207 protein-coding genes and 1 tRNA gene (2 of these 208 only partly in view) are annotated in these 225,277 nt (G+C 69.4%); 89 read left to right on the top strand and 119 right to left on the bottom strand.

Going from position 1 to position 225,277, the window contains the following annotated elements:
* The 23 genes from DBV35_RS18950 to DBV35_RS18840 form a co-directional block, all read left to right on the top strand.
* Window positions 1-30 carry the 3' end of an adenylate/guanylate cyclase domain-containing protein gene (locus DBV35_RS18950; protein ID WP_108661847.1) on the top strand. The gene continues 1,296 nt to the left of window position 1, outside the view, so the window shows 30 of its 1,326 coding nt (coding positions 1,297-1,326); its start codon lies beyond the left edge, outside the window; its stop codon occupies window positions 28-30.
* A 156-nt stretch (window positions 31-186) separates the two neighbouring features.
* Entirely contained in the window at window positions 187-1,011 is an 825-nt protein-coding gene (locus DBV35_RS18945) for a helix-turn-helix domain-containing protein (protein WP_170134984.1), read from the top strand.
* 118 nt (window positions 1,012-1,129) lie between these two features.
* Window positions 1,130-2,146, top strand: coding sequence for a branched-chain amino acid ABC transporter permease (locus tag DBV35_RS18940; protein ID WP_108661845.1), 1,017 nt, complete (start codon window positions 1,130-1,132; stop codon window positions 2,144-2,146).
* 1 nt (window position 2,147) lies between these two features.
* Window positions 2,148-3,200, top strand: a complete 1,053-nt coding sequence (locus DBV35_RS18935; RefSeq protein WP_108661844.1) for a branched-chain amino acid ABC transporter permease — start codon at window positions 2,148-2,150, stop codon at window positions 3,198-3,200.
* Window positions 3,193-3,984: an ABC transporter ATP-binding protein gene (locus tag DBV35_RS18930; protein WP_108661843.1), complete on the top strand. Its 792-nt coding sequence runs from the start codon at window positions 3,193-3,195 to the stop codon at window positions 3,982-3,984. The genes DBV35_RS18935 and DBV35_RS18930 overlap by 8 nt, the downstream gene beginning before the upstream one ends.
* Complete coding sequence (locus DBV35_RS18925; RefSeq protein WP_108661842.1) at window positions 3,971-6,139, top strand: ABC transporter permease; 2,169 nt, start codon at window positions 3,971-3,973, stop codon at window positions 6,137-6,139. Before DBV35_RS18930 ends, DBV35_RS18925 begins: the two co-directional genes overlap by 14 nt.
* 4 nt (window positions 6,140-6,143) lie before the next feature.
* Window positions 6,144-6,959, top strand: coding sequence for a phosphoenolpyruvate hydrolase family protein (locus DBV35_RS18920; RefSeq protein WP_108661841.1), 816 nt, complete (start codon window positions 6,144-6,146; stop codon window positions 6,957-6,959).
* Window positions 6,960-7,071: 112 nt separating this feature from the next.
* Window positions 7,072-10,302 carry a flotillin family protein gene (locus tag DBV35_RS18915; protein WP_108661840.1) on the top strand — a complete coding sequence of 1,077 codons (3,231 nt, stop codon included), beginning with the start codon at window positions 7,072-7,074 and terminating at the stop codon, window positions 10,300-10,302.
* Window positions 10,303-10,740 carry an SRPBCC family protein gene (locus tag DBV35_RS18910; protein ID WP_108661839.1) on the top strand — a complete coding sequence of 146 codons (438 nt, stop codon included), beginning with the start codon at window positions 10,303-10,305 and terminating at the stop codon, window positions 10,738-10,740.
* A gap of 2 nt (window positions 10,741-10,742) precedes the next feature.
* Entirely contained in the window at window positions 10,743-11,198 is a 456-nt protein-coding gene (locus tag DBV35_RS18905; protein WP_108661838.1) for an SRPBCC family protein, read from the top strand.
* A 247-nt stretch (window positions 11,199-11,445) separates the two neighbouring features.
* Window positions 11,446-12,240: an FAD binding domain-containing protein gene (locus DBV35_RS18900; RefSeq protein WP_108661837.1), complete on the top strand. Its 795-nt coding sequence runs from the start codon at window positions 11,446-11,448 to the stop codon at window positions 12,238-12,240.
* A complete protein-coding gene (locus DBV35_RS18895) occupies window positions 12,240-12,722 on the top strand; it encodes a (2Fe-2S)-binding protein (RefSeq protein WP_108661836.1) in 483 nt (160 codons plus the stop codon). Before DBV35_RS18900 ends, DBV35_RS18895 begins: the two co-directional genes overlap by 1 nt.
* A gap of 4 nt (window positions 12,723-12,726) precedes the next feature.
* Window positions 12,727-14,454: a xanthine dehydrogenase family protein molybdopterin-binding subunit gene (locus tag DBV35_RS18890; RefSeq protein ID WP_108661835.1), complete on the top strand. Its 1,728-nt coding sequence runs from the start codon at window positions 12,727-12,729 to the stop codon at window positions 14,452-14,454.
* Between the two features lie 93 nt (window positions 14,455-14,547).
* Entirely contained in the window at window positions 14,548-14,925 is a 378-nt protein-coding gene (locus DBV35_RS18885) for a GFA family protein (protein WP_108661834.1), read from the top strand.
* Between the two features lie 263 nt (window positions 14,926-15,188).
* Window positions 15,189-16,136 carry a transposase gene (locus tag DBV35_RS18880; protein WP_108661833.1) on the top strand — a complete coding sequence of 316 codons (948 nt, stop codon included), beginning with the start codon at window positions 15,189-15,191 and terminating at the stop codon, window positions 16,134-16,136.
* 90 nt (window positions 16,137-16,226) lie between these two features.
* Window positions 16,227-17,354 carry a xanthine dehydrogenase family protein molybdopterin-binding subunit gene (locus DBV35_RS18875; RefSeq protein ID WP_342752384.1) on the top strand — a complete coding sequence of 376 codons (1,128 nt, stop codon included), beginning with the start codon at window positions 16,227-16,229 and terminating at the stop codon, window positions 17,352-17,354.
* Window positions 17,354-18,235 (top strand): AAA family ATPase, encoded by an 882-nt coding sequence (locus tag DBV35_RS18870; RefSeq protein WP_108661831.1) that lies wholly within the window; start codon window positions 17,354-17,356, stop codon window positions 18,233-18,235. Before DBV35_RS18875 ends, DBV35_RS18870 begins: the two co-directional genes overlap by 1 nt.
* Window positions 18,232-19,347: a VWA domain-containing protein gene (locus tag DBV35_RS18865; RefSeq protein ID WP_108661830.1), complete on the top strand. Its 1,116-nt coding sequence runs from the start codon at window positions 18,232-18,234 to the stop codon at window positions 19,345-19,347. Before DBV35_RS18870 ends, DBV35_RS18865 begins: the two co-directional genes overlap by 4 nt.
* Complete coding sequence (locus DBV35_RS18860) at window positions 19,344-20,225, top strand: amidohydrolase family protein (RefSeq protein WP_108661829.1); 882 nt, start codon at window positions 19,344-19,346, stop codon at window positions 20,223-20,225. The genes DBV35_RS18865 and DBV35_RS18860 overlap by 4 nt, the downstream gene beginning before the upstream one ends.
* 216 nt (window positions 20,226-20,441) lie before the next feature.
* A complete protein-coding gene (locus tag DBV35_RS18855; protein ID WP_157961850.1) occupies window positions 20,442-20,852 on the top strand; it encodes a hypothetical protein in 411 nt (136 codons plus the stop codon).
* Window positions 20,853-21,055: 203 nt separating this feature from the next.
* Window positions 21,056-21,904, top strand: a complete 849-nt coding sequence (locus DBV35_RS18850; RefSeq protein WP_108661827.1) for an N-acyl homoserine lactonase family protein — start codon at window positions 21,056-21,058, stop codon at window positions 21,902-21,904.
* A gap of 10 nt (window positions 21,905-21,914) precedes the next feature.
* Window positions 21,915-23,525, top strand: coding sequence for an isochorismatase family protein (locus DBV35_RS18845; RefSeq protein WP_108661826.1), 1,611 nt, complete (start codon window positions 21,915-21,917; stop codon window positions 23,523-23,525).
* 230 nt (window positions 23,526-23,755) lie between these two features.
* Window positions 23,756-25,006 carry an ABC transporter substrate-binding protein gene (locus DBV35_RS18840; protein WP_108661825.1) on the top strand — a complete coding sequence of 417 codons (1,251 nt, stop codon included), beginning with the start codon at window positions 23,756-23,758 and terminating at the stop codon, window positions 25,004-25,006.
* Window positions 25,007-25,048: 42 nt separating this feature from the next.
* On the opposite strand, the gene DBV35_RS18835 is transcribed toward DBV35_RS18840, so the two are convergent.
* From DBV35_RS18835 to DBV35_RS18820, 4 genes are read right to left on the bottom strand one after another with little or no spacing between them, the layout of a single operon-like run.
* Window positions 25,049-26,107 carry an NAD/NADP-dependent octopine/nopaline dehydrogenase family protein gene (locus DBV35_RS18835; protein ID WP_108661824.1) on the bottom strand — a complete coding sequence of 353 codons (1,059 nt, stop codon included), beginning with the start codon at window positions 26,105-26,107 and terminating at the stop codon, window positions 25,049-25,051.
* Window positions 26,107-27,405, bottom strand: a complete 1,299-nt coding sequence (locus DBV35_RS18830) for a TRAP transporter large permease (protein WP_205648736.1) — start codon at window positions 27,403-27,405, stop codon at window positions 26,107-26,109. Before DBV35_RS18830 ends, DBV35_RS18835 begins: the two co-directional genes overlap by 1 nt.
* Window positions 27,402-27,911, bottom strand: coding sequence for a TRAP transporter small permease (locus tag DBV35_RS18825; RefSeq protein WP_205648735.1), 510 nt, complete (start codon window positions 27,909-27,911; stop codon window positions 27,402-27,404). The genes DBV35_RS18830 and DBV35_RS18825 overlap by 4 nt, the downstream gene beginning before the upstream one ends.
* A 53-nt stretch (window positions 27,912-27,964) precedes the next feature.
* Window positions 27,965-28,945, bottom strand: a complete 981-nt coding sequence (locus DBV35_RS18820) for a TRAP transporter substrate-binding protein (RefSeq protein ID WP_108661823.1) — start codon at window positions 28,943-28,945, stop codon at window positions 27,965-27,967.
* A 375-nt stretch (window positions 28,946-29,320) separates the two neighbouring features.
* Here DBV35_RS18820 and DBV35_RS18815 point away from each other — a divergent pair, with 375 nt between their 5' ends.
* The gene (locus DBV35_RS18815; protein ID WP_108661822.1) at window positions 29,321-30,133 is read left to right on the top strand and encodes a sulfite exporter TauE/SafE family protein; all 813 of its coding nucleotides are present in this window, start codon (window positions 29,321-29,323) and stop codon (window positions 30,131-30,133) included.
* Window positions 30,134-30,135: 2 nt separating this feature from the next.
* Here the strand turns inward: DBV35_RS18815 and DBV35_RS18810 are convergent, their stop codons facing one another.
* On the bottom strand, window positions 30,136-30,876 hold the full coding sequence (locus tag DBV35_RS18810) for a FadR/GntR family transcriptional regulator (protein WP_170134983.1): 741 nt from the start codon (window positions 30,874-30,876) through the stop codon (window positions 30,136-30,138).
* Window positions 30,877-31,022: 146 nt separating this feature from the next.
* Between DBV35_RS18810 and DBV35_RS18805 the strand changes: the two genes are divergently transcribed.
* From DBV35_RS18805 to DBV35_RS18785, 5 genes are read left to right on the top strand one after another with little or no spacing between them, the layout of a single operon-like run.
* A complete protein-coding gene (locus tag DBV35_RS18805) occupies window positions 31,023-31,949 on the top strand; it encodes an NAD(P)-dependent oxidoreductase (protein WP_170134982.1) in 927 nt (308 codons plus the stop codon).
* Window positions 31,950-31,970: 21 nt separating this feature from the next.
* Window positions 31,971-32,939, top strand: coding sequence for a TRAP transporter substrate-binding protein (locus DBV35_RS18800; RefSeq protein ID WP_108661819.1), 969 nt, complete (start codon window positions 31,971-31,973; stop codon window positions 32,937-32,939).
* Window positions 32,940-32,983: 44 nt separating this feature from the next.
* Complete coding sequence (locus DBV35_RS18795; protein ID WP_108661818.1) at window positions 32,984-34,273, top strand: TRAP transporter large permease; 1,290 nt, start codon at window positions 32,984-32,986, stop codon at window positions 34,271-34,273.
* On the top strand, window positions 34,270-34,764 hold the full coding sequence (locus tag DBV35_RS18790; protein WP_108661817.1) for a TRAP transporter small permease: 495 nt from the start codon (window positions 34,270-34,272) through the stop codon (window positions 34,762-34,764). The genes DBV35_RS18795 and DBV35_RS18790 overlap by 4 nt, the downstream gene beginning before the upstream one ends.
* A 9-nt stretch (window positions 34,765-34,773) precedes the next feature.
* Window positions 34,774-35,100 (top strand): NIPSNAP family protein, encoded by a 327-nt coding sequence (locus tag DBV35_RS18785; protein WP_108661816.1) that lies wholly within the window; start codon window positions 34,774-34,776, stop codon window positions 35,098-35,100.
* A 45-nt stretch (window positions 35,101-35,145) separates the two neighbouring features.
* Here the strand turns inward: DBV35_RS18785 and DBV35_RS18780 are convergent, their stop codons facing one another.
* The 10 genes from DBV35_RS18780 to DBV35_RS18735 all read right to left on the bottom strand — a co-directional run bounded on the left by DBV35_RS18780 (window position 35,146) and on the right by DBV35_RS18735 (window position 44,599).
* Window positions 35,146-36,375 (bottom strand): PQQ-dependent sugar dehydrogenase, encoded by a 1,230-nt coding sequence (locus DBV35_RS18780; protein ID WP_108661815.1) that lies wholly within the window; start codon window positions 36,373-36,375, stop codon window positions 35,146-35,148.
* Window positions 36,376-36,503: 128 nt separating this feature from the next.
* Window positions 36,504-36,989 (bottom strand): hypothetical protein, encoded by a 486-nt coding sequence (locus DBV35_RS30300; RefSeq protein WP_108661814.1) that lies wholly within the window; start codon window positions 36,987-36,989, stop codon window positions 36,504-36,506.
* A complete protein-coding gene (locus tag DBV35_RS18770) occupies window positions 36,986-38,536 on the bottom strand; it encodes a tripartite tricarboxylate transporter permease (RefSeq protein ID WP_108661813.1) in 1,551 nt (516 codons plus the stop codon). Before DBV35_RS18770 ends, DBV35_RS30300 begins: the two co-directional genes overlap by 4 nt.
* Window positions 38,537-38,543: 7 nt before the next feature.
* Complete coding sequence (locus tag DBV35_RS18765) at window positions 38,544-39,341, bottom strand: maleate cis-trans isomerase family protein (protein ID WP_108661812.1); 798 nt, start codon at window positions 39,339-39,341, stop codon at window positions 38,544-38,546.
* Window position 39,342: 1 nt separating this feature from the next.
* Complete coding sequence (locus DBV35_RS18760) at window positions 39,343-40,317, bottom strand: tripartite tricarboxylate transporter substrate binding protein (protein ID WP_157961848.1); 975 nt, start codon at window positions 40,315-40,317, stop codon at window positions 39,343-39,345.
* An 87-nt stretch (window positions 40,318-40,404) separates the two neighbouring features.
* Window positions 40,405-41,124 carry a maleate cis-trans isomerase family protein gene (locus DBV35_RS18755; protein ID WP_108661810.1) on the bottom strand — a complete coding sequence of 240 codons (720 nt, stop codon included), beginning with the start codon at window positions 41,122-41,124 and terminating at the stop codon, window positions 40,405-40,407.
* Complete coding sequence (locus tag DBV35_RS18750) at window positions 41,121-42,614, bottom strand: tripartite tricarboxylate transporter permease (protein WP_108661809.1); 1,494 nt, start codon at window positions 42,612-42,614, stop codon at window positions 41,121-41,123. The genes DBV35_RS18755 and DBV35_RS18750 overlap by 4 nt, the downstream gene beginning before the upstream one ends.
* Window positions 42,615-42,619: 5 nt before the next feature.
* Window positions 42,620-43,141, bottom strand: a complete 522-nt coding sequence (locus DBV35_RS18745; RefSeq protein ID WP_108661808.1) for a tripartite tricarboxylate transporter TctB family protein — start codon at window positions 43,139-43,141, stop codon at window positions 42,620-42,622.
* A gap of 1 nt (window position 43,142) precedes the next feature.
* A complete protein-coding gene (locus DBV35_RS18740) occupies window positions 43,143-44,126 on the bottom strand; it encodes a tripartite tricarboxylate transporter substrate binding protein (protein WP_108661807.1) in 984 nt (327 codons plus the stop codon).
* Window positions 44,127-44,245: 119 nt separating this feature from the next.
* Window positions 44,246-44,599, bottom strand: coding sequence for a cupin domain-containing protein (locus DBV35_RS18735; protein WP_108661806.1), 354 nt, complete (start codon window positions 44,597-44,599; stop codon window positions 44,246-44,248).
* Window positions 44,600-44,808: 209 nt separating this feature from the next.
* On the opposite strand from DBV35_RS18735, the gene DBV35_RS18730 reads away from it, so the two are divergent.
* The 3 genes from DBV35_RS18730 to bfr all read left to right on the top strand — a co-directional run bounded on the left by DBV35_RS18730 (window position 44,809) and on the right by bfr (window position 47,069).
* Window positions 44,809-45,846, top strand: a complete 1,038-nt coding sequence (locus DBV35_RS18730; protein ID WP_170134981.1) for a LysR family transcriptional regulator — start codon at window positions 44,809-44,811, stop codon at window positions 45,844-45,846.
* Window positions 45,847-46,175: 329 nt separating this feature from the next.
* A complete protein-coding gene (locus DBV35_RS18725; RefSeq protein WP_108661804.1) occupies window positions 46,176-46,427 on the top strand; it encodes a (2Fe-2S)-binding protein in 252 nt (83 codons plus the stop codon).
* A gap of 156 nt (window positions 46,428-46,583) precedes the next feature.
* Complete coding sequence (bfr, locus tag DBV35_RS18720) at window positions 46,584-47,069, top strand: bacterioferritin (RefSeq protein WP_108661803.1); 486 nt, start codon at window positions 46,584-46,586, stop codon at window positions 47,067-47,069.
* A gap of 91 nt (window positions 47,070-47,160) precedes the next feature.
* On the opposite strand, the gene DBV35_RS18715 is transcribed toward bfr, so the two are convergent.
* Window positions 47,161-48,189 carry a GlxA family transcriptional regulator gene (locus DBV35_RS18715; protein WP_108661802.1) on the bottom strand — a complete coding sequence of 343 codons (1,029 nt, stop codon included), beginning with the start codon at window positions 48,187-48,189 and terminating at the stop codon, window positions 47,161-47,163.
* A gap of 212 nt (window positions 48,190-48,401) precedes the next feature.
* On the opposite strand from DBV35_RS18715, the gene DBV35_RS18710 reads away from it, so the two are divergent.
* The 6 genes from DBV35_RS18710 (at window position 48,402) to DBV35_RS18685 (ending at window position 54,814) form a co-directional block, all read left to right on the top strand.
* A complete protein-coding gene (locus DBV35_RS18710; protein ID WP_108661801.1) occupies window positions 48,402-49,358 on the top strand; it encodes a dihydrodipicolinate synthase family protein in 957 nt (318 codons plus the stop codon).
* Window positions 49,359-49,451: 93 nt separating this feature from the next.
* On the top strand, window positions 49,452-50,459 hold the full coding sequence (locus tag DBV35_RS18705) for an ABC transporter substrate-binding protein (RefSeq protein WP_108661800.1): 1,008 nt from the start codon (window positions 49,452-49,454) through the stop codon (window positions 50,457-50,459).
* A 23-nt stretch (window positions 50,460-50,482) separates the two neighbouring features.
* Window positions 50,483-51,265, top strand: a complete 783-nt coding sequence (locus DBV35_RS18700) for an ABC transporter ATP-binding protein (RefSeq protein ID WP_205648734.1) — start codon at window positions 50,483-50,485, stop codon at window positions 51,263-51,265.
* Complete coding sequence (locus DBV35_RS18695) at window positions 51,252-52,058, top strand: ABC transporter permease (protein ID WP_205648733.1); 807 nt, start codon at window positions 51,252-51,254, stop codon at window positions 52,056-52,058. The genes DBV35_RS18700 and DBV35_RS18695 overlap by 14 nt, the downstream gene beginning before the upstream one ends.
* Before the next feature lie 28 nt (window positions 52,059-52,086).
* Window positions 52,087-53,586, top strand: a complete 1,500-nt coding sequence (locus DBV35_RS18690; protein WP_108661798.1) for an aldehyde dehydrogenase family protein — start codon at window positions 52,087-52,089, stop codon at window positions 53,584-53,586.
* Between the two features lie 25 nt (window positions 53,587-53,611).
* The gene (locus tag DBV35_RS18685; protein WP_170134980.1) at window positions 53,612-54,814 is read left to right on the top strand and encodes an enolase C-terminal domain-like protein; all 1,203 of its coding nucleotides are present in this window, start codon (window positions 53,612-53,614) and stop codon (window positions 54,812-54,814) included.
* 19 nt (window positions 54,815-54,833) lie between these two features.
* Here the strand turns inward: DBV35_RS18685 and DBV35_RS18680 are convergent, their stop codons facing one another.
* Window positions 54,834-55,532: an alpha/beta fold hydrolase gene (locus tag DBV35_RS18680; protein ID WP_205648732.1), complete on the bottom strand. Its 699-nt coding sequence runs from the start codon at window positions 55,530-55,532 to the stop codon at window positions 54,834-54,836.
* 140 nt (window positions 55,533-55,672) lie between these two features.
* On the opposite strand from DBV35_RS18680, the gene DBV35_RS18675 reads away from it, so the two are divergent.
* Window positions 55,673-56,575 carry a LysR family transcriptional regulator gene (locus DBV35_RS18675; RefSeq protein WP_108662017.1) on the top strand — a complete coding sequence of 301 codons (903 nt, stop codon included), beginning with the start codon at window positions 55,673-55,675 and terminating at the stop codon, window positions 56,573-56,575.
* A 6-nt stretch (window positions 56,576-56,581) separates the two neighbouring features.
* Here the strand turns inward: DBV35_RS18675 and DBV35_RS18670 are convergent, their stop codons facing one another.
* Together DBV35_RS18670 and DBV35_RS18665 are read right to left on the bottom strand one after the other, a co-directional pair.
* A complete protein-coding gene (locus tag DBV35_RS18670; RefSeq protein WP_108661795.1) occupies window positions 56,582-57,511 on the bottom strand; it encodes an AEC family transporter in 930 nt (309 codons plus the stop codon).
* A 149-nt stretch (window positions 57,512-57,660) separates the two neighbouring features.
* On the bottom strand, window positions 57,661-58,572 hold the full coding sequence (locus DBV35_RS18665) for a LysR family transcriptional regulator (protein WP_205648731.1): 912 nt from the start codon (window positions 58,570-58,572) through the stop codon (window positions 57,661-57,663).
* Window positions 58,573-58,683: 111 nt separating this feature from the next.
* Here DBV35_RS18665 and DBV35_RS18660 point away from each other — a divergent pair, with 111 nt between their 5' ends.
* Together DBV35_RS18660 and DBV35_RS18655 are read left to right on the top strand one after the other, a co-directional pair.
* Window positions 58,684-59,034 carry an ArsC family reductase gene (locus DBV35_RS18660; RefSeq protein ID WP_108661794.1) on the top strand — a complete coding sequence of 117 codons (351 nt, stop codon included), beginning with the start codon at window positions 58,684-58,686 and terminating at the stop codon, window positions 59,032-59,034.
* A gap of 119 nt (window positions 59,035-59,153) precedes the next feature.
* A complete protein-coding gene (locus DBV35_RS18655; protein ID WP_108662015.1) occupies window positions 59,154-59,642 on the top strand; it encodes a DUF2938 domain-containing protein in 489 nt (162 codons plus the stop codon).
* A gap of 7 nt (window positions 59,643-59,649) precedes the next feature.
* Here the strand turns inward: DBV35_RS18655 and DBV35_RS18650 are convergent, their stop codons facing one another.
* A complete protein-coding gene (locus DBV35_RS18650) occupies window positions 59,650-60,210 on the bottom strand; it encodes a flavin reductase family protein (protein WP_108661793.1) in 561 nt (186 codons plus the stop codon).
* A gap of 101 nt (window positions 60,211-60,311) precedes the next feature.
* Between DBV35_RS18650 and DBV35_RS18645 the strand changes: the two genes are divergently transcribed.
* Entirely contained in the window at window positions 60,312-60,518 is a 207-nt protein-coding gene (locus DBV35_RS18645) for a DUF1737 domain-containing protein (protein WP_108661792.1), read from the top strand.
* On the opposite strand, the gene DBV35_RS18640 is transcribed toward DBV35_RS18645, so the two are convergent.
* On the bottom strand, window positions 60,519-60,989 hold the full coding sequence (locus DBV35_RS18640; protein ID WP_108661791.1) for an Lrp/AsnC family transcriptional regulator: 471 nt from the start codon (window positions 60,987-60,989) through the stop codon (window positions 60,519-60,521).
* 92 nt (window positions 60,990-61,081) lie between these two features.
* Between DBV35_RS18640 and DBV35_RS18635 the strand changes: the two genes are divergently transcribed.
* Window positions 61,082-61,636, top strand: coding sequence for an RBBP9/YdeN family alpha/beta hydrolase (locus tag DBV35_RS18635; protein WP_108661790.1), 555 nt, complete (start codon window positions 61,082-61,084; stop codon window positions 61,634-61,636).
* A gap of 23 nt (window positions 61,637-61,659) precedes the next feature.
* Here DBV35_RS18635 and DBV35_RS18630 read toward each other — a convergent pair whose 3' ends face one another.
* Window positions 61,660-62,427, bottom strand: a complete 768-nt coding sequence (locus DBV35_RS18630) for a helix-turn-helix transcriptional regulator (RefSeq protein WP_170134979.1) — start codon at window positions 62,425-62,427, stop codon at window positions 61,660-61,662.
* 121 nt (window positions 62,428-62,548) lie between these two features.
* Between DBV35_RS18630 and DBV35_RS18625 the strand changes: the two genes are divergently transcribed.
* Complete coding sequence (locus DBV35_RS18625; RefSeq protein WP_245943980.1) at window positions 62,549-63,331, top strand: sulfite exporter TauE/SafE family protein; 783 nt, start codon at window positions 62,549-62,551, stop codon at window positions 63,329-63,331.
* 8 nt (window positions 63,332-63,339) lie between these two features.
* Here DBV35_RS18625 and DBV35_RS18620 read toward each other — a convergent pair whose 3' ends face one another.
* Window positions 63,340-64,230 carry an aminotransferase class IV gene (locus DBV35_RS18620; RefSeq protein WP_108661788.1) on the bottom strand — a complete coding sequence of 297 codons (891 nt, stop codon included), beginning with the start codon at window positions 64,228-64,230 and terminating at the stop codon, window positions 63,340-63,342.
* Window positions 64,231-64,280: 50 nt separating this feature from the next.
* Between DBV35_RS18620 and DBV35_RS18615 the strand changes: the two genes are divergently transcribed.
* A complete protein-coding gene (locus DBV35_RS18615) occupies window positions 64,281-65,255 on the top strand; it encodes a LysR substrate-binding domain-containing protein (RefSeq protein ID WP_108661787.1) in 975 nt (324 codons plus the stop codon).
* Here DBV35_RS18615 and DBV35_RS18610 read toward each other — a convergent pair.
* On the bottom strand, window positions 65,228-65,734 hold the full coding sequence (locus DBV35_RS18610; RefSeq protein ID WP_108661786.1) for a cupin domain-containing protein: 507 nt from the start codon (window positions 65,732-65,734) through the stop codon (window positions 65,228-65,230). The genes DBV35_RS18615 and DBV35_RS18610 overlap by 28 nt on opposite strands.
* 253 nt (window positions 65,735-65,987) lie before the next feature.
* Here DBV35_RS18610 and DBV35_RS18605 point away from each other — a divergent pair, with 253 nt between their 5' ends.
* Together DBV35_RS18605 and DBV35_RS18600 are read left to right on the top strand one after the other, a co-directional pair.
* Window positions 65,988-66,485 carry a GNAT family N-acetyltransferase gene (locus DBV35_RS18605; RefSeq protein WP_157961846.1) on the top strand — a complete coding sequence of 166 codons (498 nt, stop codon included), beginning with the start codon at window positions 65,988-65,990 and terminating at the stop codon, window positions 66,483-66,485.
* 3 nt (window positions 66,486-66,488) lie between these two features.
* The gene (locus DBV35_RS18600; RefSeq protein ID WP_245943979.1) at window positions 66,489-66,965 is read left to right on the top strand and encodes a PaaI family thioesterase; all 477 of its coding nucleotides are present in this window, start codon (window positions 66,489-66,491) and stop codon (window positions 66,963-66,965) included.
* 7 nt (window positions 66,966-66,972) lie between these two features.
* Here the strand turns inward: DBV35_RS18600 and DBV35_RS18595 are convergent, their stop codons facing one another.
* From DBV35_RS18595 to DBV35_RS18580, 4 genes are all read right to left on the bottom strand, one after another.
* Window positions 66,973-67,764, bottom strand: coding sequence for an amino acid ABC transporter ATP-binding protein (locus tag DBV35_RS18595; RefSeq protein WP_108661784.1), 792 nt, complete (start codon window positions 67,762-67,764; stop codon window positions 66,973-66,975).
* A 5-nt stretch (window positions 67,765-67,769) separates the two neighbouring features.
* Window positions 67,770-68,432 (bottom strand): amino acid ABC transporter permease, encoded by a 663-nt coding sequence (locus tag DBV35_RS18590; protein ID WP_108661783.1) that lies wholly within the window; start codon window positions 68,430-68,432, stop codon window positions 67,770-67,772.
* Window positions 68,429-69,070 (bottom strand): amino acid ABC transporter permease, encoded by a 642-nt coding sequence (locus DBV35_RS18585; RefSeq protein WP_108661782.1) that lies wholly within the window; start codon window positions 69,068-69,070, stop codon window positions 68,429-68,431. The genes DBV35_RS18590 and DBV35_RS18585 overlap by 4 nt, the downstream gene beginning before the upstream one ends.
* A gap of 63 nt (window positions 69,071-69,133) precedes the next feature.
* Entirely contained in the window at window positions 69,134-69,967 is an 834-nt protein-coding gene (locus tag DBV35_RS18580; RefSeq protein ID WP_108661781.1) for a transporter substrate-binding domain-containing protein, read from the bottom strand.
* Window positions 69,968-70,312: 345 nt separating this feature from the next.
* Here DBV35_RS18580 and DBV35_RS18575 point away from each other — a divergent pair, with 345 nt between their 5' ends.
* On the top strand, window positions 70,313-71,359 hold the full coding sequence (locus DBV35_RS18575) for an aromatic ring-hydroxylating dioxygenase subunit alpha (RefSeq protein ID WP_108662012.1): 1,047 nt from the start codon (window positions 70,313-70,315) through the stop codon (window positions 71,357-71,359).
* 6 nt (window positions 71,360-71,365) lie between these two features.
* On the opposite strand, the gene DBV35_RS18570 is transcribed toward DBV35_RS18575, so the two are convergent.
* The gene (locus tag DBV35_RS18570; protein ID WP_205648727.1) at window positions 71,366-72,139 is read right to left on the bottom strand and encodes an SDR family NAD(P)-dependent oxidoreductase; all 774 of its coding nucleotides are present in this window, start codon (window positions 72,137-72,139) and stop codon (window positions 71,366-71,368) included.
* A gap of 152 nt (window positions 72,140-72,291) precedes the next feature.
* On the opposite strand from DBV35_RS18570, the gene DBV35_RS18565 reads away from it, so the two are divergent.
* On the top strand, window positions 72,292-72,993 hold the full coding sequence (locus tag DBV35_RS18565; RefSeq protein WP_108661779.1) for a GntR family transcriptional regulator: 702 nt from the start codon (window positions 72,292-72,294) through the stop codon (window positions 72,991-72,993).
* 88 nt (window positions 72,994-73,081) lie between these two features.
* On the opposite strand, the gene DBV35_RS18560 is transcribed toward DBV35_RS18565, so the two are convergent.
* The 8 genes from DBV35_RS18560 to kce form a co-directional block, all read right to left on the bottom strand.
* Window positions 73,082-73,705: an ATP-binding cassette domain-containing protein gene (locus DBV35_RS18560; RefSeq protein ID WP_108661778.1), complete on the bottom strand. Its 624-nt coding sequence runs from the start codon at window positions 73,703-73,705 to the stop codon at window positions 73,082-73,084.
* Complete coding sequence (locus DBV35_RS18555) at window positions 73,702-74,406, bottom strand: ABC transporter ATP-binding protein (protein ID WP_108661777.1); 705 nt, start codon at window positions 74,404-74,406, stop codon at window positions 73,702-73,704. The genes DBV35_RS18560 and DBV35_RS18555 overlap by 4 nt, the downstream gene beginning before the upstream one ends.
* Complete coding sequence (locus DBV35_RS18550; protein ID WP_108661776.1) at window positions 74,403-75,146, bottom strand: ABC transporter ATP-binding protein; 744 nt, start codon at window positions 75,144-75,146, stop codon at window positions 74,403-74,405. The genes DBV35_RS18555 and DBV35_RS18550 overlap by 4 nt, the downstream gene beginning before the upstream one ends.
* 2 nt (window positions 75,147-75,148) lie before the next feature.
* Window positions 75,149-76,180 carry a branched-chain amino acid ABC transporter permease gene (locus tag DBV35_RS18545; protein ID WP_108661775.1) on the bottom strand — a complete coding sequence of 344 codons (1,032 nt, stop codon included), beginning with the start codon at window positions 76,178-76,180 and terminating at the stop codon, window positions 75,149-75,151.
* Window position 76,181: 1 nt separating this feature from the next.
* A complete protein-coding gene (locus DBV35_RS18540; protein WP_108661774.1) occupies window positions 76,182-77,111 on the bottom strand; it encodes a branched-chain amino acid ABC transporter permease in 930 nt (309 codons plus the stop codon).
* A 72-nt stretch (window positions 77,112-77,183) separates the two neighbouring features.
* Window positions 77,184-78,488 carry an ABC transporter substrate-binding protein gene (locus DBV35_RS18535; RefSeq protein WP_205648726.1) on the bottom strand — a complete coding sequence of 435 codons (1,305 nt, stop codon included), beginning with the start codon at window positions 78,486-78,488 and terminating at the stop codon, window positions 77,184-77,186.
* Between the two features lie 99 nt (window positions 78,489-78,587).
* Window positions 78,588-79,541: a 3-hydroxyacyl-CoA dehydrogenase gene (locus DBV35_RS18530; RefSeq protein ID WP_108661773.1), complete on the bottom strand. Its 954-nt coding sequence runs from the start codon at window positions 79,539-79,541 to the stop codon at window positions 78,588-78,590.
* A gap of 32 nt (window positions 79,542-79,573) precedes the next feature.
* Window positions 79,574-80,506, bottom strand: coding sequence for a 3,5-dioxohexanoate:acetyl-CoA acetone transferase (gene kce, locus DBV35_RS18525; protein WP_108661772.1), 933 nt, complete (start codon window positions 80,504-80,506; stop codon window positions 79,574-79,576).
* A 679-nt stretch (window positions 80,507-81,185) separates the two neighbouring features.
* On the opposite strand from kce, the gene DBV35_RS18520 reads away from it, so the two are divergent.
* The 5 genes from DBV35_RS18520 to DBV35_RS18500 are packed head-to-tail and all read left to right on the top strand — an operon-like array spanning window position 81,186 to window position 86,800.
* Window positions 81,186-82,190 carry an ABC transporter substrate-binding protein gene (locus DBV35_RS18520; RefSeq protein WP_108661771.1) on the top strand — a complete coding sequence of 335 codons (1,005 nt, stop codon included), beginning with the start codon at window positions 81,186-81,188 and terminating at the stop codon, window positions 82,188-82,190.
* 13 nt (window positions 82,191-82,203) lie between these two features.
* The gene (locus DBV35_RS18515) at window positions 82,204-82,983 is read left to right on the top strand and encodes an ABC transporter ATP-binding protein (RefSeq protein WP_108661770.1); all 780 of its coding nucleotides are present in this window, start codon (window positions 82,204-82,206) and stop codon (window positions 82,981-82,983) included.
* Entirely contained in the window at window positions 82,980-83,831 is an 852-nt protein-coding gene (locus DBV35_RS18510) for an ABC transporter permease (RefSeq protein ID WP_205648725.1), read from the top strand. The genes DBV35_RS18515 and DBV35_RS18510 overlap by 4 nt, the downstream gene beginning before the upstream one ends.
* Window positions 83,824-85,497 carry an amidohydrolase gene (locus DBV35_RS18505; RefSeq protein WP_205648724.1) on the top strand — a complete coding sequence of 558 codons (1,674 nt, stop codon included), beginning with the start codon at window positions 83,824-83,826 and terminating at the stop codon, window positions 85,495-85,497. The genes DBV35_RS18510 and DBV35_RS18505 overlap by 8 nt, the downstream gene beginning before the upstream one ends.
* 4 nt (window positions 85,498-85,501) lie before the next feature.
* Window positions 85,502-86,800 carry an FAD/NAD(P)-binding protein gene (locus tag DBV35_RS18500; RefSeq protein WP_108661769.1) on the top strand — a complete coding sequence of 433 codons (1,299 nt, stop codon included), beginning with the start codon at window positions 85,502-85,504 and terminating at the stop codon, window positions 86,798-86,800.
* 15 nt (window positions 86,801-86,815) lie between these two features.
* On the opposite strand, the gene DBV35_RS18495 is transcribed toward DBV35_RS18500, so the two are convergent.
* The 6 genes from DBV35_RS18495 to DBV35_RS18470 form a co-directional block, all read right to left on the bottom strand.
* Window positions 86,816-88,159 (bottom strand): NAD(P)/FAD-dependent oxidoreductase, encoded by a 1,344-nt coding sequence (locus DBV35_RS18495; protein ID WP_108661768.1) that lies wholly within the window; start codon window positions 88,157-88,159, stop codon window positions 86,816-86,818.
* Window positions 88,160-88,184: 25 nt separating this feature from the next.
* Window positions 88,185-88,937, bottom strand: coding sequence for an amino acid ABC transporter ATP-binding protein (locus DBV35_RS18490; RefSeq protein WP_108661767.1), 753 nt, complete (start codon window positions 88,935-88,937; stop codon window positions 88,185-88,187).
* On the bottom strand, window positions 88,934-90,442 hold the full coding sequence (gene argH, locus DBV35_RS18485) for an argininosuccinate lyase (protein ID WP_108661766.1): 1,509 nt from the start codon (window positions 90,440-90,442) through the stop codon (window positions 88,934-88,936). The genes DBV35_RS18490 and argH overlap by 4 nt, the downstream gene beginning before the upstream one ends.
* Window positions 90,439-91,143: an amino acid ABC transporter permease gene (locus DBV35_RS18480; RefSeq protein ID WP_108661765.1), complete on the bottom strand. Its 705-nt coding sequence runs from the start codon at window positions 91,141-91,143 to the stop codon at window positions 90,439-90,441. The genes argH and DBV35_RS18480 overlap by 4 nt, the downstream gene beginning before the upstream one ends.
* Window positions 91,144-91,147: 4 nt before the next feature.
* Window positions 91,148-91,819 carry an amino acid ABC transporter permease gene (locus DBV35_RS18475; RefSeq protein ID WP_205648723.1) on the bottom strand — a complete coding sequence of 224 codons (672 nt, stop codon included), beginning with the start codon at window positions 91,817-91,819 and terminating at the stop codon, window positions 91,148-91,150.
* 310 nt (window positions 91,820-92,129) lie between these two features.
* Window positions 92,130-92,966, bottom strand: a complete 837-nt coding sequence (locus DBV35_RS18470; RefSeq protein WP_108661763.1) for a transporter substrate-binding domain-containing protein — start codon at window positions 92,964-92,966, stop codon at window positions 92,130-92,132.
* Window positions 92,967-93,158: 192 nt separating this feature from the next.
* Between DBV35_RS18470 and DBV35_RS18465 the strand changes: the two genes are divergently transcribed.
* Window positions 93,159-94,142 carry a LysR substrate-binding domain-containing protein gene (locus DBV35_RS18465; protein ID WP_170134978.1) on the top strand — a complete coding sequence of 328 codons (984 nt, stop codon included), beginning with the start codon at window positions 93,159-93,161 and terminating at the stop codon, window positions 94,140-94,142.
* A 51-nt stretch (window positions 94,143-94,193) separates the two neighbouring features.
* Here DBV35_RS18465 and DBV35_RS18460 read toward each other — a convergent pair whose 3' ends face one another.
* The 9 genes from DBV35_RS18460 to DBV35_RS18420 form a co-directional block, all read right to left on the bottom strand.
* On the bottom strand, window positions 94,194-94,541 hold the full coding sequence (locus DBV35_RS18460) for a RidA family protein (protein ID WP_108661761.1): 348 nt from the start codon (window positions 94,539-94,541) through the stop codon (window positions 94,194-94,196).
* An 81-nt stretch (window positions 94,542-94,622) separates the two neighbouring features.
* Window positions 94,623-95,741, bottom strand: a complete 1,119-nt coding sequence (locus DBV35_RS18455) for an NAD(P)/FAD-dependent oxidoreductase (RefSeq protein ID WP_108661760.1) — start codon at window positions 95,739-95,741, stop codon at window positions 94,623-94,625.
* 7 nt (window positions 95,742-95,748) lie between these two features.
* Window positions 95,749-97,128, bottom strand: coding sequence for an FAD/NAD(P)-dependent oxidoreductase (locus tag DBV35_RS31315; protein ID WP_108661759.1), 1,380 nt, complete (start codon window positions 97,126-97,128; stop codon window positions 95,749-95,751).
* Window positions 97,125-97,418, bottom strand: a complete 294-nt coding sequence (locus DBV35_RS18445) for a (2Fe-2S)-binding protein (protein WP_108661758.1) — start codon at window positions 97,416-97,418, stop codon at window positions 97,125-97,127. Before DBV35_RS18445 ends, DBV35_RS31315 begins: the two co-directional genes overlap by 4 nt.
* Window positions 97,402-98,508, bottom strand: coding sequence for an NAD(P)/FAD-dependent oxidoreductase (locus DBV35_RS18440; protein WP_108661757.1), 1,107 nt, complete (start codon window positions 98,506-98,508; stop codon window positions 97,402-97,404). The genes DBV35_RS18445 and DBV35_RS18440 overlap by 17 nt, the downstream gene beginning before the upstream one ends.
* Window positions 98,505-99,302 (bottom strand): ABC transporter permease, encoded by a 798-nt coding sequence (locus tag DBV35_RS18435; RefSeq protein ID WP_108661756.1) that lies wholly within the window; start codon window positions 99,300-99,302, stop codon window positions 98,505-98,507. Before DBV35_RS18435 ends, DBV35_RS18440 begins: the two co-directional genes overlap by 4 nt.
* Window positions 99,299-100,141 carry an ABC transporter permease gene (locus DBV35_RS18430; protein ID WP_108661755.1) on the bottom strand — a complete coding sequence of 281 codons (843 nt, stop codon included), beginning with the start codon at window positions 100,139-100,141 and terminating at the stop codon, window positions 99,299-99,301. Before DBV35_RS18430 ends, DBV35_RS18435 begins: the two co-directional genes overlap by 4 nt.
* On the bottom strand, window positions 100,138-101,187 hold the full coding sequence (locus tag DBV35_RS18425) for an ABC transporter ATP-binding protein (protein ID WP_108661754.1): 1,050 nt from the start codon (window positions 101,185-101,187) through the stop codon (window positions 100,138-100,140). Before DBV35_RS18425 ends, DBV35_RS18430 begins: the two co-directional genes overlap by 4 nt.
* A 99-nt stretch (window positions 101,188-101,286) precedes the next feature.
* Window positions 101,287-102,333, bottom strand: coding sequence for an ABC transporter substrate-binding protein (locus DBV35_RS18420; protein ID WP_108661753.1), 1,047 nt, complete (start codon window positions 102,331-102,333; stop codon window positions 101,287-101,289).
* Between the two features lie 136 nt (window positions 102,334-102,469).
* On the opposite strand from DBV35_RS18420, the gene DBV35_RS18415 reads away from it, so the two are divergent.
* The gene (locus DBV35_RS18415; RefSeq protein WP_170134977.1) at window positions 102,470-103,372 is read left to right on the top strand and encodes a LysR substrate-binding domain-containing protein; all 903 of its coding nucleotides are present in this window, start codon (window positions 102,470-102,472) and stop codon (window positions 103,370-103,372) included.
* Between the two features lie 15 nt (window positions 103,373-103,387).
* On the opposite strand, the gene DBV35_RS18410 is transcribed toward DBV35_RS18415, so the two are convergent.
* Complete coding sequence (locus DBV35_RS18410) at window positions 103,388-104,488, bottom strand: hypothetical protein (protein ID WP_157961845.1); 1,101 nt, start codon at window positions 104,486-104,488, stop codon at window positions 103,388-103,390.
* Window positions 104,489-104,723: 235 nt separating this feature from the next.
* Here DBV35_RS18410 and atzD point away from each other — a divergent pair, with 235 nt between their 5' ends.
* Complete coding sequence (atzD, locus tag DBV35_RS18405) at window positions 104,724-105,830, top strand: cyanuric acid amidohydrolase (protein WP_108661750.1); 1,107 nt, start codon at window positions 104,724-104,726, stop codon at window positions 105,828-105,830.
* Window positions 105,831-105,836: 6 nt separating this feature from the next.
* Here the strand turns inward: atzD and DBV35_RS18400 are convergent, their stop codons facing one another.
* From DBV35_RS18400 to DBV35_RS18370, 7 genes are all read right to left on the bottom strand, one after another.
* On the bottom strand, window positions 105,837-107,162 hold the full coding sequence (locus DBV35_RS18400; protein WP_245943978.1) for a Zn-dependent hydrolase: 1,326 nt from the start codon (window positions 107,160-107,162) through the stop codon (window positions 105,837-105,839).
* A 66-nt stretch (window positions 107,163-107,228) separates the two neighbouring features.
* Window positions 107,229-108,005 carry an IclR family transcriptional regulator gene (locus DBV35_RS18395; RefSeq protein ID WP_170134976.1) on the bottom strand — a complete coding sequence of 259 codons (777 nt, stop codon included), beginning with the start codon at window positions 108,003-108,005 and terminating at the stop codon, window positions 107,229-107,231.
* 63 nt (window positions 108,006-108,068) lie between these two features.
* Complete coding sequence (locus DBV35_RS18390) at window positions 108,069-109,352, bottom strand: TRAP transporter large permease (protein WP_108661748.1); 1,284 nt, start codon at window positions 109,350-109,352, stop codon at window positions 108,069-108,071.
* Window position 109,353: 1 nt separating this feature from the next.
* A complete protein-coding gene (locus DBV35_RS18385; RefSeq protein WP_108662007.1) occupies window positions 109,354-109,878 on the bottom strand; it encodes a TRAP transporter small permease in 525 nt (174 codons plus the stop codon).
* A gap of 65 nt (window positions 109,879-109,943) precedes the next feature.
* Window positions 109,944-110,363, bottom strand: a complete 420-nt coding sequence (locus DBV35_RS18380; RefSeq protein ID WP_108661747.1) for a cupin domain-containing protein — start codon at window positions 110,361-110,363, stop codon at window positions 109,944-109,946.
* Window positions 110,364-110,416: 53 nt separating this feature from the next.
* Entirely contained in the window at window positions 110,417-111,160 is a 744-nt protein-coding gene (locus tag DBV35_RS18375; RefSeq protein ID WP_108661746.1) for an SDR family NAD(P)-dependent oxidoreductase, read from the bottom strand.
* Window positions 111,161-111,286: 126 nt separating this feature from the next.
* On the bottom strand, window positions 111,287-112,306 hold the full coding sequence (locus DBV35_RS18370; protein WP_108661745.1) for a DctP family TRAP transporter solute-binding subunit: 1,020 nt from the start codon (window positions 112,304-112,306) through the stop codon (window positions 111,287-111,289).
* Window positions 112,307-112,672: 366 nt separating this feature from the next.
* On the opposite strand from DBV35_RS18370, the gene DBV35_RS18365 reads away from it, so the two are divergent.
* Window positions 112,673-113,407: an SDR family oxidoreductase gene (locus DBV35_RS18365; protein ID WP_108661744.1), complete on the top strand. Its 735-nt coding sequence runs from the start codon at window positions 112,673-112,675 to the stop codon at window positions 113,405-113,407.
* A gap of 15 nt (window positions 113,408-113,422) precedes the next feature.
* Window positions 113,423-114,205: an SDR family NAD(P)-dependent oxidoreductase gene (locus DBV35_RS18360; protein WP_108661743.1), complete on the top strand. Its 783-nt coding sequence runs from the start codon at window positions 113,423-113,425 to the stop codon at window positions 114,203-114,205.
* A 25-nt stretch (window positions 114,206-114,230) separates the two neighbouring features.
* Here the strand turns inward: DBV35_RS18360 and DBV35_RS30685 are convergent, their stop codons facing one another.
* A complete protein-coding gene (locus DBV35_RS30685; protein WP_205648722.1) occupies window positions 114,231-114,947 on the bottom strand; it encodes a haloacid dehalogenase type II in 717 nt (238 codons plus the stop codon).
* Window positions 114,948-115,121: 174 nt separating this feature from the next.
* Between DBV35_RS30685 and DBV35_RS18350 the strand changes: the two genes are divergently transcribed.
* The gene (locus DBV35_RS18350) at window positions 115,122-116,354 is read left to right on the top strand and encodes a cytochrome P450 (RefSeq protein WP_108661742.1); all 1,233 of its coding nucleotides are present in this window, start codon (window positions 115,122-115,124) and stop codon (window positions 116,352-116,354) included.
* A gap of 193 nt (window positions 116,355-116,547) precedes the next feature.
* Window positions 116,548-117,669 (top strand): serine hydrolase domain-containing protein, encoded by a 1,122-nt coding sequence (locus tag DBV35_RS18345; RefSeq protein WP_157961843.1) that lies wholly within the window; start codon window positions 116,548-116,550, stop codon window positions 117,667-117,669.
* Here DBV35_RS18345 and DBV35_RS18340 read toward each other — a convergent pair.
* The 21 genes from DBV35_RS18340 to DBV35_RS18240 form a co-directional block, all read right to left on the bottom strand.
* The gene (locus DBV35_RS18340; RefSeq protein WP_108661740.1) at window positions 117,587-121,324 is read right to left on the bottom strand and encodes a type I polyketide synthase; all 3,738 of its coding nucleotides are present in this window, start codon (window positions 121,322-121,324) and stop codon (window positions 117,587-117,589) included. The two genes, DBV35_RS18345 and DBV35_RS18340, sit on opposite strands and share 83 nt — an antisense overlap.
* Window positions 121,321-130,968, bottom strand: coding sequence for a non-ribosomal peptide synthetase (locus DBV35_RS18335; protein WP_108661739.1), 9,648 nt, complete (start codon window positions 130,966-130,968; stop codon window positions 121,321-121,323). The genes DBV35_RS18340 and DBV35_RS18335 overlap by 4 nt, the downstream gene beginning before the upstream one ends.
* Window positions 130,965-132,746, bottom strand: a complete 1,782-nt coding sequence (locus tag DBV35_RS18330; protein WP_108661738.1) for a non-ribosomal peptide synthetase — start codon at window positions 132,744-132,746, stop codon at window positions 130,965-130,967. The genes DBV35_RS18335 and DBV35_RS18330 overlap by 4 nt, the downstream gene beginning before the upstream one ends.
* The gene (locus tag DBV35_RS18325; RefSeq protein ID WP_157961842.1) at window positions 132,746-133,642 is read right to left on the bottom strand and encodes a diiron oxygenase; all 897 of its coding nucleotides are present in this window, start codon (window positions 133,640-133,642) and stop codon (window positions 132,746-132,748) included. Before DBV35_RS18325 ends, DBV35_RS18330 begins: the two co-directional genes overlap by 1 nt.
* Before the next feature lie 276 nt (window positions 133,643-133,918).
* Window positions 133,919-136,486, bottom strand: coding sequence for an amino acid adenylation domain-containing protein (locus DBV35_RS18320; RefSeq protein ID WP_108661736.1), 2,568 nt, complete (start codon window positions 136,484-136,486; stop codon window positions 133,919-133,921).
* 57 nt (window positions 136,487-136,543) lie between these two features.
* Window positions 136,544-136,723: a hypothetical protein gene (locus tag DBV35_RS18315; protein WP_108661735.1), complete on the bottom strand. Its 180-nt coding sequence runs from the start codon at window positions 136,721-136,723 to the stop codon at window positions 136,544-136,546.
* A gap of 195 nt (window positions 136,724-136,918) precedes the next feature.
* Window positions 136,919-138,112, bottom strand: a complete 1,194-nt coding sequence (locus DBV35_RS18310) for a prohibitin family protein (protein WP_108661734.1) — start codon at window positions 138,110-138,112, stop codon at window positions 136,919-136,921.
* Entirely contained in the window at window positions 138,109-139,728 is a 1,620-nt protein-coding gene (locus tag DBV35_RS18305) for a cyclic peptide export ABC transporter (RefSeq protein ID WP_108662005.1), read from the bottom strand. Before DBV35_RS18305 ends, DBV35_RS18310 begins: the two co-directional genes overlap by 4 nt.
* 49 nt (window positions 139,729-139,777) lie before the next feature.
* Window positions 139,778-141,367 carry an NAD(P)/FAD-dependent oxidoreductase gene (locus DBV35_RS18300; protein ID WP_170134975.1) on the bottom strand — a complete coding sequence of 530 codons (1,590 nt, stop codon included), beginning with the start codon at window positions 141,365-141,367 and terminating at the stop codon, window positions 139,778-139,780.
* A 161-nt stretch (window positions 141,368-141,528) separates the two neighbouring features.
* Window positions 141,529-142,158 carry a YcjF family protein gene (locus DBV35_RS18295; protein ID WP_108661732.1) on the bottom strand — a complete coding sequence of 210 codons (630 nt, stop codon included), beginning with the start codon at window positions 142,156-142,158 and terminating at the stop codon, window positions 141,529-141,531.
* 450 nt (window positions 142,159-142,608) lie between these two features.
* On the bottom strand, window positions 142,609-143,346 hold the full coding sequence (locus DBV35_RS18290) for a tellurite resistance TerB family protein (RefSeq protein ID WP_108661731.1): 738 nt from the start codon (window positions 143,344-143,346) through the stop codon (window positions 142,609-142,611).
* A 102-nt stretch (window positions 143,347-143,448) separates the two neighbouring features.
* Window positions 143,449-144,081, bottom strand: coding sequence for a maleylacetoacetate isomerase (maiA, locus tag DBV35_RS18285; RefSeq protein WP_108661730.1), 633 nt, complete (start codon window positions 144,079-144,081; stop codon window positions 143,449-143,451).
* Between the two features lie 46 nt (window positions 144,082-144,127).
* Complete coding sequence (fahA, locus tag DBV35_RS18280; RefSeq protein ID WP_108661729.1) at window positions 144,128-145,402, bottom strand: fumarylacetoacetase; 1,275 nt, start codon at window positions 145,400-145,402, stop codon at window positions 144,128-144,130.
* A 29-nt stretch (window positions 145,403-145,431) separates the two neighbouring features.
* Window positions 145,432-146,793 (bottom strand): homogentisate 1,2-dioxygenase, encoded by a 1,362-nt coding sequence (hmgA, locus tag DBV35_RS18275; protein ID WP_108661728.1) that lies wholly within the window; start codon window positions 146,791-146,793, stop codon window positions 145,432-145,434.
* Window positions 146,794-147,132: 339 nt separating this feature from the next.
* Window positions 147,133-147,933: a YoaK family protein gene (locus tag DBV35_RS18270; protein ID WP_108661727.1), complete on the bottom strand. Its 801-nt coding sequence runs from the start codon at window positions 147,931-147,933 to the stop codon at window positions 147,133-147,135.
* Window positions 147,934-148,069: 136 nt separating this feature from the next.
* The gene (locus DBV35_RS18265; protein WP_157961841.1) at window positions 148,070-148,837 is read right to left on the bottom strand and encodes a maleate cis-trans isomerase family protein; all 768 of its coding nucleotides are present in this window, start codon (window positions 148,835-148,837) and stop codon (window positions 148,070-148,072) included.
* Window positions 148,838-148,949: 112 nt separating this feature from the next.
* The gene (locus DBV35_RS18260; RefSeq protein ID WP_117434487.1) at window positions 148,950-149,816 is read right to left on the bottom strand and encodes a substrate-binding periplasmic protein; all 867 of its coding nucleotides are present in this window, start codon (window positions 149,814-149,816) and stop codon (window positions 148,950-148,952) included.
* A 25-nt stretch (window positions 149,817-149,841) separates the two neighbouring features.
* Entirely contained in the window at window positions 149,842-150,495 is a 654-nt protein-coding gene (locus tag DBV35_RS18255; RefSeq protein ID WP_157961840.1) for an amino acid ABC transporter permease, read from the bottom strand.
* A 16-nt stretch (window positions 150,496-150,511) separates the two neighbouring features.
* Window positions 150,512-151,207: an amino acid ABC transporter permease gene (locus tag DBV35_RS18250; RefSeq protein ID WP_108661723.1), complete on the bottom strand. Its 696-nt coding sequence runs from the start codon at window positions 151,205-151,207 to the stop codon at window positions 150,512-150,514.
* Window positions 151,204-152,013, bottom strand: coding sequence for an amino acid ABC transporter ATP-binding protein (locus DBV35_RS18245; protein ID WP_205648721.1), 810 nt, complete (start codon window positions 152,011-152,013; stop codon window positions 151,204-151,206). The genes DBV35_RS18250 and DBV35_RS18245 overlap by 4 nt, the downstream gene beginning before the upstream one ends.
* A gap of 5 nt (window positions 152,014-152,018) precedes the next feature.
* Window positions 152,019-152,765 carry an SDR family oxidoreductase gene (locus DBV35_RS18240; protein WP_108661721.1) on the bottom strand — a complete coding sequence of 249 codons (747 nt, stop codon included), beginning with the start codon at window positions 152,763-152,765 and terminating at the stop codon, window positions 152,019-152,021.
* Between the two features lie 204 nt (window positions 152,766-152,969).
* Here DBV35_RS18240 and DBV35_RS18235 point away from each other — a divergent pair, with 204 nt between their 5' ends.
* The gene (locus DBV35_RS18235; protein WP_108661720.1) at window positions 152,970-153,884 is read left to right on the top strand and encodes a LysR substrate-binding domain-containing protein; all 915 of its coding nucleotides are present in this window, start codon (window positions 152,970-152,972) and stop codon (window positions 153,882-153,884) included.
* A gap of 5 nt (window positions 153,885-153,889) precedes the next feature.
* On the opposite strand, the gene DBV35_RS18230 is transcribed toward DBV35_RS18235, so the two are convergent.
* The 11 genes from DBV35_RS18230 to DBV35_RS30295 form a co-directional block, all read right to left on the bottom strand.
* A complete protein-coding gene (locus DBV35_RS18230) occupies window positions 153,890-154,558 on the bottom strand; it encodes a 4-carboxy-4-hydroxy-2-oxoadipate aldolase/oxaloacetate decarboxylase (protein ID WP_108661719.1) in 669 nt (222 codons plus the stop codon).
* A 10-nt stretch (window positions 154,559-154,568) separates the two neighbouring features.
* Complete coding sequence (locus DBV35_RS18225) at window positions 154,569-155,801, bottom strand: aminotransferase class I/II-fold pyridoxal phosphate-dependent enzyme (protein ID WP_245943977.1); 1,233 nt, start codon at window positions 155,799-155,801, stop codon at window positions 154,569-154,571.
* On the bottom strand, window positions 155,798-156,565 hold the full coding sequence (locus DBV35_RS18220; protein WP_108661717.1) for a LamB/YcsF family protein: 768 nt from the start codon (window positions 156,563-156,565) through the stop codon (window positions 155,798-155,800). Before DBV35_RS18220 ends, DBV35_RS18225 begins: the two co-directional genes overlap by 4 nt.
* Window positions 156,562-156,948 carry a biotin/lipoyl attachment domain-containing protein gene (locus DBV35_RS18215; RefSeq protein ID WP_157961839.1) on the bottom strand — a complete coding sequence of 129 codons (387 nt, stop codon included), beginning with the start codon at window positions 156,946-156,948 and terminating at the stop codon, window positions 156,562-156,564. The genes DBV35_RS18220 and DBV35_RS18215 overlap by 4 nt, the downstream gene beginning before the upstream one ends.
* Window positions 156,936-157,919: a 5-oxoprolinase subunit C family protein gene (locus tag DBV35_RS18210; protein ID WP_108661715.1), complete on the bottom strand. Its 984-nt coding sequence runs from the start codon at window positions 157,917-157,919 to the stop codon at window positions 156,936-156,938. The genes DBV35_RS18215 and DBV35_RS18210 overlap by 13 nt, the downstream gene beginning before the upstream one ends.
* Window positions 157,913-158,623 (bottom strand): 5-oxoprolinase subunit PxpB, encoded by a 711-nt coding sequence (gene pxpB / locus DBV35_RS18205; RefSeq protein WP_108661714.1) that lies wholly within the window; start codon window positions 158,621-158,623, stop codon window positions 157,913-157,915. Before pxpB ends, DBV35_RS18210 begins: the two co-directional genes overlap by 7 nt.
* Window positions 158,620-159,972, bottom strand: coding sequence for an acetyl-CoA carboxylase biotin carboxylase subunit (locus DBV35_RS18200; RefSeq protein WP_108661713.1), 1,353 nt, complete (start codon window positions 159,970-159,972; stop codon window positions 158,620-158,622). The genes pxpB and DBV35_RS18200 overlap by 4 nt, the downstream gene beginning before the upstream one ends.
* A gap of 4 nt (window positions 159,973-159,976) precedes the next feature.
* Entirely contained in the window at window positions 159,977-160,378 is a 402-nt protein-coding gene (locus DBV35_RS18195) for an acetyl-CoA carboxylase biotin carboxyl carrier protein (protein WP_108661712.1), read from the bottom strand.
* 146 nt (window positions 160,379-160,524) lie between these two features.
* The gene (locus DBV35_RS18190) at window positions 160,525-161,025 is read right to left on the bottom strand and encodes a DoxX family protein (protein WP_108661711.1); all 501 of its coding nucleotides are present in this window, start codon (window positions 161,023-161,025) and stop codon (window positions 160,525-160,527) included.
* Between the two features lie 750 nt (window positions 161,026-161,775).
* A complete protein-coding gene (locus DBV35_RS18185) occupies window positions 161,776-162,411 on the bottom strand; it encodes a M20/M25/M40 family metallo-hydrolase (protein ID WP_157961837.1) in 636 nt (211 codons plus the stop codon).
* A complete protein-coding gene (locus DBV35_RS30295; protein ID WP_157961836.1) occupies window positions 162,408-162,617 on the bottom strand; it encodes a hypothetical protein in 210 nt (69 codons plus the stop codon). Before DBV35_RS30295 ends, DBV35_RS18185 begins: the two co-directional genes overlap by 4 nt.
* A gap of 29 nt (window positions 162,618-162,646) precedes the next feature.
* Here DBV35_RS30295 and DBV35_RS18180 point away from each other — a divergent pair, with 29 nt between their 5' ends.
* A complete protein-coding gene (locus tag DBV35_RS18180; RefSeq protein ID WP_205648720.1) occupies window positions 162,647-163,474 on the top strand; it encodes an oxygen-binding di-iron domain-containing protein in 828 nt (275 codons plus the stop codon).
* A gap of 514 nt (window positions 163,475-163,988) precedes the next feature.
* Here the strand turns inward: DBV35_RS18180 and DBV35_RS18175 are convergent.
* The 3 genes from DBV35_RS18175 to mnmA all read right to left on the bottom strand — a co-directional run bounded on the left by DBV35_RS18175 (window position 163,989) and on the right by mnmA (window position 165,961).
* Window positions 163,989-164,065, bottom strand: a tRNA-Met gene (locus DBV35_RS18175).
* A 37-nt stretch (window positions 164,066-164,102) separates the two neighbouring features.
* The gene (locus tag DBV35_RS18170) at window positions 164,103-164,759 is read right to left on the bottom strand and encodes a class I SAM-dependent methyltransferase (RefSeq protein WP_108661710.1); all 657 of its coding nucleotides are present in this window, start codon (window positions 164,757-164,759) and stop codon (window positions 164,103-164,105) included.
* A 20-nt stretch (window positions 164,760-164,779) separates the two neighbouring features.
* A complete protein-coding gene (gene mnmA / locus DBV35_RS18165) occupies window positions 164,780-165,961 on the bottom strand; it encodes a tRNA 2-thiouridine(34) synthase MnmA (protein ID WP_108661709.1) in 1,182 nt (393 codons plus the stop codon).
* Between the two features lie 117 nt (window positions 165,962-166,078).
* On the opposite strand from mnmA, the gene sciP reads away from it, so the two are divergent.
* Window positions 166,079-166,354 (top strand): CtrA inhibitor SciP, encoded by a 276-nt coding sequence (gene sciP / locus DBV35_RS18160; protein ID WP_108661708.1) that lies wholly within the window; start codon window positions 166,079-166,081, stop codon window positions 166,352-166,354.
* A 17-nt stretch (window positions 166,355-166,371) separates the two neighbouring features.
* Here the strand turns inward: sciP and DBV35_RS18155 are convergent, their stop codons facing one another.
* Window positions 166,372-167,262: a metallophosphoesterase family protein gene (locus DBV35_RS18155; protein ID WP_108661707.1), complete on the bottom strand. Its 891-nt coding sequence runs from the start codon at window positions 167,260-167,262 to the stop codon at window positions 166,372-166,374.
* Between the two features lie 98 nt (window positions 167,263-167,360).
* Between DBV35_RS18155 and DBV35_RS18150 the strand changes: the two genes are divergently transcribed.
* Window positions 167,361-167,816 carry an NUDIX domain-containing protein gene (locus DBV35_RS18150; protein WP_108661706.1) on the top strand — a complete coding sequence of 152 codons (456 nt, stop codon included), beginning with the start codon at window positions 167,361-167,363 and terminating at the stop codon, window positions 167,814-167,816.
* 52 nt (window positions 167,817-167,868) lie between these two features.
* Here DBV35_RS18150 and DBV35_RS18145 read toward each other — a convergent pair whose 3' ends face one another.
* The 4 genes from DBV35_RS18145 to DBV35_RS18130 all read right to left on the bottom strand — a co-directional run bounded on the left by DBV35_RS18145 (window position 167,869) and on the right by DBV35_RS18130 (window position 175,656).
* The gene (locus DBV35_RS18145; RefSeq protein WP_108661705.1) at window positions 167,869-170,172 is read right to left on the bottom strand and encodes a methyl-accepting chemotaxis protein; all 2,304 of its coding nucleotides are present in this window, start codon (window positions 170,170-170,172) and stop codon (window positions 167,869-167,871) included.
* 52 nt (window positions 170,173-170,224) lie between these two features.
* Complete coding sequence (locus DBV35_RS18140; RefSeq protein ID WP_108661704.1) at window positions 170,225-171,730, bottom strand: PAS domain-containing methyl-accepting chemotaxis protein; 1,506 nt, start codon at window positions 171,728-171,730, stop codon at window positions 170,225-170,227.
* A 134-nt stretch (window positions 171,731-171,864) separates the two neighbouring features.
* Window positions 171,865-173,169 carry a glycoside hydrolase family 3 N-terminal domain-containing protein gene (locus DBV35_RS18135; protein ID WP_157961835.1) on the bottom strand — a complete coding sequence of 435 codons (1,305 nt, stop codon included), beginning with the start codon at window positions 173,167-173,169 and terminating at the stop codon, window positions 171,865-171,867.
* A gap of 135 nt (window positions 173,170-173,304) precedes the next feature.
* Window positions 173,305-175,656 carry a bifunctional salicylyl-CoA 5-hydroxylase/oxidoreductase gene (locus tag DBV35_RS18130; protein WP_108661702.1) on the bottom strand — a complete coding sequence of 784 codons (2,352 nt, stop codon included), beginning with the start codon at window positions 175,654-175,656 and terminating at the stop codon, window positions 173,305-173,307.
* A gap of 71 nt (window positions 175,657-175,727) precedes the next feature.
* On the opposite strand from DBV35_RS18130, the gene DBV35_RS18125 reads away from it, so the two are divergent.
* From DBV35_RS18125 to DBV35_RS18095, 7 genes are read left to right on the top strand one after another with little or no spacing between them, the layout of a single operon-like run.
* On the top strand, window positions 175,728-176,477 hold the full coding sequence (locus tag DBV35_RS18125) for an SDR family NAD(P)-dependent oxidoreductase (protein ID WP_108661701.1): 750 nt from the start codon (window positions 175,728-175,730) through the stop codon (window positions 176,475-176,477).
* Window positions 176,477-176,956 (top strand): MarR family winged helix-turn-helix transcriptional regulator, encoded by a 480-nt coding sequence (locus DBV35_RS18120; RefSeq protein WP_108661700.1) that lies wholly within the window; start codon window positions 176,477-176,479, stop codon window positions 176,954-176,956. The genes DBV35_RS18125 and DBV35_RS18120 overlap by 1 nt, the downstream gene beginning before the upstream one ends.
* A complete protein-coding gene (locus DBV35_RS18115; protein WP_108661699.1) occupies window positions 176,953-177,786 on the top strand; it encodes an enoyl-CoA hydratase family protein in 834 nt (277 codons plus the stop codon). The genes DBV35_RS18120 and DBV35_RS18115 overlap by 4 nt, the downstream gene beginning before the upstream one ends.
* Before the next feature lies 1 nt (window position 177,787).
* Window positions 177,788-178,978 (top strand): acyl-CoA dehydrogenase family protein, encoded by a 1,191-nt coding sequence (locus DBV35_RS18110; RefSeq protein ID WP_108661698.1) that lies wholly within the window; start codon window positions 177,788-177,790, stop codon window positions 178,976-178,978.
* The gene (locus DBV35_RS18105) at window positions 178,975-180,585 is read left to right on the top strand and encodes an AMP-binding protein (RefSeq protein ID WP_108661697.1); all 1,611 of its coding nucleotides are present in this window, start codon (window positions 178,975-178,977) and stop codon (window positions 180,583-180,585) included. Before DBV35_RS18110 ends, DBV35_RS18105 begins: the two co-directional genes overlap by 4 nt.
* Complete coding sequence (locus DBV35_RS18100) at window positions 180,582-180,992, top strand: RidA family protein (RefSeq protein ID WP_108661696.1); 411 nt, start codon at window positions 180,582-180,584, stop codon at window positions 180,990-180,992. The genes DBV35_RS18105 and DBV35_RS18100 overlap by 4 nt, the downstream gene beginning before the upstream one ends.
* Window positions 180,989-181,681 (top strand): GNAT family N-acetyltransferase, encoded by a 693-nt coding sequence (locus DBV35_RS18095; RefSeq protein WP_108661695.1) that lies wholly within the window; start codon window positions 180,989-180,991, stop codon window positions 181,679-181,681. Before DBV35_RS18100 ends, DBV35_RS18095 begins: the two co-directional genes overlap by 4 nt.
* Before the next feature lie 17 nt (window positions 181,682-181,698).
* Here DBV35_RS18095 and pncB read toward each other — a convergent pair whose 3' ends face one another.
* The 4 genes from pncB to hemA all read right to left on the bottom strand — a co-directional run bounded on the left by pncB (window position 181,699) and on the right by hemA (window position 185,952).
* Window positions 181,699-183,090, bottom strand: coding sequence for a nicotinate phosphoribosyltransferase (gene pncB, locus DBV35_RS18090; RefSeq protein WP_108661694.1), 1,392 nt, complete (start codon window positions 183,088-183,090; stop codon window positions 181,699-181,701).
* A gap of 84 nt (window positions 183,091-183,174) precedes the next feature.
* The gene (locus DBV35_RS18085) at window positions 183,175-183,786 is read right to left on the bottom strand and encodes a glutathione S-transferase family protein (RefSeq protein WP_108661693.1); all 612 of its coding nucleotides are present in this window, start codon (window positions 183,784-183,786) and stop codon (window positions 183,175-183,177) included.
* Window positions 183,787-183,916: 130 nt separating this feature from the next.
* Window positions 183,917-184,306, bottom strand: coding sequence for a septal ring lytic transglycosylase RlpA family protein (locus DBV35_RS18080; protein ID WP_108661692.1), 390 nt, complete (start codon window positions 184,304-184,306; stop codon window positions 183,917-183,919).
* 422 nt (window positions 184,307-184,728) lie between these two features.
* Entirely contained in the window at window positions 184,729-185,952 is a 1,224-nt protein-coding gene (gene hemA / locus DBV35_RS18075; RefSeq protein ID WP_108661691.1) for a 5-aminolevulinate synthase, read from the bottom strand.
* A gap of 372 nt (window positions 185,953-186,324) precedes the next feature.
* Here hemA and DBV35_RS18070 point away from each other — a divergent pair, with 372 nt between their 5' ends.
* Both DBV35_RS18070 and DBV35_RS18065 read left to right on the top strand, forming a co-directional pair.
* Window positions 186,325-187,515, top strand: coding sequence for a pyridoxal phosphate-dependent aminotransferase (locus tag DBV35_RS18070; RefSeq protein WP_108661690.1), 1,191 nt, complete (start codon window positions 186,325-186,327; stop codon window positions 187,513-187,515).
* 82 nt (window positions 187,516-187,597) lie between these two features.
* Entirely contained in the window at window positions 187,598-189,250 is a 1,653-nt protein-coding gene (locus DBV35_RS18065) for a thiamine pyrophosphate-dependent enzyme (RefSeq protein ID WP_245943976.1), read from the top strand.
* A gap of 9 nt (window positions 189,251-189,259) precedes the next feature.
* Here DBV35_RS18065 and hpaR read toward each other — a convergent pair whose 3' ends face one another.
* The 4 genes from hpaR to wrbA all read right to left on the bottom strand — a co-directional run bounded on the left by hpaR (window position 189,260) and on the right by wrbA (window position 194,020).
* Window positions 189,260-189,838, bottom strand: a complete 579-nt coding sequence (gene hpaR / locus DBV35_RS18060) for a homoprotocatechuate degradation operon regulator HpaR (protein WP_205648719.1) — start codon at window positions 189,836-189,838, stop codon at window positions 189,260-189,262.
* 210 nt (window positions 189,839-190,048) lie between these two features.
* Window positions 190,049-191,275 (bottom strand): NAD(P)/FAD-dependent oxidoreductase, encoded by a 1,227-nt coding sequence (locus tag DBV35_RS18055; RefSeq protein WP_108661688.1) that lies wholly within the window; start codon window positions 191,273-191,275, stop codon window positions 190,049-190,051.
* Between the two features lie 75 nt (window positions 191,276-191,350).
* A complete protein-coding gene (locus DBV35_RS18050) occupies window positions 191,351-192,244 on the bottom strand; it encodes a LysR family transcriptional regulator (protein WP_211100011.1) in 894 nt (297 codons plus the stop codon).
* Between the two features lie 1,176 nt (window positions 192,245-193,420).
* Window positions 193,421-194,020: an NAD(P)H:quinone oxidoreductase gene (gene wrbA, locus DBV35_RS18045; RefSeq protein WP_108661686.1), complete on the bottom strand. Its 600-nt coding sequence runs from the start codon at window positions 194,018-194,020 to the stop codon at window positions 193,421-193,423.
* A 365-nt stretch (window positions 194,021-194,385) separates the two neighbouring features.
* Between wrbA and DBV35_RS18040 the strand changes: the two genes are divergently transcribed.
* From DBV35_RS18040 to DBV35_RS18020, 5 genes are all read left to right on the top strand, one after another.
* Window positions 194,386-194,691 (top strand): hypothetical protein, encoded by a 306-nt coding sequence (locus DBV35_RS18040; protein WP_157961834.1) that lies wholly within the window; start codon window positions 194,386-194,388, stop codon window positions 194,689-194,691.
* Between the two features lie 201 nt (window positions 194,692-194,892).
* On the top strand, window positions 194,893-195,582 hold the full coding sequence (locus DBV35_RS18035) for a sugar transferase (protein WP_108661684.1): 690 nt from the start codon (window positions 194,893-194,895) through the stop codon (window positions 195,580-195,582).
* Window positions 195,583-195,655: 73 nt separating this feature from the next.
* Window positions 195,656-197,914, top strand: coding sequence for a polysaccharide biosynthesis tyrosine autokinase (locus DBV35_RS18030; protein ID WP_170134974.1), 2,259 nt, complete (start codon window positions 195,656-195,658; stop codon window positions 197,912-197,914).
* Between the two features lie 243 nt (window positions 197,915-198,157).
* The gene (locus tag DBV35_RS18025; RefSeq protein WP_108661682.1) at window positions 198,158-198,691 is read left to right on the top strand and encodes a barstar family protein; all 534 of its coding nucleotides are present in this window, start codon (window positions 198,158-198,160) and stop codon (window positions 198,689-198,691) included.
* Window positions 198,692-199,701: 1,010 nt separating this feature from the next.
* Window positions 199,702-201,552, top strand: a complete 1,851-nt coding sequence (locus DBV35_RS18020) for a glycoside hydrolase family 15 protein (protein ID WP_108661681.1) — start codon at window positions 199,702-199,704, stop codon at window positions 201,550-201,552.
* A gap of 195 nt (window positions 201,553-201,747) precedes the next feature.
* Here DBV35_RS18020 and DBV35_RS18015 read toward each other — a convergent pair whose 3' ends face one another.
* The gene (locus DBV35_RS18015) at window positions 201,748-202,431 is read right to left on the bottom strand and encodes a D-lyxose/D-mannose family sugar isomerase (protein WP_108661680.1); all 684 of its coding nucleotides are present in this window, start codon (window positions 202,429-202,431) and stop codon (window positions 201,748-201,750) included.
* A 403-nt stretch (window positions 202,432-202,834) separates the two neighbouring features.
* Between DBV35_RS18015 and DBV35_RS18010 the strand changes: the two genes are divergently transcribed.
* The 5 genes from DBV35_RS18010 (at window position 202,835) to DBV35_RS17990 (ending at window position 209,283) form a co-directional block, all read left to right on the top strand.
* Entirely contained in the window at window positions 202,835-204,208 is a 1,374-nt protein-coding gene (locus tag DBV35_RS18010) for an ABC transporter substrate-binding protein (protein ID WP_205648718.1), read from the top strand.
* Window positions 204,209-204,385: 177 nt separating this feature from the next.
* Window positions 204,386-205,681 (top strand): carbohydrate ABC transporter permease, encoded by a 1,296-nt coding sequence (locus tag DBV35_RS18005; RefSeq protein WP_108661679.1) that lies wholly within the window; start codon window positions 204,386-204,388, stop codon window positions 205,679-205,681.
* Window positions 205,678-206,955 (top strand): carbohydrate ABC transporter permease, encoded by a 1,278-nt coding sequence (locus tag DBV35_RS18000; protein ID WP_245943975.1) that lies wholly within the window; start codon window positions 205,678-205,680, stop codon window positions 206,953-206,955. The genes DBV35_RS18005 and DBV35_RS18000 overlap by 4 nt, the downstream gene beginning before the upstream one ends.
* On the top strand, window positions 206,952-208,214 hold the full coding sequence (locus DBV35_RS17995; RefSeq protein ID WP_108661678.1) for an MGH1-like glycoside hydrolase domain-containing protein: 1,263 nt from the start codon (window positions 206,952-206,954) through the stop codon (window positions 208,212-208,214). Before DBV35_RS18000 ends, DBV35_RS17995 begins: the two co-directional genes overlap by 4 nt.
* A 1-nt stretch (window position 208,215) precedes the next feature.
* The gene (locus tag DBV35_RS17990; protein ID WP_108661677.1) at window positions 208,216-209,283 is read left to right on the top strand and encodes an ABC transporter ATP-binding protein; all 1,068 of its coding nucleotides are present in this window, start codon (window positions 208,216-208,218) and stop codon (window positions 209,281-209,283) included.
* A 3-nt stretch (window positions 209,284-209,286) separates the two neighbouring features.
* On the opposite strand, the gene DBV35_RS17985 is transcribed toward DBV35_RS17990, so the two are convergent.
* Window positions 209,287-210,522 carry an MFS transporter gene (locus DBV35_RS17985; protein ID WP_108661676.1) on the bottom strand — a complete coding sequence of 412 codons (1,236 nt, stop codon included), beginning with the start codon at window positions 210,520-210,522 and terminating at the stop codon, window positions 209,287-209,289.
* A gap of 34 nt (window positions 210,523-210,556) precedes the next feature.
* Window positions 210,557-211,009 carry a MaoC family dehydratase gene (locus tag DBV35_RS17980; RefSeq protein ID WP_205648717.1) on the bottom strand — a complete coding sequence of 151 codons (453 nt, stop codon included), beginning with the start codon at window positions 211,007-211,009 and terminating at the stop codon, window positions 210,557-210,559.
* Between the two features lie 248 nt (window positions 211,010-211,257).
* On the opposite strand from DBV35_RS17980, the gene DBV35_RS17970 reads away from it, so the two are divergent.
* Window positions 211,258-216,018, top strand: coding sequence for an alpha/beta fold hydrolase (locus tag DBV35_RS17970; protein ID WP_157961833.1), 4,761 nt, complete (start codon window positions 211,258-211,260; stop codon window positions 216,016-216,018).
* Window positions 216,019-216,030: 12 nt separating this feature from the next.
* Here the strand turns inward: DBV35_RS17970 and DBV35_RS17965 are convergent, their stop codons facing one another.
* Complete coding sequence (locus DBV35_RS17965; RefSeq protein ID WP_157961832.1) at window positions 216,031-216,393, bottom strand: group I truncated hemoglobin; 363 nt, start codon at window positions 216,391-216,393, stop codon at window positions 216,031-216,033.
* 233 nt (window positions 216,394-216,626) lie between these two features.
* Between DBV35_RS17965 and DBV35_RS17960 the strand changes: the two genes are divergently transcribed.
* From DBV35_RS17960 to DBV35_RS17945, 4 genes are all read left to right on the top strand, one after another.
* Window positions 216,627-216,878 (top strand): YjiS-like domain-containing protein, encoded by a 252-nt coding sequence (locus tag DBV35_RS17960; protein ID WP_108661671.1) that lies wholly within the window; start codon window positions 216,627-216,629, stop codon window positions 216,876-216,878.
* A gap of 265 nt (window positions 216,879-217,143) precedes the next feature.
* On the top strand, window positions 217,144-217,755 hold the full coding sequence (locus DBV35_RS17955) for an OsmC family protein (RefSeq protein WP_211099998.1): 612 nt from the start codon (window positions 217,144-217,146) through the stop codon (window positions 217,753-217,755).
* 64 nt (window positions 217,756-217,819) lie between these two features.
* Complete coding sequence (locus tag DBV35_RS17950; RefSeq protein WP_108661670.1) at window positions 217,820-219,061, top strand: NAD(P)-binding domain-containing protein; 1,242 nt, start codon at window positions 217,820-217,822, stop codon at window positions 219,059-219,061.
* An 11-nt stretch (window positions 219,062-219,072) separates the two neighbouring features.
* Window positions 219,073-220,332, top strand: a complete 1,260-nt coding sequence (locus DBV35_RS17945; protein WP_170134973.1) for an NAD(P)/FAD-dependent oxidoreductase — start codon at window positions 219,073-219,075, stop codon at window positions 220,330-220,332.
* A 31-nt stretch (window positions 220,333-220,363) separates the two neighbouring features.
* Here the strand turns inward: DBV35_RS17945 and DBV35_RS17940 are convergent, their stop codons facing one another.
* The 6 genes in view from DBV35_RS17940 to DBV35_RS17915 are tightly spaced (at most 59 nt apart) and all read right to left on the bottom strand, a layout consistent with a single transcriptional unit that may run on beyond the window.
* On the bottom strand, window positions 220,364-221,194 hold the full coding sequence (locus DBV35_RS17940) for a dipeptide ABC transporter ATP-binding protein (RefSeq protein WP_108661668.1): 831 nt from the start codon (window positions 221,192-221,194) through the stop codon (window positions 220,364-220,366).
* Window positions 221,191-222,042, bottom strand: coding sequence for an ABC transporter ATP-binding protein (locus tag DBV35_RS17935; RefSeq protein ID WP_108661667.1), 852 nt, complete (start codon window positions 222,040-222,042; stop codon window positions 221,191-221,193). Before DBV35_RS17935 ends, DBV35_RS17940 begins: the two co-directional genes overlap by 4 nt.
* 2 nt (window positions 222,043-222,044) lie before the next feature.
* The gene (locus DBV35_RS17930; RefSeq protein WP_108661666.1) at window positions 222,045-222,617 is read right to left on the bottom strand and encodes a hypothetical protein; all 573 of its coding nucleotides are present in this window, start codon (window positions 222,615-222,617) and stop codon (window positions 222,045-222,047) included.
* Window positions 222,618-222,619: 2 nt separating this feature from the next.
* Complete coding sequence (locus DBV35_RS17925; protein ID WP_108661665.1) at window positions 222,620-223,543, bottom strand: ABC transporter permease subunit; 924 nt, start codon at window positions 223,541-223,543, stop codon at window positions 222,620-222,622.
* Window positions 223,544-223,571: 28 nt separating this feature from the next.
* Window positions 223,572-224,579 carry an ABC transporter permease subunit gene (locus DBV35_RS17920; protein ID WP_108661664.1) on the bottom strand — a complete coding sequence of 336 codons (1,008 nt, stop codon included), beginning with the start codon at window positions 224,577-224,579 and terminating at the stop codon, window positions 223,572-223,574.
* 59 nt (window positions 224,580-224,638) lie between these two features.
* On the bottom strand, window positions 224,639-225,277 hold the final stretch of the coding sequence (locus tag DBV35_RS17915; RefSeq protein WP_108661663.1) for an ABC transporter substrate-binding protein. The gene runs 957 nt beyond the window's last position; only the last 639 of its 1,596 coding nucleotides appear in the window; its start codon lies beyond the right edge, outside the window; the stop codon is at window positions 224,639-224,641.

The raw sequence follows: 225,277 nt of genomic DNA, 5'->3' as shown, positions 1-225,277 counted from the left end.
GTGCCCGAGGCGCTCACCGAGGCGCGATAGCCAAAGTTGCGGGCGCGCCGTCCGGCGGCCCCGCCTCGCAACGCGTCGTTGAAGTTCGCCACCTTCGTGCGATGTACGTTTTGACACAACCCCGCGGTGATGGCCTTATTCCGGACAAAGAGAGCCAAAGGCTCCAATGCGTTCGGGAGGAAGGGAATGAGCACGGCAGTTGCCGTCTTCCATGGAAGATTCGGCCGCGCGTCGCTCTATCGCCTCAACAGACCGCTTGCGCCGCACGCGCATCGGGAGGGTCATCTGATCTTCCTGATCGACGGCGCGCCGGCTGCTGTGGGTGTGGACGGCAAGGAATACCGGGTCGATCGCCATCACGCGGTGGCGGTGAGCCCGTGGCAACCCCATGATTTCCGGCCGAGCGATTTCGGCCAGGGCGCGGTCTTTCTCACGCTCTACATCGCGCCGCGCTGGTTCATGGAGGCCTCGAGCCAGATCGGCCACGTGATGATGCGCTTCGGCGCGCCGTCGATCGAGATGACGCCGGATCTTGCCGGTCTGCTCTCGCGCGCCGCCGAGGGGCTGTCCGAGGGGGAGGCGACCTCGCGCCTTCTCGGCACCATCCAGGAGCTGACCGAGACGGCGTTCGAGCACACCTGGGCGATCGGCAAGCGCGCGCCGCCGATCTGGCCGCGCATGAGCGATTTTCGGATCCGCAACGCCATCCGCCTCATGAACGAGCGGGTGACGGATGCGTGCGTGCTCGACCGCATCGCGCGCGATTCGGGGCTGTCACGGCCGCATTTCTACAAGCTGTTCCGGCAGAATATCGGCCTCACGCCCAACATGTATCTCAACACGCTGCGGCTCGAGCGCTCGATCGACCGCCTGACGCACAGCGACGATCCGGTGACCGCCATCGGTCTCGATCTCGGCTTCGCGAGCCAGGCGAGCTTCACGCGCTTCTTCTCCAACAATATCGGCATCTCGCCGACGGATTATCGCCGCGTGTCGATGGTCACCGCCTGACCGGAGAGCGGCCGGCAAAAGACGAGACTTTCGGGTACGCCCTTCCACGGGCGGCCCGATATCGTTGCGGGTCTGTCGCGACTTGTTCTCGACGGACGTCGATATCCCAGGGGCCAGGATGGTTCGTTACGCCGAGCGACACCCGTTTTGGGCTGCTGTCATCGTTCTCGCGGTGGCGGTGTTGCTTTGGGCCATCTTCGCGCCATGGCCCGAAGGGCTCGAGGACGTGATCGGGCGCAAGAAGATCTTTCTGAATGCGCTCTTCAACGGCATCACCCTCGGGGCATTATACTTTCTGGTGGCGTCCGGCTTCACGCTCATCTTCGGGTTGATGAAGAACGTCAACCTCGCGCACGGCTCGCTCTACATGCTCGGCGGCTATCTCGGCTACGAGGTGGCGGACGCGACGGGGTGGTGGCTCCTGTCCTTCGTGGTCGCCTTCGTCGTCGTCGGGCTGATCGGGGTCGCGCTGCAGGTCGTCGTCTTCCGCCGGATGGAGGGGCAGGACCTCAAGCAGACGCTGGTGACGATCGGCATCTCCATCGTCATCGCCGACCTGATGCTGTGGATCTGGGGCGGCGACTTCTACCAGATCCTCACGCCCGAATGGCTGACCGGGCCGATCGAACTGCCCCTGATCACCGGCATCTCGCGCCGCTCCAACGAATATATCTACCTCACCTATCCGGTGGTGCGCCTCGTCATCCTCGTCGCCGCGATCGCGATCGGGATCGGCATGTGGCTCGTCCTCAACCGGACACGGATCGGGATGCTGGTGCGCGCCGGGGTGGACGACCGGGACATGCTGTCGGCGACCGGGGTGCGGATCCAGCGCGTCTTCGTCCTCGTCTTCGCCTTCGGGGCGGGGCTCGCGGGCGTCGCCGGGGTCATCGGCGGGACCTTCCAGTCGATGGCGCCGGGGGAGGACATTCGCTTCCTTCTCGCCTCGCTGGTGGTGGTCATCGTCGGCGGCATGGGCTCGATCCCCGGCGCCGCGCTCGGCGCGCTCCTCATCGGCCTTGCCGAGCAGTTCGGCTCCGTCTACGCGCCGACCTACGCCGTCGTCCTCACCTTCCTCATCATGGTGGTCGTCCTCGCCTTCCGCCCGCAGGGCCTCATCGCGGTGAGGCGCTGAGATGGCCGTGCTCGACGAGGCCGCTCCGCGCGAGGTCCGCTGGTGGGACGTCTCGCGCGTCCCGGTGAAATATTATGTCCTCGGCGTGATCCTCCTGATCCTGCCGGTGTTCACCGGGGATTTCGTGCTGCGCCAGATCTTCTCCTGGTCGCTCATCCTCGGGATGATCTCGCTCTCGCTGATGTTCCTCGCCGGCTACGGGAACATGGTGAGCCTCGTGCAGATGACGGTCGCGGGCGTTGCCGCCTACATGGTGGCGATCTTCGGCACCAGCGCGATCGACACGATCAGCCTCGGCTGGCCGTGGTGGGTAGCCGCCCCGATGGCGGTCCTCGTCGCGGTGGTGTTCGGGACGCTCTCGGGCGCGCTCGCGGTGCGGACCGAGGGGATCTACACGATCATGATCACCCTCGCGATCGCGGCGGCGATGTTCTACCTCGTGCGGCAGAACTACACCCTCTTCAACGGCTTCTCCGGCCTCAACCAGGTCACCGCGCCCCAGTTCTGGGGCATCGACTGGCGCCGTCCCGTGCCGTTCTACTACCTCACCCTCTTCTGGGCGGTGATCGCCTATTTCGCCGTCGTCTACGTCTCGCGCGCCCCGTTCGGGCTCGCCCTCCAGGGCGTGCGGGACAATGCGCGGCGCATGGCGGCGCTCGGCTTCAACGTCACCGCACACCGCATCGCCGCCTACGCCTTCGCGAGCCTCATCGCCGGCATCGCCGGGGTGCTCCTCGTCTGGCTGAACGGGCAGGTCTCACCGGGCACCATCGCGGTCGGCCCGGCGATCGACATCCTGATCATCGCGGTCGTCGGCGGGCTCGCCCACCCGATCGGCCCCTTCCTCGGCGCGCTCCTCTACGTGCTCCTGCGCACCTTCGCGCTCGACGTGCTGGTCGCGGTGGGCCTCGCGGGGGAGCGCTTCCAGCTCCTCATCGGGATCGGCTTCCTCGTCGTGGTCTTCTTCTCCTCCGACGGGCTCCTCGGCCTCTGGAAGCGCTATCGCGAGCGCGCGCGCCGCGATCCGGTCACGGGGGAGACGCGCGATGGCTGAGACCGTCGCGAGCCGCCTCTCCGCGACCGGGACGGCGAACGCGCTCGAACTGCGCGGCGTCTCCCGGCTCTTCGGCGCGCTCGCCGCCCTCACGGACGTGTCGATGACCGTGCGCCCCGGCGAGCGGCGCGCCGTGCTCGGCTCAAACGGGGCGGGCAAGACGACGCTCTTCAACTGCATCACGGGCGATTTCGCGCCGACGACGGGCACGATCCGCCTCTTCGGCGAGGACGTGACGGGCTTCCCGCCCTATGAGCGGATCCGGCGTGGCCTCAGGCGCACCTACCAGATCTCGCTCCTCTTCACGCACCTCTCCGTCATCGACAACGTCTATCTCGCCTGCCGGGGCGTCTCGCGCGGGCGCTTCTCCTTCATCCGGCCGCGCCGGGGCGACGCGCTTCTCCAGTCGGCGCATGACCTCGTGGAGGCGGTGCACCTGACGCCGGTGCGCGACACCGAGGTCGCGAACCTCTCCTACGGCCAGCAGCGCCAGCTCGAGATCGCGCTGGCGCTCGCGGGCGCGCCCCGCTTCATCCTGTTCGACGAGCCGGCGGCGGGCCTCTCGCCGACGGAGCGGCGGGAGCTGATCGAGATCCTGACGGGGCTTCCGACCCACATCGGCTACATGATCATCGAGCACGACATGGACGTCGCCCTGCGCGTCGCCGAGCGCGTGACGATGATGCACAACGGCCGCATCTTCAAAGAGGGCGCCCCGCGCGAGATCGAAGAGGACCCGGAGGTCCAGGAGCTCTATCTCGGGGGCGGCCATGGCGGCCACTGATCGCGTCATCGCGCCCCCCATCCTCGATGTGCGGGGCCTCAACGTCTATTACGGCGCCTCGCACGCCCTCCAGGGCGTCGACCTCACGCTCGGCTCCGGCGTCCTCTCCGTCGTCGGCCGCAACGGCATGGGCAAGACGACGCTCTGCAAGGCGATCATGGGGATCGTGCCGTCCTCCGGCTCCATCCGCTTCAACGGCGAGGAGATCCGCGGCAAGTCCTCCACCGAGATCGCGCGCATGGGGGTCGGCTACGTGCCGCAGGGCCGCCGCCTGTGGCGCTCGCTGACGGTCGACGAACACCTGCGCCTCGTCGCCGGGAGCGGTAGCGGCCCCTGGTCCATCGACCGCATCTATTCGACCTTCCCGCGCCTTGCCGAGCGCAAGCAGAATGGCGGCGGCCAGCTCTCGGGCGGCGAGCAGCAGATGCTCGCGATCAGCCGCGCGCTCCTCCTCAACCCGAAGCTCCTGGTGATGGACGAGCCGACCGAGGGCCTCGCCCCCGTCATCGTCGCGCAGGTGGAGGAGATGCTCGTCCGCCTCGGCGAGGAGGGGCAGCACGTCCTCGTCATCGAGCAGAATATCGGCGTCGCGACGGCGGTCGCGCCGAACGTCGCGATCATGGTCAATGGCCGGATCGACCGCATCCTCGACGCGGCGCAGCTTTCCGGCGACCGCGACCTCCAGCAGCGCCTCCTCGGCGTCGGCCGCCACGCCCACGACGACACCCCGGCCCCGGAGGCCGCCGCCGCGGGCGAGGGCGCCGCGCCGCCCGCCCCGACGGGGCCGCAGAAGATCTACATCTCGAACCCCGAGACGCCGACCCGCTGGTCGCGCCCGGTCCCGGTCCGCCTCCTCGAGCAGCAGGCGCGCACCGTATCGCCCGCGCGCGGCGCCTCGGTGGAGACGGCGCTGCGCCCGCTCGCGGGCCCGACCGAGCGCATCGTCATCGTCGCCGGCACCCTCGACACAAAGGGCGCGGAGCTGCGCTATATCCGCGACATCATCCGCAGCCACGGCCTCGCCGTGCGCATCGCGGACCTCTCCACGAGCGGGGCGCATTCGGGCGCGGAGATCCCGGCCCACCAGATCGCCGCCTTCCACCCGCGCGGCGCCTCCGCCGTCTTCACCCGTGACAGGGGCGAGTCGGTCGCCGGGATGACGGTCGCCTTCGAGCGGTGGATCGAGCGCCAGGGCGGGATCGCCGGCATCATCGCGGCCGGCGGCTCGGGCGGGACGGCGATGGTCGCCCCCGCGATGCGGCGCCTCCCGATCGGCATCCCGAAGCTCATCGTCTCGACCGTCGCGTCCGGCAATGTGCGCCAATATGTCGGCGCGTCCGACATCACGATCATGCCCGCGATCGCCGACATCCAGGGCCTCAACACCATCACGCGCAAGGTGCTCGCCAACGCCGCGAACGCGCTCGCCGGGATGGTGGAGGGGTCCGACGCGGTCTCACCCGCGCCACTTCCCGCGATCGGGATCACGATGTTCGGCGTGACGACGCCCTGCGTCCAGCAGGTCAGCGCCGCGCTGAAGGGCGACTATGACTGCCTCGTCTTCCACGCGACCGGCATCGGCGGGCAGGCGATGGAGGCCCTCGTCGACCAGGGCATCATCCGCGGCGTCATCGACGTCACCACCACCGAGGTGTGCGACATGATGATGGGCGGGATCTTCCCCGCGACCGAGGACCGGTTCGGCGCGATCATCCGCACGAAGCTCCCCTATGTGGGCTCCGTCGGCGCGCTCGACATGGTGAATTTCGCCGCGCCCGAGACGGTGCCGGAGCGCTATCGCGGCCGCCGCCTCTACCACCACAACCCGCAGATCACCCTGATGCGCACGACGCCGGAGGAGAACGCGCGGATGGGCGTGTGGATCGGCGAGCGGCTGAACCGGATGGACGGGCCGGTCCGCTTCTTCCTGCCCGAAGGCGGCGTCTCCGCGCTCGACCGGCCGGGCCAGCCCTTCCAAGACCCCGAGGCCGACGCCGCGCTCTTCGACGCGCTCACCCGCACCGTGCGCCAGAGCCAGACGCGCCAGCTCGTCCGCCTGCCGCACAACGTCAACGACCCTGCCTTCGCCGCCGCCCTGGTGGAGGCCTTCCGAACCCTCACCGGCGGGCGACAGGTCCGCCGCAAGGCAGGCTAGAGACATGGACCGCACGAGCCTCATCGCGAAATTCCAGGACATGAAGGCGCGCGGCGAGCCGATCGTCGGCGGCGGCGCGGGCACGGGCCTGTCGGCCAAGTGCGAGGAGGCGGGCGGGATCGATCTCATCGTCATCTACAATTCGGGCCGCTTCCGCATGGCCGGGCGCGGCTCGCTCGCCGGCCTTCTCGCCTATGGCGACGCCAACGCCATCGTCATGGACATGGCGCGCGAGGTGCTCCCGGTCGTCAAGCACACCCCGGTTCTCGCCGGCGTCAACGGCACTGACCCCTTCCGCGACATGAACGTCTTCCTCGACGAGGTGAAACGGACGGGCTTCGCAGGCGTGCAGAATTTCCCGACCGTCGGCCTCATCGACGGCGTCTTCCGCGCGAACCTCGAGGAGACGGGGATGGGGTACGGGCTCGAGGTCGAGATGATCGCGACCGCGCGCGAGAAGGAGCTTCTTACCACCCCTTACGTCTTCTGCGAGGCGGACGCGGAGGCGATGGCGAAGGCGGGGGCCGACATCATCGTCACCCATCTCGGCCTCACCACCGGCGGCTCGATAGGCGCGAAGACGGCGCTGAAGCTCGAGGACTGCCCCGCGATGGTGGATCGCTGGGCGGCCGCCGCCCTCGCGGTCAATCCGGAAATCATCGTCCTCGTCCATGGCGGCCCGGTCTCGATGCCGGACGATGCCGCGATCATCCTGAAGAACACGAAGAACTGCCACGGCTTCTACGGCGCGTCCTCGATGGAGCGGCTCCCGACCGAGCTCGCCCTCACCGAGCAGACCCGCGCCTTCAAGGCGATCTAGACGCGGCGGCGACGCCGCCACGACACCGGACGACCAGAAAAAAGACGGACTGCAATGCGCGGCGACGCGAAATTGGTTCAGGTGCGAAGAATAAAAAGGGGAGTGTGCGCTCATGACTGGTGAACTTATTGGCGGGCTCATCCTTTGGCTGATCCTGGCCGTCATCGTCATCTTCGTCATCTACTGGGTGATGAACTGGCTCTATCGCCGCTCCACGAAGGAGGCGGCGTTCGTGCGAACCGGCTTCCTCGGCGAAAAGGTCGTCATCGACGGCGGCGCCTTCGTCTGGCCGATCATCCACGACATCACGCCGGTCGCGATGCACACCCTCCCGCTGGAGGTCGTGCGCGGGCGCGAGAACGCGATCATCACCAAGGACCGGATGCGGGTCGACGTGGAGGCGGAGTTCTATGTCCGTGTGCGCCCGAGCCGCGACGCCGTCTCCCGCGCCGCTTCCACGCTCGGCCGCCGCACCACGGACCCCGACCGCCTCCAGCCGCTCCTCGCCGGCAAGTTCGAATCGGCGCTGCGCATCGCCGCCGCCGAGATGGGGATGGGCGACATCCACGAGCAGCGCGGCCGCTATGTGGCGCGCGTCAAGGAACTCGCCCAGGAGGCGCTGGAGCAGAACGGCCTCGAGCTCGAGACCGTCGCTATAAAGGACATCGACCAGACCGCGCTCGAATATTTCAACCCCTCCAACCGCTTCGACGCGGAGGGCCTCACCGAGCTGATCCGCGAGATCGAGGCGCGCCGGACGCTGCGCAACGAGATCGAGCAGGATTCGATGATCCGCATCCGCGCCCGCAATCTCGAGGCGGAGAAGGAAGCGCTGAACATCGAGCGCGATTCCGAGCATGCCCGCCTGGAGCAGGAGCGCGAGCTCGAATTCCGCCGCGCCCAGCAGCGCGCCGAGATCGCCCGCGAGCGCGCCGAGCGTGAGACCGAGGCCGAGCGCGCCCAGATCACCGCGCGTGAATCGATCGAGCTCGCCCGCATCGCCAACGAGCAGTCCATCGCCGAGGTCCGCATCCAGTCCGAGCGCGAAGTGCGCCAGCGCGAGATCGACCGCCAGCGCGCGGTGGAATCGGCCGAGATCGCCTCCCGGCGCGACATCGACACCGCCCGCATCGAGCAGGAGCGTGCGGTCGCCGAGGCGCGCATCCAGAACGAGCAGGAGGTCGAGGCGCGCGAGATCGCCCGCCGCCGCCTCATCGAGGAGACCGAAATCGCCGCGCGCGAGGCGACCGACCGGGCGCGCATCGAGCAGGAGCGCGCCGTCGCTGAGACGCGCATCGCCAACGAGGAGCACACCCGCGCCCGCGAGATCGCCCGCCAGCGCACGCTGGAGGCGGCCGAGATCGCCGCCCGCGAGGCGATCGAGAGGGCGCGGATCGACCAGGACCGCGCCGTCAACGAGGCCGAGATCATGGCGCGCGAGGCGATCGAGAAGATGCGCATCGCCGAGGCCGCCGGCACCAGCGAGGAGCGCATCGCCACCGACCGCCGCGTGCGCGAGCTCGAGATCGAGCGCCAGCGCGCGCTGGAGGAGGCTGACATCGCCGCCGCCCAGGCGATCGAGGCGGCCCGCATCGCGCGCGAGAAGGCGGTCGCGGCCGACCGCATCGCCTACGAGCAGGACGTACGCGAGCGCGAGATCGCGAAGGGCCGCGCCGTCGACGAGGCCGACATCCTCGCCCGCGAGACCGTCGAGGCGCGCCGCATCGCGATCGAGCGCAAGCTCGACGAGGAGCGCATCGAGGCGCGCGAGGCGGTGGTCCTCCAGGAGACGCAGTCGGGCGAGCGAACCGAAGTCGCCCGCATCGGCCGCGAGCGCACGGTCGATGCCGAGCGCATCACCGCCGAGGCGGAGACCCGCTCGCGCGAGATCGAGCGCAACGAGGCGATCGCGTCGGCCGAGATCAGCTCGCGCCGCATCGTCGACCAGGTCTCGATCGAGAAGGAGATCGAGACCTCGCGCGACCGCGTCCGGCGCGACGAGACGGTCCGCGCGCTGGAGATCCTGCGCAACCAGATGCTCGACGAGGCGCAGATCAAGGCCGACGAGGCGATCGAGACCGCGCGCATCGCGCAGGACAAGATCCTGCGCGCCGAGCGCATCGCCGCCGAGCAGGATTCGCGCGAGCGGGAGATTTCGCGCGAAGGCGCCGTGGAATCGGCCGACCTCCGGCGGCGCGACGCCACCGAGCGCCAGCGCATCGAATTGGAGCTCGGCCTCGAGATCGAGCGCATCGCCTCCCAGCAGGAGCGCGAGGTCTCCGACATCGACCGCAAGCGCGTCGTCGAGGAGAGCGAGGAGGCGCGCGTCATCGAGCTCGCCGCGAAGAAGGCCGAGCGCGTCGGGGCCGAGGCGAAGGTGCGCCGGGCCGAGATCGAGGCGGGCCGCGACGTCGCGAAGTCGGACGTGGAGCGCGAGCGCGTGCTTGACGCCGCGAAACTCGAACGGCGCCGCGCGACCGAGCAGCTCGAGATCGCGCGGATGCAGGCGCTGCGCGAGGCGGAGATCGCCTCCACCGAGGAGATCGAGCGCGCCCGCATCGCCTCCGAGCGCGGCCTCGACGAGGCGCGCATCGGCCACGAGAGCGAGCGGCGCCGCCGCGAGATCGCGCGCGAGCGCGAGGTGGAGCTCGCCGCGATGGAGAAGGCGATCTCCCTCTACGCGAAATCGCTGGAGGAGACGGCCGCGCGCATCGAGGCCGACACCGCCCGCGCCCGCGCCGCCGAGGCGGAGGAACGCGTCAAGACCGTGCGCGAGACCGAGGAGGCGCAGCGCCGCAAGACGATCGACGTGCTGATGGCCGAGAAGGCGGCCGAGGAGGCGCGCTTCGCCGCCGACGCCGAGAAGGTCCGCAGCGCCGTCGAGGCCGAGGCGCAGAAGCTCATCAACGAGGCCGAGAACGTGCTCAGCGACGGCTCGCGCGCCTCGCTCTTCCGCCGCCGCCTGCTGGAGCGGATCGAGGGCATCGTCGCGGCCTCGGTGAAGCCGATGGAGCGCATCTCCGACATCCGCATCGTCCAGCTCGACGGGGCGAACGGGGGCGGCTACGCGAACGGGGACGGCACACACCGCTCGGCAACCGACGAGGTCATCAACTCGGCGCTGCGCTACCGCGTGCAGGCCCCGCTCATCGACAATCTCCTCGCCGATCTCGGCATCGAGGGCGGCAACCTCTCCAAGATGGGCGGCCTCATCCGCGAGGCGAGCGACATGCAGCGCATCGCCAAGGATGCGCGCGGCTCCGGCGGGGGCGGCGGTGAGGGCGGTGGCGGCAAATCGGGCGGCGATGGCGGCGCGAAGTCCGGCGGCGGGAAGGGCGAATAGATGCCGCGCGTCTACGTCTCGAGCGTCATCAACGCGCCCGCCGCCTCCGTCTGGGAGCGCGTGCGCGACTTCAACGCCCTGCCGCGCTGGCACCCGCGCATCCGCGAGAGCCGGATCGAGAATGCCGAGCCCTCCGACAAGATCGGCGCGGTGCGCGACTTCCGCCTCCAGAATGGCGACCGGATCCGGGAGAAGCTCCTCGGCCTCTCCGACTACGACCTCTTCTGCACCTACGCGATCCTCGAAAGCCCGATGCCGCTCACCGACTATGTGGCGACGCTGCGCCTCACCCCCGTCACCGACGGGGACCGCACCTTCGCCGAGTGGTCGGCCGAGTTCGAGTGCGCGGAGGCGGTCGCCGACGATCTCGTCGCCGGCATCGGCCAGAACGTCTTCCAGGCGGGCTTCGACGCCCTCAAGCGCCACTACGCGCGATAGACATGGTGAAGGTCGTGAAGAGCACCATCATCGACGCCCCGGTCGAGGCGGTCTGGGAGGTCCTCAGGGACTTCAACGGCCACGACCGCTGGCACCCGGCCGTCGCCGACAGCCAGATGGAGCGCGGCGCGCCGACCGACAGGGTGGGGGGCGTGCGCCGCTTCCACCTCGCCGACGGCTCGGAGCTGCGCGAGCAGCTTCTCACCCTCTCGGACCTCGACATGGCCTTCACCTACTGCCTGATCGACACCCCGATCCCGCTCCTCAACTATGTCGCCCATGTCCGCCTCCACCCGGTGACGGACGGCGACATGACCTTCTGGCACTGGGAATCGCGCTTCGACACGCCGCCCGGCCGCGAGCGCGAGCTCCACGACCAGGTCGCCGAGAACATCTACGCCGCCGGCATGGAGGCGATCCGCGCCCACCTCGTCGCGACGGGGGAGGGCCGCGCATGACCCCCCGAGCCCCGGCACACAGCGCTGCCATACCGGCACGGACCCCCACCCATTCCTGTGGAGAGTCGGGCCTTCGTCATTCCTGCGGAGCCGTCATGCGATCGCCATGGCTCGCGAGGGGGGAAGGGGTCACCCGAAGGGCCGGAACGCAGTGGAGGACGGCGCAGCCGTTGACGCCTTCCCCCCTCGCGAGCCACCCTCGCGGCATGGTGGCGGGGGCCCCCGTGCGCCTCGGAGGCACGCCCCGATGCCGGTGAGCGTCCAGTCCCATACTTCGCTCGCCGAGACCGCGCGCGCCTTCGCGATGGGCCGCAACGCGCACATCCTCGGCGGCGGCACGGTCCTGATGCGGGCCGTCAACGAGGCCGACCCGACGGTCGAGACGCTGCTGCGCCCGCTCGATCCGTCGCTGCGCCATATTCGCAGCGAAGGAAGCCAAATCTCCATCGGTGCCGCCGTCACGATGGCCGAGATCGCCCGCCATCGCGACCTTGCCTTCCTCGCCCCCGTCGCCCGCCTCATCGGCGGGCCGCAGGTGCGCACCGTCGCCACCATCGGCGGCAACCTCTTCGCCGCCCCGCCCTACGGCGACATGGCGGGCGCGCTCCTGGCGCTCGGCGCGACGATCCTCACCGGCGAGGGTCGACGCCTCGCGCTCGAGGACCTGTTGCGCCCCAACGCGCCGAAGACCTTCGTCGCCGCGATCCTCGTCACCCCCTCGCGCGACTTCCATTTCGCCAAGGTGAGCCGGGTGAAGCCGAAGGGGGTGTCGGTGATGTCGATCGCGGTCAGCCTGCCGCGCCAGGGCGGCCGGATCCACGATCCGCGCGTCGTCTTCAACGGGATGGGGCCGCGGCCGGTGCGTGCGGGCGCGGCGGAGCGGGCGCTCTCCGGCCAGAGCCTCGACGCGGCGTCGATCGCGCGCGCGGCCGAGGCGTGCGTCGAAGGCCTCCAGCCCGCCGACGACGCGATCGCGAGCGCCTGGTACCGGCGCGAGGTCGCCCCCGTCCATCTCGCCCGCCTTCTGAAGGGGATCGCGTGATGGCGAAGACTCCCGTCACCTTCCGCCACAATGGCGAGGACCGCGCGGTCTTCGTCGACCCCGGCGCGAACCTCCTCGATGTGCTCCGGCGCGGGGTCGGCGACATGACGCCGAAATATGGCTGCGCGCAGGGGACGTGCGGGGCCTGCACGGTGCTCGTCGACGGCGAACCGCAGCTCTCCTGCCTGACCCTCGCCGAGACGGTCGAGGGGCGGCATGTCGAGACCGTCGCGGGCCTTTCCGAGGGCGCGCGCCTCTCCGCCCTCCAGACCGCCTTCATGGACAATTTCGGGGCCCAGTGCGGCTATTGCACGGACGGGATGCTGATGTCGGCGAAGGCGCTGCTCGACCACAATCCGCGCCCGAGCCGGGAGGAGGTGGTCGAGGCGATCTCCGGCAATCTGTGCCGCTGCACCGGCTACGAGGCCATCATCAACGCCATTCTCGCCGCCGCCGCGGGCGGCGCGCGGCGCACGGGATAGCGTCATGCCCATCGAGTTCCGCAAAGAATATTTCGCCGACGAGCGCGACGACGATCTCAACGAGATCGGCAAGCCGACGCAGCGTCAGGACATGGCCGGCCACGTCACCGGCCGCTCCCCCTTCTATGACGACCACCAGTTCGACGGCCTCACCCACATCCGCTGCGTGCGCGCCCCGCACCATCACGCGCGGATCCGGCGCGTCGACACCACGGCGGCCGAGCGGATGCCGGGGGTCAGGCGCGTCATCACCGCCAAGGACGTGCCGCACAACATGAACACGCTCCTGTCGCTGCTCGATTTCGGGCTCGACGACGAGGAGCTGATCGCGAGCCAGCGCGTCGCCTACAAGGGCGCGCCCGTCGCGGCCGTCGTCGCCGACACCGAGCGGCAGGCGCGCGAGGCATGCGCGGCGGTGCGCGTCGACTATGAGGTGCTGCCCCACGTCCTCGACGTGGAGGAGGCGATCAAGCCGGGCGCGCCGTCCGTCAACGACGCCTATCCCGGCAACCTCTTCATCTATCACGGCAAATACGACCACCAGAAGCTGCGCTATGGCGACGTCGACGCGGCGCTGCGCTCGGCCGACCATGTCGTCGAGGGGCGCTACCAGATGTCCCCGATCGAGCAGGCGCCGATCGAGACGTGCGGGGCGATCGCCGCGCCCGAGACCAATGACCGCTTCGTCTGCTACACCTCCACCCAGGCGCTCTTCTTCTCGCTTGGGACGGCGGCGAAGCTCCTCGACGTCTCCTCCGCGCGGCTCCATTTCGTCGGCGGCACGGTGGGGGGCGGGTTCGGCGGCAAGGTCGATTCCCTCCACGAGCCGCTCGCCATCCTCGGCACGATGCTGACCGGGCGGCCGTGCAAATACATGTTCGACCGCGCCGAGGAGATGCAGGTCGGCGCCCCGCGCGGGGCCGAGCGCTGGTATCTCACCGACGGCGTGATGAATGACGGGCGGATCGTGGCGCGCAAGTTCGTCGGCTATTTCGACGCCGGCGCCACGACGCGCCTCTCCTCCTACGCGATCATCAAGGCGGTCGGGCATCTGCCCGGCCCCTACACGATCCCGAACGTCTATGCCGACGTCTATTGCGTCTACACCAACCGCACCCCGGCGACGGCGATGCGCGGCTTCGGGATCACCGGCGTCGACTTCGCCATCGAGTGCCACATGGACGAGGTCGCGGACCGGGTCGGGATGGACCCGATCGAGTTGCGCATCCTCAACGCCTATCGCGACGGCGACATGAAGGCCCACCGGCGGCTTGCCAAGAACACGGCGCTGATCGAGTGCTGCCAGGTGGCCGCCGAAAAGGCCGGATGGGGCCTCTCCGACGCCGCCCGCCGCGCCTCCTCCCTGCGCGATGGCGGCGGCGCGCGGGGCGAGCTCCCGCCCGTGACCGCGCTCGACGAGACCGGCCGCGTCACCGGCTACTCCTCCGGAAGCTACGCGCGAGGGGACCGTCCGGCCGACCCCGCCCCGGCGCCGGGCCCCCGCGTCCAGCGCGCGCCAGAACCCGGGCGCACGCCAGCGCCCCCGCGCGCCGCCCAGCCGTCCACCCAGCCCGAGCGCCGCCCGGCCGCGCCCGAGCCCGTCGCCCACGCCGCCCCCCCGCCGCCGTCATCGTCGCCGTCGCCTTCGCCCGCGCCGGCCCCGGCGGAGAGCGGCCCGCCGCGGCGCGGGCCGACGCGCTTCTCCTCCGTGTCGGGGCTCCGGCGCCGATGATCGGGGGACACCCGCCGCGTGAGGCCGCCCGCCCGTGTCATGGGCGGGACGCGCGGTCTATCATCGCGTCCGGCACGCGCGGGGAGGAACGATATGGTCGAGGCCACTTGTCATTGCGGGGCGGTCCGGATCCGCTTTCCGGTGCTCGACCTTGCGAGCGCGGCGCGGTGCAACTGCTCCATGTGCCGCCGCCGCTCGGCGATCATGGTGACCGTGCCGCACAAGGATCTCGTCGTGGAGGCGGGCGAAACGCTCCGGCGCTACCAGTTCCACAGCCAAACGGCGGAGCACTATTTCTGCGGGACGTGCGGGATCTACACCCATCATCGCCGCCGCTCGAACCCGGACGAATGCGGCGTGAACGTCGCCTGCGTCGACGGGGTGGACATCGAGAATTTGCCTTTCCGCTGGGTCGACGGGCGCAACCACGAGAAGGACAGGGCGGCCGATGCGCCGCCGCAGGGGGGCTGAGACTCGTTGCGACCGCACCCGGCCAGCATCGCGCCGAAGGGCTCGAGCCTCAACCCGCGCTTGTGTTTAAATCGGTGCCGGCCCGATCGTTAGGATGGGGCCGCTGCCGGCAGTCGCCACCACCGGCAGCGGGAGAGGACGGATCGTACCCACGCTGGTCCCTCGAAGGCCGGAGCGCTGTCGGATCACCTCTCTCATCTCCTCGAAACCTGAACGGATACCAGGGCAACACCAGCCCGGACCCACAAGCAGAGGATCGAAGAGTGACCGAGGATAACACCCGTGTCGCCGGCGTCGACATCTCCAAAGCCTTCCTGGACCTCGCCTTCCATCCGTGCGGCGAGGTCGTCCGCGTGACGAACGACGCCGCGGGCCTTCGCGAGCTGTTGTGCAGGGTGCGTAAGGCGAAGGCGACAAAAGTCGTGTTCGAGCCGACGGGACGCTTTCACTTCGCCCTCGAGGCTGCGCTCGACCGGGCCGGCATCCCCGGGGTCAAGGTGAACCCGCGGCGTGCCCGTCAGTTCGCCGAGGCGGCCGGAGGGCTCGCGAAGACCGATCGGGCCGACGCCCGTGCGCTCGCCCGGATGGGCGCGGCGCTCGATCTTGCACCGACCCCGCTCGCCAGTCCGGCGCGGCTGCGATTGCGCGCGCTCCTGGCGGCGCGTTCCGGCCTGATCGCCGACCGCACGGCGACGATCAACCGCCTGGCGGGTGAGGCGGACGGGCTCTGCCGTCGCCTCGCCGGCCAGCGCCTTCTGCTGTTGAAGCGGCAGATCGCGGCGCTCGACCAGGAGGTGGATGCCGTGATCGCCGCCGATCCCGACCTCGCGGACGCTTGCCGGCGCCTCTCTACGATCCCCGGCGTCGGGCCGCAGTGCGCCGCGATGCTGATCGCCGAGATGCCCGAGCTCGGGACCATGGCGGGGCGCCAGGCCGCGAGCCTCGCCGGATTGGCGCCGGTCGCGCGCGATTCCGGCGCGCGGCAAGGGCGACGGATCATCCGCGGAGGGCGCGCTACGCTGCGCCGCACCCTCTACATGCCGGCACTCGTGGCCTCGCGGTGGAACCCGGCGCTGCGGGCCGTCTACGAACGGCTCATCGCGGCGGGCAAACCCGCGAAGGTGGCGCTTACGGCCCTCATGCGAAAGCTCATCATCCTCGCCAACGCCATGCTTCGCGATGGCCGAGATTGGGCCACCGATGCCCCTTGAACCAAGACGGATACTGCGCTCTTCGGGGTTGACCCTCGAGCCCTTCGGCGCGGTTCTGAGGGTGTCGGCTCCGCCGGAACGTCGCAAAGGGTGGTGTCCCACCACCGGAACGGGAGGGAGCGCCGTGCGCGCGCGCATCCGCCCGTCGGCCGCCGCGGCGCGCGCCAGAAGAGGGAACTAGGGATGGCCGTGCACAAGGGACGCGGCTTTGCCGCGATCAACTATCCGATCGGCATGAATCTCGGGGGCGACCCCTCGCAGGCGCTCGTCCACTCCAACCCGGACGGCAAGTTCATGGTCTCGCTGTCCTCCATCGATCTCGGCCAGGGCATGAAGTCGGTGACGCGCCAGATCGCGGCCGAGACGCTCGGCGTGCCGGTCGAGGACGTCTATGTCGACACCGCCGATTCCGATACCGGCCCGCACTGCATGGGCTCCTTCGCCTCGCGCGGGACGCACCGCGTCGGCAACGCGGTGATCCAGGCCGCGCAGGAGGCGCGGGCCGTCATGATGGAGGCGGCGGCCGAGGAGCTCGAGGTGAACGCCGCCGACCTCGTGACCGACGGGCGCGGCAACATCCATGTGCGCGGCGCGCCCTCGCGCGCGATCACCACCGCGGCGGCGAGCGCGGCGGCCCAGTTCAAGCAGGGCCGCACCGTGTCGGGCCGCGGCATCTTCCTGATCCCGCTCTCCGAGGTGAGCCCGGAGACCGGCGAGATGACGCCCGTCTCCTGCTTCGCCCACGCCGCCCTCATCGTCGATCTCGAGGTCGACGACGAGACGGGGGAGGTGAAGGTCCTCGAAATCAACTCGGCCTACGAGGTGGGGCGGGCGCTGAACCCGAAGCTCGTGGAGCAGCAGCTTGTCGGCGGGGCCTGGATGGGCCTCAGCCACGCCCTCTACGAGACGACGGAGCCCTATTATCCGAAGCGCGATCACGGGCCGGTCGACTTCAACAACTACCTGATGCCCGGCCCCGGCGACATCGCCCCGCACAATATCGCCGTCCTGGAGCGGCCCGCGCCGGACGGGCCCTATGGCGGCAAGGGGCCGGGCGAGATGTGCGCGAACCCGGTGCTGCCCGCCGTCGCGAACGCCGTCTTCGACGCGGTCGGCGTCAGGGTGCGCGACCTGCCGATCACGCCGGAGAAGATCCTGCGGGGGCTGCGCGAGAATGGCGGCGCGCGGCCGCGGAGCCGCGCCGCGCGGGCGCGCTGATGGCGGTGCGCGGCACGATCGTCGGGATCGACGGTCCCGACAAGCTCGCCGCGGCGCTGCGGGATGCGCAATATCTCGCCGGCGACGATCTCGCGACGGCGGCCTATCTCGCGCTCGCCCTCGGCAAGCCACTCCTCCTCGAAGGGGCGCCCGGCGTCGGCAAGACGGAGGCGGCGAAGGCGATCGCCTCCGTCCTCGGCCGCCAGCTCCTGCGCCTCCAATGCTATGAGGGGATCGACGCGGCGGGGGCGCTCTATGAGTGGAACTATCCGCGCCAGATGCTCGCCATCCGCCAGGCGGGCGAGGCTTATGTGAACATCTATGCCGACGAGTTCCTGATCGCGCGGCCGATGCTGGAGGCGCTGGAGCACCCGCGCGACACCGTCCTCCTCATCGACGAGATCGACCGGGCCGACCATGAGTTCGAGGCGTTCCTGCTCGAATTCCTGTCCGACTTCACGATCTCGATCCCCGAGCGGGGCACGGTGCGGGCGGCCGAGCCGCCGGTCGTGATCCTCACCTCCAACCGGACGCGCGAGTTGCACGAGGCGCTGCGCCGGCGCTGCGTCTATCATTGGATCGACTATCCGGACGCCGCGCGTGAGGCGGAGATCGTGATGATGCGCGCCTCCACCGTCACGCGCCGCACGGCCGACGCGGTGGTCGCGGCGGTGACGGCGCTGCGCGCCGAGCCGCTCGCGAAGGCGCCGGGGATCGCCGAGACGGTGGAGTGGGCGGAGGCGGCGACGCTCCTTCACGGGCAGGGAAGCCCCTGGCCGACCGCCTTCCGCCGCGCGATCGGCGTCGCCTTGAAGGACCAGGACGATCTCGCCTTCATGGCGGACCGGATCGACGGCCTCCTCGAAGAGGCGGTGCGGTGAGCGCACCCGCGCGCGGCGAGGCCCTGCCGCGCGCGGCGCGCCCGTTTGTGACCTTCGCGACCCTCCTGCGCGCGAACGGCTTCAGCGTCGCGCCGGAGCAGACGGAGACGTTCGTCGCGGCCGTCGGCCTCCTCGGCCCCCGCACGATGGCCGACATCTATGCCGCCGCGCGCGCGACGCTTGGCCCCCCGCCGGAGCGGCGGGAGGATTTCGACGCGCTCTATCGCGCGCACTTTCTCGGCCAGACCCTTTCCGGTTTGATGCCGGGGCCGGAGGAGGACCTCGCCTACGAGCCGGAGGAGGGGGGCGACGCGACCTTCGAGCCGGAGGAGTTGAACGAGGCGGGGGGCGAGGCAACGGCCGCGGAGGCGCTCTCGCTTCGCCGCTTCGCGCCGCTCGGGGAGGGGGAGGCGCTCCGCCGCTTCCGCCGCGCCGCGCCCGACGCGCTGCCGCGCCGCCGCTCGCGCCGCTTCGCCGGCCGCCGCGCCGGGGAGCGGCCCGATATGCGCCGCGCGCTGCGCGAGGCGGTGCGGCGGGACGGGGAGATCCTGCGCCTGCCGCAACTGCGCCGCCGCACGCGCCAGCGCCGCATCCTCCTCCTCATCGACGTGTCGGGCTCGATGAAGGGGCAGACGGAAGCCTCGCTCCGCCTCGCCCACACGCTCGTCCATAGCGCCGAGCGGGCGGAGGTCTTCACCATCGGCACGCGCCTCACGCGGGTGACGCGGGCGCTCCGACACCGCCACGCGTCCGTGGCGCTCGCCGCCGCCGCCGTCGCCGTCGCCGACTGGGACGGGGGCACGCGGCTCGGCGACGCGCTCGCCGCCTTTCTCGCCGTGCCGCGCTATGCGGGCTTCGCGCGCTCGGCCTATGTGGTCGTCCTCTCCGACGGGCTGGAGCGGGGGGACCCGGCGGTGCTGATCGGCGCGGTGGAGCGTCTCGCGCGCCTCGCGTGGGGGATCCTATGGCTGACCCCGCTCGCGAGCGGGGCCGACTTCGCGCCCGAGACGGAGGCGATGCGGGCGATCGCGCCCCATCTCGACCGCATCGGCAGCGCCGCCTCGCCCGCCCGCATCACCCACGAGATCCTGGAGTTCGCGAGGACGCCATGAAGATTGTCGACGCGCATCACCACATCTGGCGACGGGCGGACCTGCCCTGGCTTCTCGGCCCGACCGTGCCGCGCATCTTCGGCGACTACGGCCCGATCAAGCGGGACTATCTCATCGACGAATTCCGCGCGGACGTCGCGGGGAGCGGGGTCGAGAAGTCCGTCTATGTCCAGGCGAACTGGGCGCCGAACTGGTTCGCGGACGAGGTCGCCTGGGTCTCGCGCGTCGCCGAGGCGACGGGGTGGCCGCACGCCATCACCGGCTTTGCCGACATGACCCAGGCCGATGCGCGGCGCGACCTCGACCGCCTCTCGGCCTATCCGCTCCTGCGCGGCATCCGCCACCAGATGCACTGGCACGAGGAGCCGCTCTACCGCTTCGCCGCCGATCCCGAGACGGTCGGGAGCGACCGCGTGATCGCGAATGTCGGCCGGCTCGGCGAATACGGGCTCGTGTTCGAACTGCAGATCTTCGCCGGGCAGGCGCCGGCCGCGCTCCGCCTCGTGGAGGCATGCCCTGACGTCACGTTCGTGCTTCAGCACGCGGGGATGCCCGTGGACCTTACCGAAGAGGGCAAGGCGCGCTGGCGCGAGGCGATGGGGCGGCTCGCGGCGCACCCCAATGTGCGCTGCAAGGTGTCGGGCTTCGGCACGTTCCTGCGCCGCAACGACCCCGCCCATGTCGCCTGGGCGCTGCAGGAGGCGGTGGCGCTCTTCGGGGCCGAGCGATGCCTCTTCGGCTCCAACTTCCCGATCGAGAAGCTCTGGACGGACTATAAGTCCCTCACCAAAGCGTTCTTGTCGGCCGCGAGCGGCCTTACGGAGAAACAGCGGAAGTGCATCTTTCGCACGACGGCGGAAGAAGTGTACCGGATCTGAAGTGTCGCGTGATCAGCGTGAAAGAACGCTCGCGCTTACAGGATGCGACAATTCTTGTGGGAACCAATTGCGCGGAACGATAACGAAAATCGTCCTCGAAAAAGTGGGGAACAGTTCGCTGGAGAGGCACGTTCACTGACCATCTCAAGCCCGGGCCACCCGGCGGCGGGCAGGTCGGAAGCCCCGACCGACACAGATCAGTGAATGGAGTTCGACATGAAGACGACCTTCAAGAAGACGATGATCGCGAGCGCTCTGGCTCTCATCGTGGCTGCGCCCGCTGCTGTTTCGACCGCCGACGCGCAGATCCGCATCATCCCGCAGTCCGAGCAGACCTATCGCGGTCAGGTGCTCGAGGATCGGGCCGAGCGTCAGGGTGAGATCCGCGAGGATCGCGCCGAGCGTCGCGGCGAGATGCGCGCCGAGCGCGCCGAGGATCGTGGCGACTACCGCCAGGCCGCGAAAATCCGCCGCAAGACGGACGAGCGCGTCGACCAGATCCAGCGCCAGACGGACCGTCGCGAGGATCGCGCCGAGTACAACAACCGTCGTGACGGCTATGTCGCGCAGTCCCCGTTCTATCGCACGCAGGACCGCGACGGTAAGATCGTCATCGACATCAACTAAGCGAAGACTTTCGCTTGGACGGAGAGGCCGCCGCAAGGCGGCCTTTTTCGTGCGTGGGGCATCGCCAATCCTTCGCGCGACTTACCTGACCGTCTCATTTTTGCGCGCGCACGGGTGCGTTGCCCGCGCGTGCGCTGATAGCCTCACCCCAAGGTCGCGGCTCTGGGCCGCCCAAAACGAGAAGAAGCGGGTGGGAGGATAGGATGGCGCTTGAGATCAAGCTGCTGGACTATGGCGATATCGAGCTCGAATCGAGCTTCCTGGTGCTGGGGCGCGATTGCGGGCGGACCCGCCGCGTGCCGGTCTACGGCTTCCTGATCCTCGGTGGGCAATATCCGGTCGTCGTCGACACCGGCTATCGCGACAACCAGATCATGGAGACGCTCGGCATGCGCGGCCTCCAGTTCCACGAGAACATGATCGAGAACCAGCTCGCCCGGCACGGCGTGAAGGTCGGCGATGTCCGCTATGTCTGCCACACCCACCTTCACATCGACCATGCGGGCAAGGACGATCACTTCCCCATGAACACGACGGTGGTGCTGAACCGGCGCGAGATGGAGCATTCCGTCTCCGGCCTCATGCACCCGCAATATCCGAAGCCCGACATCCAGCACCTCGTCGAGCGGCTCCACACGCCGGGCGCGCTGCGCTTCGAGGACACGGAGCTGACGGGCGAGGTGGAGCTGATCCCCGGCGTGACGCTCGACTGGGCGGGCGCGCACACCGAGGGGTCGATGAACGTGCATGTCGAGACCGCCGAGGGACGGGCGACGATCTGCGGCGACGTGATCTACGATTTCAACGACCAGATCGTGAAGCCGCTTCACGAGGTGAACGACCACGAGCCGCGCGTGACCGGCAACCATTCGGTCTCAAAGCGCCAGGAGAAGGCGGCGATCAAGAAGCTGCTCAACGGCTCGAAATTCCTGCTGCCGATCCACGACAAGCCGGCGAAGATCGAGGCGGCGACGGTGGTCGGCCGGCTCGACATGGCGGTGCCGGGGCCGGTGACGCAGACCGTGCCGCGGCGCAACTGGTTCCCGGTGTGAGGCGCGCATCATGGCACACACCGCGCACGACCCATCCTTCCGCGCGCTGATCGACGAGCACGCCCCGGTTCGCCAGCTCGGCAGCGGTTTCACCTTCACCGAGGGGCCGATCTGGCACCCCGAGGGCTATCTCCTCTTCTCCGACATGCCCGCAGACGTGCGCCGCCGCTGGGACGGGGCGGGCGTGCGCGAGGTGCTTCACGGCACCAACAAGGGCAACGGCATGACCTACGATGAGAGGCTCAATCTCATCGTGTGCGAGCATGCGACCTCGAGCCTCGTGCGCCTGTCGCCGGACGGTCGCCGCGAGGTGCTCGCCTCGCACTATGAGGGGCGGGAGCTGAACAGCCCCAACGACACGATCGTCGCGCGTGACGGGGCGATCTGGTTCTCCGACCCCTGGTACGGGCGCATGCCCGTCTTCGGGGTGGAGCGGCCGCGCGAGCTCGGCTTCCAGGGCGTCTATCGCGTGGCGCCTGGGGCGAACGGGCCGACCTTGATGGTCGACCGCTATCTCTTCACGATGCCGAACGGGCTCTGCTTCTCGCCCGACGAGACGCTCCTTTATGTGAACGACACCGAGCAGGCGAACATCCGCGTCTTCCAGGTCGGTGCGAACGGGGCGCTCACCAACGGGCGCGTCTTCGCCTCCGGCATCAAGGACACGCTCCAGCCGGGCGTGCCGGACGGGATGAAGTGCGACCAGTACGGCAATGTCTGGGTGACGGCGCCGGGCGGGCTCTGGGTCTATGCGCCGGACGGGCGCCATATCGGCCGCGTCGCGATCCCCGAGCTCGCGGCGAACCTTCATTGGGGCGGCAAGGACTGGCGCACGCTCTTCGTGTGCGCGAGCACCTCGCTCTATGCGGTGGACGTGAAGGTCGGCCCGCGCAACGAGCCGTTCATGCGGGCGGGGGCGGGGGCCGGGTCGCGGACCGCCGCGCCGGCCGGTGAGGCGCCGCGCGCGTCCGCTCCGGCGGCTCCGCCGGCGGCGGCCGCGGAGACGCCAGGCGACGGGCTGCGGCTCGATCCGGCGCGCTGCGCGCTCATCATCCAGGACATGCAGAACGATGTCGTGATGGAGGGCGGGGCGTTCGCCGACTCCGGCTCGCCGGTCCATTGCCGCGAGCAGAACGCGATCCCGAACGCCGCCCGCCTCGCCGAGCGGTGCCGCGCGCTCGGCATTCCGGTGATCCACGTCTGGTTCGTGGTGCCGCCGGGGGCGAAGGGGCTGACCCTCAACGCCCCGCTCTTCGAGGGGGTGGCGGACGGAAACGCCATGGTGCGCGGCACCTGGGGCGTCGCGCCGGTCGCGGGGCTGGAGCCGCACGCGGGCGACCATGTGGTCGAGAAGATGCGCATGAGCGCCTGGGAGGGGACGAGCCTCGAGACGATCCTCAAGGCGGAGGGGCGCGACACGATCATCGAGTGCGGCGCCTGGACCAACATGAGCATCGAGCACACCGCGCGTACGGGCGCGGACAAGGGCTACGTCATGGTGATCCCGGAGGACGCGTGCTCGACGATGAACGCCGACTGGCACAACGCGTCCATCAATTACGCGCTGCAGAATGTTTCTGCCGTGACGACGACGGATGAGGTCCTCGCCGCGTTGCGATGAGGAACGGCGCCGCGTGCGCATTCGGCAAGGTCGCGCCTGTTTTCGGACGGCGGTGCGCGGCCGAACCGGGGTGTGCGACCGGTTCATGATTGCAAATAGAATGGACCGGACCAGGAAAAAATCAGACTGCTGGTAACAGCCGGCGGGCGGAAGACTTTGGGTCTTCCACGCCCGCGCCTGTATCCTGGCATCTGGACTCGACCAAAAGAAGTCCGCAGGGAGGATACACGATGATACGCTCTTTGATGACGACCGTGGCCGCGGCGGCTCTGCTGGCGACGGGCGCTCAAGCGCAGGAAGGGCAGCCGCTCAAGATCGGCTTCATGGCGACGCTCGAGGGCACCTACACCGTGCTCGGCGAAGATGGGCAGCGCGGCTATCAGCTCGCCCTCAAGCAGCACAATGAAGAGGCCGGCGGCCGGCCGATCGAGACGACGGTCGCCTCCACCGACGCGAGCCCGGATTCGGCCGTGCGCGCCGCGCGCAAGCTGATCGAGCAGGATGGAGTGGACTTCATCATCGGCCCGCTGTCGGGTTCGGAAGGCATCGCCATCCGCGACCTCGCGAAGAACTACCCGAACGTGACCTTCATCAACGGGGCCTCGGGCGCGCAGGAGACGACCTACGTCGATCCGGCCGAGAACCTCTTCCGCTTCAACATGGACGGCGCGCAGTGGGGCGTCGGCCTCGGCGACTATGTCGCCAACGAGAAGGGCTGGAAGTACGTCGCCTCGGTCGCCGAGGATTATTCGTTCGCCTACACGAACTTCCTCGGCTTCGCGCACGAGTTCTGCGAGGCGGGCGGCGAGATCGTGGAGCGCTTCTGGGTTCCGCTCGGCACGAAGGACTTCGCCTCGGTGATCGCGGCGCTGCCCGATGATGTCGACGCGATCTATCTCGGCCTCGGCGGCGGCGACGCGGTGAACTTCCTCAACCAGTACCAGCAGGCTGGCGGCGAGGCGAACCTCATCGGCGGCACGATCATGGTCGACGGCACGGTGCTGAACTCCAAGGGCAACGCCAAGCAGGCCCTCATCGGCACCCCGGCGTCCGGCCCGCAGGCCGACACATGGGACGATCCGAAGTGGCAGGAATATGTGAAGGCCTACCAGGACAACTGGCCGGCCGATCAGCGCTTCGCGAGCCCGTCTCTGCTGGGCACCGCCTACTACAACGCGACCAACGCCGCGCTGCAGTGCGTCGACCAGCTGAACGGTGACCTCGGCGAGGGCCAGGGCGCCTTCCGGGAGTGCCTCTCGAACCTCGAGCTCGACGCGCCGAACGGCAAGATCACGCTCGACGAGAACCGCCAGGCGATCGGCTCCAACTTCGTGATCGAGGTGGTGGACACGGGCGACGGCGGCCTCGCGACGAAGCTCGTCAAGAAGGTCGACGGCATCACCCAGACGCTCGGCATGGACAAGGCCGACTTCGACGCCATCGGCCGTCCGGGCCGCGACGTGCCGGAGTGCGCCGGCTGACATCGGTCGAAGCGGCCGGGCCTTCGCGCCCGGCCGCTTCGCTCAGCCCTTGCAGGCCGCGACCAGCGCGTCGGTGTCGGCGAGAAGGTCGGAGATCTCCGGCAGGAGATCATTCTGCGTCGCAAGATCGGTTCCGGTGAACGCGCTCATCAGCGCGAGGCCGCCCTCGTGGAGCGGCACCGGGACGTCCTTCGCCCGCGCGGCGACGATGATCGGCCAGATCCCGAACGGCACATCTTCCGCGATATAGCGCGTGTCGAGCGAGGTCGGCCCGCGCGGCCCCTGCTTCATCCGGTGGACCGTCGCCGCCATCTCGGCGAGCGGGGCGGGGGCGATAGGGAAGGTGTGGTGGTAGTGCTCCTCCACCGTCTTCACCGAGTAGCCGTAGGCCTTCGCGACGGCGAGACGCTCGGCGTCGAGACCGAGGATCAGGCGCGCCACCGCCGGGGTGATCATGTCGTAATTGTCCCACGCCTCGCCGCGCTCGATCCGCGTCAGGTTGCCGAGCGAGTTCGCGAGGTGGATCGGCGGGTTGAGGTTCGAGAGGGAGAGGGCGAGGAGGTCAGCCACCTCGTGGAAGCGGGCGCCGAAGAGGGTGCGCTGCAGGTCCATCAGGCGGCGCGACGGGTCGTTGATGAGGGCGACGTCGATCCGCGTGCGCAGATCGTCCACCTGCACCTTGTCGGCCGCGATCCGCCGCCCGGTCGCGAGCGTCGTCGACCAGGCCGCCACCGGCACGTCCGCCGCGTGCGCGGCGAGGCGGCGCTGGAGGACGAGGGCGGCGAACGAGGCGTGGCTTGAGATGATCGCCGCCTGGCCCGACACGAAGTGCGGGGCCGCCGCCTCGATCATGCGCCGCATCCCATTGGTCGGAAGCGCGAAGACGACGACGTCCGCGCCGGTGACGGCCGTCTTCATGTCGGCGCTGTCCGGATGCCATGCGCCGGCGACCGCGCCGACGGAGACGAGCGGTCGCCCCTCGCGCCGGAAGGCGAGGCTCGCGCCGGAGGGGGAGTGGACGACGACCGAATGGCCGCTCGCCTCCAACACGGCGGCGAGGCCGAGGCCCATTGCCCCGGCGCCGATGATCGCGACGCGCATCAGGACCCCACGAACACGTTCGGCACGAACATGCGTGCCAGGAAGAGATAGGGGCCCGGAACGAAGATCACCGTGAGGATCACGAGGATCGTCAGCGCCACGATCGGCAGGATCGCGAGGAAGGCGCGTGGCATCGACACCTCGCCGATCTGCGCGGCGATGAGGAGGCAGATCCCGTAGGGCGGCGTCACGAGGCCGAGCGCCAGCGACAGGCACACGACAAGCGCCATGTGGATCTGGTTGATGCCGGCCGCGTTGGTGATCTCCTGGATGATCGGCATGAAGATGATGATGGCCGTGATCGGGCTCAGCACCGTGCCGATGACGAGCATGAAGCTCATCATCAGGAGCATGATGACGATGGGTGAATCGGCGAACTCTATGATCCCGCCCGCGACGAGGCGCGCGACGCCGAGATAAGAGATCAGCCAGCCCATGATGCCCGCCGCCGCGACCGCGAAGAGGGGGAGGGAATAGGAGATCACCGTCTCGCGCAGCATCTGCGGATAGGCGCGCAGCGGCACCGTCCGGTAGATCACCGAGGCGAGGATCAGGCCGAGGATGACCGCGATCGCCGCCGCCTCCGTCGCGGTGAAGATGCCGCCGGTGATGCCGCCGAGGATGATGAGGGGGACGAGGAGGGGCGGTGCGGAGGCGACGAAGGCCTGGCGCACCTGCGTGCAGCTCTTGCGCTCCAGATCCTCCACCGAGAAGCGGCGGCTGACGGCGTAGGTGTAGCCCATCTGGATCGCGCCGATGAGGAGGCCGGGCAGGATGCCCGACAGGAAGAGCGCCGCGATCGAGACGTTCCCGAATGCGCCGTAGATCACCATCATGATGCTCGGCGGGATGATGACGCCGAGCGTCGAGGAGGCGGCCGTCAGCGCCACCGAGAAGGGCGCGGGATAGCCCGCCTGCTTCATCGCCGGGATGAGGATGCCGCCGATGCTCGCCGTGTCGGCTGCCGCCGAGCCCGAAAGGCTCGCGAACATCATCGAGACGACGACATTGATGTGGCCGAGCCCGCCCTTCACGTGGCCGACGAGCGCGTCGGCGAGGCCGAGAAGGCGCGTGGTGATGCCGCTGTCGTTCATCAGCCGGCCGAGGAAGAGGAAGAAGGGCACGGCGAGCAGCGCGAACGAATTGATGTTCGACTGCATCTGGTTGACGACCGAGACGAGAGGCAGGCCGAGGAGGAGCACCGTCGCGACCGAGGAGAGTCCGAGCGCGAAAGCGATCGGGATCCGGAGCGAGACGAAGACGAGGAAGGAGACCAGCAGGAAGACAATCGGTGTCACAGGTCGCCCTCGTCATAGTGCGGCACCGGGGCTTCGCCGCGGCGGAAGGATCGAACGTCGTCGAGGAAGACCTCCACGGTGAAGAGGGCCATGGCGATCCCGGCGACGGGGAAGGAGAGGAAGAGGTAGTAGAGCGGCATGCGCAGCGAGATCGAGTAGCGGCGCCACCCCATGTCTGCAAACGTGTAGCCCGGCACGATCATCACGTAGATGAGGACGAGGCAGGCAAGGCCCGCGAAGAGCTGCAGCGCTAGATTGGCGCGCACGAAGCTCGCCGGCAGGATCTCCACCACGTAGTGGAGGCGCTTGCGCACCGCGACCGCGGCGCCGAGGAGCACCGTCCAGACGAAGCAGAGAAGCGCCACCTCGTCCGTCCAGAGGAGGGAGAGATTCAGATAGTTACGCGCCATCACCTGCAGGAAGACGATCGCGATGAAGAGGACGAACAGGATCGCGGCGACGTTCAGTAGGACCGCCTCGACCACATCGTTCACGCGTTTCAGCATCTTTCAGCCTCACCCGGCGGGAGAGGGGCGCCGCGTTGGCGCCCCCGTCCGTCTCAGTTGTAGGAACGCAGGATTTCGAGGAGATCCGTCGCGTCGAGCTCGGCGGCGATCTCGTCATGGAGCGGGATCACGAGCTCCATGAAGGCCTGCTTGTCGACGTCGGTGACTGTCACGTTGTGCTCCTTCTGGAGCGTGTCGAGGAGGGTCGCGTCGTACTCCTCGCCCTTCGCCGTGCCGAGCGCGGCGGCGTTGGCGACGGCCTCCAGGAAGATCGCCTTGTCCGCATCGGACAGGCGGTTGAAGGAGGATTCGGCCATCGAGATGTGGCTCATCATGATCTGGTGCTGGGTCTGCGCGTGGAAGTTCGCGACCTCGTAGAGCTTCGAGCCATAGTAGGCGGCGATGGAGCTCTCGAACGCGTCGACGACGCCGGTCTGCACGCCAGTATAGAGCTCGGTCCAGGGGAGCGAGGTCGTCAGCGCGCCGAAGGTCTGCCACATGCGCGCGTCCATCTGCGAGCCGGGCACGCGCATCTTCATGCCCTTGATGTCGTCCGGCGAATGGATTTCCCGCACATTGTTGGAGAAGTTGCGGATGCCGCCGCCGGTGAGGGCGAGGAGCTTCAGGCCGAGATCGGCCTCGTCATAGACGTTCTGGAAGTAGGCGAGGACTTCGCCGTCGGCCGCGGTCGCGGCGCGGAAGGCGTCCATCCCGCTGAACAGGTAGTTGAGGCTGAAGATCTCGAACTTCTTGTAGAAGGGCGAGGCGTTCTGGGTGCCGCCGATGATGAGGTCGATGGTCCCGAGGCGCATCTCGTCGAGCACGGTCTGGTCGTTGCCGAGCGAGCCGCCGGTGAAGATCTCGATCGTGACGCGGCCGTCGGTCTTCTCCTCCACCTCGGCCTTCAGCGCCGTGGCGGCGTCGATCCAGGGGTGGGGCGGGTTGACCATCGTCGCGAGCTTGAGGTTCTGGGCCGAGGCCACGCCGGTCGTCAGCGTGAGCGCGGCGCCCAGAAGAGCTGCGATAAGCTTCATTGTCGTCCTCCTGAGACGGGGCTGATTTTGCGGGCCTTGTGGAAGAGCCCGGCGAACGGGTGCGGGCCTCCATCGGACGCGGGAGGCAAATCCGCATTTGCACTCGAACTTCCATGACTATGCATGCATGACGCCAAGGCGCGAGACGAAACCGGCCTCGCCCGTCGTTTTTTCAGGACGGCGCGGGAGGCGTCGCGGGTGGCGGCGGCCGCGGGGGAGGGCGAATGGCCGCGCGGCCTCTTGCCAGATGGCGTGTCGGGTGCGATGAGCGGGCAGCCATGCTGCCTTCCCGATGATCATTCTCCGGCACGTTTCAACGACTTCGCCCACTCGTTTTGACGGAGCGCGCCCCGCGCGACCCGCCGCAGCGCGACCATGAGCGAGATCGTCACCCTGGCCCTCGCGCTCGCCGTCGCGGGCGCGTTCACGGGCATCCTCGCCGGCCTCTTCGGGGTCGGCGGTGGCGCGATCATCGTGCCCGTGCTCTACGAGGTATTCCGCTTCAACGAGGTGCCCGAAGAGCTGCGGATGCCGCTCGCGGTCGGCACCTCGCTCGCGATCATCATCCCGACCTCGATCCGCTCCGCTCGCGCGCACGCCAAGAAGGGCGGGGTGGACATGATGGTGCTGCGGACCTGGGCGCTGCCGGTCATGGTCGGCGTCTCGCTCGGCGCGTTCATCGCCCACTATGCGCCGCCCGAGGTCTTCCAGTTCGCCTTCATCATCGTGGCGAGCCTGATGTCGACGAAGCTCCTCTTCGGCCGCCAGAGCTGGCGCCTCGGGGACGATCTTCCCGGCAGGCCCGTGCTCGCGACGGTCGGCGCGGTGATCGGCACGCTCTCCTCGCTGATGGGGATCGGCGGCGGGGCGATTTCGACCGTTTTCCTGACGCTTTATGGCCGCCCGATCCACAACGCGGTCGCGACCTCGGCGGGCGTCGGCGTCCTCATCTCCATTCCGGGGACGATCGGCTACATCCTCGCCGGGTGGGGCAAGGCGGGGTTGCCGCCCGACGCGCTGGGCTTCGTCTCGCTGCTCGGCTTCGCGCTGATCGTGCCGACGACGCTGCTCACCGCGCCGCTCGGCGTGAACCTTGCCCATCGCCTCTCGCGCCGCACGCTGGAGGTGATGTTCGGCTCCTTCCTCGTGATCGTCTGCGTCCGCTTCGTGATCGCGGCGCTCGGCTGAGATCAGACGTCGGCGATGTCGGCGCGGTCGGCGAGGCGCCTGGCGGCGCGCTCGAAATGGAGGCGCGTCGCGGTGCGGGCGCCCTCGGCATCCTGCGCGGCGACGGCCTCATAGACCTGGCGGTGCTCGTCGAGGATGCTGTGGCCCCATTCGGCGGCCATCGCGTTCTTGATCGCGACCGAGCGCAGATTCTCCTGCACCTTCTGCTCGATCATCGCGATGAACTCGACATAGTAGGCGTTGGCCGAGGCCTCGGTGATGGCGCGATAGAAGTCCGCCTCGGCATCGGCGCGCCGCTCGACCGCGCCGGCCCCGTCATTCACGGCCTCGAACATCTCTTCCAGGCACGCCCGGATCCGCGCGAGCTCGATATCGGAGCGCGCTTCGGCGGCAAGGGCTGAGGCGTCCGCCTGGACGCCGGTGCGCAATTCCAGGAGCTGGGTGAGCTGGCGCCGCTTCTCGAAGCAGGCGGGCGAGATGCGGAAGGCGTTGCGCGCGCCGACCTCGGCGACGAACGCGCCGACGCCCTGACGCGCCTGGATCACGCCGTCATATTTGAGGAGCGACACCGCTTCGCGCACCACGGTCCGCGCGACGCCGAACTGGGAGGACAGCGCCTGCTCGGTCGGCAGGCGGTCGCCGGGCTTCAGCTGTCCGGTCTCGATGGCGGTGGTGATGGAGCGGGCGATCTCGTCGGGCAGGCGCCGGGGCCGGTCGATACGCTCGAACATTTCGCCAGCCATGCCATTTCTCCCGTCGCTCGCGGCACACCCGGCGGGGCGCGCCATCGGGAGTGATTTTTAACAGAAGCCTGTTGTCAGACAACCTAATTCATGATGCTCTGCCCGACGAGAGAATGAGAGGGCGGCAGCCCCGCCAGGGAGGAATGATGGCTTCGGCACCCCGCGTCGCGTTCGTGGGGCTCGGCGGCATGGGCCGCGGGCTCGTCAAGAACATGCTGAAAGGCGGCGTCGCCGTCACCGCGTACGACCTCGATCCCGAGCGCGTCGCGCGTGCCGTCGTGCAGGGCGCCACCGCCGGCACCGACCCCGCGACGATGGCCGCCGAGGCCGACATTTTCGGCATCTGCATCACCACCGCCGAAGCCGTGCGCGCGCTTTCGCTGGGCGAGGGCGGCGTGCTCGACCGGATGCGCGAAGGCTCGATCTTCCTCGATCACACGACCGTCTCCCCCTCGCACGTCGACACGATGCGCGAGGCGTGCGCGGCGAAGGGCATCCTCTATGCCGAGGCGCCGATGACGCGCACCCCCGCCCACGCCGACCGGGGCGAGGTCAACGTCCTCTATGGCGGCGACGCGGACCTCCTGGAGCGGCTCCGCCCGATCTTCGAGACCTATGCGGAGAACATCTTCCATGTCGGCCCGGCCGGGCACGCGATCCGGCTGAAGCTCATTCACAACTACATCGCCTTCGCGAACGTCGCCTCCTTCTGCGAGGGGTTCGCCCTCGCGGCCCGCGAGGGGCTCGATATGACGAAAGTGATCGGCATCATCTCGGCCGCCGGCGGCAAGTCGGGGATGATGGACCTCTACGGCAAGCTGACCCTCGAGCGGGACTTCACCCCGCACATGTCGCTCGCGAACGCGCAGAAGGACGTGCGCTACTATGCCGAGTGGCTGACCGAGGCAGGCCTTCCGGGCTTCATGGCCGATGCGGTGCACCAGACCTACGCGCTCGCCTCGATCATGGGCCACTCAGCCGAAGGCTGCACGGCGGTCATCAAGGCCTACGAAGAACTCACCGGGGTGGAGGCGCGCCTGCCGGACGCCCCGGCGAACGATCCGGTCGAATAGAAAACAAAATCGGAGGAAACGATGTTCAAGACACTCATCGCGGGCGCCCTCGTCGCCGGCCTCGCGACACCTGCCTTCGCGGCCGACGTCACGTTGCGCCTCGCGCACTTCGCGGCGGAGACGCACCCCGGCCACGTCGCCGCCCAGCAATTCGCCGAGCGCGTCGCCGAGCGCACCAACGGCGCGATCGAGGTGGAGATCTATCCCGCGAACGAGCTCGGCTCGCCGCCCGAGCAGCTGGAGCAGACCGTCCTCGGCGCGATCGACATGAACCTGCCCACCCAGGGCGGCCTCGACAAGTACGAGAAGGCCTTCGGCACGGTGATGACCCCGTTCGCGTTCCGCGACTACGCCCACGCGCACGAGGTGCTGGACGGGCCGTTCAATGACTGGGTCGCGCCGCTCCTTGAAGAGCAGGGCCTCGTGCTCCTCTCGAACTGGGAATATGGCTTCCGCAACATCACGAACAGCGTGCGCCCGATCAACACGCCGGAAGACGTCGCCGGGCTGAAGCTGCGCACGCCGCCGGAACTCCAGATCGTCGCCGCCGTCGAGGGTCTCGGCGCGTCCGCGACGCAGATCGCCTTCCCGGAGCTGCCGAACGCGCTGAACCAGGGCGTCGTCGACGGCCAGGAGAACCCGATCGGCGTGATCTACCACTTCAAGCTCGACGAATTTCAGGATCACCTCGCGGTGACGCGGCACGTCTACAATTCGATGGTCCACGTCATCAACAAGAACGTCTGGGACGGGCTGACCCCCGAGCAGCAGACGATCATCCGCGAGGAGAGCGTCGCCGCCGGCACGCTGATGCGCGAGATGGTGCAGGCGCAGGAAGAGGACGAGCTCGCCAAGCTCGAGGAGCGCGGGATGCAGATCACGCGGCCCGACCTCGCCCCCTTCGCCGCCAAGGTCGGTCCGGCCCGTGACCGCGTCGCCGAATATACCGGCCGCGAGAACATGGACCGCTTCCTCAGCTTCCTCGACTAAGCCGTCAGGATGAGGGGCGGTGCCTCGGCGCCGCCCCGCCCGCCATGCTCGCTTTCATCATCCTCGGGACGCTCGTCCTCCTGATTGCGATCGGCGTGCCGGTCGCCGTCGCGCTGGGGCTCACGGCGTCGGGCTTCTACATCCTCTCGGGCGACTGGCACCTCCTCGCCATGCTGCCCCAGCGGATGTTCTCGGCGACGACCGCCTTCACGCTCCTCGCGATCCCCTTCTTCATCCTCGCCGGCAACCTCATGAACACCGGCGGCATCACGGAGCGGATCTTCCGCTTCGCCAACGCCTGTGTCGGTCACATTCGCGGCGGCCTCGGCCAGGTGAACGTGATCGCGAGCCTCATCTTCTCCGGGATGTCCGGCGCGGCGGTGGCCGACGCCGCGGGCCTCGGCCAGGTGGAGCTGAAGGCGATGAAGGATCGCGGATATGATCCGGAATTCTCCGCCGCGATCACCGCCGCCTCGTCCACGATCGGGCCGGTCTTCCCGCCCTCGATCCCGTTCGTCCTCTATTCCTCGATCACGGGCGTCTCGGTCGCGAAGCTCTTCCTCGCGGGCGTCGTGCCGGGCCTCCTGATGGCGCTCGCGCTGATGGCGGCGGTCTGGTTCGTCTCCTGGCGCACCGCGATGCCGCGCGAGGAGCGGGCCTCGTTCGGCGAGGTCTTCCGCAGCTTCGCCGATTCCGCGCTCTCCCTCTTCACGCCCGTCATCATCATCGGCGGCATCTTCGGCGGGATCTTCACCCCGACCGAGGCGGGGGTCGCGGCGTGCGCCTACGCGCTCGTCCTGTCGATGTTCGTCTATCGCGAGCTGAAGCCCTCGGACCTGCCACGCATCCTGTGGTTCACGCTCCTTCACACCATCCGCGTGATGTTCGTGATCGCGGCGGCGGGCTTCTTCGGGTGGCTCCTCGTCCACCAGCGGGTGCCGAACGCGCTGATCGAGGGGCTCCTCGGCGTCTCGTCCGACCCGGCGATCATCCTCGGCATCATCGTCGTGATCCTCCTGGTGCTCGGCATGTTCCTGGAGGGGATCGCGGTCATCGTCCTCACGGTGCCGCTCTTCCTGCCGGTGATCACCAAGCTCGGCATCGACCCGGTGCAGTTCGGCGTGATCATGATCATGTGCTCGATGGTCGGGCTGCTGACGCCGCCGGTCGGGATGGTCCTCTTCGCCGTGTCCAGCGTGTCGGGCCTCTCGGTCGCGCGGTTGTCGCGGGCGCTGTGGCCCTATCTCATCGGGCTGATGGTGGTGCTCCTCCTCGTCACCTACTGGCCGCTGGTCTCGATCTGGCTGCCGAACCTCGTGATGGGGCCGTCATGACGGAGACGTTGCGCACCTGCGACCGGGTCCTCGGCTTCGTGCTGCGCGCGGTGCCGGTGCTGTGCCTCTCGGCGCTGTTCGTGATCCTCTTCGCGAACATCATCTCGCGCTACTTCCAGCTCTGGTCGCTCGCCTGGTTCGACGAGATCGTGGAGACGCTCTTTGCCTATCTCGTCTTCATCGGCGCCGCGGCGCTGTGGCGGGAGGGGGAGCATTTCCGCGTCGACTGGGTGGAGAGCGCGCTGCATGGGCGGGCGCGGGCGCTCCTGCGCCTCCTCGTCTCGCTCCTGTCGCTCGCCTTTCTCATCATCATGACGATCAAGGGCTATGATCTCGCGGTGCGCAGCCGCGCGGTGACGCCGATTCTCGGCTATCCGACGGCCTACGTGTACGCCGCGATCCCGATCTCGGGCGCGATCATGCTGATCTACAGCCTCTTCGATGTCGCGCGCGAGGTGCGCGGCGTCCTCCACCCCGCTCCAACATCCTGAAAGTCAGACATGCTGTTCGACCATCGCACCTACACCTGCCGCCCCGGCACCATCAAGAAGCACCTGGCGCTCTACGCCGAGCACGGCTTCGCGGTGCAGACCAAGCATCTCGGCCAGCCGATCCTCTACGCGGCGACCGAGACGGGCGACGTGAACACCTACGTCCACGTCTGGGTCTACGAGAATGCGGGCGACCGCGAGACGAAGCGCGCCGGCCTCCAGGCCGACCCCGCCTGGCAGTCCTATCTCCAGAAGAGCGCGGAGGCGGGCTACCTGATCGGCCAGGTCAACAAGCTGATGGCGCCCGTCCCCTTCGTCACCCACACGAAGCCCTGAGCGCGCGTCCGCCGGCGCGCGCGCCGCGCCGGCGGACGGGTTCATTCACTCGGCGGGCGTCACCCGGATCAGCGCGCCGTTCTCCGCGTCCGTCAGGAGGTGGATCGACCCGTCGCGCGCGACGGCGACATCGCGCACCCGGCCGATCCCGTCGAGATAGCGCGCCTCGCCCGAGACGCGCCCGTCTTCGAGCGTCAGGCGGACGAGGTTGCCGCTGCGCAGCCCGCCGATGAGGATGCTCCCCTCCCACTCGGGGAAGAGGTCGCCCTCGTAAAAGGCCATGCCACTCGGCGCGATCACCGGATCCCAATAGTAGACCGGCTGCTCCATCCCGGCCTTCTCGGTGATGCCTTCGCCGATCGGCCGGCCGCTATAGTCGAGCCCGTAGGTGATGATCGGCCAGCCATAGTTGCGGCCGGCTTCCGGCCGGTTCAGCTCGTCGCCGCCGCGCGGGCCGTGCTCGACGGTCCAGAGCGCGCCGTCCGGGGCGAGCGCGGCCGATTGCAGATTGCGGTGGCCGTAGGACCAGATCTCCGGCCGTCCGCCCTCGATCGCCGGGTTGCCCTCAGCCGCCCCGCCGTCCGGATCGATGCGCACGACCTTGCCGAGATCGGTCGAAACGTCCTGCGCGAGCTGGCGCGGCTCCGGAAGCGAGCGATCGCCGGTGGTGATGAAGAGCGCGCCCTCGTCGTCGAAGACGAGGCGGGAACCGAAATGGGCGGAGGAGCGCCAGGCCGGCTCCTGGCGGAAGACGACGCGCACGTCGGTCATCTGCGTGCCGTCGGGCGACAGGGTGCCGGTCGCGACGGCGGTGGCGTTGGTCCCCGAGCCGCGCGGCTCGGCATAGCTCCACCACACGCGGCGCGTCTCGGCGAAATCATCGTTGACCACGACGTCGAGGAGGCCGCCCTGCCGCTCGGCCATCACCTCCGGGAGGCCCGCGATCGGGTCAGACACGGCGCCTTCGGCGGAGACGAGGCGCATCCGCCCCGGCTTCTCCGTCACGAGCCACGTCCCGTCCGGCAATTCGTCCATCCCCCAGGGGTTCACGAAGCCGTCGGCGAGGGTGGTCGTCTCGAGCGCGATATCGTCCGCGATGATCGGCGCGCGGGTTTGGCCGGGGAAGGCGGGGCGCTGGTCCGGCGCGTTGGGGGGCGCGGCGTTGAAATCCTGCGCGAAGGCGGGCGCGGCGGCGAAAAGCGCTGCGCCCGTGAGGGCCAGGACGGCCGTCCGGCGCTTGGCCGGGGCGGAGGGCGGGAGGAACGCGGGAGCCATGGGTGCCTCTGTCGGTTGGATGCAATGACATCCGATCGGCGGTGCGCCGTTCGGCGGGCCTCGACAGAGAGAGTTAGGGACGCACCCCGGCGAGACACCGAGGCGCGGTGTCTCACCGGGGCGGATGGTCAGAGCGGCGGCGGGATCGAGCCGCCGATGAAGCCCGGCACAACCTCCACCATGGCGCCGCGCCACAAGGTCAGCCCCAGCGTCCAGCCGAAGGCGAACGGCAGGAGCGCGCCGAAGGCAAGCGCGAGGATTGCGGCGCGCCCGGTGCCGAAACCGCAGACGAAGCGCCACGTGGCGAAGAGGAAGAGGGTGAAGCCCGCGACGAAGCCGACCCAGTAGGAGACGAGGACGAGGAGCCCCGCGAAGGCGGCGACCGAGACGACGACCGGACGCGCGGGAGGGTTCTCGCGGCGCAAGGCGGCCACGATGTCGCGCCCGAGCGCGAGCCCCTGGAAGAGGAGCGTCAGCAGCAGGACGACGATGACGAACCAGCCGCCGCGATACTTCCCGCCGAGCGTCGTCGACAGGAAGAGGAGGAGGAGGGCGAGCTGCGCCGCGCCGAAGAGGATCCGGCCGTCGGTGAGGCGGGCGAGGGCCGCGCTCATGCCGCCCCGCCCGCGCGCGCACCGGCGCCGCGCTTCACCATGCGGACCGCGCACCAGACCGTCGCGATCACCGTGCCGACGGCGAGGGCGAGGGAGATCGGTCCCGTCACGAAGATCACCGGGTCGCCGAGGCTGCTCTGGAGCGCGAGGTAGAAGTTGAACTCCATCACCCCGCCGAGGACGAAGCCGATCACGACGCCGATCACCGGATAGCCGAAGAGCTTCTGGAGATAGCCGAGGAGACCGAAGCCGATGACGAGGGCGACGTCCCAGAAATTCTCGCGGATCGCGTAGACCGACACCATCGAGGCGCACAGCACGATCGGCGCGACGAGGAGCGGGTCGACGCGCGGCAGGCGCGAGAGGCCGGGCGCCGCGACGGCGGTGAAGATCGAGTTGAGGATGTTGGAGAAGAGGAGGCCGAAGATGAGCGCCCAGGCGATGGCGCCGTTGGTCTCGAGGAAGCTCGGACCGGGGCGCAGCCCATGGAGCTGCCAGGCGGCGAGGAGGAGCGCCATGTCCGCGCTGCCGGGGATGCCGAAGAGGAGGGTCGGCAGCAGCGCGCCGCCGTCCTTGGCGTTGGTGGCCGCCTCCGTCGCGATCAGCCCCTCGACCGAGCCCTTGCCGAACTCCTCCGGGTTCTTCGAGGAGGCGAGCGCGGCGTTGTAGGACATGAACTGGGCGACCGTGCCGCCGACGCCGGGGATCGCGCCGACGAAGGTGCCGATGGCGGAGGAGCGGATGAACAGCCACGGCCGGCGGAGGGGCTCGACGAGGCCCTCGCGCAGCTGCGTGCGCCGCTCCGCCTTGTCCGGCGCCGGCGGCAGCGGATCGCGTTCGTGCGCGGCTTGCCGCATCCGCACCCCGGCGACCAGCGTGCCGAACGCCTCGCTCACCACGAGGAGGCCGATCACGACCACGACGAGGTTCAGCCCCTCATAGAGGTAGAGGCTGTCGAAGGTGAAGCGCGGCACGGGGAGGCCCGGCCCACCGAGCCCGACGATCGCGAGGATCACGCCGAGGCCGACCGTGACGAGCCCCTTCGCCGGGTCGCCGTTGACGGCGAGGACGAGGGTCACGAGCCCGAAGGTCGCGATCCAGAAGATCTCCGCCGGGCCGAACTTGAGGAGGAGCGGCAGGAAGACCGGGAGCGCGGCGACGAGCGCCACGACGCCGAAGACCGCGCCCGCCCCCGATGCGCTCGCGGAGAGGGCGAGCGCGTAGATCGCGCGGCCTTTCTTGGTGAGCGGGTAGCCCTCCAGCATCGTCGCCGCGTTCTGCGCGGTGCCCGGCATGTTGAGGAGGATCGAGGTGATCGCCCCGCCATTGCCGGCCGAGCCGATCACCCCGGCGAAGAAATACATCGAGAGGATCGGGTCCCAATAATAGGAGACCGGCAGGAAGACCGAGAGCGCCGTGACGGACTGGAGGCCGGGGACGATGCCGAAGCCGAGGCCTACGACGGTCCCGGCGACGATCATGAAGAGGACGTCCGGCCGCACGAGCTGGCTGAGGCCGGCGATCATCGGGTCTGCGAAGAACTCCATCCCGTCCTCAGCCGGCGACGGTCGAGGCGCGGAGCGTGTCGAGGAGGCGGCCGTGCCCCGCCGCGATGTCGGTGATCCCGAGCGCGCGGAAGGCCTGCCAATAGTCGGCCTGGTTCTGCGCGATGACGGGGATCGCGAACTCGGCCTCCAGCGGCAGGACGCAGTCGAAGGCGGGAAGCTGGCCGGAGGGGAGGAAGAGAAGCTCCGTCTGCGGCGCCTCCGCCATCACCTCGCGCGCGGCGGCGATCATCTCCGGCACGCCGACATTCTGGAGATTGTCGAACCGCGTGCGCACGGTACGCAGCGCCGTCACCTCATAGCCCTCGGCCTCCACATAGGTGGTGAGCTGGCCGTTCAGCACCTCGTGGAAGGGGGTGACGAGGCCGATCCGCTTCGCGCCCATCGCAGCGAAGGAATCTAGGGCCGAGCGGATGGTGGTCGTCACCGGGCAGCGGGCGAACGGGCGCATCCGCTCGATGAGGACCCGGTCGAAGCCCGGCCCCTGCGAAACGACGAGCGGGGAAGCGACGTGGATCAGGTAGTCGACCTCGCGCTCGCCGAGATATTGGCAGGCCTTGTCGACCTGGGAGAGGGCGTTCTCGTACTGGTCCGCCGCCCACCCCTCCATGAGGCAGGTGACGCCGCACAGGACGACGCCCGGCGGGGCGAGGCGGTAGAAGTCGTAGGGAAGCACCTCGAGCACGGTCGGGCTGATCATGCCGATCCGTGCGCGATGGCCGAAGGGCAACGCCGTGGAGGCGTTGCCGATCAGCGGCGCCGGCGTGGGCGAGCCGGATTCGGGCATGTCAGTTGAAGGCCTCGTTGATCAATTCGCTCTGCGCCTTCACCGCGCCGAACGCCTTGTTCAGGCCATCGGCATAGGCCTCGCTGAACTCGAAATTGTTGTCCAGATTGCCCTCGCTGATGAAGGCTTTCCAGCGCGGATCCTCCTGCGCCTTCGTGAGCGCGTCGCGCAGGATCTTGGCGCGGTCGGCCGGAAGGCCCGGCGGGGCGAAGACGGCGCGGTAGACGGTGAGGGCGCCGAGCTCGGGGATGCCGATGTCGGTGAGAGAGGGGACGTCCGGCACGCGCTCGTCACGCTCGGCCGCCCAGACAACGATCGGCGTGACCGCACCGCTCGCGATGTGGTCCTGCCACAGGTTCACGCCGACCGAGCCGATATCGATGTCGCCGCGCACGGCCGCGAGCGCCACCTCGGGCGGACCGGCGGTGTTCACGAAGGAGATGTTGAAGCCCTTCTCCGCACCGAGCATCGCGCACTGCACGGCGCCGGCCGAGAGGCCGCCGAAGGTGCCGCAGCGGATCGGCTTGCCGGCGGCGGCGAGGTCCTCGAGGCTCTTCATGCCGGCGGCGGTGGAGGCGACGAGGAGCTGGTTGCCGGAGGCGAACTGGCCGATCCAGGTGAAGTCCGCGACCTCGTAGGGCAGCGGCTGGACGATGCTGATGCCGATCTGGCCGGTCGGGTCGCCGACGCCGATGGTGGTGCCGTCGGGCTTCGCCGAGAAGACCTGGAGCCAGCCGTTGGCGCCGGGGACGTTCTTCACGACGACGGGCACGCCGAGAATGTCCTGCAGCACCGGCGCGACGGCGCGCGAGTAGGTCGACATGTTCGACCCCTGCGAATAGGGGACGACGATCGTGATCGGCTCACTCGGGAAGTCCTGTGCCGTCGCCGGGAGGGTGGCGGCGGCGAGGGCGAAGCCGCCGCCGGCGAGGAGCGCAACGGCCCCGCGTCTCGTGAAGTCGGTCAAGCGTCTCATCTCGATCTCCTGTCCTGCGGTCACATCATGCGGCCCCGCGAGCGGTCCGCGTCGAAGGGCCGGCGGAGGAGGCCGCCGGACCGAATCTCAGGTCCGTGCGAGCCGGCCGAATTTGTCCGGCGGCAGCGCCACGCCGAAATGGCGCGCGAGGGCGCAGATCACGGACTGGTTGGTGGTCACGACCGGCCGCCCCGTCTCGCGCTCGATCGTCTCGACGAGGGGGAGGCAGCGCATGTTGCCGCCCGGCAGCATGATGAGCTCGGCCTCCGGCACCGCCGCGCGGATCGCGAGGTCGACGATCACGTCGTCGGCGAGGGCGGCGATGGAGAAATTGTCGGTCATGCCGAGCGAGGCGACGCCCACGACCTCGATGCCGAAGGTGGCGAGATAGCGCGCCCCGGCGTCCATGACGGCCCCCGCGAAGGGCACGGCGAGCGCGACGCGGGTCGCGCCGAGCCGCTGCACCGCCTCCGCCATCACCGCGCCGGCCGGGAAGCCGGGCGCGCCGGCCGCCGACGCGATGCGCGCGCGCACCGCCTCGTCATAGGCCGAGCCGCCGATGAAGCTCGCCGCGCTCTGGCACAGCACCACCCCGTCCGGGTGCGCGTCCGACAGGAGCCCGCACGCCGCGTCGATCGCCGCGTTCTGGCTCTCGAAGCCCTGCTGCGTCACCTCCGTCATCGGCAGGCGCGCGAAGTGCCAGGTGAAGCCTTCGGGGCCGAAGCGGTAGAACTCGCTCTCGATCGTCGTGTTCGAGGAGGGGATGAGGAGGCCGATGCGCTTCGGCGTGCCGGGATGGTTGGTCATGCTTGGGCCTCACGGCGCAGGAGGCGGCCGGCGAGGAGCGGGAGGACGATCGTCGCGACCGCGAGGGCGAGGAGGGCGAGCGCGATCGGCTTCTGCAGGAAGATCTCCGGCCCGCCGATCATCATGCTGCGGAAGAAGTTCTCCTCCAGCGTGCGCCCGAGGATCAGCGCGAGGAGGAGGGCGACCGGCGAGTAGCCGAGTTTCTTGATGTAGAAGCCGAGCACCCCGAACACCGCCATGACGTGCACGTCGAACAGGAACTGGCGCGAGGTGAAGATGCCGACGATGCACATGAGGAAGATGATCGGCAGGAGCACCTTCAGCGAGACGCTGACGACGCGCGCGATGACCGAGGCGAGCGGCAGGCAGATGAGGAGAAGGAGGAGGACGCAGAAGAGGAGCCCCCAGCCGATCGCCGCCGCCTCCGTGCCGTAATTGGTGTAGAAGCCCGGCCCCGGCCGGATGCCCTGGAGCATCAGCGCCGCGAGCGCGACGACGGCGACGGGGCTCCCCGGAATGCCGAGCGTGAAGGTCGGGAGCAGCGCGCCGGGCACGACCGAGTTGTTCGCGGTGTCCGTCGCGAGGAGGCCCTCGACGCTCCCCTTGCCGAATTGTTCCGGATGGCGGGACCACTGGCGCGCCTGGCCGTAGCTGATGACGCTCGCGGCCGAGCCGCCCGCGCCCGGCACGATGCCGATGAGAAGGCCGATGATCGCCGAGCGCACGATGGTGACGGGATAGGTGAGCGCCATGCGGATGCCGCGCAGTGGGCCGGCGAGGCCCGAAGGTGGATGCGCCGCGATCGTCTTGAGGTGGGCGCGGCTCGCAAGGCTCAGGATCTCAGAGAAGCCGAAGAGGCCGAGGAGGACCGGCAGGAGCGGCAGCGAATCGTAGAGTTCGAGGAGCCCGAAATGGGCGCGCGGGACGCCCTCATAAAGGTCGAGGCCGGTGGTCGCGATGAGGAGGCCGAGGAGCACCGAGGCGACGCCTTTCACGACGTCGCGGCCGGTGAAGGAGGCGACCGCGCTGAGGCCGAAGACGCCGAGCATGAACACCTCGGGCGAGCCGAACTTGTTCGCGAGCCCGCCGATCATGGGGCCGAGGAACATGAAGACGAGCGCGCCGAGGCCGGTGCCGATCGCGGAGGCGGCGACCGAGATGCCGATCGCCTCGCCCGACTGGCCGCGCAGCGCCATCGGGTGGCCCTCGAAGGCCGTCGCCGTGGTGCCGGGGGTGCCCGGCATGTTGAGGAGGATCGCGGGATATGAGCCCGACGCCTCCGAGGCGACATAGCCGCCGGTGATGAAGAAGATCGCCGGCCACACGTCGAGATAGATGGTGAAGGGCAGCACGATCGCGAGGAAGGTGCTCTCGATGAGGCCGGGGATCGCGCCGACGATGATGCCGCTCGTGAAGCCGAGGAGGAGCCAGCCGATATTCTCGGGCCGAAGCGCGAGTTGGAGACTGTCGAGGAGGACGGCTGGATCCATGAGGCTCAGTAACCGAAGGGCAGGGTGAGGAAGGGGAAGCGCGTCAGCGACAGCCCCAGGACGTGGAGGAGAAGCGTCGTCACGGCGAGCGCGGAAAGGGCCGCCGCCGCCGCGCTCTTCACCCAGCCGATCCCCGAGACGAGGCGGATCGCGATCAGCATCGCGAGGAAGAGGGCGGCGAGGAAGCCGAGGCGCGTCGCCGCGAAGGGGAAGCAGAAGGCGGTGATGGCGAGGATCGCCCCGCGCAACCGGATGAGGCGCTCGGCGAAGGTCTGGGGCGCGGGCCGCGCGGTCTTCACCGGTGCCTGGCGCAGCGTGCGCCAGGCGATGAGGGCGAGCATCACGACGAGCGCGGCGACGAGGATCAGCGGATAGCCCGTGCTGTGGAAAGGCAGGTCCGCCACCTGCACCACATAGGCGGCGCAGTAGGCGAGGATGACGCCGACGAAAACGAGTTCCTCGGTGCGCGAAGCCCCGGACGGGGTCGGAGCGGCCTCGGGTGCGGTGTCGCCGGCGTCAGCGCTCATCTCAGATCTCGATCGACTTCAACTGCTCAATGAAGTCGGCCTCGATCGCGCTCAGCTCCTCCGGACTCGTATATTTCAGCGAGGCCGGCTGGAATTGCAGGTCGATCAGCGCCTTCTGCGTCGCCTCGGAGGTGTAGGTCTCGCGGTAGGCGTCGACGAGATATTGGTAGACCTCCGGGTTCTCGTCGCGAACCTTCGCCGACACGCAATAGGCGGTCGGGTGGAGGAGGGTGAGCGCCTGCTCGGGGAACATCTCGTAGACGGTCGGCGCATCGATCACGTCCGGGATCGGGTTCTCCTTGTCGAAGACGCAGAGGCAGCGCAGCCCGTCATAGTTCGCCGAGGCGTCGTAGAGGCCGGTCCAGACGATGTCGGTCTCGCCGCTCATCGCCGCCTGCCGGCTCGGGCCGCCGCCATTGTAGGGCACGAACTGGGTCTCGATGCCCATCCGCTTGTCGAAGATGACGCCGCTGATGTGGTACATCGCGCGCAGCGCCGCGACCGCGGCGGTGATCTTTTGCGTCTTCGCGGCCTCGACCACCTGGGTCATCGATTCCCACTTGGAATCCTTGCCGGTGAAGACGGCGATCGGGCCGTTCCACATCGTGCCGAGATAGGCGAAGGAGCCGAAGCCGAAGCCCTGCGGCTTTCCGAGCGCGATCGACACGTTCATGCTCGACACCGCGATCACGCCGAGCGTGTAGCCGTCGGCCGGCGCGTTCACGATCGTCGTCGCGGAGAGGACGCCGCCGGCGCCCGGCTTGAACTCGGGAATGATCGGCTGCCCGGTGATGCGCGTCCATTCCGGGGTGATCGCGCGGGTGAAGCGGTCATGACCGCCGCCCGGCGCCGCGTCGACGATCGCCGTGAAGGGCTTCGTCGGAAAATCCGCGGCGCGCGCGAACTCGGGCCTCAGCCCCAAAAGCGCCGCCCCACCCAGACCGACGCCACCCGCGACGACCGAACGCCGAGAAAGGTTCGTCATGACACCCTCCGTGATTTGCCGCAGCCAGAGTGGCCTTCACCTGCGACAAGGAGGAATATCCTTCGGGGAATATCTGATATCAGCGTGCGCCGTGCGGGCGCCGGCGGCCTCGTTTGCGCTCAGAGATAATATTGGCTCTCGAAGAAGATGCAGCCGTTGCGGCTGTAGAAGGGGCCGTGGGGCGTGCCGGGCGGGCGGCAGGCATAGGCCGCGCCCTGGAGCGACAGGCCGTCGACCTCGAGGTCGCCTTCGACGAGGTAGAACTCTTCCCAATAGTCGTGGACGAAGGTGTTGTCGTTCAGCGTGCCGGGGCGGAATCGGATGAGGCGCGTGCGTCCGCCGGCCTTTGCGACCTCGTCGAGACTGTTCGTAAGCATCTTCTGCTCGACGCCGTCCGGCGTGCCCGGCACCGGCTCCCACCCGTCGAGAAGGTCGATGGGCTGGCAGGGGACGGCGGGTCTTGCAAGCGACATGTCGGTTCTCCTCACCGCCGCCCGATCAGCCGGGCGCGAAGGACGGACCGCCGCGGACGACGAGCCATGGCGCAAGAATTGCAAGATTCCCGCACGTTCTCGCCGAGGCGCCGCCCAGACTACGTTCGGTCACGAGAATATTCGCGCCCGTGCAACCTGGGATGAGGTCTCTTCGCGATAGCAGGTATGCCACGCCGGGAGTTCGGGCCATGGAATTGAAGCAGCTTGAGTATTTTCGCGCCGTGGCGAATGCGGGCGGCTTCTCGCAGGCCTCGGCCGAATTGATGGTGGTGCAGCCGGCCCTCAGCCGGCAGATCGCCCGGCTGGAGGAGGAGGTCGGCGCCAAGCTCTTCTATCGCAACGGGCGCGGCGTCACGCTGACGGACGCGGGCACGCGCTTCCTCCAGGTGGTGGCGCGCACGCTCGACGATCTCACAACCGTCCGGCGCGAATTGCGCGCCGAGCAGGCCGCCCCGCGCGGGACGGTGCGGCTCGGGATGCCGCCATCGGTCAGCGGGATGATCGGCGCCTCGCTCCTCATGCGGATGCGGCGCGCCTATCCCGAGATCAAGCTCCACATCATGGACGGGCTATCGGGCCACATCTGCGACTGGATGATCGCGGGCAAGATCGATGTCGGCATCATTCACGAGGCGCGCCAGTCGAGCGGGCTCATCATCGAGCATCTCCTGTCGGAATCGCTCTACGTGGTGGGGCGGCCCGCGCCGGAGCTCGGCCTTCCCTCGCCGCAGGGCACGCTCGGCACCATCAGCCTCGCCGACATCGCGCGCCTTCCCCTCGTCCTCCAGGGCCAGACCCACGGGATGCGCCGCCTCATCGACCGTGTCGCGGCGGAGGAGGGGGTCGGCCTCAACATCGACATGGAGATCGACGCGATCGCGACGATCATCCGCCTCGTCCAGTGCGAGCCGCTCTACGGGATCGTGCCGATCGGCTGCGCGCTCGACCAGCTCTATGACGGAAATCTGTGCGCCTGGCGTATCGTCCACCCGACGCTCACCAACGTGATGCTGCTCGCGACCGCGCCCAACACGCCCTTCACCCCGGCGATGCGCGAGGTGCGCAAGGCGATCCAGAGTGAAATCGCGGCGCTGCGCACAAATCGCGCGCTCTCGGCCGAGCCCTATTCGCTGACGGGCCTTGCGGCGGTGTCGCTGATGGAAGCATCGCAAGAGGCTCCGGAGCGTCTTCGGGATGTTGTCGAGGTCAGGGCAAATATTCCTTGACCTGGCCCCTGATCCTCGTCTTATTGGGGCAATCCGGGCGCGCCAGTTTAGTTCGATTCCAAGAAATCCGGCGCTTTTCTGGAATTACTATAAATATATATTCCTAATTGTCACTTGCGCACCGCTCCGTCCCCGGCTACCTACCATGAGCACAGCCGAGGACGAGCCAGTTGAGCCACCCCGAAATGCAGCGTTGGGAACGGAAGGGCGCCCGCCAGACGGGTGGTCTCGCGTCCATCGTGCGCGGCGTTCGGTGTGGGGATGCGGCCCGTTCGGTCCCGCACGCCGGGCCGGCTGTCGCCGTTCGAGTTCGCGCTTAGGCCTCCTTCATGATCGTCTGCCACTGCAACGTCATCAAGCGGAACGAGATCCGGGACTCGGTGCGCCGGATCCTCGCCGAGGACCCGTCCGGCCGGCTCGAACCGCAATACATCTACCGCGAACTCCAGAAGCGCGGCCGCTGCTGCTCCTGCTTCCCGACCGTGAACGCCATCGTCGAGGAACTCTTCGCGGAATCCATGAAGGACATGGACCCCGTGTCCCTCAGCGCCATCGGCGAGCGGATCTCGAAGGACGCCTGAGCCGGCCGTCCGGTCGCTGCGTCATTTTGCGCCGTGCGCGCAAATTTTGCACAGACTGAACGCCGCCGCCGAATTTGAATTCCTCTAAAAAAGCTATTGACGACCCGCCCCACACCGCCCATCACACCTATATAGTTTGCTGGCGAAGAGGCTGTGATGAAGGGAAGTCAACGCGTGATCGAGCGCCTGAACCAGGCGCTCTTTCTGGAGCTCGGCGCGGTCAACCAATATTGGCTCCACTACCGCCTCTGTGAGGATTGGGGTTTCGGCAAGCTTGCCGCAAAGGAGCGGGCCGAATCCATCGAGGAGATGCAACACGCCGACAAGCTGGTGGAAAGGATCATCTTCCTCGAAGGCCATCCGAACCTCCAGACCCTCGCCCCGCTGCGCATCGGCACCAACATCCGCGAAGTGCTCGAGGCGGATCTGGCCGGTGAGTACGAGGCGCAGAAGACCTACACCGAGTCGCGCGAGATCTGCGCGGCCGAGCGGGACTATGTCTCCAAGGAGCTGTTCGACGAGCTTCTGAAGGACGAGGAAGGCCATATCGACTTCCTCGAGACGCAGATCGCGCTCCTCGACAAGATCGGCGAGGAACGCTACGCGCTCCTCAATGCGAAGTCGGCCGACGAGGCCGAGTGAGGCGCCAGCGCCGGCCTCGCGCCGGCGCGACCTCTGCCGCGATCCCCAGAGCCCGCCGCCTCGCGCCGCGGGCTTTTTTCGTGTCCGCCCGTCAGCCGGGGCGCGTCTCGGCGCGGGAGATCAGGCGGTGGATCTCGGGGCGCACGGCGAGGCTCTGCCGCTCGCGCAGCGCGGCGCGGAAGGCGCGCGGGGTCTGCCCGAACTGCGCCTTGAAGACGCGCGAGAAGACGGCCGGGTAGGAGAAGCCGCACGCGGTCGCGACGTCCTTGATGGAGTGCTCCTCGTAGAAGAGGAGGTTGCGGGCGGCCTGGAGGCGGATCTTCAGATAGAGCCGCATCGGCGACTGGCCGAAGGTGCGCCCGCAGATGCGCGTGATCGTGCGGGCCGACACGTCGAGCGCTTCGGCGAGATCGTCGAGGGTGAGGGGGAAGTCGAGATTCTTCTCCATCACCGAGATCATCCGCGCGGAGAGGCGGTTCTCCTCCGTCTCCAGAAAGCCGTCGAGGCGCTGGGCGGTGGTCGCCTCGCGCCGCGTGTGGACGAGCGCGTTCGCGACCTCGTTGGCGAGCGCCTCGCCATCGAACCGGGCGATGAGGTCGAGGATGAGGTCGAGCGTCGCGACGCCGCCCGCGCAGTGCACCGTCTTCGCCTCCACGAGATAGATCCGGTTGCGCGGCACCGCCGTCGGGAAGCGCTCCATGAAGGTCGGCACCGCCTCCCAGTGGAGGACGATGTCCGCCCCCTCGCGCGTGCCGAGGAGGCCGGCCTGGGCGAGCGCGAAGGCGCCGGTGTCGACACCCCCCACGATGGTCCCGAAGCGTGCGGCCGCGCGCAGCGCGCCGAGGAGGCGCTGGGTGTTGCGCTGGGTCGGCAGGTTGCCCTCGAAGACGAGGCAGACGTCCGCCACCGGCATCTCGGCAAGGCTCGTGTCGGCCGCGAACCACATCCCGTTGCTCGCCCGCACCGCGTCCCCCGTCTCCGACACGAAGGACCAGCGGAACACCTCGCGGCCTGAATTCTGGTTCGCGATCCGAAGCGCGTCGCTCGCGAGGATCAGCGCGTTGAGGGGGAATTCGGGCTGCAGGATGAAGTTGAACTGAGGGCAGGCGGTCTCGTACATCGTCGCCTCGGCGTTCGTTTCTGGCCGAAACTGTAAAATCTCTGTCCGAAATGATCAATCAATGCGCCGGATGTGAGGTGACACTTCGGACATCAGGCGGCGCGGCGGTTTCCTCCGGTGCCTGAGTGAACTGCCAAGATACGAATGCGACGACAGCGGCCACGCGACAGCGTGTGGGCGAACGCGGCTCTGTGCGCGGCGAAGGGGGATCTGTGGGCGTCGAGACACTCAAGACAGCGTTGGAAGGATGCTACGTCACGATCCCGACGCCGTTCTCCGACGTCGAGGGTCTGCCAGTCGACGAGGCGGCGCTGCGCACCTACGTGCGCTTCCTGATCGATGCCGGCCTCACCCGCGATTATGCGACCTTCCTCGCCGGCGGCGCGGCGGGGGATTTCTCCACGATGAGCTTCGAGGAGCGCGTCCGCGTCGCCGAGGTGGTCGTCGACGAGGTGGCCGGCCGCGTGCCGATCGCGATGGGCGCGCAGACGACGAGCACGCTGGAGCTCGTCCGCCTCGCCCGCGCTGCCAAGCGCGTCGGCGCGTCCTTCATCCAGGTCTCGTGCCCCTTCTACTTCACCCACACCGAGGATGACTTCGAGGAGTTCGTGCGCACCGCCGCCGAGGCGGAGCCGGACCTTGGGATCATCGTCTACAACACCTTCTGGACGAGCCAGAACCTCTCCTTCCAGATGGTCGAGCGGCTCGCCGAGATCCCGAACATTGTCGGCCTCAAATGGGCGACCCCGCGCACCGACGCGATGGAGTTCGAGGACGTCACCTCCCGCTTCTCGGAGCGCTTCACCATCATCGACAACAACCTCTTCTTCGCCTTCAGCGCGATGCCGGCGCTCGGCGCGCGGGCGTTCGAGGTCCACAATTGCAACTTCTGGCCCGAGTGGGGGATCAAGCTGATCGACGAGGTGCGCGCCGCGAACTACCCCGAGATCGCGCGCATGCTCGTCGACGAGGCGATGCCCTTCTACAAGCTGTGGGTCAGCATCGAGAAGAACTTCACCAGCGGCGACGGCTATCTCGACAAGCTGTGCATGGAATTGATCGGCCTCCCGTCGAGCCGATGCCGGCCGCCCACCCGCGACATTCGCCCGGTCTACCGGGACGAGGCGCGCGCCATGCTGCGAGCGATCGGAGCCCCGCGCGTGACATGAGGTGGCGCGGCGCATCCTGTGCCGCCCATCGCCCCAACCCAACCCGCCAGGGCAGCCCGCTGTCTGCTGGCACAGCCGAGAGGAGATACGACGATGAGTTTCGTGAAATGCGTCCGCATCACAGCCGTGTCGGCGGCTGCCCTTGCTGCCATGGCGACCGCGTCCTTCGCCCAGGATGACGTCAGGCTGCGGCTCAACTGGATGTATTACGGCTCCCACGCCGGCTTCGCGCTCGGCAAGGATAGCGGCTTCTACAAGGATGCCGGCATCAACCTCGACATCCGCTCCGGCAACGGGTCGAGCTCGGCCCACCGCCTCGTCGCCAACGGCGACAGCGACTTCGCCTACGGCTCGTGCGGCGCGCTCGTGACGCTTGCCTCGCAAGGGGCGCCGATCGTCTCGGTCGCGGTGATCGACGCGATGGGCACCGAGGCGATCATCGTGCGGCCCGACGCCGGGGTGAAGGAGATCGCCGACCTCAAGGGCAAGACGATCCTCACCACCGCGAACGCCGGCGTGAACACCTTCTTCCCGATCGTGCTCAAGAATGCCGGGCTGTCGGCGGACGACGTCCACATCGTCAACGTGCCGGACGGCGCGCTCGTCTCCAGCTACCTGCAGGGCGCGGGCGGCGCGGTCGGGATGCTCGGCGGCCTCGACGACAAGCCGGCCGAGATCAAGGCGAACGGCGGCGACACGCCGGTGACCTTCCCCTACTCGGATTTCGGCGTGAACCAGGTCGGCTACTGCATCTCGACCAACACGGCGACGCTTGCCGAGAATCCCGACCTCGTGAAGCGCTTCGTCGAGGCGACGGTGAAGTCCTACAAGGCGGCGGAGGCGGATCCGGACGCGGCGGTCGCGGCGATGGCCGACATTGTCGGCGGCACGATGGCCGAGGAGGAGGGCAAGGCGCAGGCCCGCTCCGTGCTCGATGTCACGCTCGGCGTCCTCTACTCGAACGCCAACAAGGACAAGGTCCTCGGCCTCAACGTGGAGTCGGATTGGAACGACATGGTCGCGCTCATGAAGGAGTATAACGACCTCGATCCGGACGCGGACCCGACGACCTTCTACACCAACGAATTCGTCGCCGACTGAGCGCTTCCATGAACGGAGGTTTCGTGTCCCGTCCTATGTCCCGAAGCCTCATCGATCTCGACGGCGTCGCCAAGACGTTTGGTACCGGTGACGCCGCCGTTCACGCCTTCGGGCCCGTTGATCTCGACATCCGGGAGGGGGAGTTCCTCTCCCTTCTCGGGCCCTCGGGCTGCGGCAAGTCCACGCTCATGCTGATGATCGCGGGCCTTCTCGCGCCGAGCGCCGGGTCGATCACCATCGCCGGCCGCAAGGTCACGGGGCCGCAGACCGATATAGGCATCATGTTCCAGGACAACACCCTGGTGCCCTGGCGCACGGTGCGCGGCAACATCGAGCTGCAGCTCGAGATGCGAGGCATTCCCGTCGCCGAGCGGGCGGGCCGGATCGACGCGCTCCTCGCCTCCGTCCGTCTCGACGGGTTCGCCGACCGCTACCCCTACGAGTTGTCGGGCGGGATGCAGCAGCGCGCGGCCTTCTGCCAGGCGATGGTGCACGACCCGCCGACGATGCTGCTCGACGAGCCGCTCGGCAAGCTCGACGCCATGACGCGCGAGGCGATCCGGCAGGATCTCCAGTCGCTGTGGATCGAGCGGCGGCCGACGGTGATCTTCGTGACCCATTCGATCGAGGAGGCGATCCAGCTCTCGACCCGCGTCGCGGTGGTGACGCCGCGGCCCGGACGCATCGAGGAGTTCATCGACATAGATTTGCCCTTCCCGCGCGATTTCGACGTGAAGGATACGCCGGAGTTCACCCACTATGGTCGACACATCCACAAGATCTTCCGTAGTTATGGCGTCCTTTGACGTGCGGGCGCGCCTTGCCTGGCTCGCCGGTTGGGTCGCGAAGTCCTGGATGTTCCTCGCCTTCTTCGTGGGCTTCTTCCTGTTCTGGGAATACTCGATCGTCTGGTTCAAGATCCCGCTCTACATCCTCCCGCCGCCGAGCCTCATCGTGGAGAAGGGCTGGGCCGACATGCCGCGCCTCCTCGAATACACGCTGGTGACCGGGCGGGAGGTGGTGATCGGCTACGTGGTGGCGGTGATCATCGCCGTCCCGCTCGGCCTCGCGATCGCCTTTTCGGACATCCTGCGCCGCACCTTCTACCCGTTCCTCGTGTGCATCGAGATGGTGCCGAAGATCGCCTTCGCGCCGCTCTTCATCTCCTGGCTCGGGTTCGGCCTCCTGCCGAAGGTGATCATCGTCTTCCTCGTCTGCTTCTTCCCGATCGTCCTCAACGCGATCCTCGCCTTCAACTCTCTGAGCGACGAGCTCTCGCGCTTTGCCCGCTCCACGGGGGCGGGGCCGTTGCGCACCTTCTTCAAGATCCGCCTGCCCGCCGCGCTCCCCCAATGCTTCGTCGGCTTCAAGTACGCCGCCATCAACGCGACGGTGGGCGCGGCGATCGCCGAGTTCATCGGCTCCGACCAGGGGCTCGGCTTCTACATCCAGATCGTGACCGGCAACATGCGCCCCGATCTCGCCTTCGCCGGCATCTTCTTCCTGACGCTCGTCGGTCTCGTCCTCTTCGGGCTCGTGACCCTCGCCGAGCGCCTGCTCATCCCCTGGCACGTCTCCGTCCGCCGCAACAAAGGCTGACCCTCGCACCCCCTGAGGAGAGGACTTGATGACACTGACCCACGCCCAAGCGCGCGAGATCGCGAGCACGCTCACCATCGAGACGCGCGCCTTCATCGACGGCCGCTTCACGAAAGCGGTGGACGGCGGCACCTTCGAGAGCGTGAACCCCGCGACGGGCGAGGTGATCGCCGCCGTCGCCCACTGCAAGGGCGCGGATGTCGACAGGGCGGTCGCGGCCGCGCGGCGCGCCTTCGAGGCGGGGGAGTGGTCCCGCGCGGCGCCCGAGGCGCGCAAGGCGGTGCTCCTGAAGCTCGCCGATCTCGTGCGGGCGAACGCGGAGGAGCTCGCGGTCCTCGAAAGCCTCGACAGCGGCAAGACGGTGCGCGACTGCCTCCACGAGATCGGCAACGAGGTGCCGAACTTCTTCCAGTGGTACGCCGAGCTCGCGGACAAGACCTTCGGCAAGGTCGCGCCGACGGGGGAGTCGGCGCTGGCGCTGATCGTGAAGGAGCCGGCGGGCGTCGTCGGCCTCGTCCTGCCGTGGAACTTTCCGCTTCTGATGGCGGCGTGGAAGCTCGCCCCGGCGCTCGCGGCCGGGTGCTCCACCATCGTGAAGCCGGCCGAGCAGACGCCGCTTTCCGCGCTCCGCCTCGCCGCGCTCGCGGCTGAGGCCGGGGTGCCGGACGGCGTCCTCAACATCGTGCCGGGCTATGGCGAGACGGCGGGCCAGGCGATCGGCCGGCACGAGGATATCGACATCGTCTCCTTCACCGGCTCGACCGAGGTCGGCGGCTATTTCCTGCGCTATGCGGGGGAATCGAACCTCAAAATCGTCGGGCTGGAGATGGGGGGCAAGAGCCCCTTCATCGTCCTCGACGACGCCAGGATCGATGACGACCTCGTCGAGCACGCGGCGATGTCGGCCTTCTGGAATGGCGGGCAGAATTGCTCGGCCAACATGCGCCAGCTCGTCGACCGCTCGCGCGTGGAGGAGTTCGCCGATCGCGTCGCGGCCCGTGCGCGGGCCTTCGCCGTCGGCGATCCGCTCGACCCCGCGACCGATATCGGCGCGATGGTGACCGGCGAGCACCAGGACAAGGTGATGGGCTACATCGCCGCCGGGAAGAATGAAGGCGCGCGGCTCCTTGCCGGGGGCGAGCGGATCGGTGCGCCCGGCACCTTCATCGAGCCCACCGTCTTCACCGACCTCACCGCCGCGATGACGATCGCGAAGGAGGAGATCTTCGGCCCCGTCCTCGGCATCCTGCCGGTCTCTGGCCTCAGCGAGGCGCTCTCGGTCGCGCGCGACACACCCTATGGCCTCCACGCGACCGTATTCACCCAGGACATCGACCGCGCGATCCATCTCGCGCGGCGTCTGCCGTGCGGCACGGTCGCGATCAACGGCTTCACCGAGGGGGACATCAAGACCCCCTTCGGCGGCTACAAGCGCTCCGGCTCGCTCGCCCGTGACAATGGGGCCGAGGCGCTCGACCAGTACGTCCAGACGAAGACCATCTGGTTCAGCCTCAACGCGGCCGAATGAACGGCCCCGCCACCCGAGACCCGACATGATCGCCATCGAACAGATCCGCTGCGTCCTCCTCTCCTCGCCCTACGCGGACGCGGACGATCCCGAGATCAAGGAGTGCTTTCCGAACGGGCCGAAGCGCACGATCGGAATGGTGGAGGTGACGCTGTCGAACGGCGTCACCGGGCTCGGCGAGGGCTATCTCGCCGTCTTCGCCCCGCTCGTTTTCAAGTCGATCGTGGAGCTGTGCACGCCCTATGTCGTCGGCAAGGACGGGCTCGACATCGCCAACCGTGTGCGGGACCTGCGCAGCGTCTGCGATTACTGGTCGCTCCAGGGCGCGGCGCGGCACGTGATCAGCGCCTTCGAGATCGCGCTGCAGGACGCGCGCGCGAAGACGATGGGCGTGCCGGTCTACACCGCGCTCGGCGCGACAGATCCGGCGGACAGCATCGAGATCTATGGCAGCGGCGGGTGCTGCGACGCGAAGGGGCAATTCTTCTCCGAGTTCGACCTTCTCGCCGCGCACGGCATCGGCCTCTACAAGATGCGCTCGGTGAAGCGGGACATCCTGCGCACCGCCTGGGTGCTGGAGGAGGCGGCCGCGCGCGGCATCAAGGTCGGGGTGGACATGTGCCAGAATCTGGCCGACCCGCCGCAGCCCGTCGACGACGTCGTCGACTTCATCGAGGCGGTTCACGCGCTGACCGAGGCGCGGATGATCTTCGTGGAGGAGGCGATCGGGCCGGACGACCCCGCCGGCTTCAAGGCACTGCGCGCGCGCGTCGACGTGCCGGTCTATGGCGGCGAGATCATCACGACGCCGAAGGAGATGATCGACCGGATGCGGGACGGGGTCTACGAGGCGGTCCAGCCGGACGCCTCGGTGATCGGCGGGATCTCGGCGGTGCTCGACATCTTCGCCGCGGGGCGCGAGACCGGCACCAAGGTCGTCGTCCACGCCTGGGGCGGGGCGGCGGCGATCATGGCGAGCTACCATGCCGCCTTCGCGGCCGGCGGGACGCTGGTGGAGTTCCCGATGCTCGCCTTCCCGCTGGGGGCGGAGATGATGGGCGACCAGGGACGCATCGTGGAGGGGCGACTCGTGCGCCCGACCGCGCCCGGCCTCGGCCTCACCCTCACGCCGGAGATGGAGGCGCGCTACCCGTTCGACGAGAGCGCGGTCTACTCCTGCATGCTGCACGATTGGGGGCCGCCGCCCGATTCGTACTGGGCGCGCTGACCCCCCGTATCGACGGAGCCTAGGCGTCGAGCCAGCGGCGCAGGACCTTCGTCGTCTCCTCCGGCTGCTCCAGCGCCGGAAGGTGGCCGCATCCGTGGAAGAGGTGGAATTTCGAGCCATCGACGGCGTGATGGATCTCGAGAGCGTCGTGGACCGGGGTCAGCACGTCCCCGTCGCCGACGCCGATGACGGTCGGGACGTGGATGTCGGCGAGGATCGGCCGCGAGTCCGGGCGCCCGAGGATCGCCTCCTGCTGGCGCAGGAAGGCCGCGCCGCCGACGCGGCCCGCCATTACCTTCAGCGCCTCGCCAACGGGCCCGTCGACATGCTTCGGATGGACGAGGCGGGGGAGGGTGCGTCCGGTGACGCCGGCGAAGCGGCCGACCTTCAGCGATTCGATCCCCGCCCGCCGCTTCGCGACGCGGGCCGCATCGTCGGGCGCGGCGCTCGTGTCGAAGAGGGCGAGACGCGTCACGCGCTCCGGCGCCCGGCGCAGGATCTCGAAGGCGACGTAGCCGCCCATCGACAGCGCCGCGAGGGCGAAGCGGTCCGGCGCACGCTCAAGCGCGCGGTCGGCCATCGCGGCGACGCTGTCATCGGCGGTGAGGTCGATGATGATGGGGTCGGCGACATCGGCGAGCGCGTCGGCCTGGGCCTGCCACAGCGCCGCGTCGCACAGAAGGCCCGGCAGAAAAACGAGCGGCACGCGTTCGGTCACGGCGACCTCCATGTCTAGGCGAAACTGGTTTGGCGCAACTGGCGGGCGAGACGTCCCGCCCTCGAAACGCGATATAGACGGCACCGCGCTATGCGTCCAATATATGGAAGAGGCGATCTTCATATGTTAGAGATATGGCGATGGAGCTTCGCCATATCCGCTACTTCCTCGCCGTCGCGGACGAGGGGAATTTCACCCGCGCCGCCGCGCGCCTCGGCATCGGCCAGCCGCCGCTCAGCCTCCAGATCAAGGATCTCGAGCGCGAGGTCGGCGTGCGCCTCTTCCGCCGCGTGCCGCACGGAGCGGAGCTGACCGAGGCGGGGGCGGCCTTTTATCAGAGCGTGAAGTCGCTGCCGGCGCAGGCGGCGGACGCGATCGGCATCGCGCAGCGCGCCGCGCGCGGCGAGACGGGGGAGCTGCGCGTCGGCTTTCCGGGCACCGCGGCGCTCCATCCGCTCGTCCCGGCCGCGATCCGCGTCTTCCGCCGCACCTATCCCGAGGTCGCGCTCCATCTCGTCGAGGCGAACTCACTCGCCCTCGTCACGAGCCTCGTGGAGGAGCGGCTCGACCTTGCGATCCTGCGCCCCACCGAGTCCGATCCGGAGGATCTCCTCGAGCAACCCCTTCTCGACGAGCCGCTGGTGGTGGCGCTGCCGCAGGCCCACCCCGCCGCCCGCCGCCGCGGTCGGCTCGACCTTGCGAGCCTGCGCGAGGAGCCGCTGATCCTCACCCCCCGCGCGGCCGGCACGAGCCTCCACGACGCGGCGATCGCGGCCTGCCGCGCCGCTGGCTTCGAGCCGGCGATCGGCCAGGAGGCGCCGCAGATCGCCTCGATCCTCTCGCTCGTCTCCGCCGAGCTCGGCATGTCGCTGGTGCCGGCCTCGATGCGGCAGCTTCGGATGAAGGGCGTCGTCTTCCGGGCGCTGCGCGAACCCGCGCCCCGCGTGGGCCTCGCGATCGCGCACCGGCGCGCGAACGTCTCGCCGCTCACGACGAACTTCGCGACACTCGCCCGCACTCTCGCCCGGCGCGACGGGCGCTGAGACGCCTCAGGTGGGGAAGAGCGTCGTCGACAGGAGGAGGACGAAGGGGAGCGTCAGCATCGCCGCCACCGTCTGGAAGGCGACGATCCCGGCCATCAGCGGCGCGTCGCCGCCGAGCTGGCGGGCGAGCACATAGGCCGAGGACGCGGTCGGCAGCCCCTGGAACATGATCGCGATGATGGCCGCACGCCCGTCGAGCCCGAAGGCGAGGCAGGCGATGACCGCCGCGATTGGCATCAGCGCGAACTTCACCGCCGAGGAGGTGAGCGTCGGCCGCAGCGCCTTGCCGATCACGTTCCATTCGAGCGCCGCGCCGACGCACAGAAGTCCCATCGGCAGCGCCGCCTGGCCGAGCGCGCGCACGGCCGAGGTGAGCGGGACGGGGAGGTCGAAGGGGGAGAGGCGGATCGCGATCCCGATCGCGCAGCCGAGCACCAGCGGGTTCTTGGCGATCCCCATCACGACCCCTTTGATGGAGGGCCGCGCCGCCCCGTAGTGCGCGAAGACGAGCACCACGAGCACGTTGACGGTCGGCACGATCGCCGCGTTCGCGACCGCTGCGAGCCCGACCGCCGGCGCGCCGAAGAGGGCGACGGCGGCGGTGACGCCGACATAATTGTTGAACCGCACCCCGCCCTGGAAAACGGAGGTGAAGACCGCGCCCTCGAAGTGGATGACGCGCTGGAGGAGGACGAGGATCAACGCGACGGCGAGCGTCGAGGCGATCAGCGTTCCGGCGAGCTCCAGCACCGGCACCTCGCCGAGATCGGCGGTCGCGAGGCCGTGGATGAAGAGCGAGGGGAGGAGCACGAAATAGCAGAGCCGCTCGGCGGGTCCCCAGAAGGTGTCCGGCACGAAGTGCGTGCGCCGCAGACCGTTCCCGAGCCCGATCAGAAGCGCGACGGGGACGAGCGCGAGGAGCGTCGCGCCGATCATGGCCGCCGCCCCGGCAGGATGCCGGCCTTCTCTATGGAGGGATCGGAACCGGTCGGCACGGGGCGCGCTCCGCTGGTGACGGGCGCACAATAACGAAACCGTGAGTGGAGGAAAAACGCGTAATTCTCGGCTGAATGACGAGGAAAACTTTATGGTTGCGCGTCCGAGAGCGCGGCGTGAAGGGCGAGGATCGCGGCCCCCGCCTGCGCCTCCTCGCGCACCAGCAGGCCGACGCGGCGCGTGAGCTGCGGCTCGCCGAAAGGCAGGCGAGTCAGCGGTGGCAGGCGCTCCACATCGCGGTCCTCCAGCGGCACGATCGCGACGCCGAGCCCGTTCGCCGCCATCCGCGCCAGCGCCTCGCGGCTGTCGAGGTCCATCTCCTCGCGGATCCTGAGGCCCTGGCGACGCAGCTCGTCCTCGATCAGGCGGCCGGCCCAGGCGCGCTTGTCGAAGCGCAGGAAGGGGAGACGCTGGAGGAGGGTCGCAAGGTCCGCCCCCGCGTGCTCGGGCGAGGCGACGGCCCAGAAGCGGTCGGTGTAGACCTCGAGGAAAGCGAGGCCCGGCGGGTAGGGCTTCACCGGCTCGGTCGTGACGGCGACGTCGAGATTGCCGGCCTCCACCTCCACCGCGAGCTCGGCCGACATGCCGGAGCGCACGCGGACCCTGAGGCGCGGGTGCGCCTTCTGGAGGCGCGCGAGCCCCTCCGGCATGATCCCGGCGAGCGCGGTCTGGATCGCTCCGATCCTGAGACGCCCGGCGACGCCCGGCCCGCTGCTGATCTCGTCCGCGATCCCATCATAGAGTTCCAGGATCTGCCGCGCCCGCTCGACCGCGACCTCGCCCGCTTCCGTCAGCATCGGCCGGCGGCGCGAGCGGTCGAAGAGAAGCGCGCCGAACTCGTCCTCCAGCGCCTTGACGTGGAGGCCGACGGCCGAGGGGGTGAGGCCGAGAACGTCCGCCGCGCGCGCGAAGCTGCCGTGCTGGACGATGGCGAGAAGGCTGCGCATGGCACGGATCGTCACGAGGCTCGCCTTCGGCTGGGGGACGGCGAGAGTGCGCACCGCCGCGCCCGCCCGCAAGGGGAAGGAGGCGGGGATATCGACCGACGCCCTTTGAGATCGGGCGCCGCCCCCTCCATGATGGCCCGATCGAGCGGAGGAGGCCCGGCGCGGATGACCGTCACGATCTACGGCATCAAGAATTGCGACACGATGAAGAAGGCCTTCGCCTGGCTCGACGGCCACGGCGTCGACTACACCTTCCACGACTACAAGAAGGCCGGGATTGACGCGGCGACGCTCGCCCGCTGGTGCGATGCGGCCGGTTGGGAGAGCGTCCTCAACAAGGCCGGCATGACCTTCCGCAAGCTCGCCGACGACAAGAAAGAAGGGCTCGACGAGAAGAAGGCGATCGCGCTGATGATCGAGGCGCCTTCGATGATCAAGCGCCCCGTGATCGAGGACGGCAAGACGATTGAGGTCGGCTTCAAGCCCGACCGCTACGCGACACTGTTCGGCGCATAGGCCGAAAGCGACGGAAAGTGTTGCGCGCCGGGGCGGAGCGGGATTGACTGGCCCGCCGCGACCCCCGCGCGGACCTTGGCCTCCGACGGCGAGGCGCACATCAACCGGAATCCAGCATGATCCTCGAGTTCATCGTCAAAAGTGTCCTCATCGGTGCGGGCGCAACGGCTCTCTTCGACCTCTGGGGGAAGTTCCTCTACGTCACCATCGGCATCCCGATGGCGAACTGGGGCATGGTCGGGCGCTGGTTCGCGCACCTGCCGATGGGCAAGATGTGGCACGACAGCATCGCCGCCGCCGACCCCGTCGCGGGCGAGCGCCTCATCGGCTGGGTCGCGCACTATGCGATCGGGATCCTCTATGCCGCCGTGCTGATCCTCATCTGGGGGCTCGACTGGACGCGGTCCCCGACCTTGGTGCCGGCGCTGATCGTCGGCATCGTCACGGTCTCGGCGGGGTGGTTCATCCTCAGCCCCGGCGTCGGCAACGGCATCGCCGGGAGCAAGACGCCGAACCCCACCAAGGTGCGCTGCCTGCAGCTCGCGGCCCACACCGTCTTCGGTCTCGGCCTCTATTTCAGCGCGCTCCTCGTGAACGCGGCGGCCTGAGCCCGCCTCAGAGCATCCACGGCTCGAAGAGCGATTTCCGGCTGATCGTCTTGCCGGAAAGGACGAAGACGCCGTTGCCGGTATAATGCAGCGTCTCCGGATGCGCCGGCACCGGCGCGACGTGCGCCTTCACGATCTCGAAGATGAAGAAATCATACTTGTCGACGAGGGCATCGTCGTGGAGGCGGCACTCGAAGGCCGCGTGGCACTCGGCGATGAGCGGGGCGGAGACCTTTTCGGCCTCCCGCGCCGTGAGGCCGAACTCGGCGAACTTGTCGATCTTCGCCCCGCTGGTGTTGCCGACCCGCACGACCGTGTCGGTGAGGGCGGTGGTCGGCAGGTTGATGACGCATTCGCCGCTGTCGCGGATCATCCGGTGGCTGTGGTTGCCGCGCGAGATCATCAGCCCGACGAGCGAGGGCGAGAATTCCAGGATCGTCTGCCAGCCGAGCGTCATGATGTTGCGCGCGCCCTCGTGCGCGCTCGACACGAGCACGATGGGGCCGGGCTCCAGGTAGCGCCGGGCCTCGCCGACGGGAAAGTCCTGCCATTTGGGATGTTTCGTCATGGGTGCCTCGCAAGGGGCGCGATTGAGATTCGGACGGCGGTCTGCCATCTCGTTGCACAAAGACGGGCGGATCGTGCCGCGCCGCTGCGGGAGCAACCGAGATGAAGGCCTATCGTTTCCTCACAGGCCCGGACGATGCGAGCTTTTGCCACCGCGTGACGGCGGCGCTCAACAAGGGCTGGGCGCTGCACGGAAGCCCGAGCCTCACCTTCGACGAGGTGACGGGCAAGGTGGTCTGCGGCCAGGCCGTCGTGAAGGACGTGCCGGAGAAGGATTATGTGCCGGAGATGAAGCTCGGCGAACTCTGATCAGGCCGCGTCCGCCGCGCCGAGGAGCGCGGCGCCGATCGGCTTCGCGGGCTCCGAGCGCAGCACCAGCGAAGTCGTGACCGCGCCGAACCGGGCGATCGCGTCGACGATCGTCTCGAGTTCGCCGGGGCTCGGCACGATGACCTTCAGCAGGAAGCAGTCCTCGCCGGTCATCCGGTGGACCTCGATCACGTGCGGCATCTCGGCGAAGCGGGCGAGGCACGGCTTGATCCACTCGTGCGTGGTTCGCACGCGGATGATCGCCATCATGCCGAGGCCGAGCGCGGCGGGATCGATGCGCGCGCCATAGCCCGCGATCACGCCCCGCTCCTCGAGCCGCTTGACCCGTTCCGACATCGCCGGCTGCGAGAGGCCGATGCGCCGGCCGAGTTCGGACAGCGGGGTGCGCGCATTCTCCTGCAGCGCCTCCAGGATCGCGATGTCGATCCGGTCGAGTGGTTGTTCGCGCATGCGCCCCGCCAGCCTTGAACTCATCGGCAATCTCGCACTTCGGCCGATGAGTTGCCATTCCGGCAAGGGCCGCGACGCGGTAGATTGCGCCGATGGCAAAAACAGCGGCGATCATCACGCTTCCCGGCATTTCCGGCTCCGGTCCCGACCATTGGCAGAGCCATTGGGAGGCGCGCGAGCCTGCCATCGTGCGCTTCGCCCCGTCCGACTGGGATCGGCCGGATCTCGCCGACTGGTGCCGCGCGCTCGACGCGGCGGTGAGCGCGACCGCGACGCCGCCCGTCCTCGTCGCCCACAGCCTCTCCTGTCTCCTCATGCGCCACGCCGCGCCCGCGCTCGCAGGCCGGATCGCCGGGGCTATGCTGGTCGCGCCACCCGATCCGTCCGGGCCGGACTTCCCGGCCGAGGCCGCCTCGTTTGCCGCGCCGCCGCGCGCGCCCTTTCCGTTCCCGACTCTCGTCGTCGCGAGTGCCAACGACCCCTACGCCGCGACCGAGCATGTGCGCGGGGAGGCCGAGGCATGCGGGGCCGCGTTCGTGGAGGTCGGCGCGCTCGGGCACATCAACGCCACGAGCGGGCTCGGGGCGTGGCCGGAGGGGCGGCGCCTCCTCACCGCCTTCATGGCGGGGCTCGGGCTCCGCGATTGAGCGAGGCGGACGGCGGGGCAGGGTCAGCGGAGCCGATCGGCGAGGCGGCCCGGCGTCACGCCGAAGGTGGCGCGGAAGGCGGCAACAAACGCGCTCGCCGACCGGTAGCCCGCCTCCGCCGCGACATGCTTCACCGGCGCGTCCATCAGGAGCGGGCCGACGGCGGCGGTGAGGCGCGTGCGGCGCTGCCAGTCGCGGTAGGAGAGCCCGGTCTCGCGCGCGATGCGCCGCTGGAGGGTGCGCCGGGTCAGAGCGAGGCGGTCGGCCCAGACATCGATCGGCGTGTCGAGCGCGGCCGGATCGTCGAGCCAGGCTTCGTGGATACGCCGCAGCGCCGGGTCGACGGGGGCCGGGAAGGCGGGGCTTTCGGCCGGGCGAAGGCGATCGAGGAAGACCGCGAGGAGATTGGCGAAGGCCCGGTCGGCGCGATCGGAGGCCGAGGCGGCGGCCATCACCGCGATCAGCTCGCGCTCCAGCGGTGCGACGGCGAGCGCCTTCGCGTCCGGCGCGCGCGGGGCGGATGCGGGATCCAGATAGAGGTTCTGCGCAATGCGCGGCGTGCGGGCCCAGATCCGGTGCGGCAGCGCCGGGGGGAGGAGAATCGCTTCGCCCGGCGTCAGCACATGGTGGCGCCCGCCCGCGAGAACGTTGATGGCGGTGTCCGGCGAATAGGCGATCTGCGCGCGGCGATGGTGGTGGAGCGGCGGCATCTCGGCGACCGCGAACCGCGTCGCGACGCCGATCAATGTGCTCTCGTCGTCGAGAAAGCCCGCCGCCTGGTCGAGGCGCATTCTGTCACCTCCGCGATATGCGTCGTCACCCGTCCGACACACGGGCCCCGCCGCGCCCCCTACGGTGCGCCGATGGAGCCGGCGCCGCCCGCATGTCCGCATCAGACAGAGCGGGGCGGGGATGCGCAAGTCGCGCGTCACCCGGCGGGCGCCGGCGGGGGACGAGGTGGCGATGGAGATCCTGTTGTTGGCCGGCGCTGGAATCGCGGGCGGGATCTGCAACGCGATCGCCGGCGGGGGCACCTTCTTCACGTTTCCGGCGCTGATCGCGGTCGGGATCCCGCCGGTCGTCGCGAACGCCACCAGCGCGCTCTCGATCTGGCCGGGTCATGCGGTGAGCCTTCTCGGGACGCGGAGGGTGCTCGCGGCGAACGCGCGGCGGGTGCGGGAGGGGGGTGCGACCTTCGCGGTGGGCTCGCTCGTCGGTGCGGCGCTCCTCATCGCGTCGGGCGACAGGGTGTTCGGTGCGGCGATCCCGTGGCTGATCCTCTTCGCGACGGCGCTCTTCGCGGGCGGCCCGGCGCTGCGCCGCCATCTCGCCCGGCAGCGGCGCACGCCGCCACCCGCCGCGATCCTCGCGATGGAGTTCGCGGCGGCGGTCTATGGCGGCTATTTCGGGGCGGGGCTCGGGATCATCCTGCTCGCGCTCCTCACCGTCACGGGGATCGAGCCCCCGTCGGTGGCGAATGTCCTCAAGAACGCACTCGCGACGGTCGCGACGAGCGTCGCGATCCTCCTCTTCGCGCTCACCGGCACCATCGACTGGGGCGCGGCGGCGATCGTGTTCGCCGGGGCGGCGGCGGGCGGCGTGATCGGCGGCCGCCTCGCGGCGCGCGTCCCGGCGAATGCCCTGCGCGCCATCGTGGTGGCGGTCGGGCTCGGCCTCGCCTGGCACTATTTCTGACGGCGTCCTCAGGCGGCGGCGTGCGCTTCGGTGGAGGCGTGGAAGAGGGCGATCAGGCGCGCCGTCACCGGACCGAGCGGCCAGGTCGCGATCCAGTCCGGAGTCGCGAGCTCGCGCACCGGGAGGACCTCGACGGAGGTGCCGACCACCATCATCTCGCGCGCGCAGCGCAAGTCCTCCAGCGCGAGCGTGCGCTCCTCCACCGCGAGCCCCATCCCCCGCGCGAGTTCGAAGACGTGGCGCTTGGTGATGCTGTCGAGAAAGGCGGTCGGCGGCGGGGAGACGAGGCGCCCTTCGATGAGGGCGATTATGTTCGTCGCCGTCGTGTCCGCGACGTGCCCGGCATGGTCGAGCATCAGCGCGTCGTCATAAAACTCGGCGAGCGCGGCGTCGCGGGAAAGGGTTCCGATCATGGTGAGGCCGGAGCACTTGGAGGCGGTGGGGGCGGTGTGCGGTGCGGGCCGGCGCCAGGGGGCGAGCGTCAGCCGCACGCCCTCGGCCGCGTTGCCGAGCCGATAAGGCGTCGGCCAGTCCCACGCGCTGATCGCGACGTGGATCGTTGCCTCGCGCGCCGAGACGCCGAGCCTCTCCGCGCCGCGCCAGGCGATCGGGCGGACATAGGCGTCGGCCTCGCCATTGGCGCGCACGACCGTCTCGCTCGCCGCCGCGAGCGTGCGGCTCCCCCAGGGGACCCGATAGCCGACGAGCTTCGCCGACCGCGCGAGGCGCGCGAAATGCGCCTCGGCGAGAAAGAGCCGGCCGCCATAGGCGCGGATCCCCTCGAACACGGCACCGCCATAATGGAGCGCGTGGGTGAGGACGTGGACCTTCGCCCGCGACCATGGAACGAGCGCGCCGTCGACCCAGATGAACCCGTCCCGCTCCGCAAAATTCGTCATGACCCGGTCTCCATGCGATGCGGGCGCGATGACATCCGGGCGGCGGCGCGATGACGAGTGAGGACTCCTCCGTGACGGCTGAATTTCCCTCAACCGCGCGCCCGGACGGGCCGCCCGCCGCGATCCGCCTCCCGGTGCCGCTCAACGCGTTGCGCGCCTTCGAGGCGGCGGCGCGGCATCTGTCGATCAAGGACGCGGCGCTGGAGCTGAACGTGACGCCGTCGGCGGTGAGCCACCAGGTGCGCATCCTGGAGGCGGCGCTCGGCTACGACCTCCTGCGCCGCGTCGGCCAGCGCCTCGAGGTGACGGAGGCGGGCGCCGCGCTCGCGCCGGGGCTGACGGAGGGTTTCGCGCAGATCGCCCGCGCGGTCGGGGCGGTGCGCAACGAGGCGGCCGAGGGCCCGCTGCGCGTCTCGATGCTGCCGACCTTTGCGACGCATTGGCTCTCGCCGCGCCTCTCGAACTATCCGATCGGCCGCGAAGGCTTCGCGCTCGACCTCTCGACCTCGCAGATCGCCGTCGACATCGGCGCGGGCGCGGCCGACGCCGCGATCCGCCACGGCCGGGGCGACTGGCCGGACCTTGATTGCGCGCTTCTCTTCGTGGAGACGGTCGCGCTCCTCGGCCATCCCTCGCTGCTCGCCGACCCGGCGGCGCTGCGCACCCGGATCGCCGCCGCGAACCTCTTCCTCTCCCAGCACCGGCGCGACGATTTCGCGGCGTGGAACGGCTCGCTCCCCGATGGGCCGATCCGGCCAGCGGGGGTGACGATCGTGGATTCGGCGGGGCTTGGCCTCCGCGCCGCGAGCGACGGGGCGGGCATCACGCTCGCGGGGATCGAGATCGCGTCGGCCGACATCGCGGCCGGCCGCCTCGCGATCCTCTTCCCGCACCGGGTGAGAGGGGGCGGCTACTATCTCGTCAGCCGCAAGGGGCTCGCGCGCGACCGGCGGCTGCACCACTTCCGCGCCTGGCTCCTCGCCGAGGCCCGCGCCGATCAGTCGGCGGCCTCGCCGTCCCAATAGTCGACCCCGTCCGCCGCGCGGGCGACGAGGGCGACACGGCGCGACCCTTTCGCGCCGCCGGGGGCCGACCCGGCGAAGGTCGCGATCTTGCCGGAGTCCGGATACTCCATCACGTCGGGCTCGTTCATCGTGCTGATCGCGAGATAGCGCAGCGGCCCGTCCGGCCCGGCGATCAGCTGGTGCGCGGTCTCCGGCCCGCCGGACGGGCAGACGACGACCTCTCCCGCCTTCACCGGGAATTCCTCCCCGCCGAAGCGCAGCGTGCCCGACCCCTCCAGGATCACGAACATCTCGTCGTTGGCGTGGTGGCAGTGATAGGGCCAGGCGCGCTTGCCGGCGGGCACGACGCAGAGGCGGGAGCCGAGCCTGTGCGCACCGGCTGCGGCGGCGACCGGGGCGACCGCGACCTCGAACCGGCTCCCATGGGCCTGGGTGCGCAGCGTGAGATCGGCGAGATTGATGACGGGAGAGTTGGGCATCACGCGCTCCTGACGATGAGGGCGGCACCGCCGGGTGCGCCGCATCTGCGCCCGGCCTACACCATCGGCCGAGGTGGTGCCGCATGAAGAAAGCTCAGCCGCGATGGAGGCAAGCTCAATCGACGGCGGCCCGGCCGCTTGCGAGGATCGGCGCCGCTCCGCGACGGGGCTTGCCTCGCCGCCGCACCTGCGCGATGGGCAACCCCTTCGCCGCGAGGCGGCGGGGCATGAGACGAGGGTTCGGAGACTGCCGGTGGAATTGACGATCGTGAAGGCGCGCCGCGTGGACCGCGAGGCCTGGGAGGCGCTGTTCCTGCAGCACTGCCATCGCTTCGGCGCGCCGGACATGGACCGGGCGACGCTCGATGTCCTGTGGGAGCGGATCCATGATCCGGCCCATCCGATGACGGGATGGGTCGCGCTCGCGGACGGGGCGCGCCTCGTCGGCATCGCCCACACCATCCTACACCCGCACACCTTCTCGCTGCGCAGCGTCTGCTATCTGGAGGATATCTGGGTCGACGAGGACGCGCGCGGCGGCGGGATCGGCAGCGCGATCATCGACCACCTCGTCGCGACGGGCCGCGCCGAGGATTGGGAGCGGATCTACTGGATCACCGGGCGGGACAACGAGGACGCGCACCGCCTCTACGACCGGATTGCCAAGCGCACCGACTACACGCTCTACCATCTCGACCTTGCACCGCAGCCGGCCCTTCACGGCGCGGGCGGCGAACACCGGGGAGACTGATCGATGGCCGACACGATGACGCCCGGCGCGGGAGAGCCGATCGACCCCGCGGTGCGCGAGCGCGTCCTCGCGAGCTTCGCGCGCCAGGGGCTGATGCGGCATCTGGGGGCGAGCGTCGTCGCCGTGGCGCCGGGGATGGTGACGATCCGCATGCCCTTCCGCGAGGAACTGACCCAGCAGCACGGCTACTTCCACGCCGGCGGGACGAGCGCGATCGCCGACTCGGCCGGCGGTTATGCGGGCCTCACCATGTTCCCGGCGGATTCGTCGGTGCTGACGGTGGAGTTCAAGATCAACCTCATCGCGCCCGCCGAGGGCGACCATCTCGAAGCGGTGGGGCGCGTGGTGAAGGCCGGGCGCACGCTGACGATCTGCCAGCTCGAGGTGTTCGGCGTGAAGGGCGAGACGCGCACGCTCGTCGCCGTCGGCCAGCAGACGCTGATCTGCCTCGCCGGCCGCCCCGACCGCAGCGACGGCTGATCCGCGCCTAGAGCAGCGTCGCCGCCCCGCGGTCGAGATAGGTCTCCAGGAACTGGGTGAGGCGGGGGTGGCGGTTCGGGCCGAACACCTCGCCCGGCGGCCCGTTGAGGAGGAGGCGGCCATGGTCGAGGAAGCCGATCTGACGCCCGACCGTCGCCGCGAAGCCGATCTCGTGGGTGACGACCACCATCGTCATCCCCTCCGCGGCGAGGTCGCGCATGACGTTGAGGACCTCGCCCGTCAACTCGGGGTCGAGGGAGGAGGTCGGCTCGTCGAAGAGGAGGATGCTCGGCGCGAGGGCGAGGGCGCGGGCGATCGCGACGCGCTGCTGCTGGCCGCCGGAGAGCTCGGACGGGTAGTGCTTGGCGCGGTTCTCGAGCCCCACATGGCGAAGCTGCTCCATGCCGAGCGCCTCCGCGTCGCGCTTGCCCATCTTCTTCACGCGGATCAGCGCTTCGGTGACGTTGCCGAGCGCGGTCATGTGCGGCCACAGATTGAACTGCTGGAACACCATGCCGATCTGCGAGCGCACCTCGCGGATCGCCTGGTTGGGGAGGCGCGTGCGCTTGCCGTCCGCCCCGACCGTGAAGCCGAGCGGCTTGCCGTTCACGAGGATCTGGCCGCTGGTGGTCTCTTCGAGGAAGGCCATGCAGCGCAGGAGCGTCGACTTGCCCGACCCCGACGGGCCGATCAGGCAGGTCGTCGCCCCCGGCATCACTTCGAGGTTGATGTCCCTCAGGACCTCGGTGTCGCCATAGTGCTTGGTGACGTGCTGGAGTGTGACGGCGGCTGTGGTCATGTCCCTCACGCGAACCTGTACTTGGCGAGCTTCTTCTCCGACCACCGTCCGATGGCGTCGGCGATCTCCACGACGCCCCAATAGAAGAGGGCGAGGAGGAACATCGCCTCGGCGAAGGCGAATTGCTGGGAGCCGATCGCGCCGACGACGAAGGTCAGCTCCGGCACGGTGATGATGGAGAGGACCGCCGTCTCCTTGAGGAGGATGACCGCGAGGTTCACGCACAGCGGCAGGACGAGCATCGTCATCTCGGGGACGAGGATGTGCATCACCGTCTGCGTGCGCGTGAGGCCGACGCACTCGGCCGCCTCGACGTGCCCCTTCGGCACGGCACGGAAGCCGGCGCGGAAGATCTCGCTGAAATAGGCGGCGCCGTAGACGGTCATGCCGAGGAGGCCGGCCGGGACCGGCTCCATCGAGATGCCGACATAGGGGCCGCCGAAATAGAGGAGGAAGAGCTGGATCAGGAAGGGCGTGCCGCGGATCACCTCCACGAGGGCGCGCAGCACCCAGTCGAGCGGGGCGGGCCCGTAGCGGCGCAGCGTCGCGACGATGAAGCCGAAGAAGGCGGCGAGGACGGTGGAGACCATCCAGATCCACATCGTGTTCCCGAAGCCCCTCAGGACCTCCGGCAGCTCGCGCAGAATGAGGGCGATGTCGAAGCTCATGCGCGCGAAGTCCTCAGCATGCGTTCGGCGAGCGACCCGCCGCCCGACACGCCCCAGTTCATGACGAGGTAGATCGCCCCGGCGACGGAATAGAAGAGGATCGGGTCGTAGGTGCTCGCCGCGAGGTTCTGCGCCATGCGGGTCAGCTCGATAACGCCGACGACGGAGATCAGCGAGGAGGCCTTCAGGATCAGGATCGCCTCATTGACGAGGGCGGGCAGCGTGAGGCGCAGCGCGATCGGCGCGCGGATCCGCCAGAGCTGCTGGAAGGGGGAGAGGCCCACCATGTCGGCCGCTTCGAGGAGCCCGCGCGGGACGCTGCGGAAGCCGCCGCGCAGATTCTCCGCCTGGTAGGCGGCGGTGCACAGCGAGAGGCCGATCACGGCGGCGACGACGCTCGGCACCTGGATGCCGATCGCGGGCAGCAGATTGTAGATGAGGAGGAGCTGCACGAGGAGCGGCACGCCGCGGAAGAAGCTCACGAAGATCGTGCCCGGAATGCGCAGCGAGAGGCGCGGGGAGAGCTTCGCGGCGCAGATCACGAGGCCGATCGCGAGGCCGATCAGAATCGAGATCGTGCTGATGAGGAGTGTGCGCCCGGCGGCGAGGAGCATCAGCTCGAGGAGACGCTGCGACATCGTCGGGCCTTCAGCTGCGCAAGAGGCGGGGGGACCGCGCGCGAGGCGCGGTCCCGGTCTCGATCAGAAATTCGGCTCGGGCACTTCGTTCGGCGTGTCGAACGACTGGCCGAACCACTTTTCCTGAAGGCTCGCCATCCGGCCGTCGCCCTTCATCTTGATGAGGGCTTCGTCCACGGCGTCGAGCAGGGCCTGGTCTTCCGGCTTCTTGGTGCCGATGAAGCCGAAATAGCTCTTCTGGCCGAAAGGCGGCAGGACGACCTCGAAGATCGGCTGCTGCTGGGCGACGAAGGCGATGTTCGGCAGCGAGTTGCCGACGGCGACGATGCGGCCCGCCGCGAGGTCCGCATAGGCCTCGTTGAAGGACACGTATTCGCGCGTCTCGATCCCGCCGGGGAGCGTCTCGCCATAGGCCTTCAGCTGGGCGAGCTGGGCGGTCGCCTTGCCGGCGCCGACGAGCTTGCCGGCGATGTCTTCCGGCTTCTGGATGCTGTCGTCACCCGCCTTCTTGAGGAGCGCGACGGTCGCCTCGGCGATCGGGGTGAGGAAGCGGTAGCGCTCAACGCGCGCCTTCGTGATGGTCGCGGGGCCGGCCACCATGTCGAATTGGCCCGCCTCGAGGCCCGGCAGCACGCCGTCCCACGGCAGCTCCACCCACTCGATCTCGACGCCGAGCTCCTTGCCCACCTCGGTGAAGAGGTCGACATTGAGGCCGGTGTGCGTGCCGCTCGTGTCGATGAAGTCGAACGGAGCGAAAGCCGTTTCGGTGCCGACACGGAGCTTGCCGGCAGCCTTCACGCGCTCCAGCGCGTCCTGGGCATGGGCGGTCACCGGGGCGAGAATGCCGATCGCAAGAGCGAGGCTGAGAAGCGTTTTTCCGAGATTGCGTCGGTTCATGGTCCCTCCGTTGGCCGCACACATGGAGTGGCTAGGTTGTTCCGCGGGGTCAGCGACGGATATGTGTGGTTGCGCGTATTTCCGCCGCACTTCGCGTGAATGTCAATCAATGAGCAGGTGACACCAAGCCTGAAATATGAGCAAGCGCAGCGCTGTGGATCCTTCGCGCACGGTAGGGAAATCGGTGGCTTCGGCCGCGGCACCTCTCCCCGCTGGTCTCTGCGGAAGCGGGGGCTGGCGTCAATTGAGGCGGGTGCGGGGAGCCATGCGCCGGGCGCACTTGCTCGAAGATTGGATCCGTTCGAAAGTCGGCCCGAAATGGCGCATTCGGTGTGGGGTGGTGCGATGTTCTTGAAAAACACATGGTACGTCGCGGCGTGGGGACATGAGATCGGCCGGTCGCTGACCCCGGTGACGATTCTGGGCGAAAAGATCGTTCTCTACCGGACCGAGGCCGGCGAGCCTGCGGCGCTGGAGGATGCCTGCCCGCACCGCAAGCTCCCGCTCTCGATGGGGCGCCTCAAGGGCGACGATGTCGAATGCGGCTATCACGGCCTCACCTTCGACTGCACGGGCACCTGCACGCGCGTGCCGGGGGCGGAGCGCGTGCCGCACGTGGCGCGCGTGCGGTCCTATCCGGTCGCCGAGCGCTACGGGCTCCTGTGGATCTGGATGGGGGAGGCGGCGCGCGCCGACACGGACCTCATCTTCCAGGTCGAGCATTGGGACGACCCGAGCTGGGGCACCACGCGCGGCGATTCCATGGATGTCGCCTGCAACTATCTCTACATGACCGACAATCTGCTCGACCCCTCGCACGTCGCCTGGGTCCACCAGACCTCGTTCGCGAGCGCGGCCTGCGAGGAGACGCGCCTTGAGACGACCGTCGCCGATGACGGGGTCACGGTCTGGCGCTGGATGCCGGACCATGAGCCCGCGCCCTTCTACAAGCCCTTCCTCAAATTTTCCGGCAATTGCGATCGCAAGCAGCACTACGAGGTGCGCTATCCGAGCCATGCGATCATCAAGGCGATCATCGTCCCGGCGAACACGGGCGGGGAGGGCAAGCCGCTCCACGAGGATGTCTTCCTCATGGACAGCTACAATTTCATGACCCCGATCGACGAGAAGACGACGCGCTATTTCTGGTTCCAGATGCGCAACTTCGCGCCCGGCGACGAAGCGATCTCGAAGGCCTTCCGTCGCTCCGTGCGCGGCGCCTTCGAGGAGGACAAGGCCGTCCTCGAGGCGGTGCAGATCGGCATGGACAACAAGGTCACCCGCAATCTCGATCTCAAGATCGACAAGGGGCCGATCCGCTTCCGCCAGCGCGTCGCGGCGCTGATCGCGGCCGAGAACGCCGAGGCGCCGACGGCCGTCGCCGCCGAGTGAGCCCGCTCACCCGCCGAGGGTGAGCCCCCCGTCGACCACGATCGTCTGTCCCGTCACCATCGGCGCGCCGAAGCCGAGATAGGCGATCGTCGCGGCGAGGTCCTCCGGCCGGCAGCGCCGCTTCAGGAGCGCCATGTCGATCGAGGCGCGGCGCTGCTCGTCCGTCCAGTCGACCATCCATGTGGAATCGACCGCGCCCGGCGCGATGGCGTTGACCCGCACCTCCGGCGAGAGGGCGCGCGCGAGGTTCTTGGTGAGGCTGATGACGCCTGCCTTCGTCGCGCCATAGGCCATCGAGCTTCCGACCGAATTGAAGCCCGCGATCGAGGCCGTGCTCACCACCGCGCCGCCGGCCGCCTTCAGCGCCTTGGCGGCATGGCGCGTGCATTCGAACACGCTGATGAGGTTGGTGTCGATCAAGGTGCGCCAGAGCGCCTCGGTGATGAGGTCGAGGTCCTTGGGCGCGATGGTTTGCCGGGTGGCGGGCGTCCCCGCATTGTTGACGAGGAGGTCGAGGCGGCCGAGCCCGTCGATCGCGTCCGCGACCATGCGCGCGACGTCGGCCGAGTCCGCGACGTTGCCCGGCGCGGCGATGACCTTGCACCCCTCGCCGGTGAGGCGGGCGACGGCCTCCGCGCCGCGACTATCGTCGGCGAGATGGTTCAACGCGACGGTGGCGCCCGACCGGGCAAGGAGTTCCACGGTCGCAAGGCCGATTCCGGAGGCGCCGCCCGTGACCAAAGCGGTCTTACCCGCAAGGTTATACGTGACGAGTGGCAAGGATGATTTCTCGTCCATTATGCATTCTCTTCGAGCGCTTCAGTTGTTTTTGAATTGTATTCGGTTTTCCCGATGTAGGTAGTTGTTTTATTGTGTCATGTTTCGGCTCTTTTGGCTTGTATCATCTTTCTGTGCTGTGTAGAACGACTTCTATGTCGACGATGAACGTCCTCCGGAAATTGCCGCCGATCGAACGCGATACGCTCGCCGGGCGTGTGCATCGCGATCTGCGCAATCTCATCATGTCCGGCCAGATCGCGCCGGGGGACCGCCTGTCGCTGCGCGCGATGGCCGAGGCGCTGGGCGTCTCCGTCATGCCGGTGCGGGACGCTGTGTCCCGCCTCGTCGCCGAGCATGCGCTCATCGTGAAGCCGAACCGGGCGATCCACGTCCCGGTGATGACGAAGGACGCCTTCCGCGAGCTCGCGACGATCCGGGCCGAGATCGAGGGCTACGCCGCCCAGCGCGCGGCCGAGTGCCGGACCGCGGCCGAGATGCGCGAGATCGCGCGGGCCGAGACCGCCCATCGCGCCGCGTGCCTGCGCGACGGGGAGCCCGACTTCGCCGAGGCGATGCGGCAGAACATGAACCTCCACTTCGCGATCTATCGGGCGGCGAAGCTGCCGCAGCTCGTCGAGATCATCGAGTCGATGTGGCTGCGGGCGGGGCCCGTCATCATCCTGGAGGCGCAGGGCAATCCGGAGTGGCTCGCGACCGGTGGCGCCTGCGACCGGCACCGCCTCGCCGTCGAGGCGATCGAGGCCAAGGACGGCCCGGCGGCCCGCGCCGCCATCGCGCTCGACATCAACACCGCCGCGAAGGTGATCCTGGAGCGCGGCGCGCTCGCTGATTGAGGCCGCGCCGGGAGCCGGGGCCGGGGGCGCGATCGGCAACCGGCGCGTCACCCGGTCGAGCGGATCGCGCGCCGGCCCCATCGCCGGCTCAGTCGAGCATGCCGGACAGATCCCCGAGATAGTCGCGGAAGCGGGGATCCTGGCCGAGCGTCGCAAGCGAATCCGCGTGGCTCAGCGTCCCGTGATGGACGAAGATGAACCGCTCGCAGATGTCCGATAATAGCTCGATATGGTAGGCCTCCGTCGGGTGGAGGCAGATGAAGACGAGCCGGTTCTCCGCACGCAGCTTGCGGAAGAATTTCAGCATGAAGCCGATATAGCCGTCCTGCGTGTTGAATTGCGGCTCGTCGAAGAGGTGGATCAGCGGATAGTCCGACTGCGCCTTGTCCAGCATGAAGTCCGGCCGGGATCGGTCGAAATGGCGGACCTGGTAGGACTGGTGATAGTGGATCGCGAGGCGGTCCCGCTCGCGCGTCTTCACGCGATGGATGTTCTGCCCCGCGCACATCACCCGTCCCGATGTCGGCGCGTTCGAGCCCGTCATCAGCTCGAAGAGGGTGGTCTTGCCCGAGCCGTTCGGCCCCATCACCCCGACGACGGTCGGCTCGTCGATGGTGAAGTCGGCGGTGATGCGGAAGGTCGTCTTCGGCGACAGGAGGCCGATCCGGTATTCCTTGACGAGATCGTCGACGACGAGGAGGGGGGCGCTCATGTGGTGGCCGCCATCGACTTGACGTGGTGCGCCTCGCGGCCGCGATAGCGCTCCGCCGGCCCCTCCTCGACGATGCGGCCGTGGTTCATGACGTAGACGCGGTCCGCCACCGAGAGGGCGACATTCACGTTCTGCTCCACGATGATCATGGACAGTCCTTCAGAGCGCAGCCGCCGGATGACGGCCATCACGTCGTTGACGATCTTCGGCGCGAGGCCCTGGCTCGGCTCGTCGAAGAGGATGAGGCCGGGCGCGCCGACGAGCGCGCGCGAGATCGCCACCATCTGCATCTCGCCGCCCGACAGATTCTCGCACTCGCGCGGCAGGAGATGCTCGAGCGGGGCGAAGATCTTGCAGGCGTCGTCGATGGTCCAGTTGGCGAAGCCCGTGGTCTTGCGCGCGATCTCGAGGTTCCGCCGCACGGTCAGCGTCGGGAAGATGCGCCGGTCGTCGGGCACCCAGCCGATCCCGGCCCGCGCGATGCGGTGGGTCGGGGCGCGGGTGATGTCCTCGCCGTTGAAGCGGATCGCGCCGCGCCGGGCGCGGGTGAGGCCGAGGATCGAGCGCAGCGTCGTCGTCTTGCCCGCCCCGTTCGGGCCGAGGAGGGCGACGACCTCGCCCTTCTTCACCGAGAGGGAGACGCCGAAGAGGACCTGCGTCTCGCCATAGTAGGTGTGGATGTCGTCGACTTCGAGGATCATGCGAGCCCCCCGAGGCTGGAGCGTTTCACCCATTCGTCCTCCTGGAGCGCCTGCGGCGTCCCTTCGGCGATCACCTGGCCCCAGTGGATGACGGTGATCTTGTCGGCGAGGCCGAAGAGAAATTGCATGTCGTGCTCGATGACGACGATGGTGAGGTCGCGGCGGATCTCGGCGATGAGGTCGGCGATCTGGCCGGTCGCCTCGCTGCCGAGCCCGGCCGTCGGCTCGTCGAGGAAGAGGATGCGGGGCGCGGCGGCGAGGGCGACGCCGATCTCGAGCGCGCGCCGCTCGCCATAGGAGAGGTCCTTCGCCTCCACATTCTCCTTCCCGGCAAGGCCGATGCGGGCGAGGATCGCGGCGGCGCGGTCGCCGGTTTCCCCGTCGGTGCGCAGGTCATGCATCATGCTCATTCCCCGCGCGCGCACTTCCGGGAGCGCGAGGGTGATGTTCTCGATCGCCCTATACTGGTCGAAGAGGTTCATGAGCTGGAAGGAGCGCGCGATCCCCTTGCGGGCGATCTTGTGCGGGGGGAGGCCGGCGATGTCCTCCCCGTCGAAGACGATGCGTCCGCGATCGGGCTTGTAGCGGCCCGTCAGCACGTTGAAGCAGGTCGTCTTCCCGGCTCCGTTCGGCCCCATGATGCCGTTGATGCGGTTCTCCTCGAAGGCGAGCGTGATGTTCTCGAGGACGACCTGGTCGCCGAAGCGCTTGTGGACGTGATGGGCTTCCAGAAGGGCCATGATCACTCCGCCGGTGTCTGGTTGGGGACGGCGGCGCGGGCGCCGCGCGCCCCCTGTCGCGGATGGAGGCTGCGCGTGGTGTCCCGCCAGATGCCCGCGAGGCCTTCCGGCTTGAACATCACGAGGAGCATGAACATCAGCCCGAACCACAGGAGCCAGCCCTCGGTGTAGGCGCCGAGAATGTCGCGGGCGATGAAGTAGAGGATCACCCCGAAGACCGGGCCCCAGAAGCTGACGAGGCCGCCGCCGATCAGCGTCATAAGGACGACGGTGCCCGACCATTGCAGGCTCATGATCTGGATGTAGGCGCCTTCCTGGGCCATCGCGAAGAGGCCGCCGGCGAGCCCCGCGACCGCCGCCGACAGGACGAAGGCGATCGCCTTGTAGAGGAACACGTTGTAGCCGAGGAAGCGCACGCGCTCCTCGTTCTGGCGGATCGCGCCGAGAATGCGGCCGAACGGGGAGTGGACGAGGCGCCACAGGAGCACGACCACCACCGCGTAGGCGGCGAAGGCGAGATAGTAGAGCGACGCCGTGTCGTGGATGTCGATCGAGATGAAGCCGAGATCGACCGGCAGGCGCTCGATGTTGAGAAGCCCGTCCTCGCCCCCCGTCACCGACGTCCATTTGGAGGCGATGAAGAAGAAGACCTGGCCGATCGCGATCGTCATCAGCGCGAAATAGATGCCGCGCCGTCGCGACACGAGGAGCGCCGCGACGAGGCCGCAGAGCCCGGTGATGACCACGGCGGCGATGAGGCAGACCCACAGGTTCGCAACGAGGTCGAACTGGGTGACGCCGAACGCGTAGGCGCCGATCCCGATGAAGGCGCCATGCCCGAAGGAGGGCAGGCCCGCATAGCCGAGGAGCAGGTTGTAGCCGAGCGCGAAGATCACCCAGACCATGATCTCGAGGCCCAGATATTGGTAGAGGCCGATCGCCTCCACCCAGTAGGGCAGCGTGCCGAAGACGGCGAAGCTGAGAAGAATGGGAAGGTTGATCCACCGGCCGAGGCGGCGGGGCGCGTCGCTCATGTCAGCGCTCCAGGATGCTGGCGCGGCCGGCAAGGCCACGGGGCCGCACGGTGACGACGGCGAGAAGCAGGAGATACATCGAGATCAGCGACCAGTCGGGCAGGAAGGCCGCCGTCAGCGCGACGGCGAGACCGACGAGGATTCCCGCCGTGACCGCGCCCCAGAAGCTGCCGACGCCGCCGAGCACGATGATGACGAAGGCCGGGATCACCGCGTCGACGCCGACGACCGGCCGCACGCCCCAGATCGGCGCCATGATGATGCCGGAGATCGCCGCCAGCGCGCAGCCGAAGGCGAAGACGAGGAGGCGCAGGCGGCTCAGATTGAAGCCGAGCGCGCGCACCATCTCGTTGTCGTGCGCACCCGCCTTGATGACGGCCCCATAGGGCGTGCGGTTCAGGAAGAACCACAGGAGCGCGATCATCGCGCAGGCGAAGATCGCCGCGTAGATGCGATAGGTGGAATAGATGAGGTCCGCGAAGATGAACCCGCCGGAGATGTCGCGCGGGATCGGCAGATAATATTCGGACGAGCCCCAGACGAGGCGGATCATCTCCTCGATGACCAGCGCGGCGCCGAAGGTCAGGAGGAGCCCGTAGAGCGGGTCCTTGCCGTAGGTCGGGCGCAGGCAGAGCTCCAGGAGCATGCACGCCGCACCGACGAGGATGGGCGAGACCACGAGCGCGATCGCATAGCGCGGCCAGGGCGGCAGCGCGTAATAGGGATCCATGAACGCGAACGGCAGCCCGCCATCGGGCGCCATGATGGCGAGCGCGACATAGGCGCCGAGCGCGAAGATCGAGCCGTGCGCGAGGTTGATCACCTCCATCACGCCGATGATCAGCATGAAGCCGAGCGCGATCAGCGCGAACAGAAGCCCGAGCGCGACACCATTGATGAGGTGCGGCAGAAGCCAGGTGGCGGTGGACATTGGACCTTCATCTTCCCAGAGGGCGGGAGGGGACCGGCCGCACGCGGCGGCCGATCCCCGTCGGACGTAGGCTCAGCCCTGGTCGTAGCTCGGGGTGTCGTCGTAGGATTCGAGCTTGCAGTTGGCTTCCGCTTCGGAGCGGACCTCCTCTGGTTTGGCCTGCGCGAGGATCTTGAAATAGTCGGTCTCGTCGCGCGGTTTGTCGTTGCCGGTGGCGAGGTAGATCGTCTGCTGGACGTGGTGGGAGTCCGCGTCGATCACGGCGTCGAAGTGCTGGAGACGGTCCTCGGCGCTCATCTTGCGCCCTTCGAGCGCCTTGATGATCTTCATGTTGTCCGTGCCGCCGGTCTCCTCGATGACGCGCAGGATCTCGCGGGTCGCCATGTAGCCCTGGTGGAAGACGTTGCCGGGCACCGCGACGCGGGTCTCCGGATAGCGGGCCTTGTACTTCGCCACGAACTCCGGAACGCCCGGCAGGTCGAGATAGTGGTAGAAGGTCGTGCCGAAGACGCCGAAGGCCGCGTCCGTGCCGAGGCCGTAGATGTCCGGCCAGTCCTGCTGGTTGCCGACCCAGGCGATCTGGGTCTCGAGGCCCATGTCGCGCACCTGCTGGCGCAGGACCTTGTAGTCGTCACCGCCGATCGCCGTCGCGACGACGTCGGGCTTCGCCTGCTGGATGCGCAGGAGGAAGCCGGAGAAGTCGCGCGTGCCGACGGGGACGGGCACCTCGTCCATGATCTCGGCGCCATAGCTGGTGGCGACCGACTTCGTCGCCTCCTTGGTGTCCTGGCCCCAGACATAGTCGCTGTAGATGATCAGCCAGCGCTTGCCGAAGGTGTCGATGGCGCTCTTGCTGGTCGCGCGGGTGAAGTTCTCGCCGTTGCCGTCGAAGACGAACTTCACGCGGTGGCAGTTCTCGCCCGCCTCGGTCGGCGAGGAGGAGTTCGTGTTGAGGTAGATGCAGCCATATTTCTGCGCGACCTGCGAGATCGCGTTGGCGACGCCCGACTGCACCGCGCCCACCATGAAGTGGACATTGTCGCGCGTGATCATGCGCTCGGCGACGCGCGTGCCGGTCTGCGGCGTCGTCTCCGTGTCGTACCAGATGTGCTCGATCGGCCGGCCCAGCACGCCGCCCTTGTCGTTGAACTCCTCGATCGCGAGGATCGCGCCGCGCCGCTCGGACTGGCCGCTGTTGGCGTACATGCCGCTGGCGTCCATCGTGAGGCCGACCTTGATCGGCTTCTCGGCGGCCGAAGCATAGATCCGGTTTTGCCGGAACGGGCCGAAGAAGACCGCGCCGGCAGCGCCGCCGGCCGCACCCGCACGCAGCAACGAGCGGCGGGAAATCTGGTTCATCAAGCTGTCTTTTTTCATGTGTGTTTCCTCCAAAGATTTTTTATTTATTGGATGGTCTGTCGCCGCCGCTGATGACGGCCCCGGCCGGCTTGCGCCGACCGGTCGCGCGCCGCCTGTTCAGGCGGGATCTTTCTTGTGCTCCTTCTGCGCCTTCAGCTTGTGCCCGGCGAGGGCCATGAGGCGGCGGTCGCGCCAATCCTGCAGCGCGCCGAGACTGGCCTCGGGCCGGTCGGTGCGGGCCGCCTTCAGGATCGAGGCGAGGAATTCGGGCGACCAGTCACGCACGTCGCTCTGTTCCTCGGCGAGGCGCTGGAAGGGCTTCTTGGCGCGGTCGGTGTAGTCGGCGACGCCGCCCGGCGCGTTGAGGTCGATCGTCTCGAACGGGCCCATGAAGGACCAGCGCAGGCCAAGCCCGTCGCTGACGGTGATGTCGAGCTCGGCGGGGGTGGTGACGCCGTCCTCGACGAGCCGGAAGGCCTCGTTGACGAGCGCGGCCTGGAGGCGGTTGAGGACGAAACCGTAGATCTCCTTGCGGATCACGACGGGCTTCTGCTTCACCCGCGTCATCAGCGCGTGGGTGCGCTCCACCACCACCTCCTCGGTGAAGGGGGCGGGGACGAGCTCCACGACGGGGACGAGGTAGGGCGGGTTCACCGGGTGGGCGACGATGCAGCGCGCGCGCCCCTCAAGCTCGGACGCGAAGGAGGAGACCGGCGCGAACGAGGCCGAGCTCGCGAGGATGGTCTCGGGCGGGGCGAGGGCGTCGAGTTCGGCAAAGACGCTCTTCTTCACGTCGAGCCGTTCGAGCGCGCTCTCCTGCACATAGTCCGCCCCCTCCATCGCCTCGGGGAGGGAGGGGGTGAAGCGCACGCGGGCGGCGACGGTGTCCGGCGCCTCCTCGATGAGCCCGGCGGCGGCGAGGTCGCCGAGATTGCCGAGCATCGTCTTGCGCGAGGGTTCGAGCGCATCGGGGTTGAGGTCGTAGACGGTGACGTCGTGGCCGGCGCGGGCGAACACGATCGCCCAGCTTCTGCCGATGAGGCCTGCCCCGATGACCGCGATCTTATCCATCTTTCCTGTCCTTTGGCGGCGTGCGGCGCGGCTTAGAAGCCGACCGCGCCGGGCCCCTTGAGGCCGAGAATTTGACGCGCCTCATCCGGCGTCGCGATCTCGCGGCCGAGGCTCTCGATGATCTGGCGCACGCGCGTGACGAGGGCGGCGTTGCTCTCGGCGAGCTTGCCGGGACCGTCCCACAGCGAGTCCTCGAGGCCGACGCGCACGTTGCTGCCCATCGCCGCCGACATCGCCGCGATCGGCATCTGGTTGCGCCCGCCACCGAGGACGGACCAGCGATAGTCGTCGCCGAAGAGGCGGTCGGCGGTGCGCTTCATCATCATGACGTCTTCAGGATGCGTGCCGATGCCGCCGAGGATGCCGAAGACCGACTGGACGAAGATCGGCGCCTTGACGATGCCGCGGTCGACGAAGTGGGCGAGATTGTAGAGGTGGCCGATATCGTAGCACTCGAACTCGAACTTGCTGCCGTTGTCGGCGCAGGTCTGCAAGATGTACTCGATGTCGGAGAAGGTGTTCTTGAAGAGGCCGGCGCGGCTCTTCTCCAGATGCTCGCGCTCCCAGCTATATTTGAATTCCTTGAAGCGGTTCAGCATCGGGAAGAGCGCGAAGTTCATCGTGCCCATGTTGAGCGAGGCGAGTTCCGGCTTCAGCGTCGCGGCCGGGCCGACGCGTTCCTCGACCGGCATCCCCGGCCCGCCGCCCGTGGTTATGTTGATCACCGCGTCGCAGGACGACTTGATGCGCGGCAGGAAGCGCATGAACGCCTCGGCCGTCTGCACGGGCGAGCCGTCTTCCGGATTGCGGGCGTGGAGGTGGACGATGGCGGCGCCTGCCTCGGCCGCCCCGATCGCGGACTCGGCGATCTCATCGGGCGTGATGGGGAGGTAGGGGGACATAGAGGGCGTGTGGATCGCCCCGGTAATCGCGCAGCTGATGATGACTTTGTTCGATGACGCCATGTTCTCTTCTTTTTTCTCGACCGCGGCGGAGGGTCATGGGGTCACCGCGCGTGGTGCGGGGCCCGCGATTGCCGGCGTGCTTATGGAGGGGTTGGGGCCGTCGTCTCTCGGCGGCGCTCCCGGCGCACGTGGGCGGCATTCTCCCGTGTTTTCTGTGATCACAGATCACGTCAGCGAGCGCATGCTGCCATGCATTTATATTTGTGTCCAGGCGGTATTTCGGCAGTTTTGCGAAGGTTTTCGGATGCCTGGACAACAATCTAACCAGTTGGAAACATGCGATGTTTCGAGAAGGCCGCGTGTTGGTGCGGGCAGATTGGTCGAATTCTGAGCGCGCCTAAATCTCGCGCTTTGCAGCCGGGCGAACGGCCGGCCTGCGCCGCATGCCAATTCGTCCTCAGCGTGTGTCGTCACGCGAACTCGCGTCCGTGGATAGGCCGCGATCGGGGAGATCATTTGTGTGCATTCGAATCGCCATCGCGGCGACTGGGACGCGCCGGCTGGGGAAAGGCGGTGCCCATTCGATAAGCCCGGTAGCGGCGTGCCCCGTTTCCAGGCAATAACCCGATGACTTAGCGAGGAAATCGGCAACGGTTGGTTGCGCCTTGCTGGCACGGATCTCGCATCCGGTCGAGCCATCGCCGCCCGATGACACAAGCGGCCGAATAGGGGGATATACATGCAACTCACTCGCCGCTCCGCCCTCGCTGCCCTCGGTGGCGCCGCCTTCGGCGCGACGATGCCGCGCCTCGCCTTCGCGCAGGCGATGCCCGCCACGATGGCCTATGGCAGCACCGGCTACACCTGGGCCGGCGCCTTCGTCGCCGAGGGGATCGACGCCTGGGCCAAGAACGGGATCGCCCTCCAGGCGCTCGACTTCCCGACCGGGCGCGAATCGATGCAGGCCCTCCTCGGCGGCTCGGCCGACTTCGCGACCGCGACCGACACACCCGTCACCTTCGCGGGCCTTCGCGGCCTGAAGCCGATGGTGATCGCCGTCTACAGCCGCTATTCGCGCGACATGAAGATCGCCGTGCGCGACGGCGCCGCCACCACCGACGACCCGGCTTCGCTGAAGGGCAAGACCATCGCGACCCGCGTCGGCACCAGCGGCCAGTACATGCTGTCGCGCTATCTCACGATGGCCGGCCTCTCCGACGCCGACGTCACCATCGTCGACCTCAGCCCGAGCGACATGATGGCGGCGACCCTGCGCGGCGACGTCGACGGCTTCTCCTGGACCTCGCAGGCCTCCGCCATGGCGGTCGAGGCGGCGGGCGGCCAGATCGTGGAGATGACGCAGGAGGGGATCGAGGAGTTCTTCGTCAGCCACCAGTGCCTGCTGACGAACGAGGCCGTCCTCGCCGACAAGCCGGAGCTCGCAGAAGGCGCGGTGAAGGCGATCCTCGACGCCGAGGCCTACATCACCGGGAACGACACCTGGCCGGAAGTCATCGCCGACCGCGTGCGCGCCGAGCCCGACTTCATCAAGACGATGACGTCGGTGTTCGAGTTCCGCACGGAGCTGTCGAAGAAGTTCCTCACCGACCTCATCACCCAGGCCGAATGGGCGATCTCGGCCGGCCTCGTCGAGAAGCCGGAGGGCGACGTCGCCGAGATGATGACGAGCCTCATCGCGCCGGGGCCGCTGATGGCGGTGGCGCCGGACCGCGTCACCCTCTGATCCCGGCGGCAACATGGCCCTGATCGACGCCCGCGACGTCTCCCACCTCTATGTCGGCAGCGACGGGCAGCCGACGTGGGCGCTCCAGAATGTCAGCCTCTCCATCGAGGAGGGGCGGTTCACGTGCCTCGTCGGCCCCTCGGGCTGCGGCAAGACCACCTTGCTGCAGCTCATCGCGGGGTTCATGTCGCCGACACGCGGGGCGGTGACGCTCAGCGGCGCGCCGATCAAGCGGCCTGGGCCGGACCGCAGCGTGGTCTTCCAGGAATACGCGCTCTTCGCGTGGTTCACGGTCCGCCAGAATGTCGAGTTCGGCCTCCGCGTCGCGGGGATGAAGGCCTCGGAGCGGCGCGCCCGCTCCGACGAACTCCTCGAGATGGTGGGCATGACGCGCGCGGCCGAGCGCTACCCGCACGAACTCTCGGGCGGGATGCGCCAGCGCGTCGCGGTCGCCCGCGCGCTCGCCACCCATCCGGACGTCGTCCTCATGGACGAGCCCTTCGCGGCGGTCGACGCGCTCACCCGCGTCAACCTCCAGGAAGAGCTGCTGCGCCTTGCCAAGCGGCTCAATCTCAGCATCGTCTTCGTCACGCACAATATCGACGAAGCCGTCTTCCTCGCCGACGAGGTCGTCGTGATGTCGGCCCATCCGGGCAGCGTCAAAACGGTCCTGACCATCGACATGCCGCATCCGCGCGATCGCGGCTCCGGAGCGTTCGCAAATTGGTACACACGGATCAACGGACTGCTGCACGAGGATTCGAGCCTGACCGCGAGCGCGACGACCCCGTGACCGTGCGCCCGCCCTCCCTGACGCCGGCCGAAGCGGACGCGATCGCCGCCGAATTCCTCCTCGCCCACACGCGGGCCGAGCGCCGCCGCCGCCGGATCGGCGTCATGCTCAACATCCTCGGCGTCCTCATCTTCTTCGGCCTGTGGGAGCTGCTGCCGCGGATCGGGACGGTGCTGAACCCCGTCCTCTTCCCACCGCCCTCCAAGGTGCTCGCGACCGCCTTCCCGATGATCCTGTCGGGCGAGATCCCCTACAACATCCTCGTCAGCCTCGGCCGCGCGGGGACGGGCTTCGCGATCGCGGCCTGTCTCGGCGTGATGGTCGGCGTCGCGACGGCGCGCATCGTTGTGGTGCGGGAGCTGATCGAGCCGCTGCTCCATGGCCTGCGCTCACTGCCCGTCATCGCGCTCGTCCCGGTGTCGGTGCTGTGGTTCGGGATCGGCGAGGGGGCGAAGGTCGCCCTCGTCGCGACCGGCGCCTTCTTCCCGATCTGGATCAACACGTTCATCGGCGTGCGCGACGTCCATCAGGTTTATCTGCGCTCGGCGGCCTGCCTCGGCGCGAACCGGCTCCAGACGCTGCGCTTCATCATCCTGCCGGCCTCGCTCCCCTTCATCATCGCGGGGATGCGGCAGGGGATCGCCGTCGCGCTCATCGTCCTCGTCGCGGCCGAGCTCGCCGGGGCGCGCGCGGGCGTCGCCTACATGATGTCGATGGGCCACCAGCTCTTCCGCGTGGATATCATGTTCGCCGGGCTCATCCTTCTCGGCGCGCTCGGCTACACATGCGACCGTCTCTTCGTCGCCCTCTGCCGGCGCATCTTCCCCTGGTACCGCCCCAGTGCCTGACAGCCGCCTCCCGATCGACACCATCCTCGTCACCGGCCGCGTGCGCACGCTCGACGCGGCCGACACCGTCGCCGAGGCGGTGGCCGTCGCGGGCGATCGCGTCCACAGCGTCGGGCGCGCGGCGGACCTCCTCGCCGCCGCGCCGGCCGGGGCGCGGATCATCGAGATGGACGGGGCGACGCTGATCCCCGGCTTCAACGACGCCCACGCCCACATGGAGCGGGAAGGGTTGAAGCGGATCCGGCCCTCGCTCGCCGACTGCCGCTCGATCGCCGACATCGTCGCCCTCATCCGGGGCATCGCGGCGAAGACCCCGCCGGGTGAGTGGATCGTCACGATGCCGCTCGGCGAGCCGCCTTATTTCTTCGACGGCGTCGCCCGGCTGGAGGACAAGCGCCCGCCCGACCGGGCCGACCTCGACGCCGCCACCACCGAGCACCCCGTCTGCATCCCCGGCCTCTTCGGCAACTGGGGGACGCCCCCCGGCACCACCTGCCTCAATTCCCGCGCGCTCACGGCGAACGGGATCACAGGCGACACCCGCCCCCGCGTCGGCGGGATCGAGATCCTCACCGATGCGACCGGCGAGCCGACCGGCATCATCATGGAACACAACCCGCGCCCGATGGTGGAGTTCGACGTGCTCGGCGCCGTCCCCGCCTTCACCCGCGAGGAGCGGATGCGCGGGCTCGTGCGCTCGATGCAGCTTTATAACGGCGTCGGCACCACCAGCGTCTATGAGGGGCACGGCTCGGCCCCCGCGGTCGTCGGCCTCTATCGTGACCTCTGGGAGCGGGGCGAACTGACGGTGCGCGCGGGGCTCGTCCTCAGCCCCGTGTGGGCCGACGTCGCGGAGGCGGCGGCGGCGATGCGCGACTGGCTCGCCTATGCGCGGGGGGCCGGGCTCGGCGACCCGTGGCTGCGCATCAGCGGCATCCACCTCGCCTTCGGCGGCGACCCCTGCATGGCCGCGCTCTCGCGCGACGCGCTTCCCAATTGCGGCTGGTCGGGCTTCGTCGAGCAGGCGAACGATCCGGCGACGTTCGAGGCGATCTGCCATCTGTGCGCCGAGCACGACATCCGCCTCAACACGATCGTCTCCGATCAGCTTCGCGCCGTCGTCGAGATCCTGGAGCGGGTCTCCGCGAAGCGACCGATCGCGGGCAAGCGCTGGGTGATCCAGCACATCGGCCAGACCGACCGGGCGACGCTCGAACGCCTCGCGCGGCTCGACGTGCTGGTGACGACCATCCCCGTCTATTTCGTCTGGAAGGGCGGCCACCGCTACGACCCGGCGCGCGGGGACGGGCTCACCCCGATGAAGACGCTCCTCGATCTCGGCATCGAGGCGGCGAGCGCGACCGACAACATCCCCTACAATCCGGGCTTCACGCTGTGGTCGATGTGCGCGCGCAGCCGCCGCTCGGACGGGGTGGTGCTCGGCCCGTCGGAGCGTCTGACGCGCCACCAGGCGCTGCGCTCGCTGACGGTGGCGGGCGCGCCGCTCACCTTCGAGGAGGCGGTGAAGGGCCCGCTGACGCCCGGCCGCTATGCCGACCTCGCGATCCTCGACATCGATCCGCTGACGGCGGACGACGCGGCGCTGCAATCCCTGTCGAGCCGCCTCACCATGGTCGGCGGGCGCATCGTGCACGAGGCGATCTAGCCCCATGACCGATGGACGGGTGGTGATCGTCGGGGGCGGTGCCGCCGCGGCGTGGCTCGTGATGGCGCTGCTGCGGCGCGGGGTCGAGGGGATCGATGTGGTGGAGCCCGCCGCCGAGATCGGCCGGGGCCTTGCCTACGCGACGTCCTTTCCGATGCACCTCCTCAACGTCCCCGCCGACAAGATGGACATGGAGGTCGAGCCCGGCGATCCGCGCTTCGGCGACTGGCTCGCGCGGGTCGCGCCGCGCTCTGTCCCGCACGGCTACGCCCCGCGCGGCCTCTATGGCGACTTCCTGACCGCCGCCTTCCGCGACGCCATCGCCGGCCGCGACGTGCGCCATCGGCGGACGCGCGTGCGCGCGGTGGAGCCGGGCCTCTCCGTGGTGCTGGAGGAGGGCGAGCCGATCGCCGCCCGTGCCGTGGTGCTCGCGCTCGGCAACCTGCCGCCGCGCCGCCTTGCGCCCGGCATCACCGATCCGCGCATCGTGGAGGATCCATGGGCGGTCCCGCCGGCGGGGCGGACGGGGCAGGACGTGCTCATCGCCGGCACCGGCCTCACAGCCATCGACGCCGTGCTCGCGATCGACGCGGCCGACCCCGCGGCGCGCTTCACCCTCACCGCGGCGCGCGCCTTCCTGCCGCCTGCCGACGCCATCGTCGAGGCCTGGCCGGAGGGCGGCGCGCTCGTCGGCCGCTCGCCCGTGGAGGCGTGGCGCACCGTGAGCCGCGCACTGCGGCGCGAGGCGGACCCCGCCACCGGATGGTACCGGGTGATCGACGGGGCGCGCCCGCATGTGGAGCCGATCTGGCGCGCGTGGACTCCGGCGCAGAAGGCGACCTTCTGGCGGCACGGGGCGCGCCACTGGCTCCACCACCGCCACCGCGCCGCACCCGAATCCATGGCCGCCATCGACGCGCTGATGCGGGCCGGCCGCCTCTCGCTCGCCCGCGGCCGCGTGAGCGACGTGCGGGCGGATGGAGACGCGATCGAGGCGAAGGTCGGCGGCGTCGCGCGCCGGGTCGACCTCCTCGTCAACGCGACGGGGCCAAGCCTCGATCTTGTGAGCCATCCGGTGCTCGCGGGGCTCGCGCATGCGGGTCTCGTCGCGCCCGACCCCAACCGGCTCGGCATCGCGACCAGCGGGGCCTCTGAGGTGCTCGACGGGGCGGGGCGGCCGGTCGCGGGCCTCTATGCGCTCGGCGCGCTCACCCGCGGCAGCTTCTTCGAGATCGTTGCCGTGCCCCATATCCGCCGCAAGGCGGCCCTCGTCGCGGACGCGCTGAAGGTCGCGCTCGGCTGATCGGGGCGACGGATCTCAGCGGCGGGCGACGCCGCTGATCGGGGCGATGGGGCTGCCGTCGGTGAAGCGGCCGATGCGGAATTCGTACGGATTGACGACGGGCTCGGTGCCGGCGACGAGGTCGGCCGCGAGGCGGCCCGCGCCCGGACCGAGGCCGAAGCCGTGGCCGGAGAAGCCCGTTGCGACGAAGAGGCCGGGTATCGAATCGATCGGCGAGATCACCGGGATCGCGTCGGGGGTGATGTCCATCATGCCGGCCCAGACCTGCTCGACCTTCACGCCGCGGAAGACGGGCCAGGCCGCCTCAAGGCTCGCGAGCACCTTGCGGATCGCCTTCTCGTCGGGCGTCGGGTCGAGGATGCGCATGTCCTCGAACGGCGTCCGCTCGTCGCCCGACCAGCGGCGCTTGCGGCGAATCTCGTCGATGAAGTCGCCATTGATGGTGAAGGAGAGCGACCACCATTCGTTGCGGATGGCGGGCATGAAAGCGCGCAGGAGGCGGAAGGAATCCGGCGTGATCGCGTAGCAATTGGTCAGCATGCTCGCGATCGTGTACCCGCCATCGGCGCGCTTGCGCAGCGTGAAGTCGCGATGCTTGAACGTCATCTCCGGCCCGCCTTCGACCGGAGCGGTGCGCAGCACCGTGTTGCGCATCCGAAGCTGCGGCAGCGTCACGCCGAGATTGCCGAGGAAGAGGCGCGACCACGCACCGCCCGCGACGAGGACGGCGCGGCAGTTGATCCGCCCGTGCTCGGTCGCGACCGCCGAGACCGCGCCGCCGGTCCGCTCCACCGTGCGCACCGCGGTGTCGGTCAGGATCTTCGCGCCGAGGCGCTGTGCCGCGCGCGCGATCGCGGGCGCGGCCTTCTGCGGCTCCGCCCGCCCGTCCGCCTCGTTCACGAGCGCGCCGGCGATGTTGACGTTCGCGCCGGGGAAGGGGGCGAGCGCCTCCTCCGCGGACGCCATGCGGGCGGGAAGCTGGTAGTCCTGGAGCCGCTCCAGCCACGGCTCCATCACCTCGATGTCGTCCTGCGAGGCGCAGGAGAAGGTGATGCCGCACTGGCGGTAGCCCGTGTCGTCGCCGATCCGCGCGTTCAGCGACTTCCACAGCCGCACGCTCTCCACCATGAGCGGCATCTCGCGCGGGTCGCGCTGGGTGAGGCGGACCCAGCCCCAGTTCCGGCTCGACTGCTCGGCCCCGATCTTCCCCTTGTCGCACAGCACGACCTTGAGGCCGCGTTCGGCGAGTTCGAGCGCGGCCGAGGCGCCGATGATGCCGCCGCCGATGATGACGACATCCGCGTCGCGGGCCTCTTCGAAGCGGTTCGGTTCGACGGGATCGGGTGTGGGACCGGGCATGGTTCGACTCTTCGGAAAAAGGCGCTCAACCGTCGTGGCGCAGGATGAGATCGAGGAAACGCTGGGTGCGGGGCGATTTGGGTGCGGTGAAGAAGTCTTCCGGCGGCGCGATCTCCACCACCGCGCCGTGCTCCATGAGGACGACGCGGTCGGCGACCTCGCGCGCGAAGCCGGTCTCGTGGGTGACGACGACCATCGTCATCCCGTCCTTGGCGAGGCGGCGCATCGCGGCGAGCACCTCGCCGACCATCTCGGGGTCGAGCGCGGAGGTCGGCTCGTCGAACAGCATCGCCTTCGGCTCCATCGCGATGGCACGCACGATCGCGACGCGCTGCTGCTGGCCGCCGGAGAGCTCCGAAACACGCGAGTGGAGCTTCTCCTCGAGCCCCACCATCGCGAGGAGCTCGCGCGCCCGCGCCTCCGCGTCGCGCTTTTTGACGATGCCGGCGCGGGTCGCGGCGAGGGTGACGTTGGTCTTCACGTCGAGATGGGGGAAGAGCGCGTAATTCTGGAAGACCATGCCGAGCTCACGCCGCACGCCGCGCCAGCTCCGCTCCGAGCCGCCATCGACCCGCTCCCCCTCCACGACGACCGCCCCGGAGGTGATCGTCTCGAGCCCGTTCATGCAGCGGATCAGCGTGGACTTGCCCGAGCCCGAGGGGCCGAGAATGGCGACGACCTCGCCGCGATCGACCGTGAGGTCGACGCCGTTGAGCGCCTTCACCCCGTTGGCGAAGGTCTTGGTGAGGGCGGTGACCTCGATGACCGGCCGCGTCACGGGGCGGCCCCCGCGGCGGTGCCGGCGATGGCGCCCATCGCGGCGTCGAGCTCGCGCGCCGCGTCCTCGCGCATCGCGCGCCACGCGGCGAGGCGCGCCTCGTCGGCGTCGAGCGCGGTCCCGGCGGTGGCGCGGAGCGTCTCGGACTGGGCGCGGCTCGGCCCGGTGCCGGACTGCGCGGTGACGATCGCAGAAGGGTCGAGCGCGTGCGCGATCTCCTCGGGCGCGATCGCGGGGCAGGATTCGCCGACCTCGGAGGCGGCCTGCGCGAGGCGCTCGGCCGGCGAGAGGGGGCTTCCGTCGAGCGACAGGCGCACGAAGCGGCCGACGATGTGGTGGGCGGCACGGAAGGTCATGCCGTGGAAGACGAGGCAGTCGGCGAGCGCGGTGGCCGTCGCGAAGTTCGCCGCCGCGAGCTCGGCCATGCGCTCTGTCTTCGGCTCGGCCGATTCCACGACCACGCGCGCGACGGGCAGCATCTCGGCGAGCTCGCCGAGCGCGTCCCACATCCAGCGCGTCGATTCGAGGCCGCTCTCCTGGCTGTGGCCGAACGGGACGGCGCGGCCGGCAGCGATCGCCGTCGTGAGCGCGCCGAGGAGCGCGGCCGGGCGCGCCTTCAGGTGTTCGAGCACCGCCAGATTCTTCTTCTGCGGCATGATCGAGGAGGTGATCGCGATCCGGTCCGGAAAGGCGAGCGTGCCGAACTCGAAGGTAGCCATCAGGTAGAAATCCTGCGCCATCCGCCCGATGGTCGCAGCGGCGGACGTCGCAGCGTAGAGGAGTTCGTTGAGCCCGTCACGGTTGGCGACGGCGTCGAGCGGGTGGTCCTGCGCCTTGCGGAAGCCGAGGAGGGTGGCGGTGCGGGCGCGGTCGATCGGGAACTCGGTGCCCGCCTGCGCGCCGGCGCCGAGGGGGCACTCGTCGAACCGGTCGAGCGCGTCGCCGATGCGCTGCGCGTCGCGCCGGAGCGCGGCCTCGATGCCGAGGAGATACCAGCCCCAGGTGATCGGCTGGGCGTGCTGTAGGTGCGTGTAGCCGGTCATCACCGTCGCGAAATGCGGAGCGGCGCAGGTGAGAAGCGCGGCGCGGAGCGCGAGGACCCCCTCGAAGAGGCGCTCGGCGAGGTCGCGGGCGCGGAGCCGATCCGCCGTCGCCTTCAGGTCGTTGCGCGAGCGGGCCATGTGGAGCCAGCCTGCCGTCGCCCCAATGCGGGCGAAAAGCTCGGCCTCGTAGTTGAAGTAGGCGTCCTCGCGCTCGGGATCGAGCGTGAAGGCGGCGGCCCCCTCATGGTCGAGCGCGTCGACGGTGCGCAGGATCTCGGCGGCGACCGCGGCCGGCATCAGCCCCGCCTCGGCGAGCATCACCACGTGCGCGCGGTTGATCGCGGCGAAGGCCGGGAGCGAGGGAGCGAAGGAGCGCGCGAGCAGCGGCCGGTAGACGCCGTCCACGATTTCGGGCGCGAGGGCCTCGGAGAGGAAGCCGGAGACTTTGGAGGGGGCGTTCATGCCGGGTCGACCGTTTGGAAGTGGGCGCTGACGCGGCGCTCGCGGCGGCTGCCGATCACGCGCTCGAGCCAGGCGGTGAAGAGGTTCAGGCTGAAGCAGATGACGAAATAGACGATCAGCACGAAGCCGAAGACGATGAAGGCCGGGCTGTGGCCCGTCATCAGCGTCGAGCGCTCCACGATGATCTGCGCGGTGCGCAGGAACTCCATCGCACCGACGAGGGAGGCGAGGGAGGTCGCCTGGATGAGGATGGAGAAGAGGCCGGTGAAGGAGGGGAGCACCGGCAGGATGATCTGCGGCAGGAGGATGAACCACATCGTCTCCCACGGGCGCAGCGCGAGCGCGGCGGCGCTCTCGCCCTGGTGGCGCGGGATCGCCGCGAAGCCGCCGCGCACGATCTCCGCCCCGTTCGCCGCGCCCCAGGTGGTGAGGGAGACGGTGGCGGAGGTGAACGGGTCGAGCGAGAGGCCGATGAGCGGGGCGCCGAAATAGGTGAAGAGCAGGTTCACGATCAGCGGGATGCCGCGGAAGAACTCCACGTAGACGATCGCGATCCACCGCACGACGACGTGCCGCGACACGGACATGATGCCGAAGAGGACCGAGATCACCGCGACGAGGGCGAGGGTGAGGAGGGCGAGCTGGAAGGTCGCGACGAGCCCGCGCCACAGGAGCGGCAATGTCTGGATGATGAGGTCCATGGCGTCAGGCCGTCCTGAAGGGTTTGTGGAGACGGTGCTCCAGCCGCCGCACCGCCCAGGAGAGGATGAGGACGAGGGCGAGATAGAGCGCGCCGATGGCGGCGAACATTTCGAGCGTGCGGAAGTCCATCGCGACGCGCGTCGTCGCGGCGAAGGTCAGTTCGGCAAGGCCGATCGCCTGCAGGTAGGACGAGTTCTTGAGGACCGAGATCGAGGTGTTGAGGATCGTCGGGATGCAGATGCGCAGGCCGATCGGGAGCGCGACGAAGCGCAGATAGAGGCCGGGCTTCAGGCCGAGCGCGTTCGACGCCTCCTTCAGCCCCTCCGGCACGCCCGCGAAGCCGCCGCGCACATTCTCCGTCATGTACGCCCCGCCCCACAGGGTGAGCGCGAGGACGCCGGACCAGAACCCGCCGAGCCCGAGCCCGACCGAGGCGAGGCCGTAGAAGATGAAGAAGATCTGCACGAGCAGCGGAGTCGAGCGGATGAAGTGGACGTAGCCGGTCGCGATCTGGCTCGCGACGGGGACGCGGAAGAGGCGCGCCGAGGCGCACACGATGCCGATGATCACGGCGAGGCCGATGGACAGGATGCTGAGGAGGATCGTCATCCCCAGCCCCGCCATGAGGTCCGGCATCGCCCCCCAGATGTAAGCAAAACTGAACGAATATTTCATGCGGGATCCGAGGCGGCTGGGCGGGGCGGTCGGCCCGCGCGATGCGAGCGGACGGGCGCGCGCGGCGGTCTCGTGCGGCGCGCGGCCGGCGGGCCCCGGTCGGAGCGGGGCGGCGTGGCGCGGGCGCGGTCGTGCAGTTGATCGAGTGGGCGTGCGGGCTGTTCGCAGGCCCCCCGCACGCCGCCGAGGGGGAGGCGCCGGCCGGTGTGGCGGCGTCCCGTCCTCGGGTCGGCACCCCGCGGCGCGCTTGTCATCGGAGGACCGCGCGGGGGGCGATCATCACGGCGCGCCGCGTGGGTGCCTTAGAGCCTCAGCTCTTCGGCATCAGGCTCATGTCCCAGAAGCGCAGCTTGTCCTCGAGCTCCTCGTCGCCGGCATATTCCTTGAACCAGGCGTCGAACTTGCCCTCGTCCGCCATGCGCGTCAGCGAGGCGTTGACGTAGTCGAGCCACTCGGTCTCGCCGGGACGGACCGCGGCGCCGCGGGTGCCGATCTTGTAGACCTCGTCGATCACGCGGACCTTGTCGTTCTTGGCCGCGAGCGACAGGAGCACGGGCGTGTCGTGGGCGTAGCCGTCGACGCGGCCCTGCATCAGCGCCTGGAGGGAGTCGGAGACGCCGTCGAGGAGGAGCTTGTCGACGTCCGGATAGCTCTCGTCGAAGAAGGGGATCTGCCACGCGCCCTTGATGAAGGCCACGGTCTTGCCGTTGAAGTCGGCGAGCGCCTCCATGTCCTCGTCGGCGCGCACGAGGACGCCCGAGGACGACCACGCGTAGGGCTGCGAGAAGTCGACGACCTCTTCGCGCTCGGCGTTGATGCCCATCGTGGCGATGATGATGTCGATCTTGTTGCCGATGAGGGCCGGAATGCGGTTCGCGGCGGTGACGCACACGATCTCGGCCTCGGCGTCGTCGCCGAAGGCGTATTTGGCGATCTGGTGGCCCATCGCGACCTCGACGCCGACCGGCTTGCCGGTCATGTCGAGGAAACCTTCCGGCGGGTAGTCGCACTTGGTGCCGACGCGCACGACACCGGCTTCCTGGATGGCGGCGGGGACGGGCGGCATGTCCTGTGCGAGGGCGGACGTGGCACCGGCGATGGCGGCGACGGCCACCGTGGCGGTGCGGAGAGTGGCAAGCTTGACCATGAGCGCGAACTCCTCTGCGGGCGACCCGCGACATGGCGGGCAGGGTGGATGGGGACCGGCCGGGCCGTCGCAACTGCCCGACTTTTAAGCGCATTCACAACTCGCTCAAAAACTATCCAGCCCTGGTTGCGCGGTGTCAAAGGACGAAAAATCGTGCTTTCATAACTCAATCTCATGGGTAGCATTGGTCCAATGCACGGGTTCACCCACCGGCAAGTCGAGGCGTTCCGGGCCGTCATGATCTGCGGATCGATGACGGATGCGGCGCGGATGCTGTCGGTGACGCAGCCCGCCGTCAGCAAGATCCTGCGCCAGATGGAGGCCGAGCTGGGGTTCGCCCTCTTCCGCCGCGATGGCGGGCTGAAACCGACCGAGGCGGCCGAGCTTCTCTTCGAGGAGGTGAAGCGCGCCTATAGCGGGCTCGACCATATCGCGTGGACCGCCGCGCAGATCCGCAGCCGCACCTCGGGCGTGCTGCGCATCGCCGTGCCGCCGGCCTTTTCCGGCGGATTTATCCAGCGTGTCGTGCGCAAATTGACCGATGAGGACGACACGGTGCGCCTCTCGATCCTCTCCTACAACTCGGAGGAGGCGGTCGACCTCGTCGCCTCGGGCCTGTGCGATCTCGGCTATGTCATGACCCCGGTCGCCCCCTCACGCGTCCTCGTCGGTGAGGTTATGACCGTGCCCTCCTTCGCGATCCTTCCGGCGACGCACCGCCTTGCCGGGCGCGAGCGGATCTCGGTGCGCGACATGCAGGGCGAGCATTTCGTTTCGATGGGCGAGGGGACGGCGAGCCGCCAGCGGATCGACGCGCTCTTCGCCTCGCACAATGTGGAGCGGGTGGCGCGGATCGAGGCGCGCTGGTCGCTCGCCGTCATCGGCCTCGTCGGGGCGGGTCTCGGCTGGGCGATCGTGGAGGGCTTCTCGGCGCAGGCCGCGCCCGCCTTCGGGTGCGTCGCGATCCCGCTCGCGGAGGCGGCGGACTTCACCTTCGTCTGCGTGCGGCCCCGGCGTGGGCGCGATAGCGCGCTGACGCGACGCTTCGTGGAGATGGTGGAGCAGGAGCTGCGCACACACGTCGCCCGCTGCAACGCGCCGATCCGCACGATGAGCCCCGCGGCGTGCGAGGCGGCGAGCGTCCCGGAGGCGCTCGCCGATCCCGTCGGGCGCTGACCCGTCGGGCGGAAGGGCCGGCAGGGCGAACCCCGCCGGCCGTGTCGCATCTTACGGCTTCGCCGCGGAGATCACGATCTCGATGTAGCAATCCTTGCCGAGCTCGGCGACGCCGATGGTGGCGCGCGTCGGCAGGGCCTCGGCCGGGATCCAGTTGAGCCAGGCCTCGTTCATCCCTTCCTTCGCATCGAAGTCGGAGATGTAGATCATCGCCGTCAGGATGTGCTCCTTGCTGGAGCCGACATCGGCGAGGAGCTTGTCGAGCTTGGCGCAGATCTCTTCGGTCTGACCCTTCATGTCCTTCGACTTGTCGTCAGCGGTGAGGCCGCCGAAGTAGAGGACGCCGTTGTGTTCCACGACGCGGTGGTTGATCCGGGTCTGGAAGTGCCGCTTGATCATGTTTGTCTCCTCAAGGTTCGGGAAGCGGTCAGCCGCCCGGCGCCGTGGACGCCGGGCGGAAGGGGTTGTGCGCCGGGCGGCTCAGGCCGCCGGCGGCGCGAAACGGGTGATCGAGAAGGGCTCCAGCGGCGCGTTCGTCCGCCCGTCGACGATGAGCTCGGCCATGATCGAGCCGACGCCGGGGCCGAGCTGGAAGCCGTGCGCGGAGAAGCCGAAGGCGTGGTAGGCGCCCTCCTCGGTGGAGGAGGGGCCGATCACGGGGATGTCGTCCGGCATCCGTCCCTCGATCCCGGCCCAGGCACGCACGAGTGTCGCGCCGGCCATGATCGGGAAGATCGCCTGCGCCGTCGCGGCGGTGTGCTTCAGCTGCGCGAAGTCGAGGTGGGTCTGGTTCGTCGCGGGATCGGCCCGGCCGCGCCGCCCGCCGCCGATCACGACCGTCCCGTTTGGCATCTGCTTGAAGGAGAGCGGCCGGCCGGTGGCGCCGACCACGGCGTCGCAGAAATGGGGCATGCGCGCCGCGACCAGCATCATCGGCGCGATCGCCTCCACGGGGGCCGTCTCGCCGAGCTGGGCCGCGATCTCGCCCGCCCACGCGCCCGCGCAATTGAGGACGCGCTCGGCGGTGAAGTTGCCCTTGTCGGTCTCCACGACGAAGTGCGTGCCCTCGCGGCGGACCTTGTTGGCGCGCGTCTCCTCGAAGAAGCGCACTCCCTCAGCCTCGGCCTTGCGGCGGAAGGCGAAGACCGTGCGGTAGGGCTCGGCGAAGCCGTCGCCGAAGCTCGCGAGGCCGCCGACACAGTGCGGCGCGACGGCGGGGAGGTTCTCCCGCAGCTCGGCCTCGGAGAGGACCACCTCGTGGTCGTAGCCGAGGCGGTTCAGCTCCGCCGCGCGGGCGGCGAGCGTCGCGAGCTCGGCCTCGTTCTCGGCGACCTTGATCTGCGCGGCGGGCTGGAAGCCGCAATGGTCGTCGACGATGTTCTCGATGTGGTGCCACATCGCCATCGAGCGGATGGAGAGCGGGATCTCGGCGACGTGCCGGCCGAGCTGGCGCACGCCGCCGGCATTGACGCCGGAGGCGTGGCGGCCGGCCGTGTCCTTCTCGATCAGGATGACCGACAGGCCCTTCTGCGCGCACTGGAGCGCGGCGGACGTGCCGTGCAGGCCGCCTCCGATGACGATCAGGTCGGCGCCGGTCATCGCCGGTTCACTCCGCCGCGACGGGTGCGTCGAGCGCGGCGAGCTCGGCGAGCGGCAGCGGCTTCAGCGGCGGGCGGATGCGGTAGTAGCCGACATCGGCGACGCTCTGGCCCCGCGTCGCTGCGATGATCTCGGCGACGACCAGCCCGCAGACGCGGCCCTGGCACGGGCCCATCCCGGCGCGAAGATACGACTTCACCTGGTTCGGCCCCGGTGCGCCGAGGCGCGCGGCGGCGCGCACGTCGCCCGCCGTCACCTCCTCGCAGCGGCACACCACGACATCGTCGGCCGGGGCGAGCGCCTCAGCCGACGGCGCGTAGAGCGCCTCGAGGAGGGGGCGGATCGCGCGGTCCTTGTCGAGCGCGGTGCGGACCTTCGTCCGCTCGGCGTCGCTCACCGCCTTGCCCGCCCGCGCCGCGATCGCCATCGCCGCGAGCCGGCCCGCGAGGGCGGCGGCCTTCGCGCCGCCGATCCCAGCCCCGTCCCCGGCGACATAGATGCCCGCGACGCTCGTCGCGCCGTCGGCGTCGACGACGGGGGCGAAAGCGCGCTGGGACTCGTCATAGCGGTGCTCGCACACGAGAAGGCGCGTCACCTGCTGGTTGGGGACGACGCCCTGGTGGAGCGCGACGTGCCGCGTCGGGATGCGCTGGCGCGCGCCGTCGGCGGTGAAGGTCACGGCCTCGACATGGCTCTCGCCCTCGATCGCGACACCCTCCGCGCCACGATGGATCGGGACGCCCGCCTGCTTCACGGCGCGCATCATCTGGAGGCCCTTGGCGAGATAGGCGGAGGCGGCGAGCGCCTTCGGCAGGTGCTTCGCGGCCGCGAGCGTGCGCCCCTTCGGCACCGTTTCCACGATCGCCTTCGGCGGCGCGCCGGCGGCGACCATCTGGCTCGCGATCAGCCACAGGAGCGGGCCGGAGCCGACGAACACGACGTCCGGCTCGATCACGCCGCTCGCCTTGAGGAGGATCTGGACGGCGCCCGCGGTCGTGACGCCCGGCAGGAGCCAGCCCTTCATGGGCGTCGCCCGCTCCACCGCGCCGGTCGCGACGAGGACGGCCCCCGCCTCGACCTGGAGCGAGCCGGTGCCGACCGAATAGTCGACGACCTTCTCCGGCGACACGTTCCACACGGTGGCGCCGGATTTGTAGGTCGCCCCGCACGCGCGGAAGGCGGCGACGAGGTCGGCCCCGTGGACGTAGTCCTTGCCGAGGATCGTGCGGCGGGCGGCGTTCGCGGCCTCGACGCCACGATAGATCTGGCCGCCGGGCGCGGGCGCCTCGTCGAGAACGAGGACGGAGAGGCCAGCCGCGCGTGCCTCGACCGCGGCCGCCATGCCGGCCGGGCCGGCGCCAATGATGACGAGGTCGGTCGTCGTCATGACAGAGCCTCCACCGCGCCGTTCTGTGTCGTTACCACGAGCCCGTCGCGGACCTCGACCATGCAGGCCTGCCGGTTGGGCTCGCCGTCGATCGCGACGAGGCAGTCGAAGCAGACGCCCATCATGCAATAGGGGCCGCGCGCCATGCCGGAGATGGCCGAGCGGCGCGTGGCGTCGAAGCCGGCCGCGATCAGCGCGGCGGCGACGCTGTCGCCCGGACGCGCCTCGACGGTCTCCCCGTCGAAGGTGAAGGCGATGCGCTCGCCCGAAGCGTCAATGCGCGTGGGCATCGAACCTCCCTGCGGTGAAGACGGACAGCTCGTCGCCATAGGCGCCCGCCGAGATCATCGGGGCGAGCGCGAGGGCGTGGGCGGCGGCGAGCGTGACGCCGGAATGGCAATTGACGGTGAAGGCGCCCGGATGGGCCGTCGACTGCTCGTAGATCGGATACCCGTCCGGCGCCATCACGCGCAGCGCCGCCCAGGAGCGGACGATGCGCAGAGGCTTCAGGAACGGGAACATCTTCACGGCGCGCGCGGCGATCTGCGCCATCGTCGGCGTCGTGGAGGTGAGGTTGAAGCCGACATCCTCGTGGCTGTCGCCGATCATGAAGGTGCCTTCGGACGTCTGGCGCACGACATGGGTCGGCATCGGGAGGAGGGGCTCGGCCCGCTCCGTCACGAGGATCTGCCCCTTCTGCGGCGCGACCGGAATGTCGAGCCCGACGCCGGGGCCGAGGGCGCGGTTGCCGAGGCCGGCCGCGAGGACGAGGCGTTCGCCGCGGAAGGTGCCGGCATCGGTCTCGGCGCGGAAGCCGTCCCCGTCGGGCGCGACCGCGCGGGTGCGCGCGTTCGGCACGATCCGCCCGCCGCGCTTCTCGATCGCGGTGTGGAGGGCGCGCAGCAGGTAGAGCGGGGAGGCGTGGCCGTCATGACGGCAATAGGTGCCGCCGACGACGTCGGGCCCGAGGCCCGGCACCAGCTTGCGCACCTCGTCCCCGTCGAGGATCTCCGCGCCATAGTGGGCGGCGCCGTGGACGTTGTGGAGGCGATGGATCAGCGCCTTGCGCGCGTCCATATCGGCCTCGGACATCGAGAAATGGAGGCCGCCCGGCTTCTCGTAGTGGGTGTTGATGCCCGTTTCCTCGGCGAGCATCGTCGTGAAGTCGGGCCACAGGTCCGCCGACCGTCGCGTCCATTGCGCGTATTCGGGCCGCCCGTCCCCCTTGGACTGCACCCAGACGAGGCCGAAATTGCCCCGCGAGGCGCGGAAGGCGATGTCGCCCTCGTCGAGCATCGTGACCGAATGCCCCTCGCGCAGGAGCCCGTAGGTGGTGGCTGCCCCCACGAGGCCGCCGCCGACGACGAGAAATTCGCTCATCGCCGGCCCTCCCCGATGAGAAGGCGATCGAGGCCGTAGAGCCGGTCGACAACGAGCATGACGATGACCGTGAAGAGGATGGCGACGGTGGAGACGGAGGCGACCAACGGGTCGGTCGTCTGCGCGATGTGGGAGAAGAGGCGCACAGGCAGGGTCGTGGTAGACGGGTTCACGATGAAGATCGAGACCGTCAATTCATCGAAGCTCGTGATGAACGCAAGCACAAAGCCGCCGACGACCCCAGGCGTGATCGCCGGAAGTGTCACCCGGCGGAACACCGTGAGCGGGCGCGCACCCAGCGAAACCGCAGCCTTTTCGATGGACGGGTCCATCCCGATGATCGACGCCAGAACGAGGCGCAGAACGAAGGGGATGATGATGACGGCGTGGCAGAGGGCGAGCCCGATGAAGGTGCCGTTCACCCCGAAGAGCGACAGGAAGCGCAGGAAGGAGATGCCGAGCACCACCGTCGGCACCGTCAGCGGCGACAGGAAGAGCGCCTGAAGCGCCTCGCGTCCGCGGAACTGGCCGCGACCGATCGCGAGCGCCGCCGGCACCGTCAGCACCGTCGCGATGGTCGCCGAGACGAGGCCGAGCTTCAGCGACACGATGAAGGCGTCGATGAAGTCCGGATTGTCGAGGATCGCGCGATACCAGCGCAGCGAGATCGCGCTCGGCGGGAATTCGAGGAACCCTTCGGGCGTGAAGGAGACCGCGATCACCACCACGATCGGCGCCAGCATGAAGATGGCGAAGAGGATCGTGACGGTGGTGGCGAAGGCGCCGTTCTTCATTGGAACACCCCCGCGAAGCGCCGCTCCACGATGCGGTTCCAGGACACCATGATGACGAGCACGGCGACGAGCAGGATCACCGCGATCGCGGCGCCGAGCGGCCAGTTCAGCGTGTTGAGGAACTCGTCATAGACGGTGGTCGCGACGACCTTCACCCGCCGCCCGCCGATGAGGGAGGGCGTCGCGAAGGCTGAGGCGGAGAGGGAGAAGACGATGAGCGAGCCGGACAGGATCCCCGGCATCGCCTGCGGCAGGACCACGCGGCGGAAGATCGTCGCGGGACGCGCGCCGAGCGACTCGGCCGCGCTGATCGTCGCCGGATCCTGCCGCTGGAGCGCGGCCCAGACGGCGAGCACCATGAAGGGCACCATCACATGGACGAGCGCCACCACGATGCCGCCGGAGGTGTACATCATGCGGACGGGGGAGGTGGTGAGGCCGATCCCCATCAGCGCGTTGTTGATGACGCCGTTGTTGCCGAGCAGGATCGCCCAGCCGAGCGTGCGCACCACGACCGAGATGAGAAGCGGCCCCAGCGTGACCAGCACCATGACCGAGCGCCAGAACGGGCGCATCCGCGTCAGGAAATAGGCGATCGGGGTGCCGATGATGGCGCAGATGATGGTCGTCACCAGGGCGATCGCGAAGGTGCGGCCGAAGATCTCGTAGAAATAGTCGTCGGTCAGCACGTCGATATAGTTGTGCAGGCCGAACGTCATCTCGATGCCGGTATAGAAGCCGAACGAGTTGAACGAGAGGATGAAGGTCATCACCAGCGGGATGACGAGCATCACCCCGAAGAGGACGAGGGCGGGCGCGGCGAGGAGGAAGGGGTTCATGCCCCGGCCTCGCGCGCGAGGACCCGCAGGTGCTCCGCCTGCCAGGCGAGGTGGACGGTGCTGCCCGTGTCCGGCTCCGAATGGCCCGAATTGCGCCGCGTGACGAGAAGCTCGCCGAGCGGGGTCGCGACCTTGAAGAGCCACTGGTCGCCGAGGAAGATCCGCTCCATCACCGTGCCGGTGATCTGCGCCTCCTCCGGCTCCACGAAGACGATCCGCTCCGGCCGGAGCGCGGCGAGGATCGGCCCGTCGGCGCGCGTCGCAGCCGGAGCCTCGAGGCGCACGCCCCCTTCGGTGACGAGCGCGCCGTGGTCGACCCGGCAGGGGATCGCATTGGACTTGCCGAGGAAGTTTGAGGTGAAGGCGTTCGTCGGGTTCTCGTAGGCGTCGAACGGCGTCGCCTCCTGGACGAGATGCCCCATGTGCATCACCGCGATGCGATCCGAAAGCGCCATCGCCTCGTTCTGGTCGTGCGTGACGAGGAGGGTGGTGACGCCCGCCTCCTGCTGGATGCGGCGCAGCTCGAGCTGCATCTCCTCGCGCAGCTTTGCGTCGAGGTTGGACAGCGGCTCGTCGAGGAGGAGAAGGTCCGGCTCGATGACGAGCGCGCGGGCGAGCGCCACGCGCTGGCGCTGGCCGCCGGAGAGCTGGCGCGGATAGCGCGCGGAAAGGTGGGAGAGGTGGACGAGGTCCAGCGTGCGCTCGATCCGGCTCTTGCGCTCGCGTCGGCGGATCGAGCGCATCTCGAGGCCGAAGCTCACATTCTCCGCAACGGTCATGTGCGGGAAGAGCGCGTAGGTCTGGAAGACGATGCCGAGGCCTCGCTCGCGGGCCGGGACGCCGGCGAGGTCGCGACCATTGAGGCGGATCGTGCCTCCGGTCGGCTCCTCGAAGCCGGCGATCATCTGGAGCGTCGTCGTCTTGCCGCAGCCGGAGGGGCCGAGGAGGGAGACGAACTCCCCGCGCGCCACGGTGAGGCTGAAATGGTCGACGGCGAGCGTCTGTCCGAACGCCTTCGTCAGGCTGTCGAGTTCGAGATATGCCATCGGATCCGGGTGTGTGCCGAAAGGGCGGACGTTGCCGCCGGGATGACGGCCGGGCCCTGCGAGCCCGGCCGCCGGTTCAGTTGAGCCGGTCTTGCGCGATCAGCGCTCGACCTCACGCGCCCAGCGCTGCGTCCACTCTTCGCGGTGCGGGTTGATGACGTCCCAGTCCACCGAGACGAGCGAGGCGACTTCCTCCGGGCCGTAGGGCACGATGGCGGCGAGGTCCTCGGAGATCTCGGCCTTCGCGTTCACCGGGCCGACGCCCATCGCATCGGCGATCCGCTCCTGGATCTCCGGGGTCAGCATGTAGGCGACAAAGGCCTGCGCGGCCTCCGGCACGTTGCTCTCCACCACCGGACAGGCGGCGAGCATCAGCGCGACGGCGCCTTCCTTCGGATAGGCGAAGGCAGCCGGGAAGCCGGTGTCGGCAAGGCTCTTGGTGCGGCCCGAGCCCCAGATGGAGATCGCGATCTCCTTGGACTGGAAGAGCTCGGACATGCGGCCCGAGGACGGCTCGAACACGAGCACGTTCGGCGCGACCTTGTCGGCCATCGCCTCGAAGCCGGGGTCGATATTGTCTTCGCCGCCGCCATTGAGGCGCGCCATCATCACGAGGGCGTGCAGGCCGTAGGTGTTGGAGATCGGCGGGACGACGAGGAGACCCTCATATTTCGGGTCGGTGAGGTCCATCCACGAGGAGGGCGGCTCCCAGCCTTCGCGCTCGAACCATTCGGTGCTGTAGGTGAAGCCCGTCGCGACATAGCCGAGGCCGACCGCGTTGTCGGAGAACTGGGCGTTGTCGTAGACGTCCGCGTTGATCACGCCGTCGGCGAGCGGGGCGCAGAAGCCGAGCGCGTCGGCCTGGTACATCGGGCCGTCATCGAGGATGACGACATCGAGGTCCTGGTTGCCCTTCTGGGCAACGAGGCGGGCGAGGTTCTCGGTGGAGTTGCCCGAGACGAACTCGACCTTGACGTCGTTCTCCTTCTCGAACTGCGGGATGACGAGCTCCTTCATGAGGGTCTCGAACGATCCGCCATATCCGCCGACGGTGAGCGTCTCCTGCGCGTGGGCGGCGCTGGTGAGGCCGGCGATGGGAATGCCGGCGAGCACACCGGCGGCAACAGTCGTCAGAAGCTTCTTCAACACTTCCCCCTGTCGTGTCGTCTAATTGGGCAGGCCAATGAGATGAGCATCGGCCATAGCTTTCAAATCAAATAATTTCAGTCTGCCATAACGTTACAACATGACCTATGAGACGCTCCTGCGGGGAGAAGAGCGCATGGCAAAGGCCAACATAAGGCAGATCGAGGCCTTCAACGCGGTCATGAAGGTCGGCTCCGTCACCGGTGCGGCGGCTGCCCTTTTCGTCAGCCAACCCGCCGTGACGCGGCTTCTCCAGGCGTTCGAGGAGGCGTGCGGCTTCCCCCTGTTCGAGCGCCGGCCGGGGCGTCTCACGCCAACGCCGGAGGCGCGCCAGCTCTTCACCGAGACCGAGACGCTCGAGGTCGGATTGTCGCGCGTGCGCCGCGTCTCCGAGGCGATCCGCAACCGCGAGCGGGGCGAGGTCTCCGTCGTCGCCTTCCCCGCGATCGCGATGCAGCTCGTCCCGCGCGTCCTCTCCGCCGCCTTCGCCCCCAGGCCGGAGATCCGCCTCACCCTGCTTGCCCGCACCTCGCGCTCGGTGGAGGACGCGATGCTCGCGCGCATGGCCGATTTCGGCCTCTCGCTGCTGCCGGCGGCGAGCTCCACGCTCGCCTCGCGGGCGCTGCGCGAATTCCCGATGGTGTGCGCCGTCCCGCGCGGCAACCGCCTCGCGAGCGCGCAGGAGGTCACGCTCGACGACCTCACCCGCGAGCGCTTCATCTCGCTGGGGCGCGACGACTTCTCGTACGGCGTCACGGCCGAGGCGTTCGAGCGGGCGGGGGTGCCGTTGCGACCCGTCGCGGAGGTGCAGATGGCGGAGGCGGCGAACGCGCTCGCGGCGAGCGGGTACGGTCTCGCCCTCGTGCCGAAGCTCCTCCTTATCGGACCGCAGGATCCCGATGTCGTCCACATCCCGCTCGCGACGCCGATCCGCATGACGATGTGGCTGATCACCCCCCTCGACACGAAGCTCTCCGTTCTCGCCGAGGAGGCGCTCGACCACATCCTGGAGGCGGTGGACGAACTCAGCGCGCGCTGACCCCTGCCGGCGGGCTCAGCCCATCCGACGGTTGAGGAAGTCGAGAAGCGGCGGCAGGACGCGGGTGCGGAAGGCCGGGCCGCGAAAGAGGCCGAGATGGTTGCAGCTCGCGGCGGTGACGTGCTCCCGCTGCGCGGCGGGAAGGCCCGTGCAGAGCGCGTGCGCCGCCTGTGTCTGCCCCGCGCCGACGATGCTGTCCTCGGCCCCCTCGATGGTGAGGAGGGGGCAGGCCCTGATGGCGGCGGGGTCGACCGCCGCGCCGCGATGGCGCAGCTTGCCCCGCGCGATGGCGCGGTTGCGGTAGACGGTGTCGATATTCTCGATGAAGAGCGTCCCGTCGGTGTCGATGAGAATGTCCGCGAGGTCCATCAGCGAGACGTCGGTGTCGATCTCGCCCATGTCCGACAGGGGGACGAGGCCGACCCAGTTGATGCCGAGCGCCTTCAGCGAGCGGCGCGAGACATAGCCCATCCACTGCACCTCGGCCGAGTAGACCATGCGCCCGACCCCGGCATGGCCGAACGGCACCGGGGTGAGGACGAAGCTGCGCAGGAAGATCGGCGAGGCGTTGGCGAAGCTGCGCGAGACGCTGGTGGGGTTCACCGCCGGGTCGATCGGCGCGCCGAGCATCGCGAGGGCGATGGGGGCGGCCGGGTCGTCGCGCGCGCAAAGGTGCGCGGTGGCGGCGAAGGCGGGAGGGCCGGATTGGCAGAGGCTGACGAGGCCCGCCCCCGGCCCCGCGTGCCGCATCCCCGCGACGATCGCCTCGATATTGTCGGCGAAGCGGAAGGGGCCCTTCACGAGCGGGATCTCGCGCGGGTCACGCCAGACGAGGAGGAGGACGCGAAAGTCCGGCAGGAGGCCGCGCACCATCTCGCGCATGATCGTCGGCAGGACGCCCGAGATCGGCGGCACGACCAGGATCGTGCCGAGCGCGGTCCGGTCGGTCCGGTCGAAGGCGGCGAGGAGCGTGAAGGGCGTGCGATCGATCGTCCAGGCCGTGACCGGCCCGTCGCCCTCGATGAAGATGCGCGCGGCGAGATCCTCGGCCTCGACCGAGACGATTTTGCGGTTGAACCCCAGAAACGAGTGGGCCTTCGAGGACGCGGAATCCATCGGGCCAGCCTCCCTTCCGCCGGGAACGGCACTCCCACCAGACCGTGTGGCGTCGAGTGACTTTGCGCACGCATCTGGGGCGAAGAAAACCCTCCGCGCGCGCCGCCGGGTCGGACGAAGCGTCGCGATGAGCTGGGGGCAAGCGGGGCCGCGCGCTTTTCCCGCCTCGGCGCCCCGGCACATTTTGTGCTTTCCCACTCCCGCGGCCCGCGCAGCGCCGCGCAAGGAGTTTCAGATGACCGGCCCAACCTCCATCGCCGTGTTCCGCATCGCGACCAGCGGCCCGGGCGACGCGTCGGGCCTCCTCGCGCTCATCGACGCGGGCGCGCTCGCGCCGGCGGACATCCTCGCCGTGTTCGGCAAGACCGAGGGGAATGGCGGCGTCAACGACTTCACCCGCGAGTTCGCGGTGTCGGCGCTGTGCGCCGCGCTCGCCCCGCGTCTCGGCCTCGACGCGGCGGCGGTGGAGCACAGGATCGCCTTCGTGATGTCGGGCGGCACCGAGGGGGTGCTCTCGCCCCACCTCACCATCTTCGCCCGCGCTCCGTCGGGCGCGCCGGTCGAGGGCAAGCGCCTCTCCGTCGGCATCGCCCAGACGCGCGACTTCTTGCCCGAGGAGATCGGCCGCGCGGCACAGATCACGGAGACGGCGGCGGCGGTGAAGGCGGCGATGGCCGAGGCGGGGATCGACGATCCGGCCGACGTCCACTTCGTCCAGGTCAAGTGCCCGCTCCTCACGAGCGCGCGGATCGGGGCGGCGCGCGCGCGGGGCGAGAGCGTCGCCACTCTCAGCACCTACACCTCCATGGCCTATTCGCGCGGGGCGTCCTCGCTCGGCATCGCGCTCGCGCTCGGCGAGATCGCGGCGATGCCGGCCGATTCCGACGTGCTGCGCGACTGGTCGCTCTATTCGCGCGTCGCCTCCGCCTCGTCCGGGGTGGAGCTGATGCACAATGTGGTCGTCGTGCTCGGCAACGCGGCCGGCTCGTCGAGCCCCTACGTGATCGGCCACGCGGTGATGAAGGACGCGATCGACCTCGCCGCCGTCGCAGAGGCGTTCGCGAGCGTCGGCTTCGACTTTCCCGCGATCGTCGCCGGGGAGATGGCGGGGCGCGTCGTCAACGTGTTCGCGAAGGCGGAGGCTTCGCCGGACGGGACCGTGCGCGGCGACCGGCACACGATGCTGGAGGACACCGACATCAGCTCGACGCGCCACGCGCGGGCGGCGGTCGGCGGCCTCGTCGCGGGCGCGGCGGGGACGGGCGCGATCTACATCTCGGGCGGCGCCGAGCACCAGGGACCGCCGGGCGGCGGCCCGATCGCGGTGATCGCGAAGGCCTGAGGCGGCTCAGCCCCGGTCTGCGCGGGCGACGACGCTGTGGAGGAGGGTGTTCAGCGCCGGCCGCAGTTCGGCCTCCGACACGAACTCGTTGTTGTTGTGGGTGATGCCGTCGCGGCAGGGGGTGAAGATCATCACCGTCGGGCAGATGCGGGCCATGAAATAGGCGTCGTGCCCGGCCTGGCTCGGCAGGTCTTGGTGGCGCAGGCCGAGCCGCCCCGCCGTGTCGCGCACGAGGGCGATCAGCGTCTCGTCGAAGATGCGGCCGCCCCAGTTCCAGGTGTCGAGCACGTCGTACCCGCAGTGGGTCCTCTTGGCGGCGGCTTCGAGCGCTTCCATCATCCGGCGCTGCATCTCGGCCGCGATCGCCTCGTCCTCGTGGCGCACATCGCACACGATCTGCGCCCAGTCCGACAGGATCCCCGCCTTGTTCGGCCAGGCGACGAGGCGGGCGGCGGTGCCCTTGCCGCCGGTCGCGGCGTGGTCGAGGCCGATATCGTCGACCGCCGTGAGGAGCCGCGCGCCGGCCGCCAGCGCATTGCGCCGCTTCTCCATCGGCCAGGGGCCGGTGTGGGCCGTCTCGCCGGAGAAGTTCGCGAGGAGCCCGTGTGAGTGGTAGGCGTGGGTCACGACCCCGACCTCCATCCGCGCCGCGTCGAGGATCGGGCCCTGCTCGATGTGGAGTTCGAAATAGGCGTCCGGAACGATGCCGCCGACGGGATGGTCGCCGGCGTAGCCGATGCGAGCGAGCTCGTCGCCGAAGCGGGGGCCGTCATCGGCCTTGAGCGACAGCACCCAGTCGAGCGCGTAGGACCCGGCGAAGCAGCCCGAGGCGACCATCGGCGGGGAGAAGCGGGCGCCTTCCTCGTTGGTCCAGTTGACGATCTCGATCGGCCGCCGCGTCACGTGGCCGAGATCGTCGAGGGTGCGTACGAGCTCCAACGCGCCGAGCACGCCGACGATCCCGTCGAACCGGCCCCCGTTCGCCTGGGTGTCGAGGTGGCTGCCGACGAAGACCGGGGGCAGCGTGTCGTCGGTCCCGCTCCGGCGGGCGAAAATGGTGCCGACCTTGTCCACCCGCACGTCGAGCTGCGCCTCCCGGCACCAGGTGACGAAGACGTCCCGCATCGCCCGGTCGTCGTCCGTGAGGGCGAGGCGGCTGAGCCCGCCCTCGCGCCCGACCCCGATCGTCGCGGAGGTCTCGATCGTCGACCAGAAGCGGGCGGTGTCGACGCTGCAATCGGTGGGGAGCATGGGCTTGGCCTTGAGCGGTGGTCGGAGGGCGGCCGCATCGCGGTCTTCGACGCGCACCGGGCCGACGATGCCACGCCGCATGCCGTCCCGTCGATTGGACCGGAGCGCCGTGGGAGAGGTGCCCGATCTGGCGGCCGGGCGGCCCTGTCAGTCCCGGTAGGCGGGGTTACGGCGGGGACGGGCCGCGATCACCGTCATCGTCTTGCGCTGGAGGCTGCGCTCGATGTCGGCGGCGATCTCCTTGATCTTGTCGATCAGGAAGGTCTCGCAGATCTCCTCGAACTGCTGCGTCGACACGACGAGGACGACGCTGCCGAGGACGCGGCCCTCGGTGTCGTTCACCGGCGCGGCGACGCCGACGAGGCCGGGAAAGACCTCCGCATGGGTGATGCAGTAGCCGGCGCTGCGGATGCCGCTCATGTTGCGCATGAAGGCGTCGATCGTGTCGCCGAGCCCGTTCTCGCTGATCCGCTCGCTGTTGTGGGCGTAGATGCTCTTCAGCTGCGAGATCGACAGGTTCGCGAGGATGACCTTCGCCATCGCGCCCTTGAAGATCGGCATCGAGCGGCCGCGCTTGTAGATCTCGGGGATGCTGTGATCGGTCCAGGCGAAGTCGGTGCACAGCACCTTGTCGCCATAATAGTTGCACAGCATCACGTTGAGCTCGAGATCCTCCGAATGGAAGCGGATCAGGTGCCGCGCGACGCGGGCGAGCGGGTCGTTCTCGCGCTTCAGCATCTCGAGTTCGATGACGCGCGAGCCGATGATGTAGTTGCCGCCGCTTGCGGGGGTGAGAAGGCCCGAGCGGGTGAGCGCCTGGAGATAGCGGTAGGTGCTCGCGCGGGAGGAGCCGCAAAGCTCCGCCGCGCGGCCGACATCCAGCGTCAAGTTCTTCTCGTCGAACCCGTTCAAGATCGAAAGCATCTTGTCCAGGCTGTTGATCTTGGATCCGTCTTGGTCCGATGACATGGCTGCCTTCCGAATAGATCAATCTCCGGACAAGAGCGCTGCCGGCGCGGTGACGATTTGGGGGAAGATGATAAGGAGGAGCAAGACCATGACCTGCGCGACGATGAAGGGCCAGATGCCGACGATGACCTTCGGCAGCGAGATGCGCGAGACGCCGGCGACGACGTTGAGCACCGAGCCGATCGGCGGGGTGAGGAGGCCGACCGCGCCGGCGATCATGAAGATCACCGCGAAATAGACCGGGTCGATCCCCGCCTGCCGGATCGTCGGCATCAGGACGGGGACGAGGATCAGGATGATGGGCACCATGTCCATCGCGCACCCGATCACGAGCACCAGCGCCACGATGACGAGCATCAGGAGGGTCGGGTTGTCCGAGAACGGGGCAACCAGCGCCTCCACCTGCATGGTGAGGCCGGCGATGGTGATCATCCAGCTCGACACGAGCGCGGCGGCGACGAGGAACATGACCATCGCGGTCGTCTTCGCCGCGCCAAGGAAGACGTGGAAGAGCTGGCTGAAATTCAGTTCGCGATAGATGACCATCGAGACGAAGAGCGCGTAGACCGCCGCGACGACACCGGCCTCGGTCGGCGTGAAGACGCCGAAGCGCAGGCCGACGAGGATGATGACGGGGAGGAAAAGCGCCCAGATGCCCGCCCAGAGCTCGCGCAGCACCGTGCGCAGCGGCACGCGCGGCAGTGTCGTGCTCTCCTCCTTGCGGGAGACGAGGAACCACGCGACCGTCAGCCCGAGGCCCATGATGAGGCCGGGCACGATGCCCGCGATGAAGATCGACGTGATCGAGATCTTGCCGACGACGCCGATGAGGATGAAGCCGATCGACGGCGGGATGACGAGGGCGGAGATGCCGGCCGAGGCGATGAGGCCCGCCGAGCGGCCGGCATCGTGACCGGCCTTCACCATCATGGGGACGAGGATCGCGGCGAGGGCGGCGGCGTCGGCGGCGGCCGAGCCCGACAGGCTCGCGAGCACGGCGGCGGCGAGGATCGCGACATAGCCGAGGCCGCCGCGGATATGGCCGACGGCCGCGACCGAGAGGTTGACGATGCGGCGCGAGAGGCCACCCGCGTTCATCACCTCGCCCGCGAGCATGAAGAAGGGGACGGCCATCAGCGGGAAGCTGTCGGCGCCGTTCAGCATGTTCTGGGCGACGATCTGGGCGTCGAAGAGGTCGAGATAGACCATCAACGCCATGCCGGTCATGATCAGCGCGTAGGCGATCGGCATTCCGATCGCCATGCTGCCGATGAGCGTTCCGAGGAAGATCAGGAGCGCCATTCTACTTCACTCCGGCTTGCTTGAGCGCGGCCATTTCCTCGTCCACCGAGATGATGCGGTCGAGCCGGCCGGTGAGGATGAGGTAGAGGCGCCACAGGAAGATCGCGCCGGTGGAGACGCCGAAGATCAGCCCCACGCCGAAGAAGAGCGATTGGGAGAGGCCGGTGGCGGGCGCGTAGGTGTGGAGGTTCACCTTCACCTGCACCCAGGTGCCGGCGATGATCAGCCACGTCGCGTAGAGCATCAGGACGTGCCCGACGGCGAGGCAGAGGATGCGCAGCGGCCGGGGCAGATTGTTGACGACGAAGTCGAGCCCGAGGTGGCCGTTTTCCTGGAGCACCAGGATCGAGCCGACGAAGACCAGCCACACGAAGAGCCAGCGCGAGAACTCCTCCGACTCGGTGATCCCGGAATTGAAGGCGTAACGCAGGACGACGTTGCCGAAGACGAGGACGACCATGCCCACGAGGCAAAGGACGACGAACCACTTCAAGGCCATGAAGTAGAAGTTGAGTATCCTGGGCATGGTTTTCCTCCCGCGCATCTCGCCCATGCGGGCGGTGGCCGTGGCCCCGCCCGTCTTCGTTGAGGTCAGTTCGGGCGTCGGTAGCCTTCGAGCGTGCTGTCGTCCACGTCGGGCAGATTGACGACGATGTTGTCGGGCGTGCGGCAGGTGAGCCAGACCAGCGAGTCGGTGATGCTCATGTTCACCTCGACGTGCGGCATGTACGGGGGCACGAACACGAAGTCGCCCTCCGTCATGTCGACATACTCCTTGTAGTCCTCGCCATAGTAGATCCGGCCGTGCCCCTTGAGGACGTAGCCGCCCGTCTCGGCCTCGCCGTGATGGTGGGGCGGGGAGCGGAAGCCGGGCTCGTTGGAGACCTGGCCGAACCAGATCTTGGTGGCGGGGGTGTGCTGCGGGCTGACGCCGGACTTGCGGACCGCGTCGCCGGACTGGCCGGTGTTGGTGTCGAGCGAGTCTTTGCGGGTGACGACGGGTTTGACCATGGTGGGGGAGTTCCTTCTTCGGTCTTGTTGGGGACGGCCTGGCGGGTGGCGGCTCAGTTCATGTGCAGGCCGCCGTTCACGTCCAAAGCCGTGCCGGTGATGTACGAGGCGAGGTCGGAGGCGAGGAACACGCAGGCGGACGCCACGTCCTTCGGCTCACCGAAGCGGCCGATCGGGATGGTCGGCAGGACCTTCGCCGTCATCGCCTCGTCGTAGAAGTCCTTGGTCATCTGGGACATGATCACACCCGGATTGACCGAGTTGATCCGGATGCCGGCGGGGGAAACGTCGCGCGCGATCGACTTCACGAGGCTCATGACGCCGCCCTTCGAGGCCGCGTAGTGCGGGCCGCCCATGAGGCCGCCGCCCCGCTGCGCCGCGATCGAGGCGATGCAGATGATCGACGCGCCGTCCGTCATCAGCCGCAGCGCCTGCTGCGTCATGATCAGCGTGCCGCGCAGGTTCACGTCCATGATGGCGTCGTAGTCCGCCATCGTGATGTCGACGGTCTTGCGGGGCTGCGTGATGCCGGCATTGTTGAGGAGGATGTCGAGCCCGCCGAAGCGCTCGCGCACCATGTCGAAGACGTGGCGCGAGGTCTCCTCGGAGCGCACGTCCGCGGCGACGCCAATGGCGTTGTCGCCGAGCGACTGCGCCGCCGCCTCGACCTCTGGGCCGCGCAGGTCGACGAGGACGACGCGCGCCCCATGCTCGACGAAGGCCTTCGCGGCGGCGAAGCCGATGCCCTCGACATTGCCGGCCCCGGTCACGACGGCGGTTTTCTCACGCAGAAGCACGCAATTTCCCCTTGATCTTGGTTGGATGCTCGCGAGCGGGCGGGCGCGGCGTCATCGATGGCGGCCGGGCGCGCGGGGTCGCGACGATGGGGCCCTCCCGGCGATGGCCGGGAAGGCCCGTGCCGATCACTGGCCGCTGGAGTTGGCCTGGACCGCCTCGTTGAAGGACTTCACGATCGCCGGGTCGAGCTGGGCGCTGACCTTCTCGACGACCGGCTTCACCGCGTCGCGGAATTCCTGCAGCGCCTCGTCGGAGATCTCGTCGATCTGCATGCCCTTTTCCTGAAGGAAGGCGAGGGTGTCGGCGCTCGACGCGTTGATGATCTCACGGTTGAAGTCGGAGGATTCCAGGCACGCCGCGCGCACGGCGCTCTTCTCGTCGTCGGTAAGGCCGTCCCAGAAGCGCTTGCTCGAATAGACCACCGAGATGGTCGTGAAGTGCTTGGTCTCGGTGAGATAGTCCTGCACCTCGTAGAAGGAGGTGGAGCGCGTCACGTCGTTCGCGATCTCGTTGCCGTCGATCGCGCCGGTCTCGAGCGCAGTGAAAGTCTCGGGGAAGGGGAGCGGCGTCGGGTTGATGCCCATCGCCGACAGCGCGTCGATATAGACGCTGTTCTGGATGGTGCGCACGCGCAGGCCCGACACGTCCGCGAGCTTCGTCACCGGGCGCTTGTTGTTGGTCATGTTCCGGAAGCCGTAGTCCCAGAAGCAGAGGCCGACGAGGTTCGAGCCCTGCATCTTGTCGAGGATCTCCTCGGCGACCGGGGTGCGCGTCACGGCGTCGAGCTGCGCGTAGCTGTCGAACATGAAGGGCAGGTTGAAGAGGTTGAATTCCGGGACGAGCGCGGCGAGGCCGGCCGTCGTCGTCACCGCCATCTCGATGATGCCGCCCTGGGCGGAGGAGATGGACTGGATCTCGTTGCCGATCTGCGCATCGGGGAAGCCGCGCACGTCGACCGAGCCGCCGGTCTTCTCGGCGACGAGTTCGGCGAAGCGGTCGACCGTCTGGCCCATCGTGCTTTCGTGGGAGACGGGGTAGCTGAACTTGATGGTCTTCGCGTCAGCCTGACCGGTGACGGTCGCCAGGGTGAGCACGATCGTGCCGAGGGCGGCCGCGCCGCGCGCGCCGGTTCCGAGCGCCTTCATGGGAATCCTCCGAGTGTTGTTTCGACCGCGGGTGGCGTCGGCCGTTCGCGCAGAAACGTATCATCATGTGATAATTGTCAAGCGACGACTCGCGCTCCAAACGCACATCACGATTTTCAGAAAAATCCGAAAATTTGATATTGTTGCGCTGCGAAAGCGGCCGTGTCGGGAAAAATACCAGCGAAAACGCGGGTCAAAAGTTTGCAATGTGAGACTTCTGGCGATCCAGTTGTGCACCGCCATGCTCCATGGCGAGGCCGATAAAACATCACAATGTGAGAAACTTGACATCGGTCAACCGAGCTGGCTACCCATCGTTCAGCCAAAGAGACCGGACTCGAGCCGGCAGTGCGTCGGGAGGAACCCATGGCAAGATCACGCAACACCTATGACCTCACGGGCCGCCGCGCCGTCGTCGCGGGCGGCGGGGGTGCCATCGGCGGCGCCATCGCGCGGCGATTCGCCGAGCTGGGCGTCGCCGTCGAGGTGTGGGACCTCGCCCTGCCCGAGGCGTGGCGCGATCGCGGCCGGGTCGTGGACGTGACCGACGCCGCCGCCGTCACCGACGCGATGAAGGCGGCGGCCGACACGCTCGGCGGTCTCGACATTCTCGTCTACGCCGCCGGCATCACCGGGCCGACGCGGACTGTGCGCGATTATGAGACGGCCGACTGGCTGCGCACGCTCGACATCAATCTGAACGGCGCCTTCTATTGCGCGCGGGCGGCGCTCCAGCACATGCGCCCCGACCAGCCGGGCCACATCATCATGCTCGCCTCCATCGCCGGGAAGGAGGGCAATCCCGCCATGTCCGCCTACTCCGCCGCGAAGGCGGGGGTGATCGCCCTCACCAAATCCCTCGGCAAGGAGCTGGCGCAGACCGGGATCCGCGCCCACGCCATCGCCCCCGCGCTGATCGAGACGAGCCTCCTCGCGCAGATGGACGAGGCGACGGTGAAGCTGAACCTCAGCAAGATCCCGATGGGCCGGCCGGGCTCGGCGGAGGATGTCGCCGAGCTCAGTGCCTGGCTCGCCTCGCCGGGGTGCAACTTCTCCACCGGCGCCGTCCATGACCTCTCCGGCGGCCGCGCGACCTACTGAGAAAGAACGGATCTCATGCAGAATCTGAAGGACAAGCCCGCCCTCGTGACGGGCGCGGCGCGCGGCCAGGGCCTTGCCGAGGCGAAGCTCCTCGCCGAACGCGGCGCCCGCGTCGTCATCGGCGACGTCTTGGAGGCGGACGGCGCGGCCGCGGTGGAGACGCTCCGCGCCGAAGGGCTCGACGTCCGCTTCATCAAGCTCGACGTGTCGTCCGAGGCGGACTGGGATGCCGCCCACGCCCTCTTCCGCGACACCTATGGCCGGCTCGACATCCTCGTGAACAATGCCGGGATCATCAATCGCACCTCGATCCGCGACACGAGCCTCGAGGCATGGCAGCGCCTCATCGACATCAACCTCACGGGCGCGTTCATCGGCATCAAGCGCATGGCCGATCTGCTGGCCGAGGGCGGCGGGGCGTCGGTGATCAACATCTCCTCGAACTCCGCCTTCAGCGGGCACTACGACCCCGCCTACACGGCGAGCAAATGGGCGCTGCGGGGCCTCACCCGCGCCGCCGCGATGGAATTCGCGCCGGCCAACATCCGGGTGAACGCGGTCTGTCCCGGCCTCGTCGTCACCGGCCTCAACGCGACGGCGCCGCACCTCCAGCCGATGATCGCGATGACGCCGCTGAAGCGGGCCGCCTCCGTGGAGGAGATCGCCCACCTCGTCGCCTATCTCGCGAGCGACGAGGCGGCCTTCGTCACCGGCGAGGATTTCCTGATCGATGGCGGCTTCATTGCGGGGGCCGCCTACCGCCGCGTCTCCGTGGAATCCGGCCTCTATCCCGAATAGGGACGGCCGCGGCGGGCGCGCTGCCTCACACGCCCATCTGGCGCGCGAGGTCGTTCATGTCCGCCGCGACGATGTCCCAATCGTCCTCCGGCACGAGGTCCTTGGTCTGGCCCTCGCCATGCTCGGTCGGGCGGGGGATGAAGGCGGTGCGCAGGCCGCATTCGCGCGCCGCGGCGAGGTCGTAATTGTGCGCGGCGCACATCATCACCTCGGAGGGCGCGGCGTACATCATCTTGCAAACGCCGAGATAGGTCTCCGGGTCCGGCTTGTAGTGGCCGAAGAGCTCGCATGAGAAGGCGTGGTCCCACGGGAGGCCCGCCGCCTTCGCCATGTTGACGAGAAGCGCGACATTCCCGTTGGAGAGCGGGCCGATCACATAGCGCGTCTTGAGGCGCGTCAGCCCGGCGACCGCGTCCGGCCAGGCCGCGAGGCGATGCCAGACGCGGTTGATGTGGTCGAGATCGGCGTCCGGAAGCGGCGGCGCGCCAAGGTCGGCGAGGACGTCGACGAGGCTTTCGCGGTGAAGGTCGTCGAGATTGGTCCACGGCAATTCGCCCGAACGCACGCGCGCCTTTTGCGGGTCGTAGCGGCCGCGCCAGAGGTCCGCGAGACGCGTCCAGTCGAGGTCGAGACCCCGCGCCGCGCCCCAGGCGGAGAGGTCCCGCACGATGCTTCCCCGCCAGTCGACCACCGTCCCGAACGTGTCGAAGACGATGACCTTCACCTCACTCTGAACACTCACGCGCCGCTCCCTCTGCCGTCCTTGTCGTTGCGGGCGCCACCATGCCCCTCGCGGGCGCGGCTGGCCATAGTTGGCGGGGCGGCGGACCCGTCTTCGGCCCGTTCGACTTGCGCCGAAGCAACTTGTGATGGCCTTCTTCGTTGTAAGAAACGCAATGATAGGCGAGGACGCACGATGGCGACGGCGCAGAGCGGGGGCAGGGAGCCCTTCTTCATCGACGATCCGGCGCTTCTCGACGACCCTTATGCGGCCTTCGCGCGGTATCGCGCTGAGAGCCCGGTCTACCACCACGCGCCGGTCGATCAGTGGTTCGTCTTCCGCCACGGCGACGTGTCGGACCTTTTTCGCGACCCGCGCCTCTCGGCCGACCGGATGAAAGGCTTCGTCGACCAGGCGCCGGAGGCGGTGCGGCCGGAGCTGCGCGCGATCGTGCCGCTGTTCGAATCCTGGACGATCATGAAGGACGGGCCGGAGCATACGCGGCTGCGCCACGCGCTGAACCAGGGCTTCAACGCCACCGCCGTCAAGGCGCTCGCCCCCCTGATCGAGGCGTCGGCGAACCAGCTCATCGACGAGCGCGTGCGCGACGGAAGGTTCGACGTCGCCGACGATTACGGCTTCCGCCTCCCGGCCCACATCCTTTCCGACTTCCTCGGCGTCCACGTGGAGGACCGCGACAAGATCATCGAATGGTCGGTCGATTTCGTGGACTTCTTCAACGAGATCCCGATCACCGAGGCGACGACGCACCGCCTCTCGCGCTCGGTCAGCGCGATGAACGACTACACGATGGACCTCATCAACGAGCGTCGCCGCTCGCCGAAGAACGACTTTCTCGGCACGCTCCTCGCGAGCGCGGACACGCCGGGCGGCCTCTCCGATACCGAGATCGTCGGCAACGCGATCCTCCTCCTCCTCGCCGGGCACATCGCCGTGCGCAACATGATCGGCAACATCTTCTTCCTGCTCGACGGCTTGCCCGAGGCGCGCGCGCAGCTCGACGCCAACCCGGCGCTCCTGGAGCCGATGGTCGACGAGGCGCTGCGCTTCGAGGCGCCCGTCACACTGATCCCGCGCGTCGCGCTGGAGCCGATCGAGGTCGCGGGCATCACCATCCCGGAGGGGGCACTCGTGCAGCTCTCGATCGCGTCCGCCAACCGCGACGAGACGCAATTTCCCGACCCCGACCGGTTCGACATCGCTCGCCGCCCCGGCCACATCCTGAGCTTCGGGCGAGGCCCCCACGGATGCGCGGGCGCGCACCTCGCCCGGATGCAGGGGGCGATCGCCACGCGCGTCCTTCTGGCGCGCTATCCCGCCATCCGCCGCGACGAGGACAAACCGATCGTCTGGTACCGGACGGCGGCCAATCGCGGTCCGATCAACCTACCGATGCGGGTCGACTGAGATGGCGGCGCGCACGATCCGGCCCTGCGGCGCGACAAGCCGCGTGCCGCAATGCTACGCTCTGGCGGACGTTTCGGGAGGCGGGACAATTCAGAAATTGCTTGAACCAGCGCGAGACCCTGCCGCGACGGTGCGCGCGGGGAGAACGCGGAGGCGCGGGGCGACCGTTCTCTGCGCGATCATGGGGGCGGCGATGGCGTGTGTTTCCACCCCGTCCGACGCGCAGGCCTTGTCGTCCGACCTCGAGGCGGCGATCGCAAAGCGCGTCGACAGTCTCGGCAAGGACGCCCCGCCGGGCTTCGCCTTCAGCATCGTGCGGCGCGGGGACGGCGAGATCTTCGCGCGGCGCACGGGGCTCGAGGACATCGAGCAGTCGCGCCCCGTGGTCGACGAGACGATCTTCCCCTTCGCCTCGATCACCAAGACCTTCACCGCGATCGCGATCATGCTCCTGGAGGAGGAGGGCAAGCTCTCGCTCGACGATCCGTTGTCGAAGACGATGCCGGACTTTCCGAACGCCGCCGCGATCACGCTGCGCGACCTCCTCGTCCACACCTCGGGCATCGCCGACTTCACCCAGATCCCGGCCTTCGACAACGACCAGTATCGCGACTGGACGCCGGACGAGCTGATCGCGCTCATCGAGAAGGCGCCGCCCGTCTTCGCGCCCGGCGCGAAGTGCGTCTACAACGACTCGGGCTACATCCTGCTCGGCCGCGTGATCGAGATCGTGAGCGGCGAGGCCTTCATGTCCTTCGTCGACGACCGCATCTCGACGCCGCTCCAGATGGACAGCGTCGCCCCCGGCGACGTGCACGCGCTCGTCGAGCACCGCGCGGCCGGCTACGTGAAGTCGGACACGGGCGAGTTGAACGAGCCGCAATACAGCCTCTCCGCGCCGTGGGCGGCCGGCGGGCTCGTCGGCGAGATCGGCGACCTCATGAAGCTCCCGCTCGTCCTGTGGGACGGCGGGCCCCTCATCAGCGACGCCTCGCGCAAGGCGATGCTGGCGCCGGCGATGCTGGCGGACGGCTCGGCGTGCAGTTACCCGCTGCCGGGCGGGTCGGGCAGCTACGGGCTCGGCCTCGAATTCGTGAACATCGCCCCGCTCGGCGACCACCGCGCGGTCGGCAAGAGCGGCGTCTTTCCGGGCTATAGCGGCTACTATGCCGTCATCGAGGGGACGGACTACGCGATCGGCGTGCTCGCCAACGAGGACGGCAGCCTGAACCTCATGGTCGAGATGGTTCTCGATATCGCGGCGCTTCTGATCGACGGGCCGGCCGCAGCGCCTGAGAAAGCCGCGCCGCAATAGGGCTGACCTCCGGCGCGTTCATCATCGACAGGTGGTCGCCCGCCACCTCGATCACGCGCACCCGGTCTCCGAGCCGTTCGACCCAGGGGCGCTCCGGGTGCGCCGGCATGTGGGGAAGGCGCGTCGCGGCGCGGAAGAAGATGATCTCGGGCACCGCGATGGGCGTGATCTCGTAGGCGCGCATCGCGTCGCTGTTCGCCGAGAAGATCCGCAGATGAAGGTCGAGCTCTTCGGGCGCGATCCCGCGCGGGAGACGGTCGCCGCACACCGCGATCAGCCGTTCGATCTGCGCGGCGCGCGGCAGCGGGCGCAATTCGTCGACCGGAATGTCCCGCCCGAGGAGCCCAGCGACATGGGAGACGGTGTCGGCGTCGGTCATGAGCGCGCGCGGGAGCGCGTCCATCGCCGGCGTGTCGATGAGGGCGAGGAGGGCGACCTCCTCCCCCTCGCGCGCGAGCTGGCGGGCGATCTCGTAGGCGAGCATCCCGCCGAATGAGGAGCCCGCGAGATGATAGGGCCCTTCGGCCTGGACGGCGCGCATCGCGGCGAGGAGGCGCGCGGCGTTCTCCGCGACATCCATCCGCGGCGTATGGCGGCCGTCGAGCGCGCTCGACTGGAGGGCGTAGACAGGCTGGTCGTCCGGCAGCGCGGCGGCGAGCGGCGCGTAGAGGTCGACCGTCCCGCCGACCGCGTGGGGGAGGAAGAGCGGCGCAAGCCCCGGCGCACCGGCCTTCAGCGCCACGAGCTCGAACGGGCGCGCCGTCGCCCCGTCCTTCACGCGGCGGGCGAGGGCCGCCGGCGTCGGCGCTTCGGCGAGGACGGAGGGGGAGAGGGCCGATCCGAGCCGGTGGTTCAGCGCGGCGACGATCCGCACCGCGAGCAGCGAGTCGCCGCCGAGCGCGTAGTAGTTGCTCTCCGGCTCGACCGCGCAGGAGAAATGCTCGCTCCAGAGTTGGCAGATCGCCGCGAGCGTCGCGTCCGCCGCGCCGTTGGTTGCGGGCATCGGGGGCGGGGCGGGAGCCTCCGCGTCCTGCCGCGCGGGTGCGCCGGGCGCGTCGATCCAGTGGCGAGTCCTGAGGAGCGGCGTCGGCGGGAGGGAGATGTGGCGCGCGTCGGGAGTGAGCTTGGCGGCGTCGAGCGGGAGCCCGGCGCACCACAGCGCGCCGAGCGCGGCGAGGGGCGCGGCAGGGTCGCCGTCGCCGAGCGCGCCGACGGCGGTGACGGCGACGCCCCGCGCCGCCGCGCCCTGGCGCACCTGGCTCGCAAGCGCGCCCTGGCCGAGCTCCACAAAGCGCGTGTGGCCCTCGGCGAGGAGCGTCGAGATGCCGTCCGCGAACCGCACCGGCTCGCGCATCTGCCGCGCATAGTGGCCGGGATCCGTCGCCGCGTCGGTGATCCAGCCTCCCGTCCGCGTCGTGATGGTGGGGATCAGCGGGCGGGAGAGGGCGACCCCCTCGACCGCGCGCTCCAGCGGGGCGAGGGCGGCGTCCATCATCGGGGAATGGAAGGCGTGGCTGACGGGGAGGCGGGTGAACGTCGCCCCGGCCGCCGAGAGGCGCTGCGTGAGCGCATCGATCGCGCGCGTCTCGCCCGCGATGACGGTGGCGTTCGGCCCGTTCAGCGCGGCGATGGCGAGCCCGCTCTCCCCGGCGATCCAGCCTTCCGCCTCCTTCGCCGCCATGCGCACGGCGACCATCGCGCCGCCCGGCAGGCGCTGGATCAGGGCCCCGCGCTGGACGACGAGGTGGAGCGCATCGGGAAGGCGCATCACCCCGGCGAGCGCGGCCGTCACATACTCGCCGACGCTGTGCCCGATCATCGCCGACGGCCGCACGCCCCACGCGCCGAGGAGCTTGGCGAGGGACCAGGCGAGCGCGAACCCTGCCGGCTGGGCAAACTCTGTCCGCTCCAGACGCGCCGCGTGCGCGCCCGCGTCCGCCTCCTCGCACAGGAGTGCCGGGGCGAGGTCGACGCCGAGCCCCCGCAGGATCGCGAGGCACTCGGAGAGCGCGTCGCCGAATACGGGTTCGGCCGCCGCGAGCCGTCGCGCCATCCCCGCGAGGCGGACCCCCTGGCCCGGCACGACGAACACCACGCCGTCCGATGTCGAGGGCGGTGACGGGCGCGCGTCGGACGGCGCGAATGCCGCGAGCTGCCGCACCGCGTCGGCGCGGTCACGCGCGACGATCGCGGCGCGCGTCACCATGGCCGGGCGGGCGTGGAGGAGCGTGTAGGCCGCGTCGCGCAGATCCGCTTTTGTTTCGCTGAGATGTTCGGCGAGGCCGTGGGCGAAGGCGGCAAGGGTTTCCGGCGAGCGCCCGCCGAGGGCGAGGAGAACGGGCCGGTCCGGCGCGACCCGTCGTGGCGGCGCGTTCGGGGCTGGCTCCAGGATGGCGTGCGCATTGGTGCCGCCCATCCCGAAGGAGCTGACCGCCGCCGCGCGCCGACCGTCGGCGCCGAACGGCTCGGGGCGGCCGGCGAGGCGGAAGCGGCCACCCTCGAGCGCCGCCCCGACCGCCGCGACATGGGCCGAGGGCGGCACCCGCCCGCGATCCAGCATCAGCGCGACCTTGATGAGCCCCGCGATCCCCGCAGCCGCGTCGAGATGGCCGATATTGTTCTTGACCGTGCCGAGCGTCACCGGCCGCTCCGCACCGCCGAGCGCGCGCCCGAGGGCGGCGAGCTCGATCGCATCGCCGAGCGCCGTTCCCGTCCCGTGCGTCTCCACATAGGCGATGTCGGCGGCATCGAGGCCGGAAGCGGCGAGCGCTTCGGCGACCACTTCGGTCTGCCCCGCGACGCCGGGCGCGGTGTAACCGACCTTCTGCGCCCCGTCATTGTTGACGGCGAAGCCTCTCAGGACGGCGTAGATATGGTCGCCGTCCCGCACCGCGTCGTCGAGCCGGCGCAGCACCACCGCGCCGACCCCGTTGCCGGGCACCGTGCCGTCCGCCGCCGGGGTGAAGGGGCGGCAGCGGCCCTCGGGCGAGAGGATGCCGCCGGAAAGGTGCCAGTAGCCGGCCCGGAGCGGCAGGGACACCGAGCTCGCGCCCGCGATCGCCGCGTCGCACTGCCCGTCGAGAAGGTGAGTCGCCGCCATCGCGACGGCGACGAGCCCCGTGGAGCAGGCCGTGTTGAGCGCGACGCTCGGCCCGGTGAGGCCGAACCGGTAGGAGACGAGGTTCGCGATCGCGCTCGACTGGTTGGCGAGCATCATCTGGAACGGGTCGTCATTCACCGTCGCCGGGTTGCCGAGAAGATGGGCGTGATAGTAGCTCGACACCGCCGACGCCCCGGCGAAGACGCCGATGCGCGCGCCCGCCGCCGCGTGGAGGAGGCCGGCATCCTCCAGCGCGTGATAGGCGCATTCGAGGAAGACGCGGTGCTGCGGGTCCATGAGCGCGGCGTTGCGCGGGCGGATATCGAAGAAGGCGGCGTCGAACGCGTCGGCCGCGTCGAGCACGCCCTTCACCGGGACGCGCGTCGCCCCTTCGGGCGCGGCCTCGCTCCAGCTGTCCTCCTCGCACCGTGAGAGGCTCTCCCGGCCGCCTTCGAGATTGCGCCAGAAGGCGAACGCGTCCGCGGCGCCCGGAAAGCGGCCGGCGAGCCCGGTGATGGCGATCGCGTCGTCGGGAAGGTCCGGATCGGTGCTCAAGATGGCTTGGGGCCGGTGCGCTTCAGCCGCCGCGCCTGCCGGCTCTTGTTGAGCGCCGCATTGCGGGCGGCGGGGGACTGGTCATCGGCCTCACCTTCTGCGGCGTCGGGCGCCGGGGCGGCGAGGATCGCGGCGAGCTGCGACAGGGTCGGGTTCTCGAAGAGGGTGAGGATCTCGACCTCGCGCCCGAGCCGCTCCGACAGGAGGGCCTGGACCCGCATCAGCCGAAGCGACGTGCCGCCGAGGTCGAAGAAGTTGCGTTCGCGCTCCACGCGGTCGATCTCGAGCACGCGCCGCCACGCATCGGCGACGATCTCCTCCATCTGCGCGACACTGGTCTCGGGCGCGTCGCCGATGGCCGTGTTGTCCTGATCGGGGGCGGCGGGCGGGGCGCCCGCGTCGAACCCGATGGCGATCGCGGGCCGCGCCCCTTGCGGATTGATCGCCTCTGCGAGCGCGCCGGCGGTGATCGCGGGGGAGTGGGCGGCGCGCGCGCAGAGCCGCGCCATCGACTGGGCGACCCATTCCATCGTCGCAGGGTCGAAGAGGTCCGCGTCGTATTCGAGGGTCCCCGCGTAGCCGCCGCCCGCCTCCTCGAAGGAGAGGGTGAGGTCGAATTTCGCGGTTTGCGTGTCGAGCGGGAGCGGGGTGATCGCGAGGCCGGGGGCGGCGAAGCCCTCGCCCTCGGCCGGGTTCTGCATGATCAGCATCACGGGCGTCAGCGGCGGGCGGTCCGGATGACGCGCCACCCGCGCAGCGTCGAGAATCTGGTCGAACGGCAGCGCCTCGTGCGCCATCGCGCCCGCGATGGCGCGGGCGGCAGCGGCGACAGCCTCGGCGAACGGCCGTTCCGGCGCGGCGATACCGGGGCGGATCGCGATCGTGTTCATGAAGAGGCCGAGCGTGTTGAGTTCGGCCGGATGGGTGCGGTTCGCGACGGGGGTCGCGATCACGAGATCCTCCGTCCCCGTCCAGCGCGCGAGGAAGAGCTGGAAGAGCGCGGCGAAGACGCCGAACGGGGTCGCGCCATTCTCCTGCGCGAGGGTGCGCAGCGAGGCCGCGACCTCGGGCGCCACCTGGAAATTCGAGAGCGCGCCGCGGCTCGCCGGGCGCGGCGGGCGGGGGTGGTCGGTCGGAAGGGCGAGGGCGGGCGCGCCCTCCAGCGTCGCCGCCCAATAGGCGGCGAGCGCCTCGCGCCGGGGGCCGGTCAGCCGCGCGCGCTCAGCCGCGGCGAGGTCGGCATATTGGAGGTCGGGCGTGTCCGCCGCGGGTGGTGTGCCGGCCATGATCTCGCGGTAGGTCCGGCCGAGCTCGCTGAGGAGGAGCTGCTGCGACCAGCCGTCCGTCGCGCTGTGGTGGAGGTTGAGGAGAAGGACGAACTCGCCCGCCCCGAGGCGCAGGAGATGGGCGCGGACCGGATGGTCGCGCGCAAGGTCGAACGGGGTGCGCGCGAGGTCGCCGAGCCGCTCGGCGAGCCGGGCCTCGCTGGTGCGCTCCATCTGGAGCGGGAAGGGCTCGGCCGGGTCGACGACCTGATGGAGGCGGCCCTCGGTCCGCACGATCCGCGTGCGCAAGATCTCGTGGCGCGCAAAGAGCGCGTCGAACGCGTCGCCGAGCGCGTCGGCGTCGAGCGGGCCCGCGATCCTCAGCGCCAGCGGCACGTTGTAGGCGGCCTTGTCGGCGATCATCTGGTCGAGGAGCCAGAGCCGCTCCTGGCCGAAGGAGACGGGGAGCGGCGCGGAGCGGTCGATCGGGCGGATCGCGGGCGCGGCCGCTTCGAGGAGGGCGGGGTCGCGCAGCGCGTCGGCGAGCGCGGCGGGCGTGCGGAGCGCGAAGACCTCGCCGACCGAGACGCTGCGGCCGAAGCGCTGGCCGAGCCGCGCGACGAGACGCACCGCGTGAAGCGAGTGGCCGCCGGCGGCGAAGAAGTCCGTGTTGCGGTGGATCACGGGCCCCAGGATCTCGGCCATCGCCGCGACGATCGCGGCCTCGGTCGCGTCGGCGGGCGCCTCGTTCTGGGCGCGCTCGGCGGCGGCCTCGGTCTGCGGCGCGGGAAGGGTGGCGCGGTCGACCTTGCCGGATGTGTTGAGCGGCAGCCGGTCGAGCCAGACGAAGCGGGTCGGGACCATCGCCTCGGGGAGCGAAGCGCGAAGCTGCGCCTTGACGGCCTCCTCGTCGCCCGGCGCGCCGCCGGTCGCAATGTGGGCGACGAGCTCGGTCTCGCCGCGGATCGCGCGGGCGGTGACGACGGCCTGCGCGACGCCCGGAATGCTTTCAAGCGCCGCTTCCACTTCGCCCGGCTCGATGCGGACGCCGCGCACCTTCACCTGGAAATCCGTGCGGCCGATATAGTGGAGCACGCCGTCGGCCGCGCGCACGACGCGGTCGCCGGTGCGGTAGAGCCGGCCCTCGCCGAACGGGTTCGGCACGAAGCGCTCGGCGGTGAGCTCGGGCCGGTTGCGGTAGCCGCGCGCGAGCTGGACCCCGCCGATCCACAATTCCCCCGGCACGCCGACCGGCACCGGCCGCATCGCCGGGTCGAGGACGAGGAGCGCGGTGTTCCAGACCGGCAGGCCGATGGGGACGACCGTCCCCGTCATGTCCGCGGTGCAGGGGTGATAGGAGACGTCGATCGCCGCCTCGGTCGGGCCGTAGAGGTTGTGAAGGCCGAGCGCGGGGAGCGCGGCGAGCGTGGTGCGCGCGAGATCGGCCGGCAGCGCCTCGCCGCTGCAGAACATGCGCGAGAGCGAGGTGAGCCGCGCAAGATCCACCGTCTCGACGAAGACGCGCAGCATCGACGGGACGAAATGCAGCGTGGTGATGGCGCGCTCGCGGATGAGGCGGGCGAGATAGGCCGGGTCGCGATGCCCGTCCGGCCGCGCGAAGACGAGCCGCGCGCCGGTGACGATCGGCCAGACGAACTCCCAGACCGAAACGTCGAAGGAGAAGGGCGTCTTCTGGAGGACGCGGTCGTCGGGCGTGATCGGATAGGCCGCCTGCATCCACAGGATCCGGTTCGCGAGGGCGCGGTGCTCGATCATCGCGCCCTTCGGCGTCCCCGTCGAACCGGAGGTGTAGAGGATGTAGGCGAGGTCGCCGGGGGCGGGCTCCGGCAGTGCGCAGGGCGGGGCCGCGCCATTCTCAGCGTCGACGAGGACGAGACGGTCCGCCGTGACGGGGACGGCGCCGGCGAGCCCGGTGTCGGTGACGATCAGCCGGGCGCCGCAATCTTCCGCAAGGAAGGCGAGGCGCTCGGGCGGGTGGTCCGGGTCGAGCGGGACGTAGGCGCCGCCCGCCTTCATGATGCCGAGGATCGCGACCATCATCCCGAGCCCGCGCCGCAGGCAGAGGCCGACCGCGGTGTCGGCGGTCAGCGGCGTGCCGAGGGCCTCGTGGGCCGCATGGAGACGCCATGCGAGGCGTGTCGCGGCGGCGTCGAGTTCGGCGAAGGTGAGCGTGTCGCCGGCATCGTCCTCGATTGCGATGGCGTCGGGGCGCGCCGCAAGCTGGGCCGCGAAGAGGTTGACGATGGTGGCGTCCGGGTCGACCGGCCACGCCGTCGCGTTGACGTCCTCGACGAGCGCCTGGCGCTCGCGCGGGCCGAGGATGTCGATGTCGGCGAGCCGCGCCTCGGGCTCGCCCGCGAAGGCGTCGAGGACGTTCGCGAGATGGCCGAGCATCGCGGCGATGCTGGCGGGGTCGAAGAGGTCGGAATCGAACTGGATCTTGAGCGTCAGCGCCTCGCCGGGGAGCGCCATCAGGAGGAGGGGGAAGCTCGTCTTGTCGGTGACGCGCGGCGCGCCGGCGCCGAGGACGGCGCTGCCGCCGCCGACATCGGGATAGTTCTCGAAGACGGTCGCCGCGTGGAAGAGCGGTGCGTCCGGCGGCAGGTGCAGGCTCGCCTCGATGTCGGCGAGGGAGACCGAGGCGTGGCGGCTCGCCATCTCGATCGCGTGGTGTGCGTCGCGCAGCGCCGTCGAGACGCGGTCCTCTGCCGCCCCCCTGATGCGGAGCGGGACGACGTTCGCGACGAGGCCGATGACGCCTTCGATGCCGGCGAAATCGTCGTTGCGGCCGGAGACGATGGTGCCGAACACGGTGTCGCCCTCGCGCCCGGCATAGCGGCCGAGGACATGGGCGAAGGCGAGCTGGATCACCGCGTTCAGCGTGACGCGCTCGGTGCGGGCGAGGTGCGCGAGGCGGGCCGAGAGCGCCGGCTCCAGGACGATGCCCTCCTCGCCGAGCGTGGCGATCGGGCGGTGCTTGCCGAGGGTCGCGCCCTGGCGCGCGATCGCGAGGTCCGTCGGCCCCTCGATGCCGTCCAGTGTCTCGCGCCAATAGTCGAGCGCGGCGGCGGTGTCGCGGGCGCGGAGCGCTGCGGCGTAGGCGGCGTGTCGCGCGGGCTCGGCCGGCGCGCGCGTGCCGGCATAGAACGCGCCGAGCGCGTCCATGAGGAGGGGGACCGACCAGCCGTCCATGATGATGTGGTGGTGGGTCCAGACCATCACCCAGTCGTCCGCCGCGCGGCGCACCAGCGTCACCCGGAAGGCGCCGGCCTCGGACAGGTCGATGCCCCGGGCGCGGTCGGCCGCACGCACCTCGTCGAGCGCCGCGTCCGGGGACTGGCCGTGCGCGATGCGCGGCGCGAGGTCGACCACGCGGAAGGCGACATTCCCCTCCCGCTCGATCACCTGGACCGGCGCGTCGAGGCCCTCCCAGGCGAAGCGCGTGCGCAGCGCCGGGGTCGCTGCCGCGAGAGCGTCCCAGGCGGCGCGCATCCGCTCGGGGTCGAGCGCGGCGGCGCACTCCCACGCGAACTGCACGATGTACTGGTCCGATTGCGGGCTGTGGAGGGCATGGAAGAGGAGGCCTTCCTGCAGCGGCGTCAGCGGTGCGATATCCTCCGGCGCGCTGCCCGGATGGGCCAGGATCGCGTCGAGTTCGGGCCGCGTGAGCGTGACGTGGGGGAAGTCGCCCGGCAGGAGACGCACATCGCGCCGGCCGCGGCAGTGGGCGACGACGGCGCGCAGGCGCGTCTCCACGGCGTCGGCGAGACGCGCGACCCAGCCCTCCGGGGCCCGCCCATCATCGACGAAGCGGAACTCCAGGCACTCCTCGATCACGACGGCGGTGACGTCGAGCGCGCTCGCCGGGCGGTTCCGCGGCGAGACCATCGCGCCGGGCGGCTCCTGCGCCAGAGCCCACCCATCGGGGACGGAGGAATCGAGCTGGCCGAGATAGTTGAAGAGCACGTCAGGCTCGCGCGCCGCGAGCCCGTCGCGCACCAGCCCGTAGCTGAGGCCGTTGTGCGGGATCCGGCGCATCGTCTCCTTGACGGTGAGGATCGCCTCCTCCGTGCCGCTGGACCCGATCGCGGCGAAGCGCACCGGGAAGCGCGTCGTGAACCATCCGACGGTGGAGGAGACGTCGGGCCCGACGAACGCCTCGCGCCCGTGCCCCTCCAGGATGATGGAAGCGTCCGGCGCGCCGCACGCGGCGGCAAGCGCCGGGGCGAAGGCGGCGAGGATGAGCTCGTCGGTCCGCGTGCGGTAGGCGTCCGCGCATTCGCGCAGGAGCGCGCGGCTCGTCGGGCGGTCGAGGCGCAGGGTCATGGACCGGGGCTCGGCGCGCATCGATGACGCGTCGGCGGTCGGGAGCGGCCCGGCGGCCTCCAGCATCGTCGCCCAGAAGGGGCGCGTCTCGGCCACCTCGCGGCGGGTGGCGGCGGCGTCGAGCGCGCGCGACCAGGCTGCGAACGGGGCGGTCGGGGCGGGGAGCGGCGCACCGTGATGGGCGAGGAGGGCGGCAAGCTCGCCGACGAGGATGCGCCAGGAGACGATGTCGACCGCGAGGTGATGGATCGCGAGGAGGATGCGCGGCGCACCGTCCGCCGCGCCGCTCACGAGGGCGGCCGCGACGAGCGGGCCGGAATGCGGGTCGAGCCCGGCCTGAAGCGCGGTCAGGCGGTCCTGCAGGCTCTCCTCCGGCGTCGCAGCGATGGCGGCGATGTGGGCGAGGTTCGGAGCATCCGGCGGGGCGATCTCGACGCGCCAGCCGTCCGGGCCTTCGGCAAAGCGCTGGCGCAGCGCGTCGTGGCGTGCGGCGAGCGTCGCAACCGCTTGGCCGAGCGCGTCGAGCGAGACAGCGCCCGGCGGCACGAGGAGGAAGGCCTGGTTGAAGTGGGCGGGCTCGGCGAGATCGAGCCCGAAGAACCAGCGCTGGATCGGCGTGAGGAGCGGCGGGCCGTCCGGCACCGCGGCGGACGCGGCGGCGGGGGCCATGTCGGCGAGCCGGCGCGCGAGGCGGGCGACGGTCCGCGCCTCGAAGATGTCGCGCGGGGCGAAATGGAGCCCCGCCTCGCGGCACCGCGCGACCACCTGGATGGTGAGGATGGAATCGCCGCCGACCGAGAAGAAGTCGTCGTCGACGCCGATCGCGTCGCTGCGCAGGACGCTCCGCCAGATCGCGAGGACGCGCGCCGCGACATCGTCGTCCGGCACCGCCGTCGCGGCGTTGGGGGCGGCCGATGAAGTGGGCGGGGGCAGCGCGCCGAGGTCGATCTTGCCGCTGGTGTTCACCGGCATCCGCTCGAGTGGGACGAAGGCGCTCGGCACCATGTAGGCGGGGAGCGTCCGTTCGAGCCGCGCCCTGAGGTCGGCCGGCTCGACCGCGCGGCCCGGCCGGCACGTGTACCAGGCGACGAGACGCGGGTGGCCGTCCGCATCGTGGAGGATGCGCACGACCTGTTGGAGGAGGGCCGGCTCCTCGCCCATCGCCGCCTCGATCTCGCCGGGCTCGACGCGGAAGCCGTGCAGCTTCACCTGCCGGTCCATGCGGCCCATGAAGTCGAGGCTGCCGTCGCGCCAGCGCACGAGGTCGCCGGTTGCGTAGAGCCGGTGCGCGAAGGTTTCCCCGGTGACGGGATGGGTGAAGACGTGCTCGGCGAACTTGCGCGCCGTCGCGTCCGGATCGTTGAGATAGGCGCGCGCGAGGCCGTCGCCGCCGACATGAAGCTCGCCGAGGACGCCCTCGGGCACCGGCCGGCCGGTCTCGTCGAGGACGAAGGCGAGGGCGTTCGAGATCGGCCGCCCGATCGGGACCGCGCGCGCATCCGGCGAAAGATGCGTGATCGGGTGGATGGTCGAGAAGGTGGTGTTCTCGGTCGGGCCGTAGCCGTTCACGACGCGCTGCGGCGCGCCGGCGGGGGAGGCGAACACCGCTCGCACGCTGTCCGGGTCGAGCGCGCTGCCGCCGGCATAGAGGGCCTTGAGACCGGCGAACATGTCCGGCCGGTGGGCGGCCATCTGGTCGAAGAGGGCGGCCGTCAGCCACAGATAGTCGACCTGCTCGTCGGCGAGGCAGTCCGCGAGGGCGTCTGGGTCGAGGAGCGTGTCGTGCGAGACGACGACGAGCGTCGCGCCGTTGAGGAGCGCGCCCCAGATCTCGAGCGTCGCCGCGTCGAACACCGCGTTCGACGCGAAGGCGATGCGCTCGCCAACGGCAGGGGCGATGACGTTCGACCCGCGCACGAGCCGCACCACCGCGCGCTGCGGCACGAGGACGCCCTTCGGCATCCCGGTCGTGCCGGAGGTGAAGCAGACATAGGCGAGGTCGTCCGCCGTGCGGGGCGGGAAGGCGGTTCCGTCCGGTGCATCCGTGACGGTGTCGAGCGCGAGGAGAGGGGCGGTGCCGGTGGCGATCGCCTCCGCCTCGTCGGTGCGGGTCGCGACGAGGAGGGCCCCGGCGCGGGTCTCCTCGATCATCCGGCGCGCCCGCTCGGCGGGGTAGAGCGGGTCGATCGGCACATACGCCGCGCCCGCCTTCAGGACGCCGAGGATCGCGGCGAGGAGGGGTGCGCCGCGCGCCATCCTCAGCGCGATCATCGGCTCCGGCCCGCTGATCATCCCGCGCGCGTGGAGCGTCGCGGCGATCCTGTCGGCCCATGACGAAAGCGCCGCGTAGGTGATGTCGACACCCTCGTCGCGCACGGCGACGGTGTCCCCGTACGCGGCGGCGACCGCCTCGAAGAGGGCGCTGAGGGTGGCCTCGCGCGGGTAGGACGTAGCGGTCCGGTTGGGGGCGAGGACGGTCGCCTCGAACGCCGCCGGGGTGAGGAGCGTGCTGCCGCACACCAGGGCGCCGGGTTCGGCGGCGAAGGCTTCGAGAAGGCGGCCGAGATGGGCGCTGAGCCGCTCGATCGTCGCGCGATCGTAAAGGTCGGTCGCGAATTCGGCGCGGCCGGCGAGGCCGTCCTCGGTGGGGGTCAGCGAGAATGTCAGCTCGAATTTCGCGATGGGGAGGTCGGCCTCCGGATCGACATTCACGTCGAGCCCGGCAAAGCGCGGCGCCGGGCCGGCGCTCGCCGACTGGAAGACGAGGACCGCCCGCTCCAGCGCCGTCCGGCCCGAGGCCTCGCGTGCGATGCCCGCGTGTCGCACGATGTCGGCGAAGGGCACGATCTCGGCCGACTGCGCGTCGGCGAGCCGTTCGGCGACGCGGTCGAGAAGCGCGGTGAAGGCCTCGCTCCCCGCCTCGGTATTGTCGCGCAGCGGGAGGAGGTTCACGAAATAGCCCGCCATGTCCGCGAGCTCGCGCTTCGAGCGGCCGGCGACGGCGGTGAGGATCGTCACGTCGCTCTGGCGCGCGTGGATGCGCAGGAGCCCGACAAAGGCGGCGGCGACGACGCTGAAAAGGGTGGTGCGATGCCCGCGCGCGAGCCGTTCGAGCCCGGCGACGACGCTGCGCGGGATGTGGAAATGATGATGGTCGCCGCCGTCGCACCGCGCGCCGGCGCGCGGCCGGTCGGTCGGCAATTCCAGCGGCGACCAGCCCGACAGCGTGTCCGCCCAATCCTGCGCGAGCGGCGCGATGGCGTCGCCCGCCAGCGCTTCGCGCTGCCACAGCGCGTAGTCGGCATATTGGAGGCGCGGGGCGGCGAGCGCGCCCGGCCCGTCGCTGTAGAGGAGGCCGAGTTCGCGGGCGAGGAGGGCGATCGTCCACCCGTCGCTCACGAGATGATGCTGGAGGATGAGGAGGGTGTGGTCCGCCGGCCCGTGCCGGAAGAGGACGGCCCGCACGAAGGGTCCCCGGTCGACGGAAATGGGGGCAAGGGCGATCCGCTGGATCGCGGCCGGCAGCGCGTCCGGCGCGACCTCCGCGATGTCGAGCGTCACGGGGGACGGGACGCACACGCGCTGATAGGGCGTGCCGTCCTCCTCCACGATGATCGTGCGGAAGGCCTCGTGCCGGGCGAGGAGGGCGGAGAGCGCGGCTTCGAGGCGCGCGATGTCGAGCGGGCCGGCGAGGCGCAGGAGCGTCGGCGTGTGGTAGGTCGGCAGCGCGTCGGGGCCGAGCGAGAGAGACAGCCAGAGCGCGTGCTGCTGCGCGCTGAGGGGGACGCGATCCCGCTCAGTGCGCGGCATGATCGGCCCGGCAAGGCGCGCGCGCACGCGTTCGGCGGCGAGATAGCGTGCGATCGCCGGCGCGTTGGCGGAGAGATAATGCGCGCGCTCATCGTCGAGCGCGGCGGGGCCGGAGGCGTGCGGGAGGCCGCCAGAGGAAAGCGAGAGATCGAAGCCGTCGTCGAGCAGGCTGTCGACGAAATCCTCGATCTCGAACGCCGCCCCCACGGCCCCCGCACTCATGCCGCCGGCCCGGACTTGCGGCGGGAATCCACGAAGGCGGCGAGCGCGGCGAGGTCGGGCAGCTTGCGGAAGCGGGCGGGCATCAGCGTCGTCCCGTACCGCTCGTTGACGGTGACGAGCAGCTCGCTGAGGCGGAGCGAGTCGCCGCCGAGCGCGAAGAAGCTGTCGGACGGCGCGACCGACGGCACCTTGAGAAGCTGGCACCAGAGCGCGCCGATCTCGGCCTCGGTCCCGGTCATCGCTCCGGTCGCGGCGGGGCGGGCGGCGGCGTCGGCGGCCTCCCGCGCGGCGAGGGCGGCGAGCGCGGTCCGGTCGAACTTGCCGCTGACGGTGAGCGGGAGGTCGGCGAGGGGGATGGTCTCGGAAGGCAGCATCGCGGCCGGCAGCCACGCCATCAGCGCCTCGGTGAGGCGGGCCGGCGCGACCGGCTCGCCGGTCGGCACGTAGAAGGCGACGAGGCGGCGCGCATTGTCCTCGCCGAAGGCGATGACGCAGGCCTGCGCGACCCCCTCGACCCGCTCCATCGCCCGGCCCACCTCGTCGAGCTCGACGCGGTGGCCGGAGATCTTCACCTGGTTGTCGATGCGGCCGAGGAAGGTGAAAATGCCGGGCGCCGTGACGCGCACGCGGTCGCCGGTGCGGAACACGCGGTCGCCGGGGAAGGCGGGGCCGGTGAGGAAGCGCGCGGCGGTGAGTTCGGGCCGGTTGAGATAACCCCGACTGACGCCCGCCCCGCCGATATAGAGTTCGCCCTCGCCCCCGACCCCCACCGGCTCGCCGCTTTCGGACAGCACATAGAGGGTGGCGCCGGGCATCGCGCTGCCGATCAGCGTCGCGGGCGTCTCTGGCGTGAGGTCGGCGCAGGCGGCGCACACGCTCGCCTCGGTCGGCCCGTATCCGTTCAGCATCTGCCGGCCGGCCGACCAGCGGGCGACGTCGTCGGCCGAGCAGGTGTCTCCGGCTGTCACCAGGAGGCGCAGGTTCGGGAGCGGCACGTCCGGGAGCTTCGGCAGGAGCGCCGGCGGCAGCGTCGCGAGGCTCACCCTCTCGCGGGCCATGAGGTCGACGAGCGCGGCCGGATTGCGCCGCACCTCGGGGGCCACGATGACGAGCGCGCCGCCGCAGGAGAGGATCCCGAACGTCTCCCAGATCGCCGCGTCGAAGCTGATGGAGGCGAAGGCGAGGCCGCGATCCTCGCCGCTGAAGCCGACGCGGTCGAGGCAGCCGTGGATGAGATTGACCGCGTTGCGGTTCTCGATGACGACGCCCTTCGGCGTGCCGGTGGAGCCGGAGGTGTAGATCGCGTAGGCCGCGTCCGCGGGGTCTGCGGCGTGGGGCGCGGCCTCGCCCTCGAAGGCGAGCGCGTCGGCGAGCGCGATCCGCTCTCCTTCATACGCCCCGCCCAACGCACCGTCCTCGATGAGGAGCGCCGCGCCGGAATCGGCGAGCACGAAGTCGATGCGCGATTGCGGCTGCTCAGGGTCGATCGGCAGATAGCAGGCGCCGGCCTTCATGATGCCGAGCATCGCGGCGACTGTGCCGAAACCGGGCGGCATCGAGAGGGCGACGATCCGGTCGCGCCGCGCCGGGCCGAGCCGGCTCGCCACCGCGGCGGCCACGCGATCGGCGAGCGCGTCGAGTTCGCCATAGGAGACGTGCCGCGCGCCGTCGACGATCGCGAGGCGGTGCGGCTCGCGCGCGGCGATCGCGGAGACGAAATCGCCCGGCGTCCGGGCGGCGGTCCGCTCGAAGGTGGCGGGGGGCGAAAGGTCGGCCATCACGCGCCCCGCGCGATCAGCCCGGCGTGCCAGAAGGCTTCGCGGGTCGGCGCGTCGGACATGATCCCCGCGGTCTGGAGGAGGCGCACGATGTTGCCGAGCATCGGGTGATCCGGCCCGAGCGTGAAGCCGTCATGGCAGTCCTCGACGATCTCCTGCGCCTCCTCGTGGGAGAAGCCGAACGTGCCGAGGACGGCGAGGTCGAATTGCTGCTCGATGCCGACGCCGAGATAGCGGATCAGGAAGGCCGGCAGCGCCCGGCCGAGGATCGCGCGCCGCTCGGGGTGCACCTGGCGCCAGAACTCGCCGAGGAAGGTCTGGAAGAAGCCGGAGTGCTGCGCCTCGTCGCCGAGATGGTCGGAGAGGGACAGGCGGAAGGCGTCGTCGAGCTTGCGGTCGGAGCGCAGGTCGATGATTTCGCGGGTGAGCGTGTTCTCGGCGATCGCGACGGCGATCAGCTCGAACTCGTCGTGGAATTCGTGCGGCAGACGCCCGAGCGTCTCGGCGAGGGCGACGGAGAGCTCGGTCTCCTTGGGATGGGCGATCGGGGGCGCGGCGCGAAGCTGGGAGAGCTGGTCGAGGAAGTCCCGCGCGACATAGGCGTGATAGTTTTCGTCCGTCACGACCGTGAGCGCGACCTGCTGAAGCTTGCGCGAAAAGTCGTAGGGGGTGCGGCCGTTGGCGATCCGCGTGGTAATCCGGCAGACGACTTCCGTCTCAGTCAGCGCGATATCTTCCATATACTTGTAGCACGACTGAAGAAGGATGCCGGACACGACATCCTCCCCGCGCGCGATCACGGCGGGATGGATGCACAGGGGTTGGCGGAAGAGGGGGTAGTGGTGGCTGTCGCCGTTCACCTCGGGGAGCGCGCGGCGCGGCGTCGAACGCACCATCGCCTTTTTCTCCCAGCGCGCGATGTAGGCATCAAAGGCGTTCGCGTCCAAAGTCTCATCTCCCCAACGTCAAAGTTGGCGCTTCGATTCTGTCCGGCCGATTTCGCCGGTGTTCGTCGTGCCCGAAGGCCCGCGGCGACTTCGCTTCTTCGACTTCATCGTCCCCGAGAAGGACGTACGCTCGGCACCCGTTTACGGATGTCTCAACTGCGACGCAAATTACATATTTGCTATACAATTTTGAGACGCGAAGCGCGACGTTCAACTTAAATTTATTCAAGAAACCAAGGTGGATGACGCGATGCGTCCCTCCTGCGCGGCGAGGATAGCTTGCGCGAGGTCGGCGACGTGCGGTGGCCGCAATATCGACGTGTGCGTGCCCCCGACGAAGACGAGGTCGAGCGTGCCGTCGACGAGGTCGCCCCAGCCGAGCCGGTCGTCGGCGACCTTCACCGGATTGTCGGCGGCGCGGATGAGGACGGCGTCGCCCGGAAGCCGACCAGGCTCGAACGCGGACCCGGCGCGGAAGCATCCGGCGACGACGGCCGCGAGGCGCTTCGCCTGCGCCGCCTCGAAGTCCGGAGGGAAGACGCCGATCTCGACCGCCCGGGCGACGAGGGTCTCGATGTCCTGCGCGGCGTCCGCCGGCGCGCCGCCGAGCGACCACACCTCGCTATAGAGGCGGATGAGACGGCCGATGATGTCCATCTCGCCGATCGCGTCCATCTGGTGGCGCACCGGCGCGTCAATGAAGACGGGCGGGGCGACATTCTCGCCGGCCGCGATCAGCTGCACCGCCATCTCGAAAACGACGGAGGCGCCGAACGACCATCCGGCGAGGCGCCACACGCGCGGTGCAAGCCGCTCGCGCACCGCCTCGATATAGGCCCGCGCCATGTCCTCGATCCGGTCGTTGGCCGGTGGGCCGTCCTTGGCGAGGCCGACCGCCTGGAGGCCGTAGACCGGGCAGCGGCCCGAAAGGGTGCGCGCGAGGTCGACATAGGCGAGCACCGTCCCGCCCGCCGGATGGACGAGGAGGAGGGGCGGCCCGTCCCCCTCCGAGGAAAGGGCGGTGAGGGGGGAGGCGGCCGTTCCGTCCCCGTCGCGCGCCGCGCGCACCGCCATCGCGAGCCGCTCCACCGTCGCATTCTCGGCGAAGGCCTCCAGCGGGAGCGTATGGCCGAGATCACGGCCGATGCGGGAGGCGACCTGCGCGGCCATCAGCGAGGTCCCTCCGAGGCGGAAGAAGTCGCTGCGCACGCTCGGCGGCGCGATGCCCAGAACGTCCCGGAAGGCGGCGGCGAGGGCGATCTCGATCTCGTCGCGCGGGCCGATCTGCGCCTCGCCGTCGAAACCCTCGGCCTCCCGGTCGGGGGCCGGGAGGCGCGCCCGGTCGATCTTGCCGTTCGGCGAGACCGGCAGCGCGTCGAGCGTCACGATGCGGGCGGGGCGCATGTAGGCGGGGAGGTGCCGGGCGAGGTGGGCGCTGAGCCCGTCGCGATCGATGGCGGCCCCGTCCTGGCCGACACAATAGGCGAGGAGGTGGGCGGCCGGACCCTCGCCCGCGAGGATGACGGCCGCCGCCGCGACGCTCGGATGGGCGCAGAGGACAGCCTCGACCTCGCCGGGCTCGACGCGGTGGCCGCGCACCTTGAGCTGCGAATCGAGGCGGCCGAGATAGTCGATCTCGCCGTCGGCGCGCCAGCGGCCGCGGTCGCCGGTGCGATAGAAGCGGCCGCCCTCGCGCGTGACGAACCGCTCCGCCGTCAGGTCGGGCTGGCCTAGATAGCCGTCGGCGACGCCGATCCCGCCGATGAGGATCTCGCCGGTCTCGCCCACTGCGACCGGCGCGCCGGCCTCGTCCACGATCTCGATCCGTGTGCCGCTCATGGGCGTGCCGATGCTCGGCGGCGCGCCGTCCGGGCGGCAAAGGCCGATGGTCGCGCAGACCGTCCCCTCGGTCGGGCCATAGGCGTTGAACACGGTGTGGCGCGCGCAAAGCCGCCCGACGAGGGCCGCCCCCGCCGGCTCGCCCGCGAGGATGATGGTCATCCCCTCCGGCAACATCCGGCCGGGCATCGCTGCGGCGACGGACGGGGGCAGGGTCACGTGGGTGATCGCGCGGTCGGCGAGGAGTGCGGCGAGCGGCTCGACCGGCAGACGGGCGGCGCGCGGGGCGACGTGGAGCGCCGCGCCGGCATAGAGGGCGACCGCGATCTCGGCGACCGCCGCGTCGAAATTGAGGGAGGCGAATTGCAGGATCCGGCTCTCGCCTGTGACGGCGAAGATCTCGCCCTGCGCCCGCGCGAGATTCTCGATGCCGCGATGGGGCACGAGCACGCCCTTCGGCCGGCCCGAGGAGCCGGACGTGTGGATGACATAGGCAAGGTCGGCGGGGCTCACCTGGTCGCGCGCGTCCGTCGAATTGGGCGCGCCGGCCGCATCCCGCTCCAGCGCCGCCCGGTCCACCGGGTCGAGGCGCAGCGTCTCGCCACCGTGGGCGGGGAGGGAGGCCGCCGCCGCGGCGGAGGCGAGCACCGCGCGGGGCGCCGCGTCGGCCAGCAGGAGGGCGGTCCGCTCCGTGGGGTAGGCCGGGTCGAGCGGCTGGAAGGCCGCGCCGCAGGAAAGGATCGCGAGGATGGCGATCACCGCCTCGCCCGCATCCTCGGTGGAGATCGCGACGATCGTGCCGGGGCCGACGCCAGCCGCCTGAAGGCGCGCGGCAAGGCGGGCCGCGCCGAGATGGAGCGCCCGGTAGGAGAGCGCCCCCGTCTCGTCGACCAAGGCGGGCGCCGTCGGCCGCTCGGCCGCATGTTGCCCGACGATCTCATGTAGCAATGGCACGGTGCCCAGTCTCCGACCTTCGTCGATGGCCCTTCGCCGCTGCCGGCCCGGCGGCCGTCAGCGCTCCGGTTGCGGCCGTTCGAGCATGATCAGCGCGAAGAAGACGAGGAGCGGCGTCAGGAACACGCTGAGCAGCACGGTGCCCCAATAGCCGATCCGCGCATCCTTGCCGCGTATCCCGACGATGAGGCAGAGGCCGAAATAGATGAGAACCGGGACGAACCCGAGAATGCCCATGTGACCCCCCTCTAGCTCTGGCGCGCGGGGACCGACCCGCTCGCCTGCCGATGTTCGCCCGGTCGCGCCGTCGCGCCCTGATCTTTGCCTGGTGCCGGAAAAATCATGGGCCTCTCTCCATTCGAGACGGCGATCCTACAGGATCGGCCGGACCGCGTCCGCTTCGCGGCCGGGTTGCGGCCGGGTTGGGGGCGCCTACCGGTTGCCATTGGTCGTCCCGCCCATTGCCGGTTGCGTGGTCCCGCTCCCGCTCCCGCTCCCGTTGCCGCTGCCGCCCGGCGCCGACTGCGTGTCGGACGGTGCCGCCGGAGCGGGCGATGCGGGCGTGCTCGTGGTGCCGCCATCGCTGTCCTGCGGGACGCCCCCGAACGCGGCGGGCGATTCGGGCAGCGGGTCGCTCGTATAGGGCTCGCCCGTGGTGGAGGACGGCTCCTCGAACGGCTGCGGGAACAGCGAGGGAAGAGTATCCCCGTCGGGCGCCGTCTGCGGGTCGTCTTTGCCCGCGCCGGGTGGTGGCGGTGGCAGGTTCGACAGGTCGCTGCCGAGGATCAGCGGCATCTGGTCCTGGCCACCCCCAACGATCACGATCTTGGAGTTCTGCGACTGGGCGATCCGCACGGTCGCCTCGATGCCGCGCCAGGTGAGGAGGGGCGGCGTCAGCGCCTCGGCCACCTCGTCATAGAATTGGCGGATGCCGACGGCCTCGATCCGCTTGCGCTCGGCCTCTATGCGTTCGAGCTGGAGGCGGAACTCGTGCGTCTGCACCGCCTGCTCCTCGACGAGCTTGCGGGCGATCGCGGCGTTCACCTCCGGCGGCAGCACGAGGCGGCGGATCAGGACGTCGACGAGCTCGATATTGTGCGGCGCGATCTGCTCGGCGGCGCTGCTGCGGATCTCCAGCGAGACGGCCCGCGTGTCGCGCGAATAGAGGGCATGCGTGTCGTACTTGCCGATCACCTGGCGGGTCGATTCCATGATGATCGGGCGGACCTTGCGCTCATAATAGTCCGGTCCGAGGCCGACATGGAGCTGCGGCAGGTGCTCTTCGTTGGGGTGGTAGAGGACGCTGAGATCCACCTCGATCACGAGCCCGTCGGTCGACTGCGCGATGACCGTGATGTCGTTCTCCTGGGTCCGCATCTCGTAGAGATAGACCGAGTTCCAGGGCCACTTGTAATTGATGCCCTCGCGCAGCGTGAGCGACAGATCCGTGCCGCCCAGGAAGACGCGGTAGATGACGCCCGCCGAGCCCGGCGGCACCAGCACGAACAGCGTCTGCCACAGGAAGATCAGCGAGACGCCGACGAAGAGCGAGAAGATGATCGTCGCGTCGAGCCACCGGTGGCGCTTCGCCGGCTGCTTGGCGGTCATGGTGGTGGCGGCCTTCATTCCGCTAGGCTCCGCTCAACGGTGCGGCCGTCTTCCATGAAGATGACGCGATCGGCGACATGGAAATACCGATCGTCATGGCTGACGATGACCAGCGTTTTGCCTTGGGATCGCCACTCGGGCACGAGGACCTCGTAGAAATACTTTCTGAATTCGGGATCCTGATCCGCAGCCCACTCGTCGAATATCGATATCTGCTTGCCTTCCAGAAGAGTTGTCAAGAGAGCCAAACGCTTACGTTGTCCCGTGGACAAGTTGATCTCGCTGAACCGCCCGTCCTCGTAGCGCGTCTTGTGCTGGAGCTGCATCCGCTCCAGGAGGCCCTGCACGGTGTCCGGATCCACCCCGTCGAGGCCGTAGAGGCGGTCGAAGAGGTGGAAGTCGGAGAAGATCGCGGAGAAGAGGTTGCGATAGTCGGTGAGGTTCGACTGGTCGACGCGCCTGCCGTCCCACATCATGACGCCCGATTGCGGCTCGTAGAGGCGCGTGACGAGGCGCAGGAGCGTCGACTTCCCGCTGCCATTCCCGCCGACAATGAACAGCACCTCGCCCGCCTTGATCTCGAGATCGAGCGGCCCGACGCTGAAGAGCGGCTGCCCGGCGGGGTCGAAATAGCTGTAGCTGATCATCCGGCAGGAGATGCCTTCCTTCAGCACAGGCGCGTCCTTGGCGGTGCTCTCCGCCGCCTTCTCGTCCGCCGCGTCGAGCTTGCGCTCCAGCTCCTCCAGATTGTCGATCGCGAAGTTGGCGCGGGCGAGCATCGGCAGCGCGCGCAGCACGATCTCGATCGCCGAGCCCACGAAGATCACGACATTGATGACCTTCGCCGCGACCTCGGCCGAGTCCTCGTTCTGCGGCAGGCCGAACACCAGGACGCCCATCAGGAGATAGAAGAAGAAGTTCGTGATGTTCGCGCCGGCATTGAAGCGCTGGGCCGAGGCGACGCGGTGGTGGTGCGTCGCTTCGGACAGGGTCGCGATGTAGTTCTCCTGAAGATCGTCGCCGCGCGCGGTGCTGATCTTCACCTCCTTGAAGCCGTTCAGGAGGTTGAGGAAGGCGTTGTAGAATTGGGTGTCCGCCTGCGCGGCGCTGCGCAGGATGTCGGCGCTGCGCTCCTGGCTGCGCTTGTAGAAATAGACCGCGCTGCCGAAGAGGACGATCGTGATCGCGAAGGCGAGCAGCGACAGCGTCGCCACATAGAAGGCCGAGAAGCACAGCATCACGCCCGAGGAGAAGCCGTGGACGATGATCGTCCCCGCCTCCGACAGGGTCTGCGTGTCGCGCGGCAGGGTGACGGCGATGCGCCGCTGCAGCCCCTCGATCGAGCGCATGTCCGCGCGGCGGATCTTCTCCGCGAAGCGCGTGCGGGTGCGGTCGAGGAGGGCTTCCACGACGCGCGCCGTCCCATTCAGCGCGTAGCTCTTGGCGTAGAGGAAGGTCGCGCAGCTGAGGATGAAGACGCCGATCAGCGTCACCTGCGCGCTGGCGTTCTTGTCGTACTCGGTGACCGTGTTCACGACCGCGAGCACCGCGCCCATGGCGACGCCGGCCGCGATCGTCGCGAGCACGATGCGGTTGCGCTCGTCGCCGGCCGCGGCGAGCAGAAGTCGCAGCATCTTCACAGGCGACCTCCGAGCCGGCGCGCCGCTATCCGCCGCCGGGCGCTCAAGCCGCTCTCAGCTGTTCGACGAGCCAGTGGTCCATCTCGAGCTGCGCCGTCAGCCCCTGCCGGCCGAAGCGGGTGGCGGGGTCGGTGTAGGCGAAGTTCGGCGGAAGGTCGGGGATCGATTCGTAGACCGCGAAGATCTCCTTCGCCGCCTCGCCGGGCGCCTTCCGCTCCTCGGCGACCTCCTGGAGGATGGCGTAGGCGTTGAGCATCTTCTCCGCGATGTGCGGGTGGTCGGGCGTCAGCGCCCCCGGCAGCACCGAGTTCTCGAGGTGCTCGAAGGCGGCGGGGTCGTTGCTGCGCTCGAAATCGGTGAACGCCTTGGCGAGCCGCAGGACGCCGTAGGTCTGGCTGAGCCCCCAGAAGCGGAACCAGGCGTTCCACAGCGAGAAGTCGCGGAACGAGGTGTAGGCGCCGTGGACGAGGCGGTCGTTCCAGCGCGCGGTCTCGCTCTGGAGCGTCTTCAGCGGGGTGAGGTGCTTCTCGGAGAAGTCGTTCTTGCGCGCGCCCTCGATGAGGAGCTGGGCGGCGAGGTTGATCACCTCCATCGAGTTGCTGAGGCCGCGCGAGAAAAGGGGGTCGATGAAGTCGGCGGAGTGGGACAGGAGGCACCAGCGATCGCCGACATTGGTGCTGGAGGTGTATTGGAGGCGGCCCGACGAGATCCACTCGCGGATGGGCTTCGCGTCGCGGAACTGGGAGCGGATCCCCGGATAGTCCGCGATGATGTTCTGGAATTCCTCGAACGGGTCGATGTCCGGCTTCGGCCGCACGCGCGGGTCGAGCTGCAGGCCGACGCTGACGACATTGTTCATCGCGTCGTCGTGGTTGTTGAACGGGATCACCCACATCCAGCCTTCGCGGAAGATGTGGTGGAGCGTCCCGTGGTGCCAGGGCGTGAGCCTCGGCGCGGGCGTGCCGGCCGGCACCGCCTCGTCATAGGGCCGCACGTCGATCATGTGGGTGAACATCGTGCGCGTGGTGGTCGCGAGCCTCGGCTCCGCGTCGCGGATGCCGAGCTTGCGCGCGAGCAGCGAGACGTAGCCGCTGCCGTCCACGAAGCAGCGCGCGGCGATGTCGAACTTGCGGTCGGTGGTGAGCGTGACGCGGTCGTCCGCGAACACGATTTCACTGATCCCGGTTTTCTGGTGGACCTTGCAGCCGTAGCGGATCGCGGTCTGCAGCAGATAGGAATCGACGTCCTGCCGGTAGAGGTGGGACTCGCGGAAATTGGCGCGCGCGACGCCGAGCTGGTGGCACTCGTCGGGCGCGTGGTGCGCGTTCGGGCGCTGGAAGACGAAGCCGAAATTGCTCTTCTGCCCGCACGCGCGGGAGACGTTGCGGCTCACATTCTCGAACGAGGTGAGCGCGTCGAGCTCGGGAATGTCGTGCCGCAGCGCGAGCGATTTCAGCATCAGCGAGGTCTGCGGGATCGTCGACTCGCCGATCGCGAACTGCGGGTGCTCACCCTTCTCGACCAGAATGACGCTGAGTCCGTTCTTGGCGAGGATGATGCCGAGGATCGTGCTCGCGATGCCGCTGCCGGCGATCGCGATGTCCCAGATTTTCGGTTCTTGGTGGTCGCTCATGGATCTACGGCTTCTCATCGGGACGACGAGGTCGATCGCGCGGCGAGGGCGCGACGGCCCGCCGTGGCCGGGCTGTCACCTCCCGGCCGTGCATCGGATTGGGATGGAGCCAAGGCGGCGCGAAAGGGGCCCAAAGCCACCCGCGCCGCGCAAGGTTTGCCTCAGTTCGCGGCGCTGGCGGTCCGCTTCGTCGAGGCGGTTTCCTTCGGCTTGTCTTCGGTCTTCGGCGTGATGTCCTCGGCGGCCATCGCGGGATCGTCCTTCGACTTGCGGGCGCGCGCGAACTCGGCCTTGAAGCGCTCCTTCACGTCGCCGACGGTCAGGTTCTCGATCGTCCCGCCATTGGCGAAGTACGAGGCGAAGGTCCGCCCGAGCGCATAGGTGATCGCGCCATAAAGGGCCGGGAAGGTCGCCATGCCGAGCGCGGTGCCGACGACGGGAACCGCGCGCACCGTCGACAGCGCGGCGTAGCCGACGCCGGCCTGCGGAATGACGGAGGCGACGAGCGAGGTAACCGTGGTCTTCACGATCTGCTCGGAGAAGGGGACGCCGTAAAGCTCGGCGAGCTGGGAGATCATCCGCATCTGGATGGTGCTCGCGGCGGCGATGTCGAGGAGCGGCAGCGGGATGAGGCCCCCGGCGGCGCCGTAGGCGGCGTGCCGTTTGATGATGGCCCTCGCCTTGTCCTTCAGATCCTTGTCGGGACCCATGTCCCCCATAGACGCGGCGCGATCCGCCGCGACCGCAGAGTCGGTCGTCTGAGCGTCACCGTCGACATTCGACGCGGTCATAAGGATATCCTCTCGTGTTCGCGCGCCACCTTTGCAGCGATTCACTATGGATTCAACTAAATACTAGGCCATTTTTACTGTTACATCCACGCCAGAGATAAATCGTTATCACGCGCAGTTCCGGCCGTCGGTTGCGCGGTAACGTTGCTATTTATTTCGTACTTTGGCGCAGCATCCGGAGAAATGGCGCGCTTTCTCGCGTGGGGGCAGGGCCTCACGGGAAGTTGACTGGCGGGTGGGGAGGCGACCGACGCGCGATGCGCCCCACAGGGGCCGCGATGCGGCGCTGCCGCAAGGCTCGGGACGGCAAGTTTGTTGCTCGCGGGGGGGCGCGGCGAGGGTGGGGCGCGGCCCGCGCTGCGCCCGTCGCGTGAGGATGGGCGAGGGTGTCGGCGGCGCCCCTCGGGACGCCGCCATCATCGGCCGCGCGAGCGCGGCCGTGTCGTGTTGTCAGTCGACGCCGAGACGGGCGGCTTCGGCCTCGGCATCGAGATAGCCGCGCAGGCCCTCCGGGAGGCCGAGGCGGTCGGCGAGGGACTGGAGGTAGGCCTGCTCCTGCGGCGTGTCCGGATCGATGCTGAGCGCGGAGGCGAGATAGATCTCGGCCCTCTGCTCGTCGGTCCGGGCGAGGCGGGCGATGGTCGCGGCGTCGGCCGGGTCCGAGAAATAATCGTAGAGGGCCGCCTTCTCCGTCGGCCCGAGGTCCCACTCCTTGACCTGCTCGCGGATCCGGCGGTGCTCGTCCTGGTAGATGTGGTCGTCGCTCTGGGCGGCCGCGATCATCGCGCGCACGAGGATCAGGCGGAAATCGTCGCCCGCCGCGTCGCGGTCATTCTCGACATCGAAGCCGGCGGGGGCGATGGGCGTCGGCGCGCTCGCCGGGATCTGCGCCGGGGCCTGGGCCTGAGCCGGGGCGGCGGCGTTCTTCGCCTGCCAGTCGCGATAGGCCTTGTAGGCGAGGCCGCCGACGACCGCGAGGCCGCCATAGGTGATGACCTTCCCGCCGAGCCCGCCCTTCTTCTTCGAGCCGGTGAGCATCCCCATCAGCCCGCCCGCCGCCGCGCCGCCGAGGAGGCTGCCCGCAAGTCCGCCGCCGCGCCCGCCCGGCTGGCCGCCGTCGCCGCTGCCGCCCGTCTGGCCGGGGAGCTGGGAGCCGAGAACGCTCTCCAGAATCTTGTTCACATCCATCGGGTAGACCTTTCCGCGTTCGTCTCGACCAGTCGTGCCCGCCGGAGCTACGGACCGCCCCCGCGCCGATCAAGACTCTGCGGCGTTTGGACCGCCGGCCGATCAGCCCGGCTGCACCGGCGCGGCGGCGCGAAAGGCGGCCACCGACGCGCACGCCTCGGCGACCGCGTTGACGCGCGTGAGGTCGGCCGTGTCCACCCCCCACCGCGCCGCGTTGTAGACCTGCGGCACGAGGCAGAAGTCCGCGAGGCCGGGGGCCGCGCCATGGCAGAAGGGGCCGGTGCCGGGGTGGTCGAGCAGGGTGTCGAAGGCGGCGAGGCCGCGGCGGATGAAGTGGGCCATCCACGCTCGCCGCGCGGCCTCCGGGTCGGCCGTCCCGCGCACATGGACCGAGACGACGGACGGATTGCAGATCGGGTGCGTGTCGGAGGCGATCACATGGGCAAGCGCCAGCAGGCGTGCGCGTTCGGCCGGATCGTCCGGCAGGAAGCCCGCCGCCCGCGTCCGGTCGACATAGTCGATGATCGCGAGCGACTGGGTGAGGCGCAGGCCGTCGATCTCCAGCACCGGGACGAAGGCCTGCGGGTTGCGGGCGATGTGCTCGGGCGCATGCTGCGCGCCGGCGAGGAGGTCGATGGGGACGGCGCGGAACGGGATCGCGGCGGCATGGAGCGCGATCCGCACCCGATAGCTCGCCGAGGAGCGCCAGTAGTCGTAGAGCACCGCCTCGCTCATCGCGCGCCCCGCGCCGCCGCGGCCAGGCGCCCGCGCGCCGGGGGGCTCACGACGGAACGTCCGGGGCGGGCCGGATCGTCCCGCGGCACTCGCCGAAGCCGATCCGGTAGCCGTCGCCCTCGGCATGGCCCTTGAGGGTGAGGGTGTCTCCATCCTCGATGAAGGTGCGCCGCGCGCCGCCCGGCAGTTCGATCGGATCGCGCCCGCCCCACGTCATCTCGAGGAGGGAGCCGTAACTCTCCCGCGTCGGCCCGGAGATGGTGCCGGAGCCGAGGAGGTCGCCGGTCCGCATCGCGCAGCCGGACGAGGCATGATGGGCGAGCTGCTGCGCGGCCGAATAATAGAGTTCGCGCGCGTTCGTCCGGCTGATCGTCGCGGAGGGTCCCGACGCCCCCGCCATCTCGACCGAGAGGGCGATGTCATAATGGCCCGGCCCGTCGTCCCGCAGGTAGGGCAGGAGCGGCTTTTCGCGCGGCGGGGCGCCGACGGCGAAGGGCGCCAGCGCGAGGCGGCTCACGATCCAGGGTGAGATCGTCGTCCCGAACGCTTTCGCCTGGAAGGGGCCGAGCGGCTGGTATTCCCAGGCCTGGATGTCGCGCGCCGACCAGTCGTTGAGGAGGACGTAGCCGAAGATCATCTGCGCCGCCTCGGCGACCGTCACCGGCGACCCCATCGCGGACGGCGTGCCGACGATCGCACCCATCTCGAGTTCGATGTCGAGCCGGCGGGAGGGGCCGAAGGTCGGCGCGTCCGCGTCGGCCGCCTTGGTCTGCCCGAGCGGGCGGCGGATGTCGGTGCCGGAGACCACCACCGTGGAGGCGCGGCCATTGTAGCCGATCGGGATGTGCAGCCAGTTCGGCGGCAGCGCGTTCTCCGGTCCGCGGAACATGGTGCCGACATTGAAGGCGTGCTGACGGCCGGCATAGAAGTCGGTGTATTCGGCGACCGTGAAGGGCAGGTGGAGCCGCGCTTCGCTCATCTGGACCAGATGGGGGGCGAGCGCCTCGCGCGCCGCCGCCCCTTCGGCGAGCATCGTCTGGAGCGCGGCGCGGAACGCCGCCCACACCGCCGGTCCCGCCGCCATGAAGGCGTTCCAGTCCGGCCCCGCCAGCGGGTCGGCGGCGCCATCCGGCAGCGCGCCGCGGAGCGCGGGGGCGAGCACGGGCGCGGCCGCCGTCACGTCGAGGATCATCGCGCCGATCGCGATGCCGAGATGATGCCGCCGCCCCGGCGCCGAGAAGACGCCGTGGGGGAGGTTGTTCAGCGGGAAGTCGGTCTCGGCGGCATTGGCCGAGACCACCCAGCTTCTCATAAGGGGCATGATGCGACGTGTCCGTCTGTGGCGCGGCGCTATTTGCGGCCGGGCGTGCCGTCGAAGTGCTTCTCGAGGCTCGTCCAGCAGTCGATATAATCGTCCTGCAGCGGCGCCTCCTCAGCGGCGAAGCGGGTGAGGTGCTGGGGAAAGCGCGTCTCGAACATGAAGCTCATCGTCTCCTCCAGCTTGTGCGGCTTGAGGTCGGCGTTGGACGCCTTCTCGAACGCCTCCCGGTCCGGCCCGTGAGGCAGCATCATGTTGTGAAGGCTCATCCCGCCCGGCACGAAGCCCTGGGGCTTCGCGTCATACTGGCCGTAGATGTTGCCCATCAGCTCCGACATCACGTTCTTGTGGTACCAGGGCGGGCGGAACGTATCCTCCATCACCATCCACCGCTCGCGGAAGAGCACGAAGTCGATGTTCGCAGTCCCCGCGACGCCCGAGGGCGCGGTGAGCACGGTGAAGATCGAGGGGTCGGGATGGTCGAACAGGATCGCCCCGATCGGGCAATAATTGCGCATGTCGTACTTCACCGGCGCGTAGTTGCCGTGCCAGGCGACGACGTCGAGCGGGGAATGGCCGATCTCGGTGACGTGGAACGCGCCGCACCATTTCACCGTCACGGTGGAGGGCGTCTCGCGATCCTCGAACGCGGCGACGGGGGTCTTGAAGTCGCGCCGGTTTGCCATGCAGTTCGCCCCGATCGGGCCGCGGCCGGGCAGCTCGAACTTCTGGCCGTAGTTCTCGCACACGAAGCCGCGGCACGGCCCTTCCAGCACCTCGACGCGATAGACGAGGCCGCGCGGTAGGATGGCGATCTCCTTCGGTTCGAGGTCGATCACGCCGAGCTCGGTCGCAAAGCGCAGCCGCCCCTGCTGGGGGACGACGAGGAGCTCTGAATCGGCGCTGTAGAAGTAGGAATCCACCATCGATCGGGTGACGAGATAGATGTGGCTCGCCATCCCGGTCTGCGTGTTGACGTCGCCCGCCGTCGTCATCGTGCGCATGCCGGTGATCCAGGTGAGATCGGCATCCGTGTGCGGCACCGGATCCCAGCGATATTGGCCGAGCGAGATGATGTCGGGGTCGATGTTCGGGGCCGTCACCCAGTAGGGCACGTCGATCTTCTTGAACCGGCTCGTGTGCTTCACCGAGGGGCGGATGCGGTAGCACCAAGTCCGCTCGTTCTGGTGCGCGGGGGCGGTGAAGGCGGTGCCTGAAAGCTGTTCGCCATAGAGGCCGTAATTGCACTTTTGCGGGCTGTTCATGCCTTGCGGCAGCGCGCCCGGCAGCGCCTCGGTCTCGAAATCGTTGCCGAAGCCCGGCATGTAGCCGTCGGTGGTGCCGACGGGGGTCGCGGCCGCGGTCAGCGTCGTCGGCGGCGTCAGCTTGTTCATCGAGGCGTCCTCCCGATTGCAGCGGTGGGGGTCATCGCTATTAGTTGAAAATGTAACTATCAAGGGGCGCGTCGCCGGGGTGGGTCGGCTCAGTCCGCGAGGCGATCGCCCGATCATCCGTTCGTCGAGCACTTCAACCTTCGTCTTCGCAGCTCGTTGCGAGCCGGGGCGGGCGGGCGATGTTTGATGGGGCCGACACAAAGCGTCCGGCGGACCCGCCATCGGCGTTCCCGAGCTTGACGGGCGGCAGGGGCCCGAAACCCGTGCGCCGTCGCGCGGTTTGGGCGGTGGGTCCGCGCGTGCTCGGCGGCTGGACGCGATCGCGCGTCACTTCATGCTTCAAACGCTTCGCGCGGACGAGCCCGCTTCGCCGGGGCCGCCGGCCGTGGCGCCGGCGAGGGCGGCGCCATCAGACGGCCCGGCGCGCGCGGCATCCTCATGGTGCGGCGCCCGTTCGGGGATCGGCGCCGGCCACACCATGTGGAGCGCCGTCATCGCCGCGAGGATCGCGAGCGCGGTCCACAGCGAGGCTTCGAGGCCGAAGCGCAGCATGACGGCCGCACCGGCCGCCCCGCCCGCCACGATGCTGCACCACGACAGCGCGGCAAGGCCCGCCTTCGTGGCGTTCCCGCGCCGCCGGATCCGCGCGAGCCCGGCGCCGAGCGAATAGAGCGTGCCGGTCACGAAGGTCCGGCCGATCTCGGAGCCGGCGACGGTGTCGCGCAGCACGTTCTGGATCGCCATGGCGAAGCACAGGGGCAGCGTCGCGACGAGGTCCGGCACCTTGCCGGAAAGCCCGAGCGCGGCCGCGAAGAGAAGCGCCTCCACCCCCATGATGCTGAGGAAGAGCAGGCGCGCGGGGATCATCAGCGCAAGGCGCGTCGCGAGCGCCGCACCGGCCACGAACGTTGCGATGATCGCCGCGCCCGCGAGGATCAGGCCGCGGTCGCCCTGGAGGATCGCCGTCGCGAAGGAGGTGGTGTTGCCGCTCATGAACGCGACATTGAGGCCGAGAAGGTGGAGCGCCCCGACGGCGTCCACGAACCCCGACACCGCGGTGATCTGGGCGGCGAAGGCAACGCGCCGGGCAAGCCCCGCGCTCTCTGCTTGGCCCGGCTCCGTCGTGGCGAACACACTCATGCAGTCGCGGCCCCTCGTGCGTCCTCGTGCGATCCCGCTCGGCGGAGCCTACTGATGCGCATGACGCGCGATCCGTCGAGGCCCCTGGGGCAGGGGCGAGATCCGCTGACGCCCGCAGACGCCGGCGTCGCACCCGTTAGGCGGCCGCGGGCTCGGCCGGCAGGGGGCGGGAGAACAAGCTGCCCGGGCCGGGGGCCGTCAGGCCGAGGGCGCCGAGGGCGGCCCACAGGGAGACCTGGTTGGAGCAGAGGACCGGGAGGCCCGTCTCGGCCTCCAGTCGCTCGATCTGGTCCATCGCGCGCAGGTTGGTGCAGCTGATGAAGATCGCATCGGCGCGCGCGATCGCGTCCGGTTGCGACAGGATGAGGTCCGCGACCGCCGACGAGGGTGTCGCGCGGATCGCGTCGTCATTCTCGCACGGCACCGAGTCGGCGTGGACGACCTCGAAGCCGTAATATTCGAGGAAGGCGATCTCCAGCGCGTTGATGTTGTCCGGATAGGGCGTCACGAGGAAGACGCGCCTGGCGCCCACCGCCGTCAGCCCCTGGAGGAGCGCGGCCGAGGTCGTCGTCGCCGGAACGCCGGTGAGGGCGGTGATCTTGTCGGACAGCTCGGTCTGCCGCCCGTGCCCGTTCACGAAGCTGCCCGAGGTGCAGCAATAGACGATCACCTCCGGCGAGGCCTCGGCGAGGTCGATCGCCGCCGGACCCAGCGACAGGGCCAGCGCGCCCAGCGACTCGCGCGTCACCTTCTTTCGCTCCTCGCCAAAACTCTCCGGGCTGCGGCGCGACAGGCGGTGGATGTTCACGGCGACGCCCGGCGGCAGATAGCGCGGAATCTCCGCCTCGATGGTCCAGTTCGCGGGAGGGACGAGGATGCCGATGCGGCGGGGCGCGAGGTCCATGGTCGATGCCAATGCGGTCGGAGGGGGGCGGGGCGGCGTCAGGGGCGCGGCGGGACAGACCCCGCACCGGGCCGGGCGGAGGGGTGCTCCGCCCGGATGCGTTCGGAAAGGGTCAGCTCGCGTCGAGCAGCTCCTCGACATACTTGTCGTAGACCTGCTGGATGCGGCCGCTCTCCTTCGAGGCGATCGTCCAGGTCTCCAGATAGGACTTCCACGACGTGTCGCCGTAGCGGATCGCCCACGTGTTCGGACGGCGGTCGAACGGCTGGTCCGGCGCCACGATCGCGGCCCACGGGTTGTTCTTGACGAAGATCTGCGCGTCCATCTCGCCGCCCATGAAGAGGTGGGCGCGCTTGGCGCGGATCGGCTCCATCGCGAGCGAGAGCTGGCCCGACGTCGTGATCATCTGCGCCTTCGGGAACAACGCCCGTACGCGGCTTTCCTCGGCCTGGCCCGCGCCCTGCGAGAAGATCACGTCGGGATCGTTGAAGTCGGACGGCGAGGAGAAGCGCTCCAGGAAGTCCTTGTGGGTGATCGCGACGTTGCCCTTCGACCAGAGCGGGCCGACATAGTCGATCGTCAGCGCGCGCGGCGGGGTGTAGGCGAGCGAGGCGCCGAACACGTCATAGTCGCCGTTGCGCAGCGCGACGGTCGCGGTCGCGAAGTCGACTTCCTTGAACTCGACTTCGGCTTCCATGTCGCGGGCGAGGTCGTCGATGAGGTCCTTGTAGACGCCGCGGAGCTCGCCGGACTTCAGGTCGCGATAGAACCACAGCGGGGTCTGCGCGTAGCCGACGGAGAGCTTGCCCGTGCTGCGCACCTTGGCGAGGACGGATTCGGGATCGAGGCCGCCATTGCCGGGGATCGCCTGGGCGGCGGCCGGGCGCGCGCCCATCGTCGCGCCGGCGCCGAGGGCGACCGCGCCGCCGGCGACGAGGGCCATCCCCTTCAGGACGTCACGCTTGCTAGTGAGTTCCATAGATCACCTCCTGCTGTACGAAGTTTCAGGAAAGACGTTCGCGCAGTCGGGCTTCGACCTTGCGGGCTGCCATCGATATCAACGTAATCGTCAAGATATAAATGGACGCAACGAACGTCAGGACTTCCAACGGCTCGTAGTATCGGTTGATGATTGAGTTGGCGTGGTAGAGAAGATCCTGAACGCCAATCACCGATACGACCGTCGACGACTTGAATACGATAACCATCTGGTTGATGAGCGAGGGTATCGAGTTCAGCAGAACCTGCGGCGTCAGGATCTGCACGACGATGGTGGCGGGGCGCAGGCCGAGCGCCGCCGCCGCCTCGCGTTGACCGCGCGCGATGGCGAGGAACCCGCCACGGAACGTCTCGGAGAGGTAGGCCCCGGTCTGGAGGACCAGCGCCGCGCACGCCGCCTGCCACACCGTGTCCGGCCAGCCGAAGAGGTCCGGCCAGACATAGGCGACCCAGACGAGGCCGACATAGACCGGCGTCGCGCGGAAGAATTCCGCGATCGCCGTCGCGATCCAGCGCGTCGGCCGCGACACGAAGCCGAGGAGCGTCAGCACCGCGCCGAGCACGATGCCGCCGAAGAAGCCGATCGCGCAGAGCTCCAGCGTCACGAGGAAGCCCTGCCAGAACAGCGGCAATCCCGGAATGATGACGCGCGTGATCATGTCCATGGGATGGCCTTCACGCGATCCGCTGGTTCAGCACGTGGGCGAGCCAGCGCACCCCGAGGCTCGCCGTCAGGATCGTGACGACGAAGATCAGCGCGGTGCCCGTGTAGATCGGCACCGGCCGCATCAGCTGCGAGGTCATGAGAGAGGCCTGGTACATCAGGTCCTGGACGCCGATCAGCGAGACGATCGAGGTCGACTTGAAGAGCGAGATCGAGACGTTGAGGAGCTCGGGCGCGAGGCGCAGCACGATCTGCGGCAGGAGGATGCGGAGCGTCACGTCGCGCGGGCTAAGGCCGAGCGCCTCTCCCGCCTCCGTCTGCCCCCGCGGGGTGGCCTGGAAGCCGGCGCGGAAGGTCTCCGCGAAGTAGCCGGAGAAGACGAGGCCGAGCGCGATGACGGCGGTCGCCTGCGCCTCGAAGCTCACCCGTGTGTCGAAGAGGCGGCTGATGAACACCGGCAGCGCGATATAGAGCCAGATGATCAGGACATATTCGGGGATGTTGCGCACGAACTCGCACAGCCCGATCGACAGGCGGCGCAGCCACGGCCGCCCGCGCACGGCCGCGAGCGCGGCGAGGAAGCCGAGCGTCAGCGCCAGCGCCAGCGAAAGGCCGAAGACCTCCAGCGTCTTGAGGAGGCCGCGCAGGAGCAGCGCGCGATATTCCCACAGGAGGGACGGGTCGAGAAGCTCGCCGAGCGCGCTCATGCCGCGCCCCCGAACTGCACCGTGCGCAGGAAGCGCTCGAGGTTCGCGTTTCCCGCGCCCCCGAACACCGTCTCGGGCGGGCCGTCGACCTCGAGCCGGCCCTTGTGCAGGAACACGATCCGGTCGGAGACGGCGCGGGCGAAGGCCATCTCGTGGGTGACGATCATCATCGTCATCCCCTCGTCCGCGAGCGCCTGCATCGTGAGGAGAACCTCGTGCGTCAGCTCCGGGTCGAGGGAGGAGGTCGCCTCGTCGAACAGCATCAGGCGCGGCCGCATCGCCAGCGCACGCGCGATCGCGACGCGCTGCTGCTGTCCGCCCGAGAGGCGCGCGGGGAAGCGGCGGGCGTGCTCAAGCATCCCGACCCGGTCGAGGAAATGCTCGGCCGTCTCGCGCGCCGTCGCGCGTGACATGCGGCGCACGCGGCGCAGCGCCACCATCACGTTGCCGAGCGCCGTCATGTGCGGCCACAGATTGAAGTGCTGGAAGACCATGCCCATCTCGGCGCGCTGCGCGGAGAGGGCCGCGGCGGAGGCGGGGACGCGCCCCTCGCGCCGGCCCTGCATGGTGCCGACCTCGTCCCCGTCGAGGAGAACCTCGCCGGAGGACGGGATCTCCATGCGGTTGATACACCGCAGCAGCGTGCTCTTGCCCGAGCCCGAAGCCCCGATGAGCGTCGTGACCGATGAGCGCGGCACGTCGAGCGAGATGTCGTCGAGGACGAGAAGGTCGCCGAAGCTCTTGGAGAGGTTGCGGATCTGGAGAAGCGGCGGGCTCGCGGCTGGGCTCGGGGACGCGGCGTCCACCGCGCTCACTTCGCGGTCTTCACGATCGAAAGACCGCCCGGCGCCTGGAAGGTCGACATCATCTCCATGTGGCCGATGGTGATGTGGCTCGGCAGGTTGATGACGTAGGCGATCGCGTCGGCGACGTCGGCCGGGCCCGGAATCTCGTAGCCCTCGTACCAGTGCTGGCGCGCCTCGTCCTTCGACATGCCGTGGTTGCGGTCGAAGATCTCGGTCTCGACGCGGCCGGGGCTGAACTCGGTGATGCGCACGCGCTTGCCGTTCACGTCGATCCGGAGCTGCTGCGACAACATGCGGATCGCGGCCTTGGTCGCGTGGTAAACCGTGTTACCGCCGAAGTTGTACTGCCCCGCCATCGAGCCGATGTTCACGATGTGGCCGCGATCGCGCTCCAGCATCCCCGGCAGGAGAAGCCGCGTGATGTGCAGGACCGCACGCAGATTGAGGTCGATCAGCTCGTCGACGCCGAACTCGTCCATCGTGGTGATGTTGCCGGCGCGGCCGACGCCGGCATTGTTGATGAGGACGTCGATCTCCAGCCCCTCCACGGCGGCCTTCAGGGCCTCAGTGTCGGTGATGTCCACCGCGTGGGGGATGCAGCCGGTGCGCGCGGCGAGCTCGTCGAGCCGGTCGGCCCGGCGGGCGAGCGCGTGAACGGTGAGACCTTCGGCGCACAACCGCTCAACGAGAGCCGTGCCCATGCCGGCCGAAGCCCCAGTGACGAGTGCGGTGCGATAGTCCGAAAAGCTCATGCCGTCCCCAGGTCAGTGCGCTGATAGTGGCGCGAACGCTGAGCCCGATCCTACGGCGTACCCCCGACCCCACAAGCTCTTCCGGCCCTATGGAGGTAGAGGGATTCATTATATGTTTCCGCCCGGAGACCGCCAGGGTAGCCTTCTGGCCGCGCTGCACGAACTTCGGGCAGACCGCCGAGGGGGCACGCGAAAAAGACGGGCATGGACACCAAGCGGCTCAAATTCTTCGTCAAAATGGTCGAGACGGGCAGTGTGTCGCGGGCCGCCGCGTCCCTCAACATCGCCCAGCCCGCCCTCAGCCAGCAGCTGAGCGCGCTCGAACGCCATTTCGGCCAGCAGCTCATGGTGCGCAGCCGCCAGGGGATCGAACCGACGCAGGCCGGCCTCGCCCTCTACCGCAACGCGCAGATCATCCTGCGCCAGCTCGACCGGGCCGAGGCCGAGGTCGGGGCCGCCGGGCGCGAGCTCACCGGCAGCGTCTCGGTCGGGGTCTCGCCCTATTCGGCCGGCTCGATCGTCGCCCTGCCGCTCCTGCGCGAGATCCGCGAGCAGCACCCCGGCATCGTCGCCCACGTGACCGAGAGCGGCCACGTGATGAGCGAATTGGTGATGAACGGCACGCTCGACATGGCGGTGATCCACGGCGCGGGGCCGATGCACGGGCTCACCCATCGCAGCCTCCTGCGCGAGCAATTCTGCCTCGTCGGCCTCGCCGAGATCCTTCCCGCGACGAGCGAGGAGGGCGTCAATGTCGCAGAACTCGGCGAGTTGGGGCTGCTCCTGCCGCCGCGGCGCAACTTCGTGCGCCGCGCGGTGGACCTCGCCTTCACGCGCGCCTCCACCCGGATGACGCTCCTTGCCGAGATCGAATCGCGCACCATCCTCGGACAGGCGCTGGAGGCCGGGCTCGGCGCGACCATCGTGCCGTGGTCGGTCGCCCGTCAGCTCTCGGCGACGCGGCCGCTCGCCCTTTGCCCGGTGCGCCGGCCGACCATCGAGGAGACGGTCGCGCTCTGCACCTCCAGCGAGCGCCCGCTCGCGAGCGCCGCGCAGGCCGTCCACGACATCATCCTGTCGCTCGCCGAAGTCATGTCCGCCAGCGCGGCGAGCGGCTGAAGGCCTCAGTCGACGGTGACGCCGCGCCGGTCCATCCAGGCCTGAAGGTTGCAGATCTCGGCCACCGGCGTGCCCTGGCGCAGCGCGGCGATGGCGTTCGCCTCGGTCGCGTCGCGCGCGGCGGAGAGGCGGGCCACCTCCTCGGCCTCCTCGCGCCGGACCACCACGAGCCCGTCCGCGTCGCCGCGCACGATGTCGCCGGCACGGATCGTCTCGCCGCCGATCACGATCGGCGCGTTGAAGGTGCCGACCGATTCCTTCACCGTCCCGCGGATCGAGACGCTGCCGGAGAAGACCGGGAAGCCGAGCGCGATGAGCCCCATCGTGTCGCGCACGCCGCTGTCGGTGACGAGCCCGGCGATCCCGCGCACGACGCACGCGCTGCCGAGGACGTCGCCGAAGGTGCCGGCCTCAGCATAGGCCCCCGCCGAGACCACGATCACGTCGCCCGGAGAGGCGTAAGCGATCGCCATCTGCAGCATGATGTTGTCGCGCGGCGCGCATTCCACCGTGAACGCCGGGCCGCAGAGGTTCATGGCCCGGTCGACGGGCTTCAGCGTGCTGGAGAGCGCGCCGCGGCGGCCCTGCGCCTCGTGGATCGTCGCGGTGCCGTGGGCGGCGAGGGCTGCGACGTGGCGGGCGTCGGGGCGTTCGAAGCGGGTGTTGAGGCGCATGGGATCTCCTTCAGCGCAGCAGTGCGGCGGCCGCCGCGATCCGCGCGCAGCCTTCGGCGAGGAGCGCGTCCGAGGTCGCGATGGACAGGCGGAAGTGCGGCGACAGCCCGTAGGCCGCCCCGTGGATGGTCGCGACGCCCTGCTCGAGGAAGAACACGACCAGGTCGAGGTCGTTCGCGATGACCGCGCCGTCCGGCCGCTCCCGGCCGATCAGCCCGGCGCAATTGGGGAAGAGGTAGAACGCCCCCTCGGACGGCGTCACCGAGAGGCCCGGAACCTGTGCCAGCGCGGCGACCGCGAGGTCGCGCCGGCGGCGATAGACGGCGCGGGACGCTTCGGAGAAATCCTGCGGGCCGGAGAGCGCGGCGACCGCCGCCATCTGCGTGACGGACGAGGGGCAGGACGACATCTGCGACTGCAGCGTGTTGATCGCCCGGATCAGCGGCGGCGGGCCGAGCCCCCAGCCGAGCCGCCAGCCGGTCATCGCGTGCGACTTCGAGACCCCGTTCACGATCAGCGTGCGATCGCGCATGTGCGGCACCGCGGCGGCGAAGGAGACGGGCGCGGCCTCACCGAACCAGATCGAGTCGTAGATCTCGTCGGCGAGGACCCAGACGTGCGGGTGTGCCTCCAGCACCGCGCCGAGGGCCGCGAGCTCGGCGCGCGAATAGACCGCGCCGGTCGGGTTGCCGGGATTGTTGAGGATCAGCCAGCGCGTGCGCGGGGTGATCGCCGCCTCGAGCTGACCGGGCGTCAGGCGGAATCCATGCTCCTGCGGGCAGGTGAGGATGATTGGCGTGCCGTCATTCGCCATCACCATGTCCGGGTAGCTGACCCAGTAGGGGGCGGGGATGATCACCTCGTCGCCGGGGTCGAGCGCCGCCATCAGCGCGGAGAAGATGACGTGCTTGCCGCCGCCGCCGAGGGTGATCTCCGCCTCGACGCGGTCGATTCCGGTGTCGGCGGCATGGCGCGACAGGATCGCGCGGCGCAGCTCCGGCAGCCCGTTGACGGGGGTGTATCGGGTGCGCCCGGCGCGGATCGCGGCGATCCCGGCCTCGGCGGCGACCGATGGGGTGTCCATGTCCGGCTCGCCGACGGTGAGGTCGACGAGATCGACGCCCGCCGCCTTCAATTCGCCCGCCCGCGTCGCGGCGGCCGTGCTCGGAGAGGGGCGAATGCGCCCGACGCGCGCCGATGGCTTGAACGGGGCGGCGGTGGTGGTGAGGTCGGCCATGCTCATCGAGCGATCTCCGAAAGCGGGGCTGGCGTGGCGCCGGCCGCGATGATCGCGGAGCGGACCGCCGCCGCGAGATCCAGCGCGCCCGGCGTGTCGGAATGAACGAGGACGGACTGCACGGCGACGCGGACGGTGCCGCCGTCGATCGCCTCCACCGTCCCGTCCGCGAGCACCTTCGAGAGGCGCGCGACGACGGCGTCGGCATCGTGGAGCACGGCGCCCGGCATGGCGCGGGGGGCGAGCTGACCGTCCGCGGTGTAGGCGCGGTCGGCGAGGAACACGCTCGCCACGCGCCGCCCGGCCGCGACCGCCGCCGCCTCCATCGCCGATCCGCTCATCACGAGGTAGGCGATCTCGCGGTCGAAGGCGCTCGTGGCGCGCACCAGAGCCTCGGCGACGACGGCGTCGACGGAGGCGAGGTTGCCGAGCGCCCCGTGCGGGTTCATGTGCGTGATGCGCATACCGTGCCGACGCGCGAGACCGTCGAGCGCGCCGAGCTGGTAGAGGACGTGTGCTTCGAGTTCGGCCGGGTCCATCGCGATGGCGCGGCGGCCGAAGCCCATCCGGTCGGGGTAGCCGACATGGGCGCCGATCTCGACGCCCGCTGCTTTCGCGAGCGCGATGGTGCGGTCCATGACCACCGGGTCGCCGGCATGGTAGCCGCACGCGATGTTGGCCGAAGAGATGATCCCCATCAGCCCCGCATCGTCCGCGATGACGTAGGGACCGTAGCCTTCGCCGAGGTCGGCGTTGATGTCGATTTTCATGGAGCGTCCCGAATTGTCGCGATGACGGCGCCGTGGCCGACCGCCTCGCCCTCGGCGACTAGGCGCGGGCCGAGCCACCCGGCAGCGGGCGCGCGCACCGCGCTGAGCGTCGGGCCCTGCGCCAGGAAACCGAGAATGTCGCCGGCCTCCACCCGCGCCCCCTCTGGCGGCGGCGCGGCGGCCGACCCCGGATAGATCGCGTGGAAGACCCCGATCGCCGCCGCCTTCACCGGTGTTTCGGTGATGGGCGCCGGCGCGGATGAGCGTGGAAGCCGCAGCCGCACCCGCGCGCCGCCCTCGGCGATCTCCAGCTCGGTGAGGCCGTGCGCCTCCATCCGCGCGAGCAGCGCGGCAAGGGTCGGGATGTCCGTCAGCTCTGCCATGCGGCCCATGCCTGCCGGTGCCGCCGCGCCGCCGCGCGCACCGCGTCCACGAACGCGTCCCGCACCCGCATTGCGGCGACCGCCTCGGCGTAGGAGGTGCGCACGAAGCGCAGCATCGTGCCGGGCCGCGCCTGGGCGATGCGCCACAGGTCCGCCTCGATCACCGTGCCGATCTTGGGGTAACCGCCCATCGTCGCAGCGTCCGCGAGCTGGATGATGGGCTGCCCGCCGTGCGGCACCTGGATCACGCCCGGTACGACACCGTGCGAGCGCAGTTCCAGCGGCGCCTCCAGGGCGAGCCCCGGACCCGCGAGGCGGTAGCCGGTGCGGTTGCTCTCCCGCGTCACCCGCCATTCCGCCTCCCACAAGGCGGCGACGGATTCCGCGGTGAAATTCTCGAATTCCGCGCCGGGAAGCACCCGGAGTGCGACCGCGCCCGCCGCATCCAACGGCAGCGCGCGCGCGGGCGGAAAGGCGCCGAGCCCGCCATCGGGGAGCGCGGTGTCGTCGCCGAGGGCGGCGAGCCGGTCGCCGCGCGCCAGCACGCGGCCCTCGTATCCGCCGAACCCCTCGCGAAGCTGCGTCGCCCGCGCGCCGAGCACCGCGGGCACGTCGATCCCGCCCGCGACCGAGACATAGGCGTAGCCCCCGGCCACCGGCGCGTTGAGGCTGAGCTCCTGCCCCGCGCGCGCCCGGACCGCCCACGCGGGCGGCAGCGCCGTTCCGTCGAGCATCGCCGCGCAGTCCGCGCCGGTGACCGCGATGTCGAGGTCGGTCTCGACGCGGAGGCGGAAGGGCGGCAGCGGAACCTCGATCGCCGCCGCCTCGGGCGGATTGAGGAGAAGCGCGTTGCCGAGCGACAAAGCGAGGCCGTCCATCGCGCCGGCGCGGCCGACCCCGTGGCGGTAATGCCCGAAGCGCCCGAGATCCTGGACGGTGGCGAGCGGAGCGGCCGAGAGGACGGTCAGCATCCGATCGGTCCCCGTTGCACGAAGCGGATGCGGTCGCCGGGCGCGAGCAGCGCGGGCGGATGCCGCCGGGGGTCGAAGAACACCGTGTCGGCGTGGCCGATCGTGTGCCAGCCGGACGGCCCGGTCGAGGCCGAGACGCCCGTCTGCCCGCCCGCCACGGACACCGCGCCGCCGGGGATCGAGACGAGCGGCACCTTGCGCCGCGGCACGAAGAGGCGCGCGTCGAGCCCGCCGAGATAGGCGTACCCGGCGTGGCTGCCGATGGCGTAGACGATGTACTCCGGCGCAGAATGGATGCGCACGATCTCGGCGATATCGAGCCCGGTCAGCTCCGCGACCTCGGCCAGATGCGGCCCCCCGTCGCCGCCATACTCGACGTCGATGGTGAGGAGGCGCCCGTCAATCTCGCGGGAGATGCCACTCTCCCAGAGCGCGCAGAGGGCCGCGAACTCGGCGTCCGGGTCGGCCGGCGGCTCCACGTAGAAGACCGTGAGGTTGGTGACACCGGGCACCGCCTCGCGCACGCCGGGACGGTCCGCGAGCGCCTCGACCATCGCCCAGATCCGCCACTGCACGGTGAGGTCGAAGGCGCCCGGCGCCTCGAAGGTCAGCGCGTGCGTGCCGAGGTAGGAGAGGCGCGGGCGGGCGGCCACCGGGGACGCCACGGGGCGGGCGGGCGCATCGGCCGCCGAGGCGAGGCTCATGCCGCGGCCTCCGACCAGAGCCAACGCTCCAGATGGTCGATGCCCACCGCGCCGGCCTCGATCGCGGGATCTCGCAGGAGGCGGCGGTGGAGGGGCGCCGTCGTCTCGATCCCCTCCACGTGGAGGTCGTCGAGCGCCTCGCGCATCCGCCGCAGCGCGTCCGCCCGGTCCGTTCCGTGGACGATCAATTTGGCGAGGAGGGAATCGTAGCAGGCGGGGATCTTCTCGTTCACGCCGATGTGGGTGTCGACGCGCACGCCTTGTCCTTGCGGCAGGCGCAGCGCGGCGATCGTGCCGGCGCTCGGCACGAAGGTGCTCGGATGCTCCGCGTTGATGCGGCACTCGATGGCGTGGCCGCGCGCCGCGATCTGCGTCTGGTCGAGATCGAGCCGCTCGCCGCGCGCGACACGGAGCTGAAGCGCCACGATGTCGAGGCCCGTGACCATCTCCGTGACCGGATGCTCCACCTGGATCCGTGTGTTCATCTCGATGAAGTGGAAGGCGCCGTCCTGGTAGAGGAACTCGAACGTCCCGGCGCCGACATAGTCGATGGCGCGGCAGGCCTCGGCGCACCGGGCGCCGAGCGCGGCCACCGCAGCGCGGTCGATGCCCGGCGCGGGCGCCTCCTCCATCAGCTTCTGATGGCGGCGCTGGAGCGAGCAATCCCGGTCGCCGAGCCACAGCGCGGTCCCGTGCGTGTCGCAAAGGACCTGGATCTCGACGTGGCGCGGGGCGGTGAGGAATTTCTCGATATAGAGCGTCGGGTCGCCGAAGAAGCGCGCGGCCTCCTCGCGCGTCTGCTCGAGCGCGGGGGCAAGCTCCGCCGGAGTCCGCACGAGGCGCATACCGCGCCCGCCGCCGCCGCCCGCCGCCTTGATCATGACCGGATAGCCGAGATCCTCGGCGAGCGCGCGCACAGCCGCGGGGTCCTGCGGCAGCGGGGTGTCCGGGCCCGGCACGCACGGGACGCCGGCCGCGCGCATCGCGCGCTTGGCGGCCATCTTGTCGCCCATGCGGCGGATGCAGTCGGCCGGCGGGCCGACGAACACGAGGCCTGCGTCGGTGACGGCCTGCGCGAAGGCCGCGTTCTCGGACAGGAAGCCGTAGCCGGGGTGGATCGCACCGGCGCCGGTCGCCTGCGCGGCCATCAGGATCGCCGCGCCGTTGAGATAGCTCGCCGAGGCGCGGGCGGGACCGATCGCGATGGCGGTGTCCGCCTCGGCGAGCCATCCCGCCTTCGCGTCCTCGGTGGAGTGGACGGCGATGGTGCGCAGGCCAAGCGTGCGGGCGGCGCGGATGATGCGGAGGGCAATTTCGCCCCGGTTGGCGACGAGAACGGCGTCGAACATCGGATCAGTCCAGACGGAAGAGCGGCTGGCCGGCCGCAACCTCGGCCCCGTCCTCGACGAGCACGGCCGCGATGGTGCCCGCGCTCTCCGCCTCCACCTTCGAGAAGGTCTTCATCGCCTCGATGAGGCAGAGCGCCTCCCCGGCCTCGACGCGCGCGCCGACGCGCACCATCGCCGGCTCACCCGCCGCGGCGGAGAGGTAGACGACGCCGAAGCAGGGCGCGTCGACGGTCTTGCCCGGAGGAGTTGGGGCGGGGGCCGGTTGGGGGGCGGCGGTGGCGGTGATGGCGGCGGCGGCGGTCTCGCGGCACATTCGAACGCGGAAGTCGCCGTCGACGATCTCGACCTCGGAGAGCCGCGTATGGCGCATCCACTCCAGGACGGCGTCCAGTCTGGTCAGATCCATGCCGCTCGGTGCGTCCTCTTGCGAACCGTGGGCCCCCGGGAACCCCGTATGGTTCGGGGCTATCACAGTGCCGCAATGATGGGGTCAGAGGTTTCGCCAATGGCGCCCCGCCGGACGGGCGAGCATCCAGGCAGGCCGCGGCGTCTCTAGGGATCAGCCGGCGCCGATCCGCTTTCGCCGGGCCGGTCGTCATTCCGCGGGGGTCGCGTGCGCGCGCGTCGCGAGATCAGCGCATCGAGCGACCAGACATCCTCGCGCTGGAAGGTGATCAGCAGGACACAGGCCGCGAACGTGATGATGGTCGAGTAGAAGACGTGGGAGTTGAACACGATCCGGTCGACACCGGTGATGTACCACCCGAACGGATCGACGATCGCCCACCAGACCATCGCCGCCGTGGACCCGTTGATCAGCGCCTGCAGCGGAAGGGCGACCTTCCGCCAGAGTCCGACCACGCACAGCCCGCCGATGACGACCTCACCCGCCCCCGTCGCAAGACCGATGGCGGTGGCAAGCGTCGCCTCGAGGTCCACGCTCCGCTGCACCGCGAGCGGCGCATGGCCGGCGACGATCTTGTCGAGTCCGAACCAGACGAGAAGGAAGCCCGCCGCGACGCGCAGGAAGAGCAGGCTGAGGCTCTGCGCCAAGTCCCGCCTGAGCATCCGATCCCGGCCCATGGCACGCCCCCGAACCCGCCCCGCGAAGGAACCAACCCCCGCCAATGTAGCACCGTTCGCACCGCGCGCGGCCGTCCGTTGCCCCCGGCCGGACCGAATGGGTTCGTTGCCGGAGTGATCCAAGGTGATGTTCCGTCGCCACATGCACCCCCGTCACGGCTGAATGGCCCTCCGACCGGATGCCCGGATTTGTACCCGTTTCAGGTCCAATACAGGCGGCCGGGCCAGAGACGAGCTCCGGGACACGATGAAGCCCCCCGGGCGGATGCCGTGCGCCGATCGCTGTGACGGACCGCGTTATCTCGCCCTCGTCGATGCTCTGAAGCGTGAAGTCGGAGAAGGCCATTCCCCCTCGTCACGTCGGGCGCGCGCTCGCCATCTCGGCATGTCGGTCGGCACCGTCAGTAACGTCGACCAGGAGGCCGAGTAGCGCGGTCGTCCGCTTGCGCGCAGGTGTGCCTGAGAAGCCGGGTCACTCCCACTTCAATAAATCCCCCTGCCACTGGCCGATCCACAGTGCGCATATAATCACGTCGCAGATCGGTTCCGGTACGATCGCCAAGACCGCGGATATCTGCTCCTCCGACCAGATGAGCCAGCTTCGGGCACCTGAAGAGACTTGGGCAAGCTGTAGAGGGAGCATGAAGGGATCGTGCAATCGAACGTCGCCAGCAGCCGCGTTGCATGGAAGGGCGCTTTCGCGGCGAGACGGTGAACCGCTTACCCGTTAGCGGGGTGAAGGCGATCGGCGCGGGCGACGACGCTGTGGAGGAGGGTGTTCAGAGCCGGCCGCAGTTCGGCCTCCGACACGAACTCGTTGTTGTTGTGGGTGATGCCGTCGCGGCAGGGGGTGAAGATCATCACCGTCGGGCAGATCCGCGCCATGAAATAGGCGTCGTGCCCGGCCTGGCTCGGCAGGTCTTGGTGGCGCAGGCCGAGCCGCCCCGCCGTGTCGCGCACGAGGGCGACCAGCGTCTCGTCGAAGATGCGGCCGCCCCAGTTCCAGGTGTCGAGCACGGTGTGGCCGCAGTGGGTCTTGGCGGCGGCGGCCTCGAGCGCTTCCATCATCCGGCGCTGCATCTCGGCCGCGATCGCTTCGTCCTCGTGGCGCACGTCGCACACGATCTGCGCCCAGTCCGACAGGATCCCGGCCTTGTTCGGCCAGGCGACGAGGCGGGCGGCGGTGCCCTTGCCGCCGGTCGCGGCGTGGTCGAGGCCGATATCGTCGACCGCCGCGAGGAGCCGCGCGCCGGCCGCGAGCGCATTGCGCCGCTTCTCCATCGGCCAGGGGCCGGTGTGGGCCGTCTCGCCGGAGAAGTTCGCGAGGAGCCCGTGCGAGTGGTAGGCGTGGGTCACGACCCCGACCTCCATCCGCGCTTGTCGAGGATCAGTGTGCGAATGCGCGCCATCGTCTCGAGCGGCCCAGCCCCCTTGATGAGGACGCCGAAATGGGCGGCGCGGGAGAGGCCCGCCACCAGCGCCAGGGATCCGCCCCTTAGCTCGGGGACGGTGGTCCGCCCGACCCGCATCGCGAAATATTTGCAATACGCGCGGGCCCGCATTGAACTTTCGGTAGCTGTCGCCGACATCTTTGGCCAGCTTCGGCGAAACGATCCTCCAGGAGGGGATCGCCGCAATGGTGGGGAGTGACAGAGACATGGAAACGCGGATCACCGAAATCGCGGACGGCATCTACCGCCTTTCGAACGTCGTTCAGCTCCCCGGCGCGACCGACGGCTTCACCTTCAATCAGTTCCTGATCATGGGTGACGAGCCGCTGCTCTTTCATACCGGCCTCAGGAAGATGTTCACGAGCTACCGGGACGCGGTCTCCAAGATCGTTCCGGTCGAAAAGCTTCGCTGGATCGCGTTCGGCCATTTCGAGGCCGACGAATGCGGCGCGATGAACGAGTGGCTGGCGGCCGCGCCGATGGCGACGCCGGCGCACGGCCAGATCGGGTGCCTCGTCTCGCTCACCGACTTTTCGGACCGTGAGCCGAGACCACTCGCCGACGGAGAGGTCATCGAGATCGGCAATGGACGCCGTGTCCGCTTCATCGACACGCCGCATACGCCGCACGGCTGGGATGCGGGGCTGATCTTCGAGGAGAGCACGCGAACGCTGTTGTGCGGTGACCTGTTCACCCAGCTCGGCGAGCAAGCCGAGTCGCACGACGGCGACATCGTGGGGCCGGCGATCGTCGCCGAGAACGTCTTCCAATACTCGGCCCTGTCGCCCCGGATGGGGACGACGATCCGGTCCCTCGCGAGCCTTGAGCCCGAGGGGCTGGCCCTGATGCACGGCCCCTCGTTCCGAGGCGACGCGGCAAAGGCGCTCGCGGAACTCGGCGACGAATACGACCGACGCCTTCGCGAGGCGCTGGACAGCAATCCGGAATTTGAAGCGCAAGCGAACTAGAGGGCGCGCTCTACACCCCCTTCCTCCGCGCCTGTACTGGTCGATCACGCGGCCCTTCGCGCAATCGCCACGGTTCAAAGGTCCTGTACCCGGCGGTCAGATCAACCCGGCGCAGTGACGACCACGTATTTTGCGGCGGTGTCGATTCTTTGAGACTGAAGGGATCGAAGATCTGGCGGTGCTCAACGGGCAATTGAAGCGGAACCGGGAGGCCGTCACGCTGCATCGATCGCGGCACCGCTTTACGAAGTGCTCGTCGTGGTCTTCGAGCGGATCGGAGGATCGACTGGGAAGCCGGTGGCCGCAGCCCAGCGCTTGTGCCGACAGCAAAAGAGCTGGGGACCCGCGCGCTTGCGAAGACATCTCATGTCGCATCCATGTCGCGTGGAGCTGCCAGGCCCTCCAGAAACCCCAAGGAATCCGGTGTCATTACATGGTACATGGCGCGAGATGAAAAAGCGCCCGATCCTAAGGAAGGGCGCTTCTAACGTCTTGAATTTCAAGAAAATCGCGGTGGTAGCGGAGGAGGGACTCGAACCCCCGACACGCGGATTATGATTCCGCTGCTCTAACCAACTGAGCTACTCCGCCGCCGGTGAGCGCATAAGTCTGAAATCGGGGGTGTCTGTCAAGCGGTTCGGCGGAAAACCAACAACGTGATCAATCCGGCCGGGGGAAGCTCCTCCCGCTTCTCCAGCGTGAGGCCCGGCGTGTGGAGCACGCCGTCGATCGGCATCGACGGATTCCAGCCGAGGCGCTTGGAGAACGGGTTGAGGAGACGGTCCGTCACCTGCCAGGGGCCGGACTTTGCCTCGAAGTGACTCGCGATCATCACGATGCCGCCCGGACGCACCACGCGCGCGAACTCGGACATCACCCGCGCCGCGTCGGGGACGGCGGTGATCGTGAACATGCACACGACACCGTCGAACGAGGCATCGGCGAAGGCGAGGGACATGAGGTCCATCTCAACGATGGCCTCGACGTTCGGGAGGCCCTTCTCCACCCGCTCGCGCGCGATCTTCAGCATGTCGTGCGAGAGGTCGACGCCGACGAGGGAGACGTTCGGGCCGTAGAGGGAGAGCGCCGAGCCGGAGCCGACACCCGCCTCCAGGAAGCGGCCGCCGATGGCGTTGACGCGCTGCGCGGCGATCTTGCGCGCCGGGACGGTCGGCGTCGCGATCACCTCATAGACCGGAGCCCAGCGCGCGTAGGCGGACTTCACGTCCTTGCCTTCGACGGAACGAGTCTTGGCGCTGGCGGCCGGCGGGTCGGTACGGGACATGGAGAAAGGACCTGCGGGGTTCAGGCGGGCACGTGGGCGGGCGTCGGCGCGATGGCGGGATCGGCGATGGCCTTCTGGATGAAGCCGCCGCCCAGGATCTCCGCTCCGGCCTCGTCGGTGTCGTAGAGGACGCACGCCTGTCCGGGCGCGACGCCTTCCTCGCCACCGTCGATCTCCACCTCGTAGCCGGTGGGGGTCAGGATGATCGCGGCCGGGCGCGGCGGGCGCGTGGAGCGCACGCGCGCATAGACGGGCCGCTGCTCGCCGACGGCGAGAGGGGCGCCGAGCCAGTTCGCGTCGCGCAGCATCACGCGGTGCGAGCGCAGCGCCTCGCGCGGGCCGACGATGAGCTCGTGATTCTCGGCGTCGATCTTCACGACGAAGAGCGGCTCGCCGAGCGCGATGTTGAGGCCGCGCCGCTGGCCGACGGTGTAGTTGATCACGCCATCGTGCTGGCCGAGGAGGCGGCCGTCGACGTGGCGGATGTTGCCGGGCTGCGTCGCCTCGGGCCGCATCGCGGCGACCACGCGGGCATAGCGCCCGTCCGGCACGAAGCAGATGTCCTGGCTGTCCGGCTTGTCGGCGACGACGAGGCCCATCTCGGCGGCGAGCTCGCGCACGCGCTCCTTCGGCATCTCGCCGAGCGGGAAGCGCACATATTCGAGCTGCTCGGCCGTGGTCGCGAACAGGAAATAGGACTGGTCGCGCCGCTCGTCATGCGGGCGGAAGAGACGGCGCTGGCCCTCGACGAGGCGGCTCGTCACATAGTGGCCGGTCGCGAGCGCGGAGGCGCCGAGCGTACGGGCCGCGGCCAGGAGATCGGTGAACTTGACGGTCTGGTTGCACGCGATGCAGGGCACCGGCGTCTCGCCGCGCGCGTAGGCGTCCGCGAACGCTTCGATGACGCCCTCGTGGAATCGGCTCTCATAGTCGAGCACATAGTGGGCGATGCCGAGCCGCTCGGCGACGAGGCGGGCGTCGTGAATATCGCTCCCGGCGCAGCACGCGCCCTTCCGGCCAACTGCGGCGCCGTGGTCGTAGAGCTGCAGCGTCATGCCGACGACCTCGAACCCCTCGCGGGCCAGCAAACCCGCGACGACCGACGAATCGACGCCGCCCGACATCGCGACGACGACGCGATGGTCAGCCGCCTTGCCCGGCAAGCCCAGGCTGTTTTCCGAATGAGGTGCCGTCGAATGCATAACGTCTGTTAGCTAAGCACAAACCTTCCCTGCGGCAACGTATGCCGGAGTTAGGTATGCGTTAAGCGGCCTTGCGCTTTAACCGATGCTGAAATTTGGGTCTTCGTCGAGTGCGTCATGTCTGAGTATCCACAGCCACGTTATCGCTATGTCATTGGCCCGGATGGCACACCGCTTACGCTTGCCGATCTTCCGCCGGCCGACACAAAGCGCTGGGTTATCCGTCGCAAGGCCGAAGTTGTCGCAGCCGTGCGCGGCGGTTTGTTGTCCATCGACGAGGCGTGCGACCGTTACACGCTGACCGTCGAGGAATTTCTGAGCTGGAACGCTCTGATCGACCGGCACGGTCTCGCCGGGCTTCGGGCAACCAAGGTTCAGCACTACCGCGCCTGATAGCGCGGTGCTGCCTCTCAGTCGAGAGCCGGGGACAGATTGAGGTCGATCGATTCGATCGACTTCACGCCGCCCTCGGCCGAACGGAAGCCACGGCGCGTCAGACGCGCCGTGTTTCGTTGGGGATCGATGTCGATGAGCGCGTATCCAGCGAGCGGGTAGCGCCGGCCGTCGGACGAGGCGGACGGCACGCCGATGATCGCGGCACGCCCGCGTGGCGTCTCGAGCCAGGCGAGCGAGGGCGTGTGATTGTGGCCGTGCAGGATGATGTCGACGCATCCGGCCGCGAGCACCTCGCGCACGTCCGCGACATCGGCGAGCCCGCGCCGGCCCGAGGCGAGGGCCGCGTCCGGCGGATGATGGATCATCACCACCTTGAAGGCGTCGTCGTGGCGGTCGAGGAGATCGCTGAGGGCGGCGAGCTGTTGCGGGCCCACACGCCCGCCTGCGCAGAGCGGCGGCGTCGCGACGGCGGTGGACACGCCGAAGAGCGCGACATGGCCGAGGCGGCGGCAATAGGGGAAGCCCGCGCCGCCTTCTCCCGCGATATTCGGCGCCCAGGCCGCCGCCGCCCGCTTCACCGCGCCGGGGACATAGGCGTCGTGATTGCCGGGGACGACGCTCACCGTGTCGGGCGGCCCGATCGAATCCAGCCAATCCGCCGCATGGTCGAACTCCGCGGGCAGGGCGATGTTGACGAGGTCGCCGGTCACGCACACGTGGTCTGGCGATTGCGCCGCGATGTCTGCCATGATCGCGCCGAGGAACCGATCGCCCAAAGCGTGCCGGCGATTTTTCAGCCAGTTGAGGTAGCCGAAGATCCGCTTGGAGGCCAAGGCGGTGAGGCCGGGCCGGGGGAGCGGACCGAGATGGGGATCGGACAGGTGGGCAAGGCGAATACGCGTCAAAGAGAATCGTCCTTCAGCTCAGATGGCTGTGGTCGTCCCGTCCCTCTTCGCGATCCAGCGGATTCGGTTCAAGGCCCTTGACGGATAAGGCGGACCCCTTGGGAAAACTCGTCTGGCGTCTCGGCGCCCTCATTCGCCCCCCGGTCACCCTCGGAGTCCGGTGCGTTCTGATCGACACCGAGGAGCGCGTGCTCCTGGTGCGGCACACCTATTCAAAAGGTTGGCATTTCCCCGGCGGGGGTGTGGATCCGGGCGAATCGACTCGCGAGGCGGCGGTGCGCGAGCTGCGCGAGGAGACCGGAATCGTGATGGCGGCGATGCCGGATTTTTTCGGCCTCTACTGGAATCGCAGCCTTGCCCAGCGCGACCATGTCGCGGTCTATGTGTCGCGCGGCCATCCGGCGGTGGATCCGGCGCTCGTGAGCCCGCAGGCGAGCGAGATCGCCGAGGTGCGCCTCGCCTCGATCCATGACCTGCCGGAGGGGCTCACCGGGCCGACCGAGCGGCGCTTCGCCGAGCTTCTGACTGGGGCGGACCGCTCCGAAATCTGGTAGCGGGGCGGCGGGCGGCCGCTCACCCCATCAGGTCGAGGCGGCCTGGCGGGCGTCAGCTCGCCTTCATCACGTCGAGGAAGGCGGTCGATTCGCGTGACAGGTTGTCGTTCGCCTGGCTGAGCTCCTGTGCCGCCTTCGACAGGAGCGTCGCCGCGTCGAGGTTGCCGGCCGACAGCATCTCCACGCGGTTGATCGTCTGCGAGGCCGTCTCCACCCCGCTCGAAGCCTGCTGGGCGTTGACGGTGATCTCGTGCGTCGCGGCCTGCTGCTCCTCGGCCGCGATCGCGATCGAGGCGAACGTGTCCTTGATGTCGTCGATCACGCGCGTCACCTCGGTGATGCCGTGGACGACGCTGTCGATGTGGCTCTGGATGGTCGCGGTGTGGCCGGCGACCTCCTCGGTTGCGCGGGCGGTCTGGGTCGCGAGGCTCTTCACCTCCTGCGCCACCACCGCGAAGCCCTTGCCGGCGTCCCCCGCGCTCGCCGCCTCGATGGTGGCGTTGAGGGCGAGGAGGTTCGTCTTGCTCGCGATGTTGGAGATCGCCTCCACCACCTCGGTGATGCGCGAACTCGCCGAGGCGAGCTCGTTCGCCTGGTGGGCGACGCTGGCGGTCGATTCAGCCGCCTCGTTCGCGCGGGCGGAGGATTGGGCGAGGCGGGCGGAGATCTCGGTGATCGAGGAGGCGAGCTCCTCGGCGGCGGAGGCGACCATCTGCACGTTGGAGGAGGCTTGCGTGACGGCCGCGGCGCCGGCGGTGAGGTGCTGCTGGGTGCCGTGGACGCTCTCCACGATGCCGTCGACCTTGCCGCGCATGGAGACGAACGTCTCGCCCATCCGGTCGATCGTGCCCTTCACGTTCGTCTCGAACGTGCTGCGGCTCTTCACCTGGCGGCTGATCAGCGTCCAGGTGAGGAGGGCCCCGGCGTAGCTCCCCTCCCGGTCGGTGACGGCGGAGGCGCACAGCGACATGTACTCGCTGCCGACCTTGATCTGGGCGCGCCAGGGCAGGTTCGACGGATCGTTGAGGATCTCGCGCTGGTGGGCGGGGTTGCGGTGGAGCTCGTCGATCGACATGCCGACCATCTCGTCGATCGGCCTCGGCAGGAAGGCGGCGATGGGTTCGAGCTGACGCCGCGTCCACGCGTTCATGTAGGTGATTCGGAAATCGTTCTTCGGGTCGGCGAGCATCACGGCGACGGGGACCTGGTCGACGATCTGGGCCTTCAGGTAGGCGTTGTCGGCGGCCTCGCGCAGACGCGCGAGGGCGGACCACATCTTGCCGAACTCGTCCGTGCTGTTGCTCTCGCGCACCTTGTAGTTGGTCCGCCCCTCGGCGAGATCCACGAGGCGGCGCGTCAGCGCGCGGATCGGGATCGCGGTGCTGCGCACGAGGAGGATGCTGACGACGATCGCGATGACGATCGCGGCGAAGGTCAGGATCAGGGTGGTGCGCCGCGTTTCGGCGACGGTCTGGGGGGCGGCGCCGTCGATCTCCTGCTGCTGCGCGCGCTGCGATTCGGTGATCGAGGCGATCGCCCCGCTCAGCCGCTCCGACAGGGGCTCGAGCTCGCCCTTGAAGAGGTTGTCGCGCGCCTCGAGGGCGGCGCTGATCGTCTCGAAGGCCGACCGATAGGCCACGATCGCCTCGTCGAGCGCGGCGAACGCGGGGCGATTCGATGGCGCGGACGCGCGTGCCGCGGATGCGACGCCCGCGGTCGCGAGGTCGAACTCGGCGAGCGCTGTGGCGCGCGTCTCCGCCTGCCCATCGATGAGGAAGCGCAGCGCCTTCGCGCGGCCGAGGAGGACGTGCTCCTCGAACATCGCGATGGCTTCCGCGTTTTCGATCGGCCCCTGGAATGCCGCGCGCAGGGTCTCGTGCAGCGTCTCGTCGAGCCGGCCGCCCGCGGCCTCCAGCGCGTCGCCGAGCCGCCTCAACTCATCCTGGGCCGTCGCGACATCGTCGAAGAGGCTCGAATAGCGGTCCGAGAGGGCGACGATCTCGGCGAACCGCTCGCGCTGCCGGCCGGTCGCGCCCTCCTCGGCGGCGGCACGCGCCTGCTCGGTCATCAGGCGGATGTGGTCGCGCACTTCGCCGATCCCGGCCTCGCCGTGGTTCGAGATGAAGCGCTGGATGCTGAGCTGCGCCCGCACCGTCTCGCTCTCGAGCTTGGAGAGGTGGGTGAGCTCGGAGGCGGTGTGCCGGTAGTCGACGAACAGCGCGGCGACGCGGTCCGTCCCCCGCCAGCCGACAAAGGCGACCGCGACAAGCATCATCAGCACCAGCGAGACTGATGCCGCGAGCTTGAAGGACAGGCGGATGTTGTTGAGGATCGTGCGCTTGCGACCGTTGGTCATGTGTCGTCTCTCGGGCCGGTGGGGGGCGGGCGGCGCGTTGGCGTGGACTGGGTCAGTGGATCGTCGTCGCCTGGAGGCTGCGATAGGCGGCGCTGCCCTGGCGGGCGAGCTCGTCGGCGTCGGCGACGGCGGTGCTGATGGCGCCGAGATTGTCGTCGATCTCGCGCACCGAGCTTGCCGCATGGGTCATGTCGGTGACGATGTGCTGGGCGGCGCTGTTCTGCGCCTCGACCACCTCGCCTGCGACATCGACGCTCTCCTGCACCGAGCGCACCGCCTGGCCGATGGCGCGCAGCGCGACCACGACGTCGGAGGAGACCGACTGGACGCGCGAGATGTCACTGCTGATCTGGTTGGTCGACCGCTCGACCTGGTCGGCGAGGCTCTTCACCTCGGCCGCGACGACGGCGAACCCCTTGCCGGCCTCGCCCGCGCGCGCCGCCTCGATGGTGGCGTTGAGGGCGAGGAGATTGATCTGCCCGGCCACCTTCGAGATGATCTCGACGATCGAGGTCATCGAGCTCGCCGCCTCGGAGAGCTGGGCGATGTGGCTGTCGGCCGTCTCGGTCTCGCGCGAGACGTTGCTGACGGCCTGGCGCGAGCGCACGACGGCCTCGCCGATGCGCTGGGATGAGCCGCGCAGCTCGGCCACCGCGTCGACCGCGTGCTGGACCATGTTCGAGGTGGTGGTCGCGGCCGTCGAGGCAGTGGAGGAGCGTTCGTGCGCCTGCGAGACCGCGAGGACGATCTCGTCGAACCGGCGGTCGAGGCCGCGCGCGACCTCCTCCATGCTCTTGCGCTTGACCGCGCGGCTCGTGACGTCCTGCGCGACCTTCACGATCGAGGTCGGGCGGCCGGACGCGTCGAGGGCGGGGATGTAGGTGGCTTCCAGGAAGACCGATTGCCCGTTCTTCCCGGCCCGCTCGAACTCGCCTGCGTGAGCCTTGCCTTCCCGCAGCGTGCGCCAGAACGCCTTGTAGGACGTCTCGTCCATCACCTTGGTCGGCACGAACATGCGGTGCGGGCGGCCGACCACCTCGTCGGCGCGGTAGCCCATCGCCTCGCAGAAGCGCGCGTTGGCGCGCAGGATCTGCCCTTCGAGATCGAACTCGATCACGGCGAAGGCGCGGTCGACCGTGTCCATCCGCGCCTTCTGGCCGGAGAGCTCCGTCTCGCGCGCCGACACGTCGTCGGCGATGATGAGGATCTTCTCCGAGTTCGTCGCCTTGCCGAGGAGGATGATCTGCGCGCCCACATAGGGCGTCGCCTTGGCGTTGGTCCGCAGCACCCGCGCGCAGGTGCGCTGGCTGCGGAGCTGGCCGAGCCCGGCCGCGCCGAAAAGGTCCGCGTCGGGCGGCTCCACCGTGAGGAATGAGGAGACCGATTTTCCGGCGAGCGCCCCCGGCGTCGCGCCGAGGAGCTTCGCGGCCCGGTCGTTCGCGGACAAGATCTTCCCGCCGGTGGAGACGACGAGAACGCCGCTCGCGCTTCCGGCGACGTGCAGGAGGTCCTGCCGCTCGGCCCGGCTGATCGCCTTGTCGAGGAAAGTTGCCGACATCGCTCACCATCCATCTCGGGCACGATTGCGCCGTGCCACCGGCCGAGAGTGATAGTGGGCGGGTCTGGATCGAAGCTTGGCCTCAGGCCCCGGCGGGGCGTGGGGCGTGCGGCGCGCCCCCGTGGGGGCTCGCCTCAGCGGGGAAGGGTCGCCTCGTCGGCGCGAGCCCAGCGCAAGGCGTCGCTTCCCGTGCCGGTCCGGGTGGAGAGCTGGCGCGCCTCGGCAAGGTCGAGCTTGTGGTGGACGATGCGCGCATAGGCATGGCGGATCTTGTCGGCGAAGACGTCGGAGGCGAGCGCCTCCTGCTCCAGCCGGTCGATCACCTCGCCCACGAGCGCCATCCCCTTGTCACCGGGCAGCGACAGGAGCGCGATGTCGCCGCCGGCGAGCACCATCCGCCGTGCCGCCTCGGGCGCGTCCCAATGGTCGGAGATGGCGTCCATCGAGAGATCGTCGGAGACGACGAGCCCGTCGAAGCAGAGCGTCTGGCGCAGCACGCGGTCGATGGCGTTCGGAGAGAGGGAGGCCGGCAGCCCCTCCGGCCCGCTCACCTCGTCGAGCATCAGGTGGCCTATCATGATCATGTCGGCCTCGCGGTCGCGGATCATGTCGCGGAAGGGCACCATCTCGCGCCGCGACCAGGTGCGCGTGAGGTCGATCGCCCCGTCATGGCTGTCGTCGGTCGAGGAGCCGTGGCCGGGGAAGTGCTTCAGCGAGGTCGCGACCCCGGCGGCGCGATGGGCGTCCACGAACGCCTCGGCGTAATCAACGACGGTGTCGATATCGGCGCCGTAGGAGCGGCCGAAGCGAGAGATGACGGGGTTGTTCGGGTTCACCTCCACGTCGACCACGGGGCCGAAATTCACGGTGAAGCCCATCTCGGCGAGGTTCGCGGCCATCTCGCCATAGATCTCGGCCGCCTCGTCGAGCGACTTGGCGGCGACGTCGCGCGCGGAGGGGGTGTCGGGCGCGCCCTCGGAGGGCTTGAGGCGCATCACGGCGCCGCCTTCCTGGTCGATCGCGATGAAGGGCGGCAGGTCCGGCCGCGCCGCCTCGAGGCGCGCGTTGATCGCCTTCACGTCGGCGGCCGAGCCGATATTGTGCCGGAAATAGAGGACGCCGCCCACCTCGGACGCGGCGAGCGCGTTCGCGGCGATCGTGACGCCGGCGCTGTCGGCGGTGTTGCCGGAGAAGCTGATCATCAGCATCTGGCCGATCATCTCGCGCAGCGGCACTTCGCGCAGGGGGCGCGGCAGCGAGGCCCAGAACAGCTCCGGATGGGTGGGCGAACAGCTCGTCGCGAACGTCTCGACGATCCCCGGCTTTTCGAGTGGCAGCGGCTGATAGGCCGCGTCCCGCTCGATCAGCCCATCGAGCGGGGGAAAGGGGATCTTGACCTGAGCATGGGCCGGTGCCGCGAACGCGACAGCAATTGTCAACGCCACGAGCCCTCGAATCCGCCGGCGACAAACGCGCATCGGTTCGCTCCCGTTTCGGCGAGGCCGGGGGCCCCGCAGTGGGGAATTCTTACCGAAGACGGTTAACGCTTGGTGAATGAGGTGCCCTTGTGCCCCTCATTCCGCGGCGACCCGCCCCCGTTCGTTTTGATAACGATGGCGCGGACGGGCCTTCAAGCGCAACTCCTTCAGCTCCTCGCGCGAGCGCGGCGCGTTGCGGAACGCCTGGTCGCGACCCGGCCAGTACTGCGGCGGGCAGTCGACATCCGCAACCCCGTATTCCGCCGCAGCCAGGAGCGTGAAGTAAGGATTGACGAGGTGCGGGCGGGCGAGCGCCACGAGATCGGCGCGTCCGGCCGCAAGGATCGTGTTCACCTGATCGGCCGACGTGATGGCGCCGACGGCGAGCGTCGCGATGCCGGCCTCGGCCCGCACCTGCTCGGCGAACGGGGTCTGGAACATGCGCCCGAAGATGGGCTTGCCCTCCGGCACGGTCTGCCCGCTCGACACGTCGATGAGGTCGACCCCGTGCGCCACGAACGCCTTCGCGATCACCACCGTGTCGTCGCCGACGATGCCGCCCTCGGCCCAGTCCGTCGCCGAGACGCGCACCGACATCGGCTTCTCGGCCGGCCAGACCGCGCGCATCGCGTCGAACACCTCGAGCGGGAAGCGCAGGCGGTTCTCGATCGACCCCCCATACGCGTCGGTGCGGTGGTTGGTGAGCGGGGAAAGGAAGCTCGCGAGGAGATAGCCGTGCGCGCAGTGAAGCTCGATCATGTCGACGCCGAGGCGCACGCAGCGCTCCGTCGCGGCGACGAAATCGGCGACCACCTTGTCCATGTCCGCCCGCGTCATCTCGCGGGGGGCGGGGCTGTCCGGAAAATAAGGGATCGGGGAGGGGGCGATCGTCTGCCATCCGCCGGTCTCGAGCGGGCGGTCCATCCCCTCCCACATCAGCTTCGTCGAGCCCTTGCGGCCCGAATGGCCGAGCTGGATGCAGAATTTCGTCTTGGAGTGCTGGCGCACGAAGGTGACGATGCGCTGCCAGGCCGCCTCCTGCTCGTCGGTGTAGAGGCCGGCGCAGCCGGGGGTGATGCGCCCCTCGTCGGACACGCACACCATCTCGGTATAGACGAGGCCCGCCCCACCCATCGCGCGCGTGCCATAGTGGGCGAGGTGGAAGTCCTGCGGGACGCCGTCGACGGCCGAGTAGGTGTCCATCGGCGAGACGACGACGCGGTTCGCGACCACCATGTCGCGCAGCCGGAAGGGCTGGAACATCGGCGGGTTGGGGTTCTCAGTGTCGACGTCGAAGCCGGACGCCGCCACGTCCTTCGCGAAATGCGCGGCGATCTTCTCCACGAACTCCGGCGCGCGCAGTTCCAGATTGTCGTAGGTGATGGCCTTGGCGCGCGTCATCAGGCCGAACGCGAACTGGACGGGGTCCATCGTCCAGTAGCGCTTCAGCCGCTCGAACCAGACGAGCGAGACGTCGGCGGAGTGCTGGATCTTCTCCACCTCCTCGCGCCGCCCCTTCTCGAAGCCGGCGAGGGCGGCGGTCACGTTCGGGTGGCGGTTCATCGCCGCGTTGAGGGCGATCGCGTCCTCCATCGCAAGCTTGGTGCCCGAGCCGATGGAGAAGTGCGCCGTCGCCTTCGCGTCGCCGAGGAGGACGATGTTGCCGATGGTCCAGCGCTCGTTGCGGATCATCGGGAAGTTGCGCCACATCGAGCGGTTGATGAGGAGGGGGTGCCCGTCGAGCGCCTTCTCGAACACCTTTTCCAGATAGGCCGCGCTCTCGGCCTCGCTCATGGTGGCGAAGCCGACGCGCTCGAACGTCTCGGGGTCGGTCTCCAGCACCCAGGTCGAGGCGCCCGGCTCGTACTGGTAGGCGTGGGCGATGAAGAGCCCGTCCTCGTTCTTCTCGAAGAAGAAGGAGAAGGCGTCGAGCGGGCGCGTCGAGCCCATCCAGGAGAAGTGGTTGGGGCGCAGGTCCGTCGTCGGGTTGAAGTGCTCGATGAAATGGTTGCGCACGACCGAGTTGATGCCGTCCGAGGCGACGACGAGGTCGTGCGTCTTCGCCATCTCGAGGATGTCCTCGATCGACAGGTCATGGCCGTTGTGGATCTCGACGCCGAGCTGGGAGGCGCGGAAATTCAGGAGTTCCAGCAGTGTCTTGCGCGAGCAGCCGCAGAAACCGTTGCCGCCGATGCGGAAGGTCTCGCCTTTGAAGTTGACCTCGATATCGTCCCAATAGGCGAAACGGTCGGTGATGAGGCGGTAGCTCTCGGCGTCGTGCGCCTCGAAGTTCTGGAGCGTCTCGTCGGAGAAGACGACGCCGAAGCCGAACGTGTCGCTCGGCCGGTTCCGCTCGTAGACGTGGATGTCGGCGTCCGGGTTCTGCTTCTTGTAGAGGATCGAGAAGTAGAGGCCCGCGGGACCCCCGCCGATAACCGCGATGCGCATATCCACACCTCCTCTGTGATGCTATTATTTTAGACTTGAAGTAATCCGTTCACAAGGGCACATTGTGAGCCATGAGCGGGCATGTGTTGATCACCGGAGGTGGCACTGGGCTCGGTCGCGCCGTCGCCGAGGCGCTGGCCGGATCGCACCGCCTGTCTCTCGTCGGCCGCCGCGCCGCGCCGCTCGATGCGGTCGCCGCGCGCCTTCCGGACACCGCCGCCTTTTCCGCCGACGTGACCGATCCGGCCGCCCTCGGCGAGGCCGTGCGCGCGGCCGAGGCCGCGCACGGGCCCGTCACCGCGCTCGTCGCCGCGGCCGGCATCTCCGACACCGCCCCCATCGTGAAGACCGACCCCGCCATGCTGCGCCGCCTCCTGTCGGTCAATGTCGAGGGTGTTCTGAACGCCGTCCAGCTCGTCCTGCCGGGCATGATCGCCGCCGGTCATGGCCGCGTCGTGGCGATCGCGTCGACGGCGGCGCTGAAGGGCTATGCCTATGCCGGGGCCTACGCGGCATCCAAGCACGCCGTTCTCGGCCTCGTGCGCTCGCTGGCACTGGAGACGGCGAAGACGGGCGTCACGGTCAACGCCGTCTGCCCCGGCTTCGCCGACACGGAGATGACGGCCGAGAGCGTCGCGCGGATCATGGCGAAGACCGGGCGCAGCGAGGCGGACGCGCGCGCCGCGCTCGCCTCGAACAGCCCGATGGGGCGCCTCGTCGCCCCGCGCGAGGTGGCCGACAGCGTGCGTTGGCTCCTCGGCGAGGATGCGGGCGCGATCACGGGACAGGCGATCGTGGTCGCCGGGGGCGAGGTGATGTGATGGACCAGGTGACCCGGCCGACGGCCGCCGCCGAGGCGCGCGACGAGGCTTCGCCCCTGCGCCTGTGGCTGCGCCTCTTCGCGACGGCCAACATGGTCGAGGCGGAACTGTCGCGCCGCCTGCGCGCCGAATTCTCGATGACCCTGCCGCGCTTCGACTTGATGGCCCAGCTCGCGAAGTCGCCGGAGCCGCTGGCGCTCGGCGAGCTGTCGCGCCGCCTGATGGTGACCAACGGCAATGTCACCGGCCTCGTCGACCGCCTCGTGGAGGACGGCCTCGTCGAGCGCCGCGTCGCCCGCAACGACCGCCGCTCCGCGCTCGTCGAGCTCACGAGAGACGGGCGCGCCCTCTTCGAGGTGATGGCCGCCGCGCACAAGGGCTGGGTCGGCGAGCTGTTCGACGGTCTCGACGACGCCGCGCGGGCGACCCTTTCGCAGCTTCTTCGCGAGGCGCGGACCAGCGTTCAGGAGAAACTATGAGCGACCGCTTCACGATCCCTCTGCCGCTCGGCGCGTACACGCCGCAGCATTTCAAGCTCGAGGTCGACGGCAAGGTCGCGACGATCACGCTGAACCGCCCGGAGCGGAAGAACCCGCTCACCTTCGAGAGCTACGCCGAGCTGCGCGATTTCTTCCGCGCGCTGCCCTACGAGGACGCGATCAAAGCCGTCGTCCTCACCGGGTCGGGTGGCAATTTCTGCTCCGGCGGCGATGTCTTCGAGATCATCCAGCCGCTCCTGGAGCGCGACACCAAGGGCCTCCTCGACTTCACCCAGATGACGGGCGACCTCGTGAAGGCGATGCGCGCCTGCCCGCAGCCGATCGTCTCCGCGATCGACGGCGTGTGCGTCGGCGCGGGTGCGATCCTCGCGATGGCCTCCGACATGCGGATCGGGACGGGGGAGGCGAAGGTCGCCTTCCTCTTCAACCGCGTCGGCCTTGCCGGGTGCGACATGGGCGCGTGCGCGATGCTGCCGCGTATCATCGGCCAGGGCCGCGCCTCCGAGCTTCTCTTCACCGGCCGCACGATGGGCGGGGAGGAGGCCGAGAATTGGGGCTTCTTCAACCGGCTCGAAACGCCGGACGGCGTCCTCGCGGCGGCGCAGGAGCTGGCCAAGCGCCTCGCCGACGGGCCGACCTTCGCGAACGGGATCACCAAGAAGATGCTCCACATGGAGTGGGCGATGGGCGTCGACGAGGCGATCGACCAGGAGGCCGTCGCCCAGGCGCTCTGCATGCAGACCGAGGACTATCGTCGCGCCTTCAACGCGTTCGCCAACAAGACGAAGCCGGTCTTCGAGGGGAACTGAGATGGAGCGCGACCCTCTCGCCGAGACCCTCTCCTGGCCCTTCTTCGACGCGGTCCACAGGGAGGTCGCGGCGAAGGTCGCCGCCTTCGCCGGCGCGCACGCGGCGCGCCTCAGCGACCACCACGACGTCGACGGCTCCTGCCGCAACCTCGTCGCGGCGATGGGGGAGGCGGGGCTCCTCGTCCCGACCGTCGGCCTCTCCGGCCCGCTCGACGTGCGCACGCTGTGCCTCTCGCGCGAGATCCTCGCGCGCCACTCGGGCCTTGCCGACTTCGCCTTCGCGATGCAGGGGCTCGGCTCCGGCCCGATCAGCCTCGCGGGGACCGAGGCGCAGAAGGCGGCCTACCTCCCGCGCGTCGCGAAGGGCGAGGCGATCGCTGCCTTCGCCCTCACCGAGCCGAAATCGGGCTCCGACGTCGCCGCCATCGAGATGACCGGCCGCGTCGAGGGCGATCATGTGATCCTCGACGGCGAGAAGACGTGGATCTCGAATGGCGGGATCGCGGATTTCTACATCGTCTTCGCGCGCACCGGCGAGGGGCCGGGCGCAAGGGGCCTCTCCGCCTTCATCGTCGATGCCGATACGCCGGGCCTCACCATCGCCGAGCGGCTCGAGGTCATCGCCCCGCATCCGCTCGCGCGCCTCGCCTTCGAGGGATGCCGCGTGCCGCTCGTGAACCGGCTCGGCGAGGGCGGACGCGGCTTCGGCCTTGCGATGGCGACGCTCGACGTCTTCCGCTCCACCGTCGGGGCCGCCGCGCTCGGCTTCGCGCGCGCCGCGCTGGAGGCCGCGCTCGCGCGCGTCCACACCCGCCACCTCTTCGGCGCGCCGATGGCCGAGCTTCCGCTCGCCCAGGAAGGGATCGCCGACATGGCGCTCGGCGTCGACGCCGCCGCGCTCCTCGTCTACCGCGCCGCCTGGACCAAGGATTCCGGCGCACCGCGCATCACGCGCGAGGCCTCGATGGCGAAGCTCTTCGCCACCGAGACGGCCCAGACCGTCATCGATCGCGCCGTCCAGCTCCATGGCGGCGACGGCGTGCGCTCTGGCACGAAGGTTGAAGAGCTCTATCGCGAAATTCGGGCGCTCCGGATCTACGAGGGCGCCTCGGAAGTGCAGAAGATCGTCATCGCCCGACAGGCGCTCGCTGCCAGCGTCCCGCCCGGGCCCAATCGCGAATCGGCCGTATGATCAGTTCCGCCCATACCGACACGTTTGCCCGCGACAACCTGCCGGCCGTCGAGACGCAGCCGGCCTTCCTGAACCTCGACAAGCTCGCCTATCCGGACCGCCTCAACTGCGCCGTCGAGCTGATCGACCGGCACGTGAATGAGGGGCGGGGGGACCGCATCGCCGTCCTCGGCGAGGGCGTCGAGTGGACTTACGCCGCGCTCCAGGCGGTGGTGAACCGGCTCGCCAATGTGTTCGTGGAAGGCGGGCTCGAGCCCGGCAACCGCGTGCTGCTGCGCTCGGCCAACAACCCGATGATGGCCGCCGTCTACTTCGCCATCATCAAGGCCGGCGGGATCGTCGTCGCCACCATGCCGCTCCTGCGCGCCAAGGAACTCGGCGTGATGCTCGACAAGGCGAAGGTCCGCTTCGCCGTCACCGACGTGAAGATCCGCGACGAACTCGACAAGGCGCTCGCGACGCGCGACCAGACCCTCTTCGTCTTCGGTACGCCCGAGTTCGACGCCGCCCTCGCGGCGGCGAGCCCCGAGTTCACCGCCGTCGACACCGCGATCGACGATGTCTGCCTCATCGGCTTCACCTCCGGCACCACCGGCGTGCCGAAGGGCACGATGCACTTCCACCGCGACATGCTCGCGATCTGCGACTGCTACGCGAAGGAGGTGCTGCGCGCCGCGCCCGACGACCGCTTCGTCGGCTCCCCGCCGCTCGCCTTCACCTTCGGCCTCGGCGGGCTCGTGCTCTTCCCCTGGCGCATCGGGGCGACCGCGATCCTCCTCGAAAAGGCCTCGCCGGACCACCTGATGCCGGCGATCGAGGCCTACAAGGCGACCGTCCTCTTCACCGCGCCGACGGCCTATCGCGCGATCCTCAACAAGCTCGGCGACTACGACCTCACCTCGCTGAGGAAGTGCGTCTCGGCGGGCGAGACGCTGCCGCGCGCGACCTTCGAGGCGTGGAAGGCCTCGACCGGGATCACCATCCTCGACGGCATCGGCGCGACGGAGATGCTGCACATCTTCATCGGCGCGCCGGAGGAGAGCGTGCGCCCCGGCGCGACCGGGATCCCGGTGCCGCTCTACGAGGCGAAGGTGATCGACGAGACCGGCGCGACCTGCCCGCCGGGCGTCCCCGGCCGCCTCGCCGTGCGCGGGCCGACCGGCTGCCGCTATCTCGATGACTCGCGCCAGATGGAATACGTGATCGACGGCTGGAACGTCACCGGCGACACCTACGTCATGGACGAGGACGGCTATTTCTGGTTCCAGGCGCGCTCCGACGACATGATCGTCTCGGCCGGCTACAACATCGCCGGGCCCGAGGTGGAATCGGGGCTTCTCAGCCATCCCGCCGTCGCCGATGCCGGCGTCGTCGGCGCGCCCGATCCGGAGCGCGGGCAGATCGTGAAGGCCTATGTGGTGCTGAAGCCCGGCCAGACCGGCTCGCCCGCCCTCACCAAAGAGCTGCAGGACCATGTGAAGGCCGAGCTCGCCCCCTACAAATATCCCCGCGCGATCGAGTATGTCTCCGATCTGCCGCGTACCGAGAGCGGAAAGGTCCAGCGCTTCGCGCTGCGCCGCCGCGCAGCCGAGGAGATGGGAGCGTGAGCCAGTCGCTCATCCGAGCCGTGATTCCCGAGGGATGGCCGAAGCCGATCGGCTACGCCAACGGCATCGTCACGGACGGCCCGCTCGTCCATGTCGGCGGCCAGATCGGCTGGCGCACGGACCACACCTTCCCCGACACCTTTCTCGGACAGGTCGGCCAGGCACTCGCCAACGTGCTCGCCGTCGTCGAGGCGGCGGGCGGTGGGGCGGACACGATCGTGCGCCTCACCTGGTACGTGACCGACATCGAGGCCTACCGCACGAGCCTGTCCGAGCTCGGCCCGGTCTACCGCGCGGTGATGGGGCGGAACTTCCCGGCGATGGCGCTCGTCCAGGTCGTCTCCCTCGTGGAGGTGGAGGCGATGGTGGAGATCGAGGCCGTCGCCGCCGTGCCGGTGGCAGCATGAGCGACCGTCCCTTTGCCGACTGGACGGCCCGGCCGCGCCCGGAGCGCGTGGTGCTCGAAGGCGCGCGCATCCGCATGGAGCCGCTCGACGCCGACCGCCACACCGATCCCCAGTGGGACGCCCACCGCGCGGGCGACCCGGAGGGGGCGCTGTGGACCTATCTCGGCTACGGCCCGTTCGACACGCGCGAGGCCTACCACGCCCACATCGCCGCCCAGGCGACGAGCACCGACCCGCTCTTCTACGCGGTCGTGCCGCGCGCGACCGGCAAGGCGCTCGGCGTGATGGGTCTCATGCGCATCGATCCGGCCAACGGGGTGATCGAGGTCGGCCACATCTGCCTCGCGCCGGGCCTGCGCCGCACGCCGGAGGCGAGCGAGGCGCTGCTCCTCCTCGGCAATTACGTGTTCGAGTCGCTCGGATATCGCCGGTTCGAGTGGAAGTGCGACAGCGCCAACGCGCCCTCCCGCCGCGCCGCGACCCGCTACGGCTTCACCTTCGAGGGCATCTTCCGCCAGCACATGGTCACGAAGGGCCGCAACCGCGACACGGCCTGGTTCTCGATCCTCGACGGGGAGTGGCCGGAGCGCCGCGCCGCGTTCGAGGCGTGGCTCGCGCCGGAGAATTTCGACGCGGACGGCCGCCAGCGCCGCGCGCTGGAGGAGATCCGCGCCGCGAACGCGGGCTGACAGGCCCGCGCGCCGCCTCAGCCGAAGGCGAGGGTGGGCGCGGGGGCGAGCGCGCCCGCGAGACGGCCGATCGCGCCCTTCACCGTGCGCGTCACCCCGGCGGGGATCTCGCCCTTGAAGAAGGTCACGTCGAGCTCGCGCTGCGCGCCGACGCCGAAGACGCGCTTGTAGCGGGCGATCTCGTCCTCGGGGCCGGTCGCCTTGCGCGGATTGTCGGAGAGCTTCACCGTCGGCCGACCGTTCGCCGAGACCGCCTTGCAGACGAGGCTGAACGGGGCGAGCGCGTCGTCCTTCACGAGGCCGCGGAAATCGTTGGTGAGAAGCGTGCCCCAGCCGAACGAGACGCGCACCCGGCCCGAGAAGCGGGCCTGAAGGGTCAGGATCGTGTCGACGTCGAGCGCGTCGGAGAAGATGATGCGCTTCTCGCGCGGGTCCTCGCCGCGCGCCTTCCACCACGCGATCGCCGTCTCCGCGCCCTCGACCGGGTCGCCCGAATCGATGCGCACGCCCGTCCACCCGGCGAGCCAGTCCGGCGCGTGTTCGAGGAAGCCCTTCGTGCCGTACGTGTCCGGCAGGATGATGCGCAGGTTCCCCTCGTGCTCCTCGTGCCAGTCGGCGAGCACGTGATAGGGCGCGTCGGCGAGCTCCTCGTCATTCTCGGCGAGCGCGGCATAGACCATCGGCAATTCGTGCGCGTTGGTGCCGATCGCCTCCACCTCGCGCCGCATCGCCATCAGGCAGTTCGACGTGCCGGTGAAGGAGGGGCCGAGCCCCTCGATCATGGCCTGCACGCACCAGTCCTGCCACAGGAAGGAGTGACGCCGGCGCGTGCCGAAATCGGCGATCGCGATCTCCGGCACCTCGCGCAGCTTCTCGATCTTCTGCCACAGCTTCGTCATCGCGCGGGCGTAGAGGACCTGAAGCTCGAACTTGCCCATCTCCTTCAGCACCGCGCGCGAACGCAGCTCCATCAGGCAGGCGAGCGCGGGGATCTCCCACATCATGACCTCGGGCCAGGCGCCCTCGAAGGTCAGCTCGTACTGGCCGTCGCGCGTCTCCAGCTCATAGGGCGGGAGCTTCAGATGCTCGAACCAGGACATGAATTCCGGGCTGAACATCTGGCGCTTGCCGTAGAACGTGTTGCCACGCAGGAACGTGCTCTCGCCGCGCGAGAGGGAGAGCGAGCGGATATGGTCGAGCTGCTCGCGCAGCTCCCCCTCGTCGATGAGATCGGCGAGGCGGATGTGCTTGGAGCGGTTGATCAGCGAGAAGACGACCGTCGTGTCCGGCCTGTTGCGCAGGACCGACTGGCACATCAAGAGCTTGTAGAAGTCGGTGTCGATCAACGAGCGGACGATCGGATCGATCTTCCACTTGTGGTTCCACACCCGTGTCGCGATGTCGACCAATTTGCCCTCCCGCAGGCCACACGACAGGTGTGATACGCCATCGCCGGGGCGCAATCCTAGCCCCGGAACGCCATGTCGGGCCGATCAGTTGCCCGGATGCCAATCAAGCGGCTTGTAGCCCGGCAGCGCCTCGATGGCGGCGAGCCAACGGCCGATGCCGGGAAATTCGCCAAGATCGAAGCCGCCCTGCGGCGCGACATGGGTGTAGGCGTAGAGCGCGATGTCGGCGAGGGAGGGGGTCTCGCCGGCGAGGAAGGGGGATTGGGCGAGACGCGTTTCCATGACGCCGAGCGCCTTGTTGCCGGCGGTGAGCGTCGAGGCGAGCTGCTCCGGCGTCGCTTCCATGGTGCGGTAGAGGATGAGCGAGCGGCGCACGGCGACATAGGGCTCGTGGCTGTACTGCTCGAAGAACATCCAGGACGCCATCAGCGCCCGCTCGAAGCGGTCCTGCGGCACGAACGGCGTGTCCTCGCCGAGATAGAGGAGCATCGCGTTCGATTCGGGCAGGAGCCGTCCATCCTCCTCCTCGAGAAGGGGGACCTTGGCGTTCGGGTTCTTGGCGGTGAAGGCGGGGTCCTGGGTGCCGCCGTCGAGGAAGGAGACCTCGACGTGACGGAATGGCCGGCCGGTGAGCGCCATCAGAAGGCGCGGCTTGTAGCAGTTCCCGGAGTCGGTCATTCCGTAGATCGTCACCATGGCGCGGCTCCCCGTTTGGCTTTCAAGCGGCGGGGAGGGTGCCCTGGTCGGGTCGGTGCGTCCAACGCGTTCGCGTGATCGTCTTCATCACGTCAGGCGAACGCCGCGCCGCCCGGGCCGTGGAATGGCCTTACATGATCTCCATCGTGACCTTGGCGAGGCCGTCATCGACCATGCCGATCTTCGATGCTGCGCCCTTGGAAAGGTCGATGACGCGCCGGCCGACATAGGGTCCGCGGTCGTTGATGCGCACGACCACCGAACGGCCGTTCTTCTGGTTGGTGACCTTCACCTTCGTGCCGAAGGGGAGGCTTTTGTGCGCGGCCGTCATGGCGTTCATATTGAAACGCTCGCCGTTCGCGGTACGCCGCCCATGGAACCGCGCGCCATAATAAGAGGCCGTGCCGACGCTTCGGCCCGAGGCGGCGTGGGCCTCGGTGGGGAAGGTCGTGACGGTGGCGACGGGAAGGGCGATAGCGAAGACAGCCGCCAACGTGGCGGCTTGAGCGACTAACTTCATGCAGTGTCCTGATGATGTGCGGATCGCGCGGGACGCAGACGGCGCCCCCGCTGTCCCTCAAGCGGCAAGAGTGCTGCAGTGGGTTCCGGGTTGAACTAGCCACCCGTCGCTTCGGGTGACGGCCCGGACTTAGCCGCCCGTGGACGGATTATGGAACCCCGCGGGCTCAACCGGACGCCGAACATGACGGGATTTTAATGGAACCGGCTCATGCGGCCGCGCGTTCACAATGCGCCCGGTGCGTGTCCGGAAGGATAAAATTGCGCGAAACGCCGTTTCGCAGCCGCACAAAATGCCCTCCCGCGGGGGTGAGGGCACAATCATTTCACTGGCTTGGGTGTGTGGCCCGGTGCGCGGCAAAATGGCCGCAGGGGCGGCCACTGTGGACGGGATGTGGATAAGTCCCGTCCGAAAGGGCCGGTTCAGGCCGCCGCGGAGGTGCGGGCGAGGGCGCACTGGGACCACAGATCCGAGAGCGCCTTGCAGAGATGGTCGATGTCGGCGTCGGTGTGGACGGGCGAGGGCGTAATGCGCAGCCGCTCGGTTCCGCGCTCGACGGTCGGATAATTGATCGGCTGAACGTAGATGCCGTACTGGTCGAGCAGGAGGTCGCTGATCCACTTGCACTTGGCGGCGTCGTTCACCATCACCGGCACGATATGGCTCGGATTGTCGAGCGCCGGGATGCCGATCTCCTTCAGCCGCGCCCGCACCTTGGCGACGACGCGCTGGTGCGCCTCGCGCTCCGCGTTCGAGACCTTGAGATGCTCGATGCTGGCGCGCGCGCCGGCCGCGACCGCCGGCGGAAGGGCGGTCGTGAAGATGAAGCCCGAGGCGTGGGAACGCACGAAGTCGCACAGATTGCGCGAGGCGGCGATGTAGCCACCGACGACGCCGAACGCCTTGCCGAGGGTGCCCTCGATCACGGTGAGGCGGTCCATCAGGCCGTCACGCTCGGCGACGCCGCCGCCGCGCGGGCCGTAGAGGCCGACCCCGTGCACTTCGTCGAGATAGGTCATCGCGCCATGCTTGTCGGCGACGTCGCACAGCTCAGCGATCGGCGCGATGTCGCCGTCCATCGAGTAGACGGATTCGAAGGCGACGAGCTTGGGGCGGGCGGGGTCGACGGCGGCGAGGCGACGGTCGAGGTCTTCCGGATCGTTGTGGGCGAAGATGTGCCGCTCGGCCCGGCTGTGCCGGATGCCCTCGATCATCGAGGCGTGGTTCTTCGCGTCGGAGAAGACGGCGCAATCGGGAAGCTTCGCCGCGAGGGTGCCGAGCGCGGCCCAGTTCGAGACGTAGCCGGAGGTGAAGAGCAGGGCGGCCGGCTTGCCATGCAGGTCGGCGAGCGAACGCTCGAGCTCGACATGATAATGGTTCGTGCCGGAGATGTTGCGCGTGCCGCCGGCGCCAGCGCCGCACTTGTCGATCGCCTCGTGCATGGCGGCAAGCACGCTCGGGTGCTGGCCCATGCCGAGATAGTCGTTCGAGCACCACACGGTGACGTCCTGAGGACCGTTGCCGCTATGATGACGCCGCGCACGCGGAAACTGGCCGCGATACCGTTCGAGGTCGGCAAAGACGCGATACCGCCCTTCGTTGCGAAGCGCATCGAGGCTCTCAGAGAAGAATTTTTCGTATTCCATGATTTCCCCGCTCCGCACCCTCTATAGTGTTGCCATTCCACGATGGCCACCCTTCGCGTGGCTTTGCCGCGCCAGGATTGCGTGAGCGGTTCCAACGGTGTGGCGCCTCGTCCCCTCCCGTCAGTTTGGATCCATGCTGAAGTGAGAGTGTGGCCCGGCCGGCCGCGCCGACGCCCCGAAATTTGGGGACAACGGCCCGGTTCTGCCATGCGTGGGCGTGCGGGCCGCTGCCCGGTCACGGTGGGTACACACTTTGCGGCCACCTTGGCATGAGACTGGCCTGACGCCTCACATTGCCGCCGGGCACGCTGGACCCGCCTTCGGGCGGGGGACGCGCGGGCGGCCGTACCCAGCATGAAGGGCAGAGCAGCAATGCGCTACGCTTCGATCACCGACCGTGTCGCCGGACTCGGCGCGAACAAGTGGGCCGTGCACGTCGCGGCGCGCCGGCTCGCCGCGGAAGGCAACGAGATCATCGAGCTCACGATCGGCGAGCCGGACGTGCCGATCGCCGACGTGCTCCTCGACGTGTGCGCCGACGCGATGCGCGCCGGCCGGTTGCGCTACTCCTCCGCGCGCGGCGAGCCGAGCATCGCCGACGCGCTGTCGGCGAAATATTCGGCCCGCAGCGGCCGCAAGATCGGGCGCGAGAACACGCTCGTCTTCGCGGGCACGCAGAACGCCCTCTTCGCGACGATCCTCGCGCTTGCCGAAAGCGGCGACGAGGTGCTCGTCGGCGACCCGCTCTACGCGACCTATGAGGGGATCATCCGCGCGAGCGGGGCCACCCCCGCCTACGTGCCGCTGCGCCCCGAGAACGGCTTCCGCATGATGGCCGACGATCTTGCGCGTGCCGTCTCGCCGCGCTCGCGCGTCCTCCTCCTCAACACCCCGCACAACCCGACGGGGGCCGTCCTCAGCCGCGAGGACGTGCGCGCCATCGGCGAGATCGCCATCGCGCACGACCTCTGGATCGTCTCCGACGAGGTCTATGAGGACTTCATCTTCAACGGTCGCTTCGCCTCACCCTTCGACGAGCCGCGCCTCGCGGAGCGTTGCGTCGTCGTCTCCTCCATCTCCAAGTCGCACGCCGCGCCCGGCTTCCGCAGCGGCTGGGCAGTGGGGCCGGCCGAGTTCGTCAACCGCGTCGTTCCGGTGTCGGAGATGATGATGTTCGGCACCCAGCCCTTCATCGCCGACATGACCGCGCACGCGCTGAACCACGTGACCGAGACGGCCGCCGCGATGCGCGAGACCTACCGCCGCCGGGCCGAGATGGTGGCGAGGATCACCGGCGCCGAACGCAGCCTCCTCCCGATGATGCCGGACGCGGGGATGTTCATCCTCCTCGACGTCCACAAGACCGGACTCGACGGCGAGGCCTTCGCCTGGCGTCTCCTCCATGATGCGGGCGTCGCGGTGATGCCGGGATCGTCCTTCGGGGACCATGCGCGCAATTTCGTGCGCATCAGCCTCACCGTCGCCGATGCGCGTCTTCAGACCGCCGCCGAGCGCATCGCCCGCGTCGCCGCCTTCGCGGCGGCCGAGCCGGTCGCCGTCTGATGCGCTGACGGGGTCGGGCGATGGACAGGCCCGGCCGATCGGAGGCATGAGGGAACCCGTCACACGCGACGGGGGACGCCTCATGAAGACGAAGACGAGAGGCCGGTCGGCCGGTGCCAACGGGCCGACGCCCATGACCGGGGGCGAGGCGATCGTCGCCGGGCTGGAGGCGCACGGGGTCGACACCCTCTTCGGCCTCCCCGGCGCACAGATCTACGGCCTCTTCGACGCGCTCCATCGTTCGCCGATCCGCGTCGTCAGCGCCCGCCACGAGCAGGCGTGCGGCTACATGGCGTTCGGCTATGCGCGGGCGAGCGGGCGGCCGGGCGTCCTCTCGGTGGTACCGGGGCCCGGCATCCTCAATGCCGGCGCGGCGCTCCTCACCGCCTACGGGGCCAACGAGCCGGTCCTGTGCCTCACCGGCCAGGTGCCGAGCGACTTCCTCGGCAAGGGGCTCGGCCATCTCCACGAGATGCCGGACCAGCTCGCGACACTCTCCGGCTTCACCAAATATTGCGACCGGATCGATGTGCCGAGCGCGGCGCCGAACGCCGTCGCCGAGGCCTTCCGCGCGATGCGCTCGCTGCGCCAGGGACCGGCCGCGCTCGAGATGCCGTGGGAGCAGTTCACCGCGACGAGCGCGGTCGTCCCCGTCGCGCCGATGGAGCGCGTGCCGGACCCGCCGGTCGACCCGACCCGCATCGACGCGGCCGTCAAGCTGATCGCGGCGGCGAAGGCGCCGATGATCTTCGTCGGCTCCGGCGCGGTGGAGGATGGCGAGGCCGTCCGCCTCCTCGCCGAGCGGCTCGGCGCGCCGGTCGTCTCCTTCCGCTCCGGGCGCGGCATCGTCTCCGATCGCCACCCGCTCGGCTGCACCCTCGTCTCCGGCCATCGTCTCTGGGCGGAGACGGACCTCATGATCGGCATCGGCACGCGGCTGGAGCTTCCCGGCTGGCGCTGGACGTCAGGGCCGAAGGACATGAAGTCGATCCGCATCGACATCGACGCGGCGGCGCTGCGCCGCCAACCCTCGACCGTCGACATCCTGGCGCGCGCCGGGGAGGGGGTGGACGCGCTCCTCGCCGCGGTCGACCGGGCGGGCGTCTCGGTGCCCGACCGCCGCGAAGCGATCGCCGAGGCGAAGGCGGCGGCGGACGCGGAGATCCGGTCCCTCAAGCCCCACCACGCCTTCCTCGCCGCGATCCGCGCGGCGCTGCCGGACGAGGGCATCCTCACCGAGGAACTGTGCCAGGCGGGCTTCGCCTCCTGGTTCGCCTATCCGGTCTATCAGCCGCGCACGCTGATCTCGTCGGGCTACCAGGGCACGCTCGGCGCGGGCTTTGCGACGGCGCTCGGCGCGAAGGTCGCCCGGCCGGACGTTCCGGTCGTCGCGATCTGCGGCGATGGCGGCTTCATGTTCACCGTTCAGGAGCTCGCGACGGCGGCGCAGGAGGGGATCGGCGTCGTCGCGATCGTCTTCAACAACGAGGCCTACGGCAACGTCCACCGCGACCAGGAACAGATCTTCGACGGGCGCGTCACCGCCTCGGCGCTGAAGAACCCGGACTTCGTGGCGCTCGGCAAGGCGTTCGGCGTCGACGCGATGCGGGTGCGCACCCCGAAGGCGTTGCAGGGCGCCGTCGAGAAGGCGATCGGCACCGGGCGCTGCACGCTGATCGAGGTGCCGCTTTCCCTGAAGGACGAGGTGAGCCCCTGGTCCTTCATCCGTCGCTGAGGGGCGGGGTCAGCCCCGCTTCGGCCCCTTGCGCCGCGGCGGCTTCTCGGCGCCCGCCTCCTGTATGGCGCGGATCTCGTCGAGCGCGGGATCGGTGTCGAAGGGGAGGGGCGGCATCTCGCCGAGCTTCGCCTCCACCTCCTGCAGGAGGTCGAGAAGCTGCGTCAGTTTCTCCGGCCCGACGGCGGCGGTGATGCGCGCATAGATCGCGTCCGAATGTGGGCTCGCGAGCTCCATCAGGCGCGTCCCGGTCGGGGTGATCGAGATGCGGCTGCGGCGCAAATCCTCCGGGTCCGACCGCCGCACGACGAGCCCGCGTCCTTCGAGGTCCTGCAGGATGCGCGACAAGGATGGGCCGAGGAGGAAGGTCGCGTTGGCGAGCTCGGTGACCTCGATGCTTTCCACCGTCGTCAGCGCCCGCAGGACGCGCCATTGCTGCTCGGTGATGTTGTAGACGCGCAGGGCCGAGCGGAAATGCTGCATCACCGCCTCGCGGGCGCGCAGCAGCGACATCGGCAGCGAGCGCGAGAAGGAGCGCAGGCGAAGGCGGGTGCTGATCGTCTCGCGCGGACGCGGCTCGTCGGTCATCGGGTTGCCTGGTTGCTCGTTCGGCCGTCTGGCCAAGCTCTACAGCGAAGTGGGGCCGGGTGGGAACGGCGCGCGTTGACCCGGCTGTGGAGCGGGGGCGACGCCCGCACCAGGCTGCGACCGGCGCCGGATCCCGTCCTCGCTCATGCGCCCGTCCGTCCCCGGCGGGCGCGCCGCCTCCTCCCGCCATGACCCGTGACGCCGCGCCTCCTAGCGGCGAGGTGAGGCCCAGGCCTTGAGGTCGAAGCCGGGGGCAGCCGCCTCGTCGGGTGTCGGGCTCGGCGCGGCGCCCGACAGGATGCGCCGGGCCGCCATGTGGTCGCCCGCGCGATTGACCGATTCCACCGCGATCAGCCGGTCGCCGAGGAAGCAGAGGACGGACCGGGCGGCCTCGCCCTCAACCCCGGTCACGACCGTCGCATCATGCCCCGCGGAGAGCCCGGCCATCTGGAGCTTGAGGTCGCCCTGGTCGCTCCAGAACCAGGGCACGGCCGCGTAGGGCGCGTCCTTGCCCATCACGCGCGCGGCCACGGTTCGCGCCTGGTCCGTCGCATTTTGAACCGATTCAAGTCTCACCAGCGCGCCGCTCGCCTCGTGCACGAAGCTCGCGCAATCGCCGATGGCGGAGATCGACGGATCGCTGGTGCGCATCGTCTCGTCGACGCGGATGCCGTTCTCGATCGCGAGCCCCGCCTCGGCGGCGAGCGCCGTATGCGGCAGCACCCCGATCCCGACCACCACGAGGTCGGCCTCGATGCGCGTCCCGTCCGTCGTCTCCACCGCCACCGCCTTGCCGTTCTCGCCGACGATCCGCGCGAGCCCCTGTCCGACATCGAGCGTCACGCCCCAGCCCTGATGGGCGGCCGTGAAGATCGCCGACATCTGTGGCGTCACCGCCCGCGCCATCGGCCGGTCGGCAAGCTCCAGCACATGGACATTGAGCCCGGCGGCCGCCGCGACGGCCGCGAATTCGAGCCCGATAAAGCCCGCCCCGATCACCACCGCGTTGCGCGCGCCCTTCATGCGCGCGCCGATCGCGTCGGCGTCCGCGAGGGTGCGCAGCATGAAGACGCCCTCGAGGTCCGCGCCGGGGACGGGGAGGGCCCGTCCGTGCGCCCCGACCGCGAGGACGAGATGGTCGTAAGCGAGCGCCGCGTCGTCCACGATCAGGCGGCGGTTCGTCCGGTCGATCGCCCGCGCACGGCCCTCCCGGCGCTCGATCCGGGCGGTCTCGAAGAAGGCCTCGGGGCGGAAGGAGAGCGCGTCGCGGGTCGTCTTGCCCATCATGTAGGCCTTCGACAAAGGCGGGCGCTGATAGGGCAGGCCCGTCTCCTCGCTGACGAGGATGATGCGCCCCTCGAACTTCTCGCCCCGCAGCGACGCGGCGACCTGGAAGCCGGCATGTCCCGCGCCGACAATCACCACCGTGTCATTCATGTTCCGCTCCGTCCTTCACCGTGCCGCACCGATCGGCGGGCGGGGCTTCCCCGTCCGCGCGCGGGCCGTCGCTGCTCAGTTGGTGCGAAAGCGCTCGATGAGCCAGGAGGCGGCCGGACCTGGCGGCGTGTCGGTCCGATAAATCGCGTCGAACTGATATCGCGCGTTGGTGCTGTCGGGAAGGTCGAGGCGGACAAGGCGGCCCTGCGCCAGATCATCCCGCACCATCGGCTCGGGCATGTTGCCCCAGCCGATCCCCTCGCGCAGCAGCATGTGCTTGGCGCCGAGATCGGCGAGGCGCCACACGTGCGGGCTGATGACGGCGACCTCGATCCCCTCCGTCAGGGCGGAGCGATCTGTGAGGATGAGCTGGACGTGCTCGCGCGTCATGCCCGGCCGGATGCCGGGGCCGGCGAGCGGGTGGTCTGGCGCGGCGACGGCGACAAGCTCCACGTCGCCGACGGCGACACGCTCGATGCCGCTGAGCCCGCCCACGAAGGGGAGCGGCCCGCTGATGCCGACGATCGCGCGCCGCCCGAGGACGAGATCGGCGACGCCGCCCAGCGCCTCGACGCGCAGGTTGAGCGTGACGGTCGGAAACGCAGCGCGAAAGGATTTCAGCGTGTCGACGACGCGCTCGGAGGGCATCATGACGTCGATCGCGAGGCTGAGCTCGCCTTCGAGCCCCTGGCGCATGGCGACGATCTTGGCCTTCAGCGAATCGATGCCGCTGGTGACGCTGCGCGCCTCCGCCTCCACCGCGCGGCCGGCGTCGGTGAGGATGGGCTTGCGCGTCGCGCTGCGGTCGAAGAGCGCGATGCCGAGCTGCATTTCGAGGTTGGCGATGCTGTAGCTGACGACGGAGGTGGCGCGGCCGAGCTTGCGCGCGGCCCCGGCGAAGGAGCCGGTCTCGACGACGGTCAGGAACACCCTGATCTGGTCGAGCGTCGGGTTGCCGATGTCCGTCACCATCCTGTGGCCCTCGTCCCGCCGGCCCGCCGGAACGCGCCGCGGTGAGACCAGAGCCGCAAGAGGGGGCGCGTGGCAATGGCTGGCGGCGCAGCGCCGCGTCCGGCTGAGCGCGAAGGGGCGGTGAGTGGGCCGGACCGGTGAAGGAGGCTGAAGCGGCAGGGCGTTTCTGTTGGCTTGCCGGACGCCACGGGAGCGACTGCTTTTGCTAGGACGAGCAGGGAGAGGCGGCCCTCTGTCGATGAGGGCAACGCAGGGGCGCCGCCTTTTGTCGTTTTGGACGGCTCGGTCAGGAACACCCTGATCGCGTGGAGCGTCCGGCCACCGAAGTCCGTCACCAACCTGATCCTTTTTACACCGGTGCGTCTGGAAGGGGCGCTCCGAAGAGAACGGGAAGAGGGGGCAAGGCAATGGCCGGCGGCCGAACGCGCCGTACGGTTGGCGCGACAAGGGGCGGTGATTGGGCCGGACCTGCCAAGGAGGCTGCAGCGGCAAGGCGCCGATTTCTGTCGGTTTACCGGACGCCGCAGTGCCGACCGCTTCTGCTCAGGACTGACGGGGAGGGGCGGCGCTCTGTCGGTTCGGGCCGACGGTCAGGAACATCCTGAGCGGTCGAGCGTCGGGCTATCGATGCCGTGACCATACTGGTCGTCTTCCGGCCGCGAAGCGGTGCGCCTGCGCGAACGGCAGGCGGAGGCGCGTGGCCATGACCGGCGGCTCGACGCTCGCATGGTGGAGGCACAAAGGCAGTGCCGCGACGTGAAACCGGCAAGCACGGCACGGAGGTGTCTCTGCTGGCTTCTCGGACGGCTCAAGGCCGATCGCCGTTGGAATGACTGGCGGCGAGAGGCCGCCCACCGAAGGCTCGGAGGGTGGCGCTGAGCCGCATTCCGCTGGACAGAACAGCGGTGTGGGCGTTCTCGATCGCTTTGGAGTGCGACCCTCGGTCGGCCACTGTCGGTGCGGCGGGCGGCGATCCGCCACCCTCTCGTGATCTAGAGGGCGGCGTGGGCCGCCCTCTGCTGGTCAGAAGCGGCACGAGCCGCCGTCGCCGGTTTGAAAGGCGGCACGGGCCACCTTTGTCGGCTTTCAGAGCGGCACAGGCCGCCATTGCCAGCTCGAAAGGCGGCGCGTGCCGGCGTCGTTCGCTGAAAGGGCGGCGCGGCCGCCCGGCGCTCAGGGGAAGAGGCGCGCCGCGATCTCGGCGACGTGCTTGCCCTGGAAGCGGGCTCCGTCGAGTTCGTTCTGGCTCGGCTGGCGTGAGCCGTCGCCGCCGGCGATCGTCGTCGCGCCATAGGGGGCGCCACCGGTCACCTCGTCGAGCCGCGTCTGGCCCTGGAAGGAGTAGGGGAGGCCGACCACCACGAGGCCGAAATGGAGGAGGTTGGTGATGATGGAGAAGAGCGTCGTCTCCTGGCCGCCATGCTGGGTGGCGGTGGAGGTGAAGGCGGCGCCGACCTTGCCGTTCAGCGCGCCCTTCGCCCACAGCCCGCCGGCCTGGTCGAGGAAGGCGGCCATCTGCGAGTTCATGCGGCCGAAGCGCGTGCCGGCGCCGATGATGATCGCGTCATAGTCGGCGAGCTCGCCGATGGTGGCGACGGGCGCGGCCTGGTTCAGCTTGAAGCCCGCTTTCTCGGCGATCTCCTGCGGCACGGTCTCCGGCACGCGACGGATATCGACGGTGCCGCCGGCGCTGCGCGCACCCTCCGCGATGGCCTCGGCCATCTGTTCCACGTGTCCGTAGGCGGAGTGATAGAGAACGAGAATCTTAGCCATGGTGTGTCCTGTCGCAGGTTGCGCTGCCGCGGCGCGTTAGCCGACTAGCTGGGGCAGGATCGATGATCTGAAAAGACGAATAATCTCGAATGATTCGTTCGAGAAATTCGAAAAGCGACTCCCTGCGACCCACGGCGACCCGTTCTGCGGGGTGTGCGCCCCGCATCTCCTCCTTCTGCGCGCAAGAATCCCATGCGGTGCCGGCGGCGCGCTGCCACCACCCACCCCGCGTGATCGAGGACTGCACCGCCACGTCCCGTATAACAATTTAAAATTGATAACACGCCGGCGCTATGCAAGCTAGAGGGCTTCGTACCTCTATTCATCATCTGCCCGTCACGTGACAAATTCTGGAAAAATCTATCATGAACCTGCGAATTGGTCTCACGTCTTTGATCATCGCGGTCTCGGTCGGACTCACCGCCGCGTCTCCGGTCGTTGCGCAGACGCAGCCGGCCGAGCGGATCGCTTATCTGCGCGCCATCTTCGGCGGTGGGCTCGAGGCGGGCGCGGATCCCGTGGCGGTCGCCGTGATCGGGGCTCGCGGCGTGCCGCTTGCCTGCCGCCGCCTCGTGCGACGCCCCGCCTTCTGCGACGAGATCAGCCCGTCCCGCCGCCCGATCATCGCCGTCGCGATCGCCATCCTCCGCGCCTTCTGGGGCGGCTCTTGATGGACGATCGCCGAAGGTAATTTATTGAAAATCGCTCCAAAATTCGACTTTATTTGAAGTAATTTTGAAAAAGTATCGGATAAAAATTGTCCATTCGAGCGTGATGTAAAGATTGTCCTCCCCTCGTCGGATTTCTGTTTGACTTTGCCCGTCCGCTACGCGATGCATCTTTAAATTGTAGATCGAGAAGCGGAGGCGGCGATGGGCCGACCGATCCACGCCACCGACATCGCCGGCGCCGCCATCGTCGAAAGCGGGGTCGCGCTCGACCCGGCACGCGACCTCCCGGCGGCCGGTGAGGGCCGGGCGGCCTACTGGCGGGCGAAGCGGGTGTTCGACGTCGTCCTCGCCGCCGCGCTCCTGCCCTTCGTCGCCCTCCAGGCCGTCTTCGTCCTCGCCCTCAATATCGGCTTCAACCCCGGCCCGCTCTTCTTCGCCCAGGCGCGCATGGGGGCCGGGTGTCGCCCCTTCACGCTCTACAAATTCCGCACGATGCGCGAGGGGACGGGCGCGCGCGGCCCGGAGGATCCGATCGAGCGCGAGCGCATCACCGCGTTCGGCCGCGTCCTGCGCGCGACCCGGCTCGACGAGACGCCCCAGCTTCTCAACGTGCTGCGCGGCGAGATGAGCCTCATCGGCCCCCGGCCGGACATGTACGAGCACGCCGCGATCTACGCGCGGACCGTCCCGCACTACCCCGAGCGGCACGTCATCCGCCCCGGCCTCACCGGCCTTGCCCAGGTGCGCCTCGGCTATGCCGAGGGCTCGGTCGCGACCGCCGAGAAGGTGCGGATGGACCTTGCCTATGTGCGCACTGCGGGCTGGCGCCTCGACGCCGCGATCCTCTCCGCCACCGTCCGCGTCGTCCTCACCGCCGGCCGCGCGCGATGACGGGTGCCGCCCCCACGCCCCGCCGGCGCGCGCGCCGCCGGACGCCGACCGCCCCCGCCGCGGGGTGGGCGCGATGACCATCTCCCCCGTCGACCTCTCCCAGATCTTCAAGCTCGCGGCCGACGAGCCGGCGCGCGAGGAGCGCCGGGCGGACCTTCGCCGCACGCTCGCCCTCCTGTGGCGCGGCAAGTGGATCATCGCGGGGGGCGCCGCCATCGGCCTCGCCCTCGCGGCCGCCTATATCGCCTCGGTCGCGCCGACCTACACGGCGGTCTCGACCGTCCTCTACGCGCCCGACGAGCGGCGCATCCTCAATCTCGACGAGGTGCTCGACCGCAACGCCGAGCGGGGGCTGCGCGACCAGATCGAGATCCTGCGATCGACCGGGCTGATGACGCGCGTCGTGGAGGTCCTGCGGCTGCACCAGGCCGGCCAGTTCGCCCCCTCGGGCGCGCGCGGCGGCGAGGGGCACGCGCTTTTCGGCCTCGGCCGCCTCGTCCCGCGCGCCTTCCTCGCCAATATCGGTCTGTCGCGTGCGCCGGATGCGGGCATCACCCTCGACGGGGCGGACCCCGCGATCGGGGCCGCGCGCAACCGGCTGATGGCGGCGACCGATTTCGTCTCGATCCCGGATTCGCGGGTCATCAAAATCCGCGTCACGACCGGCCACCCGGTCCTCTCCGCCCGCATCGCGAACGAGATCGCGCGCCAGTACATCACGGCGACGCTCGACGCCAAGCTCGCCGCGACGCGGGAGGCGACGCGCTGGCTGAACGCGCGGGTCGACGAATTGCGCGCCGACCTCAACACCGCCGAGGCCGCCGTCAGCGATCATATCGCCCGCGCCGCAGAGCGCGCCGGGCAGAGCCCCGTCATCATGCGCCAGCAGCTCGCGGCGCTGAACGAGGCCTATGCCGCCGCCTCGGCGCGCCGCTCCACCGCGCAGATCCGCCACCGCCTCGCCGCCGACGCGATGGCCGACACCGACCGCATCGCGGGGCTGGCCGAGTTCCAGTCCTCCGCCGCGATCGGGCGCTATCGCGAGGACGAGCTCGCCCTTCTCGGTGACCGTACGCAGCTCGCAAAGCTCGTCCCCGAGGGGCATGAACGCCTCGCCGCGATCGACGTGCGCATCGCCCATGTCCGCTCCAATCTGCGCGTGGAGGCGGACCGGATCGTCGGCGCGCTCGCGGGCGAGCTGGAGGTCGCGCGCGCCGAGGAGGCGGCCTTCGCCGACAAGATCCGCGCCATGGAGCGCCAGCTCCAGCGCCAGGACCATGAGCTGATCGCTGCGCGGCAGCTCGAGCGCGAGGCCGAGGCGAGCCGGCAGATCTATGAGAGCTTCCTGCGCCGCCTCAAGGAGACGACGCAGGAAGAGAAGCTCGAGGCCGCCGACGCGATGATCCTCTCCCCCTCCGAGCCGCCCGAATGGGCCGACAGCGCCGCAAAGAAACGGGGCCTCGCGATGGGCGGGATCGCCGGCGCGCTCCTCGGCCTCGCGATGGTGATGCTCGTCGAGCGGCTGAACGCCACCTTCCGCACCGTCGACGAGATCCAGGCCGAGACCGGGCTCGCGATGCTCGGCGCGATCCCCGCGCTCGGGCGTGACCTTGCGCGCAACGACATCGTCGGCCACGTCCTCGACCGGCCGAATTCCGCGCTCGCCGAGGCCGTCCGCAGCATGCGCACGAGCCTCCTCTTCTCGCGCATCGACGATCCGCCGAAGGTGGTGATGTTCACCTCCACCGTGCCGGAGGAGGGCAAGTCGACGACGAGCCTCCTCCTCGCCCTCACGAGCGCGCAGATGGGCAAGTCTGCGATCATCGTCGATTGCGACCTGCGCCGCCCCTCCCTCCATCTCGGCCTCCTCGAGGCGGAGGCGTCCGAGGTGGGGCTGCGCGAGGTGCTGGAGGGCACGGTCCCGCTGGAGGCCGCTTGCCGGCAGGACGAGGACACGGGGCTCCACGTCCTCACCTGCCACTCCCAGCACGCCCTCGCGACGAACGCGGCCGACATCCTCGCCTCGGAGCGCTTCGGCACGATCCTCGAGACGCTGCGCGCCCGCTTCGACCTCGTGATCCTCGACGCGCCCCCGGTCCTCTCGGTGACGGACGCGCGCATCGTCGCCCCTCGCGTCGACGCGGTGATGTATTGCGTGCGTTGGGACCACACCGCGCGCGAGGCCGTCCACGAGGGCCTGCGCGAACTGACGCTGGTGGAGGCGAAGGTCGCCGGTCTGGTCGTGACCCAGATCGACGCCGCGCGAGCCGCCCGCTACGGCTACGCCGGCCCCTATCGGAGCGCGGAGGGGGACCGGTATTATGACGGGTGAGGCGGGGCCGGGGCTGTCGCCCGCCCCGTGCGCGGGCCGCCCGGCAGCGCGCGACGGGTTCAACGCCGCGGCGCGGGTCCGTCATGTCCTCACGCAAACGCCAGGCGCTCGTCTTTCTTCTGGCGAGCGCGCTGGTTCATCACCCGATGAGTCCATGACGGGATGACGCGCGATCGGCGGCCTTCCGCGGGATGTGCGAGAACGGGTTGAGCTCCGCACATTCCGGATGACCGGCCGCTGACCATGGACGAATTGAAGAGAGTTTATCCGGCCCGCTTTGTCTTCCCGCCCGGTGAGGATGGGCGCAACGTTCAGCGCCTCCAGGACGTGATCCACGGTCTCGGATACACGCCCTTTCTCATCGACGGCAAAGGTGCGCGATCGTGGAAGGACCTTGTCGAGCGTTTGAAAGAGGATGCCGGTTTCCCGGGCTACATGTGGCAGAGCATCGATTCCGTCGAGGATTGTTTTGAGGATTTCGGGTGGGTCTCCGGCGACGGCGCCGTTCTGATCTTCACCTCGTCCCATCTCCTCCTGCGTCGGGGCCTCGGCGATCTCGGCCTCCTTTTCGACGTCGTCGACAAGGCGGCGGCCTACTGGGCGAAGGCCGACGTCCTCGAACCGGAGATCCACGACAGGCCCTTCACGCTGAAGGCCTATTTTGACGGGGCGACCGACCAGAGATTCTTCGGTCTCGAGAAATCCCGCCTGTTCGGAGACTTTCCGCTCAAGAAGCCCCGGCGGGTCGTCCGGAGAAAACGCCCGGATTTTGGCTAGCGCCCGGACATCGGGTGACGACCGCCGGCCCAGCCGCGTGAGCCGAGCAGGACCCGGCCACGGCGATCACTTCGATGCCGAGCGCGAGTATCCCCGCGCGGCGTCCCCCGCAGCGCGCAAGCTCGCGTGCGGAGAGTGCGCCCCGTGTCAGCCGACCCGATCGTACAGGCCGCCTTCGGTCCGTGCCCGGCTCCACCTCTGGCTGCGCCGGGCAGGGCCTTTCGGCCCACGCGAGGCTCCGCCTTTCACCCCATGCCAGGCTTCGCCTTCGGCCCGCGTTCGGCTCCCGTCTGTCGGACCGCGTCGGGCTGCGCGTCGGTCTAGAGCTTGGTTGCACCTATGGCCCGCGCAGCGTTCAGCATCTGGTCCGTGCCGGACTCCACCTTTCGGGCGGTGCCGGGCGGCTCGTCGTCGACCCATGCCGGTCGCCGCCATGCAGCGACGCGAAGCTCCGCCGGTCGGCTCATGCGGAGTCCGCCTCCGGTCCGTGCTCGGCCAGGCTTTCCAATTGTGCGACACCGCGGCCTTTCGGGCCGCGCCGAGCTGCGGCTTCGGCCCTAGCCGGGCTGCGCCTTTAGGCCCGCGCCGGGCACCGCCGTTCGGTCAATGCCGGGCTTCGCCCTTGCACCCAAGCCGGGATCCACTGTTCGACCCGTGCGGTGCTCCACGTTCGGTCCGGTGAGGTCGGCGCCTTCGGCTCATGCCGGGCACTCCCGTTCGGACCGTGCTGTGCCTCGCTTTCAGCCCGCGCAGGGTTTTGCCCTTCGGCCCCCACCGGGCGCCGTCTTTAGCCCGTCCCGGCCTCGCTTCAGCGCCTCGCCGCGCACCCCCATCCTCGCGAATCGCCTATCGTGCGCGCGGCGTGCCTAAACAGCGCCCGCACGCCGGCGTGCCGCGCCGCATCGCGCCATCGGCGGCGTGCCCATCGCACGCGCGCGGCCGCGCCACGGCCCGGCAGCGGGCGCAACCGCCCGGCGCGGGCGCGCAGAAACGGTCGAGGGAGCCCGTCCATGCCCTACCAACCCATCGACAGCTACGGCGTCATCGGCGACATGCACAGCGCCGCCCTCGTCAACATCAACGGCTCGATCGACTGGCTCTGCCTGCCGCGCTTCGATTCGCCGAGCGTCTTCGCCGCCATCCTCGACGACCAGAAGGGCGGCTATTTCCGCATCCATCCCGTCGGTGCCGAGGACGCCACCTGGAAGCAATATTATTGGCCGGGCACCAACGTGCTCGTCACCCGCTTCCTGCTGCCGGAGGCGGCGGCTGAACTCGTCGACTTCATGCCAGTCGGCCCCGACATGCGCTTCACCCCGACGCGCCGGCAGGTGGTGCGCCGCATCACCGCCGTGCGCGGCACGCTGCGCCTGCGCCTCGTCTGCAAGCCCGCCTTTAATTATGCGCGCGATCCCCATTCGGTCGAAATCAACGGCCGGGGCGCGCTCTTCCGCTGCGAGGCGACGGGGCTCGAGCTCCTCTCGTCCGTGCCGCTCGCGGTGGAGGGGGATGCCGTCGTCGCCGAGTTCGAGCTGAGCGCCGGCGAGACCGCCGCCTTTGCCCTCTGCGAAATACGCCACGACGCGCGCGTGGAATCGCTCCCGGTCGACGCCGCGACCGAGGAGGCCTTCCGCGTCACCGTCAAATATTGGCGCGACTGGCTCTCCCAGAGCACCTACAAGGGCCGCTGGCGCGAGATGGTGGAGCGCTCGGCGCTCGCCTTGAAGCTCATGACCTATGAGCCGACCGGCGCCATCATCGCGGCCCCCACGTGCAGCCTGCCGGAGGAGATCGGCGGCGTGCGCAACTGGGACTATCGCTACACGTGGCTGCGCGATTCGGCCTTCACGATCTACGCCCTCGTCCGCCTCGGCTTCCAGGAGGAGGCGACGCGCTTCGCCGACTTCCTCCAGCACATCGCCTCGCACCCGGCGAAAGACGGCTCGCTCCAGATCATGTACGGGATCGACGGGCGGCACGACCTCACCGAGGAGACGCTCGATCACCTCGAAGGCCACAAGGGTTCGGCCCCGGTGCGCATCGGCAACGGCGCCTTCGACCAGCTCCAGCTCGACATCTATGGCGAGCTCCTCGACGCCCTCTTCCTCTTCAACCGCGATGTGCGTCCGATCGGGCTCGACGTCTGGCTCACCGTGACGCGCGTCGTGAACTGGGTGTGCGCCAACTGGCAGCGCCCGGACGAGGGGGTGTGGGAGACGCGCGGCGGCCGGCAGCATTTCGTCTATTCCAAGCTGATGTGCTGGGTCGCGATCGATCGCGGCCTCAGGATCGCGGTCGACCGCTCGCTGCCGGCTGACCTCGTGCGCTGGCGCGAGACGCGCGACGCCATCTATTGGGAGATCATGGACAAGGGCTGGGACGAGGAGCTCGGCATCTTCGTCCAGCATTATGGGAGCCGCACGCTCGACGCCTCCAACCTCATGATGATCATGACGTCGTTCCTGTCGCCGGGGGAATCGCGCGCCAAGCGCCTCATCGACACGGTGATGAAGCTGCCGGCCGATGGCGGGCTCGTCGTGAACAGCCTCGTCTATCGCTACAATCTGGAGCATACGGTCGACGGGCTGAGCGGGGAGGAGGGCACCTTCAACCTGTGCACCTTCTGGCTCGTCAACGCGCTCGCACGGATGGGGCGGACCGACCCCAACCGTCTCGACGACGCGATCCTCATCTTCGAGCGGATGCTCGGCTTTGCGAACCATGTCGGCCTCTACGCGGAGGAGACCGGGGCGAGCGGGCAGGGCCTCGGCAACTTCCCCCAGGCCTTCACCCATCTCGGCCTCATCACGGCCGCGATCAACCTCGACCGCGCGATCGAGGGGGTGCCGGACGTGCGCTGAGGCGGGGCCCGTTGGGGCCATCGAAGCGCCGGTGACCGCGCCGGACGTGGCAGGCCGGACCCCCGGCGCGGAGGGCGACGACGCGCCCTCCGGACGCGGACGGCGGAAGGGGATCGAGTGCGGGCGCTCACCCTGCAAAGGCTGGGCAAAGGGGCGTCGCGTGACCCGTTCGCGGAGGCTGCCCGGCGCGACGCGCTATGCGGCCAGCGCGGTGCGGTAGTCCGAGACGAGGAGGTGGCGGGGGGGCTCGTCCTCCTCGATGGTCGAGAAGCGGCCGATCGGGGCTTCGAACACGTTGTCGGTCTCGTCGTCGTTGACGGTCGAGACCTCGCCGATGAGGACGTCGCCCCCTTCGCCCCAGAAGGCGTGCCAGATGCCGGGGAGAAGCGTCACGGATTCACCGGGGGCAAGGCTCAGATGCTCGCCCGGCGCGAGGCGGCGCATCCGCCCGTCGCACGGCACCTCCACCGGCGCGGCGCGGTCGACCGAGCCGTCCGGCGCCGAGCCGTAGATCTCGAGAACGAGACTCGCGCCGCCGCGATTGATGATGTCCTCCGCCTTCAGAACGTGGCGGTGCATCGGGGAGAGCTGGTCCGCCTTCGAGATGAGGAGCTTCTCGGCGTAGCACATGCCCTTGCCGCGTTGCAGATCGGCAAGGCGGCCGTTGCGCAGCGTGAAGAGGAAGAGGCCGAGTTCGTCGTAGCGGCCCTCGCCATAGTCGGTGATGTCCCAGCCTATGCGCGCCTCGACGATGCCGGGCCCGGCCTCGGCCTTGAAGGTCTCGGGGCTCCAATAGGCGAAGGGGGGCAGGATGAAGCCGTGCTGGCGCATGAAGGCGTCCGCCTCCTCCATGATGGCGTTGATCCGGCTGCGCTTCATGGGGGCCTCCTGCGGTGCGGTTCTTGGCGCGTTCTATAGCATGGGGCGGCCCGCGCGGGCGACGAGACCCGGCCGCAAGTTTGACTTCCCGCCAGGATCCGGGCGATCATTGACGCTCACGGGCGCCGGCGACCCGCGCCAGCGCTCCAATGACAGGTCGACGGGATGGCCAAGGGCCTCCCGCAGGGCAGGAAGCGCGCCATGCCGGATTTCCCTCTGCCGGCAGAGACGGTCGTGTCTCGTCGCGCCCAATTGCCGCTTTGCAAGACCACCCATCTTTCCGCGGATGCCGCGCGGCCTAGTTCGCTTCCTGGAAGCGCCGGGCCGGGGCGCGCCTTTGGCCCGACGTGCGGCGGTTCCGCTCCGAGTTCGATGCGATCCATTGTCTGACAGGGAGATGAGAATGACCCACCGCGTCCGAGAAGGACTCCTCATCCGGAACGGCCTGCGCGCCACCGCAGCCGTCGCCGCGCTCATGGTCGGTACCGGCGCCGGGCACGCCGACACCATTCGCTATTGGACGACGGAAGAGCAGCCCGAGCGCCTCGCCAAGCAGCAGGAGATGGCGAAGGCGTTCGAGGCGGAGACGGGCCACTCGGTCGAGGTGATCCCGGTGACGGAGACCGATCTCGGCACGCGCGCGACCGCCGCTTTCGCCGCGGGCGACCTGCCCGACGTCATCTATCTCACGCTCCAATATGTGCTGCCCTGGGCCGAGGACGGCATCCTCGATGTCGAGACCAACGACGAGATCGTCGAGGAGCTCGGCCGCGACACCTTCTCCGAGGCGGCGCTCACGATGGCCGATTTTGACGGCCTCACCGCCGCCGTCCCGGTCGACGGGTGGACGCAGATGATCGTCTACCGCAAGGACCTCTTCGACGAGGCCGGCCTTGCCCCGCCCGACACCTATGAGCACGTGCTCGCCGCCATCGAGGCGCTGCACAATCCGCCCGACCTCTACGGTTTTGTCGCCGCGACGAAGGTCGACGAGAACTTCATGAGCCAGGTGCTGGAGCATGTCTTCCTCGCGAACGGCGTCTCGCCGGTCGATTCGGAAGGCTTTGCACCGCTCGACGAGGCGAAGACGGTCGAGGTGCTCGAATTCTACAAGGCCCTCGCCGACGCCTCGCCTCCGGGCGACCTCTACTGGGCGCAGTCGCGCGAACTCTATTTCGCCGGCAAGGCGGCGATGATCATCTGGTCGCCCTTCATCCTCGACGAGCTCGCGGGCCTTCGCGACGCGGCGCCGGTGACGATCACGAGCGACCCGACGAGCCGTGAGCTCGCGCAGAAGACCGGCATCGTCACGCGCTTCGCCGGTCCCTCGAACCCCGACGGCGCGGCCTGGGGGGACGTGCGCTATCTCGGCGTCACCATGGACGCGAACACGGACGTTGCGATGGAGTTCGTGAAGTTCTCCATGAATGAGGGCTACGAGTCGGTCCTCTCGATTGCGCCGGAAGGCAAGTTCCCGGTGCGGCGCGGCGATGCGGAGGATCCCGAGAAGTACGTGAAGGCCTGGCGGGCGCTCCCCGTCGGCGTCGACCGCAAGGCGCCGCTCACCGACCTCTACGCGCCGGAGACGATCGAGGAGATCGTTGGCGGCCTCGACAGCGCGGCCCGCTGGGGTGTCGCCGAGGGCCAGCTCGCGCTCGCCTCGAAGATGATCAACAGCCAGGAGATCAACCGCCTCGTGCGCCAATATCTCGACGGCGAGCGGGACGCGGCGGCGACCGTCGGGGCGATCAACGACGCCCTCGGCAAGATCCAGTAGGGCCACGGGCCGCGGTCGCCGCCCGCCGACAGAAAAGGGCGGTCATCGCCGCCCTCCAAAACTGAGGGCGGCCGTCGCCGCCTGCCGATACGAGAAGGCGGCCCCTTGCCGCCACACCAACGAGACCGGAAGGCGGCCCGCACCGGCCGCCCTCCGCCCCGAGGACGAGGGACGAGCATGAGCCAGGGCGACAGCGGATCGGGTGCGGCAGGCGGCGTGGGGCCGATCGCGCGGCGCGAGGCGCGCCTCGCCTACACGATGCTGCTGCCGACGGTGATCATCGTCATGGCCATCGTGCTCCTGCCGCTGGCCGCCAATCTGTGGATCAGCTTCAAGCCGGTGGGGATCGCGGATCTGCGTCCGCCCGCCCTCGTCGCGAACGAGCGCCTGCGCGGCGACCTCGAGGCGGTCGGCGACGAGGCGACGCTTCAATATCGCCTGCGCAACTCCTCGCGCGACACGCCGCTCGCCAATGCCCGGCTGGAGGATGTCTGGCCGGAGGGGCTCGAGCCCATCGATCTCGACAAACGATGCACCCTCGAAGGCGGCTCGCTCGCCTGCGCGCTCGGCGACTATGAGGCGGGTGGCCGGGACGAATTGGAAATCGCGGTCCGCGCGAGCGAGGCCTACATCGCGAACAAGGTGAACCCGCGCGACAGCGAGCCGGTCACCGGCGCGGACGCCCCCAACATCCTCGCGAATTTCCAATTCACGCTCGACAATTATCGCGGCGTCTTCGACTCCGACGAGTTCCTCACCGTCCTCTGGGTGACGATCGCCTACACCCTCTTCGGCACGCTCGGCGCGCTGGTGCTTGGCGTCGTCGCGGCCCAGCTCCTGAACCACGAGTTCCGCGGCCGCTCGATCCTGCGCGGCCTCTACCTCTTTCCCTACGTGGCGCCGGTGATCGCGATGGCCTTCACCTGGCTCGTCCTCTTCGACCCCTTCTCGGGCGCGATCAACGCGATGCTCGCGCGCATGGACATCACCAGCGAGCCGGTGAACTTCTTCGGATCGCGCATGGTGCCGGTCGACGTGTTCGGCTTCACATTCGGCTTTCCGCTCGCCCTCGCGATGGTCATCGCGTTCGAGGCGTGGCGCTACTTCCCGCTCTCCTTCCTCTTCATCCTGGCGCGGATGCAGTCGATCCCGACCGACATGTACGAGGCCGCCGACATGGACGGGGCGACGCCCTTTCAGAAATTCTTCCGACTCTCGCTGCCGCAGATCTTCGGCATCCTCGCCGTGCTCTTCCTGCTGCGCTTCATTTGGACCTTCAACAAGTTCGACGACATCTTCCTCTTGACCGGCGGCGCGGCGGGCACGCGCACGCTCACCGTCGACGTCTATTATCAGGGCTTCGCGATCGGCAATCTGGGGGCGGGCGCGGCGGTCGCCGTCGTCATCTTCGTGATGCTCCTCCTCTTCGCACTCGCCTATTTCCGGGCGCTGCCGAAAGGAGAGGGGCTGTGAACGCGGACACGATGGCGCTGCGGCGCGGGCGGCGCGAAGAGGCACGCCGGCGCTATCCGGGCTGGGCGCTGGCGCTCGTGCTCGGCCTCCTGTGGGGGGCGATCCTGCACCTCGTCGGCGGCGTCGCGATCACCCTCATCACCGGCATTGCGATGACGCCGGCGATCGGTGCCGCGGCGCTCGGCGGGGCCGTCGCCGGCCTCCTCGCCGCCTGGCGCCCGGCCGAGCAGCGCACCGGCGCCTATCGCGCGATCGTGGCGCTGATCGCGGTGGCCGTCACCATCGCCGCCTCCTTCGCCGCGCCCTATTCGCAGCCGCTCGACGCCGCGCCGCTCTGGCAGGCGGTCGGCCTCGTCGCGATGGCGGTGGCGCTGACGGCGATCCTCTTCGCCTCGCTCGCCCCTCTGGACTTCGCGCGCCAGACGCGGCGCGTCATGGAGACGGCGCTCTCGCGCAGCCTCATCGTCCTCGGCCACCTCTTCTTCGCGGTGATCGTCATCCTGCCCTTCTACGTGCTGGTGATGACGAGCTTCAAAACCCAGCAAAGCCTGATGGCGAACCCGCTGGACCTGTCCATCGACCTCAGCCAGGGCTTCGGCTCGTTGTTCGACGCCTATGTCGAGCTCTTCACCACGTACGATTTCGGCCGCTACATGCTGATCTCGGCGGTGGTGTCGACGCTGACGGTGGTCATCTGCCTGGCCTTTGCGGTGCCCGGCGCCTACGCCGTCGCGCGGCTCAACTTTCCGGGCCGCCAGACGCTGTCGCGCTCGGTGCTCCTCATCTACCTCGTGCCGGCAATCGTGCTTGTGATCCCGCTCTATTCGGTGTTCTCGCAGCTCGGGCTGCGCAACACGCTGGCGGGCCTCCTCATCGTCTATCCGGCGACGACGCTGCCGGTCGCGATCTACATGCTCCAGGGCTATTTCCGCGGCGTCCCGCCCGAGCTCGAGGAGGCGGGGCTGATGGACGGGCTCTCGCGGGTCGGCGTCATTCGCAAGATCACGCTGCCTTTGTCGCTGCCCGCGCTCGCCTCGGTCGGTCTCTACGTCTTCATGATCGCGTGGAACGAGTTCCTGTTCGCCTTCATGTTCCTCGACGATCCGAAGATCTTCACGCTCTCGCGGGCCGTCGTGTCGCTGAATTCGTCGGAGGTGCCGCGCCAATATCTGATGGCCGGCGCGGTCGTCACGACGATCCCGATCCTGTTCCTCTTTCTGCTCGCGGAGCGTTTCATGGTCAAAGGTCTCACCGCCGGGGGAGTGAAGGGATGACGGACGCGGCGACGCGCGATCGCGAGGCGGTCGAGATCCTGAAGGGCAACGATCGCGGCCGCTTCTCGGTGCCGACCAAGGGGCTCTATCCGTTCCAGTGGAACTGGGACTCGGCCTTCGCCGCGCTCGGCTATTCGCACATCGATCCCGAGCGGGCGATCGTGGAGCTGGAGACCCTCGGTGCCGCCCAGTGGCACGACGGGATGATCCCCCACATCGTCTTCCACACCGAGGATCCCGGCTACTTTCCCGGCCCGAACGTGTGGGCGACGGGGACCGAACCGCTCACCTCCGGCATCACCCAGCCGCCGGTCTTCATGCTGGCGGTCGCCGCCCTCGTCGACCGGGGGCACCTCTCCGGCCCGCGCCTCGATCCGCTGCTGGAGACGGCGGCGCGCTGGCACAAATGGTTCTTCGCCGCCCGCCGCGATCCCGCGACCAACATCATCGGCGTCGTCCATCCGTGGGAATCGGGACGGGACAACATGCCCGACTGGGACGCGGCGCTGGCGGCGGTGAACGCCGACAATGTGCAGCCCTTCGTGCGCCGCGACACCGGCCATGTCGACGCCGCGATGCGCCCGACCGAGGAGCAGTACAAGCGCTATATCGCGCTCGTCGAGTTCGGCCTCTCCGTCGGGTGGGACCAGGAGCGGCTGATGGCGACCTCGCCCTTCTTCGTGGGCGATCCCGGCATGGCTGTGATCCTCATCCGGGCCGAGCGCGCGCTTGCGCGGATCGCGGCGGCCGCGGGTCGCGAGGATCTCGCCGAGGCCGCGAACGCGCGCCTGCCGCGGCTTCTGTCGGGCCTCGACGCGATGTGGAGCGAGGAGGTCGGCGCGCACACGACCTACGATGTGCGCACAGGCAAGCGCGGCGGCGCGGTGTCGAGCGCGAGCTTCCTGGCGCTCGGCAAGGATCTCGTCTCCTCCGAGCAGCGTGAGCGGATCGAGGCCCATTTCGACCGGCAGGCGAAGGTCTGCCGCTACATGGCGCCGAGCTACGACCCGGCCTCGCCCGAATATGACGAGAAGCGCTATTGGCGCGGCCCCGTCTGGCTCGTCGTCAACTGGCTGATCGCGACCGGCCTTGCCGAGGCGGGGGACGCCGCGCGGGCCGAGCGGCTCCGCGCCGATTCCGAGGCGCTCGTCGAGGCCGGCGCCTTCCACGAATATTTCAGCCCCGAGACGGGCGCACCGCTCGGCGGCGGGGCGTTCACGTGGACGGCCGCCGCCTGGCTCGATTGGGTGAGGGGCTGAGATGGCGCGCATCGACCTCAAAGGGATCCGCAAGTCGTTCGGCACCGTCGAGGTGATCAAGGGCGTCGACCTGTCGATCGCCGACAAGGAGTTCGTCGTCTTCGTCGGCCCCTCGGGCTGCGGCAAGTCGACGATGCTGCGCCTCATCGCGGGCCTCGAGGAGGTGAGCGGCGGGACGATCGAGCTCGACGGGCGCGACGTCACCGCCGTGTCCGCCCCGGAGCGCGGCCTCTCGATGGTGTTCCAATCCTACGCCCTCTACCCGCACCTCACCGTGCGCGAGAACATGGCCTTTCCGCTCTCGGTCGCGGGCGCCTCGCGGGCCGAGATCAAGGAGGCGGTCGACGAGGCGGCGGGGATCTTGCGGCTCGAGCCGCTCTTGGAACGCAAGCCGAAGGACCTCTCCGGCGGGCAGCGCCAGCGCGTCGCGATCGGCCGCGCGATCGTGCGCGCCCCGGCCGCTTTCCTCTTCGACGAGCCGCTCTCCAACCTCGACGCGGCCCTGCGCGTGCAGATGCGCATCGAGATCGCGCGCCTGCGCTCCCGGCTCGACGCGACGATGGTCTACGTCACCCACGACCAGGTCGAGGCGATGACGCTCGCCGACCGGATCGTGGTCTTCTCCGCCGGCAAGATCGAGCAGCTCGGCGCGCCGCTGGAGCTTTATCGAAATCCGTCCAACATCTTCGTCGCGACCTTCATCGGCTCGCCGACGATGAATGTCCTCCCCTGCACGGCGGAGGGGGACGGGGCGGTGAAGGTCGGCACGGTGTCGCTGCGCACCGAGCGCGCGGTGACCGGCGGCCCCCCGGTCTCGCTCGGCATCCGCCCGGAGGACATCACGCTCGTCGGCGCGGAGGAGGCGGACTTTTCCGGCCCCATCGTGGTCGCCGAGCACCTCGGCGGGGACAGCTTCTATTATGTCGATGTCGACGGGGTGGGGGAGATCACGGTGCGCGCGCCGGGCGATCACACGGCCCGGATCGGCGAGGTCCTGCACCTCCACTGCCGGCGCGACAACATCCACCTCTTCGACGCCGGGGAGCGCTGCATCACGCGGGCCGGCTGACCCTCAGCGCAGCCCGCCCGCGAGCCGCACGCTCTCCGGAATGCGCCGCAGGCGCAGCATCGAGGCCGCGCCGAAGGCGGGACCGATCGCGAGCACCAGGAAGACCCAGCGCCAGCCGACCGCCTCCGCGATGTGCGGCAGGAGCCAGATGGTGAAGACGGTGAGGGCGAAGCCGAGCCCCACCTGCACCGAGAGGGCGGTGCCGACATAGCGCTGGTCGGCAAGCTCGGTGACGGCCGTGGAGAATTGCGCCGAGTCGCCGACGATCGACACACCCCACACGAGTGCCACCGCCACGAAGAGCCAGAGCGGCCCGCCGAAGACGAGGCCGATCCCGGCCGCGCAGATGCCGGAGACGATCATCATGCCCGCCGTCGTCAGGGTCCGCCCGATCCGGTCGGAAAGGACGCCGCCGAGGAGGCATCCGACCGCCCCCGCCGCGATGGAGGCGAAGGTGATGAGGGAGGCGCCCGACGCGCTCGGCGTCCCCTGCGTCTCCAGCGCATGGCGCGTGTAGAGGAGGAGCCACGCCCACGCGCCGTAGAGCTCCCACATGTGGCCGAGATAGCCGAAGATCGCGAGGCGCAGCGGCCGGTCGCGGAAGACGGCGCCGATCTGGCGCGGATCGAACACGGCCTTGCCGAAGGGGAAGGGGCCCTCGCGGGCGAAGAGGAGGAAGATGGCGGAGGCCGCGAGCGTTGCGAGCGACGTCGCGACCACGACGAGGTGCCAGTCGACCGCGCCCGTCATCGCCCGCACGAGGTGGGGGAGAGCCGAGCCGAAGGTGATCGCGGCGATGATCGCGCCGAGCGCGAAGCCGCGCCCCGACACGAACCAGGTCGAGACGAGCTTCATCGCCGGCGGATAGACCGCCGCGAGCGCCGCGCCGGTGACGAAGCGCGCCGCGATGAGCCCCGCCGGCCCGTCCGCGACGAGCAGCGAGGCGTTTGCGAGCGTCGCGACGAGCGCCGCCCCCGCCATCAGCCGGTTGAGGCGCACGATGTCCGGCAGGTTCACGAGGCTCGACAGGATCGCCCCCGCGACGAAGCCGAGCTGCACCCCGTTGGTGAGCCAGGAGAGGGCCGCGGGCGAGAGGTCGAACGCCGCGCCGAGCTCCGGCGTGACCGCGGTGGCGGAGAACCACGTCGTCATCGCGAGCACGACTGACACGCACAGCACCGAGAGGGCCCGCCAGCGCCCCTGCGCAAGTCCCACTTTCGCCTCGCGGTCGGCCTTCATCGCGGGTCGCTCCCTGGTGCCGCCGCGCGTCGCTTCAGTCGAGGGGTACGGTGTAGACGGTCGCCGTCCCGGTCAAGCACACCTCGCCCGCCTCGTTGCGCACGCTCGTCTCGATCCGCGTGATCGGCTTGTCGGCGCGCACGTCCACGACCTCGACGCGGCCGGTGATCAATTCGCCGACCCCCACCGCCTTCACGAACTTCCAGTGGACCTCCAGGAAGACCGATCCGGGGCCCGGTAGATCCTCGGCGACGACCGCGTTCAGGATGCCGCTGGTGACGCCGCCCTGGACGATCAGGCGGCCGAAGATGCTCGCCTCGGCGGCGGCGCGGTCATAGTGGAGCGGGTTGCGGTCGCCGGTCATCTCGGTGAAGGCGACGATGTCCTCGCTCCGCGTGCGGTGCGAGCGCTCGGCGAAGGCGCCCACCTGCGGCCGGCCCTTGCGGACCCCGGCCCATCCGTCCGTCTCACTGGCTTGCGTGCTCATGCTCATCCTCATCTCTGGCGTTCTCCGCCGCGGCGCCGTCCGTCGGCGCCTCGTGATGATGTGGGCGCGCCGTGTGGGAGCGCGCGTGGGGCCAGGCGTGGGAGCGTCCGTTGAAACGGCGTTTGCGGGCGTTCCAGCACCTTCTCCCCAGGCAACCCGGCCCTTTGCACTTGTACAGCGGAATGGCGGTTCGCATGTAGCGGTCACAACGTGGTAGAATTTGCGTGACCAAGGCGGAGAGGCGTGCGTTGCCAGGAAAACTCCGGATCGATGTACTCGGTAGCCTGCGAGTTTCGCGGGACGGTCACGGCGTCAATCTCCTTCCCTCGAAGAAGACGCGTGCGCTCCTCGCCTATCTCGCCGTCACGGCGCGGCCGCAGAGGCGCCAGCGCCTGTGCACGATGCTTTGGGAGATCCCCGACGATCCGCGCGGCGCGCTGCGCTGGAGCCTGTCGAAGATCCGCCAGATCGTCGACGAGGACGACATAAAGCGGCTCGACGCCGACCGCGAGAATGTCTGCCTCAGCGCCGAGGGGATCGAGGTCGACTTCCACGAGGTCCGCCAGCTGCGGCCGGGGGACGTGAAGGGCCTCGACACGGAGCGCCTGGAGGGCACCGCCGGCATGTTCCGCGGCGGCTTCCTGGAGGATCTGACGCTCGCGAACTGCTACGAGTTCGAAGCCTGGCGCATGGGATTCTCCAACGAGATGGACCTTTTGCGCCGCGCCGTGCTGCGCGAGCTTGTCGGCCGGCTGGGGCCGGAGGAGCCCGAGCGCGCGCTCGCGCACGCCCACGCCCTCCACCGGATCGACCCGGAAGACCGCGCGGTCGCCGACTGCATCGCCGCGCTGATGGCGGCCGCTGGCGCGGCGCGGATGACCCCCGTCACGCCCCTCCAGCCGGTCCAGCCTGCCGCGCCGAAGCCGGTCGAGGCCGAGGCGCCGCCTGCCGCCGCGCCCGAGCCGGCCCCGCCCGCCCCCCCGCCGGAGCCCACCCCGACGGCGCAGGCGCCCGCCCCGAGTGCGGCGGCCGAGCCCGAGGCCGGACACGCGGCGGAACCCGAGGCGACGTCCGCCGCCATCACCCAGTCGATCCGCTTCTGCACGAGCCGGGACGGCACGCGCATCGCCTTTGCCACCACCGGCTCCGGGCCGCCGCTTGTGCGCGCGCCGCACTGGATGACCCACCTCTCATACGATTGGGATTCGCCGATCTGGCGGCCGCTGATCGACGCCTTGAGCGCCCAGCACACGCTCGTGCGCTTCGACCAGCGCTGCAACGGCCTCTCCGAGCGCAATGTCGAGGACGTCTCCTTCGAGCGCATGGTCGACGACCTGGAGGCGGTGGTGGATGCCGCCGGCGTCCAGCGCTTCACCCTTCTCGGCATTTCGCAGAGCTGCGCCGTCTCGGTCGCCTACGCGCTGCGCCATCCCGAGCGGGTGACCGGCCTCATCCTCTATGGCGGCTATGTGAAGGGCTGGCGCAAGCGCGCCGATGCCAGCGAGATCGCCAAGCGCGAGGCGATGCAGACCCTCATCCGCGAGGGCTGGGGGGCGGGGACGCCGATGTTCCGCCAGCTCTTCACCTCGATGTTCATCCCCGGCGCGAACGCCGAGCAGGCGGGCTGGTACACCGAGCTGCAGGCCCGCTCGGCGACGCCGGACGACGCCTTCCGCACCCAGCGCGCGATGTCGGAGATCGACGTCAGCCACCTCCTGCCGAGCGTGCGCTGCCCGACCCTCGTCCTCCACTGCACCGGCGACCTCGTCGTCCCGTTCTCCTCGGGGAAGGCCTTCGCGGAGGGCATCGCCAACGCGCGCTTCATCGAATTGGAGAGCGACAACCACATCCTCCTCGCCGAGGAGCCGTCCTTCGCCCGCTTCATCGACGAGGTGAAGGCCTTCGTCGCCGAGACGACCGCCCCGCCACGCCTCTTCGCCGGGCACGGCGAGCGGCGGCAAGCGAGCGTCCTGTCGGTCGAGCTCGTGAGCCCGCTCCAGGCGTTCGACGGGGCGGGCGCCGACATCCTCGCCGAGACGCTCGTGCCGGTGATGGACGGGATCATCGACGTGATCGAGAGCGCGGGGGGCGAGATCGTCCACCTCGTCGACGGGGACGTCACCGCCGTTTTCGGCGCGGAGGGCGGGCTCGAGGATCACGCCTTCATCGCCTGCCGCTGCGCGCTCCAGGTGCGCGAGGCGGTGGCGGCGGCCTCGGGCGGGGCCGTGCGCGCGCGCATCGCGGTCGATTGCGGCGACCTCCTGTTGCGGCGCGACCGGCGGCTCGGTGAATCGCGCCTGTCGGCGAGCGGCGTGCCCATCCAGCGCACGCGCCAGCTCGTGCGGGCGCAGCGGCGCGACTTCATCGTCCTCACCTCGCGCGCGGCGCATGCGGCCGGCGGCTTCGTACGCACCGCGCCGGTGCCGGCCTCCCACGTCGTCGGCCTGCCGCGCGACATCGCGCTGCGCCGCCTCGTCGGCGAGAACCGCGCCCTCTCGCGCTGGCACAATCGCGTCGCGCAAGGGCTCACCCCGCTCGCGGGCCGGCAGGCCGAGCTCCTCCTCCTCAACCAGGCGCTCCTGCGGGTTGCGGACGGGCGCGGCCAGGTGATCGGCGTCGTCGGCGAGGCGGGGATCGGCAAATCGCGCCTCGTCCACGAATTCCTCGCCTCAGGGGCGACGCAGAACTACACGATCATCCACGCCGGGGCGCAGGAAAGCGACGCCGCGACCCCCTTCGCGATGGTGCGCAAGATCGTGCGCTCCATCACCTTCCTCGAAGGGGACGAGACGCGCGATGTCGTCGCCGCGAAGGTGGAATCGCGCCTGAAGGCTTTGCGGGCGGACGCCGATATCGTCTCCGCCGTCCACTTCGTGCTCGACCTGCCGGGCGAGGAGGAGCGGTGGAACAGTATGGGGGCGGCCGAGCGCGCGGCGCGCCTCAGGGCCGTCGTGCGCCAGCTCATCGTCCTCGCCGCCGAACAGTCGCCGCTCGCCTGCCTCCTCGAAGACCTCCATTGGCTCGACGAGGACAGCGAGGCGGCCGTCTCCGAGCTCGTCGCGGAGGTGACGGCGAAGCCGATCCTGCTGATCGCGACCTACCGGCCCGAATATCACCCGCCCTTCACCAACGACATCGCCGTCTCGCAGCTCCGCCTCGATCCCCTGAGCCAGAGCGAGGCGGGCGGGATGCTGCGCGACCTTCTCGGCGCGCACCCGACGATGATGATCCTCACCCAGCGCATCCTCGCCGCCGGCGACGGGGTGCCGCTCTTCGTGGAGGAGATCGTCAAGGCGCTGGTGGAGGAGGGGCGGATCCGCGGCACGCGCGGGGACTATCGCTGCGTCGACCTGCCGGCCGCGATCGAGATCCCGCCGGGCGTCCTCAACGTCATCACCGCGCGCATCGGCCGCCTCGCGGCGGGCCAGCAGCGCCTCCTGGAGGTCGCCGCCGCGATCGGGCGCGATCCGCCGGTCTCGCTGCTGGAGCGCATCCTGTCGCTGACGCCCGACGAGATCGATCCGCTGATCGACGCGCTGCGCCGCGCCGAGCTCGTCTTCGACGGTACGACCTCGCCCCGCCGCGTCCTCACCTTCAAGCACGCGCTCGTGCGCAAGGCCGCCTACGAGGCGCTGCCGCGCGCCGCGCGGGTGATGCTTCACGGCAAGATCCTCTCCGTCCTCGAAGCCAGCGACTTCGAGGAGGGGGACGTCGAGGGCCTCGCCGACCATGCCGAGCGGGCCGAGGCGTGGGACAAGGCCGCGACCTACCTCACACGCTCCGCGCGGCGCGCGGTGGAGCGGGCGGCGAACAGCAACGCGCTCGCCTTCGTGCAGCGCGCCTTGCGGGCGCTTGAGTATCTTCCCGAGGCGCCGCCGCGCGACCGGGCGGAGCTGGCGCTGCGCTCTATCGAAGGCGTCGCGCTGATGGCCACCAAAGGCTGGGGCGCGCCCGAAGTGCTCGACGCCTTCCGCCGCGCGGAGGCGCTGTGCGAGCGGCTCGGCGACGAGGAGAGCCGCTTCACCGTCGTGCGCGGCCTCGGCCACAGCTACATCATGAGCGGGCGGGCGCAGGATTCGCTCGTGATGGCCGAGCGCTGCTGCGCGATGATCGAGGGCCGCAACGACATCCCGCGCGAGATCGAAACCGCGCACCTCTTCTGGACGAGCGCGCTCTTCATGGGTGACTACGCGAAGGTGCGCACCCACACCGAGCGGGCCTTGCACCTCTATGAGCCCGAGCACCATCACGGCCTGACCTTCGCGTATTCGGGCCACGATCCGGGCGTGTGCTGCCGCATCTTCGGCGCCCTCGCGGCAACGCAGGAGGGGCGCGATGGGGACGTCGCGGCGCCGGTGGAGGCGGCGATCGAGCTCGCCGAATCCTTCGGCCATCCGCTGACGACGGCCGTCGTTTATTATGGGCGGAGCCTCCTCGGCCTCTTCAAGGACGACATGCAGGACGTCGCCGACTGGTCCGAGCGCGAGGTCCGCCTCTGCGAGACCCACTTCCTGCCGTACCTCTTCTGGCAGGGCCGCTTCCAGATGGGCTACGCGAACGCGCGCCTCGGCCGCCGCGCCGAGGGCGTCGCCGAGATGGACAAGGCGATCGACGCGATGCGCGCGGCGCAGGCCGAGCTCGGCCTTCCCTATTTCCTCGCTTTGCGCGGCGAGGTGCACGCGAACGCGGGCGAGAGCGACAAGGCCCTCGCGCGCTTCGACGAGGCGATGGCCGCCGCCGAGCGCAACGGCTTGATGATGCAATATTCCGAGATGCTGCGGATGAAGGGCGAGACTCTCTTCCGCCTCGGCTCCGGCACGCGCGAGGAGGGCTTCTCGCTGATGCGCGCCGCCGTCGACCACGCGACGGGGCAGCGGGCCTTCCTGCCGCGCCGGCGCGCCATCGGCACCCTGTCGCGCGCGCTCTCCGAGATCGGCCGGCATGAGGAGGCGGACGCGCTCGCCGCCCGCGCGGACCGCCCGTCGGTCACCGGACAGGCGGCCGAGTAGGCCGCCGCTAGTCTAGACCCGCTGAAGGTCGGTCGCGACGATCACGCTGCGCCGCCCTTCGAGTTCGCGCATCACGTGGTGCGCGACATCGTCGGGCGTGCGGCAGTGCTCGAGGGCAAGGCGCATCTGGTCCATCATCTCGTCGAAATGGTCGTTGCAGATCGCGAGGTGGGCATGCACTTGCCGCAGCTCCTCGTCGCTATAGCGGACCGGCCCGTCAAAGAGGGACGCGATGAATTTCGCCTGGTGCTCGACCAGGCGCCGCATGTCCGTGTGCGCGAAATAGGGGGAGAGCCGGGGCGAGCTCAGAACGAGATCGTAGAAGGTGAAGACCAACCGCGACAGCTGTTCCGCGCCACCCGCCCGATCGAACATTGCATCTTTCCACCCACCGACCGCCGCGGAATTTCCGTCCGCGTACGTGCCTCCCGTTGAAACCCATACCATGATCCACACGGTCTGATTGCCGAAAAATGAGGCGTTCGTCCCAAATCGACGGCAAGACGAGAAAAATTTCCACGCTTCCTCACACCACGAATTCCACGGTGCCTCCTGATCTAGCGGTTCTGCCCGGACGAACCGGGTGACAACGAAGGAAGGATGGACCTGTGACGAACACGATCTTCAACGCGCCGGCGTCCGAACGCGCAGTCCCGAGCGACTTCGCGTCCCGCATGATGTTCATGGTGAAGACCGGCTTCGGGCGCCTCTGGCACGCCCACGTCGTCGCCCGCGACATGGCGTACCTGCGCTCCCGCAGCGACTATGAGCTGAAGGATATCGGCCTCACCCGCGAGAATATCGAGCGCGCCGTCCGCGGTGAGTTCGTGCCGCAGGACGAGCTGGGACGAAGATACTGAATGTGGCGGCTCGCGCCATGCGAGCCCCCACACCCCCGGTCCCGGACCAACGCCGACGCCATGAAAAAGCGTCGGCGTTTTTGCGTTGAGGGCCCTGTTTCGCCTGTATCGGGCGCAAGCGTGGAAAGAACATTCTTTCGTTTGAATCGCGAATAACACGCCGCAACGCAATTTTCCCTCGCCCATTCCAACACAAACGCAAATGGAGGGCGCCGATCTCTCGGTCGTGGCCAGCACGGCCCCACTCTTCGAGAGGATCGAAATCATGAACATGCACGCTTCCACCATGAACAGCGCTGACGCGGTCGAGAAGCCCAAGAAGGCGCCCCCGGTCCCGCGCAACGGTGTCGACGTTCCGCAGCTCTTCGCCGCGATCGGCCTCGTCCGTGACAATCCCGAGCTCGCCGCCTTCCAGTTCCGCACGACGACCGAGTGGCAGTCCGGCACGCACAGCCGCAGCACCTTCTCCGGCTTCCACGGGTGTGGGGCGGAGATGGCGCACAAGGCGACCTTCACGGCCGACTCCGACCACCTCGAGGTTCTGTGCGGGACCGACCACGGCCCGACCCCGGTGGAATATCTCCTCCACGCGATCGCGGCGTGCCTGACGGCCGGCATCGGCAACATCGCCTCGGCCCGCGGCGTCGACCTTCATTCGGTCAGCGCGACCGTCGAGGGCGACATCGACCTGCGCGGCATCCTCGGCATCACAGACGAGGTGCGCAACGGCTACCAGGGCATCCGCGTCGCCTTCACCGTGAAGGGTGATGCGCCCGAGGAGAAGCTGCGCGAGATCGTCAGCCAGTCCGTCGCACGCTCGGCCGTGTTCGACGTGCTCACCAAGGGCGTCCCGGTCGAAGTGACCGTCGCCAACTGAGACCACCCGGCGCCGGGTCACGGGATCCGGCGCGAACCACCCTCGACACCATAGGAGCGGAACCATGCGGCGGACCGAAGTCGCCGTGATCGGCGGCGGACAGGCCGGGCTTGCGATCAGCATGTGGCTGAGTGCGTCCGGGATCGACCACATCATCCTCGAGCGCGGCCGCGTGGCCGAGCGCTGGCGCACCGCGCGCTGGGACTCGCTGCGCCTCCTCACGCCCAACTGGATGACCCGTCTGCCCGGTCACCGCTACACGGGACCGGATCCGGATGGGTTCATGACGATGGCGGAGGTCGCCGCCTTCTTCGAGGCCTATGCCGCGAAGATGGACGCGCCGCTGATGTGCGGCACCGAGGTGCGCGCGGTCCGGCAGACGGGGGGCGGCTTCCAGCTGTCCACCTCGGCCGAGCCGATCGCGGCCCGCGCCGTGGTGATCGCGACGGGCGAGTGCGGGGTGCCCTACATTCCGCCGCTCGCCTGGATGGTGCCGGAGCATATCGCGCAGGTGACCCCCGCGCGCTACCGCTCGCCGGCCTCGATCGGGCCGGGCGACGTTTTGGTGGTGGGCGCCTCCGCGTCCGGCATCCAGATCGCCGACGAGCTGCGACGGGCCGGCCGCAGGGTGACGATCGCCGTCGGCAACCATGTGCGCCTGCCGCGCCGCTATCGCGGGCAGGACATCATGTGGTGGCTCGACCGCACGGGCATCCTCGACGAGACCGTCGACGCGTCGCGCGACATCGCCGCCGCGCGCCGCCAGCCCTCCTTTCAGCTGGTGGGGAGCGCGGAGGGCCGCACGCTCGACCTCGCGCGCCTCGCCGAGGCGGGGGTGCAGCTCGCCGGCCGCTTCGTCGGGATCGACGGGAACCGGGCGATGATGTCGGACGACCTCGCGGACACCATCGCGGAGGCGGACGCCCGGCTCGTGCGGCTCCTCGACCGGATCGACGGGAAGATGCGAGTTGCGGGGCTCGACGACAGGGCGGACGCGCGTGATCCGATCGACCCGATCCAGGTCGACCGGGTGCCGCATTCGCTCGACCTTCGCCGGTTCGGGACGATCGTGTGGGCGACCGGCTACCGCCGCGCCTATCCGTGGCTGCGCGTGCCGGTCTTCGACCGCGACGCGGAGATCATCCAGTCCGCGGGGATCACGGCGGTCCCCGGCCTCTACACGCTCGGCATGCGCTTCCAGCGCAGCCGCAAGTCCAGCTTCATCGACGGGGTCGGGGCGGATGCCGCCGCGCTCCTCCAGCCGATGACACACCATCTCGCGCGCCAATGGCGCCTCAGCGCATGAGGAGATTTCGCATGATTGTCAGGTCCATGGCGTCCTATGACGCGGTGATCGTCGGTGGCCGTTGCGCCGGCGCGGCGACTGCGATGCTGCTCGCCCGCCGGGGGCTGAAGGTGCTGGTGGTGGAGAAGCGGAGCTACGGCTCCGACACGATCTCCACCCACGCCCTGATGCGCGGCGGCGCGATGCAACTCGCCCGCTGGGGGCTGATGCCGCACGTCCTCGCCAACGCGACGCTGGTCCGCCGGGCGGTCTTCACCTACGGCGACGAGCGCGTCGAGGTGCCGATCGCGCCCGGTGGCGGGCTCGACGGCCTCGTCGCCCCGCGCCGGACGGTGCTCGACCCGATCCTCGCGGACGCGGCGATGAATGTCGGTGCCGAGTTCCGCTTCGGCGTCGCCTTCCAGGACGTGGTCCGCGACCCGAACGGGCGCGTGCGGGGCATCGCGCTGCGCCGCGCCGACGGGAGCACCGAATACGTGACGGCCGACCTCGTGATCGGCGCGGACGGGATCGCCTCCAACGTCGCGCGCGTGGTCGGCGCCCGCACCGACCATGAGGGCGCGCACGCGAGCGCGGTGCTCTACGCCTACTGGGACGGGATCAGCCTCGACGGGTACGAGTGGGGCTATGGCGACCAATGGGCGACGGGCGCGATCCCGACGCATGACGGGCGCACCTGCGTCTTCGCCGCGATCCCTTCGGAGCGCTTCCGCGCGATGGCGGACCGGCCGGCGGGCGAGATCTACCAGGCGGTGCTGGCCGGGGCGCACCCGACCCTGCGCGACATGCTCGCGGGTGGCCGCATGGTCGAGAAGGTCCGCGGGTTCGGCGGCAAGCCGGGGCATCTGCGCCAGGCGGCGGGGCCCGGCTGGGCGCTCGTGGGCGACGCGGGCTACTTCAAGGACCCGCTGACCGCGCACGGCATCACCGACGCGCTGCGCGATGCCGAGCTTCTGGCCGACGCGGTGACCTCGGGCGGGGCAGGGGCCTTCGCCGAGTATGAGGAGGTGCGCAACACGCTGTCGCTCCCCTTCCTGAAGGCGACGGACGAGATCGCGTCCTTCGCGCCCTCGATGGAGCGGCTGAAGGCGCTGCACATGGAGATCAACCGCCTGATGAAGGTGGAGGTCGCCGTGATGCGGGACCGGTTTGGCGCCGCGCCGGAGCGGTCCGCCCCGGTCTGGACGGCGCACGAGGAGGCGGACGTCGCGTTCCCCTTCCTCGCGCGTGCGGCCCACAATGCCGCGCAGGCGGCGCGGGCGATGCGCTAGCCTCGGCGCTCAGATGCAACCGCGTCCGCGCTCACTCGGCGGCTTTGGCCGCCAGGCGAGCGCGGATGCTCGCGACATCGGCCCGCGGCGTCGCGGCGAAGAGGATCTTCGTGTAGTCGTGCTGCGGGTCCGCGAAGATGGCGTCGCGCGTCGCGTGCTCCACCACCTCGCCGAAATACATCACCATCACCTCGTCCGCGATGTAGCGCACCACCGACAGGTCGTGGCTGACGAAGACGTAGGTGAGGCCGAACTCGTCCTGCAGGTCGGCGAGGAGGTTGAGGATCTGCGCCTGGACCGAGAGGTCGAGCGCGGACACCGGCTCGTCGAGCACCAGGAGGGACGGGTTCAGCATCAGCGCGCGCGCGATGGCGATGCGCTGGCGCTGGCCGCCGGAGAACATGTGCGGGTAGCGATTATAGTGCTCCGGCATCATGCCGACCTTGGTCAGCATGTCGAAGGCGCGCATCCGCCGGTCCGCCGCGCTGAGGCCGGTGTTGAGCTTCAAGGGCTCGGTGAGGATGTCGCCCACCTTCTGGCGCGGGTTCAGCGAGCCGTAGGGGTTCTGGAAGACGATCTGCACCTTGCCGCGCATCTCGTGGGTGATGCGCTGGTGGGCGATGTCGATCTCCTGCCCGTCGATCAGCAGGGTGCCGGAGGTCGGCGGGTCGATGAGGGCGATGATGCGCGCGAGCGTCGACTTTCCGCACCCGCTTTCGCCCACGATCGCGAGCGTCTTGCCGCGCTCGATCTCGGTGGAGACGCCCTTCAGCGCATGAACGATGCGGGGCTTGGCGAACATCGTCCCGCCGACATGATAGTCGCGCGTGACGTCGATCGTCTGGAGGGCGATGTCGCTCATCGCAGATCCCCCCACGCGCCGTCCTCGTGCTGGAAGTCGGCGATGGTCGGCAGGCGCACGCCGGTCGCGTTCTCGGGGAGGGCGGAGAGGAGGGCGCGGGTGTAGCTGTTCTTCGGATTCTCGAACAGCGTCAGCACGTCCGCCTCCTCCATCTTGCGGCCCTTATACTGGACGATCACGCGGTCGGCCGTCTCGGCGACGACGCCCATGTCGTGGGTGATGAGGATGAGGCCCATCCCGCGCTCGGCCTGGAGGTTCATCAGGAGGTCGAGGATCTGCTTCTGGATCGTCACGTCGAGCGCGGTCGTCGGCTCGTCGGCGATGAGGAGCTTCGGCTCGCACGCGATCGCGATCGCGATCATCACGCGCTGGCATTGCCCGCCCGACATCTGGTGCGGATAGGATTTCAGCCGGTATTCGGGCTCGGGGATGCCGACGGCGTTGAAAATCTCGATCGCCCGCGCGCGCCGCGCCTTGCGCGACAGGCCGAGATGCTTGGCGAGCACCTCCTCGATCTGGAAGCCGGCGGTGAAGCAGGGATTGAGGCTCGCGATCGGCTCCTGGAAGATCATCGCGATGTCCTTGCCGATGATCTTGCGCCGCTCGGCGGCGGGCATCGTGAGGAGGTCGCGCCCCTCGAAGCGCATCGCGTCGGCGGTCACGGTGGCGGTGTTCGGCAGAAGGCCCATCACGGCGAGCATCGCGACCGACTTGCCCGACCCCGATTCGCCGACGATCGCCAGCACCTCGCCCGGCCCGACGCTGTAGGAGACGCCGTCGAGCGCGGTGAAGGGGCCCGCCGCGGTGTCGAAGGAGATGGAGAGGTTCTCGATTTCGAGCATCGACATCGCTAGACGGCCTGTGCTTGGCGCGCGGCCGGCGCGCCGGAGATGCGGGAGAGGCGCGCGGCGAGCGCTTCGGAGGCGTGCGGCACCTCATAGCCGCGCGTCTCGACATAGCGCTCCAGCGCGGCGAGCGCTTCGGCGGCCGCAAAGTCCTGCTCGGCGAGCTTGGCGACCACCTTCTCGGCGAAGCGCCGGCGCTCGGCCTCGTCCTGCCGGGAGAATTGCGGCTTCTCCAGGAAGTCGACGAAGAGGTTCGCCTGCTCCACCACGCGATAATAGCGCACCACCGTGTGGATGACGGGCTGGGGCAGGATCGAGAGGTCCGCCTTCAGGCTGTCGAACACGAAGTCCGTCCGGTCGGCCGGGCCGACGGGCGCGCCGTTCACCAAGAGATAGTCCGCGTCGACGGTGGTCGAGATCTCGCCCGTGTGGGACCAGCCGGCCGAGATCTCGGCGTGGAGGGCGAAGACCATGTCGATCTCCTTGCGCCGCCGCCGCCACTCGTCGTGCAGAAGCTCCAGGAGCTTGCCGAGGAGGACGCCGACGACGATGCCGAAGAGGCCGAGGATCGCGTCCATCCTCAGCTCCGCTTGAGCTTGGGATCGAGCGCGTCGCGCAGGCCGTCGCCGACGAGGTTGATCGCGAGCACGGTGATGAGGATCGCGAGGCCCGGGAAGGTGACGACCCACCAGGCGCGCAGGATGAACTCGCGCGCCTCGGCGAGCATCGTGCCCCATTCGGGCGTCGGCGGCTGGGCGCCCATGCCGAGGAAGCCGAGGGCCGCGGCGTCGAGGATCGCGGTTGAGAAGGAGAGCGTGCCCTGGACGATCAGCGGCGCGAGGCAGTTCGGCAGGATCGTCACGAACATGAGGCGCAGGTTGCTCGCGCCGACCACCCGCGCGGAGGTGACATATTCTCGCTTCACCTCCGCGAGCACCGCCGCGCGCGTGAGGCGCGCGAAGTGGGGCTGGAGCACCACCGCGATCGCGATCATCGCGTTGACGAGGCCGGGGCCGAGCACGGCGACGAGCACGAGGGCGAGGAGGAGGGAGGGGAAGGCGAGGATGATGTCCATGATGCGCATCGCGAAGACATCGACCCAGCCGCGAAAATAGCCCGCGACGAGCCCGATGAGGATGCCCCCCGCGACCGCGATGATCACCACGGCGACGCCGATGAAGAGCGAGAAGCGCGCGCCGTGGATGAGGCGCGAGAGGATGTCGCGCCCGAGCGCGTCGGTGCCGAGGATGAAGCGCGTCGAGCCCGCCGCCTCCCAGAAGGGCGGGGTGAGGAGCGCGTCGCGGAATTGCTGGTTCGGCGGGTAGGGCGCGAGGACGGGCGCGAAGATCGCCGTCAGCACCAGGAGGGCGAAGACGACGAGGCCCATCACCGCGCCCTTGTTCTGGCTGAAATAGTGCCAGAACTCGCTGAAGACGGCCGCGCGCGTGCGCCAGGGGGAGAGTTCGCGCGCGGTCTCGGCGTCGGCTTCGAGTCGATCGGTCATCGCGGGGGCCCGTCTGTGCTGGCGCGGCTCATCTGTGCCGGATCCGTGGGTTGATGAGGCCGTAGAGCACGTCCACGACGAGGTTGACGACCATGACGATGCCCGCGATCAGCACGAGCCCACCCTGCACGACCGGGTAGTCGCGCCGCGAGATGGAATCGACCATCCACTTGCCGATCCCCGGCCACGAGAAGATCGTCTCGGTGAGGATCGCCCCCGCCATCAGCACCCCAACCTGGAGGCCGATCGTGGTGATCACCGGGATCATCGCGTTGCGCAGCGCATGAAGGCCGATGACGCGCGAGGGGGCGAGGCCCTTGGCGCGCGCGGTGCGGACATAATCCTCCGCGAGCACCTCCAGCATCGCCGAGCGCGTCTGGCGCGCGATGACGGCGAGCGGGATCGTCCCGAGCACGATGGTGGGCAGGATGAGGTGCTTCACGGCCGAGCCGAACGCCCCCGGTTCGCCCGACAGAAGCGCGTCGATCGTCATGAAGCCGGTGACGGTCGGGAAGAAATACATCAGCGAGATGCGGCCCGAGACCGGCGTCCACCCGAGGATGCCCGAGAAGAGGATGATGAGGAGGAGGCCCCACCAGAAGATCGGCATCGAATAGCCGGTGAGGGCGACGCCCATCGTCGCCTGGTCAAAGATCGAGCCGCGCTTCACCGCCGCGAGGATGCCGGCCGGAAGGCCAAGGATCACGGCGAAGAGGATCGCGCAGATGCCGAGCTCGAGCGTCGCCGGGAAGAGGGTGAAGAACTCCTGCAGCACCGGGCGCTTCGTCGAGATCGAATGGCCGAAATCGCCCTGCAGGAGGCCGGCGACATAGTGGAAATATTGCTCCCAGAGCGGCCGGTCATAGCCGAACTGGACCTGGAGCTGTTGGTAGCGCTCGGGGTTCATGCCGCGTTCGCCGGCGAGCAACAGCACCGGGTCGCCCGGAAGGACGCGCACGAACGCAAAGGCGACGAGGGTGATCCCGACGAAGGTCGGGATGATGAGGCCGAGCCGGCTGAAGAAGAATCGCAGCATGCTGGGTCAACCGTTGGAGGGGGACGCCGTGCGCCCCCCTCGCCCCGCGCGTGGCGGGATTATTGTTGGATCTCGACGCCGTCGAACCAATGTCCGCCGAGCGGGTCCATGATGTAGCCGGAGACGGACTTCGCCATCGGCATGAAGACGACCGAGTGGGCGATGGTGGCCCACGGCGCCTGCTCCTTGAAGACGACCTGCGCCTGTTCGTAGAGCTTGGCGCGCTCGTCCTGGCTGGAGAGGATCTTCGCTTCCTGGATCAGCTTCTCGAAGTCTTCGTCGCACCACTGCGCGCGGTTGGCGCCGCCGACGCCGTCGCAGCCGAGGAGCACGGCGAGGAAGTTGTCCGGGTCGCCATTGTCGCCGGTCCAGCCGAGAAGCACGGCGCCGTCACGGTCGACCGCGGTGGAGCGCGCGAGATACTCGCCCCACTCGAACGACACGATCTCGGCCGTGACGCCGACCTCGGCGAAGTCGGCCTGGATGACTTCGGCCATGCGGCGGGCGTTCGGGTTGTAGGGACGCTGCACCGGCATCGCCCAGATCTTCATGTTGAGATCGGTGACGCCCGCCTCTTCGAGCATCTTCTTGGAGGCGGCCGGATCATAGGGATCGTCGACGATCGCGTCGTTATAGGACCACATGGTCGGCGGGATCGGGTTCTTCGCCGCGACGCCCGAGCCCTGGAAGACCGCCTC

The sequence above is a fragment of the Acuticoccus kandeliae genome (assembly GCF_003073115.1).
The sequence above is the reverse complement of the archived record's forward strand: the minus strand, read 5'-3'. Positions and strand labels throughout refer to the sequence as shown.

Excerpts from the sequence above, each read along its gene's own strand:
- DBV35_RS18945 (WP_170134984.1), top strand. The coding sequence starts at position 187 with ATGAGCACGGCAGTTGCCGTCTTCCATGGAAGATTCGGCCGCGCGTCG.
- DBV35_RS18940 (WP_108661845.1), top strand. The coding sequence starts at position 1,130 with ATGGTTCGTTACGCCGAGCGACACCCGTTTTGGGCTGCTGTCATCGTT.
- DBV35_RS18935 (WP_108661844.1), top strand. The coding sequence starts at position 2,148 with ATGGCCGTGCTCGACGAGGCCGCTCCGCGCGAGGTCCGCTGGTGGGAC.
- DBV35_RS18930 (WP_108661843.1), top strand. The coding sequence starts at position 3,193 with ATGGCTGAGACCGTCGCGAGCCGCCTCTCCGCGACCGGGACGGCGAAC.
- DBV35_RS18925 (WP_108661842.1), top strand. The coding sequence starts at position 3,971 with ATGGCGGCCACTGATCGCGTCATCGCGCCCCCCATCCTCGATGTGCGG.
- DBV35_RS18920 (WP_108661841.1), top strand. The coding sequence starts at position 6,144 with ATGGACCGCACGAGCCTCATCGCGAAATTCCAGGACATGAAGGCGCGC.
- DBV35_RS18915 (WP_108661840.1), top strand. The coding sequence starts at position 7,072 with ATGACTGGTGAACTTATTGGCGGGCTCATCCTTTGGCTGATCCTGGCC.
- DBV35_RS18910 (WP_108661839.1), top strand. The coding sequence starts at position 10,303 with ATGCCGCGCGTCTACGTCTCGAGCGTCATCAACGCGCCCGCCGCCTCC.
- DBV35_RS18905 (WP_108661838.1), top strand. The coding sequence starts at position 10,743 with ATGGTGAAGGTCGTGAAGAGCACCATCATCGACGCCCCGGTCGAGGCG.
- DBV35_RS18900 (WP_108661837.1), top strand. The coding sequence starts at position 11,446 with ATGCCGGTGAGCGTCCAGTCCCATACTTCGCTCGCCGAGACCGCGCGC.
- DBV35_RS18895 (WP_108661836.1), top strand. The coding sequence starts at position 12,240 with ATGGCGAAGACTCCCGTCACCTTCCGCCACAATGGCGAGGACCGCGCG.
- DBV35_RS18890 (WP_108661835.1), top strand. The coding sequence starts at position 12,727 with ATGCCCATCGAGTTCCGCAAAGAATATTTCGCCGACGAGCGCGACGAC.
- DBV35_RS18885 (WP_108661834.1), top strand. The coding sequence starts at position 14,548 with ATGGTCGAGGCCACTTGTCATTGCGGGGCGGTCCGGATCCGCTTTCCG.
- DBV35_RS18870 (WP_108661831.1), top strand. The coding sequence starts at position 17,354 with ATGGCGGTGCGCGGCACGATCGTCGGGATCGACGGTCCCGACAAGCTC.
- DBV35_RS18860 (WP_108661829.1), top strand. The coding sequence starts at position 19,344 with ATGAAGATTGTCGACGCGCATCACCACATCTGGCGACGGGCGGACCTG.
- DBV35_RS18855 (WP_157961850.1), top strand. The coding sequence starts at position 20,442 with ATGAAGACGACCTTCAAGAAGACGATGATCGCGAGCGCTCTGGCTCTC.
- DBV35_RS18850 (WP_108661827.1), top strand. The coding sequence starts at position 21,056 with ATGGCGCTTGAGATCAAGCTGCTGGACTATGGCGATATCGAGCTCGAA.
- DBV35_RS18845 (WP_108661826.1), top strand. The coding sequence starts at position 21,915 with ATGGCACACACCGCGCACGACCCATCCTTCCGCGCGCTGATCGACGAG.
- DBV35_RS18840 (WP_108661825.1), top strand. The coding sequence starts at position 23,756 with ATGATACGCTCTTTGATGACGACCGTGGCCGCGGCGGCTCTGCTGGCG.
- DBV35_RS18835 (WP_108661824.1), bottom strand. The coding sequence starts at position 26,107 with ATGCGCGTCGCGATCATCGGCGCCGGGGCAATGGGCCTCGGCCTCGCC.
- DBV35_RS18825 (WP_205648735.1), bottom strand. The coding sequence starts at position 27,911 with ATGCTGAAACGCGTGAACGATGTGGTCGAGGCGGTCCTACTGAACGTC.
- DBV35_RS18820 (WP_108661823.1), bottom strand. The coding sequence starts at position 28,945 with ATGAAGCTTATCGCAGCTCTTCTGGGCGCCGCGCTCACGCTGACGACC.
- DBV35_RS18815 (WP_108661822.1), top strand. The coding sequence starts at position 29,321 with ATGAGCGAGATCGTCACCCTGGCCCTCGCGCTCGCCGTCGCGGGCGCG.
- DBV35_RS18810 (WP_170134983.1), bottom strand. The coding sequence starts at position 30,876 with ATGGCTGGCGAAATGTTCGAGCGTATCGACCGGCCCCGGCGCCTGCCC.
- DBV35_RS18805 (WP_170134982.1), top strand. The coding sequence starts at position 31,023 with ATGGCTTCGGCACCCCGCGTCGCGTTCGTGGGGCTCGGCGGCATGGGC.
- DBV35_RS18800 (WP_108661819.1), top strand. The coding sequence starts at position 31,971 with ATGTTCAAGACACTCATCGCGGGCGCCCTCGTCGCCGGCCTCGCGACA.
- DBV35_RS18795 (WP_108661818.1), top strand. The coding sequence starts at position 32,984 with ATGCTCGCTTTCATCATCCTCGGGACGCTCGTCCTCCTGATTGCGATC.
- DBV35_RS18790 (WP_108661817.1), top strand. The coding sequence starts at position 34,270 with ATGACGGAGACGTTGCGCACCTGCGACCGGGTCCTCGGCTTCGTGCTG.
- DBV35_RS18785 (WP_108661816.1), top strand. The coding sequence starts at position 34,774 with ATGCTGTTCGACCATCGCACCTACACCTGCCGCCCCGGCACCATCAAG.
- DBV35_RS18780 (WP_108661815.1), bottom strand. The coding sequence starts at position 36,375 with ATGGCTCCCGCGTTCCTCCCGCCCTCCGCCCCGGCCAAGCGCCGGACG.
- DBV35_RS30300 (WP_108661814.1), bottom strand. The coding sequence starts at position 36,989 with ATGAGCGCGGCCCTCGCCCGCCTCACCGACGGCCGGATCCTCTTCGGC.
- DBV35_RS18770 (WP_108661813.1), bottom strand. The coding sequence starts at position 38,536 with ATGGAGTTCTTCGCAGACCCGATGATCGCCGGCCTCAGCCAGCTCGTG.
- DBV35_RS18765 (WP_108661812.1), bottom strand. The coding sequence starts at position 39,341 with ATGCCCGAATCCGGCTCGCCCACGCCGGCGCCGCTGATCGGCAACGCC.
- DBV35_RS18760 (WP_157961848.1), bottom strand. The coding sequence starts at position 40,317 with ATGAGACGCTTGACCGACTTCACGAGACGCGGGGCCGTTGCGCTCCTC.
- DBV35_RS18755 (WP_108661810.1), bottom strand. The coding sequence starts at position 41,124 with ATGACCAACCATCCCGGCACGCCGAAGCGCATCGGCCTCCTCATCCCC.
- DBV35_RS18750 (WP_108661809.1), bottom strand. The coding sequence starts at position 42,614 with ATGGATCCAGCCGTCCTCCTCGACAGTCTCCAACTCGCGCTTCGGCCC.
- DBV35_RS18745 (WP_108661808.1), bottom strand. The coding sequence starts at position 43,141 with ATGAGCGCTGACGCCGGCGACACCGCACCCGAGGCCGCTCCGACCCCG.
- DBV35_RS18740 (WP_108661807.1), bottom strand. The coding sequence starts at position 44,126 with ATGACGAACCTTTCTCGGCGTTCGGTCGTCGCGGGTGGCGTCGGTCTG.
- DBV35_RS18735 (WP_108661806.1), bottom strand. The coding sequence starts at position 44,599 with ATGTCGCTTGCAAGACCCGCCGTCCCCTGCCAGCCCATCGACCTTCTC.
- DBV35_RS18730 (WP_170134981.1), top strand. The coding sequence starts at position 44,809 with ATGGAATTGAAGCAGCTTGAGTATTTTCGCGCCGTGGCGAATGCGGGC.
- DBV35_RS18725 (WP_108661804.1), top strand. The coding sequence starts at position 46,176 with ATGATCGTCTGCCACTGCAACGTCATCAAGCGGAACGAGATCCGGGAC.
- bfr (WP_108661803.1), top strand. The coding sequence starts at position 46,584 with ATGAAGGGAAGTCAACGCGTGATCGAGCGCCTGAACCAGGCGCTCTTT.
- DBV35_RS18715 (WP_108661802.1), bottom strand. The coding sequence starts at position 48,189 with ATGTACGAGACCGCCTGCCCTCAGTTCAACTTCATCCTGCAGCCCGAA.
- DBV35_RS18705 (WP_108661800.1), top strand. The coding sequence starts at position 49,452 with ATGAGTTTCGTGAAATGCGTCCGCATCACAGCCGTGTCGGCGGCTGCC.
- DBV35_RS18695 (WP_205648733.1), top strand. The coding sequence starts at position 51,252 with ATGGCGTCCTTTGACGTGCGGGCGCGCCTTGCCTGGCTCGCCGGTTGG.
- DBV35_RS18690 (WP_108661798.1), top strand. The coding sequence starts at position 52,087 with ATGACACTGACCCACGCCCAAGCGCGCGAGATCGCGAGCACGCTCACC.
- DBV35_RS18685 (WP_170134980.1), top strand. The coding sequence starts at position 53,612 with ATGATCGCCATCGAACAGATCCGCTGCGTCCTCCTCTCCTCGCCCTAC.
- DBV35_RS18675 (WP_108662017.1), top strand. The coding sequence starts at position 55,673 with ATGGAGCTTCGCCATATCCGCTACTTCCTCGCCGTCGCGGACGAGGGG.
- DBV35_RS18670 (WP_108661795.1), bottom strand. The coding sequence starts at position 57,511 with ATGATCGGCGCGACGCTCCTCGCGCTCGTCCCCGTCGCGCTTCTGATC.
- DBV35_RS18660 (WP_108661794.1), top strand. The coding sequence starts at position 58,684 with ATGACCGTCACGATCTACGGCATCAAGAATTGCGACACGATGAAGAAG.
- DBV35_RS18650 (WP_108661793.1), bottom strand. The coding sequence starts at position 60,210 with ATGACGAAACATCCCAAATGGCAGGACTTTCCCGTCGGCGAGGCCCGG.
- DBV35_RS18645 (WP_108661792.1), top strand. The coding sequence starts at position 60,312 with ATGAAGGCCTATCGTTTCCTCACAGGCCCGGACGATGCGAGCTTTTGC.
- DBV35_RS18640 (WP_108661791.1), bottom strand. The coding sequence starts at position 60,989 with ATGCGCGAACAACCACTCGACCGGATCGACATCGCGATCCTGGAGGCG.
- DBV35_RS18635 (WP_108661790.1), top strand. The coding sequence starts at position 61,082 with ATGGCAAAAACAGCGGCGATCATCACGCTTCCCGGCATTTCCGGCTCC.
- DBV35_RS18630 (WP_170134979.1), bottom strand. The coding sequence starts at position 62,427 with ATGCGCCTCGACCAGGCGGCGGGCTTTCTCGACGACGAGAGCACATTG.
- DBV35_RS18625 (WP_245943980.1), top strand. The coding sequence starts at position 62,549 with ATGCGCAAGTCGCGCGTCACCCGGCGGGCGCCGGCGGGGGACGAGGTG.
- DBV35_RS18620 (WP_108661788.1), bottom strand. The coding sequence starts at position 64,230 with ATGACGAATTTTGCGGAGCGGGACGGGTTCATCTGGGTCGACGGCGCG.
- DBV35_RS18615 (WP_108661787.1), top strand. The coding sequence starts at position 64,281 with ATGACGAGTGAGGACTCCTCCGTGACGGCTGAATTTCCCTCAACCGCG.
- DBV35_RS18610 (WP_108661786.1), bottom strand. The coding sequence starts at position 65,734 with ATGCCCAACTCTCCCGTCATCAATCTCGCCGATCTCACGCTGCGCACC.
- DBV35_RS18600 (WP_245943979.1), top strand. The coding sequence starts at position 66,489 with ATGGCCGACACGATGACGCCCGGCGCGGGAGAGCCGATCGACCCCGCG.
- DBV35_RS18595 (WP_108661784.1), bottom strand. The coding sequence starts at position 67,764 with ATGACCACAGCCGCCGTCACACTCCAGCACGTCACCAAGCACTATGGC.
- DBV35_RS18590 (WP_108661783.1), bottom strand. The coding sequence starts at position 68,432 with ATGAGCTTCGACATCGCCCTCATTCTGCGCGAGCTGCCGGAGGTCCTG.
- DBV35_RS18585 (WP_108661782.1), bottom strand. The coding sequence starts at position 69,070 with ATGTCGCAGCGTCTCCTCGAGCTGATGCTCCTCGCCGCCGGGCGCACA.
- DBV35_RS18580 (WP_108661781.1), bottom strand. The coding sequence starts at position 69,967 with ATGAACCGACGCAATCTCGGAAAAACGCTTCTCAGCCTCGCTCTTGCG.
- DBV35_RS18575 (WP_108662012.1), top strand. The coding sequence starts at position 70,313 with ATGTTCTTGAAAAACACATGGTACGTCGCGGCGTGGGGACATGAGATC.
- DBV35_RS18565 (WP_108661779.1), top strand. The coding sequence starts at position 72,292 with ATGTCGACGATGAACGTCCTCCGGAAATTGCCGCCGATCGAACGCGAT.
- DBV35_RS18560 (WP_108661778.1), bottom strand. The coding sequence starts at position 73,705 with ATGAGCGCCCCCCTCCTCGTCGTCGACGATCTCGTCAAGGAATACCGG.
- DBV35_RS18555 (WP_108661777.1), bottom strand. The coding sequence starts at position 74,406 with ATGATCCTCGAAGTCGACGACATCCACACCTACTATGGCGAGACGCAG.
- DBV35_RS18550 (WP_108661776.1), bottom strand. The coding sequence starts at position 75,146 with ATGGCCCTTCTGGAAGCCCATCACGTCCACAAGCGCTTCGGCGACCAG.
- DBV35_RS18545 (WP_108661775.1), bottom strand. The coding sequence starts at position 76,180 with ATGAGCGACGCGCCCCGCCGCCTCGGCCGGTGGATCAACCTTCCCATT.
- DBV35_RS18540 (WP_108661774.1), bottom strand. The coding sequence starts at position 77,111 with ATGTCCACCGCCACCTGGCTTCTGCCGCACCTCATCAATGGTGTCGCG.
- DBV35_RS18535 (WP_205648726.1), bottom strand. The coding sequence starts at position 78,488 with ATGAAAAAAGACAGCTTGATGAACCAGATTTCCCGCCGCTCGTTGCTG.
- DBV35_RS18530 (WP_108661773.1), bottom strand. The coding sequence starts at position 79,541 with ATGGATAAGATCGCGGTCATCGGGGCAGGCCTCATCGGCAGAAGCTGG.
- kce (WP_108661772.1), bottom strand. The coding sequence starts at position 80,506 with ATGGCGTCATCGAACAAAGTCATCATCAGCTGCGCGATTACCGGGGCG.
- DBV35_RS18520 (WP_108661771.1), top strand. The coding sequence starts at position 81,186 with ATGCAACTCACTCGCCGCTCCGCCCTCGCTGCCCTCGGTGGCGCCGCC.
- DBV35_RS18515 (WP_108661770.1), top strand. The coding sequence starts at position 82,204 with ATGGCCCTGATCGACGCCCGCGACGTCTCCCACCTCTATGTCGGCAGC.
- DBV35_RS18500 (WP_108661769.1), top strand. The coding sequence starts at position 85,502 with ATGACCGATGGACGGGTGGTGATCGTCGGGGGCGGTGCCGCCGCGGCG.
- DBV35_RS18495 (WP_108661768.1), bottom strand. The coding sequence starts at position 88,159 with ATGCCCGGTCCCACACCCGATCCCGTCGAACCGAACCGCTTCGAAGAG.
- argH (WP_108661766.1), bottom strand. The coding sequence starts at position 90,442 with ATGAACGCCCCCTCCAAAGTCTCCGGCTTCCTCTCCGAGGCCCTCGCG.
- DBV35_RS18480 (WP_108661765.1), bottom strand. The coding sequence starts at position 91,143 with ATGGACCTCATCATCCAGACATTGCCGCTCCTGTGGCGCGGGCTCGTC.
- DBV35_RS18475 (WP_205648723.1), bottom strand. The coding sequence starts at position 91,819 with ATGAAATATTCGTTCAGTTTTGCTTACATCTGGGGGGCGATGCCGGAC.
- DBV35_RS18470 (WP_108661763.1), bottom strand. The coding sequence starts at position 92,966 with ATGGTCAAGCTTGCCACTCTCCGCACCGCCACGGTGGCCGTCGCCGCC.
- DBV35_RS18465 (WP_170134978.1), top strand. The coding sequence starts at position 93,159 with ATGCACGGGTTCACCCACCGGCAAGTCGAGGCGTTCCGGGCCGTCATG.
- DBV35_RS18460 (WP_108661761.1), bottom strand. The coding sequence starts at position 94,541 with ATGATCAAGCGGCACTTCCAGACCCGGATCAACCACCGCGTCGTGGAA.
- DBV35_RS18455 (WP_108661760.1), bottom strand. The coding sequence starts at position 95,741 with ATGACCGGCGCCGACCTGATCGTCATCGGAGGCGGCCTGCACGGCACG.
- DBV35_RS31315 (WP_108661759.1), bottom strand. The coding sequence starts at position 97,128 with ATGACGACGACCGACCTCGTCATCATTGGCGCCGGCCCGGCCGGCATG.
- DBV35_RS18445 (WP_108661758.1), bottom strand. The coding sequence starts at position 97,418 with ATGCCCACGCGCATTGACGCTTCGGGCGAGCGCATCGCCTTCACCTTC.
- DBV35_RS18440 (WP_108661757.1), bottom strand. The coding sequence starts at position 98,508 with ATGAGCGAATTTCTCGTCGTCGGCGGCGGCCTCGTGGGGGCAGCCACC.
- DBV35_RS18435 (WP_108661756.1), bottom strand. The coding sequence starts at position 99,302 with ATGAAGAACGGCGCCTTCGCCACCACCGTCACGATCCTCTTCGCCATC.
- DBV35_RS18430 (WP_108661755.1), bottom strand. The coding sequence starts at position 100,141 with ATGAACCCCTTCCTCCTCGCCGCGCCCGCCCTCGTCCTCTTCGGGGTG.
- DBV35_RS18425 (WP_108661754.1), bottom strand. The coding sequence starts at position 101,187 with ATGGCATATCTCGAACTCGACAGCCTGACGAAGGCGTTCGGACAGACG.
- DBV35_RS18415 (WP_170134977.1), top strand. The coding sequence starts at position 102,470 with ATGGCAAAGGCCAACATAAGGCAGATCGAGGCCTTCAACGCGGTCATG.
- DBV35_RS18410 (WP_157961845.1), bottom strand. The coding sequence starts at position 104,488 with ATGGATTCCGCGTCCTCGAAGGCCCACTCGTTTCTGGGGTTCAACCGC.
- atzD (WP_108661750.1), top strand. The coding sequence starts at position 104,724 with ATGACCGGCCCAACCTCCATCGCCGTGTTCCGCATCGCGACCAGCGGC.
- DBV35_RS18400 (WP_245943978.1), bottom strand. The coding sequence starts at position 107,162 with ATGCGGCGTGGCATCGTCGGCCCGGTGCGCGTCGAAGACCGCGATGCG.
- DBV35_RS18395 (WP_170134976.1), bottom strand. The coding sequence starts at position 108,005 with ATGCTTTCGATCTTGAACGGGTTCGACGAGAAGAACTTGACGCTGGAT.
- DBV35_RS18390 (WP_108661748.1), bottom strand. The coding sequence starts at position 109,352 with ATGGCGCTCCTGATCTTCCTCGGAACGCTCATCGGCAGCATGGCGATC.
- DBV35_RS18385 (WP_108662007.1), bottom strand. The coding sequence starts at position 109,878 with ATGCCCAGGATACTCAACTTCTACTTCATGGCCTTGAAGTGGTTCGTC.
- DBV35_RS18380 (WP_108661747.1), bottom strand. The coding sequence starts at position 110,363 with ATGGTCAAACCCGTCGTCACCCGCAAAGACTCGCTCGACACCAACACC.
- DBV35_RS18370 (WP_108661745.1), bottom strand. The coding sequence starts at position 112,306 with ATGAAGGCGCTCGGAACCGGCGCGCGCGGCGCGGCCGCCCTCGGCACG.
- DBV35_RS18365 (WP_108661744.1), top strand. The coding sequence starts at position 112,673 with ATGGCAAGATCACGCAACACCTATGACCTCACGGGCCGCCGCGCCGTC.
- DBV35_RS18360 (WP_108661743.1), top strand. The coding sequence starts at position 113,423 with ATGCAGAATCTGAAGGACAAGCCCGCCCTCGTGACGGGCGCGGCGCGC.
- DBV35_RS18350 (WP_108661742.1), top strand. The coding sequence starts at position 115,122 with ATGGCGACGGCGCAGAGCGGGGGCAGGGAGCCCTTCTTCATCGACGAT.
- DBV35_RS18345 (WP_157961843.1), top strand. The coding sequence starts at position 116,548 with ATGGCGTGTGTTTCCACCCCGTCCGACGCGCAGGCCTTGTCGTCCGAC.
- DBV35_RS18335 (WP_108661739.1), bottom strand. The coding sequence starts at position 130,968 with ATGAGTGCGGGGGCCGTGGGGGCGGCGTTCGAGATCGAGGATTTCGTC.
- DBV35_RS18330 (WP_108661738.1), bottom strand. The coding sequence starts at position 132,746 with ATGGCCGACCTTTCGCCCCCCGCCACCTTCGAGCGGACCGCCGCCCGG.
- DBV35_RS18325 (WP_157961842.1), bottom strand. The coding sequence starts at position 133,642 with ATGGTGCGTTCGACGCCGCGCCGCGCGCTCCCCGAGGTGAACGGCGAC.
- DBV35_RS18315 (WP_108661735.1), bottom strand. The coding sequence starts at position 136,723 with ATGGGCATTCTCGGGTTCGTCCCGGTTCTCATCTATTTCGGCCTCTGC.
- DBV35_RS18310 (WP_108661734.1), bottom strand. The coding sequence starts at position 138,112 with ATGAAGGCCGCCACCACCATGACCGCCAAGCAGCCGGCGAAGCGCCAC.
- DBV35_RS18305 (WP_108662005.1), bottom strand. The coding sequence starts at position 139,728 with ATGCTGCGACTTCTGCTCGCCGCGGCCGGCGACGAGCGCAACCGCATC.
- DBV35_RS18300 (WP_170134975.1), bottom strand. The coding sequence starts at position 141,367 with ATGAGCGACCACCAAGAACCGAAAATCTGGGACATCGCGATCGCCGGC.
- DBV35_RS18295 (WP_108661732.1), bottom strand. The coding sequence starts at position 142,158 with ATGACCGCGTCGAATGTCGACGGTGACGCTCAGACGACCGACTCTGCG.
- DBV35_RS18290 (WP_108661731.1), bottom strand. The coding sequence starts at position 143,346 with ATGGATGTGAACAAGATTCTGGAGAGCGTTCTCGGCTCCCAGCTCCCC.
- maiA (WP_108661730.1), bottom strand. The coding sequence starts at position 144,081 with ATGAGCGAGGCGGTGCTCTACGACTACTGGCGCTCCTCGGCGAGCTAT.
- fahA (WP_108661729.1), bottom strand. The coding sequence starts at position 145,402 with ATGCCCCTTATGAGAAGCTGGGTGGTCTCGGCCAATGCCGCCGAGACC.
- hmgA (WP_108661728.1), bottom strand. The coding sequence starts at position 146,793 with ATGAACAAGCTGACGCCGCCGACGACGCTGACCGCGGCCGCGACCCCC.
- DBV35_RS18270 (WP_108661727.1), bottom strand. The coding sequence starts at position 147,933 with ATGAGTGTGTTCGCCACGACGGAGCCGGGCCAAGCAGAGAGCGCGGGG.
- DBV35_RS18265 (WP_157961841.1), bottom strand. The coding sequence starts at position 148,837 with ATGGACCTCGCGCCCCGCCGCATCGGCATCCTCGTCCCTCCCGCGAAC.
- DBV35_RS18260 (WP_117434487.1), bottom strand. The coding sequence starts at position 149,816 with ATGGAACTCACTAGCAAGCGTGACGTCCTGAAGGGGATGGCCCTCGTC.
- DBV35_RS18255 (WP_157961840.1), bottom strand. The coding sequence starts at position 150,495 with ATGATCACGCGCGTCATCATTCCGGGATTGCCGCTGTTCTGGCAGGGC.
- DBV35_RS18250 (WP_108661723.1), bottom strand. The coding sequence starts at position 151,207 with ATGAGCGCGCTCGGCGAGCTTCTCGACCCGTCCCTCCTGTGGGAATAT.
- DBV35_RS18240 (WP_108661721.1), bottom strand. The coding sequence starts at position 152,765 with ATGAGCTTTTCGGACTATCGCACCGCACTCGTCACTGGGGCTTCGGCC.
- DBV35_RS18235 (WP_108661720.1), top strand. The coding sequence starts at position 152,970 with ATGGACACCAAGCGGCTCAAATTCTTCGTCAAAATGGTCGAGACGGGC.
- DBV35_RS18230 (WP_108661719.1), bottom strand. The coding sequence starts at position 154,558 with ATGCGCCTCAACACCCGCTTCGAACGCCCCGACGCCCGCCACGTCGCA.
- DBV35_RS18225 (WP_245943977.1), bottom strand. The coding sequence starts at position 155,801 with ATGAGCATGGCCGACCTCACCACCACCGCCGCCCCGTTCAAGCCATCG.
- DBV35_RS18220 (WP_108661717.1), bottom strand. The coding sequence starts at position 156,565 with ATGAAAATCGACATCAACGCCGACCTCGGCGAAGGCTACGGTCCCTAC.
- DBV35_RS18215 (WP_157961839.1), bottom strand. The coding sequence starts at position 156,948 with ATGGCAGAGCTGACGGACATCCCGACCCTTGCCGCGCTGCTCGCGCGG.
- DBV35_RS18210 (WP_108661715.1), bottom strand. The coding sequence starts at position 157,919 with ATGCTGACCGTCCTCTCGGCCGCTCCGCTCGCCACCGTCCAGGATCTC.
- pxpB (WP_108661714.1), bottom strand. The coding sequence starts at position 158,623 with ATGAGCCTCGCCTCGGCGGCCGATGCGCCCGCCCGCCCCGTGGCGTCC.
- DBV35_RS18200 (WP_108661713.1), bottom strand. The coding sequence starts at position 159,972 with ATGTTCGACGCCGTTCTCGTCGCCAACCGGGGCGAAATTGCCCTCCGC.
- DBV35_RS18195 (WP_108661712.1), bottom strand. The coding sequence starts at position 160,378 with ATGGATCTGACCAGACTGGACGCCGTCCTGGAGTGGATGCGCCATACG.
- DBV35_RS30295 (WP_157961836.1), bottom strand. The coding sequence starts at position 162,617 with ATGCGGGCCCGCGCGTATTGCAAATATTTCGCGATGCGGGTCGGGCGG.
- DBV35_RS18170 (WP_108661710.1), bottom strand. The coding sequence starts at position 164,759 with ATGTCCCGTACCGACCCGCCGGCCGCCAGCGCCAAGACTCGTTCCGTC.
- mnmA (WP_108661709.1), bottom strand. The coding sequence starts at position 165,961 with ATGCATTCGACGGCACCTCATTCGGAAAACAGCCTGGGCTTGCCGGGC.
- sciP (WP_108661708.1), top strand. The coding sequence starts at position 166,079 with ATGTCTGAGTATCCACAGCCACGTTATCGCTATGTCATTGGCCCGGAT.
- DBV35_RS18145 (WP_108661705.1), bottom strand. The coding sequence starts at position 170,172 with ATGACCAACGGTCGCAAGCGCACGATCCTCAACAACATCCGCCTGTCC.
- DBV35_RS18140 (WP_108661704.1), bottom strand. The coding sequence starts at position 171,730 with ATGTCGGCAACTTTCCTCGACAAGGCGATCAGCCGGGCCGAGCGGCAG.
- DBV35_RS18130 (WP_108661702.1), bottom strand. The coding sequence starts at position 175,656 with ATGCGCATCGCGGTTATCGGCGGGGGTCCCGCGGGCCTCTACTTCTCG.
- DBV35_RS18125 (WP_108661701.1), top strand. The coding sequence starts at position 175,728 with ATGAGCGGGCATGTGTTGATCACCGGAGGTGGCACTGGGCTCGGTCGC.
- DBV35_RS18120 (WP_108661700.1), top strand. The coding sequence starts at position 176,477 with ATGGACCAGGTGACCCGGCCGACGGCCGCCGCCGAGGCGCGCGACGAG.
- DBV35_RS18115 (WP_108661699.1), top strand. The coding sequence starts at position 176,953 with ATGAGCGACCGCTTCACGATCCCTCTGCCGCTCGGCGCGTACACGCCG.
- DBV35_RS18110 (WP_108661698.1), top strand. The coding sequence starts at position 177,788 with ATGGAGCGCGACCCTCTCGCCGAGACCCTCTCCTGGCCCTTCTTCGAC.
- DBV35_RS18105 (WP_108661697.1), top strand. The coding sequence starts at position 178,975 with ATGATCAGTTCCGCCCATACCGACACGTTTGCCCGCGACAACCTGCCG.
- DBV35_RS18095 (WP_108661695.1), top strand. The coding sequence starts at position 180,989 with ATGAGCGACCGTCCCTTTGCCGACTGGACGGCCCGGCCGCGCCCGGAG.
- DBV35_RS18085 (WP_108661693.1), bottom strand. The coding sequence starts at position 183,786 with ATGGTGACGATCTACGGAATGACCGACTCCGGGAACTGCTACAAGCCG.
- DBV35_RS18080 (WP_108661692.1), bottom strand. The coding sequence starts at position 184,306 with ATGAAGTTAGTCGCTCAAGCCGCCACGTTGGCGGCTGTCTTCGCTATC.
- hemA (WP_108661691.1), bottom strand. The coding sequence starts at position 185,952 with ATGGAATACGAAAAATTCTTCTCTGAGAGCCTCGATGCGCTTCGCAAC.
- DBV35_RS18070 (WP_108661690.1), top strand. The coding sequence starts at position 186,325 with ATGCGCTACGCTTCGATCACCGACCGTGTCGCCGGACTCGGCGCGAAC.
- DBV35_RS18065 (WP_245943976.1), top strand. The coding sequence starts at position 187,598 with ATGAAGACGAAGACGAGAGGCCGGTCGGCCGGTGCCAACGGGCCGACG.
- hpaR (WP_205648719.1), bottom strand. The coding sequence starts at position 189,838 with ATGACCGACGAGCCGCGTCCGCGCGAGACGATCAGCACCCGCCTTCGC.
- DBV35_RS18055 (WP_108661688.1), bottom strand. The coding sequence starts at position 191,275 with ATGAATGACACGGTGGTGATTGTCGGCGCGGGACATGCCGGCTTCCAG.
- wrbA (WP_108661686.1), bottom strand. The coding sequence starts at position 194,020 with ATGGCTAAGATTCTCGTTCTCTATCACTCCGCCTACGGACACGTGGAA.
- DBV35_RS18040 (WP_157961834.1), top strand. The coding sequence starts at position 194,386 with ATGAACCTGCGAATTGGTCTCACGTCTTTGATCATCGCGGTCTCGGTC.
- DBV35_RS18035 (WP_108661684.1), top strand. The coding sequence starts at position 194,893 with ATGGGCCGACCGATCCACGCCACCGACATCGCCGGCGCCGCCATCGTC.
- DBV35_RS18030 (WP_170134974.1), top strand. The coding sequence starts at position 195,656 with ATGACCATCTCCCCCGTCGACCTCTCCCAGATCTTCAAGCTCGCGGCC.
- DBV35_RS18025 (WP_108661682.1), top strand. The coding sequence starts at position 198,158 with ATGGACGAATTGAAGAGAGTTTATCCGGCCCGCTTTGTCTTCCCGCCC.
- DBV35_RS18020 (WP_108661681.1), top strand. The coding sequence starts at position 199,702 with ATGCCCTACCAACCCATCGACAGCTACGGCGTCATCGGCGACATGCAC.
- DBV35_RS18015 (WP_108661680.1), bottom strand. The coding sequence starts at position 202,431 with ATGAAGCGCAGCCGGATCAACGCCATCATGGAGGAGGCGGACGCCTTC.
- DBV35_RS18010 (WP_205648718.1), top strand. The coding sequence starts at position 202,835 with ATGACCCACCGCGTCCGAGAAGGACTCCTCATCCGGAACGGCCTGCGC.
- DBV35_RS18005 (WP_108661679.1), top strand. The coding sequence starts at position 204,386 with ATGAGCCAGGGCGACAGCGGATCGGGTGCGGCAGGCGGCGTGGGGCCG.
- DBV35_RS17995 (WP_108661678.1), top strand. The coding sequence starts at position 206,952 with ATGACGGACGCGGCGACGCGCGATCGCGAGGCGGTCGAGATCCTGAAG.
- DBV35_RS17990 (WP_108661677.1), top strand. The coding sequence starts at position 208,216 with ATGGCGCGCATCGACCTCAAAGGGATCCGCAAGTCGTTCGGCACCGTC.
- DBV35_RS17985 (WP_108661676.1), bottom strand. The coding sequence starts at position 210,522 with ATGAAGGCCGACCGCGAGGCGAAAGTGGGACTTGCGCAGGGGCGCTGG.
- DBV35_RS17980 (WP_205648717.1), bottom strand. The coding sequence starts at position 211,009 with ATGAGCACGCAAGCCAGTGAGACGGACGGATGGGCCGGGGTCCGCAAG.
- DBV35_RS17965 (WP_157961832.1), bottom strand. The coding sequence starts at position 216,393 with ATGTTCGATCGGGCGGGTGGCGCGGAACAGCTGTCGCGGTTGGTCTTC.
- DBV35_RS17955 (WP_211099998.1), top strand. The coding sequence starts at position 217,144 with ATGAACATGCACGCTTCCACCATGAACAGCGCTGACGCGGTCGAGAAG.
- DBV35_RS17950 (WP_108661670.1), top strand. The coding sequence starts at position 217,820 with ATGCGGCGGACCGAAGTCGCCGTGATCGGCGGCGGACAGGCCGGGCTT.
- DBV35_RS17945 (WP_170134973.1), top strand. The coding sequence starts at position 219,073 with ATGATTGTCAGGTCCATGGCGTCCTATGACGCGGTGATCGTCGGTGGC.
- DBV35_RS17940 (WP_108661668.1), bottom strand. The coding sequence starts at position 221,194 with ATGAGCGACATCGCCCTCCAGACGATCGACGTCACGCGCGACTATCAT.
- DBV35_RS17935 (WP_108661667.1), bottom strand. The coding sequence starts at position 222,042 with ATGTCGATGCTCGAAATCGAGAACCTCTCCATCTCCTTCGACACCGCG.
- DBV35_RS17930 (WP_108661666.1), bottom strand. The coding sequence starts at position 222,617 with ATGGACGCGATCCTCGGCCTCTTCGGCATCGTCGTCGGCGTCCTCCTC.
- DBV35_RS17925 (WP_108661665.1), bottom strand. The coding sequence starts at position 223,543 with ATGACCGATCGACTCGAAGCCGACGCCGAGACCGCGCGCGAACTCTCC.
- DBV35_RS17920 (WP_108661664.1), bottom strand. The coding sequence starts at position 224,579 with ATGCTGCGATTCTTCTTCAGCCGGCTCGGCCTCATCATCCCGACCTTC.